This is a genomic window from Leptospira stimsonii, from assembly GCF_003545885.1.
Classification (GTDB): domain Bacteria; phylum Spirochaetota; class Leptospiria; order Leptospirales; family Leptospiraceae; genus Leptospira; species Leptospira stimsonii.
The window spans coordinates 806,000-1,036,685 of the sequence record NZ_QHCT01000001.1 but is presented as its reverse complement, the minus strand read 5'-3'; the positions used below and the strand labels follow the sequence as shown (position 1 = coordinate 1,036,685).

Here is a 230,686-nt window from a genome sequence, read left to right as displayed (position 1 = left end):
TACGGATGAGACAGACGATGTTGCCTTCCGCGGCGGCGGAAGCGGCTCTGGAAGGAGCTCTCTACAAACCTGCAGAAGCGGTTCAGAATGGATTGTTAACCGACATAGGCGCGTCCTTAGAAGAGCTGAGAAAAAAATCTCTGAGTAAAATTAATGTTCTCAATCGAGTTCCCGCTTCAGCGACTCAAGAGACAAAAAGATCTCTCAACAGAGAAGCATACGAAGCGGCGAAAGCCGCTCCAAAACAACTCGCGAATCTCTTCAAAGAACAGCCGAGTATGGTTCAAAATTTGATGGAAGCGATGAAAGCCAACAAAGAGAGAAGAAGACCGGTCTTAACTCACGAAACAAACTATCAGTAAAACGATATTCGTTTCTCGAGCGCCCAAGTGCTCCGCTTATACGCGGACCGGGTTTGTTCCGGATGGGACCCATTCTCATATAAAACGCAGGGCGTTTCCCGTTCCTACCGCTTCGATCCAAGGAAAGAAGCGGTGTCGAAATGGACCGCAGGAAAAAAATAACAATCGTTTTAAAAGTGTAACCCATGTCTCCGGTTTAAACCATCCCCTTTGTTCCAAGATGTCCAAGGAATTCAGGAAGCAACCGAGGGTATGGTTTTCTGAAGAATTCTTAGTGAAAACTAATAAGAGATCTTGATGGAATATCGGAACCTATTTCCAAATCCGAAAAAAAGGAAGAGCTCTTACAGGGATAGAGGAACTTTTAAATCGTTTTCATTGACATTACGAAAGATGATTTCCGTGGATTGAAAAAGCGGGAGTTCCCACATTCTTGGGTTTTAGTACAAGTTTTTGTTTCCCCAATTCTTATTGGAGTTCCTACATTCCAAGATTTCCGTGGAATCCCTAAGTTTTTCTTTTATAGAACTTAAGTCCGGACCAGATCTCCGAAACCGCACAAACTTTGACATCCACAATTCCGAGTTTTAGACCGATTTCACGGACAACATTTTCGGTAACGTCTGTCGCGATCTTTGAAGAACCTTTCGGCCAGGAAATCCAAATCATTCCCTTATCGGCAAGATGGTCGACCAGTTTAGAAAACTGATTCTGAAGGTCTTTTGCTTCTTTCGTGAATACATGCAAATAATCGAATGAACCCTTGAGCGAATTCGATGTTTCTACTTTCGTTAAATAACTTTCGAGTTCGTTCCGGACGTCGTCCGGCAAACCTTTGAAATACACTTTCATTCCCGATTTTAAACCGAGTTTATCTCCCAGGGGCTTACCGGAATAACCAGCCACGATTAATTCTCTCCTCTCTGAATTTCTTTTTCCATAAATTCCAAATACGTTCGAATGGTCGCTGTATGTCCGAAAACATATTTGGAAAAGAATCGAAAGACCGGCGAAAAAACCTTTCCGTTTTCTGTGATCTTGAGTCTGGTTCCGTTCGGAAGGGAACTTAATTCGAAAGTCCAGGAACCTCCGAACGGCTTATCTTCATCTAGAATCTTAGATTCTACGAGTTCGTTTTTGTGATCTTGAACGAAAGAATAGGTCATAATGTCGTTATGAGAATCTGTTTCTTTCCAAGACGAGGAGGAAATTTCTTCAATTTTTTTTAGATTCGGTCTCCAAGAAGGATATTCTTTAAAATTCCGAATGAGAGAATAAATTCGGTCCGGTGTCGTTTTAAACACTCGTTCTAGAGAAGAGGAATGTTCGATCGGAAGGTTAGCTCCTATTCCGTAGATACCTCCCGCCAAGAGAACTACAAAAACGAATACGTAAATAAGAATCGTATAAACCATAGATCTTCACTCCTGAATATTCTTTTACTTGCATATTATTTTCTATCATATGCTGTTTCATTTCTTTTTGGACCAGGATCGAGAAAGACTTTTATTCTTCATTTCTAGCTCTGCGGCAAAAGCGAGCAAACCCAAACCTTTTACAGCGGCTTCTTGTTCTTCCTTACTCAATCTTTTAAGTAAATTTCTGACCAGATTCGGATCCAGAACGGACTTTTTACTCTTAATCCTTTCTCCCTTTTTTGTTAAACGAATGAGCGTCCCTCTTCCGTCTTTCGGATTTTTCTCTTTTACGATATAACCCATAACTTCCAGACGGGAGACCGTGATCGACATCGTAGAAGGAGTCACTCCCATATGGAGTGCCAAATCGAATAGACTAACTGGGTCGTCACCATCCAAGTGATCCAAAATGCTCGCCTGGTTTGCAGTCAAAATCTGCTTTGTCTTCGGATCCTCAACGTGTCTTGTATGACAGGCGAAAAAAATCCTCGGATAGAATTCCAAAACCTGACTTACAAAATCCGAAGGCATAAATCCAGAGTAGAAACATTTACTTTGATTAGTCAAATCAAATTATTAAAAATAGGAATCAATTTTACTTCCCCCTTTCGCAAATATCTTTAAAAAGCAGAAAAAAAGGGTATTGTCCAGATAGCTTTAAGCAACGATCGAGTTTGCGCAGATGAATTACCTTTGAGGCCTTTCGGTTTATGAGCAGACTTTCTGCGATTCGATTCTGATAGGAGTTCCTACATTTAGAATTTTGGTAAGAATATCCAAAATGAAAGGTTTAGGACGATCGGCGCGTTCGTCGTAAGTCGTTGCAGTTCCTACAAATTATGTTTCTTTGAGACCTTTCGGTTTATGAGCAGACTTTCTGCGATTCGATTCCGATAGGAGTTCCTACATTTAGAATTTTGGTAAGAATATCCAAAATGAAAAGTTTAGGACGATCAGTGCGTTCGTTGTAAGTCGTTGCAGTTCCTACAAATTATGTTTCTTTAAGACCTTTCGGTTTACGAAGCAGACCTTTTGCAATTCGATTCTGATAGGAGTTCCTACATTTAGAATTTTGGTAAGAATATCCAAAATGAAAGGTTTAGGACGATCAGTGCGTTCGTTGTAAGTTGTTGCAGTTCCTACAAATTATGTTTCTTTAAGACCTTTCGATTTACGAGCAGACCTACTGCAATTCGATTCTGATAGGAGCTCCTACGCAAAGAAGATCTTTCAAAAAATCCGGGCAATTCCGCAGGAAGTTCCAAGTCGAATGAGAAATCCCATGAGTGAAAAACGAGCTTCCTATATCAATTTGAACATTCAACCTGATTCAAGGATTGCATGCAAAATAATATAAATAAAATTTAATATTGTACTCTATCAGTTCAACTTTTTCAGAGTGCCAGGTTAAAAAGGTTTTCATACCTTTTATTGGTGAATATAACCCCAGCTTTCCAAAATCTTTCGAACTTCCTCACCCATGGCCGCCTCTTCCGCAGATTCGCGTCCACCCGAAAACCCGGTATGATAATACAGAAACGGAATTTCGGAAGAAAAATAACGATAGGGAATTCTTCCTAAGGAAACGTTATCAGGCTCCATCGCGAGAATCGAATCTGCAACGCTGGATCGAATTCCCCATCGCCCCACTCTATAATCCTCTTTCTTACCGTCCCTTAAGATCTGAAGTCGAAAGATAGGAGAAACATCTACGGTTTTGATCGAAAGAGTTTGCTCGAAACGATTCGATTCTTTCGGAAGAAAAAGATTTAAATTTTTCGAATCTTCACTGATAACTTTCGAGTCTGCGGTAAAATCCGCACGGTAGATTCCAGCCTTTGAGAAAAAACGAATCTCACGTTCACAATCTTTTTCACATCTGGGAAGTCGAAGTGTAAACACATTCTTATCGAGTTGGTTTTCTTTTAGTATTTTTCGAGCGTCGATTAACAATTCCAAATTCGTTTCAGCGATATTTGTGAGTTCTTTCGGATCATTTTTTAGATCATACAACTCTTCCGGCATTTTATGCGGAATACCTTCTCTGGTCCTTCGAACGGTATCGTAACCGGGATATCTTCGCAAATATTTAAATTTCGGTGTCTGAATGGATTCTGAGTATCTCCCTTCCGTATAAATGACCGGCTCGAAATCGGGTCCTTCTTTTCCGAAAATCCGATTTGAGTAATCGTTTCCTTTCAACTTTTCCGCTTCATAATCGATTCCATTTAGACTCAGCAATGTCGGCAGTAAAGATAGGAGAGAGACCTGTTCCGCAAAATCTCTTTTTTGAATTTGATTTTGAAAATCCTTCGGCGGATGAATGATCCAAGGAACTCGAATTTCCTTTTCGTAATGGGTTTCTCCGTGCGCGTAGACGGTTTCCGTGATGAAATGATGATGATAATAATGCGACTTCTCTAACATCTCTCCGTGATCGCTCGTAACGACGATCCAGGTGTTTTCAAATAATCCCTGTTTTTTGAGTTCTTCGAAAATTCTTCCTAGGAGAAAATCCGTATAACGGACCTCTCCCAAATATTTCTGTTGGTATTCATCCAAACTTTTCCACAAGGAAGGATCGGATTTCTCCTTCAATTCTTGTAAGAATCTGGTCGGAGGGCGATACCCCCAGTGAGGAGTGTTTAGGTTCAAATGCAAAAAGAACAAATCGTCTCTATGTTCCCGAAAAAAAGTCTCCGTCCTGGAAACGAGTTCTTCCGTATCCAAGGTATCTTTTCCCACTTGTTGAATCTTGTGAAAACCTAAATCGACTCCGACAGAAGTGTAATCCATTAGAAAAACGTTATTCATTATACTTTCGGTAAAGTAGCCCTGTCCTCGAAAAGCGTTTGGAAGGGTGAGCGGCTTTTTTGAATAAAATATCTTTCGCTGTTGACTTGAAGTGTAAAACCAGGCGTTGCCCAAACCTAAGTTAGACGCCACTTCGGAAGTAAAAAAGGAAAGCATGGAGGGTTTCGTCCAATTTCCGTTTGCGATCGTGTTTCTAAAGACGATCGAGTCTTTGGAGAAGGAATCCAAAACGGGAGTCGTTGGAAACAGCGATCCGCCGGAGGACAACGCATCCTGCCGGAGCGCGTCGATCACGATTAAGATCACATTTTTTCGTTTCGTTTTCTCCTTTTTCAAAATCACGGGAGAGCCTAAAAAAAGAGCCGATCCGTTCCCTGAATTCCAGCGGATTCTAAAATGCGAATGTCCGTTTAAATTTATTTCGTTCAACGGAAGTGAAAACTTTTTCCATTCTTCTTTTTGATTCTTAAATGTGTGGGAATAAATTTCCTTTTCACTGGAAAAGATTTTCAATTCTCCATTATCGGATTCCCCAAAACCTTGCGAAAGGATAGTAGCATAAAATTCGAAAAGAAGTCCGTTTTGACCTGAGGATTCTTTGATCGTTAAGGAACATTCTTCTCCGGACGGAATAAATAAGGAATCTTGAGATTCGTTAATAAAAAGTGTCTCATCGACATACAGTGTTAGCTGAACATTCTTCCATCGGTCTCTGGGATCGAGTCCGGAATAACGTCCGGGATTCTTTTTCCAATGGGAACGAAATTTTTCTATCTCCTTATTTGTGTCTCCGGAACAGACAAATTCGGAACTTTTCAGAAGTCTGGTAAGATCCTCTTTTACAACATTCTTTTCGGTTTCCTCGATTCGGTTACAATGAAGCAGAAGAAACAACATAAGAATCAAGTGATTCAAGAATCCGCTTCTATCAACGAACGTTCGGTATGAGAACATGAATCCAGAAAAATCGCTTCCACCTTATCGACAACTGAAAAGAACCCCCTTGAAACCGAGAATTTTTAACAAATGAAATTTTTTTCTCTTTGCAAAGGATCGTTTCCGTTTAAAACACGTTTCGCTATGTCATGGAGTAATTCTTACAATCTACAGGATGATACTTTCGCAGGAAGCGGAGGGTCAAAAATTTTTTACCGCACCTATCAACCCAAGGAAGGGAGAAAGGGAAATCGGGTTCTCGTCGTTCAGCACGGAATCGGAGAACACAGCGGTCGTTATGAATTTTTAGTAGAGGCTCTGGCCGGAACCGGAACCGCCCTTTACTTAATCGATTCGCGAGGACACGGAAGATCCGAAGGAAAAAGAGGCGCCATCGATTCTTTCTCGGACTTTCTTACCGACTTGGACAAACTCATCTCGATCGCAAAGGAAAAAGAGAAGGTTCCTAAGGTGACTCTTTTGGGTCATTCTATGGGAGCCGCGATCGTTACCCTTTATGCGGAAGAAGGAACCAATCAAGGAAATCTCAACGCATTGATCGTCTCTGCTCTTCCCATTCGAGCAAAGATGGATTTCAGCCTAATGATCAAAAAGGGAATCGCACCTTTCATTTCCGAAATCTTGCCGAATCTCACTTTGCCAACGGGTTTAGATGTGAACGCGTTGAGCCGCGACAAAGCCGTGGTGGAAGCCTATAAAAAAGATCCGCTGGTTCACGGAATGGCTTCGAGTTATCTGGGGAACATGCTTCTCAACTCGGAAGCCCCGATTCTCGGAAACGCAGGAAAAATCAAAATCCCGATTTACATCTTTCACGGAAAAGAAGATGCAATCGCGATTTACACCGGAAGCGAGGCTTTCTTTGAAGTGGTAGGTTCTTCCGATAAGACTTTGAAAATTTACGACGGTCTTTATCACGAAACGATGAACGAACGTTTAGAGGATAGAACCAAGGTTCTTTCCGATCTCAAAAAATGGTTTGATGCACATTCCAGCTAACAGACAGAACGTTTGTTCTGTTTTTTCCTAAAAAAATCATCGACCGGATTCTTCTTTTCTGGTAACATTGAATCCGGTCGAAAGCCCTTTTTTAAAAACAATTCTCAGGAACTTTATATGTCAGTAAAAGGAATATCCAAAGACCTGATCGGAACCAAGCTGGATCGCTACGAATTCGACGTAGAGAAAGGAAAGATCCGCGAGTTCTGTCAGGCGATCGGGGAAACCAACCCGATCCATCTCGATTTAGAAGCCGCTAAGAAAGCGGGATACGAAGACATCCCTGCTCCTCCTACCTTTGCAACCGTGATTCAGTTCTGGGGTTATCCAAAGATTTGGCAAGATATGGAAAACATGGGAGTGGATACGTCTCGGGTTCTTCACCTCAAAGAAAAATATACGTATCTCAAACCCATTCTTCCCGGAAGAATCTCTTCTCAAGGTGAATGTATAAACGTTACTGTCGGAAAGATGGATACGATGACTTTCAAAACTACGATTCGAAACGCGAAAGGCGAATCTCTTGTAGAAGCGGAAATGTCGATTTTCATCAGAAAACCGGAGGCTTGATATGAGTAAGATTGATTTTGATAAAATTGAAGTCGGATACGAACTTCCTCCTCTCAAAACGGACGTGATCACACACGCGAATCTCGTACGGTATGCGGGAGCATCCGGAGATTTTAATCCGATTCACAATGATCCCGACTTCGCGCGCAAGACCGGCTTGGACGGAACCATCGCACACGGTATGTATGTGATGGCCCAACTCGGAAGACTCTGTACTTCTTGGGCGGATCAGAAACAAATCCGCGAATTCGGAGTTACATTTAAGAATATGACCAAACCCGGTCAAAAGCTTACTTGTACCGGAAAGGTAAAAAGAAAGAAGGAAGAAAACGGCGAAAAGTTGATTACGGTTTCGTTAGAAGCGGCCGACGATTCCGGGGAAGTAAAATGCTCCGGTGAACTCGTGGTTGTCGCTTAACCTTTTTTCGTTGGATACGATTCCACGGCTATGACGGTGATATCGTCGTAACGTGGATTGTCTCCTCTCGTCAATTCCTCGATTTTTATGATCTCTTGAATCAAAGTATTCAGACTATTCTCTCTTCCTTCGTGAAGACATTTCGTAATCAATTCCATATTGTATTGTTTGGTATTTAAGGAATCCTTCATACGATTTTCGATAAGTCCGTCGGAGAACAACAAAAGACGCGATCCGGTCGGAAACGGAATCGTCTTCGAAGCGATTTCGAGCGATTCAAACAAACCCAGGATCGGACCGGTCTTATGAATCAAAGATGGAAACTCGTTCGGCATCTGTAAGATTTGATCCGGATGACCCGCAGACGCGTAAGTGAATTCTTCTTTTTCAATGTCGATATCGCCGATCAAACATGGGAAAATACTTTCCAAAGAATCGAATTTTTTCAAAAAGCGAAAGTTCAATTCTTTCAGAATCTGGGCCGGATTCTCCAGATTCTTAAGTTCTTCGTATTCCGTCTTTAAGGCCATCGTCATCAAAGAGGCCTGGACGCCGTGTCCTACTGCGTCCGCGATCATCACTCGAATTCTTCCGGGAAGAATTTCGGAAACGTCTAAAAAGTCGCCGCCCACTTTTTCCAGAGGCATGTACTCGTAGAAAAATCGAATTCCCGAAATCGTTCGATCCAGAGGCGTTAGAATCTTCCTTTGAACGTTTTGCGCGATCTCCAATTCTCGATTGATCTGGATGATGTTGTCGTTGAGAACTCTGGTTCGATCTTCGATCTTTTGAACGAGTTGTTCCTTCATTTCGAACAATTCTAAGTTCGAAGTTCTTAGGTTGAGAGCCAATTCCCTTGTTTCCGCAAACTTGCGAGATCGCTCAGACGCCAACAAAAGCGACTGAAGAAAAACGAAAAACACCAAGGCGTAGTGCGAAGTTTGAATACTTCCGGTTTTCAAAACACGGGCGTAAAAAAGATCCACTAACACGGCGATAAACAATATTCCAGAACCGTAAAGGATATAAGTATAATTTCTTTCTTTCTCGAAATCGATCTTTAGAATCGTATAAAAAAGATAGAATATGATGATTAGAATAAAGTAATGATAGATAGAAATATTCTGATTGTTGAATTGCATATCCCCGAATAAAGTCACGATCGAAAAAATGATCGAGAAGATCACTCCCGCGTTGATGAACTTTCGGTTGACGTAAGGCGCGAAAACCGAACTGAAAAACAAAAGGAAAAACGGAACACTTACGGATAACGTCAAGTGATTGATCTTATTGATCCAGGACCAGGGAACTTCCGGAAAGAAGAGCATAATGATTTTTGAATTGATTAGGGAAGTTCTGAGGCAAATCACCAAACTATACATTCCGAAATACAACGGAGATACGCTACTTCTTAGATAAAGATACTGGAAGATATGATAGATCCCCATGATCAGAAGACTACTGAACGAAAAGATATCGAAGAAAAGCGTGATCGCCCTCGAAACGCTCGCAGAATCGGCCGGGCCGATCGACACGGGAAGAAGAATTCCGGGGATCGTCGAGGTAAAGTTGGAGATAAAAATTTCGATCTGAGCTTCGCCGTTGTTAGCGGCAAATAAAAAATCCCTCGGTTCGATTCTTGGAACCGTAGTTTCCGCGGTCAATCCCGGCGTACCACCCTCACCGATGACCTCCCCGTTTATCTTAACGCGATAGGCAGACGACACACTTCCTAGAGAAACGGAAAGTATCTTGTGTTTCCAGACTTCGGGAAGAAACACTCTGAGTCGATAGGTGGCATAGCCGAATTTAGGAAACGCTTGATGATTTTTACTTTCATTCGTCCAGGAACCGGGAACGCTGATGTATCCTTTGGAGAGATTTTCGATGTGATCGTCCGGTTCTTGAAGCCAATTGAATTCCCATTCTCCATTCAGTTTGGTCATTCCGAAATTCGGATCTTGGATTCCTCTCAAATCGATCTTACCTTGATAGGCCTTAAGTCCGTCTCCGGCCTGCCAAGGAGAGGAAATCATTACCAGGATGATCAAAGCGAACGGACCAATTAGGAAAAAAAATATTTTTGAAAATTGCATCTCGAATTTAGATCCGTTCCGAATTAAAGTTGAAATTCAATTGATGGTCGTCAATTGCATATAACAACTGACGGAATATTAAAGGTAAAAAATTTCCATATGACTGGATCTTTTTCGTTTTTTCAAAGAATCTTAAATAAAAAAAGAGGGAAACCCATTGAAAAAGGATAAAAAAAGAATCGTCGGCCTGGCCCTGGGAAGCGGTTCGGCACGGGGATGGTCGCATATCGGCGTTATACGAGTCTTGGAATCCTACGGTTGGAAACCGGATATCATCTGCGGGACTTCCATCGGATCCATCGTAGGAGCCTTCTACGCCGCGGGAAAGCTGGATCGACTGGAAGAATGGGTCCAAACCTTGGAATGGAAAGATATTTTAGGATTTATGGACATTTCTTTCGGAGGTGGTTTGATTAGCGGAAAGAAACTCTTCGACTTTTTTGAAAAAGAATTCAAAGATCTCAACTTTGAGCACTTAGAAAAAAAATTCGGAGCCGTTGCTACGGACATAGACAACGGAGCCGAGATTTGGCTACGAGATGGTTCTGTTCCACAAGCGGTTCGCGCTTCCATTTCCCTCCCCGGAATTTTTTCCCCCGTAAAAAGAGAAGAACGTTGGTTAGTCGACGGAGGACTTGTAAACCCCGTACCTGTTTCTCTTTGTAAGGCGATGGGCGCGGAATTCGTAATCGCAGTCGATCTCAATCAAGATCTTCTGGATCGGAAGGATTCTCCGGAGGAAGGGATTGAAAAGGAAAACAATCGAAAATCTTTCATGTCCCGTTTCTGGGGAAAGGATTTGGATGAGAATCTCCAAAAGGAAAAGGATGAAAAGCCGGGAATGATCGAAGTGATGTCGAAGAGCATCAACGTTATGCAGATTAGAATCACACGAAGCAGAATGGCAGGAGATCCTCCGGATCTAATCATCGCACCGAGACTCAGAAACATAGGTCTTATGGAATTCCATCGGGCGAAAGAATGTATCGAAGAGGGAAAAAAATCCGCGGAATTGGTCGCAAGTTTTTTAGAAAGTCAGCTCTGATTTCGTTTTAAAATCGGAATGATCGAAGATTCTTTGAAAAAAGATGTTTTGCTCTTCTTTCCGGATTGCGTTTATCGAACGTTATTGGATCCTTTCTGGGAAGGCGAAAGAAAGATCGAAATTTTTTGCAAAGTTTAAAAAGAAGGTCCGTGCTTGTTTTCCCTTTTTTCCAGGCAGGAATTGATTTGAAAACAACGCGATCCAAATAAGAATCTTTGTGGGAGTTCCGACAAAGGGATACTTTGTATTTGCAAAATAATGATTTTATGATAGAGAAAAGTCACCCGGTGCTTTCCACCCCCCACCCCACCACCCAAAACAGGGTGGGGCGCGCCACTTTCACGGAGAACTTTGTCGTTGTTACGACGGATTTTCCGTAAGATTCAAATGATTCACCGGTAAGGATACGGTTCCTGAGGAAAGGGTTTTATTACACATATGAAAAAAATAATTTCAAACTTTAGAATTTTCCTACATTTTTCGTTTATTACAACTTTATTATTCTTCTTGTTTTCGAACTGCAATAAAAAGGATTCGATTTCGATTTTAGAAATTCGAGACCTCACCGAAAAAGACAATCTCGTCGAAGCGCTTCAAAAGGCAGAAGAAACCTTAAAACAAAAAGGGGACACCGCGGAGCTTCTCTACGTTCGAGGTTGGATTCGTTATCTCCAAAAAAATCAGGACGGCGCGCAGAAAGATTTTATCAAGTGTCTTTCCTTGGATCCGAAATCCTTGGATTGCAAACGCGGGTTAGGACTCGTCTTCGAATCCAATAAAGAATACAAAGAGGCAGAAAAAACCTTTCAAGAAGCGCTCTTGATCGCAAAGGAAAAGGGACCCGATCACGAAGCGATTCTTCATGAGAATTTAGGAAGTCTTTATCTTAGACAAAATCTGAGGAAACAAAGTCTGAGCGAATTTCAAAACTCAATTTCCCTTTCCGATAAAGGAGACGCGTATTACGGATTTAGTCTTTGTCTTATCATGGAAGGAAATTCGGAAGGCGCGATCGCCTCCTTGGAAAAAGGAGTTACCAAAGCTTTCCGAGGCAAGGCTCTGAAATCGGAATCCCACTTTTTGTTATCTAAATTTTATTTTGAAAAGAGAAAAGATCCAGTCAAAGCTGAAGAAGAAATCAAAAAGGCGATCGAGATTTTTCCCCTCCATAAAGAATATCTGAACGCTTTACAAACTTATACAAAGGAAAGAATCAAAGCTGATCTTTGATTTCGATCATGATAAAAGCAGTTTATAGACTCATACACCAACAGATCATCCTTCCCTTTCAACAATCACACGCGCCGGTAAAGGAAGTCTGCTTAGGAACCTCGATCGGACTTTTTTGGTCTCTCACTCCTCTGATCGGAATTCAAATGTATCTTGGACTAATCACTTGGATTCTTCTTAGAATCGTAGGAATCCGTTTTTATATGCCGATCGCAATCGCTATGATTTGGATTACGAATCCGGTCACGCTTCCATTTTTCTATTACGTCTTCTATGTCACAGGCGCTTTCGCCTACAACATTCTCGGTTGGAATATAGCTTTTATGAGTTTTGATCGTATCTTAGAAGTGATCAATCATTCCAGTTCGATGGAATTATACGAAGGTTTAAAATACTGGAGTTCATTTTTGATAAACGACATGGGCGCGCCGATGTTCCTGGGAGGGTTTTTAATAGGAATTCCTTCCGCATTTGCGGGATATCCGATCACAAAATCGTTGCTAAACGGATTTCGCGAAAAACAGGCGGCAAAAGAAGGACTTAGTCTTAAAGAATGGGAAGAAAAATATGTCCGTAAAGAAGCGGTAAGAAATAAATCAATTTGGAATATTCTAAAAAGCTAATCCAATGTAATTTTCATTTTTTGCGCGAGTTCTTCCGCACTCAAGTTCAGAATCTTCGGATTTGTCTCCGCATCCTTAATCAATCGGACTACCTCACGATTGAGAGGTGCAGGATGTCCCATCACGTCGGCCAATTTGATCACTTCTCCATTGAGAGAATCGATCTCGGTCGGTCGTTTTTTCACCAAATCCTCCCACATAGAAGAACGCGCCTCCGGATCAATCTTCACCATTCCGGAAGCGATTCTAAAAAAAAGAAAATCGGGAAGAGTTAATATGAAGGGCGCCAAACCAGGAATCATCTTTCCGGAACGCACCGGTTGAATTTCAGCAAGTCTCAGGATTTCCAGAGATTCCTTCATGAGCTTCGAGAGAATCTTACGATATCCCGGTTTTGAAATTTCGGTTTTTAGGGTGAGCCCTGAAAGCGCATTCAAAGAATTATTTAAGTTAAAGATGAGTTTTCCCCAGAGAACGCCGACGATATTTTTATGCGTGTTAGCCGAAAGGCCGGCTCGATTTAAAACGGACACAATGACACGACCGGAACGAGAATTTTCGACCACAAGATTACCGCTCGTTCCTTTATGAAAGTGGCCGTTTCCCTTGGAAACGACGTTAAAGGGAACCATTCCCGCCAACACTTCCACCGGAAGATTTTTTAAACCTTCTTTCAAAACCTCTGCGTTTCTCACTCCGTTTTGAAAGCTGATTACGATGGGAAGCGCATTCGAAAGAGAATGTTTCTTTTGTCTCTTCTCAAGGATCCCGCCGAGTTCTTGTGCTATATCCTTTGTGTCCTTGGACTTGACCGTAACCAAGAAAACATCGGCATCCGCAACACCTTGTAGAGAAGTCGTAAACGGAATCGAACCGGGAGGAAGAAGGATCTCATTGCCTGAAAAATCTGTGATCTTTGCTCCAAAAGTTTTCAATTCATTCTGAATTCTTTCGCGACCGTAAAGAGTCACTGAATTGCCTGCGGCCAGCAATTTACAACCGAGGTAAGTACCGATGCTTCCGGAACCTAAAATTGCGAACGAAGGTTTCATAGGGAATGGTATTGAATCGAAACTAGGATTTTTATTCTACAACTATTGATGGTTAGTCGGTAAAATTCGGAGAAAAATTAAAAAAAAAGGACTCCGCGTCGAAACGCGGAATCCTATCTTGCACGGTTACTGGAATTTTAGGAAACTATTGATTCGCTTTGGCGTTGGAAGCCATTGCGAGGTAATATCCTTCTACGTCATACCAAGTTTGACCAGAAAGGAGTGTATTGGAAGCCTCGAGGTGATCGATACCAGTAGTGAGGATTCCATAAGAAGGTCCTCCCTTCCAAGTTCCCCATTTCTGAGAAGTCGCAGGAACGAGTCCGTCGTTTGCCCCACCTTGTCCGTTAAAAACTCCACCCGCCCAGCATGCTGGATAAAGAATTCCCATCAGTGGGTGTTGGATTAGATCAGGAACAGTGATGGTTGAACCGTAAGAATAGTATTTCACACCTGATTTATCAGGAGTATAACCGTTGAAGGTCGCCATTCCACTGGTAGTCAGAGAGTTCAAAGCCTTGATCGCGTCTTGTTGTCCGCCGCCGTAAACCAACTGAACTACAACTCCAAGAACTGCAGAAACGAAAGGTTTCGCCCAGCTTGGAATCACTGCGCTTACGATGTCAGCAATTGGACTTCCTCTGTGTGGAGAGTTCAATGTGGTCAGAGTGGAAATTTTTCCGGACATGCCCAAGTTGGAAATCATGTAACGGCTATCCAAACCACCTTGTGAGTGACCGAGAACGTGGACTTTACTAAATCCGTTAGCGGCCATATAGACGTTGATTTTGTCTCTTAATTCCGCGCCTCTTGTCTCGTTGGACTGAGCCGCCGTTTTAGTAGGAGCATAAACACTTGCGCCTTGATTTCTCAAGTAAGTGTCCATTCCACCCCAATAATTTACGATATTGATGACTCCACTGGAATCAGTTCCCCAACCGAATAAACCGTGGGAAAGTACGATCGGATACGAACCGGTTAACGGCTTAGAAGAAGACCCGCCGCCGGATGCCATTAAAGAACCCGTTAAAAGGAAACTCATTAGGATCAATAAGCTTAATTTGCGCATTTCAATTACCTCAATTCTCTTCACTATTATTTTTCTATTATTTAGTTTTCGCTTTTGGTCTTCTTCGCTTGTAGTGTTTGATACACCGAAGTAGGAGATTAAACCCTGGCAAATCTCTGTCAAGAGCATTCGCATAAAAAATATAACTTTTATATAATGAACATTAGTTCATTTAATTTTACGCGTTTGAGTCGTTTTATAATTTTCACACTTTCAAAATCAAGCGATAGAATGGCTCAATTCCTTAATTTAAGCGATTCTATCCATAACAAATGATATATTATTTCAATTTTATACTTAACTATAGAATTCCACAAAATTAAAATGTTTGACTAAAACTCAGGAACGCTTCCGATCCACTGGAAAAGCGCATCTAACGTACGCCTTTGGGGAGTTTATTTTTAAGAATGAAGACCTATGATTGGATTATAAAAAACGGCCTTTTTTTCGACGGAACGGGGGCTCCTCCTGCCATCCGGCACCTCGGAATTCGGGATGGAAAGCTGATTGAGATCAGCGATTCTCCTTTGAACGAAGAGGCTTCGGAAAAGGTTTGCGAAGCGCGAGGACATTGGGTCACTCCGGGTTTTATCGATTTTCACACACATTATGACGCGGAAATCGAAGCGGCGCCTTCTCTTTCGGAATCGCTTCGGCACGGGGTTACGACCGTCACGCTCGGAAGTTGTTCGTTGAGTCTCGCTCTGGGCACTCCTGAGGATTTGGCGGATATGTTCTCCCGAGTTGAGGCGATTCCCAGAGACCAAGTGCTTCCACTTTTACAAAAGAAAAAAACTTGGAATACTCTGAAAGAATACACGGATCATTTAAACCAATTACCCCTTGGACCGAATGTAACTTCCTTTGTTGGCCATTCTTCAATTCGCGCTTATGTTATGGGTCTAGAAAGGTCTTTGAGTAAAAACGTTAAACCGACTCAAGAAGAAATGAATCGGATGAAAGCCCTTCTTCAAGAAGGAATCGATGCGGGATATCTTGGTCTTTCGATCAATACGCTTCGCTGGGATAAAATGGATGGAACCCGTTTTCGAAGCAAACCCCTTCCCTCTACGTTTGCATCTTGGTCTGAATTCAGAAGTTTTAATCAGATTCTTAGAAAGAATGGAAAAATCTTTCAAGGTGTGCCTAACGTTTCCACCAAGGTTAATGTCCTTTTATTTTTCTGGGAAAGTATCGGGGTCTTTCGTAAAAAATTAAAAACGACGATCATTTCTTTGATGGATCCGAGATCGAATCGAACTCTTTATCTTCTCGTCGCCGGTCTTGCGCGCCTGATCAATCGATTCTTAGGCGCCGACTTTCGCTTTCAGGCATTGCCTGAAATTTTCGACCTTTATGCGGACGGAGTCGACGTTGTCGTCTTTGAAGAATTCGGAGCGGGGACGGCCGCGATACACCTCGCAGATCTCGTAGAACGAAAGAAATTACTTCTCGATAAAGGTTATCGAAAGTGGTTTCGAAAACAATGGACCAATTTTTTTCTTCCGAGAGTTTTTCACCGCGACTTCAATCAGGCAACCGTTGTGGAATGTCCGGATTCTTCTCTGATTGGTAAAACGTTTTATCAAATCTCGAAACAAAGAAAAGAACACGTCGTTGATACGTTTCTCAATCTCTGCGCGGAATATGGAAATGATATTCGTTGGTACACCGTCATCGCGAACGATAGACCGGGGCCTTTGAAATTCATCATCAGTCACCCGGACGTCCTCATTGGATTTTCTGATGCAGGCGCGCATCTTCGCGGGATGGCTCATTACAACTTTCCTCTTCGTATGTTAAGACTCGTGAACGATGCGATACGAGAAGGTAAACCGTTCTTAACTTTGGAAAAAGCGATCTGGAGATTGACCGGTGAAATTGCGGATTGGTTTGGAATCGACGCCGGACGTCTCCAAAAAGGTTCTCGCGCCGATATCGTAATCATAAACCCGGAAGGTCTGGATAACTCCGTGGAAGAAATTCACGAAGCTCCTCTGGAAGAATTAGGTGGGATCGTTCGTTTAGTTAGACGAAACGATAAAGCGGTCGATGCTGTTTTCGTAAACGGAATTCTCTGCGTTCAAAAAGGAAACGTTTTGGAAGATGTTGGAAAGAAACATGGGTTGGGAAAATTCTTATCAGCTCGATGATTTATATCAAGCTGATGTAAAAATATTCTGATTGTTTTTTTCCTTTTCGCAAGCGTTCCTTAAGAAATGAGTTCACCCGTTCAAATTCATTTCTTAGGCGCTTCCGGAACAGTCACCGGTTCCAAGTATCTGATCGACACAGGCAAAACCAAAATCCTCGTCGACTGCGGACTTTTCCAGGGCCTCAAAGAACTCAGACTTCTAAATTGGAGCACACTTCCCGTAAATGCATCCGAAATCGACTGGGTTCTACTCTCACATGGTCACCTCGATCATACAGGTTATATCCCGAGACTCGTCAAACAAGGGTTTCGCGGTAAAATTCTCGGGAGCGCTCCCACTCTTGAAATCACGGAAATTATTTTAAAAGATTCCGGTAAAATTCAAGAGGAAGAAGCTGACCGAGCCAATAGAGGCGGTTATTCAAAGCACAAACCTGCAGTTCCTTTATACGATCTTAAAGAGGCAACGGCTTCTCTTACCTATCTTCATTCTTCCGAATTGGATCATTGGAAGGATTTGGGTGAAGGTGTTCGTGCTAGATTTCAATACAACGGACACATTCTCGGTGCCACCTTCATCGAGATGGAGATTTTCGGGAAGTTATTCGTTTTTTCGGGAGACATCGGAAGACCGGAAGACTTTCTTTTGTATCCTCCACACAAACCTAAAAAAGCGGATTATCTTTTTATCGAAAGTACTTACGGCAACAGAATTCATCCTAAAAATCCGGAAGAGCAATTAACAAAAATATTAAACGAAACTCTGGAAAGAAAAGGAACCGTGATCATGCCGAGCTTTGCCGTAGAAAGAGCGCAAAGTCTGATGTATCTTCTTTGGAAATTAAAATCCGAATCTAAAATTCCGGACGTTCCAATGATCATGGATAGTCCGATGGGAAGAAACGTTTTCGAAGTGTTTCAAACACATACGAAATGGCACAAACTTTCTCCAGTTGAATGTTCCCAAATTTGGGATTCCTTTCGTAAAACGGAGTCGATGAAAGAAACACAACAATTCGCCGAAGATCGTTCTCCTAAAATCGTGATCGCAGGAAGCGGAATGGCGACCGGCGGACGGGTTCTTACCTATCTTCAAAATTATTTGGAAGATTCGAATTCCACGGTTCTATTGTGCGGTTTTCAAGCCGCAGGTACGAGAGGAAGACAACTACAAGAAGGAAATCATGAAATTAAAATCTACGGCAAATTCTACAAAGTTAAGGCGCAGGTTCAGTTGATAGAAGGCCTTTCTTCTCACGCCGATCAAATTGAAATCATAGATTGGTTGAGCGCATTGGAAAACAAACCGATAGAAACCTTTATCGTTCACGGAGAAAAAGGCGCGTCCGACGCGCTGAGAGTGAAGTTAGCTGATCATTTCAATTGGAAATGCAACGTGCCCAATTTATTCGATATCATAGAGTTGGAATTATAGGATGCAACAAAGGACTGAAACTCTTTATCTCAAAAATTTAGGAATAGATACAAATCAGGAATATGTCGTCTTTTTAAGAAGAGATTGTCCGGCTTGTAAATCGGAAGGTTTTGTCGCTCTCAATCGTATCGAAGTTACGGTCGGAAACAAAACGATCATCGCCTCTTTAAATATCATCGAAAATAAGATTCTCCAAAAAGGGGAAGTCGGACTTTCGGAAAGCGCTTGGAAAGCGGTCAAAGCGAAAGAAGGAGACGAAGTGCGACTCGCACATTTACAACCGGTTCAATCGATGCACGACGTTCGCTCCAAGATGTACGAGAATCGTTTGAACGAAGCGGCGTTTCACAGAATCATTCAGGATATTAAGGATGAAAAATATTCGAATATCGAAATCGCTTCGTTTATAACGGCCTGTTCCGGAGATCATCTGAATCTCGAAGAAATCAAATCTCTCACTAAAGCGATGATTAACGCCGGCTCCATTCTGAAATGGAATAGCAGAGTGGTGGTCGACAAACACTGCGTAGGCGGCCTTCCCGGTAACAGGACGACGCCGATCGTTGTTTCGATTGTCGCCGCGGCGGGACTTACGATCCCAAAAACTTCTTCCAGGGCGATTACTTCCCCTGCCGGGACGGCGGATACAATGGAAACGGTGACGACGGTAAATCTTACTTTGAACAAGATGAAATCCGTAGTCGAACAGGAAGGAGGATGTATCGCTTGGGGAGGATCGATCGGTTTAAGTCCCGCAGACGATATTCTCATTCGTGTGGAACGCGCGTTGGAGGTTGATAGCGTCGGACAAATGATTGCTTCCGTTCTTTCCAAAAAGGCGGCGGCCGGATCGACGCACGTCGTGATCGACATCCCCGTTGGAAAAACGGCGAAGATCCGTACAGAAGAAGATGCTGAAAAATTAAAATACTATTTCACTGTTGTCGGCAAGTCGGTCGGGTTAAAAGTAAGAGTGATTATATCCGACGGATCTCAACCGATCGGAAGGGGAATCGGTCCTTCACTCGAAATCCAAGATTGTATTTCCGTTCTCAAAAATGAAACAGAAGCTCCTCAAGATTTAAAAGAAAGAGCTCTTTTTATGGCAGGATCTATATTAGAATTTTCTGATTTATTTAAAAGACAAAACGGACTTCAACTCGCAAGGGAAATTTTAGAATCCGGTAAAGCTTGGAACAAGTTCGAAGCGATTTGTAACGCGCAGGGCGAGTTCAAACAACCTAAGAAAGCGGAGTTTCATATAGAAGTTCGCTCTGAGAGGGCCGGCGTGATAAGCGAAATTGACAATCGAAGAATCGCCAAAATTGCGAGACTCGCGGGTGCTCCGAGTTCCCCTTCGGCAGGAGTTCATTTCCTTTCACCGATCGGAAAGAAAGTAGAAAATGGAGAATTACTCTATACCATTCACGCAGAGTCCAGCGGAGAATTGGAATACGCCGCCGACTATTTAAAAACGCAAAAAGACATCATTACGATACTTTAAATTACCGATATGAAACAACTTTTATTTTCTTTTCCTGAAAACGATTCCTTGGCTAAATCAGTTTCGCTCCTTTCCGGCATCGGGATCGGCGAAGTTCAATTTGGAAATTATCCCGATGGAGAATCTCATTGCAGAATCCTTGAAGACGTCAATGGTTCGGAAGTTCATATAATATGCTCCCTTAATCAACCGGATTCTAAAATTCTTTCGTTGATCTTTTTTTGCGAGACCGCAAAATCTTTAGGCGCCGCAAAAATCCACCTCATAGCGCCTTATCTTTGTTATATGAGACAGGACAAAGTATTTCAAAGCGGGGAAGGTATTACCGCCAAGTATTTCGCTAATTTGATCTCTAAATACGCGGATTCCTTGCTTACTATTGATCCTCACCTTCATAGGATCAAAGACTTGAAGGAAGTCTACACTATCTCAGCCAAGTCGCTCCATGCAACTTCTCTCATAGCCGATTATATTCAAAAAGAAATTAATAACCCCGCTTTAATCGGGCCGGATGCGGAAAGTAGCCAATGGGTAAAGGAAGTCGCCGAACTTTCCAAGTCTCCTTATACGGTCCTTGAAAAAATAAGAAGGGGGGATCGAGACGTGGAAGTAAGCGTTCCTCATTTGGAAAAATACAGGGACTGTACGCCCGTATTGATAGACGACATCATATCAACGGGAAAAACCTTACTCGAAACGATCGGTCATCTAAAGGTAGCGGGAATGAAACCGGCGATTTGCATCGGCGTTCACGGAATTTTCGCCGATGACGCTTACGAAGAATTGATGAAGTCCGGGATTGAACTCTGTGCTACGACGAATACGATCCAACATATGAGCAATCAGATCGACGTAAGCAAGTTGTTAAGCGACAATCTTTTTTAACCGTTTCTATGATCCGGGACAGGTCGACTAAGTTGAATTCTTATCCTTTTTGCATGAGAATTGGCCGGATCCAGTTTATCCACTTTTTCTAAAAGCTGAATCGTTGTTTCCCGTTTATGGATGAAAAGATAAGATTCGGCGAGGTGAGCAACGTTGTTAAGAAATTCCGGTTCCCGGAGCATTACCCTTTCTCCGAGTTCCACTGCCTGACGATATCGATTGAACCTTTTGTATATCAAGGAAGCTAAGAACATATTTTCAATGTCTTCCGGAAACTCGGAAATGAGTTCTTCGAAAATCACCAAGGCTTCCTCGTATTTTTCAGTTTTATAATATACTTTCGCTAATTCTTTCTTAAAAGCGGGAGGCAAACGATCGTCGGCGTTTTTTCTCTTTAAATTTTCAAGATAAGAAACCGCCTGCTCCCAATTTTCCGTTTCCAAATACTTGAAATAAGATTCGTCCGGAAACGTTTCCGAATTCAAATTACCAGAGGATTGAAATCGGAACGGTTCTTTCAAATAGGAGAATTTAAGCACACTCAAATCGTCCGTGAGTTCTCCGAAATTTCGTAAGGATTGCACAAGAAGTCCTAAATCTCCTCTCGATTCTTCGATCCGCTTTAAAAATTGTGATTCGTCTTCGTTTATCAATCTGGTTCCGTCGGAATCAATACCCAATAATAAATCGTCTCTCCCGTCGGACCCGATAAAAATAGAATCTCCTTTTTCCAAAAAAAACGTTTTAACCTTCATCTTACTTTCTAAACCAGTGATTCCTATTTTACGAAGTTCTAATTTATCTTCGATAAACGAGGCGACACCGTCTCGGTAAAGAACAGTCCACGGATGTTCCGCGTTTAAAAAGTAGAGGATTCCCGATTCTAAATCCACCAAACCGAGGACAACAGAAACAAGCATGGAACCGTCGAAAGATTCGAATATATTCTGAAGTTCGGAAAAACAATCTTTGAGCCAGACTTCGGGCGGCTTTGATTTATAGGAAGAAACGCTCTTCGTTCTGGATAAGAACGAGCGAAATACGACCCCTAAAACCAAGGCGCCTCCCGCACCTTGGATGGATTTTCCCATCGCATCTCCGTTTACAAAGACTAGATACTTTCGATCCTTTAAAATCATCTCGTCGGCTATAATGATATCTCCGCCGATTTCCTTTTTCCACTGCTTAAACTCGAAATGTTTTTTCTGACGACTATAACCTTCCAAAATGAGATAGTCGTTCCGGACATGATGTCGATTTAACGGATCCAATAAAAGAGAAGTGAGAAAATAATCTCCGTCCTGTTGAACTTTCAATTCTTGAATTTGACTAAGTGTATCCTGTAACTGTCCCGTTCTTTCCTTTACCTTCTGATCGAGATCCCGATTCAATTCTTCCACTTCATTGTGAACTCTTAAAAAACGATTCGCCAAAATAAAAACGATGCCAAGTTCGAATGTAAAGAATCCGTATTTTAGAAGTCCATAATTTTCTAACATAGGAATAAGTTGCATGGAACCGATCAAATCTGCCACAGCGGAAACGATCAGAATGATAAAACCGGCAAAAAGACGAACCGAATCCTGGTTTTTTCGAATCAAAGCTCGAAACATGATAAATAGAGAATAAAATACGAATACAAAAATTGAGAACTGCCAGATCTGAAGAAGAATTACGCAGACGATCCTACTTGAGAACGGGATCAGGGACGTGAGAGCCATCGCAAAATATTGATAAAACCGAGAAACAGAACTGATCTTCGATTCAAAAAAGGAATCCAAAAACAATAAAAAGAATGTGGGTATGTTGAAGACGATCATATATTCAAGCTTCATCTGCAAAAAAGGGTCCAAGTTCAGCTCGTAAACCGAATTGCTTCGAAGATAAATATATGCAGAAAGTAGAATAGAGAAAAGCCCGAAGAAAAGATTGTATTTTTCTTGAGGACGTTTGAAATAAAAAAGAAAATGATAAAAGCCGACGAAAAGATAGAGAAATAAAAGCATCAGAGTCGAACGCTCCGAAAGAATCGCGGCGTTTCGAGACTGAAGGTCTAAAAGCGACGGGGTAGAATCAAAGCTCGCATACGCATCTAACTCCTCGCCGGGATCTGCAGAAAGCACAACTCTGATCTCATTGCTTCCGGGGCGTATCCGATCCTCCGGAATGTTCAAGATCACGTGTCTCCTAAATCCGTTTTTTATAATTCTTCCACCCGCAATGAGTCCCCCTTCTCCCACCTTATTTCCGTTAAAGAAAACTTCGTAGACATTCGTTAAAAGAGGTAGATGGACCGAAATACCGTCCGTATTGAGTTCCTCAATTTCCGCGTTGGAAACTTCGATCTTTTTAAGAAGAGTTACGGTATGAACGGAATTCTCAGGAAAAGTAAAACTACGAAGAAGTTCTTTTGGGATCGGAAGTGAGTCCAATTTTATCCAGATTGGATCTTGTTCCGAAATGCCTACGTTCCTGCCGACGGAAAGCTTCCAGTCTTTTGTAAGAACCGTTGGAAACGCAAAAAGCTCGGTCGATGCGAATAACAAAATTGATAAGAGAAATCGGTAATGTAGGAATACTTTTCTTTTTGTAAGACCGTTATTCACGCTTTGTTTCCACCAAAGCGTCTTAGATAACCTTTAATTCAGATTTTGCAAGAACTAATAGGCCCGAACTTAGGAGAATTTTAAAACTCCGCTTTCGGAATTAATTCGATAAATAATTTACTAAAATCCGCAATTCGTATCCTTTTTGTTAGCTGGCGTTCAAACTTCATTTTTCCACTTCTTGAATAATAGCAAAGAGAAAATTCATTCCATAACGATAGTGATGTCCACGCGGCGATTTTTTTGTCTACCTTGAGTTGTCGTATTATCGGCGATAGGTTTACTCTTTCCGTAGCCTTCGTAGGACATTCTTTTTTCTTCGAGTTTCTGTTTGTCTCTGAGTTCTTTTAATACGGAGAGAGCTCTTTCTCTGGAAAGTTTGCGGTTGTATTCTTCTCCGCCTGAATTATCAGTATGTCCGCTGATTCGAATTTCACGATCACCGTATTTTTTTAATACGGAAGCGATCTTTTCTAATTCCTGTTTTGCCTCGTCCTTAAGTTCGGAACTGTTGTAGTCGAACAAAACGGAGTTCAAAGAAATTGCAATTCCCTCTTCCGTTCTTCGAATTTCGACCGGAGGTCCGGAGGGCTTTTCATTTTGAGGACGAGCGTGATTCTCTTCCTCTTCCGGCCAATTTAAACTTTCGCGACCGTGCGGGCGTTTTGGATTCTTAGCCGATTCCTTTCCTTGTTCGATTCCGGTAGGAAGTTCGCCGCGGAGAATGTTTCTGATCTCTTCAGCGAACTTATCCTTATCGTTATCCGTAAGCTTCACATCCTTTCGATAAATTCCGTGAATATCGAAAGACATCTCTTGAGCCAATCCGTTTTGATAAACGAAAGTGTAAGCGAGTTGAACTCTTTTGTATTGTGGAAGCCCCAGGTTACGATCAAAGTAAACCATTCCTCTAGCGAATCCGTAAATTTTAAGCGGAACTCCTTCCTGGCCCATTTGAGAATCATAATAAAGAGTATAATTGTATTCTATACGATCGGCCGTGCCTGAAAGTTTTTGGAACTGCCACTGATCGAGACCGTGATACTTATACTTTGCGAGAACCGTGATCATTACTCTTCCACCCGGAAATTGAAAACTTTCCGTCGCGGGTTGTGTCCATTCTTCTCCGATTGCAACAGGCTTATCCGAAAAACTTGGAAGCGATCGAAGATTCGGCATACTGAATTCTTGAGGGACTTTGTATTGCCCGATCTCAGTGATTTGAAATTGACTCTTATACGTCTTATCTTTTCGAAACGCTGGATCCACTTCGGGAAAACGACTGTAAGTATCAAAGAATCCGTCCAAAAGACAAGATTGTTTTTCGCAAGATAACGTTTCTAAAAGGATTCGATTCTTATCCTCCCTTCTGATTTTCCTTCCCTGACTTACCAACTGAACTCTATGATATTCGTTCAGCTCTACGGTTTCACCGGGAACGAGCTTCCAGAGAAAGAGGATTTTCTCCGATTCTTCCGAAGAAAGGGGAGTTAGAATCATCAAAAGGAAAAGAAGAATAGGGGAATGAGAACGAAGAAGGAATTTCTTGCCGACGATTCCGAGATTGAAAATTTCGAATAGTTCCTTCATACTTATAGTTTCGTAAGAATTCCGTAAAACATGAGAAAAGACCAAAAAACTCTCTGAAAAAAAGTAGAATTCTGACGAAAAATAAAAATAGAATTCTATGGAACTTAGGCTCGTCTACATTACCGCGAAGAATGAAAAAGAAGCTCTCAAGATCGGAAAGACTCTTGTAGAAGAAAGATTGGCCGCCTGTGCAAACATTCTCCCGAAAATAAAGTCCGTCTATCATTGGGAAGAAAAGTTGGTCGTAGACAATGAGTCGATTCTTATATTAAAAACAAAAAGCGAATTAATGACGGAATTGACTCTCAGAGTAAAATCCTTACACAGCTACTCGATCCCTTGCGTGGTAAGTCTTCCGTTATTGGAAGGGAATCGTGACTACTTCAACTGGGTGTTAGGAGAAATTATTCCCGATTAAATAAACATTCTAATAATATAATATGATTCAAATACACGTTAAACAAAAATTCACGGCTCTAACTTTTAATTCCGCCTTTTTCGGTTTTTATGCACACGCCGGTTTTGCGAAGGGTTTGTCCGAAATCGGATTTCATCCTTCTAAGATTACCGGATGTAGTTCGGGAGCACTGATCGGATCCTTGGTCGCCGCCGGAGTTCCTGCCGAAGAAATGACGAACTTGATTCTAAGTTTAAAGAAAAAGGATTTTTGGGAAGGGAATCTCTTAACGAATTTTGTCAAACCGATCCGAAAAGGTCTTAAAAATTATTCGGGTATCCTTTCCGGTAAAAAAATTAGGGACTTATTAAAACCCTATTTAGGTCATAAAAAAATCGAAGACCTTCCCATTCCGATGGGAGTTTCCGTTTCAAATATTACGAAACAAATCCGAGAACTCAAAACCAAAGGAGATCTGATCGACCAAATTCTCGCGTCGATGACCTTTCCATTTCTATTCGAAATACAAAAGTTAGGCGAGGAAGAATTTATCGACGGAGGTGTTGCTGACCAGGAACCGATCAAAGAATTGATTCTAGACAAATCCATTCGTAAAATCGTAGTTCACAGCGTGAGAACAAAAAAGGGACATTCGGAAAAGGCGATGCTTCGCGCTTTCCATTCTTCCGTTCAGATTATAGAAAATGAGACAAGAGAATTGAAAGAGATGTTAGCTAAACATCATAAAAAGAAAATTTTAAGAATCGAGACTGTAACACCTTATATCGACGCGAATCAACTCAAACATGGAAAGGAAGCGCTCGAAGAAGGAAGAAAGAACGCTCATCACTGGAAGAAAAAAATTCTTTCCGCTTCGTAAATAAGAATGAATCCGGACGTGCATGAAATTACAAAAAATTATACGGATCTACACAGAGTTCTTTCCGAACTTACCGGATCTCCGATTTTAGATCGTACAAATTTCGTTTTTTATTCCAATGCGGATTCGGATTGGCTTACAAGGATCGTATTGAAAGAATCTCTTTCTCCGATTTCCCTTGAAGAAGAGATCCTCGAACTGAGAAAACAAGGTTATCGTTCGGATGTCTTAGACTTTTTGACTTCGAGAACCCATGAAAAAAATCTTAAAAAACTCGGATACAAAGGTTATGAGGAACAATTGGGAATGTATTTAACGGGAGATCCGATTCCATTCAAAAAAAATGATTTAGATAGTGATTTAATTATTAGAAAAATAGAAACCGCCGACGAACTAAAAATATGGCTTCAAATCGTGAACGCCTCCTTTGAATCGAATGATCGTGAAAACCTGTATCTAAAACTGCTGAATCAGAGCGCTTTCCGTATCTTCGGCGGCTTTTTAGGTCAGACTATGGTCGCAACGGGGATGACTTTTTTTAACGGAACTTCCTTCGGGCTGTATTCGATTACGACCGATTCACGAAAAAGAGGATTTGGATACGCCTCCATTTTGGTAGAAAGTATCTTAGAAGAACTTAGAAAAGAACATTCACATATTATTATATTACATGCAACTAAAATGGGAAAGGGAATCTACGAGAAATTCGGTTTTCAAAAGGCAATGCTTCATCGTCATTGGAGCTAAAAATTTCGCACTTCTATAAAGAGAAAAAGCGTCCGATAAACCCCGTGGGAAGTACGACGATCCACAGTTAATCCTGCGCGCCCCCACCCTGAATGGGTGGAGGAGGTGGGCCCGCGGGAACCAATTGCGAAATCGATCTTTATCACAAAAATTGCCTTCGAACAAGAAAAAATCTTTTTCTAGAATCCCGTCGGAAGTACGACAGAATTACAATCTTCGATTTATCGTATCAATTTCCCCATAAAATAGACCGCTTCGATCGATCCGGGAAAGGTAAAGTTTTCAAATGGAGACCATCCAGACTTACTTTTGATCTCTTCTTTTCGAAAGGTTTTCGGTTTTTTCAAATTCAAGATCGTAAAGTTCGCGGCATAACCGCTTTCGATTTTTCCAAAACCTTTTCCGTATTTTTCAGGTAAATATTCGTTCACGAATTCTCCGGGATTCTTAGCACAAATTCTTGCGATCGTTTTTAAATCGATCCCGGCTTCTAAAATCATCCACGTTACAAAAAGTGAATATGTATCCAACTGAGAAATTCCGCTGGTCCCTTTTTGTTTTTCTTCGACACTGTGAGGAGCGTGGTCGGTCGCCAAATAATCGATCCAGCCTTCCTTTACACCTTGCAACATTCTTTCCCTATCTTCTTTTCCGCGGAGAGGTGGATTCATCTGAAACCATTTCCGATTTTCGTCGTTTAACATCGATTTGTCGAAAAATAAATGTGTGGGAGTCACTTCACAAGTGAGCTTCAAACCTTTCTTTTTTGCAGTTTTGATTTTTTCCAGACCGTCTCCGGTAGAATAATGACAGAGTTTTCCTCGGAGATTGTATTTTTCGATCAAATACAAAGCAAAGTCGGTCGCCATCGTTTCCGCTTCCGGCGGGCGTCTATCTTCGTGCAAAGATTCATCCTGATGTTTTTCCAAAATTTCAGGATCTTCACAATGAAAACTTATATTCTCGCCTTCGTAATTTCGAATCGTTTCTTCCAAGGCCTGATTGTTATGAAAGAACAATTCTCCGATGCTCGGACCCATAAACACTTTATAAGGAACGGAATATTTTAGCGGTCTTGTATCCGGCCCGATCCCTGCGTACAACGTTATGTGAATCGGAGATTTATCCGCGAGTTTTCTTTTTTTGGAATAACTTTCTTCATCGACGGGAGGAATCGGATTGTTCGGCATATCGGCGACATGAATCACTCCTCCGTTGATCGCGGCCGCGCTCGCGGAGAGAAAATCCTCTTTGTAAGTATGTTTTCCACTCTCATCTTCCCTTGCATGAATGTGAATATCTCCGAATCCGGGAAAGATCACAATTTCATCCGGATCAAACCATGCCTCGTCCTTTCTCTTTTCCTCGGGAACATCCAATTCCAAACCCACAAGAACCGATCGGATCAATCCGGTGGAAGAATCCCATTCCACCGTTCCGTGGAAATCCTGTTCGTGCGTTACGATTCTTCCGGATATTTTTTTGATCATCGAGGCTTCCTGTCTTACTGGATTCTTTTTTTGGATTTGTTTTTCGAAAGGAGGGTTTTCGAAATTTAGAACGTTGAGTGGAATGCAGATTCTTTTATCCGAAAGAGAAGAGATCATTCTCCCCTCTTCCGGATTCTTACGATCGTTTTACTTTACGCAAATCACGTTATACTTCATCGTTCCAAGGCTACTTGTGTCCGTTCCATCTTTGAAATTTACGGAATAGTAATAACCGGAATCTCCTTCAGGACTGGAAGACCAAAAGACTCCGGCGTTTCTCAACTTAGAATCCGCTCTTTTGCTAAAATTCTTAAGTTGATCTTTGCCCGGCAAACGTTTCGACCTTTCATCGCAGATTTCCTTTGCTTCCGCCCAGGTTACGGATTTTTGGAAGGAGTCATCCCAACCTCGTTTACCGTAGACGGGAGTTTTTGTGTGATAATTCTCGCAAATGAAATAACTAAAGATTCCTAAAAGTACGATGCTTCCAGTTAGGATCGCACCCGCTAAGTATCGTCCCCCTTCTCTCGGGGCTCTTACTTTCGGAGGATTTTTTTCCATCGCCATTTCTTGGCTCTTTCGATGGAACTCTTGGTTTCTCTGAAAATTCTTTCCTTGTTGCTGGCGTTGTTGATGAGAATGTCTTCGATTCCCTTCTCTGGACTCATTACCGCCTCGGTTGGAATCTGCGTTTTCCCGATTCTTCTCATTCCCTCCCGAACCTTTCTGGTTTGAATTATGTTTCTTTCTGGGAGGCCTTCTTTTGTTTGCCATTTGGACCTGTGTTTTTGGATTTAAAAACTTATCTTTGATTCGTACCAGAGAAATGAAATGTTGTAAATTAAAATTTCAATCCTTCCCGGAACGTTCGCTTTTCCCATGAAAATGGAGTGAATCTTCCCTGCAAATTTCGAAGATGGTAATCCATGGAACGCATTCGAATCGGATTGATTGGAGCGGGGACCGTAGGATCAGGGGTTCTCGAGATTCTCAAAAATGAAAGCGCCGCATATCGCGAGAAATACGGCCTAGATCTGATTCTCACCTCGGTCTCAACCCGAACTCCCGATAAAATCAAAAAAGAATTACTCAATTTTCCCAATTGCAAATTAGAATCCGACTTTAAAAAAATCGTTTCCGATCCCGAGATCGATTTGGTCTTAGAACTCGTTGGCGGAACCGATGTCGCTTATACGATCGTGAGCGAGGCTTTGAAGAACGGAAAAACTGTAATCACCGCAAACAAAGCGCTTCTTTCTCAAAGAGGAGACGAACTTTTCTCTCTCGCTCAGGAAAGAGGATTGGAAATCGGTATGGAAGCTTCCGTCGCCGGAGCGATTCCGGTCATTCGTTCCATCAAGACGGGACTCGGCTCCGATTCTTTCCTTTCTCTTTATGGAATCTTAAACGGAACTACGAATTTCATTCTCTCCAAGATGGAATTGGAACATCTGGATTATTCCGAAGCTCTTCAGATCGCACAAGAACTCGGCTTTGCGGAAAAAGATCCAACCTTTGACGTGGAAGGAATCGATACCGCGCATAAAATTAGCATATTAGGAAGTTTAGCGTTCTCGCAAAAAATTCCTTTACAGAGCGTTCAAATCGAAGGTATAACAAAGATTAGTGGGTTGGATATTCAATTTGCCGGCGAACTCGGTTATAGAATCAAACTCCTAGGATTGGTTCGAAAGATTGCGGATCAATTGGAAGCAAGAGTGCAACCGGTGATGATTCCCGTAAAACATCCGTTCGCGAATATCATGAACGAGATGAACGCGATCTATTATCAGACCGCTTATGCGGGTCCTGGAATGTTCGTTGGAAAGGGAGCCGGGTCCTTACCGACCGCTTCCTCGGTTGTTTCCGATATTCTCTATTACGGAGCGAGAAGAAACAAAGGTTTGGCTCCGGAGAAGAATTTATTTCCACCGGCCAGCGTCTCCGAGGCCAACGGCTCTTTGGTAAGATATTATCTGCGATTTACGACCGTCGATCTTCCGGGGGTTCTTTCTGAAATTTCGAAAGTTTTGGGAGATCACGGAGTCTCTATCTCTTCAGTAAGGCAAAACGAAGTGGAAAAAGAACCCGTCGAAGTTGTTGTTATAACACATCCGGCAACCGAAGAGAATATAAAGAAATCATTGAAGATCATCGATAGCCTTTCTTTGATCCGCCACGCTTCGGTTGCGATTCGATTAGAGGATAAACTCTAAAAATTCGGCGGATGCGATGGAAAGATTTCACTTTGTCTTTGCATTTTGAGGAGAATGGGGGACATCTGGACTTATTCCTGGATCCCGGCGAGGAACAAGAACTCCTGACTTTCGGTTCTTCCCAAGAGAATCTGAATGCTTTTCTAAATGGTTGCGTTGTAGAATTTGAAAAAAAACGTTCTCATAGAAGGGAGTATCTGGAATACGAAGGTTCGATTCCCCAAAGAGGAAGAATCGAAATTGTGTTGAGAGGGAAGTATCGAGTCGATGAGCTTCAAACAAGCGAGAAAGTCCGACTGAAATATAGAGAAGGGAAACTTTATCCGGAGCGATAAAATAGGAATTTTCATGGCGAGAGTAGAATTCGATTCATTGTATATTGAGACGACCAAATCCAGTCTTCCAAATAAGGAAGTGTTGCTCGTTGTATTCAACGGTAAGGTGACCAACTCCAATTCTTTCGAGATTTCCCGTAAGATACACTTTATCTTCGAAGAAGAAGTCTATAATATCATTTTAGACCTTTCCGGTCTGGAATACATCAACAGCGTGGGAGTCGCAACGATTTTGACCTTGATCAAAACCGTGGATCAACATTCCGGAAAAATCGTGATCGGAGGACTCAATCATTTCCTCGAAAACGTAATTCGTTTGATGGAACTTCCGAAAAAAGTCGAAATTTACAACTCCGTAGAAGAAGCTAAAAAAGCTTTTTCGTAGATTCGTTCTTCCAAAAGATCCAAAAGCGTTTTTAAACCCCATCCTTGATAAGCGGATACCAAAACAGTGTCCGCATGAAAATCGATTCCTAAATCTTCCTTTAAGTCCGCGATCGCTTCCAAGCCGGGCCCGTGATTCAGAGAATTCTTTGTAGTCTTTTTGAATTCGCTGGAATATCCTTCTTGCAAAGCGAGATTTTTGAATTTTTCCAGATTATCGATCTTGTTAAAAACCTGAATCATCGGTATATGAGAAAGATCTAATTCTTCTAAGATTTTTTCCACGGCTTCCATCTGCAGTTTGTAATCCGGATTGGAAATATCGACAACGTGCACGAGAAGATCGGAATCGCCCAATTCTTCTAGAGTGGCTTTGAACGCATTGGACAACTCGGGTGGAAGATCGTGAATAAACCCGACCGTATCCGAAATGATGATTTCCCTTTCTTCGGGGAACCGGATTCTTCTCGTCGTCGGATCCAGAGTCGCAAACAATTTGTTTTCGGAGAGAACTTCGCTGTTCGTCAAAGCATTGAGTAACGTCGATTTTCCGGCGTTCGTATAACCCACGATGCCGACCACGGGAAGTTCGTTTTTCTTTCTCTGACGTCGATTGATTTCCCTTCTCTTTTTGAGGGATTTGAGTTCGACTTCGAGTCTCGTGATTCTTTCTTCCACTCTTCGTTTTCCGATTTCGAGTTTGGTTTCTCCCGGCCCTCTTCCTCCGATTCCACCGGTGAGTCTCGACATGTTATCGTCGAGTTCGGTGAGTCTTCCTTTGAGATATTTGAGCTGTGCGAGTTCGACTTGTAGTTTACCGTCTCTGCTCTTCGCGTTTCTGGCAAAGATATCGAGAATGAGTTGGGTACGATCGATCACTTTGATATCCGCGATATCCGAAATTTTTTTCGCCTGAGAAGGTGTGAGTTCGAGGTCGAAGACGAGAAGTTCTACGTGTTTTTGAATCGCCTTTAAAATGATTTCTTCCAGTTTTCCTTTTCCCAAAACGGTGGACGGATCCAAACGATTCTTTTTCTGAATAAACGTATCGACGACGTGCACTTCAGCGGTTCTACAGAGTTCTTTCAATTCTTCCATGGAAAGAGAAGGATGTCTTCCGATGTTTCGCTCCGGATAAACTCCAACCAAAAACGCTCGGTTTTCTTTTTGCGCGTCTTTGAGATTTTTTCTAAAACGGGAAAGCTGAGATTCGATCTCCAAAATTTCTTCGTGAATCCCTTCCTTGAGTTGTCCGGGATATTGTTTCGGAAGGACGGTCCAGAGTTCTTCCTCCGATTCCGGATTGAAGTGTGCGGAGAAATAACCGTTCGGATTTCCGGAAGAATCGATCGTTACCGCGGTAATGTAATCCAAACGTAAAAGCGCCAAGTCGGTTAAATCTTCTTGGTTGAGCGGTTCTCCTTTCAAATGAGTGTGAACCAGCCGAAGACCACGCAACCTCGCCTCGGAAGTCCGAAGACGATCCAAAAAGGGAATTTCAATCGAAGTATCGGATCCGACTAACACGTGCGTAACGTAACCGGATCGATCGATCAGAATTCCGATTTGTTTGCCGATTTCTAATGATAATTCGCAGAGAGTGCGTGAAATTTCTTGACTAATGATTACATCTTCCCGGATTCTTTTCTCGGAAATTTTTTTCAGTCTTTGAATTTGGTTGGATTTGAGGCCGTTGAGATTACCGCTGAGCTTGCTAATAAAGAAATTCTCCCTATGGCTAAAACTTAGCAGGTTCCTCGTCTTCCGTCAAGCATTCCGGTTAAAGGAAATCATGCTTGTCACGGAAAAAAACAGGAAAAAGCTGAAAAATCGGACGAACTTATAAATAGCATCTTAGCAAAAATTTGACCATTCAAAGGTAACCGATGTCCTTATATTCTAAACTTAAAAAGTATTTTCTCTTGGTTCTCGTATTCGGCATTTTGAGTTCCGTAGTAAATGCGGATTCCGGAAATCGACTTCAAGAAGAATCCAAACTTCCGAAAACGGTGGATGCACCGGAGGAATCGGCGACAGGAACCGGAGAATCGTCCGATGGAAATTCATCCAGCGGTCTGAATGTGGACGATCCCAGAAATCTTACGGAAGAATCCGACGGAGTTTCCTCTTACGAAAGAAGAAAAAGAAAGGACCTTACGCCGAAAGAAAGACAGGAAATCGACTATGATCTTTCTCTCAAAAAAGGGATTCTGATCGTATTTCGCGCGGAAGCGGAAAAGCGGTATAAAACACTGGATCGTATGGCCCTTACTCATCCGATTCCGAGAGTTCGTGCGGCCGCCGTTTTAGCGTTAGGAAGAATGGGGCGAGGCGGCGTAAAAACTCTCCACCACGTGATCGAAAGAGACGGAGAAGCGGTAAGACAAGCCGCCTATAAGGCGTTAGCCGATATTGGCTCCCCCTCTTCTCTGGATTATTTTTTTAGGGGAATCAAGTCGAACGATCCGGATATTCAGTTCTCTTCTTGGAGAGGAATGGGAAAAACAAAGGATCCTTCCGCTAGGGACGCACTCATCCGCCAAGGAATCCGTTCCACGAGAACCGAAATCGTAAAAGCTTCGCTTTTGGGTCTGGCGGCGTTTCAAGTGAACGACGACCTCAAATTATTCAAAACGTATCTGGATTCGGAAGATCCGGACTTGCAAAAAACCGCGATCGAAGCGCTGGGAATTCATAAAACGAGAGCTTCTTTAAAAATTTTAGAACAAACCTTGGAAACAAAGCCCGAATTAGTGAAGAATATCGTGGAAGCGATCGGACAAAACACAAGCCTCTACGGAACGTTCTCCTTTATTCGGATATTGGAAAACTCCACTTCGGAGGAATTGAATCAGAGAATTTTGGCGCAACTCTATCTTCGTAAAGCGTTCTCTCAATTCGGAACGGTACAAGTGGAAGGCGGTTACGCACAGGAGAATCCGTATCCAACTTCCCGCAGACTTCGTAATCTAACGTTAGGCGAAGTAGGAAAGATCCTAAAGAAAAGCGATCGTCGATTTATCCAAAAAGTTGGCGATAAATTCGTGGAAGATCATTACTACTTACTTCTTTTAGAATCTAAAAATCCGGAAAGTTACTATGAAACGGTTCAGTCCTGGGTATTCGGTCCTTTTCTGAAAATGAGAACGATCCTTGCTTCTCCGAGAGAGAAAAAAGGGAAAAGATACAAACGGAAACCGACTACGTTTACTCCGGCTTCCGATATGGAAGAGACCGACCCCGCAAGTCCGTCTAACGCGGATCAAACGCCGGAAAGCGGTTCTCCTTCAGAGAATTGATTCGTAAGGAATTTTCTTTTTCAACAAAGTAGGAAGGAAAACCACGTTTCCTTCCTTCAGAGGAACCTTCGGGACCATCCATCCGATTCCCGCAAATCCGGGAAGAATCGAACTGGAAAGAAACATAACTCCCGGAAAATCAAAACCCGTGGTAGCGATGATTTTGTTTCCCTGATAACCATCCTTGTGAATCTTGCGAATCATCCAAAGACCCGAAGTCTGGGTTTCCATCGTGATATCCGTCACGATCGTATGAAATCGATTCTTATCCTGAGAATAGATTTCCCAACCTTGCGCCGCATCCACAGCGCGAACGGTTTCAAATCCGTTTTTTTCAAACCAAACCTTGAGATTGTTCGCATAGCGGTCGTTATCGTCTACGATCAAAACGATCTTTTTCATGGTAACACTCCGTTATTCGCCGCAAATTGATTGTCCGAAAGTTTTCGATAGATTCCGTTTTGTTCATAGAGAGAATTGTGATCCCCTTCTTCCACGATCTTTCCGTTATCCATCACGATGATTCTCGGAATGTCTTTGATCGTGGAAAGCCTATGCGCGATCACAAACGTTGTACGATTCGCATACAAACGTCGAAGTGCATCGCTTACAAGACGTTCCGATTCCACGTCCAACGCGGAAGTGGCTTCGTCCAAGATCATAATTTCGGGGTCGCGTAATAGCGCTCGAGCGATCACGAGTCTTTGTCTCTGACCGCCGGAAAGATTGAGACCCCGAACTCCAAGAATGCTATCGTATCCGTTGTCCATCTTTTTGATAAAGTCGTGGGCGTGTGCAAGTCGTGCCGCGCGGATCACGTCTTTGCGAGTCGCTCCCGGTTTTCCATAGGCGATATTATCCGCAACGGATCCGTGGAATAAAAATATATCCTGAGTTACGATCCCGATCTTTTTTCGAAGATCCCCGAGACTGATATCTCGAATATCGGTTCCGTCGAATTCGATCGAACCCGAGGTCGGATCAAAGAAGCGCGGAAGTAAGTCCATGAGTGTAGACTTTCCACAACCGCTCGCTCCGATAAGCGCGATCGTTTCACCCTTTTTCACCTTGAGATTGATGTCTTTGAGAACTGCCGTGTTTGTTCCGGGATAGGAGAAGAATAGACTTTTAAATTCGATGCTCGTTGCGAGAGGTGGCGCGGAAATTTTACTTTCTTCGCTGTGGTCTTCCGTCTCCAAATCGATGATTTCGAAAATTCGTTTTCCGGAAGCGATCGCCTGCGTGATCTTTCCGACCATCTGCGAAAGCTGAGTCAACGGCCTCAAGAGAAAAAGCAACGTTAGGAGAAACGCCATAAATTCTCCCTGAGTGAATCTTCCGTTGTAGATGAGACTCGCACCCGCGGCAAAAAAACCGAGAACTACGATCGAGGAGGTCAACTCGACAAGAGAGGGCGCGATCTGAAGATAAAATTGACCTTTGAAGTTTCTTCGATAAACGTTGTGATTGATTTTCCCGAATTTTCCTTGTTCGTAACTTTCCGTGTTAAAAACTCGGATCACCTTGATTCCGGAAATCATCTCTTGGATGTTTGCGTTGAGGTCCGCCATTTTTTCCTGGGAACGCATCGTGGACTTCGTGATCTTTCTCGTAAACAAAGTTACGGGAAGAATGATCACTGGCACAGTGAGACAGGCGACTATGAGCAGTTCCGTATTTAAATATAATAAAACCATTAAGTGAGTGATCACGTAAAAGAAGTTGATCGTCGCGTCGCGGAAGTTGCTCGAGATCACGGCGGCCACGACTTCCACGTCGTTGATGATTCTACTCATCATCATCCCGGTTTTTTCTTTGAAGAAGTAAGTGAGAGGAAGAAGTTGATTCTTCTCGAACAATTCTTGTCGAATGTCCCGAACTGCTTTGTATCCGGCCGTTGCGATACAGAAAACGGATAAAAGATACGTGATCAACTTCAAAAGATAGAGCGGCATCACGATGATACAAATCGCCCAAACGACTTCCTTCGGTTCGAGGCCTTTGGTTCTTCCGTTGATCCATTCCTTTACGTCGATCAAAAGGAGTTTAGTCCTTTCCAACCCGTCAAGAGACTCATCTCCAAAAACCTTCTCTTTGAGAAGGATTCTTTGTTCCGGCAACGTTAGTTGCAACTGAAAACGGGTTTGTTTGTCGTTGCCCAAAGAATCAAAAAGAGGAATGAATGCGGTGAGTGAAACGGCGTTGAGGATCGCCGTCAAAAGCGCAAATACGATTCCCAAAGAGAATCGATACTTGTAATGTACGGAGTAAGACAAAAGCCTGAAAAAAAGCTTCATAACTCCTGAACGATTGAGGAAAAATTTCTGACCAGATCCAAACCCGCGCTGGTCATAATGGATTCCGGATGAAACTGAACTCCGTAGAGATGTTTTTTTGTTTTGTGACGAACTCCCATGATCACCCCATCCGGAGTTTTCGAAGCCACTTCCAATTCCGCCGGCATACTTTCCGGTTGAATGACAAGAGAATGATAACGAGTCGCCACAAAAGGAGAAGGAATTCCTTTATAGATATCTCGTCCATCGTGTTCGATGAGAGAAACCTTTCCGTGCATGATCGAAGGAGCGGAAACGATCTTTCCTCCGTGAACAAGACCGATCGCTTGGTGTCCGAGACAAACTCCGAAAATGGGAACCTTGCCTCCGAGTTCACGGATCACATCGAGACAAACCTTTGAATCTTCGGGACGTCCCGGACCCGGAGAAAGAATGATTCCCTTGGGTGCGAGTTCGTTGATTTCGTTTAACGAAATTCTATCGTTACGAAACACTTCCACGTTGTTTCCGATCTGGCAAAAATACTGATAGAGATTGTATGTGAATGAATCGTAATTATCGATCAGGAGAAGCATTATTTCCATTCTCCTTTGAGTCCGTTTCTGGCGAACTCGACCGCTTTTAAGAGAGCGGCCATTTTGTTTTTCGTTTCTTCCAATTCCAACTCGGCGACGGAATCGTAAACGACACCGCCTCCCGCTTGGAGAAACGCGTTGTCTCCGTAAAAAACGATCGTACGAATGATGATCGCGAGGTCGCTTTCTCCGGAAAAGGAAATATAACCGAGCGCGCCCGAATAGATCGCACGTCTCGTGGTTTCCAGTTCGTCGATGATTTCCATGGCGCGGATCTTAGGGGCTCCGGAAACGGTTCCCGCCGGTAGCGTAGCGCGGATCAGATCGTAAACCGTTTTTTCCTCGTCCAATTCCCCCGAACACTGACTTACGATGTGCATAACGTGGGAATATTTTTCGATCACTTTAAAATCGCTGACACGAACGCTTCCCGGTTTACATACACGGCCGAGGTCGTTTCGTCCGAGATCCACGAGCATAATGTGTTCCGCGATTTCTTTCGGATCGGAAAGAAGGTTGTCTTCTAAAAATTTATCTTCGTTCGCATTCTTTCCACGCGGACGAGTTCCCGCAATCGGACGAAGAAAGGTCTGATTCCCCGCATAACGAACCATGATTTCTGGAGAACTGCCCACGATCGTGATTTCTCCGAGACGGAGGTAATACATATAAGGGCTTGGGTTTACGGTCCGTAAACCGCGATAGATTTGAAACGGAGAAACTTCCGGTTTAAACTGAACCTTACGAGAAGGGACAACTTGAAAAATATCTCCGGCTTTGATATATTCCTTGGCGCGCTCCACGTTCTTCTTATATTCTTCATCCGGAATATTCGGATTTAATTGAAGAGTTCCGGAAACCGTTTTCGGTTTTTTGATTTCGTCAGGAACGATTCCGTTTCTGATTTCGTCCTCGATCGTGTCGATTTTTTTCAACACGGCATCGTAACATTCCTTAAGACTGGAGTGTTCCCCGATTCTCGCGTTGACAACGATTCTTAAAACATGATCGATATGATCGACTACGAGAAGTTCGTCGTAGATCGCAAAATAACAATCGGGTGCATTCTCGTCGTCGGGTTTTGTATCCGGAATCGATTCGTAGTAACGAACCGCGGAAAAGGATAAGAATCCTACGGCGCCTCCCGCAAAAGGAGGAAGACGATAATCTTGAACATAGACGTCGTCTCCGAGTAAATTCTCCAGGAGAACCAAAGGATCGTATGTGATGATTTCCGTTTCCGGTTCGTTGCCGATGGAAATATAAAAGAGTCCGTTCTTCCCTTGCAAAAGACGAGAAGGTGATTTTCCTAAAAAGGAATTCCTTCCCAATTTTTCTCCTCCTTCCACCGATTCAAGGAGGAAGGAATTTTTCGAAGATTCGCAACCCCATTTTGCGAATAGAGAAACCGGGGTCTCCATATCCAGAAAGATCTGTTTGAAGACCGGGATTAAATTTCCCCGTTCCGCGAGTTTGGAAAACTCTTCGAATGTAAGAGAGAAGTCTTTCAGAAATTCGGTCCCTCGATTCCCTTTCCATCCGCGAGAAAACGGGAAACGATCATTCTTTGAATTTGAGAAGTTCCTTCGTAGATTTGGAAGATCTTTGCGTCGCGCATTAGTTTTTCGACGGGATATTCCGTATTAAAACCGTACCCGCCGAGAACCTGAACCGCATCGGTACAGACTCGCATACACATATCGGCGCAAAACATCTTCGCGATCGAGGCTTGGTATGTATTTCTAAATTTATTGTCGATCATCCATGCGGCTTGGTAACAAAGAAGACGACCCGCTTCGATATCGCGCGCCATCTCTGCGATCATAAAGGAAATCCCTTGGTTGTCCATGATAGGACGTCCGAAAGTGTTACGAGTGTTCGCATATTGAATCGCGTGCTCCATCGCGGCACGCGCAACTCCGACTGCACCGATCGCAACTCCGGGACGAGTGTGATCGAACGCGCCCATCGCGATCTTAAAACCTTCCCCTTCACGACCGACCATCTGCCAAGCGGGAACTTTCACGTCTTCGAAAGTGATTCCACGAGTATCAGAACATTTCTGACCCATGTTGATCTCTTTTTTCCCCATGATGATTCCGGGAGATTTCGCATCGACGATAAAGCCGGTGATGCCCTTATGTCCCGCAGAAGGATCCGTCTTTGTGAGAACAAAAAACCAATCGGCGTAACCCGCGTTTGTGATCCACATCTTAGATCCGTTGATGATGTATTCGTCTCCGACTTTTTTTGCGGAAGTACGAATCGCCGCGACGTCCGATCCGGCGCCCGGTTCGGTGACCGCATAAGCCGCGAGTTTGAATTCTTCCGTCATAGGCTGAACGAATTCTTTTTTGATCTTATCGCTCGCGCCGAGGAGAACCGGTGCGAGGGCGAGGTTGTTCGCGAGAATGGCCGTCGCCATTGCGGAACATCCCCAGAATAATTCTTCTCCAATGATAACGTCGTCTAATTCCGCCATTCCAGAACCGTTGAACTGAGGTTCAATATGGATGTTCATAAGGCCGATTTCCCAGGCCTTTTTGAGGACTTCCATGGGATATTCTCCCGTATGATCGTGATGTTCCGCGCGAGGACGCATTTCTTCTTTCGCGAATTTTCTCGCGAGATCACGTAATTCTTTCTGTTCGCTGGAAAGGGCAAATTCCATTTTAATAGCACACCTTGGTCGAATTTGAACTCGTCCGATGGTTCCTGGCATCCCGCCTGAATCGCCGATAGCCGGAAAACCGGTACAGCCTCGAAATCGGTATTGGAACCTGGAATTAAGAGCTCTGTAATGCAGGATTCGAAGAGAATCCTTTACCGTCAAGAAGGTACGAAAACGAAAACCAAAGCGGATTCTTGAAAGAAGGATCGAAAGCAAATTCAAATACGTTTTTTGTTTGTGAGAAGGTGTCTCCTTTTTCCAACAAGATTCCGTGTAGGAACTCTAACACCTTCTCCGAATGGAATCCAATCGTTTTTAAAGCCCAATAAAAAAAGTCGAACAGGGACGTCCGAAACCCTTTCGTTTTAAAAATGTAGGAACTATTACAAAGAATTTCTAGCTCTAATCGAAATAAAGTGTGGGAACTCCCGCGATCACGCTTTCCAAAGAATCTGCCCATTCTCCTTGAAGCTCGACTTGCCCTCTTTGATAAAAAATTCTAAATTTTTTTGAGTAAAATCGAATACGACCGGCGCGAATCAAAACAATGGGAGCGGGTTTTGCAATTTCGTTTTCTATCCGTTGGAAAAATCAATGGAGAAAAAAACTCTGAAGAATTCGGAGAACCGTTTTCCTACGAATAAACGGATCTAAAGTAGGATCCATTTTTTTATCGGAAAAAAGAAGAATCCCATTTTCATCTTTCGAATTTCTTATAGAACAAATCGACTTCTCTTCCGTTCCCGATCTTTCAATCTTAAAAAACCTCAACGAGCCCGAACGATTCAAACGGATCGGAAAATGATTTCCTTTTGATTCCGTTTTTTCCATCGCCACAACCCAGATTCTTTTTCTTTCGTTTCTCAAACTTCGATCTGAGGAATTGAAGAAGACGGCGAATATTCGAAATAAACGTACCGACTGAAAGAACAATTAAGAAAAACGCTTTCCTTTGCCTCCGGAAAAGCAAGTCTCAATAAGAAAAAAATCATTCGTCTCAAGTCGTTATAAAAAAAGAAAACGGCCTTATCCTAATATTCAGAAAATTTAATTTTTCGATTCTTAAAATAAAACGGAAGATAAAGAAGAAAGAAAAAACACAGACCGATCAGTTGCATCTGGATCAGATAATAAGGCCAGTCGCTCAGAAAATCCAACGCGGAACCGGCAGTAGGCTTGGACATCATATATCCGTAGTTTCCATCCAAAAGAAAATCGATCACAAACGCGGAAATAAAAAATATCTGAGAATATAAGAATGTCCTAAGAACGGCCCAGGGTCGCGGCTCTAATCTCAGACCAAAGACGATATAAAGCGAAGCGATCACAAGTCCCGAATGCGCGATGAAGAAAATAAAAAAATAAAGGTGCGGAAACGTCACCTGAAGATCCGGAGTTATTACACCGTTGATGGAACCGCTCATCACCCAGAAGTAAGAGAGTTCTGCAAACGTTCGATTGTGAGTCAGGAGCGCGATCGAAGTCACAATCATCGCCCAATTGCAGAATTCCATCGGAAGATCGTAACGTATTTCCCAATGACCAGAATCGATTCGATAGATTACGTAAACGATATAATTTAAAATCAAGACCCAAGCCAACGTCTGGCCTATTTTTTTACTTACGTTTCCGGAAGAATCTTTTCTCGCAATCCACAGAAGAAGAAAGATCGCAACTCCGGTGAGAACAAAAGTAGAAAGTGAAGATTTGACCAGAGCTGAAATCGTTGATTCATAGTTTTAAAGAAATAGATTCTAAAATATTAATATACAGCTTAAAATCACTTTGATTGACACCTTGCGGATATTTCTAACAAGGTCCAGTTTTCGATTCGTTTTGAGTAGATAGACTCCGCGATAGTAAACAATCGACTCCCTTCATTTTCAAGTGCTTCGACAATACCGATCAGGGTTCTTTTTTCTCCACTTTCATTTTGGGCCTTCGCGACGATTCTAAGTTTCTTACATTCAGGTCCCTTTACCCTACCGGACAAAATCATTTTCTTATTATTTTCAATTACGATGTTTGTAGATGAAAATTCCCAATCCACCGCAAGAACATCAAAGCCGATCAGGAACAAAAATAGAAGAATTCGTTTCATAAAAAGATTATCACCTTATCTATATTATTATAAGATAAAAAAGCCCGGATGAATCCGGGCTTTTCAAACGATCAAATCAAAAAGTTTTTATACTTCCGGATTTTCCAAAACGAGCGCGATTCCTTGACCACCGCCGATACATAGAGAAGCGATGCCATACTTCGCCTTTCTTCTCTTAAGTTCGTAAGCAAGGGTGATCGTAACTCTGGCACCGGAAGCTCCAAGCGGATGCCCGATCGCAACGGCACCACCGTTTACGTTTGTGATTTCAGGATTGAGGCCCAATTCTTTTTGAACTGCAAGATACTGCGCGGCAAAGGCTTCGTTGACTTCTACAAGACTCATGTCGGAAAGTTTTAAGCCCGCTTTTTTCAGAGCCGCAGGAATCGCAATTGCAGGACCGATTCCCATCTTTGCAGGGTCACAACCCGCGTGGCCATAACCGCGGATGATCGCGAGAGGTTTTTTACCGATCTTTTGTGCGTAAGAAGCGGAAGTTACGATCGTGGCCGCACCACCGTCGTTTAAACCGGATGCGTTCCCTGCGGTCACGGTTCCACCTTCACGAAACACGGCTTTCAGAGTTGAAAGTTTTTCAACGCCAGAGGCTCCTTTGATAAATTCATCTTTATCCAATGTGATCGGTTTTTTGCCGCCCACAGTTACGGGAAGAATTTCGTCTTTGAGTCTTCCTTCTAAAGTCGCTTTTTCAGCGCGAGTTTGTGAGATCGCCGCCCATTCGTCTTGTTCTTGTCTGGAAATTTTATATTGGTCCGCGAGGTTCTCGGCTGTTTGACCCATGATCAGACCTACATACTGATCGGTAAGACCTTGTTCCAGAGTGTCTTCGAATTCCGCAGAACCGTAACGAACTCCCCAGCGAGCGTTACGCACGACGTAAGGAGCGTTAGTCATCGATTCCACACCGCCTGCGAGAACCGCATCCGCATCACCCAGGTAAATCTTTTTAGCGGCTTGGATGATCGCTTCCATTCCGGAGCCGCAGAGACGATTTAAAGTCAAAGCGGGAACTCCCAGAGGAAGACCGGTTTTCAAACCGATATGACGCGCGAGATAGATCGCTTCTTTCCCCGTAGGAATTACGTTTCCAAAAATGGATTCTCCGATCGCATCCGGAGAAACTCCCGTTTTTTCGAGAATTGCCTTAGAAGCCAAAACTCCCAAATCCACCGCACTGAGGTCCTTGAGAGTTCCTCCAAAATTACCGAACGGGGTTCTGATCCCGTCCAGGATGACTGCTTCTTCCATGATTACTCCTAATAACTCTAATATTCTAATGATTGAATGTTTCTTCGAATTCCCAAAAAAAACGTTAGTCGACCTTGTCTGCGACCGGGAAGACCAATTCGAACGGATCGGAATGAATTCCGGTTTTAAAAATTCCACCCTTGATCGCGTCCGGAAACACGGCCTCGTCGCTCCAGATTTCGCGGATCGTCGCGATTCTTCCTTTCCCCTTTCCGATAAACTGAGTGCTCAGATAACCATCGGGAGATTTTTGTAAAAGTGTATAAGGAAGAATTTTTGTGGAAACGGGAAAGGAAAAACCTTTGGTCGCGATCGTGACTCGGAAGAATTCTTTTCCGTTTCGAAAAGCGGAGACCTTTGTAAGATTTCCCTCGCGGATCCAAGTGAAGTCGGCTCTTTCTTTGGGAATCGCCCAGTTGAGAATTCCTTCTTCTACGGATTTCTGGCTTGAGACAAAGATTCTCGTGATCCTTTTGTAAGATTGATCCTTGTAGTTGAAATTCCCTGGAATATAAAGAAGTTCGTAATAAGGTCCTACGTCACTCGTTTCATAGTTCACGAGCATCAAAGAACCCAAACCGCCGGAATATTGTCTGGAATCTTCTCCGGAGAAGAATCCCATTTCACGGTTGTAATCTTTTTTCGCCCAAAGAGGAAAGAGAAAACCTTCTCCTTTCAAATCCCAAGGCGCGGGGAAATGTTTTCCTTTTGTTGAAATGGAAGAAGAATCAGACTTACGAGATTCTATCGAAGGATTTTTTTTCCCGTTCGATCCAGAAACGCCAACGGAGTTCCGACCTGAAACGCGACCCGTAGGGAGCGTTTCATTGAGTTTAACGCGACTCGAAGGAGTTTTTCCAGTCTTGGAAGCGGAAACCGCTTTTTTCCCGGATTTTGAGGAAGGAGTTCCTACCGATTTCTTTTTGACCGCTTTTTTTGCTTTCTTTGCTACCACCGATGCCACCTAAAAAAATAGAAAAAAGCCCCCGAAACCAGGTGATTTGCCCATTTTACTCGTTTTGATCCAAATCCTCAAAAAAACCCATTTTTGGAAAGTAGGAATTCTTTTCGTTTTTCTCTTTACTTAATTAACAACGTTCGCTTATTCTGGCGGTAACGAACAATGTTCGTTGAAGAGAAAAAACAGAGGAGGCCCCAAATGGTCCCTATTTTAATTTTATTTTTTGCACATTGGTACGGTTCGGTTTTTGTCCAAACCTTCTTCCTACACAGATACGCGGCTCACGCGATGTTTACCATGAACCGTTTCTGGGAAAAAACATTTCATCTTCTGACAATGGTTCTTCAAGGTCCTTCTTATCTGAATCCGTATGGATACGCCGTTTTACACAGAATGCACCATTCTTACAGCGATACGGAAGAAGATCCACATTCTCCCCATCATTCTAAAAATCCATTCGAGATGATGATCAAAACGAAACATATCTACGACGATTTCGCGTATGATCGTGTGGCTCCAAAATCGGAATTCACCCGTGATTTCATTCCTCGATGGAAAGCGATCGATATGCTCGGTCAGAACTGGTGGTTCCGGATCGGATTCGGTTCTCTCTATGCATTCTACTATATGGCCTTCGTGCCAGATGGACAATGGGGTTGGTATCTTCTTCTCCCGATCCACTGGCTCATGGGACCGATTCACGGCGCGATCGTGAACTGGGGAGGACATAAATACGGGTATAAGAATCATTTTAAAACCCAGGATGAGTCGAAGAATATGCTTCCGATCGACTTTTTGACGATGGGAGAATTGTATCAGAACAATCACCACGGACATCCAACCTCTCCCAACTTCGCATATAAATGGTGGGAAGTCGATTTTTGCTTTCAGATCATGAAGGGGTTGCATAAAGTTGGGATCATACATATTAAACGAGACGTTTGGACGACTCAAGGAAGGGTTCCGGTTTCCAAAGCGGCTTGATCGAGTTAGAATCCAAAATGACAACTGCAGTTCGACACAAAAGAAGATCCAGAAACAGCCTCAATCGGGAGAACATCGTCCAAGTTGCGATGGAGATTCTCTTGGAAGAAGGAATCGACGGTCTTTCGATGAGAAAGATCGCCGAAAAATTGGACTGTAGTGTTGCGAGCCCTTACTCACATTTTAAGAGCCAAGAAGAAATCATCCAAGTTCTCATCGCCAAAGGGGAAACGGAACTCACACAACTTTTGAGAAACGCCCAGAGGAACGGAAAAAATTCTTTTGAGAAACTCGCCGGAATCGCACGAGCGTATTGGGATTTTTCCCTGAACAACAAAGAACTACACAAGGTGATGTTCAACACCGTTCACGGGCACATGCACAGAAAAGCGTTCCCGAGTTTGCCGACCAGTTATCGAGTATTCTTAGAAACGATCCGAAACGGATGCGTGAGCCATGAATTCAAACTTTCCAAAAAGGAATATCCCGCTCTCGCGAGAATGATGTGGGCTTGGATGTACGGTCTGATGGTATTAGATCTTACGAATATGCTCAAGAGAAGACGCGGCGGAAAGGACGATCCATTGGCGGAAGGTTTTCTCTACTTCCGAAAAATTCTCTTAGGCGAATGATCTAAGAATTCTTTTTCCAGAATCCTATTTCAATAATTCAAAAGCTGAGACATTGCAAAGTGACAAATCCTTTGGGCGGATCCTGAAGTTGTTCCGTTCCATTCGATATTAGCCGAATTGCAGGACCGCGCTTTCCGCTCCAGTCAATAAATTGCAAAACGTTCCCTCAAAAAAAAATACGAATCGATTCAAATCGCAATTTATTGACTCCGCGTCAATCGCTTCCGCATCGAAATGAAAATGATTTTTACTGAAGAGAGTCCAATCCACTCAGGACCTCGTTCGTATTCAATCCAAAGCCATTCAAAGATGTATTTGAAAAGATTGAAAATACTCCGAGTCAAGAGAACACGTTGTAAAAAATAACGCAATGGGGAGGAGCAACGATCGACGTTATCCGAAACTTCTATTCCGAATAATCGGGTAAAGATGACCCGACTTTTCAGAAGTCAAAAAAGCATCTCTAAAAACCTTTTTTCGAATATTTCAAGAATACGAAAAAAGAGCCGGATCGCAATTCCGACGGCTCGTACAGAATAGAAAACCAGGTATTAATATTTTGCAAGAGAGGAATCGACTTCGTCCGAATAGAGAAGAATTCCACCTTCCACGTTATGCACCTTTGCAAAACCGGATTGTTTCAAAATCCCGCATGCCATAGCGGAGCGTCCACCGGAACGACAATAAACGATCACTTCTTTTCCGGATTCTTTCCAAGGATTGATTTCAGAAAGACGCCCGGAAAGTTCGCCGACCGGAATCAGAAGATCGGTTCCTTCGATCGTGCTGATTTCCACTTCGTTCGGATTTCTTACGTCGAGAAGATAAAAGGAATCTTTCCCATCCTTTCTCAGATCTAATCTTGTTTTTAATTCTTTCGGTGTCATTGAAAATGGTTCCTTAGTTCGCAAAGATAAAATTGAATCAAAAATGACCGAGGTTTCTAAAAAGATTCAGCGGACGGAAGTCTTTCATTAGACTGATCCGGAAAGCTCTTCCAGCTCTAATTGAAGAGATTCCCAATCTTGAGTCAAACGTGCGATTTCATTTTTTGTCTCGTTTAAATTATCCAATTCCAGCTGATAACTTCGATTCTTAAAAAAACCGGGATCAGCCAAAACTTCTTCCAAATTCTTCTTGGACTTTTCTAAAAGTTCTATTTTCGCTTCGATCTGTTCCAGATCTTTTTGGATTTTTTTCACACGATTCTTATCCGCATTCTTCTTGGAACGCGTTTGAGAAGGTTCTTCTTTTTTGAGAGAAGAAGCATTTCCATTCTGAGAATTGGAAGTGACCGTTTCTTTCAGATTGTATTTGAGGTAATCGGAGAAGGTGCAGTTATAATCTCGAATTTGACCCTTATCGACGGAGATGGTTCGATTGCAGAGATCCTTTAAGAATTCCGGATCGTGAGAGATGATGAGAAGAGAACCTTCGTAAGCCATCAGAGCTCGTCTGAGGTTGTCTCGAACAACCAAATCCAAGTGGTTGGTCGGTTCGTCCAAGAAAATCGAATTGGCTGGATGTCTCACAAGAAGCGCCAAACGAAGCCGACTTTGTTCTCCACCGGAAAGAAGCGCAGTTTGTTTATAAACGCTGTCATCCGAAAAGGAAAAATATCCGAGCAAACTGCGCGCTTGTTGTTCAGAAAGATCGGGATACGTCGTCATTACGGTCTGAAGAAGATTTTTGGAAGGATCCAATTCTTCATGATGATTTTGCGAAAAATAACCGATCTTCGTCTTCGGTCCGTAGTAAATTTTGCCGGATGTTAGTTTATGAATTTCTAATAAACAACGGAGGAACGTTGACTTTCCCGCCCCGTTCGGACCGACGACGGCGATCTTGTCGCCTGCGGATATTTCAAGATTTGCGTCGCTGAATATAAAAGGCGGCTTACCGGAATAAGAGAATGCGCCGTCTTCGATTCTTGCTGTGATTCTACCGGAGGAGATAAAGTTGAATTTATAATCCGATTTGGAATTCCAAAACGATTCCTGAGGAGCTTCGACACGATCTCGTTTTTCGAGTTTTTTGAGCGCGGATTGAACTTGTCTCGCTTTTGTAGCCTGAGCGCGGAAGCGATCGATCCATTCCATTCTTTTCTTGAGATAAGATTCTTCCTTTTCGAATTGAGTTTGGAGTTTTTCCTGAAGTTCGTTCTTGTGTTCGAAGTATTCTTCTAAGGTTCCTCGAAATTCGATCACCCCGGAAGGAGAAAGTTCCGCGATCGTATCGCAGGTGGAATTTAAGAATTCTGGATCGTGTGTGACTAAGACAAAGGATTGTCCGGTTGAGTTGAGATAATCCGCGAGCCATTCCTTAGACTCGTTGTCCAAGTGATTGGTCGGCTCATCTAACAGGAGTAAGTTGCCCGGATTGAGAAGAGTAATAGAAAGACCAAGACGGTGTTGATATCCGGGTGAAAACTCTTTCACCTTCATCGCCATTTGTTCGTTGGAAAATCCAAGTCCACCCAAAACCTTGCGCGCCTTCGACTCCAACTCGTGAACTCCGTACGTAAACGCGTATTCTTCCAGAGAACTCTGTTCGTCGAGAAGAGAAGAAAACTCCGGAGAATCGTGAGAGATGATCTCGAACTTGTGATTGATCTCTTTGAGACGTTCGGAATATTCCCGATAGTGTTTGTGTTTACCTAACGCAGTATCAATCACCGATGCTTCCGGATCGAAATCGGGAAGCTGTTGGAAGACGGAAATTTCCGTATTCTTAGATTTGGATACGGTCCCGTCGTCGGGGACGAATTTTCCTTCCGCAATTCTAAAGAGAGTGGATTTACCGGACCCGTTCGGACCGACAAGACAGACACGCGCTCCCGGCTTGATATGCCAAGAGAATCCCTCAAAAAGAACCGAGGACGCATACTGGTGTTTTATGTCGATGAATTGGAGCAAGGATCGAGAGATTTAGAAAGGTAGAAAAAAGGAAGCAGAACCGGAATCCGTCGATCGTCGACGGACCGGAAAAAGGAATAAAATTATTTCTTACCTTTCACTGCGAGTTCTTCCAATCTTGCATTCAAGTGCAGGATGTATTTGCTGGAATTTCCGTTCATCTTCTCTTTGGAAGTTTGGATTGCCGCATTGATCTCGGCTACAGTCATCTTGTTGATCTTTTTGTTTTTCTTTTCTTGTGTTTCTTCAGACATAGGTTTCCCGCCAAATAATCTTATGCCAGATTTTTCGGATTAGGTCGTTTCGACAACCGCTTTTAGGTTGGAATCCTGGGATTTCACCGAAAGAGGGAAAGGTCGGAACTCCGGAGGAAAATTCTCGGAGTAAGTCCGGATTGTTTCTAAGAGTTCGGAACCGAAAAGAAGCGCATTTCTGTCAAACCTCGAAAAGTAGGAACTCCTATCTTGAAATTCTGACCTCCTCTTTGTATGAGACATAGTCTTGGATCTGCCTCGGAGCTTGGAACGTAGGAACTCCCATAAAAAGAACAAAAAGTCCGCTCGAAGAAAGATGTCATTTTGTGAAGTCCCGCATCCTGAAACGAGTTCGTTTTCCGAAAAAGGATTTGAATATAGGAACTCCTATTCTTAGAAAAATTTTTTCGAGAGATTCGGATTCAAAGGTGGAATCCAAGAACCGATTCAGACCAAGGTCGGAACTCCGCTCAAAAATCACACGGATTCGATCTTCAATTTGTGATTTCCTTTCTTTCTTCCAAGAAACAAAAAGGTTGGAATTCGGAGAATAAACCACAATGCTCTCTTTTTTTTCCACTCGAGATTCCTTCTCGCCCCTTTTTCTCCGAATCGGATTGGCAATTTGTATATTTCCCCATGGAGCGCAAAAACTCTTCGGATGGTTTGGCGGCGTAGGCTTCGAAGCCTCCATGGATTTTTTCGTAAATACTGCTGAATTTCCTGCGGCTCTTGCCTTCTTGGCGATCATTGCCGAATTTTTCGGATCCATCGCATTGATTCTTGGATTATTTACGCGTCTTGCGGCCTTTGGGATCACCTGCACCTTAGCCGTAGCAGGCTGGACTCATCGGGAGATCGGTTTCTTTATGAATTGGTTTGGAAATCAAGGAGGAGAAGGTTTCGAATATCATATCCTCGCAGTCTGTATGGGAATCGCCCTGGTTCTTTTCGGAGGAGGATCTTGGTCCATCGACTCTTGGCTTTCCGATCATCTTGAATTTTAATAAGAATTTTAGAATATTTTAATATTCATAACTTCTCCTTTGCAAAAAACATCTCAGAAGGATTATTCTGGCCTTCCTTTCTTTTCCTATTGAGTCCTATTCTAAAATAAAAAAACCGGCGGAAGGAAGCCCTTCGACCGGTTTTTGGAAAGAATTTTTTGGGGAATTAAGATCAGTATTTAATCTTATCTACCGCGTCCTCATCCAAGATGTAAGAACCTTTCAGAGTTTGAACGACAAGCTTTCCTCTTTTTTGGGAAACCACAACTCCTCTTAGCTCTCTTCCGTCTTTCATAATGATGTGTTCGATGCTAAGATCGTAAATTTTACTCAATTCTTCTTCCGTCTTAGCCGTTTTCAGATTTTGAACATCGGAAAGAAGTTCTCTATCGAGAGTTCTAAGATTCTTCTTCATATCCTTGTATTCAGGACGAGTAGAATTCAACTTAGAAAGATCGATCGACTCCACTTCGCCGTCCTTGTTCACTGTCACAAGCTTACTTGCGTCTAAGATAAACACTTTTTTAGACGCGTTCAAAGAAGTTACTTCAACCGAACCTTCCGCTACGAAAACCATAGATTCGTTTTCGGAAGCATTCACTTCGAAAGAAGTTCCTCTTACCGCCGCGACAGCGGATGGAGTTTCAACGTAGTAGTTGCTTCCTTTTTTCTCTTTCTCAACGACGTTCAACAATCTTCCGGCCGCTAAGTTCATTCGAATCTGAGATCCATTGTTGTCTCTCAGTTCCTTAAGAATTAACTTGCTCTTCTCTTTTACGCGGATCACGCTGGAATCGGTTAAACCGATGTCCACAGCCCCGCCCGCTTTTGTGAGGATGATATCGGATTCATTCAATAAATCGCCCTGGTGTAATTTGGTCTCTATATCCCTAATTACGGACGCATCCCCTTTTACGAAAACCACAGCGGCTCTCAAAGGAGTTCCTTGCACAATTACTTCTGTTTCAGCTTTTGGAGTTCGCAGGCTAAACCAAGCTCCTCCCACAGTTAATAATAATACTGCCGCCGCGGCGAGCCATGCTGTCTTTGGGAATTGAAGAATTTTTGTCTCAGTCGGAACACTCATCATTCTGTCCTCCACGGTAAAGCGGGGCTTCTTTCCGATCCAATTGGGATCAAAAGCCGGGAGTTTAGATACGGAGTCCTTTTCTCTAAGGAGTCGCGCGTATCCTTCAAATTCGGGAGTGTTTGTCTTATTTTCCATATTCATTCTGCCCGGGTCTGCGATTCAATTCCGTCCCGCTTCCTGTTTGTAAAACAAACTAAGGCGGTCAATTTGAGCTATTTTTTCCATTTCCGAATTTTTTTTATCACCACTGAATAGAATTCTAATTACTTCAAACTATAAGACGGCAGGATTTCTATATACTATATATAGTTTCCAGCTTGAAAACCCCTTTTTTTCCCTTCCTGGGCTAGGGCTTTTTCCGCTCTTTCAATCAGTCTAGAAACTCCTGAAATGCTCATTCCAAGGATTTTCGAGATCTCATCTAATTTCAGATCTTGCTGATATCTGAGAAGCAAGGCTTCTTTGTATTCCGGAGATATGGCTTCTAAAAGAGAATCCATCGTACTTTTGACATCCGATTGATCGATTTTCTCCATAACAGAAAATTCCGGACTTGGAGATTTTGATGCGAAATTATTGCCTGTATCTTCACCGACGAGGGATACATTTCTCTGATAATAAGATTTTGCGTGATTGATGATCAAGTTCCTTGCAATTCGAAATAAGATCATCCTACAGGAAGTTGGATCAGGAATGTCTTTATTCTCATAATATCGAAAAAAGTTTAAGAACGAATCGTGCAAGATATCTTGCGCAGAATTTTCGTCATAAAACGATTTTTTTATATAATGAAATAAATCATCTTTGTTGTGGTTGTAGAGTTTTTCTAACTCGGATGTATGTGCCACAGTTATATAAGATCCCTGATTACTACTTGTTTTTTCAAGCAAAAAGATAATTTCTTGTAGAAAAGATGATGACTAAAATTTGATGGATAACAACCGGAATTATAACTATATGTCTCGAACATTCAAAAAGATACGAATCGTAGCAGTATTTTTCGTATTTACAATTTCTTTTCCAATTTTAGCAAGCACGGTCATCCTTAAGAATGGAAAAACGATTCAAGGAAAAATTGTAAATCAAACTCGTACCGAAGTTCAAATAGAAGTCAATGGAAAAGTGCAAACAATTTCTAAAACTGAGATTTCAGAAATCAATCTAAAAGACCCGAAGAAAGAAGATATAAAAAAAGTTACAACAACCAAACAGCCAGATATCAAAACGGAAGAAAACCAGAGCGCATCGTCTACATGGAAAGATAACAAATGGACGATTACAGCAAGATCAGCAGTTCTTCCAGGTTGGGGACAATGGAGAACCGGCCAGAAAAAATGGGCGGCGATCAGCTTTGCGCTCTTTACAGGCGCCGCTCTATACGCAAATAATTGCAGACAACATGCGGCGACAGAGGAAGCAAATTATAAATCGAATTCCGTTACAATTACGGTCGCGGCATTTTTAGATCCGACTTTAAATCCTGTGACTTCGGACGAAACGGTTCGAACCACCGCGCTCATAACGCGTGTTTTAGTTACGGCAACCGCAACCAATCCTTACTTCAGCACTTATAATCAAGCAACGAATCAATACAATCAGGCTCAGTGGCTCTTGGGTGCAGTCTACGGATTACAATTGATTCACACATTCTTATTTGCAAAAGACTTTGAAAAGATGCAGGCCTTAATGTCCGATCCGAATCCGGAAGGATGGAAGTTCAGCGCTTCGATCGTAAAAAGCCCAATCACAGGAATGACCGAAATCACTCCAACTGCGGCCTATACCGTAAAATTCTAATTTATCGAAAGCTTGAGCGATTCATTGCCGAACGCAGAAAAATGCGGAAGGTGTAGAACAAGGTAAACTTCCCCCCGAGATGGCCGTTCCCGTAATGGAATTCAAATCTCCATAAGATGAATTCCCTGAGAAATAAGTCCAAGAACCGAAGGTCGCCAAACAAGAAGTTCCCGAGGAAGTCCAATCGGAGGACAATCCCGTCCAAATTTTTCCCGTCGTCCCTCCGATGGAATTCGTCAAAGACTGAGTAATAAAGTTAAACGCAGGAACACTCGCGTGTGTCGTAAAAATCAACGTGGTCGCGTCTGACCGATAATATCTTGTCTTCGCCTTCAAAACCCAATTCGTCGTGCTCGTACAACCTGGAGTCGTCGACATATTACAATTGGAAACCAAGGTCGCTTGTCTTTGATAAACGACGGAGGAAACGGTTGTACTTCCCGAAATCATCGCTTTATAGTCGGCCCCGGTTCCGGGGAGAGATGCTGGTTTTTCCGAAGCACAATGACCGTCCGCATTCTGAAAACCGTTAAAATCACCCGTATAAGAAGGACTTGTAACAAAGGTGCATTTATCAGCTTCTATCACTGAAAACGTAAATCGAAATACTTGGTTATCGCTCGTTCGAGTCACCTTCAGAGTCATACTGTCTTCTAAACAGTTGTTGTCGATCGCAAGCAGGTTCATTGATACCGATGCATTCGAACCTGAGAACGTAAAGGAGGACGGCGTTGCAGTCGCCCCCGCGCCGGTCGTATCTTCCCATACAAATTGATAGTTTGTAGATTCCGCTGGAGGATTCGTCAAAGCAAAAGAAACCGAGGTGGAAACTCCCTCGTTCAGTGAAGCTGGGATCAATGTAGAATGAAACGGGGTCGAGTTTGTGTTCAAAATCGTGGGGAGAATATTGATCGCCAAACCGCTTCCCTTACTCGCATCGAAGCTGATTCTTTCCGCTTGATTACAATGAAATAAGAAAACGTACAAGAACAGAATGGAAATTGAATGTCTCATCCGAAAACTCTCCTACCCCTTTCTCAAAGAAATATCGAAAACACTTTATCATAAGAGAATCGAATTGGAAAGATTTATAAATCGACAAACGGTGAGCAGACGAGTTTTCTTCCAACTTTTAAAAAAGCGAGAAGAATGTTTTGGAACTATTGTCGAATACAGATCAATCGAGCCGGACTCGAACAAGAAAAATAATAACGCGAAAATGCGGACGAGCTCGTAGAACCTTTCAAACCGTCGTATCCGTAACCGCTACTCCCATCCGTGTAAGAAGAACAGTTGTAAGACGCTCCGATCGGTACGAAACCGCTGCCCAAACCAGTCCAAAAACTCAAGGTCGAAGGATCAGATGAATGATCTACACTTGAATTGAGCGGAAAAGAAAAAATTCCGCTCCCGGCCCCGATTCCGTTGCTAACACTCGTTCCGATCAGAGCTCCTTCCGGCGCGGAAGGACTATACGAAAAATAACGAACGCCGATCTTTAGAGGCCAGTCCGTCTCCGGAGTAGAAGGCGCCTGTGTAGGATTTCTGAACGAAGAGATTCCTAAAAGCGCCTTGTATTCCGAAGCGTTTCCCGGAAGGTCATTCGGTTTTTCCGCCTGGCATTTTGCGTCCGCACCTGCAATTCCGCCTAAGTTCCCCAAAAACCCCGGGCCACTTGTACCGGGAGTTGCGGAATTACTCGCTAAAAAAATACATTTGTCCGCTTCGATGATCTGAAAGCTCAACGTAAAAACTTTCGAATCGGAAACACGAGTCGCATTCAAGGTCATTGTATCTTCCAGACAATTGTCATCGACCGGATTTAAGATCAGAGTAGCGGAATTTCCGCTGGAATACGTAAACGTACTCGGTGCTACGGTGGGGGTTCCCGTTGTATCAGCCCAAGCAAATTGATAAGTTTCGTTGTTTTCCTTTCTGGTTTTTAACGTGAGAATGATCGAAGTAGATTGACCTTCCGTTAGACGTTGGGGCAAAGCCGTTAGGTCAAAGGGATTTTCGGAAACCGGAAATATCACCGGGAGAATATTCACGAACATTCCTATGCCGCCCTTAGACATATCCATTTCTACCTTTTCCGCTTTGTTACAGAAAAGTGAAAAAAAGAAAAACCCTAAAAACCAAAGCCGGTGAGAACTACGCATAATTCAACAACAGGCTTTCGTAAAAAATTTGTAAATCAACCTTTCAAGTTGAGCGAATCGGAATTGGAAATAAATTTTATCCAAAAGAATAAAAACAAAATCCTTTTTATAAAAATAAACTTTTCTTAAGCTGAGATCTTTTCCTTTCCTTTCGCCTTCGAAATTTCCTTACGAAAGGTTTCGTAAGGATCGTCGCTCTCACCGGAGGCTGAAACCTTCAAACTTTTTGTGGAAGAAGTCGGTTGATCTGGCTTCGAAGCAAACCAAGAATCCACGTATTTGACAACCTTCGTGATTTTCTCATTGAGCAATTCCTCTTCTTTGGTTTTCAACTTGTGTTCGAGGATCGTTTTTCTTTCAGACATGGTCTTATGTATTTCTCTCGCACGAGAACGGAAGGATTCATCCGAAGGATAAATCAAAATAGAATCGGTTTTATCTCCGGCCGGATCGGGAATCAGAACGAATTTTTCCCTATCGATGATCTGTTGAATCAATTCCGGAGTAAATCCTTGGATTTCATACAGTACGTCCTTCAAAACCGGAGGAAACTTTTTTTCAAAGTAGAATCGATTGAGTGCTTCGGAAAGTTTCGATTTCTGCTCCAACAATTTGATCCTTTCTTCCTCTTTTAATTTTTCCTGAATCTTTGCCTGTTCCGCTTTCATCGCGGATTCCCGATTCTTTGTCCGAAGTATCGATTGTTCGGAGCGAATCTTTTCTTTTGCGGAATGAAAGAATACGTCCTGAAATAATTTTGCGATCCCTATTAAATCTAAAATCGGAAAATACCAAGGGAAATATTCTATGTAACCTTTTCTAAGAACTTTTCCATAACTCTTAACGAATTCATCATCCTTGAAAATGATTCGAATCGAATCTTCGTTCTGTTCTATAAGATTTCGGATGCTAAGAATTTTCCATGCCTCCACGGATGTTACAAGCGCCAAACTCTTGATGATGGCCTTGATCGTTTCCGGTTCCTTTCTCAAAAAAGAATGCATCGTGATTCCCTTCGTTTCCCAAGGAGAATAGGCGATGTGAATGTCTTCCGTTAGAAGTCTTTTGAGTTCTCCGGGAAAAGATCGAAACTCTTCATCGGTTATGAATAAAACCAATTTGTCCCATCTCCCTCCTTGTTTGGAAAGATGATCGCTCATCTCATGAAAACGTGTTCGAATCTGATCGTGATAAGAATGATTTAAGGAAGCTTCTATCTCCTCATTCAAACTTTGGATCAAAGTGACTCCCATAAAAGTCTGCTTTTGTTTTTTTTCGGAATCGGACCGTAACGCCCTTTCAATGGCATCTGCCCTTCTTTTTCCAAAAGAAGAGGTCGGAGCTAAGGACGGATCGTTTTTGTGAATTCGTTCTTCATGCGCGATCGTGGTAAACTCGTCGGAGATCGCCCATTTGTATTTTGGAAATACTTTCTTCTGATGATATTCATCGACGAGTTCGAACAGGCTCTGGAGTTCCTTAACTTTAACGATCAAGTATCCGTACTCAGGAATTTCCCGGATTCTTCCTTTTTTAATCAATCCATCTGTGATCTCGGTAATCATATCCTTTGCATATTCGGGATTGAGAGGAATATTTAAATACGGCGGTTTGAAGTAACTATCGGGATTAAAAAAGAGTTTGAGCTTTTGAACATTCTCTCCTTTGAGGTCGGCTTCTAAATCTTCCCAAAGAATTTCCTTACTCAAAGGCGGTTTTGTTTCCAAGTATGTAAGAATCGAATTGATTGAAAGATCGATTAACGAAAGATAAAGACGGGTCAAGTCTCCCAACTCCGCATCGGGATAGGCTACGTAACAAGGTTTTAATCTCAACTCGGACGTCGCGGGATCGATGCAAAAATAAGCGAATTGAAGCGCAACTCCGTCTTCGAGCAATCTTTTGAGATGAAATACAACCTCCGCTGGGGTCAGTTCCGTCGCTTCCGGAACCTTAGAATCAACTTGAAATAGATTCTGTGATCTTGCGTTCTTATAACTAGTTTGAGAGACAACAGCTTTGTAGACGGAATGAGTCAATCGGTCATTGAGATAATAGCTGACTACCTCGTTGATTTTCTTAACTTTTAAAAAAGCTGATTGCGTTGAGTTTGCGGCAACCAACGCTGGATTTAAAACCGGTTTCGACATCGCCTCTCCAGTGTTAGACTATTCAAATGAGTTTGAGAATTTTCGGAAGGCTTTTCGAATGTTCAACTTCATTTTTTCTTTTGATCGGAGAAAGGAAAGCAATTTCCAAGTTTTTTTCGCATTTGATTCTCTTGACTTCTTTGATAGTCGCCTGGTTCCATGAATCTAACATGAAGCTTTCCAAGAAATATACCTTTCGGTCTAGAAAGGCTCTACTCGTTATCTTAGACGGGGTCGGTTACTCTCCCCGCGGCGCCGAATTCGGAAATGCGATCGCAGGCGCTCGTCTTCCGTTTCTAAATCGTGTCTGGAATCAATTTCCTACGGTTCATATTCAAGCCCACGGTAAGGCTGTGGGAATGCCATCGGACGAAGATATGGGAAATTCCGAAGTAGGACACAACGTCCTAGGCTCCGGAAGAATATTCGATCAAGGTGCGAAACTCGTTTCTAATTCGATATCCACCGGATCCATCTTTCAAGGCCAAGCATGGAAAGAAGTCGTCGAGAACGTCATCAAAAATAACTCCACCTTACACTTATTAGGTCTTTTTTCGGACGGAAACGTACATTCTCACATCGATCATACGAGGGCCTTAATTTCTCAGGCGATCAAAGAAAAAGTTTCGAAAATTCGCCTTCACGTACTTCTCGATGGAAGGGATGTTCCGGAAAAATCTGCATTAGATTATTTGAATCCTTTTGAGGAATGGTTGGATTCTTTACGGAAGAATGGAACCGACATCAGGATCGCTTCCGGTGGAGGTCGTATGACGATCACGATGGATCGCTACGAAGCGGATTGGTCGATGGTCGAAAGAGGTTGGGCGATTCATGTTAAAGGAGAGGGTAGAAAATTCTCCTCCGCGAAAGAAGCGATCGAGACGTTCCGCAAAGAAGATCCGAAAGTAATCGATCAGTATCTTCCTTCCTTTGTAATCGCCGAAAACGGGAATCCAATTGGAAAAATTTCGGACGGCGATTCCGTAATCTTCACCAATTTTAGAGGAGATCGAGCCATCGAAATCTCACTCGCGTTCACCCAAAAAGAATTCTCCAAATTCAATCGTGGTCCTCTACCCAACATCGTTTACGCGGGAATTATGCAATACGACGGGGATCTGAAACTTCCGGAACGATTTTTAGTGGCACCACCCGCGATTGATCGCACTTTAGGTGAGTATATGGCGAACTCCGGGGTGGCACAATATGCGTTATCCGAAACACAGAAATACGGTCACGTGACCTATTTCTGGAACGGAAACAAAAGCGGCTACTTTGACCAGAAAACCGAGGAATACAAGGAAATCCATTCCGACGTGATTCCGTTTGATCAAAGTCCGGAAATGAAAGCGCTTCTCATCACGGACGCTCTGGAAAAGGCTCTAACGGAAAACAAACAGGACTTTTACCGAGTCAATTACGCAAACGGAGATATGGTCGGTCATACGGGCAACTTTCCGGCGACCGTAAAGGCGATGGAATTTTTGGATGGTTGTATCGAAAGGTTATGGAGAATATGCGAAAAACAGAATATTGTTTTGTTGATCACCGCCGACCACGGAAACGCGGACGAAATGTATCAGCTCGATAAAAAGGGAAACGTGGAAAAAGACACGAACGGTCTTCCCGTGCCTAAAACAAGTCACACTCTAAACTCGGTTCCATTTTCCATTCTGGATCCCGAAGACAAACTCAAATTAAATTCAAAAGTCAAAGATCCCGGTTTGGCGAACGTGGCCGCGACGATCCTGGATATCATGGGATATGAAACTCCGGAAGGATATCATTCTTCTTTGATTGAAAATTAATCCGAAGTCGCGCTTTTTTTAACGAAAGGCGCGCAGTTTTGCGAAGGAAATAGCGCAGAATATCGAACAAACGATGATAAACCCTCCGGAGAACCCGATGGACCACGGTTGTCCGTAATTGTCCGCGAGTTTTCCGGTGATCAAACCGGAAATCGCCGGCGTCGCCTGAAAGACTAAACTGTAAAAACTCATCACTCTTCCTCTTACGTTATCGGGAGTTATGATCTGCAAGGTCGAGGGAATCAACGCACTCAGTAGACCGCCAAGAACTCCGACGAAAAGCAATAGAAATGCCGAGATAATCGTAACCGGAAAATTGGCGACCGCCAAAACGGTAAGTCCCGAAAGAAAGGTAGCGCCTAACATAGTGTATCCTCGATGAAAACGATCGTGTAAAAGTCTTGCGGCAATTCCTCCGATCAATAACCCGAGTCCGAGCATTCCCATATAAAGCCCTCTTTCTCTCTCGTTTAAGAATAGTATGTTTTTCGCAAATTGAGGTAGAACGACTTGCATCGGACCGACCATAAAAATAGCGAACATAGTAAGAATAAGCAGTTCAATGGAAAGAGATTCCGATCGTAAAAAAACGAACCCTCGTTTGAGTCCGAACCAGATCGTCTCTTTTTCGGCGTGCACGGTCTCTTTTATTTTTACAAAAGTCAAGGAGAGGTAACCGACAAAGTATAAACCCGAAATAAAAAAGAACAACACATACCATTCGTATTTTTGTTTGATCAATCCCACAAACATAGGAGCCAATCCGAAACCGATGATAATAAGAATATTGAGCATCATCGTAGCCTTAGCGGTATCTTTTCCATCAACCAAATTACCGAGCAACGTCAATCTCCCCGGAATGATGAATGTAAGCGCTAATCCGTTATAAATGGAAAGAAGAATCAGGATGTATCTCAATTCATAATTCATTTTTCCCAGCAGAATAAGAATTCCAAGGATGACGCCGGAAACGATGAAATTCGTTTGAAAAAGGTAGAGTATCTTCAAGCGAGAATAACGATCTAAGATCGCTCCTACGAAAAAACTGAATAGGATCGTGGGTGAAACGTTCGCAAAAAAAATTGATCCTGCGAACGTTTGAGACTGCGTGACATCCAACGAATATATTATCAAAGTATAATTGAACATATTCCCCGCGAGAAGAGTGATCGCGGTATTGATATAAAAATAGATCAGACTCTTTTTGGAAAAAAGGCCCTCACCCAAAGATAAAGATTCCTGCTTGGTCATAATTTCTTTCCTATGCCATTTTGACTTTTCAGTTGATCGTTAATTTCTCCAAGAATTTCCATCTGAATTTCTTGTACTTGGATCATCTTAGACCTTTGATTCATAAGGAGATGATCCACCTTCTCGTGTAAGGTTCTGATCTCGATCTCCGACTTCAAATTTACTTTGTAATCGTTTTCGGATCGGATTCTATCTTTCGTTTCCTGCCGATTTTGACTCATCATAATGATCGGCGCCTGAATTGCGGCCAAACAAGACAAAACCAAATTTAATAGAATAAAAGGATATGGATCGAAGGGAGATCGAATCAAGATCGCGGCATTTCCCATAATCCATCCTAGCATCACCAGAAAAAAAGTTATAATAAAACTCCAACTTCCTCCGAACTTCGCTACCTTGTCCGCAATTTGATCGCCTAAACTTAATTTTTCGACATAGGAATCGTTGTCATTCGCACTGATCAGATTACTTTCTGTCACGCTGTTGATCACTTCTTGTTCAAGAGAATGGATACTCCCGATCTCTTCTTCCATGATCCGTCTTACATACGTTACACGTGCTTTATTATAATCATTGGTACAAACGGAGGAGTGTTCGTTCCAAACGGGATTTTTTTCCTCTAAGATGGACTGTACTTCTTTACGAATGCCGAGCGATGAAACGACCTTATCTTCCTTATAGAGTTGATTACAAATGTCGCAACGAATCAGATTCGAGGTAGATTCAGATTCTTCGGTTTTCTTCTTCAGGATTTACGTCCCTCGGTCCATTCTCCCTCATAATCCTTTTTTTCGAAGGTGATTCTGGATTTTAAGTTCCGAGCTCCTTTGTATCTGCGTTCTTCCGGGTGATTTTCCCACCAAAGATTCGCCTTCTCGGAAAATTTTTCTCTTCTCAAATCCATATGAGGATGAGACTGAAAGTATTCGCTGAACAACTTCGCCTTTTTAACACCGGTTTCGGGATCGTATTGTTCCAATCTCAAAAACGCGAGACCTACTCCACTAGGATCGTATGTAGTATTAAGAATCAAATCGAAAGCGTATTCATCCGCTTCGTCTTCCTGCGTTTTATTATACGCATGTCTCGTCATCGTTTGAAATGCGAAGTCCGCAAGCTGGCCTAACGTATCGGTTCCGATTTTTTTGGCTAAAAGTTCGAATCGAATGCCGTCCATACAATGGGATTTTTCGATATGCCCGATCTCATGTGAAAGAACGGAAATCAATTCGTGTTCCGATTTAAGAGTCGTCAACAATCCTCTTGTAACAAAGATCACACCTCCAGGAAGTGCAAAGGCATTCGGAGATTCATCTTCCATGATATAAACCGTGTAATCGAAAGGTTTTTGTTTGTAGACCGTAAGCGAGCCGATTAATTGATTTAGATAATCGTAATCCTTATCGCCGACCTTCTTGAGTTCGGAAAATCGCTCTCGAATTGCATCTCCGTATTCTTTTTCATCCAAAGAATCCACGGATAACACTTTTGTTAGAGCTCGATTCATTGTTCGAATCGGTTTCCCGAGAATCTGATAAAAGGGAGCTAACGTGGAAGTTCTTTCTGTCTGAATCTGTTCCCGATACAAGAGCGCCATTAGGACGCCGCCGAAAACCAAAATTCCTATAAAAAAAATCAATCGTTTCATTCAAAACCGATCCCGGTATTTATTATAAATCGTATTCATTAAAAGCAATATACTTCCCACGCCAAGAAAGACGACCGCCTTGAGAATCGTTCCCGCAGAGGATAAATCGTGAAATACCAATCTTCCCACGCAAAACAACAATAGCCCAAGGGAAAGATAACGGAACCAAGATTCTTTCAAAAATAGTCCGAGCAAGAAAATGAGAAAGGCGAGTGTAGACCAGAGAAGCGTGAGAACAGCGCTCGAAAAAGACCAATACAAGAAGAGAAAAATTCCTATAAAGAAAGGATAATATACGATTCCATTCAGATAGATTCCGGTTTTCTCGGAGATCCCCTTCAAAAAACCGAGCCCTTGCGGAAAGGATATCTCTTCTTTACCGTAACTTCGATAAGCTCTATAAACGAATAAGAACAAAAGAAGAATCGTCAAAACACCCGGTATCCATTTCGCCTGATACCATTGTGCCACCGGATTGTCTTCCGTGGATACGATAAAGGTTAGATAAAAACAGGAGAATAGATGAAATAAAATTCCATACCATCTGAATCTCGATAGAGTTTGCGACTTTCGAATTCCGATCTCTAAAACCAAAATGGCCGCTATTGCAAAGGCAACGCTTACCCAGGATTCATTTAGAGTGGAATAAGAAATCAATCCAACGAAGAAAAGACATCCTTCGGCCAATAGGGGAACTACTACTTTCCAAAAAGTAACGGATTCAATTTCCTTAATGTTCGAAGTCGCCCAATAGACCCAGACGAGAAACCCGAGTAAACCGACCCAATGCGCCGCGGATAAGAATCCGATAAAAAGATAGGACGACTGCAAATCCACATATATGTAATGAACGGAAAAAGCGATCAAACCAAACCAAGACGCACGTTTCAAAAAGTCGGCAAGAATTCCGATCGATTGCGAAGCGGACCTTTTCGTAAAAAATTGACCCAATTCTAAAAATAAAATCGAAAGAAGCGCCCAGGCCGGCCCTACGATAAGATTGGAAATCGGTGAGAGAATATCTTTTGTGTAAACGTAAACGGCGACCACTATTCCGAAAATTCCTAAGTAGCCGGGCAAAATATTATAGTATCTCTGAAAGAATCGAAGAGGAGATCTCCAAATTCGAGTCCATCCAATAAATCGTGATTCGATTCCTTCCAAACTCAACCTAGGAAAAATAAAAAAGACAACTCCAAGTTGAGCGAAGATCGAAGCGATCTGAAAACCTCTTTGCTTCCATGGAAATTCATTTTGTGTCGCGAATACCGTAGATTCTCCACCGAGAAATATTTCAATATTCGTCCATATAAAGAAAAGATAAACATACAGTGCAAACCGTTCCGTTTTAAGGGATTTGATCTTGGATAGGAAAAACAAAATCAAAGTCGCAAGAGCCATCGCAAAGGAAAGAATTCTTCCGGGTGTTTCGGTATAAATCCCGATTACTACGATGGTGATCAACAGTTCCAAGAAAAGCGGTTGTGCGGATCCCAGCCAAGGTAAGGAAGAAAATTCTTCCTCCGGAAACAGAACCCAATAGAGGAACACGAACGCGGCGAGAATCTCGATCCAGAAGCGTGCTGGAATTCCGAACAGAATCGAAGACGCCTGGAACTCCACGGCAAAATGTCGCAATAAAAATAATCCTGCTAATACGAACGCAAGAATATAGAAAGAATGAAATAACTTCCCTTGTTTTGCGGACTTTTCCATTTCATTTTTACGAGACCATCTTCCAGATTCAAGATACAAAAGAGAAAGAAGAACGGCAAACGGTCCGAAAAGAAGCGGACTTTTCAGATTGAGGTAGAAATAAAAAGTAAACACGAGATGGGCTGTAAAACCGAAAAGGCCCGGCCAGAAGACGGAGGCTTTTTCTTCTCCGATCTTACAATTCTTTAGATAGATCAAAAACGGGAGAAGCCAAGGAAGCGATACGAGTAGAATTCTTTCCGCACTTTCATCTGCGGAAGATACGATCGATTTCCAAAGCGTCAAAGTTACAAGAGGAGTAAGAATCGCAATCGTAAAGAGAAGTCTCTTTGAAGACAACCTCTCTCTCAAGAGGAGAATGACGCTTAACAAAATGGAAGGAATCCATATTCCGAAAGTTTCCTTCGAGAAAAAGAGATAAAGCGAAAACAAACCTCCGCCGGCCAACAACCCCATTGCAGTCGTAAGCAAAGATGTGAGTGATAATTCTTCCTGAACGATCGGAAATCTTTTTTCTAGAATTCCGATAAAGCCCACCAATGCGAGTATCAACAGTCCGTATCCGATTTGGGAGGCGAGCGCTTCCTGAACGACCACGCCCGGAGTCGGTGATTCGAAAAAATCCTTATAGGAAAAAACAATTAGAATTCCGAAAACGAGAGTGGTAAGCGAAAGGGAAACCCTTTCCAAAAATCGGTTGTCTTCCTTAAAACAAATCCAAGAGAAGATAAGAATCTCCAAAGCCAAAATCGCAACGATGGAAAGATTTGCCATGTTCCAAAGATGAAACGAAAAAATCGCAAGAACGATGAGAGATTGAGAAACCAATCGATCCGTTAAAAACAGCCAGGAAATTTCTTTTCGTTTCGCATTCATCGAAAGGAACCAAACGATCGCCGCGGCAAAAAACAATAAAATCGTACTGTATTTCGATTTCTGAGAATATTGAACGAGGCTGATTCCCAAATAAGACCAGTTGAGAAGATGACTCACGAGAGGGAACAACTCGAACCCTTTTTTTCCGTAAAGTGTTTCTCTGTAATGAACGAGTAACGCACCCGAAAAAACGGGAAGAATACAAAGAATTGGAAATATAACCTCGAACCCTACCGGTTTGGAAGCGGAGTAGATTTGATGATTCCAAATTATATGAGACGCAAAAAAGCCGGTACTCACCACGAGTAGATGGACTTGCCTTCTTTCGGAATAGTTCCAAACGACTCCGGGCAAACAAATCAAAGTAATAACGCCTAACGTAAATGCCGAAGACTGAGGAATGGAAACGGACACCAATCCTAAAATCGTATGCAAAGATGCGAATGTTTCATTCTTAGATCGATAACCCGTAAACACATTGACAAGAACTCCCAGAGCTAAAGCGGACAATGCAAAATAAGAATTATCCAACCATCTCAAGGTCTCGATATAACCGCTTCCCAAAGAAACAAAAAGAAAAACGGCGGCGGCACTACTTCTCAAAGCGAGTGAAATCGTCCGAAACTCTGATTTTTTTCCGAGCCACAAGGAAAGCGCGAACAATGCTCCGGAAAAACCCAACACAAGAAGACAACGAAAGAATGCCGAAAGGATGAATAACGCGTAGATTCCGAGAAAGCCGATTCCGGCCACAAGAATGACCGCACCCAAGATGCCCGTCCAATTTTCGGAAAGAGGCTTTTCTATTTTTTTCCAAAATTGAATCAGTAGTCCTGGTTCTTTCGGTTCCTTTGGTATGATCTTTTCTTGCGGCTTTTCAATCGGAGCTTCGGTTTTTGTCTCAGGTGGAATCGTCTTAGCAACAACCGGAACATTTGCGGTCGTCTTGACTTCGATGCTTTCAGGAGGTACTTCCGCGGGTGGAATTCGTTTGGATTCTATAACAGGAGCGACGGGTTTTCCTTTTTGAGTTTGCTCTTCCGAATAGGCCGCTTTTGTTTCAGGCTTTTGTTCCGTTTTAAGAGATAATTCTAAAATACGAATTCTAGATTCTAATTCTTCAACCTGGTTTTTTAAACTTTTCGATTGAAAGAATGTATAAAGACCGAATAAAAATAATACGAAGATGAAGAATGGTTCCAAACGAATTGCTCCGGAAGGAATCCTCCCGTTCGATACTTTTTCGTCAAATCAAACTAATAGTAAAAAATAATTTATCAACGGATCCAAAGGTTAAAAAGGCAACAAGGCTCTTAAAGGAATTGTGGCATTCGGCAACCACATCAAAACTCCAACACCGAAGATCAGAATCAACCAAACGAGCTTTTGTTTCGATATGGGTGTTCCGCTCTTCTTCTCGGTTTGAACATACCAAAAGATACAAACAAGGCTAAAAACGAATTCGATAAGAATAGCGACATGCGGAAAATAAAAATAAGAATTCAGAGAAACCACAGGCGAGCTCGGAGACAAAAGCTGGTGTTCGAAACCGACGATCAAATCGCATAACACGTGAAAGACGGTTAAGAATCCACACCAAAGAGAGAAGGTTCCATTCTTATAAATCGCGAAAACTACTGCGGAAACGACTCCTCCTTGCAAAAAGGCAGGAATTAAATTATGGCTGTATGTCATCTGCACTTGAAGATTTTGAAACGTAGCATCGAGTAGGGATGAAGGAATGGTGGGTTCGACCCCGATCAAAGCCAAAAACAACCAAAGAAACTCCGGTATATTCGCACAGAGAAGAAGAATCCAAAAAGGATACTTTTTCAACTTCGAATAGGGTATGAGAGCGGAAGCGTAATGACCTAGAATCATATTTCTTTCTTCGTTACCACGTAGTTGATCAAATACATTCCAAGAAAATAAAATAACACAAGTGTGACGATCAAAGAAGACATGAAGGCTGACTCCATTTTTGAAAATAATTCCGGCGAACTGAATTGATTCGAATCAAATCGAACTGTCAAGAAATAATTCCAAATTCTTATTTTAAGAATGTCTCAAAGTCCTAAGTCCTAAGTCCTAACAAAAGCGTTAGAAGCCGTTTTTCAATATCAAAACGGCTTCCTTGGGACCTTAGATCTTTATTAGAAAATCGTATCCTATTTCGATTTCCTCTTTGGCCTTTACGAAAAGTAAAGAAGGCCTTTCCAAATTAAAATCGGAAAACTTTATATTTACCTTTCCCGTAACTCGAATCTGTCCCGGATCCTTCGGCTCCACTTTTGCTGATGATTCAAAAGGTCGTGTCACTCCTCGGATCGTAAGTTTTCCTTTGATTGAATACGATTCTCCCGTTTGAATCACGGTTTCCACGATGACAAGAACTTCGGGAGTTTCCGGATATCCTAAGATTTCCATGATATGCGAATCTCTACTTTCATCGCCCGAATGAAGTTTCAACACAGGGACTTTGATTTGAAACGGAGATCCAAGTTTGTATCCGGCTCCCGCCGCTTGGATCTTCGGAGAATCGATTTGAATTTCTTTACAATTTCCGTGGACTTCTTTCATAGGATGAATTGCCAAAAACGTAATTTCTTTCTTTAATATTTCGGAAGCGAAACTTGGTAGGGAAGATAGGATTAAGGTAACAAAGAGTATCCGTGTGAGATGTTTCATTTCGGTTTAATTTCCTTAAAAAGTGATCACGAGTAAAGACAAAGACAACGCTCCAAAACCCGCCCAACCGACCTGCTGCATATCTCTCGCGGCTTCCGGTCCGTGTTTTTCAATTCTTTGTCCCAAAGAAGGCAAGAGCAACATTGCGGCTAAGTGAATCGGAATCAAAGCCTTGTGAGCAAATATCGGACTATAAATATTCACGTCCGAATCCTCCGAATCTACGATTCTTTTCGGAGCGAAATAAGCAAGCCCGGCGGTAAGAGCATACATTCCAAATGTTGCATATGCCAGTTGTTTATGAAAGGAGCCTGAATTCTTCGCTTCCCATTCTTCTTGTGACTTGAGAGCTAAATATAGAGGAAGGTTATTTGCAGGGTCCTTGAGTAAAAAATAATCCGCGGCGATGCTGTTTTGATTCAATCCCTGAAATGCCGCCACTGCGTAAAGAGGATCGTTTGTGGCGTATTCCGGATGTGTAAGAAGCAGAGCCTGCGCGAATTCGTCAGATTTTCTATAAAGACTATCCTTTGCTTTTTCGCCTTCCAAGTTCGTCGCAAGCCACAAACCTAAAGTAATAAAGCCGGAGATTTGGTGCCATTCCAACATGTTCCTTCTTCTTACAAGATCTTGTTTTGTAGTTTGCTCCGTTTTGGAAGTTTTTATTTCCGGTGGAGCCGCTACTTGCGCACTCAAAGAAGGAGCGCCTAACAAGACCAATGTTAGAAAGATACAAATCCATTTTTGATTCATGAAACTATTCCTTGACGGTATGGGAATTTCAAATCAGTATAGGAACGGAATTTAATTTTACAACAAGATTCTATTCTTATATTGAAAATATAATAATTACGATTTCGAATTCTCAAGATGAAAATATACGGAAGGAATGTCTAACAAAGATGACGTCATTAGGAACACAAGGTTTGAAAACATCAAGGCTCGGTTTGGGTTGTATGGGTATGAGCGAGTTCTACGGAGCTAGGGACGATTCCGAATCATTAAAAACTCTGAGAAGAGCTCACGAACTCGGAATTACTTTTTGGGATACGGCGGATATGTATGGTCCGTATATCAACGAAGAATTACTGAGTCTGGCTCTCAAAGGCATTCGCTCCGAGATAACGGTCGCGACCAAGTTCGGAATCGTGAGAGATCCTTCGGATCCTTCCGTACGAGGATACAACGGAACTCCGAAGTACGTTCAGTCCTCTTGTGAGTCGAGTTTAAAACGACTGAAAATAGATACGATCGATCTCTATTATATGCATCGACTCGATCCAAACACACCGATCGAAGAAACCGTAGGTGCGATGAGTCGCTTGGTCGAACAGGGAAAAATCCGTTATATCGGTCTTTCCGAGATCAATTCTGATATATTAAAAAGAGCTTATGCAGTTCATCCTATCTCGGCCGTTCAAAACGAATATTCTCTTTGGAGTAGAGAACCGGAGGACGATATTCTCAAAGCGTGTAAAGAACTCGGAGTCGGATTTGTAGCTTACAGCCCCTTAGGGAGGGGGTTTTTAACCGGACAAATCAAAAAGTTCGAAGACTTTGATCCGGACGACTATAGAAGAATGTCCCCTCGATTTCAAGGCGAGAACTTTACAAAGAACCTAGAACTCGTCCAAAAGATAGAAAGCCTTGCAAAGCAAAAAGAGTGCAAGCCTTCTCAATTGGCTCTTGCCTGGGTTTTGGCGCAGGGTGAAAATATCGTGCCAATACCTGGGACGAAAAGAATTTCTTATCTCGAGGAAAATTTCGGCGCGTTAAAAGTAAAACTTTCCGAAAACGATCTGAAGGAAATTGATTCAATCGCTCCGAAAGGAATCGCAAAAGGAGCACGTTATCCGGAATGGAAGAAGAATACGGTTAGTTAAACTCTTTCGTTGCATAGACATCTTCGGGAAGTTCCGATTATTTACCGGAACTTCCGATTCTTTCCACGGTATAAGAAACCAGACTTCTCTTGCCCGCAAGCGCCCGTGCGTTATGCGCGTTTGCAACGATCATTTCAAATTCTATACATTATAAAGCAAAAGAGCGAACAGTCCGGAAAATCAACGGATAGAACGAAAAAACATTTTTCCGTTCCATTCTTTTTCGGAGATAGGCCGCAAAATTCAGCATATCAATTCCACAAGATATCCGTCCGGATCCTTGAAATAGATAGAACGTACCAAACCGTGATCCACGACCTCCGAAACTTCCGCATCCAATCGGTGAAGTTCTTCTTTAGCACGTTCAAAGGAATCGAAATCGACTCGGAAAGCGATATGATCCAAAAAATGAAACGAAGTATTCGTTTCCTCCTTATCGAGATCAGAAATCACCAAAGAAACATTATTTAATTTTAATGTTTTAATGTTCTTATGCCCGTTTTCTTCAAGACTCATTCCGAAAAGCGTCCTATAGAAAGCGACGCTCAGTTCCGGGTTTTCGGAAGAGATTCCGATATGATCTAAGTATTGCAACTTAAGCATCTTATCTCTCCTCTTTTTGACCTCGTCCTTCCATTCGGCGACGAACTCTTTGTTTCCAACGCCTTCCTCTTCCGTGCCCTCCCCTATGCCATCCGAATCCCGGTTTGATCAAGAGATGTGACAATACAAGGAGTCCGCATGCCTGCCAATAGTCGATCGTAGTCAAACCGAAGATCGCCGGCATCAACCAATTCCAAAGTTGCCAGACAAGCGCTCCGATTCCGAAAACGATGATCGGTATAAAAAGAAGTCTTCCTAAAAAGAATCCTCTCCTGCATCGATGATGTTGTGTTTCTGATTTCATATTAAATTCTATCCTTAAAAATTTTCGAGGAACAAGGACTTCAAATCTTTGAGTCTTCTTGTTAAGAATTCCTTTGCATAGGTTTTTCGAGCCGAAAGCGTTCCTTCGGGGATTCCTGTTTCCAATGACAACTCCTGAAACGTCTTTCCTTCGAAAGAATTTTGAACGAAGGCGAACTTCTGATCAGCGGGAAGTTCCTCTATCGCGATCGCAAGCTCTTCCAATAAAAGAGCTCGATAAAATTCTTTTTCAGGATTGGGCGCCGTATCGGGGAGATAAGAATCCAGGGAGAATTCTTCACCTAACGCAGATTGACGATACTGTCCGGATTTTCTTTTTCTATACCAATCCTTGACCTTATTTCGTAACACTGCATACGTGTAGGCGATCACGTTCTCGATCTCACCGGCGGCGTTCATTTCACCGAGAGCGGATACGAAAGATTCTTGAAGTAGATCTTCCGCTTCTTCCGGATCCGCGACACGGTACCGGATCCAAGCGAGAATCTTTCTTCTTTCTCTGCGGTAGAATTGTTCCAATGAAGCCAAAGTTTTTCTTGATTCCTCGAAATCGAAGTCGTTTGAAAACGGAAATCCCTGGATTTTTTTAATCCGAAATTATCTTTTTTTGTGATCCGAATCCAACGCTCGCGGATAGGACCGAGGGAATTTCGATCAGGAGAAATAATTTCCGGAATTGCACACTTGATCTGAGAAAACGAACTCATTACTCAAGTATCAGTGCAAAACGATTCCGTTTCCAGAACCTTTCTTTATCCGAGGCCAAAGCCGTTCCAAAATCGGATTCAAAAGTAGACTCGAGTGAATCGAATTCTTATTAAATTCCTCCTTTTTAATTCTAAATAAAAGGGGGAGAGCTCAAACGGGGTCGTTTCCGGAAAATTTAGAAAAAATAGAAGAAAAAATGAAAGTGAAAAAAGGATAATTTTTTTATAATTTATAGGAACGTTTCCCATCGAAGATTGATTAAAAACGACTTCCTCTCATTCTTCAAAGTGGATTCCAAAAACAAATTTTCTTTTTTTTGGAATCTGAAATTCAATAAAACATGAACAAAAACTACAAAATTCCTTTTTTATCACTAATCCAATATAATACCCTAAATCTACGATTTAAAAGATTATAATAATCTAATTTTTCGACTAACAATCCATTAGACGAAGAGAAGTCAATCCTCCCGGAATGGATTGAGTGTGAAAAGAATTGCGACAACGATCGACGTCGCAGTGAAAAAGAATCCCACAACTTCAACAGAGGTTCATTCATTTTTTTAATCCGACATCCTTCGATTTCAATATTTCTTTTATAGAACGGAGGTTAATAATTTTTTTCTATTCTTGATTTTTTTCAAATATAGGATTCGGATGCTCTTTAAATTCCAAATTGGAGAAAATTAAGATGTTAAAACATTTTACTGCAATCAGCGCTTTATTGTTGCTCCTTGCAAATTGTAAAACCGTGTCTGAAAAAGCCGGAAACATATCAGCATTTAGCAATGGAGTAGAAGACAGCTGGTTAGTGAATAAGCCGGTAGAAACTACTCCCGAGATCGGAGACAAGATTATCACAGGCGAGGCGAGTGGAACAACCTTTCTCGGCTTTAAGACCAAGGGAGATACCATTTCAGGAAATATATTGGTACATTTAGTAACGCTTCCTTTGAAGATTACTTCCTATCTTCCGTTCGTTGGTAAACCGCCAGCTTATGCTTGGAACGGAGTTCACGGTCGTTTCGCAGACAATTTGGAAGATTTGGCCGCTCGGAGAGCGATTTTTGCAAACGGTGCTGACGGAATTTATATTACAAACGTGCAGGAAGTGATCGACGAAGGTCTCTTTACAAGAACCGTTACCGTCACAGTGTCAGGTCGCCCTATCAAAACTAAATATTTGGGAATCGTTTCTGACGCGCGAATTCAAAGAATCCACGACAAAGTTAAGGAAGGAAAAATTCTAAAGAGCAATCAGCTCTTAATTAATCAAGGAGCACTCAAATGAAATTTAAGTTAGCTATCGTTCTCGGTTTTATTTCTCTTACACTTTCAAATTGTGTGACAACTTCTCACAATCCTAGTGTTATCAAACAAGGTTTAACAGTTGATAAAACTTTAGTGTGGAGTCGCCCGGCGGACTTCGCGGCTGAAATTCAAAACGACAAAATCGAAGGTTCCGTAACTGCAGGTTCTTGGTTGTGGGGATACATTCCTACCGGCGATCAAGGACATTCTAGTCCAAGAATTTTCGGAGCCTCCTATTCCGATCCATTGATTCTAAACGCGATTGCCGCGGCAGTTAAGAAAGCGAACGTAGACGGATTCTATGTGGTAAGAGTTACGGTTGAAAAGACCGTCGGCTTTATCGGCTTTACCGAAGATACAACCGTGAAAGTGGAAGGGAAATCGGTAAAATTAAAATACATAGGAACTCAGAGCGAACAAAAAGCGGATGATGCGAGAATCGTTCGAATTTTAGGCGAAGAGACCGCCGCTTCCGTAACATTCTTAAACTGGTTCAAATTTTGGTGAGAATTACTTACAATCAGTAACGTTCCATAGACTCCCTGGTATCGGACATCGTTTTGAATGTCCGATACTTTTTGGTTTTGTACGAATGTTTTTTAAGAATCTATTTTTGTAAAAAACGAAGGTTAGAAAAGAGTTTCTTCTCTCCGATGAACGAAGAAAAATTTTTGGACGGAACTCCGAACTCTTGAATAAAGTTTTTTCCAAGAAAGAATACAAAAATCCCTAGGAGATCTGAAAACGGACTTCAAGTCCGCTACAAGAAGAATTTCAGAAGAATCCCTAATGTCGGAACAACGACACAAGGAAAAGAATTCAAACTTTCTTAAAAGAGAAAGGAGCTTTTTATCAACGTTGAATTCAGATTCCAAAATTCGGCATTTCTTCCAATCCTTCTCGGACGGTAAGAATCGGTTTGTAACCGAGATCCTTTTTCGCATTGTCGATTTTGATCGTACAATCTCTCGACATAATGCTGGCGCTAAAGCGAGTGAGAGGAGGTTCGTTTTGAATTCTCAAAAGTTTCCAAACCCCTTCTATGACTCTTGCGAGAAACCGAGCCAACCAGCCGGGAATCGAACGATTTGGAGGAATTACTTTCTGAGTAAAAAGAAGCGAACTTAGAAAATTACGAAATTTGAATGTTTCATCGTCTGTTACAAAATACGCCTTTCCGCCTTGACCTTTCGTAAGAGAAAGTTCGATTGCGTGGACCAAATTGTAAATATGAGTCGTATTCGTAAGAGCGTTTCCTTGATCGATCCAAGAAAAACTTCCGTCTCCGATCATTTTCAAGAGAACCGGAAGAACCGTTTTATCTCCCGGACCCCAGATCAAACGAGGACGCAGAGAAATCGTTTCCATCTTTGGGGAATTCGCGTTGAGAACTAATTTTTCCGCTTCCGCCTTCGTGTGAGAATAAGGAAAAGGAGAATTTTTCTTCGGATAAGGATAAGACTCATCGATATCGATCATCGGTTGCCCGTAAAAAAGAGCGGCCTCGGTCCCGATAAAAATAAATCTTTTGACTCCTGCGTTTCGTGCCGTTTCCAAAAGTTGAGCCGTTCCTTCCACGTTGACTTTCCAAAAATCTTCGAATGGTCCCCATTGTTCCACATATGCGGCGCTGTGAATCACCACATCGATCCCTTTGAGAGAATCTGGTTTTACCGCGTTTAATTCGGAACGAATCGGTTCCCCACCCGCTTTACGAATCACATCATCCGTTTTTTCAGACCGAGACATAGCCTTTACGGAATGCTTTTTTGATAAAATACGAGTGGCCGCTTCTCCGACGAAACCGGAAGCGCCTGTAATAAATAGATTCATTTTGTTCCTTTTTAGTGACTAGATAGATCGTTCTACCAAGATGATTCTTAAAAAAGAATTGGTCAAGAAAAAACGCTTAGATCGGAATCAATGTATTCAAAATACCTTCCAATTGCTTCCGAACGGCTTGCAGGGGACCAATGCTTCGGTGGGCCCGGCAAAGAACTAAGGCGCCTTCTACAGTGGCCAAAACGAGGATGGCAACGGACTCGACTCGAGATTCTTCCATTCCGGATTTGAGAAGGAGGTTTTGGAGAAGATTCTGCCAATTGGAATATGTCTCGGAACAGACCTTCTGAATTCGATCGTTATCGGCCGCTACTTCGAGGACGACCGTGGCAATCGGGCATCCTTTCTGGAATCCAGATTCTTCCAATTCTTGCCCAAGATGGTCGATAAATTCTTGGAGAACACCGAAAAGGTCCGTGTGATGTCCGACGGCAACTTCGATCTGTTTTTCCAATCGTTCTCCCGCGCTTGAAATTGCGGCGGCGGTCAATTCTTCCTTTCCGTTTGGAAAATGGTGATAGAGGGAACCGCTCGGAGTATCGCTTAACTTTAGAATGTCCTTCAACCCCGTTCCATGGAATCCCTTCTCTTGTAAAAGTTGGGCCGTTGTTTGTATCAATCGTTCTCTGGAGCTGAGTGGTTCCATTTGTTCACGATGGGATTTCCCCGATTTTTCTGTCAAGGGGAGTTCGATATTTTGATTCGGTGTGAATCGTCTTTCTTTCCTTGGATCTATAAAAAGGAATTTCTTCTGAAATAATTTTGATTCTTTCCAACCTGAGAGCGCCGAGCGCGGAAAAGTATTTTTTTGATGGCGGCGCTTCCTGTGATTGTTCTCGAGAAAAATGGCCTACTCTGACCTGGATTTTTTTAGAGGAAATTAGGAATTTAGAATATTCTTTTCGAGAAATGATTCGGACTTGCTCTTGATTTTTTGATCGAAAGCATTCGTTTGTTTTGCGGGGGTTCTCTTAGATTCTCAAGACTGAAAATTAGAAATCATACCAATCGCGAGGGTCCAGAACATAAAAAGTGTGTTCCGGGTGGCATTCCAGTCTTCGAACGATACAATTGCTTAAGATGTCGAGGTGGAGGATATATCTGTAGTCCGTATGAAAGGTGGGACCTCCCTCATTCATCGTTCTCACGATAGAACTCCCGACTCCAACTTCATCCAACCAAAGAAGATAATTGAATAAAAAACAACGAGACACCCCATGCGCCTGCGCCAGAGTTCCAAGCAAAACCCAACTTCCAGTATCCAAACGAACGTTTATCCTCACCATATTTCCCCGACCAACGCTCGGTTGATAAGAAGTCGTACCGGCTTCCTTTCCTAAACGTTTCGCGGAGGTGAGATACTTCCCATAGATCCGAAGCAGATTCGGAATTCTCTTTGGCAATTTTTTTCGCTCTTCTTCTTTATATTGTAACAAGGTCCGCTTGGAAATAAGAAGAGTCACAACTTCACACTGAGGTTTCTGAAGTCTGGAACAGAGCTCCTGATCGGAATTCAACAATAAGATTCCCATACCGAAAACGGTTCCGAAAGCCCCGAAGACAAAGCGGAAAAACGTTCAGATTCGAAAAATTATTTTGTTTTCAGAGCTGGATAGATCGAAAAATTTTTAAAATTTAGAATCGTTCCATATAAATCGATTTTTTTAGAAAGATCAGGTGCGATAAAAAACGTATCTTTTCTAAACAAGGTAGAATCGCGTGTCTCCACGCATTCTTTGAATTCATCGGACCTTTTTCGGAGCAAGACCTTCGATTGAAATCAGAGAACGATCGAAAAATTTTAATTTTTAGGATCCACAATCCCAACTCAATAAAACTCTTCGTTTACCTTTCGCACCGGCAGAGATTTTCTTTTTCAAGAATTCTTCCGAGTCAGATTCTCCCTCATCCAGCGAGCGATGGTTTTGGAATTCTCATCCGGCAATTTTTCAAGCTTTTCTGCCACTCGAGTCTGAATCTCCACCGATTTATTCTGACTCAGCTTGAACTTCCCTTCCAATTTTGTGACTTCGATCTGAAATGCAGAAAGGCCTTTGATCGTTTTCTGAAAGTAAGAATCATCGAAATCCAACTTCCAATCCGGCGAAGGCTTGGCTTCGTAAGAAGCAACCAGCTGAGCAATTCTTTCCTGGGTTTGCGTTTCGTCCAAAAGACTTAAATTGCCCGATACATGAACGGCCGCATAATTCCATGTAGGAACGGAATGTGGTTCCCCGGTCCAAGTTGGAGAAATATAACAATGGGCCCCCGGAAAAACGACCAAGACCGGACCTTTGATATTCTTCCAGTGAGTGTTCGCCCGCGCGAAGTGTCCAAAGAGAAAAAGTTTTCCCGATTCATTTTTCTCCGGGTGAAACACGAGATGACTCGCCTCTAAAGAAGAATCCTCGCCAGAAACAAGGATCCCGAACGAGTTTTCTCGAATGAAGGAGATCAATTTATTTTCATCTGTTTCTTCAAACGCTTTTGGGATATACATGAGATTCAATCTCCTACATGCAAAAATTTGAATTCAATTCCACGTTCCAAAAGAGTAAGAATAAATTCTATTCCAATTTGAACCTTTTTCCATTCAAAACAAATCAATTCATAAAATGATAACAATCGGCTTTCGAAGAGTTTTCCCCTCTCAAAAAACAAAACCGAACTTGTAAAAATTTGTAAAAGTGGAATTCATCGAATCCAGGGAGATTCGATTCGTTTAAAGGAATGAATCTCACATCCGAAGACAAAAATTGGATTCGGAACGATCGAAATACCAGAGAAAATTCCTTGTACGAATTCGGAGATTTCAGGAAAAATGGACGGAAAGACGACGCAGATCCAAGGACTTCTTAGGTCTAAACACCAATCTGCAAGAAAACCTCTTCGGTGTCTTTTTGAAGCGTTGAAAAAAGGGAGAAAAATTCTTTTTCTCTTCTGCAATCCATAAAATGGAATCTTTATACTTACGGTATTGAATGGAATTTGAAATCACGACTCTCGTTTTATCCGGACTGATCATTCTCAGTATCGGGCTCCTCCGCATTTCCTCTAAGTTTGGACTTCCTTCTCTCCTTCTCTTTCTCATGATCGGAATGGCCGCCGGTTCGGACGGTCCTGGGGGAATCGATTTCGACAATCCTCTTCTCGCGAGACAAGTCGGTTCCATCGCTCTTGCCTATATCCTCTTTTCGGGAGGATTGGAAACGGAATGGCAAAAGATCAAACCGGTCCTCTGGAAAGGAATCCTTCTGGGAAATCTAGGAGTTTTAATCACCGCTACGGCGATGGGTTTCTTTTCCGTCTACGTTCTCGGCTTTTCACCGATCATCGGATTCTTATTGGGAGCCGTTGTTTCCTCCACGGATGCGGCCGCCGTATTCAACGTTCTTCGAACTAGAAACACTGGGATGAAAAAAGGACTGACTTCTCTTTTAGAACTCGAATCGGGGAGCAACGATCCTCTTGCGGTACTTTTGACTGTGAGCATTTTGAGTCTCTTAGGACCGAACCCGCCGAAAGCGGAAGAATTGGCTCTTCATATCTTCATGCAATTTTCGATCGGAACCGGAGCTGGGCTCGTCTTCGGATATCTGATCTTCAAAGGACTCAACCGAATCAAACTCGAATACGAAGGGTTGTATCCGGTTTTGATTTCCGCTTCGGTCTTATTCGTATATTCTGCGACGGAATTGATCGGAGGAAACCCGTTCTTAGCAGTCTATATCGCGGGGCTTGTGTTAGGAAATCAATCCTTCGTACACAAACGAAGTAATCTCAGATTTTTAGATGGAATTGCATGGCTGATGCAGATCATCATGTTCTTAACGTTAGGCTTGCTTGTATATCCGAGTCGAATACCTCCTTTGTTTGGAACGGGAATTCTATTCTCTCTCTTTCTTGTTTTCTTCGCGAGACCGATGGCTGTTTTTATTTCGCTCTTTCGATCCGGATACAATATAAGGGAAAAACTTCTCGTCTCTTGGATCGGGCTTCGAGGAGCGGCTCCGATTATCTTGGCGACATTTCCTTTCGCACAAGGAGTGGAAGGATCGGAGAAAATTTTTCATCTCGTATTCTTTACCGTTTTGATTTCACTTCTCTTCCAGGGGACGAGTGTACCTAAAGTCGTAAAATGGTTAGGACTCGACGCACCTCTCGAACAGAGGGCTTCGTATCCGTTCGAATTCGAGAATCGGGAACAGAGCGATTCCAATCTCTTAGAATTTATCGTACCCTACGGATCGAGCGTAGTCGGAAAGTTCGTCTATTCCCTGAATTTTCCTGAAAATTCTTTGATTACTTTGATCTATCGAGGCGACGGGCATATCGTTCCAACAGGAAAAACTAAATTAGAAGAAGGTGATGTTCTTCTGATTCTCACCCCAAAAGGAAGCGAAGAAAAAATACGGGAAATACTTTCTAAGATCGAATCCTCCGCATAGATCGATTCGGGCGGCTCCTGCTCCCTCGATCTCTAAAAGGAAAATTCGTTTTATCAATCGCAGGACCGAGCTTGTTCCGCGCTCCGGCTTACGCCTCCGGTCGTCTCTTACGAGACGACTGCTTCGCACGCTCCACATCTCTGCCGCTTCGATCCATAGAAAACATTTGTTTACTCAAAAGCGAAGACGCCAGGATCACACGTTTAAAAAAACGTGACAAAGATCTCCGACAAATTCTCTGTTCTCTAACGATCCGAGGATCCATCTTAAAAATCATTTTATAAAGTGATAATATATCAAACGGAAACCGATCAAAATGTTTCGTGCAAATTCAACGGAGTTCCGACCTAAAACGAAAACGGAAGAGCACGTTTCCAGGATCTACAAAGAGGATTCCTGAAAAAGAATAGAACGAAAAATATCCTGGTTCTGATTTGGAGCAAATCTTACGTTCGAATCCAATAAACGTGAAAGGAATGTTTTGCTTTGTAGGAACTATAACAAAACTAAAAAAGATGGAATCATTTCTCCAAGTATTCTTTTAGAATTTTCAAGGAATGTTTCCAACCTGAATTCGAATGTTCATACGACATCTCCGTTGGAAAATTTTCCTGGGTCAGTGAGAGAATAGTCGAAGTTCCGTCCACACTCAGCTCCATCGTGATCGTTGAATAGTTTTCCGGAAGATCCGGAATCCCCGAAAAAGTGCTCCAATAGTCGTACTGAAAAATTTTCTCTTTTTCAAACTTCAAAATCGTTCCGTGATCTCTGTAAGTCTGATTCTCCCAAACGCCGGTAAAAACGATCGGACTTCCGACTTTCCAATCGGAGATCGTCTGGGTTCCATAGAGATAGAGTTTGATCACTTCCGGATCGATCAACGCGTTCCAAACCTTGGAGATCGGCGCATCCATCGAAATTGTTTTCTTCAACGTTAATTTTTGATTCATCTTTATCCTCTCAACGAATGAGAAATTCTTTATAGCACAGATCGCAATATCCGGATTGTAAAAACGCGACTCGTGCGACTTTTTTTAGAATCCAAGTAAGAATTAAAGCGAACCCGGGAATTCAGAGGCTCGTTCCAATCTTGACGAATCGAAAGCTTTTTCGTTCCTTGGAAGGAGTCCAATCTCCATGTGCAACAAATTTGCCCAATCCGCTCGATGGTCGCAAACAAACGCGTTTCGCTTTGCAAAATCGATAAACGAAGTGCCCGCTCGTTATAACATATCCTTTACCGAAGGCGCTTTGATCATACTCAAACACGGAAGCGATTACGTAGTAGAAGACGCGATGTTTTGGCTGGTTCCTTCCTGGTCTCAGAGTTTAAAGGCCGCATTCGAGTTTACGACGTTCAATGCAAAATCGGAAACCGTGTTCGAACTTAAGTCATTCAATGAATCCATTCTTCATAGTCGCTGTATCATACCGTGCGACGCGATTTACGAATCTCAAGGACCCTCCGGAAACAAACAACCTTATGCGATTCGAATGAAAGACCATGAACCGTTTGGAATGGCGGGAATCTATTCTCGCTGGATCGATCCGCAAACAAAGGAGTCACTTCAGACTTTTTCGATCCTCACTTCTCCGGCGAACGATCTTTTCGCGCTCTATCATGATAAAAAAAGAATGCCGGTTCTTCTTCCACCCGAAGGTTATGAAACATGGCTCGACGAAACGATGAATAGAAAAGAAGACATTTCTAAATTCTTTCAACCATTCCCACCTGAAAAGATGAGAGCGTATCCCGTTTCCAAACAAATCCTTTCTCGAAAGAATCGACTCCAAGGAGAACGTTGTCTCGAAGACATCTCTTCGTTGGAAAAATCGGAAAGTCTTTTTTAGAAAACAAATCCTAAATGGGGAAACGATTCCCGTTCGAATTTTCTATCGAAAGGATTTACAACTCTTCGAATCAGAAAACGGCTCGTTTGAACGTTCGAATCGGTTCATTCCGATTTTCTTTTCTTGAAGGAAATTCTTACGAAAGATCGCCGGAGAAACACCGGCCGTTTTTAAAATATGAGAATTGAACTGTGACTTGGAATGAGAACCTATTTCGAAACCGATATCCAAAACACCCATTCTGGGTTTCTCGATTAAAAATTTACGCGCATCCTTCATCCGATTAAGATTCACGAGTTCGTATAAGCTGATCCGATAAACTCAGTTATAAGAACGCGAAGTTTAGTCCAAACTCAATGCCCGACTGCGAGATCAACGAATCCCAATTCGCATCTCGTTAGAAAAATTTTGGCTCCATCAAATCGTCGAATCGATTGTTTGCCTTTTCGATAACTTCCATAATAAGAATCGGATTCTGATACTTCAAATTCCGAGTGGCGTTCCTAACTTCCAGGGAGGATCCGAAATACGTTTTCTTCCAGACGAAAGAAAGAAGAACAATTGTATTTATAATGAATCGCGCCGATATAAAAAAGAATTTCTCTCTTCAGAAAAAGAGAAAAAAGATCACTTTATTTACAAAAAAAGGTATTCGAATCATTGCATAAACCAACTTCCAACCTAAGATCTTGTATTCCTTCGAGATTGTGTTTTCAAACCGAAGACATGGGAAAGAATAAAAAAGAAACTGGAATGGAGACAACTCAAGCAGTAAGAGGTATCGGTTCCCACTGAAACTTCTTCAATCACGGATAGAAAAGTTCATCGTGTTTCACCTAACTTCATTTCGTGGACGGAAAGAAATTGTAGAAAAAAATTCCAAGTTCGTTTAGGCTTCTTAAAAGTGATGAGGAAATTCGGAAGCCACCTTTTCATAAAACCATCAGAACAATTGAACGAATGAGAAAATGAGAAATATCAGACCGAAGAGTAAGGCCAAACTTCCGAATAAGAAATAAAAAAAGCCAAAGATCCTAGCGAGAAAGCCGGGAATTTCCGGTTCATAAATTCCGGGGATCACCGATTGTTTTGCCTTTCCCGTTATCATAACCGAAAGACCGAATTTCGTGGCGAACAAAATACCCGCGCTCAGGAAAAACGGAGAAATCACCCAAAAAACCAAATCCGAATTCTTCTTAAAATATTCGCTTAGGAAGGGAATAAATAAGAACGCCAGCAAAACACCTGCACTCACAATAGTAGGGATGATCGAAGCTTCTCCGATTTTTTGAATGACGTCTAACTTTCTTTTAAAAAATGAAATCATAATTCTTAGTTAATCCTTACAACAGTCCTTTTGAAATCCATTGCGTCCTTTTTACAAGTATCTTCAAGAAAGAATCTTGAGTTAAAGGTTAATTAAAACGAACTCACCTCTAACTCAAGCGAATGCCTAAGAACATTTACAAATCGGAAATAGAAATTCTTTGAATAAAGATCCGAAAGGATAGCTCTGTGGATTAAATAAGCCGATGGATCGAGAATCGATCTTTTGATCCGGCAAGAAGTAAGAACCGAATATCTGATCCCAAACGGAAAGAGCGCCGGAACTGTAATTGCGATTCCCTTCCGACGGAATTTGAGAATGATGCCAGCGATGTAATTCGCCCATATTAAAGACTCGATTCAGAATCCCTAAACGGAAATCGATATTCATATGATTAAAAATCGACACAAAATTATTTAACAAACCGACGATCATCACCGCTTCGGCTTGTAGACCGAGGAACACCGCCGGAAGCAATAAACCCGCAGTATTCCAGATGGTGTTAATCGGATGAGATCGAAAAGCGTTCATCCAATACAACTTCTTTGGAGAATGATGAATCGCGTGCGCCCTCCAAAGAAAACCGCCTCCAACATGCGCGATTCGATGTAACCAATAAGGAATGAAGCCGGACAAGGACATTCCGAGAAATACTTGAAAGAATAAAGACGTCTTTTCTATGTTAGGCGAAACGATCCCCAATGAACTCATAAGTCCGATTGTGATCAGAGTGGTAACATTTCCGGTAAGAGGAGCCAAGATCGGCTGAAACAGGAAAAAAAATAAATCCGATTTAAGATCGGAATCCTTTCGATTCCATTCTTCTTCGAATGGAATCCATCTCTCCAAAAGAATACCTGCAAAAATCATCACCGAAATAGTTCCATAACTCACCCAAACATTTCCCGGATTCCGAAAGAGGATCCAAACAAAGGTAAAAAATAAAATCGGAAACCCGATTCGCCTCATAACATTCTTTAGATTCAAATTCATTCGATACTCCTAAATATCTAAATTTAACGATGTATAAATATAAAAAAATCAACAGCACCCGCGCAGATAACCGTTTAACTTTGACAAATGTTCCAGAATTTTTTCCCTATTCGGCTTATAGTAGACTTCCTTTCCCAATTTCCGTCTAAGCAAAATTCCGCCTTTTTTTAGCTGATTCAAGTGCGTGGAAATCGTTGACTGCCCTAATCCTGAAATCTCAACCAATTCGCCGACTGTTTTCTCTTTACCATCCGTAAAGGATAGGAGCAGATTTTGACGAGTCTCGCTGGCTAAGGCGGATAAAAATTCCTGCACTTCGGAATCCAACCCTTGAGTTTTCTTCATATTTATATATCCAAAATTAACGATATGTTATTTTTATCAACCGAAAAATCTTTATTTTTTGAAAAAGATTCCCTTCTTCATTTCGATCCGACACGAATGATTTAAATCCGGACTTGCGGAATTTTTAAAGGCGCAGTTCGCAAGAATCGGGTTTTTGAAATACAATCGGTAAGATAAAATATGCGAATGAAAAAGAAATCAGTCGTTCGCAAATTTAATTCGAAAATTCGAATCCATTCTAAGCTAAAAAAAATCGATTGGTTCCGGGTTACTCTGGAGCTCGACAAAAATGGGTTTGCAGTCGTCCCAAGATTACTCTCGGTATCGGAATGTAAAAGTCTAATCAGACTCTACGAGGATTCTTCCTTGTATCGTAAGACGGTTACAATGGAACGTTATCGCTTCGGATCGGGAGAATACAAATACTTCGATTATCCTTTGCCTGATTTCGTTCAAAGCCTTCGAGAGACAATCTATCCTTTTTTGGCACCCATCGCAAATTCTTGGATGAACGAATTAGGAATTGAGACAAGGTATCCAAAAAACATATCGGGTTTGCAAAAATTTTGTCGCAGTAACGATCAAACAAAACCGACCGCATTGATTCTAAAATACGTAAAAGGAGGATTCAATACTTTACATCAGGACCTTTACGGAGAAGTTTACTTTCCTTTCCAGGCGGCTCTCTTCTTAAACGAACCGGATCAAGACTACGAAGGAGGAGAATTTGTGATGACACAAACGATTCCGAGAAGTCAATCGAAAGCGATCGTTCTCAAACCGAAACAAGGCGATATGATTCTCTTTACGACGAACTTCAGACCGATCCAAGGTAAAAAAAGGTTTTATCGTGCCGTTATGAAACACGGAGTGAGCGAAGTTTATTCCGGAGAACGCCACACATTAGGAATTATTTTTCACGATGCGACAAACTGATTCAATGATTCTGCACATTCAAATAGATGAAAAATTACTGAGAAAAGAAATCAGAAATCTTAATATACAGTATGGAGGAAATCTTCGACTGAAAATTTACGGGAAACTCCATTGTAGTTCCGGAAAAAAAATGAAAAAGGAGAATCGAGTCTTTTTTACTTCAAGAAAAAATGCGGAACAAAACGGATTCAGACCCTGTGGACATTGCATGAAAGAAGAATATCGAATTTGGAAGAATCAATTCTTTCAAAATGGAATGGAGGCGAGGATTCAAGGAACGAGAAGTCGTTGACGATCGCAGAAAGTCGGGGTCGTTGAATTTTCTTCGACCCCGATTCAAAACAAACTTCCCTAATTTTTCGTTTACTTTTTTAAAACTTGAGCGTTCGCCAAATCCTGCAAAAGTCTCCAACCGGATTCCGTTTTGATCCATTGTTGATTGACTACAAAATTCATTTCACTGGATTTCATGACCAAAGTTGCGTATGCAAGATTTCCTTCGCTTCTCAGAGAAGTTACGGTCAATGTCCTCGGCTTTCCTCCGATTTTCCCTTCTTTTAGAGCGCCTAGATAACCTTCGCGACTCATTTCCCAAGGCTGATTTGCATTTCCTACGAAAGCATAAAGACGAAAATCTTTATGTAAAACGGTTTCCAATTTATCCGTGTTTCGTTCATCACCGGCTTTTACGAATTCATGAATTTGCTTTTTTAAGGAGGCCTCCTCGTTATTGGCGAAAATGGCCGTCGTCATAAAAATGGTCGTTAAAAACTTAATTAGTTTCATACCCACTCCTGTAAGATTTTTTCTTCAACATGTTGCTATAGCAACTGTTTTCCTTTTTCCATTTTAGACGATATATAGTTTCCATGGCAACTATTTTTAATAAAAAATCAGCGGACCGACGCTGTCGCTTGAATTTCAATCAGAAGACTTTCTCTGGCAAGAGCTTCGACTCCGATCACCGTCGACGCCGGTTTATGTCCCGAATTGAAGAATTGCCCGGAAATTCGCGAATACGTTGTAAGTTTCGATTTGTCGATTCCTACGATAAAAACTTCTAAACGTAGGACATCGTCGAGCGTTGCATTTTCGGATTTTAATAGTAGCTTTAGGTTTTCGAAAATTTGAATCGTCTGCGTTTCAAAATCATTCGGATCAGGCAGTTGTCTCTTTGGATTCCATCCGACGATCCCCGAAAGGTAAATCGTTTTAGGAGAATCTGTAACGATTCCCTGTGAAAACCCGTATTCCCAGGTATTGTAAACCTCTGACGAACGGATCGCCCGGTGTTGTTTATGAGAAACAAAACCGCAATCAAGAATCAGCGTCCAGAATGGTAGTAGCCACAAGGTTACTTTTTTATCGAATAACTTTTTGATTTTTTGCAGAATCACGAGATTTCTCCTATAAATTCGCCAAAAGGTTTTTCTCTAAGATTCCAATGATTCTTTCAAATTCTTTGAAGTCCTTCGAACTTAAACCTGAATAAATTTTACTTCGCTCCTCTCCGACTATACTTGTCATTTTTTCGTGAGTCGCATTTCCTTTCTTCGTAAGATGAAGACGTAAAATTCGCTGATCTTCGGAATCGTTTATCCTTTTTATCCAGCCTTTTTGTTCCATCTTTTCCACCATGCGAGAAATGTTCGGTTTATCTCCGAACAAATCATCGGTCAAATCTCCCTGGGTTAATCCTTCACTGTGCGCGATCTTATTTAGCAAAAACCATTGTTCTTGACTGATGTCGATCTCGTGTCTTTGACAAAATCTTTGAAAGTGTAATCGAAACAAACGATTGGATCGGACGATTAAAAATCCGTAAGCGTCTTTTATTGAAACCATTTTACGATTATGGCAACATTTAGTTACTAAGGCAACTATATTTTGCATTCATCGATTTCTATTTTATGATTATCGTATTTCGGTTTCCGTTTGAGAAACAGGGAGCTTTACATAAAGCCGATCTTCTTATCGGATCAATTTTTCAGAACCAATATTGCATTCTCTTTCGAAACTCCGATCGTCGCGATCATACCGGAGTTGAATTTTAAATAGTCCGATTCGATACCGTCGCTAAAGATTACTCCGCCCGAAGGCATCAAGGACTCGACAGTCAGAGGAAAATTGTTAGTAAGAATTCCCGCAGTGATTCCGATCTGAGTTCGAACGCTCTGGAAGGGTTCCCTTACCGCGAATAAGAGCTGATCCTCTTTGAGGGCGGGGCGTTTTAGTTTTAATTCCTTTTCGAAAAGCCCTGTCACTCCGTAAGCCATATTGAAGATAGAACTTAGCCATCCGGTACTTCCAGCGGGAGTGGAAATGATGATACCACTAGACGATTGCTCCTCCGAATTCTGATCGTATGAAATCTTATACCGCGCGGACGTATGAGAAGAAGGTCCGATAAAAAGGTCGTTGAACGCGAGCAATCTCTGACCGTCGTTTAGCTTTGCTTCCGCAAAACGAACCGTCTTGGAAGAATAATGACCGCTCATCACATTCTCCACCCCGGAAATAAAATTGTGAGTATCAAATGGAAGTAATACCCCATCATATCTTTCTGCGTCCGGATTGACCGCAACGATGGGAACGCCCTTCGAGTATTTGGCGGTATTGGCTACGAGGCCGTCTTGTCCGATCGTAACGATGAGATTTTTTTCCGAAAAAAGAAAGGAAGGGAGAAAGATTCTTTCAACGATTTTATATTTGATCGTCTTTGAAAGCCGTTTCTGAATCGTATCAAGAGATTGTTGAAAGATCTCGTGTTCGATTTCGTAGTCTTCAAATTTTCCTCCCAGTCTTTCGATATAAAACTTGGCTTGCTGTTTCGTATTGAATCTTTCAACAAGAGCCTCGAGCCTAGTTTTATTCTTTACGATGATCGCATATTCAACGCTCATTTTTTGGAATCTTTTTTCTCCTGAAGCAGATTCTCCAAAAGATCCGGGCTTATATTAAGATTCCCGATTTTTTCCGCGTTTTCCGCCAATTGCCTAAAAGCTAACGCGATGTTAAAACGAGGGTCCGGATTGTTATTCAAAGCGACTAACGTTCTCCAGTCGATATCTCGAAACGGTTTCAAAGTCGTTTCCGTTACGAACCCTTGGGCTTCGGCTTCCTTTCTTTGATTTGCGGTTTTTGTATCGATAAATTTTTTTCTTTGTTCTTCGATTGCGATATCGGCTTGGATCTGCATCTCTCTGAGTTTTCTTTTGTTGTCGGCTTCCATGATCTTAGCCTCCATCTGTTTTTCGGAGATTTGCTTTTTCTTTTCTTCTACCGCAATTTCAGTGTTTAGTTCGCTTTCCTTGATCTTACGTTCCTGTTCTACGGCAAAGTTTCTTCTTTCGTAAATCGCTTGGTCCGCTTCCTGTTGAAGCTTTTCTCTAGTTTCGGTTTCCAGAGCTCGTTCCATCTCCGGGTTCGGACGAATCGCAAGAATATTTACGTTAAGAATCTCGATTCCCAAAGTTGAAATCGCCGGAGAAGTTTGAAGTCCTTGAAGAATTTGTGTCTCGATCGTCTTCGCGGAACGAATCGAATCCTTTAAGCCGATTCCGTGAATGTAAGAAGAAGTCGAAGTCTGTGCGTAATTGATGATTCGTTGATTGAGTTTTTCGATTTCGTTTTTCTTATAAGTGCCTTTTGCATCGACCGTAAAATCCAGAAGTTCTGATAATGACTTCGGATTCGAAATCTTATAAGTGATCTGCCCCTGAATCGAAACCGTTTGATAATCGTTCGTAGATTCGTTAAAGATAAACGGCAAATCGTTACTTCCGAGAGGAATCGCCGAAATCGAACTCGTAGGCGCGAAATAAAAAAAGGAAAGCCCTCTTCCTTCCTTTGAAACCTTTCCGTTTTTATAAAGGATTACGTGCGTCATCGAATCGAATTGTATATAATTCATTCCAAACATGGATCTTATGCTCCCTACCGTTCTTAACTTCGGATTCTGATTCTTCTAAAAACAACTCAAGTCTTTGCATCATCCACAAACTAAGTTTTCAATCAAATCATTTTGTTCGCTCAAAACGTCGAATTCCTAAATTTACATTCAAATCTTCAAAGCCGAAATGAAAATTCCGCAGAAGTTCCTTTCTTTTTTCGAATAATTTATTGACTTTTTAAAAATTCTGAGCACAGTATTTTTCTCTTTTATCTTCAAGGAGAAATACGCAAATGTTTCGAATCGTATCAAGACTTTTCATTGTCGCTTTCGTGTTCGGATTTATTTCAACCGCGAGCGCACAAATCGGTCAAATCAACCCGTCTTCGATAAGCGGGAAATACAAGGTAAGTGGAACCAACCCGGACGGCTCCTCTTATGGAGGATCGGTCACGATCACCCAATCCAATGGAGAATACCTTTTTACTTGGAGCGTCGCTGGGCAGTCGTTTACGGGAACCGGATCCTTGGACGGAAGTACCCTTACTGTTGATTGGGGACAAAATGATCCGGTTATTTACGAAGTGAAGAATGGCGGACGCCTTCTGGAAGGGACGTGGGCCGGCGGAAGCGCCACAGAGACATTGAGAAAATAATAATATACTCATATAATTTGTTGTAGAACGATCGAATTTGATTGTTCTACAACCGGTTGTTTTTCCGCTTTAATCCGATCCTTTCAATAAAATTCTTCCTTTCGGTTTTATTCTTTTTAAGTTTCCATTTTTGAAAACAAGAAGTAACTCTTTGTAGATTTTTAATTTGGGAATCTCCCCGAAAACTTCACCCTTCAAAAGACAAACCTCTTTCAGAGCAGTATTCAATTGTTCCGACAAAGTTTCTCGGTAATATTCTTCTTGAAACCGGACTTTAAGTCCGAAAGAGAGGATGCTTCAACGATTTCCGTTTTAAAAAGACAGACGAACCACAATTAGTTTTATTTAAAACTAAATTGATTCTTCGGAAACAAAGACCTTGGAAACTGAACGTATCGTTCGAAATTCATTTGATTTTCTTTTTTTACTTTGAATGATGAGTTCTCATGACTAAAGAATTCAGAGCAAAAGATCCAAACTATTCGGATCGAATTCACAAAATTTTTCATCAGGCCAATTTTATCAATCTCCTCGAAATCCAAATCGATTCAATCGAGTTAGGCGCGTTACGAACGTTCGTGGACATTCAAGAAAAACACCTCCAACAGAACGGTTATGTTCACGCTGGTGTGATCTCAACCCTCGCCGATCATTCCGCAGGAGGAGCGGCGGGAACGTTAGTCAGCGAGAAACAAGTCGTATTGACGCTGGAATTTAAGATCAATCTTTTAAGAACCGGAATCGGAAACCGACTTCGTTGCGAGGCGAAGGTCTTTTATCACGGAGCCACGGTAATCGTCGTCAATTCCGACGTTTACGCAATTCATAAAAATCGTGAAAAACATATCGCAAAGGCGACGGTAACGATGGCAGTGGTGGGAAGTCAGTACAGCGGAGGTTGAATTTCTATTCTTTCACGGAGCATTGAGATACGTTGATATTCTCCCAATGCCACCATCTCCAATTCGGCGTCAATAGTTCCGCGTTCAAGTCCTCCGTAATATCCAGCGAGTCGGGATTTCCTTTGAGCGATTCGAAATACCACTGAAAACGATGTCCTCGTTTGGCGTAGAACAGTTGTGGACATTCTTGAATTCCCTTCATCCCCAAAGATCGATAGCGGTTCGAATTCGAATCCTTCATTTCGAGGCGATCGGAATAAGAACATATCGTATTCGAAAGTAAATAACGAAAATTGAATACGGTTCGATCCTTTTCCAAACAGACGCTTTCCAACACGACGGAATCTCCGTATTGTTTTTCAACCGAACAGCAGTTTGAATTTTTGTTTTTGATTTTCGCCTCCCTCTGAATCGGACGCGATTGAATTCCGGCCAAAAGGAGCGCCGTATAGAAAGTTGCGACTAGGCTTATACAAAAAAAGAATATGAATTTCATTCTTCTTGAATCGGGAAAATCCTCTGCCAAACAAACGCTCGGCAGAGGTCTTTGTGTTAGGCGAGAACAGCTTGTTTGGAGGCTCTTTCCAACTTAAACAGATTCGCGTTCGCAGTCGCGAGACTGTCTAGATGATACGCTTGCGAAATGGCTCTTCTCTTATCGAGGTCTTTTCCGCTCAACACCTTGAGAGATCTTTCTAATAGCATTCCGCAGACAAACCTCGCGCAAATCTCAACAACTTCAAAAGCTAAGGAATCTTTTACATTCCCGTCTTGAATCGATTTGTACGCGGTCACTGCGCTTTCCAGATCGGTCCAAACTTTTTTGAGATCCTCCGATGCGGAAAATTTTGCAAGTTCGGATTCTCCATATTGTCTTAGGTGACCTGCTGGAGACATTCCCGAAACTACACCGCCAATCGCGGCTACGACCTGAAGTTGTGTTGTTCCTTCGTAGATGGTCGTGATTCTACTGTCTCTGTAGATTCTCGCGACGTCGTAGTCTTCGGTGTATCCGCTTCCACCGTGAATCTGAAGTGCGTCCGATGCGATCGAAACACATCCTTCCGAAGCGTAGTATTTGCTGAGCGGTGTAAAAAGATCCGCGAGCTTTTCCCAACGACGAATGATTTCGTCTTGATTGGCGTCTCTTTCCGTCTTTCCTTCTATCTTGATCAGGTGTTCCTTCGGCCAGTGATAGAGATCGATCGCCTTTCCGGTTTCCGCGATCAGAACTCTCGTCGCGAGAACTTCCCTTTCCATTCGATCCAACATTTTTTTTACAGCAGGAATTTGTTCGATCGGTTTTCCGAACTGAATTCTTTCGGACGCGTATTTCTTAGCTTCGAAATAGGCGGCGCTTGCAATTCCCAAAGATTGAGTTGCGATCGTTAGCCTTGCCGCATTCATCATTCCCATCGAGTATTTCACGAGACCGTATCCGGTTTTTCCGATCAATTCTCCCGGAGAATTTTCAAAAACAACTTCGCAAGTCGGCGAACAATGAAGTCCCATTTTGTGTTCTACTCCGGCGACATGCACGTCGCTTCCCTTCACCAAAAAGAAAGAAAGTCCTCTTGCACCGCTTTCCGGCGTTCCGGTTCTCGCTAATGTAAGAATCACGGAAGGTGCGTTGACATATCCGCAGGCGTGTGTGATGAAACGTTTTGCTCCGGTGATTCTCCAGACACCGTTTGCGTCTTGAACGGCCTTTGTTTGTACGTTCGGAAGATCGGAACCGTAGTTCGGCTCGGTCAATGCCATTGCCGCGCTGTATTTTCCGGCCGCAATTTCAGGAATCCACTTCTCGCACATTTCCGGTGACGCATAACGTTCCATAATTTCGACAATGTTGATATTCCCGTAGGCAAGACAGAATGCCGCGTCCGCCCGAGCGGAAATTTCGCACATAAAAGATTGAACGGTTGCGGGCAAACCCATTCCGCCGTATTTCCTGCTGATAGAAATCGGCATCAAACCGGCATCTCTCAGAGTATTGTAACATTCTTCCTGCGCCTTCGGAAACGTCACTTTTCCGTTCTCGTATTTGAGACCGATCTGATCCATTTCCTTACTTCTGGGAGCCACAAATTCTCCCATGATTTCGCCTAAAGAGTCCAATACGGACTTATAGTATTCTTTGGCTTCCTCGATGTTGGAAGGAGCATATGCCAATCGTTCATTTCCGGTCTTTTTGTATTCTTCTGCGTCTTCGAAGTTGTGTTCGAATGCGTGGACAATTTCATCCCAGTCGATCAACTCATCAAATACGAGTTTGAGATCTTCGTTGTCCTGAAAGTAATTACTGATGATCATGTGGATTCTTACCTCTCGAATATGCCCAATAGTTAAAACCATTGAGAAGAGATGTCAAGCGTACAAACGATACTAACCCCCTGTCTTATCCTCTTCCCTCGATTTTTTTAATTTCGGAAGTTCCCCGATCGCAACTCCGTACCAAATCGTGTTGAGAGAATGTTGGTAGTAAGCCTTTCGATACGCAATTTCAGAATCCAAAAAAGAAGTTTCGGAAACGAGCAACTCCAGACGAGAAGTCGATTTAAAACTAAATCCTCTTCTATGACTGCTCAGATTGGCTTCCGCTGAATTCCGCGCCTTCGAATATAAATTTAGCAAACGAGCCGAATTCAGAGAACTTTCGTAGGCTTTGCGAATTTCGTCGGTCGCGATTCTTTTTGCCTGAGACAACTGCAATTCTGCCTGCCTGACAGCCGACTCGGCCTGTTTGACCCCGGCCGTGATCGTTCCGGCGGATAACAGTGGAACGTTGATCGAAAGTTGCATCGTGATGTCTTTGTTTGGAGTGGTATTGTGTTCCGGGATCGTATAATAGTTGTTCAACGTTACCGAAGGGAGATGTCCTCCCCAGGCCTTTGTGAGATTGAGCTCGGCCATTTTTAGGTTTTCCTTGGCCGCGATCACGTCGTATCGTTTTGCGATTCGTTCCTCCGGAAGAAGATTTTGAGGAAGGGCAATCACCTCTTTCGGTATGGCAAGTCTCAATCCACCTTCTCCGGCGCCGACAAGACTTTCCATCGCCATCTCGCTTTGTTTGAGCTGATATCGGAAGTCCTCTAGAGAAGCCTCGGACCGGGAGAAATCCGCTTCGGACCCGCTTAAATCTCCTCGAGTGATCCTTCCCAAGGAAAAAAGCCTTCTTCTTTCCTGACTTGTCTTTCGCACAAGATCCGTTTTCTTTTCTTCCAACTGAATGATCTCTTTGAGCTGTAGAACATTATAATATGCTTGTGCGATTTCAAGATACAATCTTCCGGATTCGTAACGGGCTTCGTTCATCCTCACTTTTGTAAGAGCGCCAGCCGCCTTATAGGTCGTGTATTGACTCACTCCGTTTAAGATGGGAATGGATAGTAAAAGCCTTGTTCCCGGTCCTACCGTGGGCGGCAAACTACTGGAAGACGATCCGGTGTACGGGCTCGGTTCCGTGTAATACGGATTGAATTGATGATTCGGTCCGGGAACTCTGTAAAATTTATTATAAACCAAAGATAAAGAAGGAAAGAAAGATGCAAAAGCCGCCATCTTTTGAGAATCCGCTTGTTGAATCGCTTCTTCTTTGAGCGCAATTCTCTCCGTCCTCTCGACCGCAAACGCGTATAAATCTTCTATGCTCAATTCCTGTTCCGGAGTTATTTTTCTTATCCTTTCGGTCGTTACGCCGCTGACTTCTTCCAGCCTGGGTTCCACAACTCCGTCGTTGGTCCGAATCGAAGAATCGTCCGTGCAATTCAAGAACGCGAACGACGTATAGAGAATCATAGAAAGAGAACAGATTTTACTTCGCAGTTTTTTCTTTGGACCACCAAGAACCACATTCCAGGTTTGTGAAAAAAAAAGAAAAACGCGAGGAAGCATTCTTACAAGAGACGAAAATGGAAAAGTATATTCAATTTTTTTAATCTTTATTGAATTCATTTTTTTGATTTTTTATTTTTAATCGACGGTTCCGGAAAAAGAATCAATTTTTCCTCGGCCTTTTCTTCCTTTTCTTTTTCACCCAGATAATACGCCGCGGGAACTACCAAAAGCGTGATCAGAGTCGAAAGAGTCATCCCACCCAAAATCGTAACTGCCATCGGAATCCGTGTTTCAGCCCCGGGTCCAAGCGCCAAAGCCGGAGGAATCGCCGCCGCAATCGAACTGAAGGAAGTCATGAGCACCGGTCTTAAACGAATCGGACATCCTTCCTTGATCGCCTCTTTGATATTCTTTCCTTCCGAACGAACGTGATTTACAAACTCTACAAGAAGTATCGAATTCTTCTTTACGAGACCCAAAAGAAGAATGAGTCCGATAAAACTGTACATATTGAAGGATTGTCCGAATAAGTAAAGAGCGACTAACGCACCGGTAAAACTAAACGGCATGGCGAGTAGAATATATAGCGGTTGTTTTAGACTATTAAACTGACTCGCAAGAATCATATAGGAAAGAAGAATTCCGAAAAGAAGCGCGAGCGTAAGACTATTCCCCGATTCTTTCGCGGTTTTAGCGGAACCGGTGACCGAAGCGCTATACCCGTCCGGAAGAATCGACTTCGCGATCTCCAAGGCTTTCTCGGTGGATGCTGTTTGTCCAAGCGCGGGGGGCGGATTTCCAAAAACTCGAATAGCCCTTTCTCGATTGATCCGAGTAATCGTCTTCAACGCCTCCTTCTCTTGAACGGTTAGGACTTCCTTTAGTTTTACGAATTCTCCGAATGTGTTCCGAACTCCGATATCGGAAATGACAGAAGCGGATTCGCCCTTGTCCTTTTGAATCTTAACTCTTACATCATAACTTCTTCCGTTTTCAGTAAATCGACTTACGTTTTTTCCACCCATTAATGTACCGATGGTGTTCCCTACGTTCGCCATACTGACTCCGCGAAGAGCCGCGGCTTCGCGATTGGTAACAAGTCTGAGTTCTTTTTGACCCGCGACGTAATCTGTGTCCACATCCAAGACCGCTTTGCTTTCTTTCAAACGTTGTAAAATTTGAACCGAATAAGCCGATAATTTTTGCCAATCCGGTCCGGTTAACACGAGTTCGACGGGATAACCTCTTCCGGCGGAGAATCCTCTTTGTGAAAGATCCTGGACGGAAAACGTCGCCTCAGGGACAAGTTCTTTCAGATCTTTTCGAAGAATCCCGAACAAGGCTGATTGGGTTATTTCTCTTCCCGTCTTCGGATTTTTGGGTCGATGTCCCATTTCCTTCATCGTAACGAAGAACATTCCGGTATTCGATTCTGTTCCTCCAAAACCGCCGACATTGGACATGTACTTATCAATTTCTTTTCTGCCGATCAGATACTGTTCCACTTTTCTCATCGTGTCGTCCGTTCTCTGCAAAGAAGAACCCAAAGGGAGACGAGCTCGGATGATAAACCGACCCATGTCCTGAGGAGGGATAAATTCTTTTTTTAAAAGAAAGAAAAAACCCAGGGAAATTAAAAACAGCGCCGTGGATCCGTAGACGACCATCTTCGGATGTTTTAATACGAAATCGATCGATCTAGCGTAAAGCTTCGTGCTATATTCCAAAAATCTTTCGACGTGAGGATCCAACTTCTTAAAAAACGAAACTCGATCGATCCAGAGATTCCATTTTTCCTTCGCGTTCACGGAAAATAAATTATAACGGGATGGTTTTGATTCCTGATTCTTCTTATCCTCCGAATACAGAGAGGAACGCATCGGCGTAAAACTCAAGGCTTCAAAAAGTGAAAGAAGAACCGCCACCGAAATCGTTACTCCGAATTCCAAAAAGTATCTTCCGATAATTCCTTTCATAAACGCGACCGGAAGAAAGATAGCAACGACGGCTAACGTGGCGGCTAAGGCGGCAAAACGGATTTCAGTTGCTCCTTCCAAAGAGGCGGCGAACCATGATTTTCCCATTTCGCGATGTCGCGTAATATTTTCTAAAACCATGATCGCATCGTCCACGACGATCCCCGTAGCTAGGGAAAGGCCGAGCATCGTGAACGTATTTATCGTAAAACCCGCGAAATATAGGAATAAAAACGTTCCGATCACGGAAGTCGGAATCGCGAGAAGAACATTCCCAGTACTTTTCCAATTTCCTAAGAAGAGTCTACATACAAAACCGGTTAGAATCGCGGAGAAGATTAATGTGAATTCCAATTCGTTTACGCTGTCTCTAATATAACCCGTGTTATCGTTCGAGACGGTAAGATCGTAACCCTTCGGTAATCTCGGTTTTAATTCTTTGACCTTTGCTTTAACAAGATCTCCAACTTGAACCGCGTTAGCACCTTTGAGTTTTTTAATTCCGATCCCGACGGCTGAAATACCGTTAAATCTGGATATTCTTCTTACTTCACCTAACCCGTCTTCTACGATCGCGATATCCTTTAATCGGATCGGTCTGAACAAAGGGGATCCACTTCTCGAATTTAAAAGAATTCCTCCGAACTGATCCGCGGTTGGAACCTCTCCCACCGCACGAAGGCTGATCTCACTGGTTTTATTCTCGAGTTTACCGGAAGGAACTTCCAAGTTTTGTTCTTTAAGAGTGTTTACGATATCGTCCACCGCGATTTCGTTTCTGGAAAGTTTCGAAGGATCCAAATAGACGTTGATCGTACGATCGACGTAACCTCCAAGGATGATCTCCCCCACTCCGGAAATTTTCTGAAATTTATCTTTCAGAAAATCTTTTACGAAGAGCATCTTCTCTTTCTCGGTCTTATCCACCGCGGTCAAAGAAACCCATATAATCGGAGTATCGTCGGGATTTGACTTCGTGATCACGGCCGGATCCAATTCTTCCGGAAGTTTATTCGAGACTTGCGCCAACTTCGTTTGGATTTCCTGAATGGCCACGTCGACGTCTCGACTGAGTTCCAACTCGACTGTAATCGTCGCGGATCCATCGGAAGAAATGGAACGAACTTCCGTGACTCCTTCGACCGCCATCAGAGCTTCTTCGATCGGATCTACCACATCCGTTTCCATTACGGGAGCATTTGCTCCTACAAGCGTAAGAGAAATATTCACGACCGGAAAATCAACATCCGGCATTTGGGATAATCCCATTCTTGAGAATCCGATCGATCCAAAAAGGATAATCGCCGCCATCGTCATCCATGAAAAAATCGGGTTGCGTATCGATACTTCGGATAGCAAGTAGAACCTCTTTTTGAGTTCGATTAAAACGTTTTTTTTAAAACGAACTTCAATTTAGAACTTTTGTTATAGGGCGTTTTCAAACGGATGAGCAGGCTCTTCCATTCTTCTTAGGAAACGTCCGAGGGAATATTCTTTCGACCGGACTTTTCTGCTCAGGATCCTAAATTTTAAACATTTCGAACCCATTTAAGATAAAGATCCCTCGTATTCCACCCATTATTACACAAACTCGAAATTTAGAATTCATATTTACTTTAAAATTGTTGAGCCGGGATATTTCCACTTCAAAGTAAACAATCCGATCGTTTCCGTTTGTCTTCTTTCCTTCGGCTCATTTTTTTCCGGTAAAACGAAGTCCGCAAATTGTGAAAAATATTCACTCAATGAATCGTAAACTTTTTTCTTTTCAAAGAATCTGCCCGGTTTTCCCAGCAAACATCAAACATCTTCGCCTACTCTAATAAAGACGAATCAAGCTCGACCCCGTTTCGGAAAATGAACCTTCTTTTTTGAACGATACGAATGAATTGAAAAGGGTCTGGATCCTTTTCGTTTTTTCAAAATACAATGAATCGATAAAAAGGGAAAGTCAATGATCCAAACTCAAACTTCAATTCCTCTTTGATCGACGCTCTTTGGGGGACGAGGATCCATTTGATCGTCGCTTATCCAAAAAGGCGGGAGCGGCTTCAGGATCAGCTTCGTTCGAAAGCGATTCCTCAAGAATGAAGGAAGAATAAAATGCTCACAATTTCCCGGACAAACGATGTTTCTTATTTTTTTTGAATAGATTATAATTTTTGAATAAAGAATTCGTATAAGTACACTTTGATTGATTTCTCATTCCGGGTTCTGTAAATTCAATTCATTCAAACAGGAAATACAAAGACAATCGTCATAATTCTCACGAATGAATTCTTTCGTTTGCAAAGAGAGTTTAATAGAGAAACAAGCACACTGGTGAATCGCCGCCCCACACTCAAATCGATTTCCGCAACGAGGACAAGGCTTTTGAAGCGCTTCTAACTTTATAGAATTCATTTCAGTCACAGATCTATCAAATCGGAATCAAAGGTATTGTCGATTCAGAAAATTTCGCTCTAAAAAGAAAGATCAAACAGTCAGAGAATAATAGAAGAATTCCTCGTCCTTTACAAAACCGAGAGACTCATAGAGTCTTTGAGCATTTCTATTATCGCGAGCCGTGGAAAGGGAAAGATATTTTGCGTCCATACTTCTCGCCAAAGTGGCCGCCTGCACGATGAGGGCTTTTGCAATTCCTTTCTTTCTGTATTCCGGTCTCACAAAAAGATCGTTTAAAATCCAAGTTCTTTTCATGGAAAGAGAAGTGAATGAGGGATACAATTGAGTGAATCCGTAAAAGAGTTTTTCATCCTCGCTCAATGCCACGAAAATACAAGATTCTTCCTTTGAAATTCGTTCCTCTAAAAAATGGAAAGCTCCGGAAAGGTCGGATTCTTTTTTATAAAATTGACGATACTCGTCAAAAAGAAGGGAAACTTGGTTCAAGTCAGAGATTGCAACTTTTCTAATATTACACATTTTCATTTCCTACGCTCTTATTTTCAAAATAAAAATCGTTTCCTTCTCAAATACTTTTAGGAATCGATTCAATATTCGTTCGAACGATCGTTGAACTCACTACAATCCGAATCCTACGCGTAAAATCAATTCACAAACGTTTTCCATTTTCCCGATAGTTTCCCTTTTCGGATGAGATAAATTTCACCTAACTCAGCCATAACTTTTTCACTTTGCGTCGGTCTGAAAAATACAAAATCGTTCGGATAAAGTCCGGTTTGGAAAGAGCCGTTTAGAATTCCTTGATTGGTGCTGGTGCCGAAAAGAGAATTGTCTTGAAGACCCGAGGGTGACTCTTTCTTTGCGGAAAAACCTCCACCATACGTAAAATAAGTGAGTTCTTGATTCGGATCCCAGAGTGGAAATAAGAATGAAAGAGATTCCAGAAATGGAATGTTTGTCCCTTCGATTCGTTTCAATATGGGAGCGGCGATAAAAACCGCAGGAGAATGTTCCTCTAAACTGACCACGTCGAAATCAGTCGGCTTTACGAGCGCCGATCCGACCGAAACATCGTTTACCACTTCTGTCCCGAATTTTTGGTAGAAACGATACGTTTTGCTTCCTCCTCCGTTTTGAATGATTTCTCTTCGAAATAAATCCGGAAAATTCTCCTGTGAATACTTAATGAAATTAGAATATGTTTTTAAGGAGTTCTTAAGCGAATTTTGAATCGCCTCGGCCTTATCCCCGAAAATCACGGGAACCGAAGCGACGTGCGGTTCATAACCCATAAAACCGGAAAACTCAAGATATTTGGATTCGTTTCTGATTAATTCCAAAGAGGAAAGAACGGAAGACGGTTCCGGAAATCCTCCTCTATGAAGCCCGATGTCGATCTCCAAATTCAATGAGAGTTTTAGATTCTCCTTTTTTGAAAAACGAAGGTATTCGTTTAATCTTTCGTAAGAATCAACAAGCCAATGGATTTTTTGAAAATCGGAATCGTTCGTTTTTGTGTGAATCTCTTTCAGAGCGTTCACCGGCATCGGTTTACCAAGAAGAATATCGAAATTCTTAAATTCGGGATCTTCCAAAAGCATCACGATATCACCGGAATGAAAGACCATAAGCCGATTACTTCCGGTGGAACGAACGATATACCGAAGTAACTCCAAAGATGGAAGAGACTTCACCACGATTCGATAATGTAAGGGAGGTGTTAGATTTTGTTTTAGAATTCTTAAATTCTCATCCAAACGATCGAGATCGAGTAATACAACTGGTTTACCGGGACCATTCTTTTTTAATTCTTCGTTTAATATTTTAAAATATGCTTCGTACGGTTTTCCTAAATCCTTCGGCTTTATATAAAAGATAACAAACAAAAACAGAAAAATGCACCAAAGAAGAATCAATTTGTTTTTTGTAACTTTCATTCTACCATCCCCAAACGGAATGACTGAATAACAATGAAAAATGCTTACAAGTCTTTTCTACGAAAATAAAACGGATTCAGAGAACGACTCCATCAAGAATCGAGGAAAGAGAGGATTCTAATATCGTATCCAAGGAACGGTCCTGAAATACTTGCGGAGGAATTTGTTTTCCATTGATTAAAACCGCGAATCCGTGAACGAGACTCCAAAGGGTAAAAGAAAACCCGAGAGGATCTCCGCTTCGAAAAATTCCCCGAGCCTGACCGTCCTCGATAATTCTAAATAGTCCCATAAAGGCTTCCTTACCGATCGCTTCCAACTCTTCCGGAACTTCGGATTCGCAAGCAAGCGTTCCACCAAACATGAGTTCGGTTCTTCGCGGATGCTTTAGAGCCAGTTTCACATAACGTGTTCCGGAGGAGCGAAGTCTTTCTACCGGATTTTCGCTACTTTCCCAAGCGAGACGCATTTCTTCCGCAAGATCCCTAAATCCTCGAATCGCAAGAATAAAAAGGAGATCTATCTTTCTCGGGAAATGTCTGTAAGGCGCCGCGTGACTGACTCCTAGATCGGCCGCGATATCCCTCAGACTCAAACCTTCGATGCCGGCTTTTTCAAGAATCTCTTCCGATTTGAGAATGATCGCCTTCTTGAGATCTCCGTGATGGTAGGAGTCCGAAGTCTGTTTTTCCAAAATTTTCTTTTTTGAGGGAATCTTTTTTTTCATAAAATGTTGTCGGTGACTACTTTCGATGTTGACAGAAACAACATCTATGTTTACACTGGTAACATATAAACCAAAGGGGTCAACTCCCTTTTGCGAGGTTTTATGAGAATCTTATCCAAACTCGTTCAAAAAGCCAAGACGAACCCTCCCCTATATTGGAACGGAGTTATAGTCCTACTCAGCCTATTTGTTCTGATTCCTGCATCCTGGATCGATCTTCGACAAGTGACAAACTCCCCGATCTGGCTCAAACCGATCAAGTTTGCGATCTCGACCTCCTTATATTCTTTTACGCTCGTTTGGATTTTTCAGTTTATCCGAGGAAGAGAAAAGCAAATTCGAAGAATTTCATGGATGATTACGATCATGTTGATCATTGAAAATGTTGCGATCTACGGGCAGGCATTCCGAGCCGAGGAGAGTCATTTCAATATAACGTCTCCATTAAACGGAATGATTTTCAGTATTATGGGAACCGCGATTACAATTTTATGGTTTTCTCATATAGCAATCGCACTCTATCTGTTCCGCGAAAATTCGGATAATAAATCCCTTATGGAGTCGCTTCGATGGGGAATGGGAATCGCGGCCTTGGGTATGATTCTCGGTTTTTTTATGACGACTCCAAGGCCTGAACAAATTGAGGCTATGAAATTAGGAATCTTAAAGTCGAACGGAGGTCACACGTTCGGCGCGGAAGACGGTGGACCGGGTTTACCGTTACTCGGCTGGAGCACGATCGCAGGAGATATGAGGATCCCGCACTTCTTGGGAATCCACGCAATGCAAATGATTCCTATGATCGCCTTACTGTTCAGTGGTTTGCATTTTTCTCAGATCGGTATCATTCGAGCAATTCGTTCCTTTTCGGTCTTCTTCACCGGGTTGGTTCTGATACTTACCATTCAGGCTCTCAGCGGAGAAAGCGTCGTACATCCGTCCTTCAAAATTCAAATCGGATTTTTTATCTGCGGATTTGGAATGTTGGGAAGTTTGATTTCACCGTTTCTTATCAAAAAGAACATAAAATCGTCTATAAAAGGAGCTTAACAGTGGACCTATCTTTACTATTCAAGATCGTAAACAACTTCGCATTGGCAGGCTGGATTCTTCTTATCTGTCTTCCAAATTGGAAATATACAAGATTGATTACGACCGGCATTCTCGGTACACTCCTATTCGGCGGAGTATATTCTATTTTAATAATATCCAGTTTCGGAAAAACGCAGGGTAATTTCGGATCATTGGAAGGAGTTACGCTTCTTTTCCAAAACCCGATCGTATTGGTCGCAGGATGGATCCATTATCTCGCCTTCGATTTGTTTGTTGGTACATGGGAAAGCGCAAACGCACAGAAGTTAGGAATCTCGCGTTGGCTCGTGATTCCTTGTCAGATTGCGACTTTTCTGTTCGGACCTTTCGGGCTTCTCAGTTATCTTCTTTTAAGAGCGATTCTTAAAAAACCGATCCTCTTAAATCAACCTTTCGATTAAGGTTTATTTTATACCGATAAAAACGTCGATTTGTGCGGCGTTTGGATTTGCGGATCTTTGATCGTAGAGTTCGAAATCGGATTGAAACGCTCTCTTCGATTTCAGCTCGGAACTGGACCAAATTTTTTGCCAGACTGCAACGGCGACTTCGGCGATCGATCCCGTTTCACTCGTGAACTTGGCATAATTTCCTTTCGGAATCTTTCGGAGAGTCATTCCATCGGGAACCGTATTTGGATCCTTAACCTCGGCTCCGATTAAAATTCTATACTTCCCGGTTTCATCCGATTCATAATCCGTATAAACAGCAAGAATGTTTGCGGGTTCTTTTTTATTAGGAATCTTTTCTAAAATTCCTTCGGCGAAAAACCGATTCCAAAGTCCTCCGATTTTTCCGCTTCCGGACATTTCATCTTGGTTTTTCGTTACTTCCGAAATTCCGATGATAAACATTTCTTCCTGAGAGACGATCTCTGAACTCATTGACTTTCCTGATTATATAATATATTGATAAACAATTGAAACTTAGGTCTGTACGCAACTCATTCTTAGAAAGGAAAAATTAGAATTTACATTTTTAGGAATCGGAAGAAAAAAGAACGTGTCTTTTTCTGAAGTCCTTCGCGTTCCTTTTAACCCTAAGATAGTCGATCAACGCCTTTTCAAAACCTCCTTCAGGATTTCTTTCGTCCGAGGATGTGTGATCACCTGATAGTGGGAGGTTTCCAAAAGACAAAATACTCTATCTTCCGGATTCAATTTCTTACGATAGACCTTGTCGCTTAACAAAGTTAGGCTCGGCTTTTCCACGATTCCGTCGCCGATCCATGAAGACCATTTCGATTCTTCTTCCGTCACAAGACTATAGATCTGCGTGGCATCGATATCGTCCAATTCTCCGAAATAAGAATCAGTGACATATCTTTGAATCTGTTTATTTTGAACCCAGTCTTCTTCTCGAATGATCCCGTGAGAAAGATCCTTGATCGCGTCGCTCCTCTGATTTCCGATAAAACCGATGATACTTACCGGAAGAATGGGAAGCGACTCGGCTCCTAAGCCAAGCCAAAATCCGATTTTTTCTATATAGGATCCTCCGTCCGGAGAATTGATTATTAGGGCGTGTCTTATTTTTTTTCCGAAGAACCCGTTCTTCCGCTTTGATTGATAGAGTGCGCTTCTAAAAATCAGACCACCTTGACTGTAGGCAATGACGTCTAACGTTCTATCATCGAGTTCAGGTGAGTTCAATAATTGTTCCAGAAGTTCCAACATCGCTTTAGCGTTGGTGGAAAGATGGATCCCTGGATTAAATCTAAGATAGATCGGATAATAACCGGATTCTTTCATCGTTTCGGAAATCGGAACTTCCCCTTTCGAGTTCCAGAGCCCTTCGTCGCAAAAAAGTCCCGGAATACAAAGGATCAGATACGGAAGTTTGGATTCTTTCCAATCTTTTATTACGTCTTGATAACCGACATCGGATCCGTTCATACGAAAGGATGCTTTGATATGAGAAGTGGTCACCATTCCGGCAAAGGATTCTCCAACGATACTGGAGACAGGAATGTTTTCAAAAAGAGTACGTTTTACCACTACGTCCGCCATTTCAAGCGCGTCTAACGCTTGGTGCATCGCTTTCGCGGTGGAGGTAAGCGCTTGCGAAAGCCCTTGTTCCGTTTTTTCACCGGCGTTTCTTAGCGATTCTCCGGACTTGGAAAGAAACTCAGCTAAACTCGTATCTTGAATCAGCGGAATGTCAGAGAGTTGCGAAAGCTGCTTTGATGACCAATCAAAGGATTCCGTTAGAATGGATCGAACTCCTTCCAACGTTCCCACGGAAGTGTCCTTTGCGAGCTTCACCAAAAGTTTACTCAAATCCATCGCCGGTTTTGTCGGTTTGTATGGCATTTCCGCTTCTCCTTTCATGGCTCGCGCAGTATAATCCGAATTTCTATTTTGGTCAATGGATAAAATCGAAGAATCCGAATTCCTTCACAAACAAGTAGCTTGCTCTTGAAGTCGTTTTGGTTTCTATGGTGTCATGCGGCTTTTGCTCATTCAACCGCCGGTCGAGGACTTTTACGATACGGACATCCGATTACAACCCATCGGTCTTTGTTATCTAAAAGGAGCGATTCAAAAATTCGTACCCGATGTGGAAGTGATCATTCGTGATTTTCATAGAGGAAACGGAAGCAAACTCGCGGGAAGAAGAACTCTTCAGATTCCGAAAGAGCTCAAATATTTAAAGGATTACTACCCTGTTGCGGATAAAAGTCCCTTCTCCACATTCTTTGAATACTTTCGCTTCGGCGCTTCCTATGAAGACATCGCCACGGAAGTAAGATCAATTCAACCGGACCTGATCGGAATCTCCTCTTTGTTCTCTCCTTATTATCGGGAAGCGTTAAAAACGGCGGCTACGATCAAGGAAACTCTCGACGTCCCGATTCTTATGGGGGGTTCTCACGTTTCTGCTTGTCCTGAACTTATGCTATCCGATCCAAACGTCGACTTTATCATCCGAGGCGAAGGCGAAAAAGCGATCTGCGATTTTTTAGAAGAATTTAGAGCGAATAAACGTTATGCGCTCGTTCCATCCTTAGGTTGGAAAAAAAACGGGGAAATGATTCTAAACGAAATTGGAGAGAATTTCCCGATTCAAGAACTACCTCCTCCCGACTTGTCTTCGTTGACGAAGGAACATTATCTTTTCGCAGGTAGGCCGATGCGATTTATCATCACATCGAGAAGTTGTCCTCATCGATGTAGCTTTTGTTCGGTTCATACTACGTTTGGAACGAAGTATCGAAGAAACACGGTAGAAAACGTGTTAAACGAAATCAAAGAATCGTATAAGCTCGGCTATCGAGTGTTTGATTTTGAAGACGACAACCTCACCTTTTTTAAACCGGAGATGAAACAACTCTGCGAAGAATTGATTCGGGCCTTTCCGCAAAAGGACGTCCAATTTGTTGCGATGAATGGAATCTCCTACATCAGCTTGGATTCGGAGCTATTGATTCTGATGAAGGAAGCAGGTTTTACGAATTTGAATCTCGCGTTAGTCAGCTCGGACAAACTTGTAAGAGAGACAACGAAAAGACCGCATACGATCGAAAAATATCTTCAAATCGTGCAGGAAGGTTTTGCACTCGGTTTTCAAATTACTTCCTATCAAATCTTAGGACTTCCAATGGAATCCTTGGATTCGATGATTCAGACGCTTCAGTTCAACGCCGAACAACCTGTTTTAATGGGAGCCTCTCTTTTTTATCTCACACCGAATTCTCCGATCGCAGCAGGGTTTCCCGAAAGAAACGAGTCCGACGTTTTTCTATCCAGATTGACCTCGATGGCCATTCCTTCAAAACATTTTGAAAGAGAAGATATCTATTCGCTTTTTATCGTAACTCGAATTCTAAACTTTCTGAAAAGCGCACCGCTCGCTAAAGATGAGTCCCTTTCTTTATCGGATACGCTCTTACGTCTGGAAAAATCGGGAGTTCGTTCTTCAATTGGAGTCGGTCTTTTTCAAAAATTAATAAAGGAAAAGGTCCTATACGCTTCCACGAGTCATCAGGAAGTCCCGTTAGAAAAGTTTCGCTATTCTATCTTGGAAAGAGTTTTTGGAGAATTGGAAGGAATCACAACGCTTTCCGGCGGAAGGATTCTTCTTTCGAAGAGGGACGGGAGAGATTTATCGTTTCAAATAAAATCCGATTTTCATTCGAGTTCGTTTAACCATTAATTTCGTGCTTCCGGCAATGAAACGTTATGGAATTCGTTTTAACGATTTCAGAAGTATGCTCGGAAGGAATTCCATTCAAGACGAAAAGCCCGCCGGATTTCGCGAAACGGTGGATTTCAAACCGCAAACTTAAAATAAAGACTTACATGCAAGTTCAAAACGACCAATCCACTTCCGAACATATGTCAGAACGCCTCTTAGATAAGGCTGAATCTACCTTTTGGTTATTGGATCGGGTCTCTTCTATGAACTTTGCCGTCATCGCCGAAGGGGAAGGCGATTTGAAATTGGAAGCGGTTCGAAAGGCCATTGATTCCGTTCAAAAAAATCATCCGCTTGCAAATGTTCAGGTAGAATTAGGAAACGAGTTCGAACTAAGATTTAGGACAAAGGCTGGAAACCAAATTCCCCTTAAAATTTTCGAATTCGAAAACGAAGTATGGAAAAAAATATTAGCGGATGAGATGATCCTTCCTTTTTCCGAAGGGGAATCTCCTTTGATTCGAGCCGCTCTATTCGAATCAAAATCCGGACAATGGGTATTCTCTTTGATCTTTCATCATAGCATAGCGGACGGAAGATCGGGCTCCTTATTTCTTTCGGAAGTTCTAAAAAGGATCGAAAGTAATTTAAACAATAATAATATTCTAAACTATCATAAAATTCCAAAATCGGTCCTTTCCCTATTACAAATCAACGAGGAGAATCCGGAGACCGAAAACAAAACGGGCGTATCCGAAGAAATTACAGTAAGAATCGCCTCTCTTCCAATGTTCTCCAAGAAGAATCAAGAAGCGAATCCCGTTTTGACCGACTTTCAGTTTTCAGGCGTAGAATTGAAAAATCTGCTATCGCTTTGTAAAAAAAGAGGAGCGACCCTCCACGGAATCATAGGAGCATCGCAACTGATCGCTTTATATTCTTTATTCGATACGACGGAACCGATTCTATTGAACCTTTCCAATCCGGCGGATTTAAAGCCTAACTTATCGGAAGAAATCGCAAACGATACATTAGGACTTTATATTACCCTGCTCACGCTGGGAATCATCATTCGACAAGATTCGGATCCATGGACGATCGCCAAGGAAATTTCGACCGGATTGAAAACGCTGATCCGAAACGGGAAGAACGATATTTCTTTTTACGAACTCATTCCTTCCGCAAATCAGATCTTGAGCAAACCGAACGGGATCAAAATACTTTCAAATCTCTTACAAAGATTTCCACAGGCAAGCGTTCTAAGTAACGTGGGAATTTTACCGGATCTACCGAAATTCGAAAAATTTACGGTATCCAATCTTTCCTTTACGGTTCACCCTTCCCTGTCTCAATCCGTTTTCGTATCCGCATCCACGTATCAAGGAAAATTGACAATCCTTCTAAACCACGATTCCAATCGATGGGACTCGGAAAAATTCGGAATTTTTAAGGAAAGATTCGAGGAAATCCTCAGAAGGGAAGCAAATCAAAGCTGATTAGAATATTCTATTTTTCTAAAGCTTTTACAGAGACGTTTCGATTCGTTCGGACCAATATTCCAAAGAAGTTTTCAGACCGACCAAATCAAGAGGTTTAATCAGACAATCGTTCATACCCAAGGAAACGTATCTTTCCTTACCGCTTTCTATCGCGTCCGCAGTCAGCGCGATAATGATCGGAAATTCCGCGGTTTCCTTCCGAGAACGGATCCAATTCGTAGCTTCGATCCCATCCACTTCCGGCATATGAATATCCATCAAAACGATATCAAAAACTTCCAACTGCATTCTTTCAATGACTTCGCGTCCGTTGTGAACAACGACAGGATCGTAACCGAGTTTTTTTAAGGCTCTTTCAATCAGAAGGCAATTCGTTTCATTGTCTTCCGCCACAAGAATACGCATTTTTTTCGGAACTAAGTTTGTATAAACTTCGTCCAACTCTTTTATCTTTTCAGGCTCTAAGATCGTATCCACTTCGGACTGAGAAGCTATTTCATACACGATCGAAAACGTAAACTTGGAACCTTTTCCTTCCTTGCTTTCCAAGGATAAGGTTCCACCTTGAAGTTCGATCAATTGTTTTGTGATTGTCAATCCAAGACCGGAACCGCCGAACTTACGAGCGGTGGAAGTATCGCTCTGCGAGAATGCGTCGAAAACTTGTTTTTGTTTGTCTTCGGGAATTCCGATTCCCGTGTCGGAAACAACGAATTCGATGGAAACCTTATCGGCCGAAATTTTCTTCTCCGAGACTTTGAGAACTACACTTCCTTGATTCGTAAATTTAATTCCATTCCCAGCGAGATTCCACAAAATTTGTCTGAGTCTGAGCTGATCTCCGGATACAAATTCTTGAATATTGTATTTACCTTCCAGATTGAATTCGATGTTTTTTCGTTTTGCGAGCGGATTTAAGAGGTCATGAATTTCGTCCAAGACGGAACGAATCGAAAAAACTTCCTTATCAAGGATGATCTTACCCGCTTCTATTTTTGAAAAATCAAGGATGTCGTTGATGATTTGTAAAAGTGATTTCGCGGATCCGGAAAGAATCTTCGTATATTCCTTTTGTTCTTCATTCAGCTTTGTCGTTCCCAACAACTGAACCATACCGAGCACTCCGTTCATAGGAGTTCGGATTTCGTGACTCATATTTGCGAGAAAACTACTTTTAACTTTAGACGCTTTCTCCGCCATTTCTTTCGATTGTATCAATTCCCATTCGGTTTCTCTTCTTTGCTGAATTTCTTTCTTTAAAAGAATGATATTCTTATGAATTTCAGATTGAAGACCTTCTTTGAGTTTAAATTCCAGATCCTTGATTCTTTGAACGAGCATAATCGAAAATAGAATCGATTGAGAGATAAAGGCGATTTTTAAAACGTGAAGGGAAACAAAATTGATCGTAAGAATCCCTGTCGCACTCAGATTCATTATGATCGCGGCGGTAGGAAATATCAAGTGTATCAACAAAAGATTCTTCGCGGATTTTAAACCCTCCTGAATTCTTAAAAAACAAAAGTAAACGATGATTAAATTGTTCATTAGAATCCAATAATACGAAAATTGATTCAGCTTCACGGGAGCGAAGATCGTTGCTGGGATCAAAGACAAATTTACGACGTAATAAACGAGACTGACAACCTTGGCCTTTTTGCTCTTTTGTTCGGGAAATAAAAATTCCAAGGAAAATTGAAACAGAAACAAGCTGGCGGAATAAACAAGAATCAAAGTTGCCGTAAGATAATATTTCCCGTATTCCGGTTTAAAAAGATAGAGAAACAACCCGTCCCAAGAAGTTAGATAAACCGTAAAAAAAGTAATCATCAAAAAATAATAGAGATAGGATCTCGTTCTGAAGAAAAAATAGAGAGACAAGTTATACAAACTCATCGCAATCCCAAAACCGAGAGTTAGCCCAACGACTATTAATCGGAGTTGTTTTGTAAGACCGAATTTTTTTTTGGATTCCAAAAGAAGAGGAATACGAAGAGGGGTTCCACTTTTGATACGAACCGCAATTTGAATCGATTCGCCCGGTCTTAAATAGAAATCAAGAGACGGGAACGTTTCTTCATACACGCGGTTTGAACCTGCTAGTATTTCGCGCGTTATCCGCTCATGTCCGTATGTATAGTGAATGTCGACTTCTTCCAAATAAGGATTATATACTTCGAATTCGCCGTTAAACTCGTTTCCGGTATCGTTCTCGAGGGGAATATAAAACCAAACCGATTCATTTGAAAAGCCAAGGGAAAAAATTTCCGAGGGAATGTTTTGAAAATCCAACCCAGGACTTTTGGAAAAAATTTTTTCCCTGAAGTCTTCTCCACGATTGTCTTTGAAATAATAGATGAAGGTGCGAAGGTTGCCGAGTTTTTGGAGTTGGGAAACTTTTCCGCTCTCCGGAACCGAGGATTCCCCTGACAAAGAAAGATTGAACAGTAAAACCGCGCAGAAAAGTAAGAAGAATCTCATTGTAAAGACGAAAGACCCAGTAGAAAACAGGTAATTTGGATCTATATTCTTGAATCCTTTCCGTGAGTAAAAAGATTTTTTCCTTAGAAACTCTTTTTACGTTCCACAAAAAGGGACGATCGAATTTGAAAAATTCCCGCGCTTTGCGGGAGATTGATCCTTCTTGAACCGAAATGAGACCGATTCGGATCGGAAATTCTACCGAATCTCGATCTCTTACGTTCAGGATTGAAAGAAAACTTTAATATTCCACCCCGATGATTTTATCAATCATACCGTATTCGAGCGCCTCTTTTGCGGAAAACCAAGAATCACGATCCGTATCTTTTACCATCCTTTCCAAGGGTTGTCCGGTGGCCTTCGCCATGATTTCGTTTAACAAGTCCTTTTCCCTTTTTACGGATTCTGCGAAAATTCGAATGTCTTCGGCCGGACCTTTGAATTCTCCCATAACGTGAGGTTGATGGATAAGAATTTTACTGTGGGGATAAGCCGAGCGATTCCCTTTATCCCCGCAAAGAAGTAAGACGGCGCCGAAAGACATGGCCATTCCCAGACAAACCGTATAAACCGGATTCCGAACGCTCTTCATAACGTCGAGAATCGCCAAACCGGCGTAAGTCGATCCTCCGGGAGAATGAATAAAAAGTGTGACGGGCCGAGTCGGATCGACCGCTTCCAGATATAAAAATCGATCGATCAGATATCTCGCCGAGTTGTCGTTCACTTCCCCCCAGAGAAAAACCTTCCTTTGTTCGAGGTATACGTTTTCGATTTGTGCATTAGGATAGATTTGAGTCGCTTCCAAATTCTTCTCCTATGCGGCGAACGCGAGACGTAAATGAGCTTCCGGTCTGAACGCCTCTCCGATTCCGTCTCTTAAAATATTCTTCAGAAAAAGATGTCTTTTTTTGATAAAGGAAAGAGTTTTTCCCTCGGACTTTGATATTTCGACTAACGTGAAATTCTTGTAATAATACATTTCGATCAACCTCTGATCGGAAGGATCCAGTTTTTTTACGTTCTCGAGAATGGTTTCGTAACATTCCTTTTCTAAAAAAGTGGAATGTAATTCTTTCGAATTTTGATCGATACGATTCGGTTCCACAAAAACTAAGGATCGGTGTTCTTTTTTTCTAAGAATTCGATCTCCGTGTTTGATCAAAACCCTTTTGAGTAAGGAAGGAAAGGCCGCCGGCGTCGTGATCTTTTCGAGATTACGATAAAGATCCCAAAAGGATTCCTGAACCACGTCATGAGAAAGATCCTCGTCTTTGAGAATCTTCGCCGCGAATTGAGTCGCAAAGCGAGAAAACCGTTTTTGTAAAACGTTCCAGGCCCGTAAATCTCCGGATTTCGCTTTGTTCAAAAGTTCGATATAGGATATGTCTTTCATACGATTTAAAGTCCCGGCCTTGTCAATTTTGGTTCTTAAAAAACGATCTTCCTTCGGGGATTTTTTAAAAAAAGGATTTTTCTCACGCAAAAAACCCCGAAGGAAGCGAAAATTCTACATTCTTCCTTTATCTTTCAGCCGATTTCTAAGAGCTTTGGCCATTTGTTTGTCCATTTGCTTGCGCTTCTGAGCCTCGATCGGATCCGAAAGAGCTTTATAAGCCTGCAACTCTTTCAGAAGTTTTCGATAAGACGCATAACGTTCTTCCTCGATTTTTCCTTCTACGATCGCGGCCTGAACCGCACAACCCGGTTCTTCTCGATGGGTACAATCTCGAAAACGACAATCCAAAGCCGCAGAAGCGATTTCGGGGAAGATGAGTTCGATTTCGTTTTCGTCTCCTCCGGAAAAAAGGCCCACTTCTCTTATTCCGGGATTGTCCATCAAAATCCCGCCTTGAGGCAAAAGAAAAAGTTCCCGGTGAGTCGTCGTATGCCTTCCCGTTCCGTCGCTGGCTTTGAGCGTATTCGTTTTCTGAATCTCTTCACCTAACAAAGAATTAATGATCGTCGATTTACCCGCTCCGGACGAACCGAGGAACGCGATCGTCTTTCCGGGTCGAATCCAATCCATCAAACTCTGTGTTTGGGAATCATCCAGCGCCGAAATCATCAATACGGGAATATCGCCCGCGATTTTTTGAATCTCGGAGAATTTCGTTTCCGGATCGTCGCATAAATCCCGTTTGTTGAGAACGATCGCGACTTCCGCGCCGCTGATCTTCGCCAGGAAAAGATAACGTTCGATTCTTCTCGGACTGTAGTCGTTGTCCAGCCCCATCACTACGAGCAACAGATCGATATTCGACGCGATCGCCTGGGATTGACTTCGTTTTCCCGGACTCGCCCGTTTTAAGAACGTTTTTCTCGGAAGAATTTTTTCTACGATACAAAGGTCGTCTCCAGCAATTTCCCGAACGAGAATCCAATCACCGGTTACGAGAGATTCTCCGGAGGATAACAAAACTCCGGATTGGATCCCACGACGTTCCCCAAGATATGTTAGAATTTTTGAATATTCTCCATAAACGGAAATGACCCGTGCAGGAATGAGATCGGACGAGGGTTCCGCGAGAAATACTTCCGGATCCCAGCCGTACGAGGCGAGTAGCGAATTTGATTGTGACATTTGATTCCTTCTTAATTTTGAAATAAATATGGAACTCCCTTCCCTTTTTCAGGAATGCGAGGAGTTGGAATTTAAGATGGAATCAAACAATCATATTCAGTTTTCTGAATTTCATTATCGAAAATCATCGTGAAATAAGTCAATCAAAGAATTCTTAACGCGCACAAGAATCGAATTATAAAAACGTTAATTGCTCTTTTTACAAGGAAACGATTGAGGAAACCGAAAATCCGGAAACGGATCGAATCGCACTTTTTCATCAGTATCCGCGCTTTTTTGTTAAAATATTGCCGATTCTTAACCTTTAGCCTTACAATTTTTCTTGCAATATTTTCCTTTTTTGGAAATATTTTGCCAATTTAACCCAGGCAAAAACATTGATTAAAAAAATTTCACAGCCCATCGAAAAAATCAAAGGTCAATACGATACGATCGTTATCGGTTCCGGTTACGGCGGAGCGATCGCCGCCTCCCGCCTTTCCAGAGCGGGAATTGAAGTCTGCCTTTTAGAAAGAGGCAAAGAAATTCGACCTGGAGAATTTCCAAACAAAGAAATTCAAGCTTTTGAAGAAGTACAGGCAAACTATGAAGACAAACATATCGGTCATCAAAACGGGCTTTACGATTTTCACTTTAACAAAGACATCAATGTTCTCGTCGGTTGTGGCTTAGGCGGAACTTCGCTTATCAATGCGAACGTTAGTCTTCGTGCGGTCCCCGAAGTTTTTCAAGATACTTGCTGGCCTGCGATTATTCGAAAAGAAGCCAAGGATCACGGATTGGATCCTTACTATTCCAAAGCGGAAGAAATGCTTCGACCGAACCCGATTCCGAAAAATTATTCCGATCTTCCGAAACACCAAGCTCTCAAAAAGTCTGCGGTTTACATGGGAAAGGATTTTTATCCGACTCCGATCAATGTCACATTCGAATCCAAGCTCAATCACGTTGGGGTTCAGCAAGATGCTTGTACACACTGCGGAGATTGTGTTACGGGTTGTAACGTTTCTTCCAAAAACACAACCCTTATGAATTATCTTCCCGATGCGGCCAACTTCGGCGCGCAGATCTTTACAGAGGTCAAAGTCAATTATCTTGAAAAGAAAGACGGCTATTGGCTGGTTCATTTCATCCCGCTCGGGGTAGATCGGGAAAAGTTCAGCAAGGATGAACTTTTTATTCGTGCGAATACGATCGTTCTCGCGGCGGGAACCTTGGGTTCCACCGAAATTCTCCTTCGATCCAAAGAAAAGGGACTCGACCTTTCCGATCAAGTCGGAGTTCGGTTTAGCGGAAACGGAGATATGTTAGGTTTTTCTTTTAATGGAACTGCTAAGATCAACGGAATCGGTTTCGGAAGTAAAAAACAAAACGGAAACGGCCCGGTCGGTCCTTGTATTACGGGCGTTATCGATACACGAACAAGCGCTTCGAAACTCGAAGACGGAATGATCATAGAAGAAGGATCGATTCCAGGTGCAATTCGTGGTCAATTGCCTGCGGTTTTCGCATTGGGTTCCAAACTCTCCGGTGTAAAAACAAAAAAAGGGATCGTAACTTGGATTTTTGAAAAGATTCGAGTTTTCTTAAGTTTCATCCTTGGTCCTTTTCACGGAGCAATCCGTAATACGCAGACCTATCTTGTTATGGCTCACGACGGAAATGACGGTAAGATGTTTTTGAAAGACGACCGTCTTCGTATTTCTTGGCCGAACGTCGGTAAAAAACCGATCTTCGAAAAGATCAGCAATATCTTAAAAGATTCTACAATTCCTCTCCAAGGAACCTATATTAAGAATCCCGTATGGAACAAGTTGACGGATCAGGATCTGATCTCCGTTCACCCACTCGGAGGATGTCCGATGGGTGAGGACGCGGGTTCTTCCGTCGTAAACGAAAACTGTCAGGTTTTTTCCGGAAAGAATGGAACAGCCACGCATAACGGACTCTATGTGATGGACGGCTCGGTGATTCCTCGATCGTTAGGGGTCAATCCGCTTCTTACCATCTGTGCGATCTCCGAAAGGGCTTGCGAAAAACTCGTTTCCGAAAGAGGAAAAAGGATCGATTATAGCCTTCCATCTCATCCGAAAAATTCGGACGTCATGGATGATTCCACTTTAGGAATCGAATTCACTGAATGTATGAAAGGTTTTTATTCCACTCAATCGAAAGAGGATTACGAAAGGGGATTTCAGATCGGCCAGGACGAAAAAACCTCCTTCGAATTCTTACTCACGATTCGTAGTAACAATCTGGAGAAGATGGTCGCCGATGTTGAACACAAGGCTACGTTATTCGGAACCGTTAGAGCTCCTATGATCTCGAAGGACGTGATCACCGTGACCAACGGAGATTTCCTACTCTTTGTCAACAGAGAAGATCGTATCGAAACCAGAAATATGGTGTATAAGATGATTCTTCAAACCGAAGAATCCAAACGTTATCTCTTTGTCGGCGCAAAGTGGGTACAAAACGACGGGATCACAAATATCTGGAGAGATACGAGTACGCTTTTCGTAACGATCTACGACGGTGAAACGGAATCTTCACCGGTTTATGCAAAGGGAATTCTCCACATTCTTCCCGAAGATTTTGCAAAACAGATGACCACGATGAAAGTCATCAACTCCAAATCTATTGCTGATTCAATCAAGGGAATGGCCAAGTTCGGCGCGTTCTTCACCGCGGCTCTTTACGACGTCTATGGTGGAGTGGCGAGCGCGATCGTTCCTTGGGACAAGGACGCGAGACCAAGAACCAAAAGACCTCTCCGCGTTTCCGCTCCGGAAACTTATTTTTTCAAAGCCGATGATGGTGCCGATCTTCGACTTTTAAGATACAAAGGCGGCAACAAAGGACCGGTTCTTCTGTCACCCGGCCTCGGTGTCTCCAGTTTGATCTTTAGTATCGACACGATTGAAACCAATCTACTCGAATATCTTTTCGAAAACCAATACGATATCTGGATGTTCGACTATAGAACTTCGATCGCACTTCCTTCAGCTCCCCTTCCGAACACGGGAGACGTTATTGCGACGAAGGATTATCCCGCCGCAGTGAAAAAAGTTCGGGAACTGACCGGAGTGGACAAGATCCAAGTGGTCGCACATTGTTTCGGCGCAACTACGTTTACGATGGCATTACTCGCCGGATTGGAAGGGGTTCGCTCGGTAGTTCTCTCCCAGATTTCGGCTAACGTAGAAGTTCCAACCTCGATGGATATCAAAGTAGGGCTTCATACTGCGGAATTGATGGACTTGGTAGGAATCAAGGATCTGACCGCCTATACGACGGACCACGCGGATTGGTTGGATAAATTTTTCAACTCCGCTCTCGCGCTTCAACCTCAGTCTTTCTTTTCGCACGACGTAAATCCCGTCAGCAGAAGAATTTCGTTTCTTTATGGAAGTTTATACAAATTAGACAATTTGAATGAAGAAACTTATAGATACGGACTCGGAGAAATGTTCGGAGTCGCGAATATCAAAGCCTTTGAACATCTTTCCAAGATGATCCGTGCGCATAAGGTTGTGAATGCGGAAGGCGGAGACGCTTACGTTCCCCACATAGACCGATTGAATCTTCCGATCACTTTCATCCACGGAGCGGAGAATCAGTGTTATCTTCCGGAAAGTACGGAGAAAACCTATCAGACTTTGATCGATCGTTTCAATCCAGGTCAATACGCGCGTCATGTAATACCCGGTTACGGACACATCGATTGTATCTTCGGTAAAAACGCCCACAAAGACGTGTATCCACTCATACTTCAGGCTTTGAAAAAATACTGAAGCGAATCAATAGATTAGAATTTTATTAATTTCTCTTACGGAAGGAAGAATGTCAAAAAACAACGTGCAACAATACGACGCAGTCGTGATCGGATCCGGATTCGGCGGATCCATCAGCGCCTTACGTCTTTCAGAAAAAGGCCAAAAAGTTTTGGTATTAGAACGCGGAAAAAAATATACTCAGGGAATGTTTCCCAGAGACGTCCAGAACGTGAACAATCTTCTCTGGCGTTATCCAAAAAAGAAAAAGTCCTTAGGACTTTACGAACTGAATTTTTTCAGCGGCCTTGGAACCGTCACCGCCTCCGGTTTGGGTGGAGGATCTTTGATTTATGCGAACATACATATCCGGCCCGACGACGCGGTTTTTCAAGATCCGAGATGGCCTGCTCCCTTCAATCGAAACTATTTGGATCCTTATTACGATAAAGTCGCTTCCAAACTCGATGTAAAACCGGTTCCTCCGGAATGGGATCTCCCTAAACGAAACAAGTTCAAGGCCGCGGCGGATTTGAATCGTCATTCTCACTTTGATCCCGATGAGGCGGTCAGTTGGTTAAAACCGGCGAGACCCGGTCAATCCGTTTGTCTACGTTGTGCGGAATGCGAATTCGGATGCAATCACGGGGCAAAAAACACATTAGATTTCAATTATATTGCCGATGCACAAAAAAACGGTGCCGTATTTCAAACGGATTCTTTGGCTTCGCATATCGCTCCCGATCCGAAGGGCGGTTATATCGTTTTCTACGAGAATACCGTAACCGGCGAAAAACATTCCGTCTATGGGAAAAGAGTCGTCCTATCCGCGGGAACGTTAGGAACCAACCGAATTCTTTTTAACAGCAGAGATTATTACAAAACACTTCCGAATTTAAGCAAACAACTTGGGAAAGGATATTCCGGAAACGGAGATTTCTTAGGAGGAATCGAATCCAGCAAAACCGATCTCAAACCTTGGGACGGTCCGGACGTTACAACAGTGATCAATTATTTTCCGGAGGGATTTCAATATACGATGGCGGCGCCTACGTTCAACGAACCCGTGATGGCCGTCCTTGCTTCGTTGGGAATCGCAAAACCGAATTGGTTCTTACGATTGATCGGACCTCTTTTTTGGAAAAGTTTGAAGTGGATTCTTCCCTTAATCTTCAAGAAGGGATGGATCTCCAAACCTTTACCTCCCGGAGCGCCTGGCGCGGGAGATCCGAAGTACATGTCGAATCTCTTTGCGATCGGAAGAGACAATGCTAACGGAAGAATCGTTCGTTGCGGAAAAGATATCGATGTAAAGTGGAATTATTCAAAAGAGAATCAAACTTTGATCCAAAACATGACGGCTTCGATGCAACAAGTAGGAGATGCCTACGGAGGACAATTCGGCCCGCTCGCCACTTTCTTACTGTTCAATCGAATTCTCTCCGTACACTCGATGGGTGGTTGTCATTTAGGAGCCAATCCGGACAAGGGGGTCGTATCCGAAACGGGAGAAGTTTTCGGGTATAAGAATTTGTTCATCGCGGACGGATCCGTAATTCCTTCTTCGATCGGATTTCACCCGGTGATGACCATCTCTGCAGTTGCAGAACATACTGCGGCGGCAATCTGTTCCAACCTATAAAACCGTAAAACGATCATATCAATATATAATTCGAATCAATGAATCGCATCAAATTCTAATATAACATTTGACACTGTTTTGATGCATTCTATTCTTCTAATTTAGAAATATTGATACTATTGTTAAAAAAAGAAGAGTCGAGAGATAAACACAAATCCTCTTCTCTTTTTTAGAAACCGGAAATATCGAAAACAAATATAGAGAAAAAGTCGTTTCATTATCAAAAAGGAAACGGCTTTTGAGATCCATTCTTCCATCTAGTCCAATACAAACAAAGAAACCAAAAGGAAGCCAGTTAATGCAACAAAATCAGCTTTATATCGATCTTGGAATGTCCGAGGAAAAATACAGCCAAGAAGTGATCGAAGGTCAACAAGTCTATACGAGCAGTTTTCTCAGAATTTACGACCTTGTCGTTTTGCATATCATCAGCCGTTGGTTCTGGCGTTGTCCCCCACAAAATATGGTCCAGCTTTATAATAAATATCTCAGCGCAAATCATCTCGACATAGGAGTTGGAACGGGTTATCTTCTTCAGAAAGCGAAATTTCCCGTTGCAAAGCCGACCATTTCCGTTATGGATTTGAACGCGAACAGCCTGATAGAAGCCAGAAGAAGATTGTCCGGTCTTGCCGGAAACTTCAACGCATATCGTGCCAATATCCTCGAGCCGATCGAGACCGAAGAAAAGTTCGATTCCATCGGCATGAGTTTTCTGTTTCACTGCGTGCCGGGTCCGATTCGCGAAAAAGCCTCCACCGCGTTTCAGAATCTTCTCAAAATTCGAAATCCGGAAGGAGTGATTTTCGGATCGACCGCCTTACATGATCTAGGCCAGACCCATTATCTCTCTCGCAGGGGAATGAAAAATCTAAACCGAAGAGGAGTGTTTCACAATACACAAGACACTTTTTCGGATTTGGAATCGGCTCTCAAAGAAAACTTTAAGGATTACGAATTGTATGTGATCGGAGCAATTGCATTTTTCGCAGGAAAAAAAGCGAAGTAAAAGAAGAATTCGACTCCTCATTCTTCTTGATAGCCGAATTTTGAAATCCCTTGAAATCGGACCAAAAGTCCGATTTCAAATCAGCTCCAAGCCGAAGCAGAACATTCTAAATATTGAATATTCTTTCAGCTCTCAAATTCAATAGATAGGATTTTCCGCTAATCTTTTTAGATCCCTCTTTGCATCCAGTTCCTCGAAGATCCCTTTCGCTGTAGAAATACGCTCTTGATCCTTGAGAAGCTGACCAATTTCATACAACGCGGATGCGTATTCCCAACGATTGAGAGTATTTGATAAAAAGAGTTCCGCTTCCTTAAAGATCGCTTCCGCCTTCTTCCTATTTCCGGAATAGAATTTTAATTTTCCCTTGAGTACCAATGCCGGACCGTAGAGATACGGTAACGATTTTCCTAATTTCAACCCATTCTTCAAACCGTATTGAATGATTTTGTTTAGGCTTTTGTCTCCCGATTCCTGTTGAGCAAAAAGTGCCGCTTCCGCGAGATAAACGTTTCCAATTTGAAGTTGAGGAAACTTTACTTCACATCGTAAAAATCCTTCGTAACTTCTTTTCGACCAATAGGCGGCTTTTTCGGTCCAACCTTCGTAGATCGTAAGCTTGAGAAGTTTATTGATCGTGGAAAGCTCGTTCATCACGTCGTTTTCGGACGCGGCTCTTTCCGCCTCCACCATCAATCGTTTTTCCAAATCCAACGGATCCACTTCTCCAAGGAGATACCCGAAATACGGGGACCAGATACGAGTCCATCTCAACTGAAGCTGGGCACCGAGATCGCTCGCCAATTCTCCGATATCGTCAAAGTATTTTTTAGCGGTTCTAAAATCGGATTGGAAATAATAGAGAAATCCGCCCGAGGAAAGCGCCGAAAGCAAATCCCATTTTTCGCCGACTTGTCGATAAATCGCAACCGAATCGTGAAGATACGGAAGACCCAAGTCCGGACGATTCTGCATCATGTAATAGATTCCGTGAACCAAAAACCCGATCGCCCTTGCGTACGGATCTCCCGTTTTTTCCGCGAGTTCCATTCCTTTGCTCAGAAAATGTTTGGATGGTCCGAAAAGATTTAATCCGAAGAATACCTGACCTAACGCACATTCGGCGAGAGACTGTCGAACTGGGTCATCGAATCGTTGAGTCGCGTTGTACTGGGTAAAGACGGACCAACCGAATTTTTTGATGTCCTTCATGATGTACAATTTAGCGAGCGTTACCAGAATGATACATCTAAGGCGAAGTTTTTCAGCTTTGTTCGACGAAGTATAAGAAGGTCCCAAAAGAGAGAATCGAAGAACAAAAGGAATTTGTAATACGATTTTGAAGATCGTATCCGGTCGACTTCCCGGCGCGCGAATACCGGTAAAACGAAGAGCGGTTTCCAAGGCTTCCATAGCGCGCGGAATATCGTCCTGTTCCTGATAAACCTGACCCAAACCGGTATAAGAACGAATCAAGTTGAACGTAGACTTATTTTCCAAACAATCTCTGAAAAGGGCTTCCGCCTTGGAATATTCCCCGAGTTGTCTATGTACGTGAGCCAATTCCTGCGTGATTTCGTAATAAAGATCACTTTTGCTTTTACCGGCCTGAGCAATCATTTCCAAAACTTTGCCGTAGTGATAGATCGCATCCCGGTTGGCATATCTGCTTCTTGCCTTACGAGCGGCCATCAAAGAATACTTCGATGCCTTTTCGTAATCGGCACATTGTTGATAGTGAAAAGCGAGAATATCCGCCATCTCTACGATATTGTCTTCGTTCTCTTCTTCAATAAAGGACGCGATACGTTTATGCAAATCCTCTCGAGTCGAATGTAGAAGCGTATTGTACACGATGTCTCTGATTACGATATGTTTGAAAATATACGTGAGAGGATCGGTGATTTCCAAAGGAGTCAGGTCCAACCCTTCTAAACTCTGAAGAATATTCTGAATCTCCGAGCGAAATTCCACCGGAAGAAGGTGATTGAGAGTCTGTACGTTGATCAGACGTCCGATTACGGACGCGGTTTTTAAAACGATCTTTTCCCGTTCCTGCAAACGATCCACGCGAGCGAGTAGAACGTCGTTGAGCGTATTCGGAATTTGAATGTCTCTCGTCGTTTCGGAAGGAGAAAGGGTTCCATTCTCCATTTTTTTCAACGTTCCTTCTTCGATCAAATTGTGAACGATGGATTCCAGGAAGAAGGGATTTCCGCTGGAGCGATTGAGAATCTGATCCAAAAAGTCTTCCTGACTCGTATCCATTTTGAATTTATGAACTAAAAAATCTCTCGCTTCGTCCGGTTTGAATTCTTTCAGACGAATGAGTTCCTCGTTTGGAGCGACGGATTCTTCCGCGAACTGTCCTTCTGGTCTCGAAACCAAGATCAACATCGCCTTCATCGAAGGAAGCCTTGCGGCAAGTTTTTCCAAAAGTCGTGAAGAAAGTTCGTCGATCCAGTGGACGTCTTCGAAAATCAACAAAAGAGGTTTTCGTTCGGCGCGTTCCTGAAGCAGGGAAATGATAATTTCAAAAAGCCTTTCGTTCTTTTGTTTTCTGTCGATCTCGCGAGTCAAAGGATCCTCTTCCACCGGAACGCCCATCAAAGCGACAAGCGCCTTGGCCCAGGCGATATCAAACGAATTCAACTTTTCTAATGCGTTCTCCGCTTTTTGAACTCTCGTTTCGATCGAATCGTCCTCGAAAATACCGAGGAATAAACTGAGTAATTCTTTCCATGGATAGAATGGGGTGAACTTTTCATAAGGATAACAATATCCGATCAGGATTTCGACTTCTCGATCGTATGCCTGATCGATAAAGGTGTTGGTCAATCTGGATTTACCCAAACCTGCGTCTGCGATCACTCTACAAACGACTCCGCCTTTTTCCATAGAAGTATCGAGCATCTTGTGAAGACGATCAATCTCTTCCTTTCTTCCGATCATCGGATCACGGTATTGAATGAGTAGGCCGGGTATGTTCTTCTGTTCTCCGGTAAGTTGAAAAACCTTTTTAACTCCGGAAACCCCTTTGAGTTCGATATCTCCGATTTCATGAAAAGTAAAATTCTTTCCCAATTTACTTTTCGTTTGAGAATCGATTAGAATTCCCGTCTGTCCGGCTAACGTAGATAGGCGGGCCGCGATGTTCATCATTTCTCCGATTGCGGTAAAGTCCTTTCGAAACGGAGCGCCCAAATCACCGCAATAAGCCATTCCGGTTGAGATTCCGGTCTGAAGATTTTTTGCCGCGGGAAAGTTGGAAGCGCCCTCCGTAAGACGAAGCGCAAATCGTGCGGCCAAGGCTTCCTTGTTTTCCAGTGCGGCGGGAGCGCCAAAAAGAATCAAAAAAAGCGCTCCCTTATCGGATAAGTCGGTTAGAACGAAGGTCCCCGAACATGCGGCGACGATCCCTTGTATATATACAAAAAAGTCGTTAAAATTCTTAGAATCCGTACTCGATTCCAAAGGAGAATCGATGTGAACGAATGCCGCGGCGACTTCCCGATAATCGCCGGAGAAAGCCCTATGAACGTTTGTAATTCTCTGGTATAGCTCGGGTACGATAAAACGTTTGCAACGTTTGAAAAAACGTTCCGATGAGATTCGATCCGTCGTCGCACGTGAAGGAGCGACGTAATGATTGTCTATCCTTTCGCAATCGATTAGACGTACGAATTTGGAATTGATACTTTCGCCCGTTTTAGAATCCGGTAGAAGATCCCAAAGTTTCGCGCTGAGAATGATTTCTCCACCTAACGCTAATTTTTCGGCGGCGATGGAATCATCCACTGGATTTCCCGCAATCACCGCTCTTAGAAATCGATCCGGATCACCCAAAATGAATTCGTGATATTCTCCGTAACCAAGACCGACTCTTGCCGGAAGATTCACATTCTCGCCCAAAAGTTGATTGGAGCTGTATTCCGAAATCGAATTAAAAATTCCTAATGCACAATTCGCGACACGTAACGCCGCTTCGGAGTCGGTTTCTTCCTCTTTTTTTTCGAAACTCACGAGAACGGAGTCTCCGGCGAATTGATAAACCGCCCCTCCCCATTCATTCAAATGTTCTAATAAAGCGGTGTAATAATTGGAAAGAACCGTTTGTAAAGCGTCTATCCCCCTTGTACCTTTTGCGGCGAGAGCCAAAGTGGTCGGAGTAAAACCGACCACGTCAAAGAAGAGAACGGCGCCCTCAAAAGTCTGAGAACGTTGGAGTTTCGATTCGTTGGAATCTGCCAATTTTCGGACAACTGCAGACGGGAGATATGGTCTGATCAGTTCAAGTGTGTCTTTGATGGATTCCGTTGCACTATTCATAATAATCCTAAATCGAATGTTATTTTTGTTTCATCAATTCTGCAAGGCTGTTAGACGAAGAATTTTGACCAATTATTCGCGGTATTGTCCTTTAGCTTGCAGAATTGTAATTTTTATTAAAGTTTTGGCGTCGGCTTTATCCCCGTAATTCCCTCCGCTACACGTTCGGAAAGAGCCGCGATCGTCATGGAAGGATTCGCGCCGATTGCGGTCGGCGAAAGGCTCCCATCGGCCACGTAGAGTCCTTGATACGAAAAAACCTGTCCAAACGTCTTCGGATCCGCGGAAGTCACCGCGTTCACCTTAGAATTTCCAAGTATACAACCACCTAACGGGTGTACGGATACGTTATTCCGTATCGGCCAAGCCCAGGTCGGCATCGCAAAATGCGTCTTGGCTTTTATGTAAGAAGCAAAATTCTTCGTTACGTCCAAAATCGCTTCGTACAGAGGCATACTGTTTTTCTGAGGCCATTGCACTTGGATTCCCCGTTTCCGGTCCAAAACCATTCTCCCGTCCGAACGGTCGACACCCATGCAGAGAAGCACCAAAGAAGTGTAGGAAACATCCCCTTTCATCAACTCACTCATGAGATAACCAACCCTACCGAATATTTTTCCGGTGAAAAAACGTTTAAAGAGTTCGCCGATCATATGAAAGAAAAACCCGATTCTAAAAATGAATGGGATCGCCGCTTCCGCAAAATATGCGGCAAAGACCGGATAACTTGCGTCCTCCAAAACGAAGGCTTTTTTCGGATCAAAGTTTTTGAAAAGATTATAATCCGTGTATTGAGTGATGACCGGTCCGTAGTTCGGATCCGCAGGATGGGTTCCCTTTGTCGCAAAAGATAAAAAGTCTCCGTTTCCGGAAAATTGTTTTCCAATGTGCTCCGAAATGTCGGGAAGGGTTTTGTATTCTTCCTTACACTTAAGAAGAAGTTCCGTTGTGCCTAACGTTCCCGCGGAGACTACGACTCTTTTTGCAAGGACGGACTCGAGTCCTCGATTCGAAGAAGATAGATCGAGGAAATAAATCCTATAACCGTGTTCTCCATGAGCGGACGGATCGTCGTTTCCTTCGGCGGAAACCGGAACGATTTTCTGAACGAGATGTTCCGTACGAATATCGGCTTTGTATTTATTCTCTGCTACGAAAAGATAATTCAGATCCAATGTATTTTTAGAATGTGAATTACATCCGATATCGCATTCCGCACAATAAGTGCACGAAGTTTGAACTGCGCCGTAACGATTTTTTTCCTGAAGTCCGATTTCAGTCGGCTTCTTAAAATCGTTCCCGAAGAATACGTTGATATCGGCGAGTTTGGATTCTCTTCCCTGAGACTTTGCAAACTTCTGATAAAGTTCCGTACGAACGATTCTTCTTCTTGGATCGTTATTCAAAGGGATCGGTCGCGAACCCAATACTTCCTTTACGATTTTGTAATACGAAGTGAGGCTTTTCTTTTTTACGGTTGCCGGCCATCTATCGTCGAAAATGTGTTCCGGCGGTTCCAAAAAAACGTTCGCATAAATCAAAGACCCGCCTCCGAGTCCGGCTGATAAAACCACGTCCATATTCGGATAATTCCGAATATCGAACAAACCGGTTTGATTCAACTTGGATAGTTTTCCAGGTCGAATCTTCTTCTTATTTTCTTCCGGAACGTTCCAAAAATTTTTGGCCATATCGTGCGGAGATCGCGGGAAAGAGCCCTTTGGATAACGTTTACCGCGTTCCAGGATCAAAACCTGTCCCGGCCATTTTTTACTCAACCTACAACCGTTTACGGCTCCGCCGAAACCGGTGCCTATCACAACCGCTTCGTATTTTTTCATTACAACCCCGATACTTATATTGATATATTAAAATAAACTAAATTCAAAATGATGAAGGAGATAAATTCCTATGATCAAAGCGCCAAGGAATGAAAAGAAGGAGAACAAAAAATGAAACTTCTCCCAGTTGTCCAGGGATCGAAATCCTTTATAACTTCGTTTCCAGGCCCATTTCGGAAGATCTTCCAGTTCATCGCCTAACTTATGAAGATCGAAAATCGTGATCGCCAACAATACGAGCGTGGAAATCAAAAGGATCGGTTTTATAAATCCGGAAACCCTGCAAAAAAGTTCTCCGAAAAAACCCAAGTTCCCCCAGCAAACGAACGTCCGTAATGTTACCCAGACGATCAAAATCGGTAAGCCGGCAAAAACGATGAGAATTTCACCCCAAATCGAATTTCGTTTTACCTTTCGTTTTCTTTTTTTGCGTGGATCCTCGTTCGCCGCTTCTACCATAAGTCGTCTCCGTTATAAAGTTCGATCTGTTTTCTGGAATCTTCGTTCTGGAAATAACCGAGCGCTTTCCAGACTTCAAGTGAAGTTGTCTTATAAACTTTCCAGGATCTTTCACAGTCGGGCGTGATTGGAATGTCTTTCAACGCCACAACCTTTTGCACATATTCCTGACAATTATTTGCTTTATAACGATCTTTTTGTATGGGATCGTATTTAGGGAAAGAATCGGAAATTCTCAAACGATTCAATAATATTTTTCGCATATTGTCTTCGCACTTTGTCCCGAATATACAGTGCCAAGGATTGTCGTTTCCGGTAAGTTCTCTTACCTTAGGGAAATCGTCTTTTACGATAATTTCTTTGAGTCTGGATCGGAAAAGATTCGGGATTCCCTTTGCGTAATTTTCCCATTCCGAAACTCGATTGTCGCTGTGAACGGGATGATCCGGAAGAGTCATATCGGAAGCGTGTCCTCTTCCGGTAGGATACATCTTATTAGAATTATATAATTTACGATGTGCAAACGAATCCCCTAAGAGATGAAATGCGAATCCTAATGCACAAAGTTTTTCCGGTTGTTTTTCCTTCTTAGAGGTAAGTTCGTTTCGCAATCGATCCAGAGTGACGATCGCAACATTTCTCAGGTGTTCGCTCTCCCCTCCCGTCAATCCGTGAAGAAGTTGTTGCACCTCTGCCATTCTCCCGAGCGTATAACGAGAGCCTCGATCGGTAAAGACCCAGAGCAAATACTGAAACGGATGATCGATTGCTAACTTTCTGTAAACTCCGATCGCATCCAATTCGGGAACTTCATCCGGAAGTTGAGCGCAAAAGGCAACGAGTGCCGTTTCTTCTTTTGTAAGCGGAGAAGGAGTATGAAAATTATTTAAAACGGTTTGAACCGTGTAAAAATGACCGTCCTCCTGATACGCACCAAGGCCGTGACATAACAATAAAAGAGCGATAAAGATCGATTTAGTCAATTTCTTCCCAAACATAAATCGACAATAAATGCATCTTTTGACAACAATTGCAACAATAGTTTACTTCTCTGACCTCTTTCCTGACATTTTTTAAAAAAAGGGAGAACCGTAAACTTTTGGAAACGAAGAATCCAAGAAGGATCGCACCTTATAAAAAAAGAACGATCTAACTCCTTTTAGGAGCAAGAACGAACGGGGAGCATTTCCCGGTAAAAAATATGCTTGTAAATGCGATGCGACATTTCATTCTCCCATGGATCTCTTGATCGCTTTCTTTCTTAGGTAAAAAAATCGGTAACAACTCCGATAAAGAAAGTTTTGGTCCTTCCCAGTGAAGTTCTGGTTTTATCGGCTCCTTGGAGGAGCCATTTCCAAAAGACAAATGAATCAGCAGTTTAGAACTTTTGCATATACCTTTTTTTTGTTCTTTTTTTTCCATTCCACTTTGTTTGCGCAGAATTCGATCGACCTCGTCAAGACCTGCGATGCGGAAGACAATTGTACTCCGAAAGAATGGAGAATTATAGATCGTTTTGAAAATGATTTTTTAAAGGAAAACTTCGCTCTCGATTCGGAATGGAAGAATGTTCGAACCTTTCCGATCTGGGTAAATAAATTCTACTCGCATCATTCTTCCCTACACACCTTTACTTTTTACACCGAGTTCGATCTTCCGAACGGCTTCCTGGAAAGCCCTTTGGAACCAGGAGTTCGTCTCGGTGAAATTGGAGAAACTTTCGAGATCTATATCAACGGAAAGATCATCGCAAAGGAAGGGGAAATTTCGAACGATAAAGTAACTTTCCATAGGACCGTTCGAGGTCAGGTTTACGAAATCGATCGCGAAATTCTCAAACAAAAAGGAAATCGCCTCGTAATCAAACTTTCGGGCGATCCGAAATACGATCATACTGGATTCTATCTCACCTCCGGCTATGAGATTGGGTATTATAAAAATTTAATATATAAAGAACAAGATCGGATCGCACTGATCCTGATCGGAATTTATATCACAACGGGGTTATATCATCTTTTTCTCTTTCTAAAACGGAGAAAGGAAAGACACAATTTTTCCTTCGGTCTTTTCGCCCTTTTACTCGGACTTTATATATACACTAGGTCGTCAGCGGTTTTTGAAAATCCAATCGACTCCACCCTCATCCAAAGAATCGAATTGATTGCGCTGTATATCTGCATTTCGAGCTATTTTACCTTTATGAGTCAGCTTTTTTACGGGAAGACGATCGCTCCGATTCGATATTATTCTATCTTCAATCTTATTTTGGTGATTCCTACTTTGTTCACCCCGATGTATATTTCCGAATACGTACTTCGACTGTGGCAAATGGGAGCGATCTTCTACGCTGTTCCCGTAAACTTTTACGTTTTGATCAAGGGCATTCGACTAAAACTTCCTTCTGCGAAACGGCTTTTCCTAGGCACCGTGATTATCACTTTTACCGCGATCTTCGACGTTTTGGATTCCTTAATCTTCAATACGGGTCTTGCACTGAGTAAATACGGATTCTTCTTTTATGTGATGGGAATCGCCACGATTCTCGCGGAAAGATTCAGCGAACTTCATGCAAAGACGGAAGAACTGAACGCAAATCTCGAGCAAAGAGTAGAAGAAAGAACCCGTGAACTTACGGATACTTTAGATAAGATGAGCAAACTGAAAGACCAACAAGACGGAGATTATTTTCTCACCTCCTTGCTCATCAATCCTCTTGGACAAAACAACGCGGAAAGCGAAAACGTTAAGATCGAATTTTTTATCAAACAGAAGAAACAGTTTCATTTTAAGAATATCAGAAACGAAATCGGTGGTGATCTCTGCAAGACGGAAAGTATCGTTCTCAAAGGAAGAAGAGTCACCGTATTCTTCAATGCGGACGCGATGGGAAAATCGATGCAAGGAGCCGGCGGAGCTTTAGTCTTGGGTGCGGTTTTCAAATCGATCATAGAAAGAACCCGCTTCAGCGCTTTTATGAAAGACCTTTATCCGGAACGATGGCTGAAAAACGCATTCATAGAATTGCATAGAGTTTTTGAAAGTTTCGAAGGTTCCATGTTGGTTTCGATCGTTCTCGGAGTCATCGAGGACGACACCGGTTTTACTTATTATATGAACGCGGAACATCCTTATTCCATTCTTTATCGGGATGGAATCGCTTCTTTTTTAGGCGAGAACGTTTTTTACAGAAAGCTCGGATCTCAACTTGTGGAAGGAACACTTTCCGTACAAACGTTTCAGTTTATGCCGGGGGACGTTCTCTTTAACGGATCGGACGGCCGCGACGACATTCTTTTGGAGAACATCGACGGTAAAAATAATATGAACTACGATGAGACCAGAATTCTTCGCATCGTAGAAGAATCCAAAGGTGATTTGGAAAGAATCAACTCTCAACTTGAAAGGGAGGGAGTTCTTACCGACGATCTTTCCATCATGAGAATCGAATGGAACGGAATCGTTCCTAAAAAGGTGAAAATCAAATTCTCCAAAAAAGATAAAAAGTCCCTGGATAAATTTTTTGCCGAATGGAACGACGGGAAACAAGCACATCCGGCCGCGTTGAAAGAACTTAGCTTGGCTTACTTTCGTTTGAGAGAATACGACAAAGCTTCCTTCTGCGCCCACGAATATTTGAAAGCGATCCCATCGGACGACGTAATGCTCGCTTATACTTCGAGAATGTTAAGAAAGGCCGGAGATATGAATCAGTCCGTGGACGTAGGTGAGCGGCTTAGAATCCGAGATCCGAAAAACGTCCGAAATCTGAGAAATCTCATTCGAGCATACAAAGGATTGAACAACGCGGAAAGAATTCTTAAGTTAGAAGAAATTTTGGAATCGACCGTTTCTCAAAAAAAGAATTCAAAGTCGACTCCTCTTTGAACTCTCTTTTTCAAAATCAAAAAGAGAAAACGTGACATTTCTAAATCGAGGCTCTCTCCGATATTAGGAAATCAATTTCAAGAAACTTAAATTCTTTTAGAAAAGTCTAATATATGTGACTTGTGAGGAATCATACCCAAAGGGGTTCTCATAAGAGAATCGATTCTCAACAACAAAAGTTTTTTTCTATTTACATATCGGTGGAACCTCTAATCTGGGAATAGAATTCCATTTCGATTCGGTAACAAACATGGGTCATCATCACTCGCATCACCATTCTCACGATCATTCTCATCACGCCCATGATCATCATCAAAGTTCGAGCAGAGCCTTGTTGATCGCCATGTCTTTTAATCTTCTCTATGCCGCAATCGAAGCGGGAATCGGTCTTTGGTCGGGCTCTCTTGCGTTGTTGTCGGACGCGGGCCATAACTTAATGGATGTTAGTTCTCTGTTCCTCGCTTGGATTGCGATTAAACTCCAGCAACGGGCTCCTTCGCGGGGATTTACTTACGGTTTGAAAAAGTCTTCGATACTAGTCAGCCTTCTCAATTCCATTCTTCTCTTCGGAACCTTCGCGTTTATCGTCTATGAATCGATTGAAAAACTTTCCAAGCCGAGTCCGGTCCCCGGTGGAATGATCGCGCTCGTTGCGCTCGTGGGAGTTTTTGTAAACTTCTCTACTTCGTTTTTATTTCACAAAGGTAAGGACAGCGACTTAAACTTGAAAGGCGCTTACCTACATCTACTCGCAGACGGGTTGGTTTCTTTGGGAGTCATCGTTTCGGGTCTATTGATCCAATGGAAAGGAATCTATTGGATCGATCCTATCACCGGCCTCATCATCGGTTTGATCATCTTATATGGAAATATTCCTCTTTTTAAGGAAAGTCTTCGTTTAAGCTTGGATTCCACACCCGATAAAATCCATTCCGAAACGGTTGAAAAACAACTGAAGTCCATCGAAGGAGTATTAAATATTCATCATGTTCATATTTGGCCTCTGAGTACGACCGAAAATGCCCTAACGGCTCACCTTGTTTTACAGAACGATCTTACATCGGAAAAAAGAAGACTGATTAAATCGGAAGCAAGAGCCATTTTGAAAGAACTACAAATCGCTCACGTAACTTTGGAAACTGAAGAAGAAAGGGACAATTGCGGACAAATAGACTGTAGATAGCTTTCTATAATCGGAATTTAGAGTGTTCCATTTTCTACAACAAAAAATGAAATTCTTTTTCTCTTCCGTTTTTATACGTTTCGGAAAAGGAAAAAAGATTCGAGAAGTCTGCGAGAGGTTTTGAATAAAAAATCTCTCGCAGATCCTCGACTTCGATCTGGACCAAAAAGCGCGTAAGAAGAATTGAAAAAAATCTATTCCTCTGAGTCTTGTCGATTGCTCATTCGCTTCAACATAGAATCCTGCAAAATCAACATACTCGTCGTGGACGTAGCAATCAGTTTCTTTTTCGGATTCCGGACTTCCGCTAGCATCGTCAACATCGCGGGGGATTTTGCGACGACTCTCGCTTCAATTTCGATATATTCATCCTGAGGCGCGAACGATCTAAAAAACTGTGTGGAAAGATCGGTTGTAACACAGGGTCTTTTCGCGGTAATATAAGAAAGTGGTCCGAAGGTGTTGTCCAGTGCAGTGCAAAGCATTCCACCTTGAAACATTCCGATGGGGTTCGCAAAACGAGCGTCATACGGGAAACGAACCAAAATTCTTTTGGATTCTATTTCCAAAAATTCCCCTTTCATTTCTTTAAAAGATTTCGGAGGAACCTCGAGGCTGATACCGAATTCTTTCGCCATTTTTTCGGACATTTTTTTGAGTTCTTCGTTTACTTTCGTAATCGTTTCAGTGGCCGGCATTTTTATGCTCCTTAATTTGAATCATCGATTTGAGACTTTTGATTATTCGAGGAAAGTAATCTCGATCTTTACGAATCCTTGCAATCTGCATCGCTCCTTGAATTGCGGACATAAAAAGATCCGCCGTATCTTTCGTGGTTAATGAAAGAAAAAACGAACCTTCTTTGGCACCGTCGCTTAACGTTTGAATGAGAAAATCACGGTGCTGATTGTGAAGAATCAGCGCCTTATCTCTTATCGGCTGGCTCAACACGTGATATTCGTTGCCGACAACACCGAAAGGACAGATTTTTCCATTTTCCCCCGTATAGGCTTCGTAGAGTTTAAACAAACCGAACAATCGAACTCTCGGAGGTCGTTCCGTTAGATTTTCAATATATTCCTCAAAATCTTTATAAAAGATTTCCAGAAGCTCCAAACCCAATTCTTCTTTCGAAGAATAGTGATAATGAATGCTGGATTTTTTAATCCCAAGATCATCCGCGATATCTTGAAAGCTGAAAGATTGAAATCCAACTCTCTGAAAATAATCTCTCGCGAGATGAACGATCTTCTCCTTAGTATCTCCGACGAGCTTCATATCGATAATAAACCTACCTACCAGTAGGTAGGCGGTCAATCGTTTTAGAGAAGAGTTATTGCGGAATTTTAGTTTGAATGCGTTAAAAGTTCTGTGTGGAAATTCATTTTTTTTTCAGTCTAAATAATTGCCAGAGGCTCTACGGATCTAATATTTTTTTACACTTCGCTTAATCAAAATCGGATTAGCAAAAAACAAAACAATCTAAAACTATAAATTCAGAACTTCAATTTTCGGATTTCGATTTGAAAGAAGAGCAGAAAAACTCGGCCAAAATCTTTGGAACTCTTGACTGGAATAGTAGCTCTTGATAATATTAGATCACTTAAGTTCCCGACTAGGACGAAAGTGAAGAAAACAAAGACTAACGCTGGTTTTCCAATACTTCCATTTTTCGCAGAGCTTTAAATAAAAACAATTTCATAAGAATGTCCTGTCGTTTAACAAAATCTAAAAACAAAGTATTAAGTAGTCTCTTTCCTATTTTTCTATTTTTAGGATTGTTGTCGCCGAACGTCCTTTATTCAAATCCGCAAATAGAAGTCTGCGAATTCGGAAAAATAGAACTCGCACTGGATCAAAATCCCGGAAATTCGATTCCTTCCAAACCGAAAACCGATCTTCCTTATTCGGAGCTCAAAAAACCGTTTTTAAAATTCGGTTTTATCGAGCAAGCCGTATGGGTTAGATTCAATATCAAAGAATACCCGAGATCCAGATGTTTTTTAAGAATCCCTCAAGTAACGATGGACGCGGCCGCACTTTTTTCCAAATCCTCCGTTCAAGTTTCCGGAGATCGATTTCCGTATTCCGAAAGATCGGTTGACGATTATTATCCGGTATTTCATCTCGAACCTTCCGAAGATCAAAACTCGGAGAATATTTATTACCTCCTCGTTCTTACTTCTTCGATTATCAATTTTCCGTTACTTTTGGAATCGGGACTGGAATACGAGAAAGGCAGTTATTATAGAAATTTAATCATTCTTTTTACGTTGATGCTCAGCCTTTTTATATCGTTACTGACCGGCTTCGTTTATCGCCAAACATTGGATCCGATCTATTTGAATATCGTCGGGTTTTTGATTTTCGTTTCGTTAGAAGGATGGGCGTGTTTTGCAAGCGGCTACAAATATTTGTGGCCCATGTTTCCGGAATTTCAAAATATAACACCGTCCCTTTTCGCGTTACTGGCTCTTGCGAGTTCATTGCATTTCATGTATCAGTTTCTTTCACCGACTACACTTCCGATATACTTCAAAAAATCGCTGTTAGTCGGTTCATTGGTCGTTCTATTTTTGGCTATTTTTACTTCCTTTCTTTCTTATCGACCTCTTTCGATAAAAATATTCGCTTGGACTTATATCGTCTCGTGTTCTTTAATCATAGTCTGCACAGTCATCGTGTTTCGTTCGTTTCGACCGGCGCGAAAAATCACACTTTGTATGATTCCGATTGTTGTAAGCGTAATGGTCACACTTCTTTATTATATGGATGTCATTCAGTACCACGAATATACGGTACACGCATACGTCGTAGCTCTTCCAACCGTTTATATTGTTGTAATGATCAGCTTATCGGACCGAGAAAAATTTGTCAGAAGAAAGTCCTTGAGTCGTGCTTATGACATCCAACAATTACAGGAGAAGTTACGAAAGCCGGAACGTGTTACGGATCCTAATTCCACCAATAAAGCCCCTTCTCTACAATTTAGCATAGATCATCTTTTTAAAGTGGAAAGAATTTTTAAAAATCCGGAATTAAACAAGGAAGATCTCGCGAGTATCTTAAGGATCAGCCCGAAAGATCTTGAACATTTCATTGAGGAAACTACGAAGCTCCAATCCTTTGAAAGTTATATCAACCGATTTCGAGTTGATGAAGCAAAACATCTTTTAAAAACGAGAAAAGATCTAAAACATTTGGACGTAGCCAGAAGATCGGGCTTTGTTTCCGTAAGAGAATTGGAAAAATCCTTTAAAACATTTACTGGGATGACACCATCGGAATACAAGCTGATGCTCTTTCCAGAATCGATCTAAGAATGCGCCTTTTTCAAATTCTCTGTCTATTTATCCTATCCAATTTTGTTGCGTTGAAATCTAAGGACTTGGAAGAATCCGGCTTTATTCCGATAAAAAAAACGCCGAGCCTTCAATGGATCGAAGACCAAAAAAACCTGGAGCGCGCCTTACAAGAATCGAAATCTTATTTTGAAAGACTACCTTCAAAATGGAAAACGAAACTTTATAAGAATTCTTACAATAAAAAGGACTTTCTAAGTTCTCTGGAGAAGTTAAAAAATATTCTGAAAGAAACGAACTCCGAAAGACGAAACATTGAATTTCAGAAATCATTCCTTCTTCTGGAAACAACCGATCCGACCGAAGGAAAGATCACCGGATATTATGAAGTTATCATGGAAGGAAGAAACCGCCCGGAAGGAGAGTTTTCATATCCGATCTTAGAAACTCCTTCGGACTTAACCGTAAAAAAAATTGGAACGGAGAAAGTAGTCGGTAAGATGATCCAAGGTAACTTCGTACCTTACGAAAGCAGAATCGAATTGGAGGATTCCGCCTCTTGGAAAAACAAAACGAATCCGATCGCTTTTGTTAAAATCGTCGATCTTCATCTGGCTCAATTAGAAGGTTCTGCGGTGATTCAATTACCGGCACAGGACCCGTTTCGCATAACGTATTCCTCTGATAACGGTAGAAAATATATCAGTCCTTCGGAATTTTTAAACGGCGTTTGTCCAAGTCTGATTCCATCCGATCTAAGAGTTTGTATCGTCGAACATCCTCAAGAGGTTAAAACGGCAATTTTAAAAAATCCTCGTTATGTGTTCTTTCAAAAAGAATCTTCAGCTCCGAGAGGAAGCGGAGGAATCGAATTGATTCCCAAAAGATCGGCGGCTATGGACCCCAATATCCCATTGGGTATTCCCGTTTTGATTTCCTTCGACTCGCCTGAAGTTAAGGAGGAGAACCGTTTGGTCTTTGTTCATGATCGCGGATCAAAAATAACGGGACACGGAAGACTGGATTACTTTTTGGGAACCGGTAAGAAGGCGGAAGAACAAGCAGGACGAATCCAAACTCCGGGAAGAATCGTTCTTATTCTGCCGAAGAAGTAGACAATTTATTCAAAGAATCTGCAAATTGTATCGAATGCGCTCTTCGCATTAATAAGTGCATTCAATTTTAATCATAGTCTTTCTCTCTCAAAGACGTAACAATCATTCTGAAAAGAATTCTAATAAATCGTTTTACAACGTTATGCTGATCCGTTTCTTATTCCAAGAGAAGAATCATTTTGTTTCCATTCATATAAAACTTAGGAATAGAAACATAACGGACCGATTTTAAAAATAAAAAGACTGTTCCCTAAGTTATCTTTCCAATGCGGCAAAAGAGTTCGATCCATTCAGTATGTATTGCATCTCAATGGAGAATGAATTTGGGAAAAAAATAAGAACGGAAAATTTGGGATTCAATTTTACAGGAAGTATGCATGCATTTAATGTTTATGGGCGCGACTGAAAAATCATTAACCGACGTTTTGTGGATCCTACTCTGTTCAGGGCTTGTTCTTTTGATGCAAGGCGGATTCTTAATTTTAGAATCCGGTCTAACCAGGGCCAAAAATTCCATCAACGTAGCGATAAAGAATATCGCCGACTTTGGGATCGCCACGGTCCTTTTTTGGTTTATCGGTTTCGGTCTTATGTTCGGAAATTCTTGGAAAGGAATTTTCGGCACCTCTTGGTTCTTACCAGTATTTCCTCCGGACGATTTCTGGAGTCCCGCCTTCTTTTTATTTCAATTGGTGTTTTGTGGAACAGCCGCAACAATCGTATCGGGTGCAATCGCGGAAAGACTCAAGTTTGTTTCTTATATCATCTCTACGATTTTAATCTCCGGTTTTATTTATCCGATCGCGGGACATTGGGTTTGGGCCGGACTTTATCAATCGGAAACCCACGGTTGGTTATCCGTTTTAGGTTTTAGAGATTTTGCCGGTTCTTCGGTAGTTCATAGTGTCGGAGGCTGGGTAGCGCTGGCCTTCCTACTCGTAGTCGGTCCTAGGAGTGGGAGATTCGTGGACGGTGAACCGCCGCGAAAGGTAACCGGGAGCAATCTCCCCTTGGCAATGTTAGGCGGAATTATTCTTTGGGTAGGATGGTTCGGATTCAACGGAGGGAGCACACTTGCATTCGACAAACACGTTCCTACCGTTCTTTTAAACACGGTTCTCGCTTCAGGGGCCGCCATGTTTTCCGGATTGTTTGTGGGATGGTTTCGAAAAGGATATCCGGATGCGGTTCTCCCATTAAACGGATCATTAGGCGGACTTGTCGCGATCACGGCTTGTGCGAACGTCGTCAATGCGATGGAAGCCGGATTGATAGGAATGCTTGCCGGAATTCTCGTTTCTCCTATCGAAGATATATTAGAAAAACTTAAAATTGACGACGCGGTCGGAGCGGTACCGGTTCACTTGGGAATGGGAATTTTCGGAACGATCTGCGTCGGAGTTTTCGGGAATCTCGAAATTCTAAACTCAGGTTTAACACGTTGGCAACAGATTCAGGTTCAGCTTTTAGGAATCGTTTGTATCGGAGCATTCGCCTTTGGAACTTCCTACCTAATTTTTCGTTCGATCAACCGATTCTTTACCTTAAGAGTCGATCCGGAAGAAGAATACCAAGGATTGAATATTTCTGAACATAGGGCGACAACCGAATTGATCGATCTCTTTCTGGTTATGGAGCACCAAAAAAAAACGGGAGATTTGAGCTATAACGTTCCCGTGGAACCATTCACGGAAGTCGGTCAAATCGCGGATCGATACAATCAAGTACTCGGAACGGTTCGAATCACCTTGGACGAAAATGAAAAGGCGAGAAAGGAACTCGCAAAGGCTTATGCGAAGGTACAAAAAGAACAGGAAAGAGCCGAAAAACTTTTGTTAAACGTACTTCCTAAATCCATCGCGGATAAACTGAAAAAGGATAGTTCGGTCATCGCTCAAAGCTTCAGCGAAGCTAGTATATTATTTGCCGATATAGTCGGTTTTACCGAAATCGCGGGCAAATTTCATCCTGAAAAAGTTGTTCGAATTCTTAACAAGGTATTTTCCGCATTCGATTTGATGGCTGAAAAATACGGACTTGAAAAGATCAAAACGATAGGCGATGCGTATATGGTCGTAGGCGGTCTTCCACAACCGAGAAAGGACCATACATTAGCAATTGCTCATATGGCCTGGGAAATGATGGAGATGCTCAAACGATTTAGAATTCGAGAAGGAAATCTAAAACTCGATATGCGGATCGGAATCAATACGGGTCCTGTTGTCGCCGGAGTGATCGGAACGAAAAAGTTCATCTACGATATTTGGGGGGATGCGGTCAACGTAGCGAGTAGAATGGAATCTCACGGTTTAAGCGGACAAATTCAAGTTACACCTTCCACTGCGGATTTGATTTCGGAAGAATTTTCGATGGAAAAACGGGAAGACGTCGAGATCAAAGGAAAGGGTAAGATCAGCACATTCATTCTTACCGGACGGAAAAATCTTCCGTCCGAAGAACTCTTTTTCGGATTTAGGCCTTAAGAATTTTCTTTGCTCGGAGCTCCGGCCGTTTCCGGTACGGAGCTTGCGACGTCCTGATCATCCAATGTCGCTGAAGATGCTTGCTCTGCGAGATGATCCAACCCTTCTCCGCTCTCGCCTTTTACTTCTTCCGTTTCCGGAATACTTGCCACTCCGCTACTCACGCCCGATTCTGCGATCTTACTCATCTTAGAACAATGATTGAGAATCGTAAAATCATAGACGATCGTCTTAAAGACGTTGAAAAATAATTTCGGATTTAAGGTTAGAACTCGATACAACAAGTTGCGATCGATGGATGTAACAACCGCCGTATCGTCGACAGCTTTTATGGAGAAAACTCTCGGGTTAGAACCGATCAGAGAGGAAAGATCCAGCAAGTCTCCGGGATGATAATCTCTTACATCCGATTCCGATCCGTCTCGCGCTACTTTACAAAGCACTAATTTACCCTGGAGTACGAACCAAAGTTTTTCGGAAGCAGGTTCCCCGGCACGAAACAGATATTTTCCCGGAGGAAAATAATTGCTTAGATGTCCGTAGATTCTGCTGATTACGCCTAGGTTGTGAATTCTACAGTTTTCATAATCCTGAGCGAACTCCAAATTGGAAGGATCGATTTTTAAGACGCGTTGCAATTGGGAAAAATTGAGCTCCTCTCGATAGTGCCTGCTCGCCGCCGTTAAAAGCATCCGAAACATAAACTTCGGATTTTTATGGATCATATTTTCTATGATACTACTGTCCAAAGAGATCAAACGAACCCCATCAACTGCAGAAATCGCGGACGCGGTTCTTTTTCCGCCGGTTAAAAGGGCCATTTCGCCAAAAAAATTGTTCTCGTTAATGCGACAAATAGCACGTTCTTTTCCATCCATGGTTTCGGATAAAACAACGGAACCTTTAGAAATGAAGAACATCTGATCCTTGGAAGGATCTCCTTGCCGGAAAATAATCTGGCCTTTATTGTATTCGATCGGCTGAATGTGATTTAATATGTTAGGTGATTCAGGAGGCATTTGCTACTATTCTTTTATAAATTAGAATCAATAGACGAAACGATTGGAATGATTCTTAAACGCAAAAGAAAAAAAGGGTAAACCTAACCACGATTAATCCAAAAGGACTATTCACTTCAAATGGTAAAATGAGATAATTTCGTCCTACGAAGTTGCAGACCTCGTGAATCCATTGACTTTCAGAAAGGAACAAAAAAGAATCGAATCGGAGAAATCAAATGTCCATTGAAACGGAAAAAGACCTGATCGGTCTGAAAAGGATCGGCAAAATCGTAGGACTCGTTTTGAAAGAAATGAAATTATATGCGAAAGCGGGAATGTCCACCAAAGAACTGGATGACTTTGGTTTGAATCTTCTCAAAAAATACGGAGCGAGATCCGCGCCGGTGATTACTTACAATTTTCCGGGAACGACTTGTATCAGCGTCAACCGCGAAGTCGCGCACGGAATTCCCTCCTCAAAGAAGATTCTAAAAAACGGAGATCTGATCAACATCGATGTTTCCGCAGAACTCGGAGGATATTTTGGGGACAACGGAAGTTCTTTCATTCTTGGGGAAGGCCATCCGATTCTTAGCTCGCTCGTAGATTGTTCTAGAACGTCTCTCTACAAGGGACTTTCCGTGGCTAGAGCGGGAAATCGTATCAGCGATATCGGCAAAGCGATCCACGAAGAAGCGAAATCATACGGCTTTACCGTGATTAAAAATTTAATGGGACATGGAACCGGAGGAAGTCTCCACGAGGCTCCGAAATACATCCCTTGTTACGAAGACAAAAAATATTCTCAGAAATTAAAATCGGGAATGGTCATCGCGATAGAAACGTTCATATCGACTAAATCCGAAATCGCGATGGAGACTTCGGACGGATGGACGCTCGTAACCAGAGACGGGAGCTACGTCGCACAGCAGGAACATACGATCGTCGTAACGGAAAAAGAACCGATTCTTCTCACGGCAAGCAACGGAGTTTAATAGAATATTCTAAATTTCTAATTTTCTCTTTTTTTCCCGATGGAAAAAACCAGCGATCCGATCCAAGCCGCCATTCTCCTCGGAAGAATCGAGGTTAGTATTTGTTGAATATGATTCACCCAACCTACGACGATGATCGTCTTTCCACGGTCCATTCCGGCGAGAGCGGTCTTCACGACCTTGGTCGGAGTGAGCCAGAATAAATCCGGAGATCTAAATCCCTTCGGAAACGCTTTTCCAAAAAAAGGAGTTCGAATCGGCCCCGGAGAAACTGCATGGATGCTGACCCCGGTTCCTTTGAGTTCGTAACTCAGGCCATCCGTAAAATATAAAACGAATACTTTACTAGCGGCATAGATCGTAAAATAAGGAACGGGTTGAAAGGAAGCCGTTGAGGCGAGATTGAGAATTCTTCCTTTTCCGTTCGCGAGCATGATCGGAAGAATTTTTCGAGTCATCGCAGTCAACGCTTCTACGTTGACTCGAATCGTCGTTAAGAAGCTGGATTCGGGTTCATTCGCAAAATCTCCGATATAACCAAGGCCCGCGTTGTTGATCAATAGATCCGGTTTTAACTTTTTCTTCGATAAGTAAGAAACGATTTTATCACGCCCTTCCGAAATCGAAAGATCAGCGGGAATCGTGTGAACTTGAATCTTGTATTTTTTTTCAAGATCACTCTGAAGGTTTTTGAGCGAACTAGAAGATAAATCCGTAAGGATCAAATCGCTTCCGCTCGCCGCAAGTTGGTTGCAAAATTCGGTACCTAAGCCACCGGATGCGCCGGTTATCAAAACCAATTCGTATTTCATATTCGCTCCCTTTTTTAGATTCTTAATTGAAGAATATCGATTTCGAATTCATCCTCTACCTTGAGGGATAAACGCATTCAAGAAGGAATTACGAAATCCAAGTGGTGACAATTTTAAAAAAACGTGAATTATTTTTCGATCCGAATAATGGGATTTTATATTTAATTTTGGTTTTCGATTTTGCGCTACCTTGGCTATGATTTCAAACATGGTTTTCAACTTTAGAATTTTTGGAATTTTCATCATAACGCTGATCTTCTTTTCATTCGGATCTTTGTTTTCGCATAAAGGAAAGGCAAGCTTCGTATTGGAAGAATTTTCGAAACTTACGGATCAAATCGATTTAGAAAAGGAAGGAGCCGTAAGAACAGAACCACTGGAAGTTCTTCTGGAAAAAGGCGGTGAAAAAGAAAAGGATTCCGACATTTTTAAGAAGGCGCTTCCGATCGTTAAAGAACTCAGGAATACGACGGATTCAAAAACAAAACAAAGATTCTATTCCGAACTCGTAGTTCTTTTGCAACAGGTCATCGGTTATCACGATCGTTCCGGAGCGATTCTTTATTACTGTCCAAAAACCGGAAAACAATGGATTACAAATTCCGAAATCGTTACGAATCCTTTCGACAGAAAGAATACTTCCTGCATTCAAAAAAAGGGAGAATAGAATTCTCCCTTCGAAAAGTTTTTTGTTAAGCGAATTCTTCTAATTTTTTGAAATCGAGAGTCGTAAGGAACTCCAATGAATTCGTAATTTTTTCGGGAGTCCAATCCCACCATCTTAACTTCAGGAGCTTTTCGATTATATCCTTTGGAAATCTTTCTCGAATGACGACCGCCGGATTTCCAGCTACAATCGAATAAGGTGGAACGTCACGCGTAACAACGGAGTAAGCACCGATGATCGCACCGTCCCCTATTTTTACTCCCGGAAGAACGACCGCGTTCGTTCCGATCCAAACATCGTTCCCTACGATCGTGTCACCTTTGAGAGGAAGATCTTGCATCTGCGGCATCGCAATTTCCCATCCGTTTCCAAAAATAGCAAACGGATAGGTGGAAAATGCGTTCATCTTATGATTGGCTCCGTTCATGATAAATTTTACGCCTGTAGCGAGTGCACAGAATTTACCGATTATAAGCCGATCTCCTCGAAAGTCATAGTGATAGAGAACATTCTCGACCTCGAAATTCTCCCCTCCATTCGGATCGTCGTAGTAGGTATAATTTCCCACTTCGATCAGAGCTGAACGGATAAAATTCTTTAAAAATGAGATCCTTGGAAATTGTGGAAAAGGATGCGGCGTAGAAGGATCCGGTCCGAAAGAATTCGGATTTGATTTTGTCATAAATAACCTCCGCATAATAGAGCGGTTCGTTGTCGTTTTTATTTTAGTGAAATTTGAATATAATAGAAAAAGAATATTCAAAAAAGCGAGGTGGATTCAAAGGCTCATAATAAATCCAATTTTCTTTCAAACGGATTCTTGTCAATAATTTCAAGTCCTTTCAGTCCTCTTATGGGACCGAAAGGACTTTTTTCTCTTCTGAAACTCAGGACTACTTTTTGAATTTTTTGTTTAGATTCCGAGATATAATCCTTCTTAAACTAAGCGGGGACCGCGCTCACTTCCTTCAACTTTGCGAGATTTCCTTCTAAGATGGAGAGCGTATCTAAATGATAGTCTTTAGCGTGTTTAAGACGAATCTGTTTTCTTTCCTCAGGAATTCTCCGGCAGGAAAGTTCCAGGAGAATTCCAGCAAGAAGACGAGAACAAGTCATTACAATTTCTTCCGCGTATGTATCCTTGTCTTCTCTTCCCGGAAGGTCCTTATAAAGAGAAACGAGTTCTTGGAATCCATGAAACAGTTTATGAGCAAGAGAAGAATCCAACTGATTGACTAGTTCGGTTAGGTATTCACCGAAAGTGTGGGTGAGACCGGAGGTGATTCCTCCGATACTCGCATTGATTTGGATTTGAGAAGTCCCGTCGTAGATCGTAGTAATTCTTGCATCTCGATAAATTCTCGCGATATCGTAGTCTTCGGTATATCCGGCACCGCCGTGGACTTGCAAAGCGTCGCTCACTACTTTTAAACAAGATTCAGAACAATAAAACTTACTGATCGGGGTAAGAACGTTAGCTATCTTTTCCCAATAACGAACAACGGTATCATTCTTCGCTTCTTTCTCGGAGGCTCCCTTTTTTTCCAAACGAAGTGCGCGCCAGTAGTATCGATCCATTACTCTCGATCCTTCCAGAGTAAGACAACGCATCGCAAGAGTTTCCCTTTCCAAACGATCGATGATTTTTTTAACAGCGGGAATTTCAATCAAGGGTTTTCCAAATTGAATTCTTTCCTTGGAGTATTTTAGAGCTTCGTAATATGCCGCGGTTGCAAGCCCCGTGGATTGTTGTGCGATTCCCATTCTTGCGCCATTCAACATTCCCATCGTGTATTTGATGAGACCGTAACCTTCCTCTCCGACGAGAAGACCCGGAGAATTCTCAAAAACCACTTCGCAGGTTGGTGAACAATGAAGTCCTAGTTTGTTTTCGATTCCCGCGATCTGCACATCCGTGCTTTGGACGAGAAAAAAAGAAAGTCCTCTCGCACCGGAGCCTACTTCTCCCGATCGAGCCAACGTGAGAAGTATCGCCGGAGTTTCTCCGAATCCGCATCCGTGTGTGATGAATCTTTTCGTTCCGTTCAAGACCCAGTTCCCATTTTGATCTTTAGTGGCTTTGGTTCTAAGATTCGGAAGATCGGATCCATGATCCGGTTCGGTAAGGCCCATCGCGCAGACAAATTCTCCAGCGGCCAATCGAGGAATCCATTCGTCTTTCATTTCTTTGGAGGCATGACGTTCAAGAATTTCGGCAAGATTCACACAACCGATCGCAATGGCGAGTGACGCGTCCACTCTATAAAATATTTCGGAAATAAATGATTTCACAGTCCATGGAATTCCGAGGCCGCCGTATTTTCTCGAAAATCCGTAGGCTTGCACGCCGGCATCGACTACCTTCGAGACCAGCTCCAACATCTTGGGCGGGAATTCTACCTTTCCGTCTTTGAATCCCAATCCTTCCCGATCTAATTCGGCAACGTGTGGAGAAAGAATATTTCCGGCGAGATCGCCCACCGTCTGAAGAACCGTCTTATAATATTCTTTCGCTTCCGAAGGATTTGTAGGACCTCCATCCGATGTTTCCGAAAAGTCGTTTTCGTAATCGAGGATGATTTCGGTCCAGGGAAGAATGTGCTCAAAGTGATCCTGGATGTCTTGGGTGTCGGAAAAATAGTTGTTCTGAAGCATGGAACCTCCGGGGATTCCACCAGTGTAGGAGATTAGAAAGAGAGAGAAAAGGAAAAATGTGTGAGTTCCTACATTTGAGGGAAATTTTCCAGGTTTCGGGTTCTACCGAAGTCCTTTGAGGTCGGAACTCCGGTGGTTTTTCAGAGAGAATCAACGCTGTTCACCGCCCTGCCAGGAAATTTCACCGGAAAACCCAGCTGAAAAGTAGGAACTCCTTCCTTTTTCCAAAAAAAAAAAATTCTGAAAAATCGGCCACGTCCCCGGACGAAGTCGGAACTCCGGATCCAAAAGAATCCTAGGTCGCCTAACCTTCTTTAACGTTTTTTCTTTGCCTTTTTTTTGGAAACTTTATAACCCAAGATCTGAGCCATTTTCCAAATCGAATCTAGAACGTTTTTAGAATCCTTTTTGAGCAAAGAAGAATCCAAAGCCGATTCTGCACTTGAGTTCTCCAAAATACTGTGGAGATGAAATTCTTCGATTCCGAATTTTACTTCCTTGGAACCCAATTGAATCCAGAATCTCGGACCATACTCTCCTCCGTTGATTCGCTGTTCGAGTTCGATTCCATCTTCTCCCAATTCTGGAAGTTCACTCAAAACGATCTCCGGATTCTTTCTTGCGGCCTCGTCGAGTATATAACGTGTTTCCGATTCTTTTTGGGACTCTTTCCAAAGACTTTCCAGAGCGTTGTCCCCTTCTCTTCCAAACCAAGGAAGAATGGACGGAAGTCTGGACGCGAGCGCCTCCTCGGTAGAAGACGAAGTAAAACTATACGGGTTCGTATAGGTCAATCTTCTCTTGACCAACTTTAAGATCGCTTCAAAAGAATCCTTTCCTTTCAGAAGAAATAATTTCGCAGACAATAAATCCCCCCAAGCGGCCCATTCCGGAGGATTCGCATTCACTATTCCGAGGATCGTATCCTCGTTCATTTCGAGGATCTTTGACCATTTGCTTCCTTCCTTTTCCACAAATCTGAGGAATTGAAGAGAATATAATTTCCAATCCGCTCCTGCATAAGGAAGATCTAATATTCTTGCGTAAACCGGAATCGAAGATTCTCCCTGGATAAAAATCGCTTTCATTGCTTCCCAACGATCGTAATTTCCTCCATAGCGAAATTCGTCGCAGGAATATCGGAGCGATTCTTCCAGCCAAGATCCTCCTATCTTGACGACGTCCGCGCTGATATATTTCTTTTCTTTAATATTCTCAAATACGTGTTGAACGCTGTATTTTTCCGGTTTGAGAATCGCTGACGGCAAGTCTTTCGGTTTTTTGGATAGGCGGTTCGCGTATTCGTCATCGTCGTCGAACGGAGGAAGCTCTTTGCCTTCGATCTGAATCCAGGCGTTTCTCGCCGCGTGTTCTATGTAAGTCCACGTATAATCCACCATCGGGTTCGGGTCCGCATAAACATGATAGTAGAGATGATTTTTGAGAGATTGGATCTTTGCCTTTCCAACCGCACGGATCGGACCGTAAACACGATATTCTTCTCCTCGATTTCCTAAGATCCTATGCGCGAACTCGATCCATTCTTCTCGATCCGGTTCCAAGATTAGAAGTCCTGAAAGATAACAAGCAAGCAAGTCGATCGAAATACCAGGGCATGTATGGTTTTTTGCCTTCTCAAATAGATCCCTTAATCCGGCCTTCGCGCTTCCCGGATCCAAAACGGCCCATGCGATCGCACCTTCCGAAAGGTTCACTAATTGATTGAACTGAAGATAGGAATCCCTTCCGCTTCCCTTGACCTGAATTCCCATCTCCAAATAAGTTCGAATGTAATCCAAGTTTTCTTTGAAACCCAGTTTCGCGGAAACCGCGAATGCGTAACCCAACGCAATTCCGAAAATTCCTAAATTGCTCCGATATGTGAGAACCTTCTTTGCAAGTTTACCGGATTCCTCATCGCCGACTAACAGCCGTTCGTTCAAAGCCTGTTGCAGATAGCTGAAGACGGTAAAGATGTTGTTTAAGTTCGGACCTTCGTCTTCCACCTTTTTCTTTTTCTCCAGAGCTCCGTCTAAGGTTTCGAAGAATTTCCATGCGGCCTCGGTCCAAATAGAAAGCGCTTCCTCGTGTTCGCTTTCCAACAAACAAGCGATCACTTCTTCCAAACGTTTATCGTCTTGTTTTAATTTTCGAACCGCGTCTCGAAACGCGTTCATCGCATTTTGATCGTCAAACTTGCCTAACGTCTTTATGATTCCGGCATACGCTTTTTTATTTTCCACGTCGTAATTCAAACCCTGTCTGAACGCCGCGGAAACAGGAAGTGAAAGACGCGAATCCAAATCTTCTTTTTTGTAAGGCCATTCATTATAAGAAGAATCCGTTCTTTCCTTAAAATACTGCTCTACCAATTTTGAAAACTTAGGTTCTTTTTTACCGATTTCCTTTAAAAGAAAATCGAGAGTTTCGACGTCTTCCGGAAACTCTTCCATCAGAGAAAGGGGATTTTCGCCCTTTTGAATTCTCTTCTTCAAATCTCCGGTAGAGATTTTCTTCTTTCCTGATAGGCCGGTTGCTTCCTCCAAAAGTTTTCGGTTTTCCGGTTCGATCTGAGAAACATCACAATTTTTGAATGTTTCATCTCTGAGTCCCTTTAACTTCTTTCCTTTTATCTTTCCTAGGGAATCCGATTTCCCGTCTAACAAAGACAAGACGGATTTTGCGATTCCGGGAAGAATTTTCCCAGGAAGCTTTTTCGCAATGAGACACGCCTCTCTACATGCCTGATCGTTCTTCATAAAATAATGGGCGAGAATCCAATAGGCGGCGAGCGGATGGGATTTTTCTAATAACTTCTTTTCCGATTCCCAGTCCTTGAACGTCGGCGCGGACGCCAACTTCTCCGCATAAGCGTAAGCAGGATCGCCGTAAGAATGTCCTAAAAGCCAGGAAGACCTTTCGAAAAGATCTAAAGACTTTGTATAGAACGGCCTTTTATCGTATTTCTTCTGCGCTTCGGTCTCGTATTGTTTGAGAACCTTGTCGCCTAACACAGATTCAATTCTTTCTTCCGAAACGCCTTCTTCGTCCTCGTCTTCCTCGTCGTAATCGTCATAGTCCTCTTCTTCGGATGACCAATTGGATGCAATAAAATGACTGATGGAAAAGAACGGCTCGTCTTCCAATTCTCCAACCTCGTGATTGTATCGATGCACTTCTCCGGAACCGTCTGCGTGGGGAAGAAGGTTCACCCAACAGCTATCACCTCCTCCGTCCGATCCGAAATCGGCGACTCCGGTCAATAGGAACATCAAACCTCGATACGACCCGAGAATGGAATTCACTTGTTCGTCTACGTTCTGGGATTTTTTTAGAAGGAATTTCTGAAAAGAAACGGCGCGATAATCGGAATCAAAGCCCTCCTCTTCGGATTCTTCGTCGATCTGAAGACCGCCTTCGTGATCGATCATATTCCAGATATCGTTTACGTTGTACATGATCTGTTCGTACGCGAACCGGACGTTCTCCCATTCTAAAATTTCTTCGGGAGATCGAAAGCCGTATAACTTCTCAAATTGATCCAGAAAATTTGCCGGAGCTTTTTTCTTTTTCGATGCGAAAGCCTTCCAAAAAGTATCTCGATAAGATTGTTTTGACAACATCCGATCGGCCATAATTTCGGCTAACTTGCCGGAGGCGAGATCGGTTTTTTTAAAGGAAGGGACGGATTTTTGTGTCATAGGAAAATAACAAAATTCTTCTTTCGTTTTTGATTCTTTTTTAACTCCGTTTTTTAGATTAATTTAAACTTAGATCTAACTCTAAGTGAGTCGAAACTTTAAAAATAAAAATCATACTCGCTCTTTTTTTTCGAGAATTTCGATTTTTTTAGAGACGGAGCCTTGACTTAGAGCTAAGTCTAAGTTGTATGATTTCCAATTAGGAGAATCCAGTGAGCAAAACCCTTAGTATTTCTCAGATTTCAGAGATCACGAAGTTCAGCCCGCATACGCTTCGTTATTACGAAAAGATGGGCCTTTTACCTCATCCGGAAAGAAGTCACGGAAAAGACCGGAAATATTCGGAAAAAGAAATTCGACATCTGAAAGTGATTCGAACTCTCAAAGAACTGAGTATGCCTTTGCAAGATATCAAAGAGTTCATCAAAGAAGGTTGTATCTTAGATAAGATTTCCAAGGGTGAGAATTTGAAACCGCCCTTAAACAAAAGAATACGAATTCTTACCTCACATCTTACCACATTGGAACAGAAGAAAAAAGATCTAGAAGTTACGATCAAACTCACGAAGGCGAAACTCAAAGAGTACGAAACTCTTCTCGCAAACGAAGAGAGGAATTAAAATGAACACGATCAAACCTTATCTTTGCCTCGTACTTTTTGCCTTCATCACCGGAACCACGTTTCAAGTCTCAAAGGAAGCGTTGGTCCATTTCTCTCCGGCCCAAACCGGAGCTTTACGTTTTGTATTGGCTTCGATTCTTCTTTTTGTCTTTGTCTTCTTGAGTGAACGGAAACTTTTAAAGGTCAATCGTGAGAATTTAAAAAGCCTCATTTTTCTCGGAATCGTCGGTGTGTTCGGTTTCAATTTCTTTTTCTTCTTGGGAATGCGTAAAGCCTCTCCCGTAAACGCCGCGATCATCGTCGCGCTCAGTCCCGCGATCACCATTTTTCTTTCTTATCTTCTTTTGAAGACAAAGATCACAATTCTTCAATATGTGGGAACCGCAGTTTCTTTTCTAGGCGTCCTTGTTGTGATCTCGGATGGTAACTTGAATTCAGTCCGAACCGTTCTCGAAGGAGAAGGAATTCTTTATATATTCTTAGCCGCGATTTGCTGGGCTTTGTATTCCGTGGGAATGAAAAAATATCTCAAGGGAGTTTCTACGGTTCAGATCACCACGTTCACTTCCTTTTTTGGAACGATCTGTTTACTCTTGCTGATCATTTTCAGCGGCGACTATCATATCGAATGGAGCAAAACTCCGACCTCCGCATGGTTCGCGATCTTGTATATGGCCGCTTTTACCACATTCTTCGGTTATCTTTTTTGGAATTACGGAATTCAGAAAGTCGGTCCCGATAAGGCCGCGATCTTCGGAAACCTGATTCCAGTTGTGGCTATGTTGACTACTTGGTTCTTGGGAGAATCACTCAATGTTTTCGATATCGTCGGCGCGATTCTTGTGATCGTCGGAATCTTTGTCGTAAATTCCAAGTTCGGTCGCATTCCGGCGACGCAAAATATAAAAACTTCTACGGTAGGTTAATTACAATTTTATGATACAGTTTATGAAAGTTCTTCTTTTTTTCTTTGTTCTTCTTTCTTCCGTTTCCGCTCAAGACAAACAAACTCCGGACATTCAATCCGGAATTCCCGAAGACAATCCGAAAAATCTTCCGAAAGCCACCGATAAAAAACCTGAATTCGGTTTTAGCCAAACGGTCGCAAACGACGTTTACGTTTTAGGAAGTAGTCTCTTCGGAGAAAAACTGAGCAGAAGGAACAACGAATCTTACGATACTTTCTCGCAAGGACTTGTCCTTGGAACGTTCGTAAATTTTTTCACTCCAATTCCCGGTTTTCGAATGAATCTCATCATGGCGAATCCCTTGATAGGACGCTCCAACACGGACAACGATTTCTTTTATCAATCCAGTCCGGGAGGCGCGGACCAATCCGACAAGGTGATCCAATCCTTACAATCCGGTCAATTGACGTTCGATCCGAATCAAATCAAACCGAGAAAGGAAAACAACGGACTGAGAGATTATTTCATCGGACAAATCCTCTATGAATGGAATACTTCGATCGGACAATTCTTCACCGGGTTTCTCATAGTCAACAGTGCGAACTATCCCACAAATGCGAGTCTCTTCAATTATACTTTGGGATGGAAGCCTGGATTTTTGGAATATCTTAAACCGGAGCTAGTTTCCAACTATCGTATCTCTTCGGAAACCGCAGGACTCAATCAGGGAAACAGTCATCACCGAGCGGCATTCAGTCACGAATACGAATTGAACAAGGACTTCAAATTTGTTCCCGGCCTTCAAGTGGGTTATCAATACTTTAACAACAATACGGATCGAAGATCCGGTGTCACGGATATCACCGCAAAGCTCCAGCTGAATTTTAAGGATATGAATGTGAGTGTCAGCGACGTCTATCGTCCCGATCTTTACCTCTTCGACAATGATCGTGTTTATCCGAAACCGAGCGGAGTACAAGCCGACAACAACGCAGACGACGGAAAAGTCACGGATCCGTCCAAGATTCACGGAACCGTAAACCAAGCAGTCGCTTCGGCGATTCAGTCCTTACCTTTGGATACGACGTCTAAGAATTATCTTCTCAATTCGTATCAACAACAACACATTGCAAAACATCACATCGTGATCAATCTCGGTTACGTTACTAAATTTTAATATTCCCTTCACAACCCGCGTTCAAATTTAGGACGCGGCTCTTCTTTTTTACTGGATTTTTAATCCGAGATCCGTAGGATCTTAATTCTTTCTTAACTTCAAGATACGAATCCTAATTCCAAATTGATACGAGCCTCTTGAATTTTAGAAGGGATCTTATAAGATTCAATCATGATACAAAAACAAAATCTTTTTCAGTTAGAACATTTTAAAAAACGAAAACAAAGGTCTCAAAAAACGATTTCTATAACTCAAGGGACTCTTTTCGATTTTATTTTTCGCATCGCATCTTCCGGAATTTCTGTGTGGATTCTATTCATTTCCGTTTTATTCTTTTCCGATTCGATCTTTGCTCAAGAAAAGAAGAAGGATGAGAAAACGGAGAATACACAGATTCAAAGTTTAGATTCTTCTAATAAACCCGAAGCGGATCTTCCAAAAGAAACGAAGGAAGAAAACCAAAAAAAAGAAGAACCCAAGGCGGATCCAAAGGCGCCAAAATTCGGTTTTTTTGCGGATTCTTACTATGCACACAACCCGTACGCCTCTCCGAACAGAGACAACAAATATCTCACGCAACCGGCGCGTTGGGACGAGATCAATGTCAACTTAGCTTACATCGACGGCAAGGTGGAGACGGATCAATATCGAGGAAGAGTTGCGTTTCAATACGGTAATTCCGTAAATTCGAACTACAAAAACGAAGTCACTTCCGAAAAAAATTCCAATCAATTCTCGGTTCGAAACATTCAGGAAGCGTATGCGGGAATCAAACTCGCAAAAAATCTCTGGCTCGACGCCGGAATTTATTTCGGAAATATCGGTCTTGAAAGTTGGATTTCCCATTCTAACTGGAATTATTCCCGCGCCCTTGCCCTCGATTACGTTCCCTACTATTCGAGCGGCTTTCGACTTTCCTATCAGTATTCTCAAAAACTTTCCTTTCAACTGCATCTGATGAACGGCTGGTCCAACATCACCGAGACAAACCGAGACAAAGCAATCGGAACACAGATCGACTATCAAGTGACCGACAAATTCAGAATCACGCACAACACCTTTATCGGAAACGAAGCTCCTGACAATGAAAGACGACAAACTAGATATTATAATAATTTAATATTACAATATCACTTTACAAAATTCTTCATCATAGCGGGTTCCGGAGACGTCGGGATCCAAAGAGTTCCGGATCCCGGCGTAAACGCGTATCGACAATGGTATATCGGAACGTTTTGGATCACTTGGAGGCCGATTGAAGAATTTCGAACCTCCGTCCGAATCGAAAGAATGTATGATCCCGATCAGACGATCATTCAATCGGGAACCAAAAACGGTTTTTTGACTTCGGGTGGAACTCTTACCCTCGATTACATTCCGAACGAACAAGCGATGGTGCGACTTGAAGGAAGATACTTTCGTTCTTATGATCCGGTCTTTGACTATCACAGAGCCCGTTCCAAAGAGGAAAAATTTATCGTCTTTGCGGTCACGGTCAAGATCTAATCTTCATGATCGAAAAGGGGCTTGCCCCGAACGATTTGCGAAAGCAAAATGTATCAAGAGGAAAGTATGGAAATAGCAACACTGGGCGGCGGATGTTTTTGGTGTCTCGAAGCGGTTTATCAAATGGTGGAAGGTGTCGAAACGATTGTCTCCGGATATTCCGGCGGACAGACAAAGAATCCGGATTACCGTTCGGTATGTTCGGGAAACACCGGGCATGCCGAAGTAGTTCAGATTTCCTTTGATCCGAAAGTAATCACATATCCCGAAATCTTAGATATCTTCTGGATCTGTCACGATCCCACCACATTAAACCGACAAGGAAACGACGTTGGAACCCAATATCGCTCCGTCATTTTCTATCATTCTTCCGAACAAAAAAGACAAGCGGAAGAAGCGATTCAAAAAGCTTCCTCTCAATTTTCGTCGCCGATCGTGACTCAAGTGGAAGAACAAAAAGAATTTTATCCGGCCGAGAATTATCACCAAAATTATTACCGGACCAATCCGGAACAAACATACTGTCATTATGTGGTGAAACCAAAAATCGATAAGTATCTCAAAGTGGGATTCAAAGTCAAAAAATGAATTTGAAGTTTCGAATTCTTCTTAAACATTTTTGAAACTGATTTTGATCTCATCTAAAATTCCGATACGAAGATGAACGAACTGAATTCTTCTTCGTATCCGTATTGAAGTCTCGGGCTTCGTTTATTAAATTCTACTTGATCCTCTCTGTAGCAGTCGATAGACTGATTTATCAATGAACTCGAATATCCAAAGAACGTTTTTGATTCTTTTTTTGGGAATCTTTCTTTCACAATGTAAAGCGAGCATCCAGCTTCAAGGCGAAATCCATCACCCAAAGACGGAAGACGGCTGGGATCTGACTTTAGAACACTTCCCTCCTCTTTCCGGAAACATCACTAAAAAATATCCCGTAATCTTGTGCCACGGTTTGATCGCCAATAGAACGTATCTTAAGATCAACGAGAAAAGTTCGATCGTGGGAAGACTTCAGAAAGAAGGTTATGACGTTTGGTTACTCGATCTAAGAGGAAGAAGGGACGCGGGTTATCCGTCTCTTTTTTTCGGAGATAAAACATTCACTTATAGTATGGACGATTATATCAAATACGACGTCGATGCGGCCATCAAACACGTGTTAAATTCCACCGGAAAAGACAAGGTCAATTGGATCGGTCATAGCATGGGCGGAATGGTAGTCTATGGAAGAGTGGGAAGTCTGAGCGAAAAGAGAATCGCAAACTTTGTCGCAATCGGTTCTCCCGCGATCATGGATCCTCCGAGTTCCGCGATTCAAAGATGGGGATCTCTAACTTGGCTCATGAATCTTTGGCCCGTGATTCCCGCTGAAACCTGGGCGGGCATTCAAGGCGGAACGGGAATTCCGTTTCTTCCACAAAAATCTTTTGAAGAACTTTTTTGGCACAAGGCCAATATCGATCCTTCGATTCTTTCCGGAGTAAAAACGACTTCCATCAATCCGGGAGCGAAGAACGAAATTCTTCAGTTCAAAGACCTTTCTGAAAGCGGTGAAATGCGAAGCTTGGATAAGAAGATCTCTTATTCGGACAATTTGAAGAATATCAAAATTCCGACTCTTTTCGTCGCGGGAAGAAGGGATAAACTGGGAATGTCGTATTCTCTCCGTTATGCGTATGACACGATTTCATCCGAGGACAAATCTCTTTTTATCGCGTCCCGATCCAACGGGCATTCGGACGATTACGGTCATACGGATTTGATCGTTGGAAAAAACGCGGACAAAGATATTTTTGGTCCGATCGTCTCCTGGTTGGACAAAAGAAACTAAAAACCTATTTGGATTTTAAGAATGAAATATACAAAAATTAAATTTTTCACGATCGCGTTCGTTCTCGTCGTTTTGACGATCGGGTGCACACGTTATGTGGTCATTACCGATCAGAAATTCACTTCCCAAACGGCGAACATTGCTCCGAATATTTTTCTGACCACTTTCTCTTATGAGAATTCTTCTTATCCTCCGATCCTAATCGTGGATCCCGTTTTGATCAATAAGAAGGCTCTTTATCTCGGAGATAAATCCGGGTTGATCGGAGTCCTGAACGGAAACGGATTTTCGGTGTGGCTTCTTCATTTTGAAGATCACAAAAATATAAACCTCAAAGACGTCGGAGAGAATTTGATTCCAGAAGTGATCGGAAGAATTCAAAAAGTCACCGGTAAAAAGGAATACATCCTCGGCGGAGTTTCGTTAGGCGGACAATCGCTTCTTCATTCCTTCAAAGCGAAAAAAATTCCCGACATCGCGAAGGCGTTCTTTCTCGGAACGGGAATGGATTATAAATATAACGATAGTTTTATCGAACAGATGAAGGCTGAAAAAAGATTGGGTTCCGATATCAGTTCTTCCTGTAAAAATAAGGACAGCTTCTGCAAACGTTTTATCTCGTTCGATGCGGACGATCCTACCACTCTCTTCGTTTATCAAAATCTCTTTAATTATCTTCCGGCTCTGGAAGAAAATCCGAAGACATGGGAATCCTTTGAAAACACGAATTTCCCTTCTCTTTTTATCGGCGGAAGAATCGATAACATCTCCCCGACGGAAAGTATTCATCCCGTTTACAAAAGAAAAAAAGGGAAGAAGGAATATTTTGAAGCGGGAAGAGACAACGGAATGGCGATCGACTACGATCATCTCGGTCTTTTTGCATACGAAGACGCACCTTCCGATATCTATCAAAGAATCGCAAACTGGTTAAAGGAAACCGAAGCGGCGCCTAAGAAGGTTTCTTCCAACCCAGCAAATCCATAACTTTCTTAATGTCCTCCCAGACGTCTCGTTTGAGAGGACTGTTCTCCCCTCCGTTTCGAATCACAAAACTTGGATGATACGTCGGCATCACCGGGATTCCATAGAAAGAACCCCAATTCCCTCTGAGTTTTGTAATCCCCTCCTTTGTGTTTAAGATAAAACGTGTGGATGGATTTCCGAGAGTAATGATCGCCTTGGGTTGGATGATTTCAAGTTGTCTGAGAAGATACGGAGCGCAAGCCCTTGTCTCTTCCTCCTCGGGAGGGCGATCCTTTTCGAATTTCATATCAAGCGTCGGTCTGCATTTCACGATGTTTGCGATAAAGACGGATTCTCTTGGAACACCCATTCCCTTTTCGATGATTCTTGTTAAGAGTTCTCCGGCGCGACCCACAAACGGACGACCGGTCAAGTCCTCTTGTTTTCCGGGACCTTCTCCGATAAAAACGACCTCGGCTTCCGGATTGCCTTCTCCAAAGACCGTTTGTGTTCGAGTCGTGTGAAGCTTGCAAAGCTTACAATCTGTGACCTCGGATTGAACGAGACCTAATCTTCTAATTTTTTCTTCTCTGCTCATGAAAATACGTTCGATCCAGACTGAAAAAGAAATTCTCTGGAGTCAATGGAAATGATCGTCCTAACACCCGCCGGATTGTATATTCCTCAAGCCGATGTTTATGTCGATCCTTGGAAGGGAGTGCCGAGGGCGATCCTAACACACGCACATTCCGATCATACGAGAAAGGGTTCCGCTCATTATCTCTGTGCAGAATCCGGTTTTCATCTCACGCAGGAACGCCTCGGAAAAAAAGCGCGGATCGAAACACTTCCTTATGGAAGAGCCGTATATTCGAACGGGGTAAGAATCAGCCTTCACTCGGCGGGTCATATCCTTGGATCTTCCCAGGTAAGAATCGAATACAAAGGGAAAGTGACCGTAATTAGCGGAGACTACAAAACGGTTCCTGATCCTACCTGCGAGCCGTTCGAAATTATCCAATGTGATACGTTTCTTTCGGAAGCGACTTTTGCAAAACCGTATTATATCTGGGAAAATATCACATTCGTATTTCAGAATATTCTAAACTTCATTTTGGAAAATAGAAACCTCGACTCGATCTCATTGCTCTACGGATATTCGCTCGGGAAGGCGCAGAGAATTCTAAAAGGTTTATCGATCGCGGCGGAGGAACGAGGGATCGACCTGGAATTTTTTGTTCACGATTCCATTCTTTCCATGAACTCGAGATATGAAGAATCGGGAATTCAACTTCCTAAAACAAAACCCTTGGATCAATGGAATCCGAATTCCAAAAACCCTTTTGTCTTCCTGGCTCCTCCGAGTTCTCCGATTCCCAATCCGAATTCTCAAAAAATCAGAAGCGCATTTTGTTCCGGCTGGATGCAACTTTCGAAAAATCGAAAGAACGGAAGTTTTAGCAAAGGATTTACTCTTTCCGATCATGCGGATTGGAACGAGCTGATTCAGACGATCGAGAAAACGGAAGCCGAAGAAATTCTTCTCACTCACGGAGATACGGAAGACATCGTTCGTTATCTCAAAGAGAAAGGGAAGAACGCAAAGACTCTCAAAACGAAATTTTATTCGGAAGAATCAGAATTTTGAATCAGTGTTTCCAACAGAACTCGAGAGAACGTTTAGAAAGGATTTCGTTTTTAAAAACTGGATTCTTCCGAAATTCTATCTTGAACGGACTTTAAGTCCGTTTTCAACCTTTTTTCAATGAGACTTCCTTTTTCGGAACAAGTAAAACGGAAGAGGCCACTTTAGATTGATAAAAAGGATTCTCATATTTTCAAAATGAAATGAAAGCCTTATTCTAATTATAATCCAAGAGGAATGAACGAGGAAACTCGATTACAATGAATTTCTAAAGTTTTCGAAAGAAAGGAAAATTCAAATTCTATCTTTTGAATCGAAGATCAAGGAAAACAAAGTGTCAATGACGGAAAGGAACCAACCAAAAATCAAAAAAGCAAAAACGGAACATCGATATCAGATGATTCATTGGATTGAAAAGGGAAATATCGAAAAAATCAAAGAAGAAATCGAAACTCGAGGAAAAGATTTCTACGGCGCCGCTCCCTTGTTCTTTGCCGCGAGTGAAAACAGCGTTCCCACATTGGAATATTTTGAAAGCATCGGATTTCCTTTAGACACAAGGGATTCCGGCAATCTTTCTCTTCACTTTTATGCGTGCAGAGATCGCGGTAAGAGCGAGGTAGTAAGTTATCTTCTAAATAAAAATATAAAGCCGGATCCAAAGGATATTCTCGAAGCCGCGGCTAAAGGCAAAATCGAAATTCTAAAATTGTATCAAACCTTTGGAATCGATCTTAAAGATCCGAATCTCAAAAACGAAAACGACACACTTTTGGAAATCGCAACGTTCTCTAACTTAGAATGTTTAAAATTTCTCTTCGAACAAGGTCTGCCTTTGGAACCGAGCCTTCTACCAAGAGCGGCTAATTTAGGAAAATTGGATATAGTTCGTTATCTCGTCTTAGAACAAAAGGCGGATCCAAACGTAAAGGTGCACGAAAGAAACGCGATCCACGAAGCCTGTTTCGGTCCGTCCAATCACGAACCCTATGAACATCTTAATATTCTAAAATTCTTACATGAGAATGGAGGAGACTTGAATTCTCCTTCAAATTGGAGAGGAGACGAAATCTATACTCCTCTTCATTTTGCGTGTAGACCCGGCGCTCAGGATAAAATGCCCTTTATCCGATATCTTTTGGAAAATGGAGTCGATCCTGATTTACAAAATCCAAAATCGGCTCTCAGCATCGCCGATTCGAAAACGAGAAAGGAAGTATTGAAATTCTTAGAAACAAAAGGAATCAAAGTGGAAAAGGATCCCTTCCAAAGATCGTTTCAAGTTGAAAAACTGATTGCCTTTGCGGAAGACGCGATTCGAAAATTTGCAAAAGAAAATCCGGAGGCCGTCGTCTTTCAATTCGTGATCGAAGGCGCGACGATGAGCATGAGCGATCTTTTTGATCCCGAATACTACGTGGGAGAATGGAAATACGAAGGTTTCGCCGAGTTCCGCGAAGGAGACGGATTCGATTTTATTTTATGGCAGGAACACTACGATTCCATGGGAGAAGACGAAAATTCCCCCTATGCCTTAGCGATGTCCAAGGTCATAGAAGGGCTTCACGCAAGAAAGGCATTTGATCATCTTAAACGATCCAAAAATTTTGAAACGAAGATGATCGATCACCTATATTAGAAAAATAGAATTCTACTCGGGAATGAATTTTAATATATGTTTAGAATCCTGTTCGATCTGTGATTGTGTAAAACGAATCGATCGATGTTCTCCTTTGATATACAGTTCGATCTGATCTCCATAAAACGGAGAACCTTGATTTCCGGAATTTCCGGTTGGTAAAACCGACCAGGAATTTTCCGGATGGATCAGATCGATGATTCTTCTTTTGGACGGACCTACTTTCGGCGTTATTACCGGATTGATATCCTGGGGTCCCATTACGTTGACGATGGCCTCTCCGGAATTGATCGAGAACGGACCTTGGTTAAAAATCAGACCGAGGACCGGAACCTTTCCAAGCGGATGTTCAAACGTAATCTTATGTGCTTTTCCCCATTTCCAAGAAGTCGCGGAACCTCCGTGTTTTTGCGAAAGATAACGAACCGTTTGTTCGAAAGCGCGAATCAAAATATCTCTTCTTGTTTCTAAAATTTCCGGTGTGGAGAGATCGTCCCAGAAGGTGGAATTGGAATCGGAAAGAATAGCTTTATACGCCGACCAGTGTTCCGCTTTAAGCCCGTAGATCGCGAGTTCCCTCGCATCCAATTCATCGGATAAAAGATTGATCATCACGAATTGGTTGAGAGTTTGAAAGACGGTCGCACCGGCGGAGTCTAACGTATGTTCTCCGTTAAACGACTTATAGATATCCAATGCCTCTCTAAAAACTCCGTTCCATTCTTTGTCCTTTTCTAATTCACCCGCAATCAAAGGAACGATACTTCTCGCGGAAAAAGCAAGGACGTCCGTTTGAACTTTTTTGACATCGTCCACGGACCATCGTTGCCTCTCTGAAAGGAGTTCGTAGATTCTTCTTCCACGATCCGATTCTTGCCAATAACCTTCCGGTTTTCCGAAACCTTTCAGCTCGTAGGCCGGAAGATGATTCGCGGTAAGAATAATTCCTTCGGGAGGATTGATCAGTTTCGGATTTTGATTGGAAGGAAGATAACCCCTCCAATCGTCTTCTCCCGAAGCGCCGTCCAAAAATTTCCGAGGATTGCTTTTTTTACCTCGGATTGGAAATCTTCCCACGGCCCACCAAGCGATATTTCCTTTCGCATCCGCGTAAGAAACGTTCAAACCCGGAGCGGGAAGAGTGGGCGCGATCAAAGAACATTCCTCCATGGAAGAACAACGGCCAAGGTTATAAACCGTCTCCAACATAGGAATAGACAAGTGATGGAAAATCCAATGGACGGAAATCACGGGACCACGATAGCCTTCGATCGGTTTGGAAACGATCGGACCATGAGAAGTCACTTGGATCTCGATCTCTCTCGCCTCTTCCCCTTTTACGGGAATTTTTTCCTTGAGAACTTGTAACGGAACCCAGTTTCCTTTTTCTTTGACAACGTTCGGTTGTGAGGGATGAAGAGTTTCCTGATAAAAATCCATATCGTCGTTTTCAAGCATCGTTAATGCCCACGCTTTTTTCGCGTTATGCGCGATTAAAGGAAAAGGAAGAATCGGGAAATGATATCCGTAGGTTTCGTGTTCTCCCACCTTCATATGAACTTCGTACCAGGTTCCCGGATTGCTAAATCCGATATGAGGATCGTTCGCTAAAATTGCGCCGCCGGTCGCGGATCGGGAAGGTCCGATCACCCAAGAATTACTCCCCGTAAAATGCGGAAGATCTCTGAGAATCGAATCCACTTTCTGAAATGTTTTGGAAACTTCCGAAAGATCATCGGAATCTTTTTTTAAAGAAGAAACGGAAGCGATGTTTGTGAGTGTGTTCGATTTACCTCGGGTTATCGCCTTTTCAGCGTAAGCTGGTTGATCGTCTAAGATGGAGAACGGATCTTCCTTGTCGTGTCTCGGAAACAATTCCGATACGTTTCGATTCGGAAGTTTGTTTTCTAAGACGGAATAGAGCGGATCCAAACGAAGAGCCTCAGAAAAGGAAAAAGACAAAAGTGAAAGCGCGCTCAACACATCCAAACGATCGAATGGCTTCGGTTTGTATCCTAGGACTGTAAATTCAACGGGAAGAGATTCGTTTCTTAAAAAGAAATTGATCCCCTCCAAAAAAGAATCCAACTCCTTCCAAGCCTGAGGATTTCCTTTGGAACTTTCTTGGAGCATTTTCTCTGCGGTTCTTCGCAAAAGCATTTGTCGCAAGAACGTATCCGTTGGAACCAAATCGGCTCCCAAGACTTCCGATAATTCTCCCTTACCGGCCCTCCTTAGAATTTCCATCTGAAATAATCGATCGCTCGCCGTTACATAACCTAACGCAAAATAAGCGGAATGAGAATCCTCCGAGCGAATGTGCGGAACTCCGTAAGAATCTCGAATGACCGAAACCGGTTTCGTAATTCCGGAAACTTTCAATTCTCCGTTCATGCGTGGAGATTTTAAGAATAATAAAAGGGAGAATCCGATCTTTGCAAAAAGTAGAATTGCAAGAACGGACAAGAAAGAACGACGTATCCAAAGAGGAATACGATTCCAAAAGTTTAAAAAATTTGTGCTAAAGTTTCTCATACACTACCGAATATTTATTTTTTTAAAAGGGAGTTAACTTTTATAAAATCGGATTCTTTGAGCAAGAAAAGTTTTGATCGGTTTTCATTTTTCTGATTCGTTTCAAATCAAAAAAGAATGACTTCTCTGGTAACGTGAATAAAAAAAGGAAGGAATCAAGAAATCAATCCAGTGTTGTCTTTTTCAAAATTGATCCAGGAAACCAAAGAAGAATCCGATTCTTCCCAAAAACGATATCTGATCACGTCCTTTCTTTCCCGTTGCCCGCTCGAGGAATTGAACAACACCCTTTCCTTTTTATCCGGAAAAAAGGAAAGGGCGATTCTGGAAGAAAAGGAATTGGAGGTCTTGGTTTCGGAATATTTGGATCAACCGTTATGGATGATTCGATCCTCGATCGAAGAAGTTGGAGATCTATCGGAAGCAATTTCCCTTTTGACAGGAAATCCGTCCCCGATTATCGAAATCCAAATCAGTGCTATCTTAGAAAAGGCGAATCAACTTATCAATTTGAAAGAGAATGCTCGAGAAGTCTTGTTTTCGATTTGGAAAACGTTTCCGATCGCGGAAAAAATATTCATTCACAAACTTCTTCTCGGAAAACAAAATATTAAAATTCACGAGACTCTTTTGATCGAGATCGTTGCCGACCTTTTTGATTTAGAAACCGGAATTCTTTTTGAAAAATTCAGAGATTCAAAAATAAATTGGAAAACGATTTCGATTCTCCAAATTCTTTCTTCTTGGTTTCCGAATCGGAAGTTCGAGAGACTCGATGAAGTTTCTATTTCAAAAAGGATCGATCCTTCTTTACCAAAAAAATGGCATTCTCCGTCTCTTTTTTTGAAAAATCAAATCTCGAAGGGAACGCATTTTTTGCTTTTTCCGAATGGAATTTCTGCCCAAGCCATTCTTCATTCTTCCGGTTTGTTTCTCTGGAAAAAAAACGGTTTTGTTTATGAAAACGAATGCCCTTCTCTGTTCCGAGAATTCTCCAGTGTGAAAGAGAACGCACATATCCTCGGATGGTTGGAAAAAAATCAAAGAGGAGAAGACACATTCGTATATTATGATATTTTGAAATACCAAGGCGAGGATCTTACTCTTAAATCAATAAAAGAAAGAAGAAAAATCCTGGATTCGATTTTTGTCTCCGATCTTCCGTCGATTCGTGCAATGGAATGGGAAATCGTTTCGGAAGCGCTGGATTCCCGAGAATTTCAAAAACGTTTTTTGAAAGAATATCGAAACGTTTATCTTTTTCGTCCCGAGGAAAATGAATTCTTAGAATTCAAAACCCCTGAACAAACCATAAGAGCCGTTTTGCTTTATGGAAGAAAGGGGATGAACAACGAGGGCTCCACTTTTTGGGAATTGAGTTTCGGAGTTCCGTCCAAAAACGGAGGAGATGTTTTCCAAACCCTCGCGAGAATCTCGATCGATTCAAAACATTCTTTGTTTTTGGAAATCGATTCTTTCTTTAAGGAGAATACGATCGAGAAAAAAGGGCCGATCCGGGGAGTTCATACAATTTGGAAAGCAGAACTTTCGTTTCAAAACATTCTTCCATCTAAGAGACATAAGATCGGGTTCCTTTTGGAAGAGGTGAAGATCCGCAGAAAGGTTTCTTCAGAAGAACTCCTTGATTCTTTGGATTCGCTTTTGAACTTGCGGGACATAAAAATGTAGGAACTCCTATGTTTTCCAGAAGAGCTCGGATCCGCTTCGGAAAAATCATTCAAAAAGGTGGATGGGATTCTTTTTCTTCATCCGCCCAACGGCGACCTGAGTCCGAATGTCCCTCCGCCCTGAAGATAGTCGGAACTCCGGAAACATTGGAATCACGGAAGTAGCCTTTGTCCGATTCCAGAAGCAGACGACGCTTCGAAAACGTAGGAACTCCTCCAGAAATTTCTTCTCCGAAGCGATTCCTATTGGAGTTACTTGACAGAGACTCGGTTTCCAGTTTTTTGGTCGATATGAACCAGAAAACTGCAAAACTTCTTAACAAATACGCAGAACTTAAGGGCGTGAGCTCAAAACAAATCAAAAGAGAATGGTTGGTTTTGAACGAACATCAGAAAGATCAAAAAAGACAAGAAATTCTGAAAGAGCTGGTTAAATAAGACCGGCTTTTTCAAAGCATTCTTCTCCTGATCCCGTAAACTCTTAGATCTTCCGAACGTATTCTTCAACTCGGGCAGGACCTCATGGAAGAAATCGAACTCACTAAAGAATTCCGCTTCGACGCCGCTCATCTTCTTCCCAACGTACCCGACGGCCATAAATGCAAACGACTTCACGGTCATAGCTTTCGTTTTAAACTTCATCTCAAAGGTAAAATCGATCCTCATACCGGTTGGTTGATCGATTATGCGGAAGTTAGTAAGATCGTAAAACCTCTCATCGAAAATCATCTCGATCATTATTATCTCAACGACGTTCCAGGCCTGGAGAATCCGACTTCGGAAAATATTTCTATCTGGCTCTGGAATCATCTCAAACCGCTCCTTCCTCTTTTGTATAAAATTACTCTCAACGAAACTTGTACGAGCGCGTGCATCTACGAAGGTCCGAAAAATTCTCACTGAAAAAGAGGCGAGTCTTGGATTCAGATAAAAGTAAGAATTCGAATCGAAAAAAAAACGATTCTAAAGTGAAAACTTCCAGCAACAAGGCAGTCGTACTTTTATCCGGAGGATTGGATTCTACCACTTGTCTTTATCAAGCGATCGCCGATGGCAAAGAGGTTCGCGCGCTTTCTTTTGATTATGGACAAAGACATAGAATCGAATTGTCCTTTGCGAAAAAAATCACTCGTAAACTAGGTATTCCTCACACGATTCAAAAGTTAAAACCGGAATTGTTCTTAGGATCGTCTCTTACTCAAAAGTCGATCAAGGTTCCGAAGAATTCTTTAGGAAAGGATGAAATTCCAAATACGTATGTTCCCGGAAGAAACATTCTTTTTCTTTCTTTTGCAACTTCGCTCGCAGAAGGAACCGGATCGGATTCGATCTACATCGGAGTCAATGCAATGGATTATTCCGGATATCCGGATTGCAGACCAGAATTTATTAAGATGTTCGAGATGGCGATTCAACTCGGAACGAAAAAAGGAAGTCAAGGTTCTCCGCTTAAAATCATAACTCCTCTACAAAATCTTTCTAAGAAAGAAATCGTTCTCTTGGGAAGTAAATTGAATGTTCCCTTTCATCTCACATTCTCCTGTTATGACCCGCAAAACGGCAAAGCCTGTGGAAAATGCGACGCCTGTCTCTTGAGAAAAAAAGGTTTTCAGGAGACAGGAGTTTCTGAAAAGTGATCCCATCGGTTTACCCGGCCTTTCCATGCTCTTTGGGAAGGAATCTCTGATTAGGAAAAGTTATAATGGAACAGTTCGTAGGTTACCTGACGATCTTCTTATTAGCCGTATTCGTAGGTTTTGAGGTCATCACAAGAATTCCTCCTCTTTTACATACCCCTCTTATGTCAGGTTCCAATGCTATTTCCGGAATCACGATCATTGGGGCGATTCTATCTCTTCATTCGGTGAACGGCCCTTTGATCAACATCATCGGATTCGTCGCGATGGTTGCGGCGACCATCAACGTGATCGGTGGATTCTTAGTCACCCATAGAATGTTAGGAATGTTCAAGAAGAAAGAAAAGTAAGAATATGGAAAAATCGATTATCAATTTAATTTATCTTCTCTCCTCCGTTCTTTTTATCGTAGGATTGAAACTTCTTTCTCACCCGAAGACTGCAGTTCGCGGAAACTTCTTAGGCGCGGTGGGAATGTTCTTCGCGGTCGCGGCCGCGCTCGTTGAAAAAGGACTCGCCTATGAATATATCTTAGCTGGATTCATCGTGGGAACCGCGATCGGAGTTTATCTTTCCGTTAAAGTTGAGATGACTTCTATGCCTCAACTCGTTGCGGCCCTCAATGGGTTCGGAGGTCTTGCATCCTTTCTTGTTGCAGGTGCGGCGGTGATGGAAGTGATTCACCAAGGAACCAATCTCGCAGTTTTAAAATCGTATCAGTTCACGGTTTCTACTGCGGCTTCCGGAATCATCGGGGCAGTGACCTTAACGGGAAGTTTTATTGCCTACGGAAAACTCCAAGGAATTCTTTCCGAAAAAGCGGTTCGTTATCCGGGCGATCAACTCGTAAAAATCATTTTCTTCCTCGGTTCTATCGCGCTGAGTTATTTCGTAGTGATCGAACCTGAAAAGATAGAATGGTACTGGTATGTTGTAGCGGTTGGTTCCGTTTTAGGAATTCTTCTCGTAATGCCGATCGGCGGAGCCGATATGCCCGTCGTTATCGCTCTCTTGAATTCATATTCCGGAATCGCGGCGTCAGCGACAGGATTTGTTCTTGGAAATAACGTTCTGATTATCGCAGGATCTCTTGTAGGAGCCTCCGGAATCATCCTAACACAGATTATGTGTAAGGCGATGAATCGTTCTCTTGCAAACGTTCTCTTCGGAGGACTCGGCGCGGCCGTTGATACTTCCAAAGGTGGAGAAGACATCTACGCTGGAAAAACCAAAAGTACGTCCGCAGAAGAAGTTGCGATGCTCTTGGATATGGCACAAAGAGTTGTTATCGTTCCTGGATACGGAATGGCGGTTGCACAAGCACAACACGCAGTAAGAGATCTTTATAATATTCTTACGGACCGAGGAATCGACGTAGAATTTGCGATCCACCCTGTTGCAGGAAGGATGCCAGGTCACATGAACGTTCTTCTCGCGGAAGCCGATATCCCTTATGACAAGATGAAAGAAATGGATGAAATCAATCCTACTTTCGAACAAGTCGATGTGGTAATCGTAAACGGTGCAAACGACGTTGTAAACCCTCTCGCAAAAACGGATCCAAGTAGCCCGATCGCAGGAATGCCGATCTTGGACGTTGACAAAGCAAAAACGGTTATCGTGATCAAACGAAGCTTGAGCCCGGGATTTGCCGGAGTTCCGAACCCTCTTTTCATCCAAGACAATACTTTGATGTATTTCCAAGACGGAAAGAAAGCTACGCAAGAAATCGTAGCGGCCTTAAAAGAAACCTAATCGGTTTCCTTCTTTCTAAGAAAACTCAAAGCCGGGCTGTAAAAAGTCCGGCTTTTTTATTTTAGTGCCTGCCTGATCTTCAACCTCTGTTTCTTCATTTCAAACTCATTGAAGAAGAAAAATGAATCTTTTCGGCAATTAGCGGTGAGTTCAACTTACTATGGTTTCCGGACGATTCGAATTCTTTTTTGAAAAGAGTATTAGCATTTTGTCAAAATCAGCTTGATATTTAGAGTTTGGATTTCATACGTATAGATCGATTTTAAATCTATGAATCGTATTAATTCAGATTTAAAATCTTTTTCTCCATGCAGTGAGTTAATGTATTTTAGTTTCCATAAACAAATCACTCCCTTTTACAAATAAAATTCTTATTTTGCTGTATAAAAATTCCACAATTGACTTAAGAAAAAAGAGGTTTAGAAAATGCTAAAGTTCCACGCCGAAAAATCCTTACCGATTTTATTTACAATGGGTTTCGTTCTTCACCTAATAAACTTCGCTCACTATATTCGTGATGGCAAAGCTGACCCTGGACAAGTTATGACTCCTATTGTAGATATAGCACTCTTTGCCGTGATGCTCTATTCAGCCTTTGCTCTCATTTGGGAATATAAGGCCTTCTTTCAAACTTACGGATTTACAGATAAGATAAGGCGTAAGATTGGCTACTGGTATATCACAGTCTACGTTACGGCAAGCATTCCTGGTCATATCTATTATATCTATACTGCAGATGGATCCTACTTCGAATGGTTTGCCTGGTGGTTTAGTCCGATCATAATGGTAGTCTATATCGTCATGATAGGATTTTGCTTATCTTTAAAACCAATAGAAAAAAATCGCAATTAACGTACTATAGGGAGGAATCTAATCGCAATATTTGCAAAAATTCATTTTCAAAATACAAAATATTCGAAGGTGATTTTTCCGGTCCTAAAGTAAATCTGCATGAAAAGAGGAAACCGAAAATTCTAGTTGGAGCTCGCGAATTTTTTCTAGTTTTTTGGTTTCATCTTTCTGCAATTTAGAAATACAATTCTATTTCTTTGATCTACGTGAATCAAATCGAATTAGAGCTTATCCAAAAGTCGTTCACCGCGGGAACCGCTCCATTGCTACCTACGAAACGAACGTATAAATTGCTTTAGAACCGGAATTCTTTGGATCCAGGTTGGAACTCTCACAATTTTTCCTTCCGGTCTTAAACCAGTTCCTAATCTTTTTCCTTTCTAAAATACATAGTTAATAATCCAGAAATTCTAAAAATTTTATTCTACGGGTTCTTACGATAAAGAACACCGCTTTCGATTTCAGATAAACCGAAACTGACTTCCTTTTAACGTAAATATGAAAAAGACAATTATTGCGACATTTTTTGTCATTTTCTGATGTCGCTTAACAATCCGTGTCTAAAATGAATATCCAATTGATATTCGCTGAGGGTCTTAAGAACCTGGTAACACGAGCAAACCATAGATGAACTCGATTGGTCGCCTCTATCTCCGTTCCGCAAGGATATCATCTTGAGGGATCAAGAGAATCGTTGTCGAAGATCATGCTAAAAACAAAACCATCAAATCGCGAGTACAGGCTTTGTCAGAAAATATTAGCAAGAACGAATTTCAAGATTCCCTATCGGCAAAAAAATCAAATTTCTATCCGAATCATCCCCTCGAAAATGAGATCGAAACAAAGGTAGAAGAATTAAAAAACCTAGCCTTTCAATTTCAAGAGCTCAAACCATTTTTAGAAGAATTGACTTCTCTGCCCTGGAAAGAATACGAAGAAAGGCTTTCTCAAGAATATCTCAACAAATTTACCTTTGTAAAAGAAGAATCGATTGAACAGGAGAACTTCTTAGAATCGGCAGAAGACGAAAGATTTTCAATTCAAGAACCGATTCAAATTCTTGCAAAGGCAAAAGAGGCGCTCGGTTTGGAAAACGATGCTTATACGGCTCTGAATACATTTATTTCCAATCGAATCGCACTTGCGATGCAAAGGGGCGTATCGATTGCATTAAAGAAGAATCTGTAATTCGAAAGAAGAAGAACTCAAATCTTAGAAACAAATCAAACAAGATAGAATAAAATTCCATAGTATCGATATCTCAAAAGATAAAATAGCAAAAGTCTCAAAATCAAAAATTCTTCCAAGTTCCTAAAAAAGACGAGGGCCGAATCAAAGTCATAGTGCAAAATATTCACTTTTTTGCAGATCTATCCGGGATTATATGTCAATTTTATCCATCTATAATCCAAGAAAAATTAACTCCTAAAAAACTGAAAGAACCAAAAACACTTTTGTTATACTTCGCATGAAGTTCCTACAAATCGTTTTAGCTTTGACGTTCGCTATTCTTTTTTATCCGAACTGCAAACAGCCAAAGGATCAAATCCCTATTTTTTTCCTTCTCGGCGCAGTCCAAGCGAGTGAGTTTCAAAATCTACTCTCGGGACCGGTTCCGATCGATCAGGAAAACGAACTTACAAATTATAAAGTTCAAATATTCAACTCTACGCAAAATATTATCATTACTGGATACTTTTCGAAACCGAGTGGGTTGGGTTGATTCCCGCTCATCGTCATGATGCATGGATGTGGCGGAGCCTACTCTTATAATGACGCGACCAAAGGCGTCGCATCCCTCTTTACCGAATGGGCCGGTCGTGGAAAAAATCTAGGATATGCCACTTTACTTCTCGATAGCTTTACTCCGAGAAACCCGGAGCAAAATCAATGTGGAAACGGCCCGGGAGTAGGAACTTCGGAGGTTACAGATCGACCAACGGACGCATACGCCGCGTTAGATTACGTGAGAAGATCTTCGATCATCTTAAATGAAAGAATTGTTTTACTTGGCTGGTCGCACGGAGGAAGTAGCGTCCTCTCGACGGTGGATACCGATTCAACTCTTCCGTATCGTCAAAAATATCCAAGACCATTCAAGGCGGTGATTTCCTTTTATCCGGGTTGCGGACTCAACGGCGCTTTCGGAGGAATTGCAACAAGCACGTATCTTCCCTATACTCACTTAAAGATTCTCGCGGCCGGACTCGACCCCTTTATACGGGCGGTTATTGCGACGACAGAGTCACCCGAGCACAAACGTTAGGTGCGAGCGTTGGAACCAACAATTCGATTGCGATCTCAGTATATCCGAACACGCACCACAGCTTCGATCAAGCAAAGGTCGTCAATGATCAGTTCGATGCCAACGATGTGAATGCAAAGCCACTGGCAGACCAGGAAGCAATTGAATTCTTCCAATTGTACAATCCTAAATTGATTAAATAAGTGGAAATGATTAAAAATATTTTTGAAGTTAAAACAAGAATATTATATTCATTATTTTTAATGTACTTACATCAAAAGAGATATTTTATATATTAAACGAGAATTTTTTTTCAAGAAGGGACATCCAATAAATTCTGGAACTTGGAAACTTCCTGCTCTCTTATACGGTAACCGTCGGAAAAACGGGAACGACCGGAACAACATAGACTAAAAACTTCGACTCGGAAGAAAAGTGTCTGAAAAGTTTCATCAAAGTCGCGAAGGTACACAATGGAATTTATTTTGAAGACCTGGGCGGCGGATCGATTGGATTCTTTGGATTGGATGAAAATGGAAAGCTCTTACTGGGGGACTTGGGAGCCGGAATTAATCGAAGGAGGATACAATGACGAATTCTTAGACGCTTTAGAAAACAAGGAACTCTCTTTGAAAGACGTCCCGTGCATCATAGAATTCGGCCAGAACTGGATTTTAAGCAATCCTCTCAAAAAGACGATTCACAAAGAACCCTCTTACCTGTTCGTTTCTCACGAAGACTGCGCGCTCGTGCCGATCAAAGAGACAAATCAGTTTGTTTTCGGACAAATTTTGTTGAGAATCTTTGCACAGAGAATTCTAGACGTTGAATTTTTCTCCGAGGTTTATTTAGAGTTTTTTATTCGGGTTCGGTTTTGACTTCGGTGTTTAGTATTTTCAAGAGAGGTTCGAATTTTGATTCTTCCTTTTTTAGAAAGTCGGTTTCAATTTTCGATTTTCCTTTTAATTAAAAAATCAACTCTAATAAGTTTGAGGCCAAAAAAGATCCGATTTGAATTCTACTTAGAACGAACTCCTATTCTTCTTTCAAAGGTTTCTTTGGAAAAGTTAAAAAGGGAAAAACTAAAGAGGAAAATGCTTTTTTAAAATTCTAAAATTTCCGTTGAGCAGGAATATATTATGAAAACTGAATTTTCAATTCGTATCGTAGAAATGGATCCCGAAGCCGGTTTTGCCGGACATCTTGTTCTAGTTCCTTTGGAAAACTTGGCTCCTCTTTCCGTAAGAGACGCGATCGATACCTGGACGAGAATTCTAAAAAATGCCGACGATCTTGTTTTTTCCGATCCGATTTTTGAGGATTCGGATCCATGGTTTGGTTTCGGAGTCATACTCGAAGATCAGACATTGGACGAACAGGCGCTTTTCTCTCGGATCCCAAGTTCCGATCCTTTGATTGAGATTTCCGTTTCGGAATATATAGAAGCGTTGATTCAGTTTAACGAGGAAAACGGTGATGATGGTCTTGCAACTCACGAAGAATTAGAAACGGGAACATACGGAATTCTTTGGCTCCTCAAAAAGAATCTAAAGTATCTAAGTCTTTATATTCAATATTTGAATTCACTGGATTTGGATCATACGGTCGCTCAAGTGGACGTGTTGTTCCAGCTTGCAAAACTATATTCTCCGATCGAGCTTGCTCCGCTCAAAGATTTTGCAAAGAAAAAGGACGCGCAACTTTTAAACGATTGGCTCGAATCAAATCGAGTGTGGACGGAACAATAAAAATATCCCGAATTCCATTCGAATTGATTTAGAAATTGAATGTGATCCGAACCGGAGACAAAAGAACAATAGATCAGAAAAGTATTGAATTGTTGAGTAATCTTTCCATTCTATAGAATATGGAACAAAAAGATTATAGCGACGAGGTTCGACTTCATAGATCCAGATTCATTCGTTTTTTACTATTTGTCGCAGGTTCTATTTCCTTGGCCTTAGGAATCATAGGAATTTTTACTCCCATATTGCCGACGACTCCGTTTTTACTTTTATCGGCGGCTTGTTACGCAAGAGCCTCGCATCGTTTTTACAATTGGCTGATGAACAATCGATATTTCGGATCTTACATTCGAGATTGGAGAATTCACAAAATGATTCCTCTCCGTGCCAAGGTCATAGCGATTTCGATGATCTTTATTACGATTGGAACGACCGTTTTCTTTTTCATTCCCATTTTGGCGGTAAAGATTCTTGTTTCCTTGATCGGGGTTTTGGTTGTACTTTATTTGATTCGAATTCCGACCAAACGTGAAATTTGAAATGAAAGAAAATTTCCTGTCGGAGTTCCTACAAGAAATAGTTCTTATTTTTTGTTGCGTAAATTACAAATCTGTGATATAGGAAAATCTCCCGAATTTTCCCGCCACCGCTCCCCTCCACCCAAGTATAGGGTGGGGCGCGCGACTTTTACGGAAGAATTGTCGTTGTTCCGACGAACGGGAATTCGTCTTTTCAATACGGAGATCGGGAAGGAAACATGTGAAAAACTTTCGAATCATTCTCTTTGAGAAGCTCCGCGATGTCCAATGCTTCCTGAATCTTTCTTCTCTTATCCGGTTCTTCCTGCAACCAAGCAGTCACAAAAGATTCCAGTCTTCTGTAATCCTTAATAAAAGAAAGAGAGCGAATATATTCGATCTTTTCTTCTTCCTCGGCGATCCTAAATTGAATCACTTGCTGATAAGTCGCGGCGGCCGCACGGTAATTCCCGGTGTTATAATAAGCGTGTGCTAAAAATCTTTTTTCCTGAAAGGGAAGTTCTCCATAGAGATTGTAGATCTTAATCGCTTTTCTATAATTCTGGTGAATGTCTATTACAAGTCTTGCATGGATCAGCATATATTCCCTGGATTGAAATCCGTCCTTTACGAATTCCACACACTGCGCATAGGCATCCGCTTTATTGCCCAAAAGAAAGTTCGACTTTAAGAGAAGAAGTTTCGCCGCTCTAAAATTCGGCTTTAGCTCGATCGCCCTCTCGGCTTCCGCTTTCGCGCGGAGATAATTTCCAGTTTCAAAGTAAGCGAGAGCGAGATTGATTCTATAGAATGGATTGTAATTGGATAATTCTACCGCTTTCTGAAAGTATTCCAAGGATCTTGGCCATTTGTTTCTCTGAACAAAGATCATCCCGAGTTGATAATAGGACGGATCATGCCCCGGTTGAATTTGAATCGCCCTCAAAAGAGAATTCTTCGCTTGCGGATAGCGACCTTGCGCGTAAAGAAAAGAACCTTTTAGATAGTGGTATTCGACCGCATTCTCGTCCAACTTCTTGATTTTTTCGATATTCACAGAAGCTCTTGCAAGATTGTTCGCTCGAATCAGGTTTACCGTTTCGGTATTCAAAGCGGCGATTTGAACCCTTCTTCTGGCCGCGTCTGCGGGTGACCCGCCGTCTAAATTCTGAGAAGGAGAAACGTTCCCGGGAAGATTCTCGTCTTCATCATCCGCAATAAGAATTTCAAAAGAAAAAAGGATTAAGATGAGAAGAATCAAAGAACGTTTCATACTTTTCATTTTTTCCAAGAAAAGAACGACGATCAGTTCTTCTCGAAGAATTCTACGCTATCTTCCTTCTTGTTTAGAAGCTGAAGCTCCTTTTCGTTGACTTTGAGAATTCTATATTCCAAATCAAATGCAAGATCCGCGAGATTAAAATGAATGTCGTCATCTTTCATTTTATACGTAAGGTGAAAGGTATCATATTTTGCCAAGCCGTCCGGAAGAATGAGAAGATGACTTCCTTTCCCTTTATCCGGATCTTTGCATTCGCCCTTTTCAGGACAATTCTTAACTTTTACCCAATCCCCCAAAATCATCTCTTCCTTCTTTTTACAAGAAGAGAAGAGAAGAAGAGCGAGAGTTAGAATGAGAGCAATTTTTTTCATAGATTCAAACATAGAGAGCCTTCCTTGCTTGTCCAATGAAAATCGGGGTTAAAGGACCGGAAGAGATCGCAGTTTGTGAGAAGAATCAGGGGACGAAAGCGGGAGAATCACTGATGATCGATGTATTCTTTTAAGTTCAGAACCTCAAACGTGTTTAAAAGGTCCGGATGGATGGCGCTGATCGTGCATTGAATTCCTTCGGATTTTGCGTTTTTTAGAAACCAAACAAGGGAGCTGATAGAAATCGAATTCATCACGGGAATATCACCGAGATTCAGAATAATGGATTTCGGCTTTTTCGCGATGGCGTCCATGAGCATGGTTCGGAACGCATAGTAGTCGTTAAAAAGAATGGTTAGATCCGGAGTAATTTCTACTATTTCTGAATTATCTGACATTTTAAGATTCGCTTTCAAGTTCTTCGGCGTCCTCATATATTTTCGGACGAAAAAACTTTCCTGAGTAAAAAAAATCTCTCGTGGAAAACGCAAATTCAACCGATTTTTTTGATGGGAGAGAAATAATGTTTGAGAAAACCCATTTCATGAAAACCCAGGATTTACTGGAAAGAGGAATGAATAGTTCCGTTTTGAAGAGAAAAGTAATTTCAGACAATATTGCAAACGCGGACGTTCCTCATTTTAAGAGATCCGAAGTGATATTCGAATCGATGATCAAAAGAGCGATCGAATCCGAAAAAATCGAGGCGGTCAAAGAAGTTCCAACTCAGATTTCCGACGACCGTCATATATCATTCTTCAAACCTTTGGATTATCGAGAAGTTCAACCAAAAGCCAATATTGACTACTTGACTACCATGAGGGCCGATGGAAACAACGTGGACGTTGAGAAAGAAGTCGTGGAAGCATCCAATTCCCAGATGCAATACATGATGATGTCCGAACGAATCAATCAGAATTACAGGGATCTCAAACAAGTGATGAGAATGGCTTAAGAATCTGATTTAATTTCTTGAATTTATAGTAATGAGACATAATTTAACCGTTTAGGAAGTAGCCATGGGACTTTTTTCTTCGATCAACATATCCGCAACAGGCTTATCCGCGCAGAGATTGCGAATGGATGTGATTTCCAACAACATCGCAAACTCGACAACCACGAGAAATACGAATGGAGACGGACCGTTCCGAAGGGACAGAGTTGTCATGACTCCGGTCAATCTAAGAACCAGATGGAATAGTCCTGTGTATCCGTTCGGAGTTTCTCCCGGAGAAGGAAAAGGTGTAAAGGTGATGAAGATCGAAAAGGATATGACCCCTCTTCGTTTGGTTTACGACCCGACTCACCCGGACTCGATTCAGATCGGACCGAAAAAAGGATACGTGGAAATGCCGAACGTGAATATCGTCACCGAAATGACGGATATGATTTCGGCTTCCAGATCCTATGAAGCAAACGTACAAATGATCAACGGATCCAAAGCGATGTTTAACAAAGCCTTGGAAATAGGTAGGGCATAATCATGGAAATCAATTCAAATTCTTCACTCTGGTATACTTATAATTCCGGTTATAACGGCGGCAAAGCACATCCATTAACTCCAAAAGGTGACAAAGTGGATGTATTTACTACGGAAGATCGACATTACAAAGACGTAAAGCAACCGGTCTCGCCTGATTACGTTGCCGAAAGTTTTTCAGAAGCGATGAAGAATGCGATGACGTCGGTAAACGATCTTCAAGTGGAAGCGGACGAGTTGACCCAGAAAATGGTCTTTGATCCGAACTCAGTAGACGCTCACGAAGTAATGATCGCATCTGAAAAAGCGAGAGTTGCTCTTACGTTCACAAAGACGATCGCTGATGGAGTCGTTCGGGCCTACAGAGAACTCACTTCCCTAAGATAAGATTTTTTTTAATATTATAAAACGGTCTTTTACGGGCCGTTTTGAAAGAAACCACCGTTCCTTTCTAAGAATTCTTTCTATACAAGTTGTATGAAAAGAACTTCAAAATCAATTTCCATTCTTTTAAGACCTTTTGAAATCAAAAACCATTTCGCGTTTCGCATTCTTACCCGATTCTAATAACGTCCGATGGTAATAAACCGATGTCTGAAATTCATTTGAAATCGTTTGTGCAACCAGAACGACGAGTTCGCTCTATCTAAGTTCCGAATTTAGAAAGTTCGGATTTTCTTTAAATACGGATAATAAAATCCCTATGTTACAAGTTTTAGGAATTGTATTGTCCCACTGATGAAGCGTTTCTTTTTTATAAGGACGAGAAACGTTCTATTCTACTCCGTCCATTTCGATCCAAGCCCATTCCGTCTCGTTTTCGAAATCAAATTCAAATTGTGATAGGCTCAGCGAATTTTGGAATCGGTTGCAGAATTTTTTTAGAGTAAGAGGACTGTAGAGTGCAAGATGTTCGATCAGATAAATACGATCTTTTTTAAAACTCATGTCGGTTCTATTCTTTCTCGGATAAGAAGAATCAATATAGAATCAGAGACAAAATGTCCGCAATGCAAGTCAAAAATAGAAAAGGCGTTTTGTCTATTGCAATCGGTCCTTTTTGCCAATACGATACTCTGTAATATTCTTTTTTTCTTATGAGAATCCAGGAAGTTTGCTTTTCTACAAAACAAAAACGCCGAGACTACTTATCCCGGCGTTTTACGATAAAAGTATTCAAAACTCAAGGTCTCGCTTCTGAGCATCTTTTCGCAAGGCTCATTGGAGCTCGATGAGTCGGAACTACGGCTTGATCTTCTTGATCAGCTTCAAGTCCGCTTTGTTAAAGACCGTGATCTGAATGCTTCCCGAACCTTCTTCCTTTCCGGTAACATAAATCTTTTCTCCGTAAAAGGTTACGTTCGAGTTTGGACTAATCTCTTCGGAAGATTTTGCCTGTTTCTTCAAATCCTTTCCAAAACGAGAGAGGTAGTATTTCTCCTGAACTTCTTCGAACGCGTAAATCTCGTCCCCCTTTACGATCATCGGAGAACGCCAGAAAATATTGTCTTCCGCGGAGATCGTCGGCTTCAGAGTTTCCTGATCGATCAAGATCAGTTTGTGATTGGAAGAGTGACCGTCTTCAAAACCGATCACGAGCGCTTTTCCGTCTACGATCTCGAAGGTTCTTCCGCAGATCTTATTAAAATCACCTCTGAAAATCGTATCGTCTTTGGTCGGATCTAATACCTGAAGTTCGTTGTTATAATGACCTTTGTCCAAGTATTTCAACGTTTTTAAGAAAAGAATTTTACCTCCGACTACGTTCTTGTCGAATTCTTCTTTTTTCTTTTCTTCTTCTTTCTTGGTCTCTAATTCCTTTTTGGTTTCAGCCAATTCTTTTTTTAGTTCGGCTTCGGTCTTCTTGTCATCGGAAGTAGACTTGTTATCACTTCCCGATTTACTTCCGGAATCACTTTTAGAATCGCTGGATTTGGAAGAACTGGACGAGCTCGAGGAACTGGAACTGTTATTGCTCTTTCTCTCTTCGTCTTTTTTAACTACTTCCTTTTCTTTCTCTTTGAGTTTCTGTTCTTCTTTTTTAACGACTTCTTTTTCTTTCTGTACTTGTTCTTTTGCTTTTTTCTTTTCTACGATTTCTTGCTTATTTTTAACAGGATCTTTGTTGAGCTCTTGGAGTTCCTTGTCCGTCTTTACTTCTTTGTCGTTCAGCTCTTTCTGTTTGTTTTGATTTTCTTCTTTTCTTCTTTTGATCTCTTCTAATTCTTTCTTGTTCTTTTCTCTCTGAAGATCGTCGAACTTATCCTTTTCGGATTGTCCTTCCTTCTTTTTATCGAGGTCTTTATTGACTTCGTCTTCCAATTCGTCCGTGTGAACGTCTTTTCCGAGAACGTCCTCCACCAAGGGAACGATAATTTCCGTTTTACCGGGCCATTCCGAATAACGTTTCGAAATACCAATCGACTCTGGTTTCAAAACCTTAATTACGGAATTGGAATATTTCTTTGCAACATACGCCTTACCCTTTCTATGAATCGCGTTGTAATAAAGAATATAGGTCGCGAGAATTTCGGAATTCTTATCGTCATAACCGAAATTCGATTTTACGAAGCCCGCTAAAATTCTCTGAATCGAGTTGATATGTCCGTAATCGGAATCTTCGGAGAGAGAAAAAATATCCGCTCCGAATTTTTTATCTTCAGGCGCGATTCTAGTTACACTGATTCCACCTTGACTATGGCTTTTATTCGGCTCTTTTTTTAGATTCTCCGCCAAACCGACTCCGACCTTTTCATTCGTGCCTCTCACATCTTCTCCGGCTCGCGCGGAAGAACGATTGATAAACTGGACTCTTCCGGAAGAACGGATTTCTTTTTCTCCAAGTTTAGAATTATCCTGGGAAAATAACGGAAAAGAAAAACCAACGCATACAAGTGCTATCAAGATTCTGAACATTCTAAAATACTCCTTTTCATCTCCGGAAGAGAAAGCAGTCGTTTTGACCAGGGGATATGCTATCATCAGGTATTCAATGGAGACAAGGATTTTTCCCGATCCGGAGACTTCTTTCCGAGAAGAAAGTTGATCCCCAAACTCCCCTTTGCAACCTTATCCTATTATGTATCAATTCCAGGAAAGAATTTACAATTTCGGCGCGGGACCGGCGATGCTTCCCAACGAAGTGATGGAAATCGCGGCGGCAGAGTTCTTAAATTATAAGGGCTCCGGAATGTCCATTATGGAAGTGAGTCACAGAGAACCTCTCTTTGAAGACGTCCTCAAAGAAGCGGAATCGCTCTTACGCACGCTCTTGAATATCGGAGACGACTATTCCATCGCATTCTTTTCCGGAGGAGCCACCCTACATTTTTCCGCTCTTCCGCTCAATCTCCTAAAAGAAGGAGAAAGTTTCGATATCGCTCACACGGGCATCTGGACAAAAAGAGCCTGGGAAGAAGGACTCAAGTTCAACGGAGTCAACGTGATTTCTGATGCGACAGAAAACAAATTCACGGATGTTCCATTCCTCGATGATACAAAACTTTCCGGCAAAGGAAAGTATCTTCATATTACATCGAACAACACGATTTACGGGACACAATATCCGACTCTCCCAAAAATCAAACAAGTTCCTCTCGTCGCTGATATGACGAGTGAACTTCTCTCTCGCAAGATCGAAGTAAGTGATTTTGGAGTCATCTTCGCCGGAGCGCAGAAGAATATCGGTCCTTCCGGTTTGAGCGTTTTGATCATTCGAAACGATCTGATCGGGATCTCAGGAAGAAAAATTCCGGTTCTCTTGGACTACGAAGTGATGACCAAAAACAAATCCCTCTACAACACACCCGCGACGTATTCTATTTATATCGCGAAGTTGGTCTTCGAGTGGTTATTAAAACACGGCGGAGTCGAAGTCGTTCAGAAGACGAACGAACAAAAGGCGCAATTGTTATACGACTTCATAGATTCTTCTTCTTTATATACTTGTCCTGTTCAAAAGAACGCCCGATCCAAAATGAATGCGGTTTTTCTACTAAAGGATAAGAACTTGGACGCGAAGTTTTTAGACGAAGCGGAAAAGAACGGACTTCACGGATTGGGCGGGCATCGGTTGGTCGGCGGCTTTCGAGCTTCGATTTACAATTCTATGCCAATGGCCGGCGTTCAAAAGCTCGTTTCCTTTATGAAAGAATTTGAATCCAAGGCGAAATGAAAATTCTCCGTTTCAAAAGATTTTTGATCGGCATTTTCTTTTTGGGAATCGCTTCCGGGAGTCTTTCGGCTTCCGGTTTGAACTTTCTCACACAACTTCCGATTCAGGATTGTTTTACGAACGAGGCGTCTTCTACCGAACTCGCCAATCTATTCAAATCCACGATTTCTCTAGAGGAAAAAAAAAGGATCGCGGAAACGATCGCCTACAAAGAAGGACGCGCCCGTTTTCAATCGGTAAACTGCGTTCAAAATAAGAAGTTAACGGAGGAAGAATATACCATTCTTTTTTTGGATTGGGACCGTTATCTCGCAACGTTTACGGAGTTGAATTCTTATTACGAAAACTATGTTCTCTCGGATGAAAAAACGAGATCTCTCAATTCTATAGAATGGGAACTCCTCACGACCCATCTCAAACAAAAACGTGAACTTCTCACACGATTGAACGACGCGACGTCCTTTTCTCTCAAAGGAGAAAAGGTTTCCGAAGAGAATTTTTCGATGATTTATCTTTCCCTCTTTCTACTCCAAGTGGAGTTTTGGGATGCGATGCCCAAGACATACAAAGACTCCGTTTTGTAGAATTCTTCGATTCCCTTTTTGAGGGTAAAACAAAGAATTATTTGCTTGAATCCTGAGTTCGGTCGGGACATAAACAAATATAGATCATGAAAAAAATCGGAATCGCCTCGGATCACGGAGGCTTTGAGCTCAAGGAATTTCTTCGCACCGCTCTTGCAGGAGAATTGGAAATCGTAGACTATGGAACGAAAGACGAAACGTCCGTCGATTATCCGATCGTCATAGCCGAAGCTTGTAAAAAAGTTCTTTCCAAAGAAGTGGAAGGACTGATCGCCCTTTGCGGAACCGGAATCGGCGCATCCATCGCGGCCAATCGCCTCGGAGGAATCAGAGCCGCTCTCTGCCACGATCAATTGACTGCGGAATTATCGAAACGTCACAACAACGCAAACGTTCTTGTCTTGGGTGGAAGAATTCTGGGCAAAGAGTTGGCTCTCAATATCGTTCGAACCTGGATCGCAACTCCTTTCGAAGGCGGACGCCACGAGAGAAGAGTCAATCAACTCGAAACCTTAAACTCATAATCAAAAACCGGATGGGATGGATTACAAACTCTAAAGTCTCGTTAGTCGCCCTTCCGGCATTCGTTATCCTATCGTTTTCCTCTCTTTTTTCCGAAACCAAAGTCCTTTCTCTCACCGATCTTCAAAGAAACGGGCTGGAACTTTCGGGTAAGAACGGGGAACAAAAAACGCTGAAACTGCAAACGCGGGATCGAAGTCTCGGTTCCGATTTGTATTTGAACTTCGATTCCGGTGAACCATCAATTCTAAAAGATATATCAGGAAATTATAAAGTTCTTTCCTCATCCTTTCTTCCCGATTCGGAAAACGTTCTTCATGCAAAAAGAAGCGCACGATTTTCCGGAAAAAGAACCGGAATTAGAATCGCACATTCAAACTCGGGCGTTCTCACTTCTAAAGATTTAACCGAAGAATTTTTCATCGCGTTCAGCATTTTTCCGGGAACGGTGGAAAAAGACGCGACGTTGATTTCAAAATTATACGAAACTTCGGGAAACACATTCGGCTGGGATCTTAAAATCGCGGACGATAAACTCAAAGCGGGATTTTATTCTTTTTTCGAAACCGAGGAGAAAAGATTTCTTTCCCTTCAGCTCGTTTCGAACACGACCCTTAAAAAGAATCAATGGAACCGAATCATTCTCCATTTCAATCCTTCAGAAAGAGAAATCGTATTGTATCTGAATGGAAAAGAATCCGCAAGAGGATCGATTCCTGCCAATAAAAATTTGATAAGAATGGGATTTCATCCGGAAGACACGACTTCGTTTCGGATCGCGAGTTCGTATTATGGATGGATGGAAAACTTCGCCGTCTTCCGAGGAAAACCGAATCCGAATGCCGAGGACGTTTCTTTTCCAGGACAAGACTTCGATCCGGATACACATACGACTCAATCGAAATTCGGAACCGCGCTTTCTCCGGTTTACAAGAGCAAGTATTCCAGCGCCTTTTTAGAAGAAATCGAACTAAAAGCAAACATTCCAAAATCATCGGCGATAGAACTTTATTTCCGAGTTTCTCCCACGGTCTTTCACCCGACTTCGGAAGGACCGGCGTGGATCGCCGTAGACTTAAGAAAATTAGAATCTTTTAAACTAGATTCTATGGATCCGGACGTATATCGAATCTCTCTCAAAAATTCTCTGAGAAAGTTTTTGGGAATCACGGAAAATAAAGAAGACCTTCTTCCGTTTCGTTATTATCAATGGAGAATCAAATTCAAATCCGATCCGAACGGAAATCTCACGCCGGAGTTGAAGAATCTCACTCTAACTTATCGAGAGACGATTCCACCGGTTCGCCCTCTGGGTTTAAAGGTGGTTGAGAATTCGATCGATGATTCCGGACCGAGCGTTTGTTTGACTTGGAAATCCAATCCGGAAAGAGAAGTGATCCACGGCGGCGGATATTTTATTCACTATGGGATTCACCCGGATCGAATGGTGGGAATCATTCGAGGAACGTATCCACTCACAAACGAAGCTCCGAACAAAAAGACGAGACCGAAACATCCCGCTTCCGATTATTTGGATCCGATCACCGGATTACCGGATGGAAAAAGCGCAAACAATATTCAAGAATATTATAATAAGCTGAATACCTGCGTGGACAATCGTATCATTTCGCTCAATGCGGAAATACTTTTGGAAAAGAACCAGCTCTTCCTAAAAAAAGGAACCACTTATTATTTTAGAATCAGCGCCTTTAATAAGGCTTATCATTTCCAAACAGGAAAGGATCAAGTATCGCCGCTAAGCGACCCCGTCGAAGTTTATTTCCTGAGCGAGTAATATCTTGATCATCTTCTGATTCGGAAGATTCTTATCGATCGTGATAAATCCGTCTAAATCTTTCTCGATCGCGATCGCCATCTCATTCCAAATCCATTCTGAGTTACCGAATTCCTTCGACAACTTTTGAGCCAGAGAAAGATTTTCCGATTTAAAATCTAAAATTTCCAAACAAAGACGTTTCACCTGAGTCCAGATAATATCCTTCTGCACCGGATCTTTTTGTTTTTCCAAAATTGGCAGAATCGAAATCGTCCCCGTATAAAATAAATGTTGTTCTTTGATGAGATTCCCGAGTGATTCCATTAGAATCGCTTTTTGATCTGAAGTCCCTTCGATCAGAGATTCGAGTAAGGACTTGGAAAGATAGTATTTCATTCTTCCATACTCGCAAGTATCTTGAGAGCTTCCAGACGTTCATAAGAATCGGAACGATAGACTTCATTTCTCAAAGAAAGCCTCAACATTTCCCCCGCGGAAAGATTTCTTTTATCCGCTTCGTTCTTAAGGAGTTCGAGTTCTTCTTCCGTCATGAGAAGTTGAAACCGTTTGTCGACTCTCGCCATCAGTTTTCCTCTCTCATTTCTTTGTCGTTTTTGAGATACATTCTAAAATAAATATCAGCGTCCTTCAATTGACCCATCGCTTGATAGATGCTTGCGATATTGTAATTGGCCTCGTTCAATCGAAAATCATATTTAAAAGATTTTCTAAAAATCTGTATCGCTCTGTCGTCGCGTCCGGCATACCACTCCGCCATTGCCCATAAAAAATGCCATTTTCCGAGATCGGGATCTCGCGGTGTCGCTTGGGCGAGATACTCTAAGACTTCTTCAAAAATTTTGGCGGACTGAAGATAGTTTTCACGAATCTTTTTCAGCTTTTCCATTCTCGAAAAAACATCCTCAGCGTGTCCAGGCAATTCCAAATCCTTACGATAAAACAAGGCCCTCGCATACCAAAGTTTGAACGTTAGATCCGATGGATTTTTTTCCACATATTTTTCAAGATACGGAATCGATTCGGTTTCTTCTTCCTTCTCATTCATCTTGAGAATTTTTTCTTTCGCGGCCCGATTCCATTCTTTTCGATTTTCCTCGTTGGGAATCAGACTTTGAAAGGATAAAAAGATTAAGATCAAAAGAAGCGCAAGGTTCGAAAAGTTCATCGGGTACGAACGGATTTTAGAGATAAGTGAAAAGATTTTTTCCGCTCTCAGGATAAACATCGACCGTAAAATCATAAGTATGTCCGGTTTGATCCAAGAAAGAACGGACCTTCTCTTCCAAATCTTTTCGAGTATACATTCCGAAGGCGCCTACTCCGATTCCAAAACACATATCTTCGGGTCCGAGTATTTCCGAAATCTGAGACATGACTTTTTTTCGATCCGATTCAAGCTTATGAAAATCCTTTCCGTGAAATTCGACTTTGAAGGATTTTGTTACTCCCCTTTCTCCGTCCGTTGCGATTCTCATCATGTGAATTCGAGAAGAAACAATGTCCCTCTTATCCCGGAAAAGTTCTCCTAAAACTTTACGATCATATTCTTCAAAGGCTTTGACCACTGGCTCCAAGGAATGAAAGATCAAATTCTCAATTTCCTGAGCATTCTCTTCCGTCGGCGGGTCCTTGTAAAAAAGGAAAAAACGAAAGGGAATTCCGAAATTGGAAAGAGGAATCGTTAGAATGGAAATGCAGGATTCCAAATCAGCGAGATCGAATTTTTTTCGAAAGAATCGATCATTCTTTCTTTCTTCGGTGATTCCGATCAGAGAATAAGTTCCGGATTCTTTTCCTATGTATTGATCGTCATAGAGAAAGATCATATTCTCTGCGGTTTTTTCCTTCAAACTGTATGTCACAAAAGGAGTATAACTTCCGTTCCTTCTGTCATAGTAATTGATGGCAAAGCCGCTCAACTTAAGCGAAGAAAAAACGGAGATATAGTATTTTAGAATAAAAGAATATTCTGATTCTAATCCGTAACCGAGCTCGTCCAAAACTTCGAGAATTTTTCTTCGGTCCCGAATCGGAAGTGACGCCAACCATTTCATATAACCCGGTCCCAAATCCAAATGTTTGCCATGGACCGGTTCTTCGATCTGCGCGGGTTGCGAAGTTTTTTTCTGAATGTCCTCGGGTTGCGGCTTTTCCCCGGATGGTTCGCTTACCTTTGAAATCAAGGTTTGTAATTCGGAATTAAAGATTTCGGATCGTTTCTTTTCAATCTCCGGAGAAACAACGGGGTGAACTCTGAATTTTTCGGGATCGCGAAGATACGCCGGCGAAATATAACCTTCTCCCTTCAGTTCAAACGGAAGGACGAAGATGGAAGCGCCGCCTTCCTTTTTCACTTCTTGTAAACTGATCGGAAGAGTTCTTAAATCCGAATCCACTTCTTCCGAGGTCAAGGTTCTGATTCCCTCTTGCTGATCCTTATCGACCAGTTCCATCGCTTTTTGTTTCGCGAGTTGAAGACCGTTGACTCCTTTCGAAATTTGTCCAACTAAGTCTTGAATCTCTTTTCCTTCCTTATCCGAGAAAAGATCCTTCTTCATTCTCAAAACACGAATCATAAGATCGATCAGAAAAAGAAGAATAAGAAAGCCCGATAAGAATAAAAAGGGAAGGCCTTCGTTTCCCGGTTTTAAGATCAGAATTCCTTTTAGAAAACCGTATGAGTTTTCCGGAGTAGCATAGTAATATCCGATAAAAGGCGCAGTTCCAATTTGAATACGGTTCACAGCGTCGCCGGAATGATTCCATCCGCCGATCAACAAGGAAGAAATCTGATCTCCGCTCAAGCCGTGATATTTTTTCCCGGGCTCGACATAGCCGCCGAATTTTAGATCCGGAATCAGAATAGAATCCGTGCCGGCAAAGGAAACTCGCAAACTGTCTTCTCTCAATTCGGCAAGAATCAGCCTTTTTTCTTCGGCAACCGGAAGACAAAGAACGAGATACGGTTTCAGATAAAATAAACGACTCGCGCCTTCTTTCAGAGTTTCCGCCAAAAGTTTTCCTTCCGCATCCGTGCGAACGGCGAGTTCCGTTTCCGAGATCAATTTAATACCGGAAACCATCGGAAACTCTAATTGTAGATTTTCCAATTCGGAAACGGATTTCACCTCGTTTAAACCCGATTCCAATCGATGAAGTTCTTCGTTAAAGTTTATGAATATAGAGTTAATTCTATTTTTATAATATACTCCCTCCGGAAAATAAGGGATGAACAAGTAATAAAAAAAGGAAATTACGGATATGATTAATAGGGAAATTCTAAGTTTCAATCCGGTCATCAGTTTTCCCTCCGCAAAAGTAACAAAATTCTTAAAAAGACGTCCCTGAGTCTGAGAATTTTTTCCTTATTATCGAATTCTTTTTCAACAACGATGGAATGTAGCAAGGTGGAAGTAATGATTCCCAAACCGCACAATCCTAACAAAAAGAAAAGAAAAACGAAAATTTGAAAAAGTTGTCTCAGTCTCGAACCCTTGTCATAGGAAAGAAAGATCGTATTATTTCCGATCTTATTCTTTTCCCAAAGCGGACGATCCTTCCATTCCGCTGTCGGTTTATTAAATTCAGCTAATATTTCTTCGATATTCTCAGGATAATCCAGGGACCTAAGGTCGTTTGATCCGATTAAAGAATCGGTTCCGTTTTTGCCTGCTTCGAAAATCCAGTAAGCTTGTTTTTCTCGAATATTAAAAGGTAAGGACATATGTTTTCCCAATGCGAAACCTTTCATCCAGAGAAACCATTCTCCATCCTTGCTTCTGTAAATCGGAACTCCGGAGCCGTCGAAATTGATTCCGGAAGGTTCTATTCTTAAATCGCCTAACCTCAGATCACCGTTAAAGATTTCCTTTGTCTCCTCGCTGGAATAAATCAGACGATAGGAAGAATCATAGATTTTGATCGACTTAAGTTCTAAATTCTTCAAAAGACTTTCGCCGAGTTCCTTTGCACTTTTGGGTAGAGGATCGTTTCTTAGCGCATATTCTATCTTCGAACCTGCTTCAAAAAGAGGAGCCTTTCTCGCTTCCATCCAGACTTTTAGAAAATTTTGTCGTCTTAGAAAATTCTCATTTCCCGCCGGATTCAGCGGAAACGACATAGCGGACTCTTTCCATTCTTCCCTCAAAAAAGGGATGGAAACGGGGATCAGCCCTAATAGAATGAGTGTTAGGGCAAAGACGATTTTTCTGTAAAAGTTGGACGTCACTGTTCTTAGTATCGGCCCTTTTGGTCTAACCTGAAAGAAGAAAACCAGACAGAAAACTATGATCTTTTATATGTTCATCGACGGGATCGGCTTCGGGCCCAATGATCCGAAAACCAACCCCTTTGCTCGGTATGCAAAATCCTTCTTTTTACCCCTCGCGGATAAACCGATTTCCGGAGAATCCTCTGAAATCCTCAAGAATACCGTTTTTCTCAGGACGGACGCTTCGTTAGGAATCAAAGGTCTTCCTCAGAGCGCTACAGGGCAGACTTCTCTTTGGACCGGGATCAACGCGTGCAAGGTGCTTCAAAGACATTTGAGCGGATTTCCGACCTTTACTCTTAAAAAGATCATCAGTAAATATTCCATCATTCGCGTTTTAGACGAACACGGATTTAAAGCGGACCTTCTCAACTGTTATTCTCCGGCATTTGCGGAACATATCAAAAAGAATCCGCGTCACGTTTCGGCTTCGACTCTGATTCAAATGGCGAGTGACCGACCTTTAAAAACCATGGAAGACCTTAGGAACGGCAAAGGTCTTTATATGGACATAACTCACGAATACTTAAGAGAATTCTCGCAAGGATTTCTAGAAGAATCGGACGATCTCTTTCGAGTTAGAGATCCCTATGAAACCGGTAAGTCCATCGTTCAAAATTGTAAAGAAGACGATTATACTCTTTGTATTTATGAATTTTTTCTGACCGACAAGGTCGGACATAAAATGAATTGGGAAGCGGCTGAAAAATATATCGGAGAATTGGAATCTTTTTTAAAAGGGGTTACGGAAGCGTTGGATCCGGAAACGGATCAATTGATCGTGACTTCCGATCACGGAAACTTAGAAGATCTTTCGGTGGACGTGCATACCGTCAACCAGGTCCCGACTATTCTCTACGGAAAATATACGTCCGTATTAAAGGATAAAATAAAGGCGATCGTAAATATTCCGAATGCGATTTATGATATTTTAGGAATTAAAATGGAACTCAAGGAAGAAGAGTTTATCAAAACGGAAGCTCCCTAGTCGAACCTTTCCGTCTCTAAGTCTTCTTTGCTCTTTGCCTTGTCCGATTCTTTATAGTGAAGATTGTCTTCCACTTGATCTAAAGATTCTTTTTTCCAAGCGCTTGCTTTTCTTCCAACGGGAGAATCGGGATATTTATCCGTCGCTTCTTGGAAAAGAGCCGCGGCTTTTTCATACTTTCCATTCTTAAAATAAACGGTGCCTTTTCGGAAGAGCGCGGTTTGATCCAAAGAACCGTCTTGGTTTCCAAGAACTCGGTTTAAATATTGGAGCGCAGAATCGGATTTGCCAACTGCTTCGTAACTTTCTGCGATGTAGAATAACGCTTGTTCTTCAGCCTTTGGACTGATTCCCATTTCCAGAGCTTTTTTAAAAGTATCAATCGCGCCGTAATATTGTTTGCGCACGTAGAGTTGTCTCGCCTTTTCCAAAATGCCGCTTCTGAATTCGGAACTCACTTTTTCTTTTTCAGGATCAAAGTAAAATCCGGCTTGAGCATAATCGTCATACACGTCGTAGGCGGACCAATCCTTTCCCATTCTACGCAGGGATTTTCCCCAACGGACACGCGCCTTTACGTTTTCAGGATCTTCTTGTAATGCGAGAACGTAGTTTTTTCGGGAAAGATCGTAATTTCCCTTCTTCATATAGTAATCTGCGATGGCGGATAACGCGTTGGAACGAAGTTTGGCGTCCGCTGAAATTCGAAGCACTTCTTCGAGATGACCTTTCCCTTCTTCGTCGCGATTGAGTTGAAGAAGTAGATTTCCCATGGAATACGCAACCTTGGATCTTTCGTCCCGAGACAAACCTTCTTTCTGATTCAGTTCCCGATAAATCCCGAGTGCGAGAAGACTATCTTGGTTTCTTTCCAAGGCTCTTCCCATATCGTATTTTACTCGAAACGAATGTTCGTCCGGAATTTCTCGAGCAGAGAGTTCGGAAAAGATATCCACTGCTTTTTCCGCGGACTTCGCGTTTGTCTGTTTTAAGTATTCTTCGCCTTCTTTGATTCTTTCCAATACGTTCTTACGTTTGGAATCTTCGTCTTGGATGGTGGTCTGATACACCCCGGTCAGAAGCCCGGCGCAAATAAATAAGAATCCCGTAATTAATATAATAGAACGATTCATGGATTTCCTCCGGAGATCCGAGACAGACAACGCTTCGACCAAAATTCAGAGCGTTCTGCGTTGTAAAATTTACTATCTTTGTTGATCAAAAACTTTAACGCTTCCTTATAATTGCCTTTTCTATAGTGAGAGAGTCCAGTGAAAAATTTCGCCTTCCCTCTAACCTGAGCCGAATTTCCGCTTCCTGTAAACGGTTTCAAATCGTGAACCGCGTCCGCATACGCCCGTTTCCAGTATGTTCTTCGTAGAACAGTGTCCACTTCGTCGTCCGTCCCCGAAAAATCTTCTTCTTGTTTTTCGGGCTTTTCCTTATTTTCGTCCTGAACTTGAGGATTCTCTTCCTTTTTATCATTTTCCAGATTATCGTTAGTCGCTATCGCATTCGGATCCGCGGCTATCGCGACAAAGGACTCGTTCTCAACAAGATTGAATTCTTCTTGATTCTGACGTTTTACGGTAACTCCGAAATAAATCTGCGTGCTCAGCGATTTCAAACGAATCTGCGCGGCCGTATCCGGATGTTTTACTTCCCCCAACTTCCGAACATTTCCGCCTAGGAACGTGGCCGTCCCACCGCTGAGAGGTTTGAGGGCTTGGTAGATCGTGTAAATCGTATTTTCATCCGCCTTTTCAGGCGCTTTCCATTCCAACTTCACGTTCAAATCTTCCACTGCCGCGGTCAGATCCTTAACATGCATATCCTCATAAGAATATTCCGAATTTGTAATGTTTTCCGGAGTTTCCTTATTGTCTTTGTTTGGAGTTCCGATATAAAAAAAACGGGTAAACGACTGCCCGTTGATCAATGGAAGAATTTCCTTCGCTCCGGAACGCACGCTCACTCCGTAATACCAGGTCTGTGACTTACCAAGATCCTGATCCAAGAACGTCGTCTCAGGATGACTCAACTCCGTAAGTTTCTCCGCTTTTCTCATCAATGATAATGAAGACATAGGTTCTAAGGACCGATATACGGTATAAACGGTCGCGTTCGGAATCGCTTTATCATACGGAGACCAATTTAATCTCAAATACTTCCCTTCTTTCTTAACGGTCAGATCCGTGATTCTCGCATCGTCCGGAAGTTCGGGAGTTTTATTCTCCGTGCTGGTATTTCCCGGAATAAGCGCTTGTTCCACGATCACCGGGATCGTGGTAAAGTTTCTTCCGGGTATAAGTTTGATCGTATTCTTCTTAACGTGATGTGCTAAGATGACCGCGTAATAATAAGTACCAGGTTTTAGATTATAATCGAAAATCTGCGTGACTCCACCGGCGATTCCACTCGGATACTTTCCTAAAGAATCGGCGACCATACATTTCTCGGGAGTATCTATCATACTGGAAGAACGGGCGATGATGATTTCTCCCGTTTCTCTCGGAGCTTCCCAAGAAATACGAATCGAGTTCTCATCCTTCTTTAGAATTTCTGCATGAATTAGATTCGCAACGCTGTAATTTTCTACCTGCGTATTATTTAAAACCGAATCCTGAGCTCCCGGAAAGGAAACCAAAACCAAGAATGAAAATAATAGTATGATCCGAGTTATAATTTTCATAAAAGGAATGTCTTGCTACTTATATCGTCAGCTCAAACGGCGTAATTTAATAAAGAATCCCATTTGAACCCGTTTTGAGAGAAAGCGACGCCGAACCAAAGTAGATTTCGGGTTTGACTTTTCTTATCGATTCCATTAGACATAATTCAGAGAAAGAAACGGATGAACGACCTGGATTACTATGAAAACCCCGAGTATCAGAACTTTCTGATTTCGAGTAAACGACGGGAACTTACTCCGCCCGAAGTCGTCTTCAAACATTTTACTTTTAAGGAAGTGAATCATCTCGTCGATTTCGGAATGGGTCTTGGTTTTTTTACTTTAGAACTGAAAAAACAACTTCCGAAAGAAGCTTGGATTTGGGGCGGGGAGTGTCAGCAGGAACTCATCGATGAAATTCTTCATTGGAAGAATCGAGACGAGATATCAAACTTCACACCGTTCTTTATCGAAAAATCGGACCATCCGCTTTTGCCGGAATGGATACCAACGCCCGACGCAGTGTTCGCCTCCCTGGTTTTATCCACGTTTCCCGATCCCGGTCTCGCAATGGATGGACTCATTCGTTCGATGAGAAAGGGCGGAAAACTCATCGTCTTAGATTGGGTAAAAAATGAATTTACGATCGGTCCGAAGATAAACGATAAAATTTCTTTGGACAAGATGAAATTCTTAGCAGAGCTATATCATCTTGATATCGTTAAGAATGTAAGAATTTCCGAACACGTCTACGGTTTAGAAGTAATAGCGGGAAAAGATTTTGAATACGGCTTTTACGATCTAAAGGAAGAAGAAGACACAACGGACGAATTTATCCGGTCTTAAATTCCAAATCCGAATTTTTCGTGCGGAATTGAATTCAAAACCGCGCATTTCGGAATTTCAATAAAATTCAGAACCAAAAATTATTAAGAATAACAGAATTCTCTAAAGTAGATTACTCTTTGGATTTATTGTTCCCGATATATCGAGTGTCGTAAACTTCTATGAAATTAAAATCGGGTCTTTTCAGTTTTAAACGAAAGATAACGTTCCTTCTTACTGCCTCGTTTTCCATCGAACGCAACTCGATCTATGATCGAGGGCCCTACTCCATTTTGCCCAGATTACTGTAGAATTTTAGGGATGTCAGAAGTGGGATAGTTATATCGGCGGCATTTTCGGAAAAGGCCCTCTTCTAAAATACAAATCGGAAAATGCAAAACAATGCATTCACAGTTGGAAAAGGACTACACCTTTGAAATTCGAAGAAGAAGTCCGCTCCCATTTTCAAATCGATCTGCAACAAAACGAATGGTTTCAAAGAATCAAGAATGGGAGTCATTCGGAAGAAAGATAAACAAGCATATCAAACTTGAACGCATCTACTTAATTTGAAATAAGGTATTCGCACCACTACCCAGATATGTGTCCGGATATTTACCGTCCCATTTTTTGATTCTTTCCATTTCGACCATCATCGGCGTGATCTGTTGCGACTTCAGTCTTAAGGTTTCCGCTTCGGCTCTTGCGTTTACGATTTGTTGTTCCGCTTCGATCTTCACCCTTTCCAATTCGTTCTTCGCGCGAAGCGCATCTTGTTCCGCTTTTTGTTTTAATTCGATCGATTCCGAAAACGTTTTAGAAAATTCAAAATCCTTCATGGATACTTCATCAACAAGAATATAAAATTTACCTAATTTTGTGTGAAGAAGATCGTGAATCTTCTGCGAAACCGTTTCTCTTTTGATCACAAGATCCGAAGCCGTAAACTGAGCTGTTACGTGTTTCATCGTTTCGAGAATCGCGGGGACGATAATCGTTTCTTCGTAATCCATTCCAATTTCCTGATATAGTTTATTCACTTGGTTCGGAGAAAGATGATACGTGAGTGTGATCATCGTATGAATCTCCTGCAAATCGCTGGATGGGGCAGTTGAATTCGCCTCCACCTTCTGAATTCTTACGTCGATACTTTTTACCGATTGGAGAATCGGAGCGACAAAGTTAATTCCCTCTCCGAGAATTCGATCCGAAACAGACCCTAGATTGGTTACAACACCTCTGTGACCTGGTCCGATACAAACGATCGGATTTACGATCAGAAGTAAAATCAGACCGACTCCTTTGAGCCAATGTTTTTTAAAAAGCGCAATCCACTGTTCCATAACAGGTTCTCCTTTTTCTTATTTCACAGGATCCTCCCAGAGAACTCTCTCTGACAGCAATCGAAAAAAGGAAACTTTCGGCGAACCCGTAGCGTCGATTTTATTTTTCAATCGATAACTCGATAAGAAATAAATTGATTCTATGAAATCGAATCTCTATGGATCTAAGAGTGGAAAACGGCCTCCAGATAACTTCCAGTGGAGACCATCGAGTATAAAATCTTCCGTTGACCTTGCTATCCCGTGAAATTTCTGGAACGTGTTCCAGTTCGAGATTCCTAAAACTTTAAAAGTCTTTCTGTGATCCAAAATCACCGTTACGCAGGCCGCGAACGAGATCAATCTCCAGAGGACTCGAAAGAGAATTTTTGTGAAATAATTTCGAACTCGAATCCTGAAAAAGTCGCTATGAAATTTTAAATGCTTTTCTTCGTCCTTCACTACTTCCAATAAGGCCGACTTCACAAATCCGTTTGGAATCTTATCCGCAAGCTTTTTATAGAAACAGATTCCAATCACCTCAGCGGCCAGCAAGACCATGAGTTTCAGACGGACTCCAAGAAGCCTTCTCCCGAAATGGAACAAGCGTTCCGTCCAATTGGATTCGATCAATTCTCCTTTGAGAGCGCGAACGCATTCTCCCAAAATTCTTGCATGTCTTCCTTCTTCTTTTACGAAAAGTTTTAACGCTTCCCGATAAAAGTCGTCGATTCCGAACAATATTGTTTTATCGATTTGTTTTGCGATTTTTCCCTCCCCTGCTTCACCTAATTGGAATATTGCGAGAGAATAGGCGATCGACCTCATTTCATTCGGATTCAACTCTAAAATTTGCGAATCGATTTTCGGCAACGGGCGACTTTCATTCCGTAAAAAATGTTCTCTCCATGGTTTCCAACGAACGATCCCTTTTCGCCTCTGAAGAGATAATTTGAGTTTTTCCCGAATTCTTTTTTTTCCGAATACGTTTATCACAAACGTTAAAAGGACAATTCGAACATCCACCCCGAAGCTTCCGTTATTCAAGTAAGAACGATCTAAACAAAAGGAGACTCGAGATCCCATTCCTGCATACAATTGTGATAACCCAGTGATACCGGGAAGAACCGACCAACGTCGATCGTAGAATTTCCGATTCCAACCTAAACGATCAATATCGAATTGAGTCAAAGGTCTCGGACCAACGATTCCCATATCGCCTTTGAGAATATTCCAGATCTGCGGTAATTCGTCTATGCCCGTGATTCGGAGTAGATTTCCGAGATTTGTAACCTCTCCGTCTTTCATCGTTCTGAATTTGAGAATTCGAAACGGCCTTCTTCCGATTCCGATTCGCTCTTGCGCGAAGAAAATCGGTCGACCATCGAAAATTAAGATGATTAAACTCACAGCGACAAGAACGGGCAAAAAAATCGCGAGAGCAAAGGAGGAAAGTGTGACTTCAATGATTCTTTTCATAACGGAAATAATACAGGAATCTAATTTCGTTTCATCCCTTTGAGTGCGCGAATCGACACACTCAAGTGCTTGACAGAGACGAGTAAAAAAACTTAAAATCTGGTCGTCAGTTATGAATTCAAACCCGCTACAGCTATTTATTGTCGAGGACAACGAGAAGTTAAGAAAAGCGATCATTGCCGGTTTAAAAGAGACTGGCAAATTTAAAATCGTTCACGAAGGAGCAACCGGAGAAGAAGCGATCGATGTCGCTTTAAAAAAGGATTTCGACGTGATCCTGATCGACGTACGATTAGCAGGAACGTTAAACGGTATCGAAACCGTAGTCGCAATCCGAAAGGAATTTCCGAGAAAGCCGGTCGTTATCTATTCCATTCAAGACAGCGACGAATACTTCCGTACTTTCCGCAAGTCTGGAATTTTGAGCCATTATGCCTATGTCCGTAAATCGAATTATCTTCTGCCACAGATGATCGTTCCTCTCATTCAACTCGCTTACGAAGGTAAGAGCTTTATCGATCCAGAAATAGAATCTCGAATCGTAGAAGTCAAGGATCGAGACGATAATTCTCCGATGGCGATTTTAGAGCCGAACGAAAGAACCGTAGCAAGGATGTTAGCCGCCGGACAAAGCAACGAACAAATCGCCGCTCGTCTCGGCTTCAAGGATAAACGTACGATCAGCAGAATCAACGGACAAATCTATGCGGCTTGGGACCTAAACGAATCAAACTCGGATGAAAAAGTAGCAAGAACGAGAGCGGCGCTAATCGTACGGGAAAATCGTTTTCTCCAATGGGAAGAAGACGGAAGTGCGTATTACAAAAACGGGTCGGGAGAATGGATCCGATGGGAAACCAACATTGAATCTTAACCCTGAAATTTTTATCTGTTCCATTTTCCTCTTTCTCTCTTCTCTTTTACTTTGGCTTTCATCTACGACCTACGTAAATTTGGAAAAAAGGGACCGAGCGGCGACCTTCACCATTTGTATTTTGATTTCCGCTTCGGCTCTATTCGGATTTTTTTCATGGATTGGAGAATTCGGCTTATTACAAGTTTCTGAATATCCGGCCGTTTTCTTTTTTCCGGGAATCTTCGGCTTGATTCTCATCCCCTTTGGATGGTTTTTTATCATCCTCTGGTTCGTAGGTTTTCTAAAACAAAAAAGAATCTATCGATTTATTTTCCAAATCCTGATACTCATACAAGTTATCGCTTATATATTCTTTATTTATTGGGCAAGAAGATTCGATTCGAACCTATCTTTATTCAATTTTTGGAATGCAGTTCCGTTCGAGTTCCGTTTATCGTATATTTTTTACATTCTGGTTTGTATTTTGATTCCGATCGTCGCCCTAAAAACCTTTCGGATTTCAAAGCAGATATTACCTGAAATCGCAAGAAAAAAAGCGGTTCCGTATTTGAGTTCCATCTCTTTTTTGCTCTTTGGAGTCTTGATTTTAGTCTTCTTTTTGTTTTTAGGGAAAGGACTTGGGATTTCCGAAGATCCAGTTTTAGAAATGCAAAAACGGCCCGTTCTATTTTACGGTTTTCTAATAGGAATTCAACTATTTATCACGGCCGCGATTTTGGTCTTAGGGAAGGCTTTGATTTCATACGAGGTATTTACGGGAAGAATTCTTCCTAAGATGAGTTTAAAACGAGAATGGAGAAATGCAACTTTAGGATTTCTCGGGCTTTCCGGAATTTACACATTCTTAGCGTTCCTAAAAATTCAAAAAATCGAACTCTTTCTCTGCACATCTTATGTTTACATCGTTTCACGAACCTATCTTCTCAAAAGGAATAAGGATCTTCGATTGACGGAGAATTCTATTCTAAGATCGATAATGGTTCCGGACGAAGTTTCAAAAATTCCGACAGAAGAGGAAGGAAACATTCAGGTACGATTCCAAAAATCCTTCGAAATCTTATGTTCAAAAATTTTAGAAACCTCGAAGGCATTTTTCGTAAACGAGAACAGAATTCCGTTTATACCAGACCTTTTTTTGCAATTCCCGAATCAAACTGATTCTGCAAATAATGTTGAATTCAAATATTCTAATATTATCTTCGAAAAGAACGATATCGCTTATCTAAGCGATGAAAATATTTTCGGCTACGTTCTCTGTATTAAAGTAGAAAACGATCACTCAGGAAACGGTTTTTTATTTTTAGGACAAAAAGTGGACGGTGGCCTCTACGCAGAGGAAGAAATCGAAATCGCCAAAGCCGCCGTCGCCTGGATGTTAAATTCCCTTTTTGTAGAAAGCAACTCTCAAACCTTAAGCTCGTTACAAAGAAAGCATATGGAAGAACAAAGAATCGCCGATTACAGAACGAGACAGATCCTCCACGACGAAATTCTTCCAGACATCCATTCTTCTATATTAGAATTATCGAAAATATCGAGTATTCAAGTGATATCGGAACAAATTCAACTCTTAACGGATCTTCATAAAAAGGTTTCCGGTTTTTTAAGGGAATTACCCGACACAAGTTTGGAAATTCAAAGACTCGGTTTGATTGATGCTCTTATTCGACTAACGGGTTCAGAATTTGAGACTTCTTGGTTTGAGTGGGAATACGATCCCATACTCAAAAAGAATTTTCCGATAAAAAAACCTGAAATCCTAGAAATTCTTTTTTACGCGGGTAGAGAAGCGATTCGAAATGCCGTTCGTTATTCGGGTGAAGCAAACGATAAGAAGGTTTCGATCTCTTTTCAAAAGAGGGAAGGAATTCTGATTCAAATCCGAAACAAAATTTTAAAAAAGGAAGCAAGCCTTCTTGAATCAGCGGGACAAGGACTTCGAATCCACAGCGCCCTTTTAAAAGTTTTCGGAGGTTATCTTACATTAGAATTTTTGAATACAACGGATGCCGTAATCGAGATATTTCTTCCTCTTCAAAAATAGGGATTTCCGACAATATTTTTCGGGCGAAAAGACCTGAGTGAAATCGTTCGTCTCACTTTGCTTTCAGAATTTTGATCTTCCTTTTTCGAAAATTCGAATAAGGGAGAACGTATGACCGCAACCCATCTGCAAACAAGACTCCGGAGTTCCTGCAGATTCCAACTATAAAGCATCTCGTTTCTGAGGCGCATTTTTGGATGGGAGTTCCCACACCTCCTGTACGGAGCAGGAGACTTTATCCTTTTCAGCAAATTGCTTGTTCAAACGAAGAAATTTTGGATTTTATTTTTTCGATCTTTGCTAAAAACTTGAGTTTTCTTTTTTATATTGGGGCGAGCTTTCAAGTCCTTGGACAAAGGATTTGAATCCAATTTCCGATTTTTGTCAGGAATTTAAAGCGATCGTTAAGAGTGATCGGATTCGAAAAATAGGAGTCGCGCCCATTGGAATCAAGCAAGGAACGGAAACTCTGCAAAGAAAGGTGAGAAAATCCCTATCTAAAAACTTTACCGGAGAACGTTCCTTCCTTGTCCTCTTCCGTTTGGTATTCAAGAAGTTTCACGTTTAAAAATTGACCCGTCTTCAAATTCTTTAACTCTTCTTCGGAAATTCTCACCTTGAGATAATTGTCCGTGACCGCTGTTCCACCTTGTTCGAGAATCGCCTCACGAACTTTTCCCGTTTCAGCAATCGCGTAATTCTTATGCAAGTTTCTTGAAAGGGAATTCAGAATATGAACCCTTTCTTTTTTGATTTCCTTACTTACGGAATCGGTGAAGGTTTCGGCTAACGTGTTTCTCCGGACGGAAAAAGGAAAGGCATGGATTTTCGCGAATCCGAGTTCTTCAACCATTCTTACGCTTTCATGAAACATCTCTTCCGTTTCTCCGGGAAAACCGACGATCACGTCGGTTCCTAAAAAGATGCCGGGAATTTTTTCCTTTGCGATCTCCACCCTTTTGCGGAAGGTCTCCGGAGTATAAGTTCGTTTCATCCTTTTCAAGATTTCAGCGCTTCCGCTTTGGAGGGGAATGTGAAGAAACGGAGTAAACCTTGGATGAGACATCAGTTCCGCGAGTTCGCTTCCCACGTCGGGCGGTTCGATCGAGGAAATTCGAAGTCTAGAATATTCTAATATACTTAAGATATCTTTCAAAACGCGGTTGAACGCCTTTTTATTTTCGGAATCCCGATACCAACCGAGGTTCACTCCCGTAAGAGTGATCTCTCCAACCCCATGATCTTGTAAGAATCGAACCTGATCGAGGACGTCTTCGTATTTCCGACTGACTCCCAAACCGCGCGCTTGCGGAATTTTGCAATAAGAACATTTTCGATTACATCCGTCTTGAATCTTCAAATACGCACGGGTATGTCCGTTCGGCAAAACGTCGGAATAAGAAAAGCGATCATACGCGACGCCAAGCATATCTTCCGCGCCTATAAGTCCCTTCTTTTCCAGTATCATCGAGGGAAGTTTAGATTTTTCCGTATTGCCGACTACACCCGCCACACCTGGAATCGCCTCGATCGACTCACGATCCGTTTCCGCATAACAACCTGTAACCCAGATCTGCGAACCGGGAAATTTTTTGATCGCATTTCGAATCGTATTCCGATTTCGAGAATCGGCTTTATTCGTTACCGTACATGTATTGATGATGACAACTTCGGGATGTTCCTCCGCTTCCGCGGAACGATATCCGTGTTTTGTGAGGGACGAAAACAAACCATCGGACTCAAAAAAATTGAGCCTGCATCCAAGTGTATTGAAAAGGACGGTTTGTTCAGCTATTGGAGAGGGCATTGAGTTTTGCTTCGATTCTTCTGAGGTTACCTTTGAAATGAACATTTTCCGGTTCGATCTTCAAAGCGGATTCGATTTGTTCTTTCGCGGAATTGAGATAATTCTTTGCGTTCGAAAATTTTCCCTTTTTGTTTTCTTGGTTGGACGCCTTTTCATAGACGAGTGCGAGGTTATTTAGAACATTCGCGTTATTCGGAACGAGGGAATTCGCCCACTTTAAACTCACTTCCGCTTTTTCGATACTTCCGAGATAATAATAGATCTGACCTTCCAAAACAAGAGGACGGTAATCGTTGGAATCTTCAGCCTTTAATTTTTCGGTAATACTCAGTGCATCCTTTGCCTTTCCGTTGTATAAAAGCGCCGTTCCAAAAAGAAGTCGAACGTCTTTGTTTCGAGGATTGAGTTCGTAAGCGCGGGCGATGATTTCAAGACCGTCGTCTTCCCTTCCGTTATTCAAAAGATATCTTGCAAAGTCTAGACTGACGGCAGGATCTCCCGGTTTGATAGAAAGCGCTTCGGACCAATGAGTGCCCGCGGACTTCGTTCTTCCCGCCGCGAAATGACAATGACCTGCGAGATAATGCGATTCGTAGGATCTTGCACCCTTTTCATGAAGGGCACGGATGATCTCCAGACATTTTTCGTAATTCTTCCCTTCGAATTCTTTCAGAGCGGAAGAATAATCTTGGCTGGGTTGCGCTAATATTAAAGAAGAATGAAATACTAAAAGTGCGCTTAGGATGAGAAAAGTGGAACGAAATTTTCGAATCAGCATATTGATACTCTCTTGAATCTTTAGGCGGTCATTCTCATCGACTTTGCATTGATACAATCAATGAGAGAATGAAACGGCTCTACCGGATCGATATAAACGATGATACTCGGATACTTTTGCATCAGAAAATGCTCAATCTGTTCTTCGGAAAGAACGACTTGGTCTTCCATTTCAAGGACAGGAAGGCCGTCCGCATTTCGATAGATTGAGTATTCTTCCTGACCGAGGAAGTCGGTCAAGAGCATATATCCCGAGCCGTAGTAAACTCCGCCCTGAAAGTAATACTTATAGAAGACCCGTACCTCGGGAAGAAATAAATCGGGGTGAAAAACGCAGAGAGAGATTTTCTCAATCCCTGCAATGGTTCTGATTTTCCTCAGGTGAAACCAAATCCTCCGAATCAGAAGATAGGAAACCAGAATCAATACAGGGATAAGAATAGGCATCCTTTAGACTAAGGCAATTTCTTCCGACCTTTCGGGATTACCGGAAGAATTGTCGTCTCCTCCGGCTTTCGCGTCAGCCGGTTTGTAGTCGGTCCATGGAGTTTCCACAAAATCAAGTTTCCCTTCTTTGAAATCGATTTCGATTTTAGTAGGTTCCTTGTAAGCGCCTTTGAGAGTTTGAACCGCCATATGATCTTCAAGTTCTCTTTGGAAAACTCTCCGAAGAGGTCGGGCTCCGAACTTCTCATCATAACCGATATCCATGATATGATCTTTGGCCGCAGGAGTAATCGAAACTTGAATCGCCTTTTCGCGGAATCTTTTGTTCGTTTCAATCACCATAATATCGATGATGGACATGATATTTTCTTTGGTGAGAGATCCGAAGTAAATGACTTCGTCCACGCGGTTTAAAAACTCAGGATTGAAGTATTTTTTTAACTGATCGCGAGTTTGATCGGACTTGTATTTTGCCGCTTCGTCCTTACGATCTTCGAAACCAAGTCTTCCACCGGATTGAATTTCTTTCGCTCCGATATTGGAAGTCATGATGATAATCGTGTCTCTGAAATTGACTTTTCGTCCTTTCGTATCGGTCAAGTTTCCTTCTTCCATGATCTGAAGAAGAATATTGAAAATGTCGTGATGCGCTTTTTCAATCTCATCCAGAAGAATGATAGAATAAGGTTTTTTTCTGACGAACTCGGTCAACTGACCTCCGTCATCATAACCAACATAACCGGGAGGAGCTCCGATCAAACGGCTCACCGCGTGCGGTTCCATGTACTCGGACATATCCACACGAAGCATCGCGTCGTCGTTTCCAAAGAGGAAGTTCGCAAGTGCTTTTGCAAGTTCGGTCTTACCAACCCCAGTCGGTCCGAGAAAGATAAAAGATCCCGTAGGACGTCTTTCGCTCTTGAATCCTGTTCTCGCACGACGCACCGCTTTCGCGATTTTCTCGATCGCATCCGTCTGACCAACGATCCGCTTCTTCAACTCGTCTTCGAGTCTGAGAAGTTTATCGGATTCGGATTCTTCCATTTTTTCCAATGGGATTCCGGTCCACAACGAGATCACGGAAAGAATATCGTCTTCCTCGATATTGACTGCGAAGTCTTCCATCTTCTCTTGCCAAGAACGGATCTTTTCTTCCATCGCCTGTTTTTTGCGGTTCACTTCATCGCGAACGCCGGCGGCTTTCTCGTATTCTTGTGCACGAACCAATTCTTCTTTTTTGGTCGCGAGAGATTTGATTTCCTCTTCCAGATCCTTGATCGATTGAGGACGCGCGCAGTTCGCCAAACGGGCTTTTGCTCCGGCCTCGTCGATGATATCGATCGCTTTATCTGGTAGATAACGATCGTTGATATATCTGTGGGAAAGCTTTACGGATTGTTCCAGAGCCTTATCCGAATATCTCACTTTGTGGTGAGCTTCGTAAGCCTTTTTCAAACCTTGGAGAATCTGAATCGCATCGTCCACGGAAGGTTCCGCAACTTTTACGACTTGGAATCTTCTTTCCAATGCGGAATCTTTTTCGATGTATTTCCGATATTCCGCGCTCGTAGTCGCACCGATGCACTGGAGTTCTCCTCTCGCTAATGCAGGTTTGAGAATGTTCGCGGCGTCAACGGCGCCTTCGGCCGCTCCAGCTCCGATCAAAGTGTGAAGCTCGTCGATAAAGATGATGATGTTTGTGGAAGTTGTAATTTCCTTCATGATCTTTTTCAGACGTTCTTCAAATTCTCCTCTGTATTTGGTTCCTGCGATCAAAGAAGCAAGATCCAAAGAGAGAACTCTTTTTTCGAATAAAAGATCCGGAACACTTTTTTCAACGATCGCAAGGGCCAACCCTTCAACGATTGCGGTTTTACCCACACCGGATTCTCCTACAAGAACCGGGTTGTTTTTTGTTTTCCGAGATAGAATTTGAATGACTCTTTGAATTTCAATCGCTCTTCCCACAACTGGATCCAACTTCTTATCCTTTGCAAGTTGAGTGAGGTCGCGTGCGAATTCATCCAAGATCGGAGTTTTTGTTTTCTCCTGACGTGGTTGTGTTCCTTGCGGCCCGGATTGAGCGGCCGAGCTAACTCCGACGGAACTCGTAGGAGGAGCTCCGAGCAAACGAAGAATTTCGCTCTTTATAACATTATAATTTACGCTGAAAGAATAGAGAGCGCCGCCAGCGATATTATTGTTATCTCTCAAAAGTGCGAGCAAGATGTGCTCCGTCCCTACGTAGTTGTGTTTGAGACGCTTTGCTTCCTCTTTGGAGAGTTCGATAATTTTTTGATATCGATCCTGACCACCTGCGACGTCCATGAGCAAGGCCCCGGATGCTTCACGCGTTCTTCTTTCTACCTCTTTACGCAACTCGTTGAGGTTAATATTGAGGTTGTTCAGGATTTTGATAGCGACCGAATCCTCTTCCTTGAGGAGACCGAGAAGGATGTGCTCCGGCCCGATATAATCGCTACCAAGACGCTTCGCCTCATCCTGAGCAATCTCGTTGATGACTCTTTTGGCTCTTTTTGTAAATTCCAGCATAACAGCGCCTTTGTGTTTTATTTGTAATGATTAGACTGAATTCGCATCCAATTTCCCACCCGAGAGTGAGGTTCTGCTTTTAATTTCAATATCGGAACGTTTTCAAAAAAGGAACGGAAGTTAGAGTAAAAATTCCGGGCTAAAACCCCGGTTCCACCTGTAAGGCTAAATAATAAACTAAATTTAAAAAGGAATTTTTTTGAGAATAAGCAAAATTTTTCAGATAAAAAACGGCGAATTCTGAAGAATTTTCAAGGTAAAACTCCAAAAAACCGGGGACCTTAAAAGTAGGAACTCCATCTTTTTCCCAGAGTTTTGTGGAGAATTTTAGGCTCATCTTGGTTCCCAAACCCGCGTTCGTGGGACAAGATGTGACATAACCCAATTCTTCATCGAAATCAAAAAAGTTTTGATTCTCCATTTTTTCCAGAGGAGAACTTTCGATTCTCTTGAACAAATCTCCTACAGAATGAGAGAGAATTTCCCAACGAATATGATCTTCATCTCCGGAAAACAGATTTCCCTCTCCCCAGGGAATCCTCTTCGGGAGATCCTTGGATTGGAGAAATGCCGGATCGACTTCCATTCTTTCCTTTAAGAATGTTTTTAGGAATTGAGTCGGAACTCCGGAGGTCGCAGGGTAAATTCTGCCTGAAAGGTTTCGGCTGATTCTAAAACGAAAGGTAAACGGGGGAGCGATTCGATCGAGAGTTCGAATCTTTTCATTCTCGGAAAGTGACTCAAAGCCGGCGATTTTCTCTGCTTCGGCGCCTTTGAGGTATCGAGAAGAAAAATCGATTTTCTCCTCTCGAAGATGGGCGCGATATTCCTTTCGAAAAATCTTTAGACAATGAATACAACCAATCTTCCCTCGTTCGTTCCAGATCAAACGATTGGTTCCGCAGTGTAGACAGGTTTCCGACAACATCTGTCGAGGTTTCTCCATAATGTCTTCTCGAAGAAATAACCGATCTTCTCGACGTTTTTCGATTCCAATTCTTTTAAAGGGAAAAAATGGAGAATCAGATACGAAAGACGAAGCGATCCTTTGCTTCCGGTTTTACTTGAGATCCGACCAAAAGTCTCCTTCCAGTCTTTTTCCATTGGAATCAGTATTTCGGAACGAAGAACAGTAAATTCTTCGTTTCTTTCAAATTTACTTCCTAAGAGATCGGTTGTAATTTTCCACCGGCCATCGTGTTTCTTCGATGAGCCAGAGCCGCGAGCTCCATATCATGCGTCACGATCACCATGGAAAAACGGAATTCTTTCTGAAGTTCTAAGATCAACGCCATCAGATTCCGAGAATTCTCACGATCCAAATTCCCGGTCGGCTCATCCGCTAGAACAAGTTTCTTTCCCGCGACTAACGCTCTTGCAACGCCGACTCTCGCACTTTCCCCTCCCGATAATTGAGAAGGAAAGTTATCATGACGGTCTTTTAATCCGACCCGATCCAACATCTCGATCGAAAGTTGTCTTGCCTTTCCAGGTTGAACTCCGTTGATCAAAAGAGGAATACTTACGTTTTCCAGTGCCGTAAAGTCCGGAAGAAGAAGATGGTGTTGAAAGATAAAAGAAACTTTCTCAGCTCGAAATTTTTCCTTTCCAATTTCGGAGATTTGATCCAAGGAAACTCCGCAAACACTCACTTCTCCCGAATCATACGTATCCATCGAACCAAGAATGTTGAGAAGAGTGGATTTTCCGATTCCGGATTTTCCTTCCACGGAAACGATTTCTCCTTCCTCAACGTCCAGATCCAAATGATCCAGAATCTTAAATTCCTTATCCAGGATATGATAATTTTTTACTAAATTTCTTACTTGTATGAGACTCACGTTAGTCGTTCCTTATTGTGTCCACAGGGTTGAGTCCGGCGGCCCATCTTGCCGGGAAGTAACCTGCGATCCCCGAAAGAATCGTAGCGGCAGTCGTCACCATAAAGATAAATGAAATGTCGATGTCGACCGGGATATGATCGAAGTAGTAGACGTCCTTCGGAACCAATTCTACGTTCGTCCATTCGGAATGATAAAAATAAAATCCGACCATGTTGATGAGTTCGGAAAGTGCGTTTACGATCGTCTCCAAATTGCTCGCGATAAAAATCCCGGATACGCCGCCGACGATAGACGCAAGAATTCCAACCACCATCGCATTTAAGGTAAAGATAAGTAGAATGCCGGAAGAAGGCAATCCGAGAGCCTTTAAGACTCCGATCGATTTTCGTTTCGCCCTTACTAAACTATAAACGCTCGCTACCATTCCGAGCGCGGCAAGAATGATAAATAAGAAAACGATAATAGAGATGATCGTTTTTTCCAACTTCAGAGCTGTGAAAAAGTTTTCCTGTTCTTCCGCGATCGTTCTCACTCCGAAAGAAGCGGAATAACCGATCTCGTTTTCGAATTCAGGATCTCTGAATTCTTTTAGAATTTCTCTCTTACAATTTTGAAGATCATCCAAAGACTTCACTTTGATTGCAATCTGATTCACCGAATCTTTTAAGCTGAAGAATCTTTGTGCGACCGGAAGAGAAAGAAAAACATAGTGTGTATCGTAGTTATAATAGCCGGTCTTAAAAAAACCGACGGTGCGAAACGTTTTGATCGATACGTCCACACCCTTCCCCAGTGAGAATCTTCCTCCTGGTACAGCCATCGTAAGATTTGCTCCAAGATCGAAGTTATAAAGTCCCGCCATCTCTTTTCCTATCAGGACTTGGTTTTCTGAATTATAATTCATGATCTCTTCACGATTGTGATGAACGATCCTTGGAAAGTTCGGAAGGCGATTTCCGATTAAATCCTGGATGTTCTCGACGGGAAGCGCACGAACCATGATGGGAATAAAAGAATTGCTGTTCTGAATGAGACCGTGACTGGTAATGCTTCCACCGATAGAAACGATTCTATCTTTTAAGTAAGGATTCTTACTCAGCCAAGCGACTACCTTTTCATAGTTCTTGATATCGCCTGAATCAAAATTATTTTCGATGGTAATGTGAGGGCCGCCTTGCCAGAGCGATTCTTTTACCTGTCTTTGAAATCCGTTGAATATGGATAGGACGACGATCAACAGAGAGACACCCACTGCCATCACGATAAACGAAAGTCTAGACTTTAAAGAGAGGAGACCTGCGACCCGGGACCCCCGTATATAGCGGGAGGTTACCAGAAATATCAAAGAACCCCGGAACAAATTTGACTTCATCAAAAAACTCTTAAATTTAGAAGGTTTAAACCTTCCTTAGTTTGACAATTCTCTGAATCCGAACCAGAATGTCAAAAATAAAGAAGAAAGTTTCCAAAACGGAGCCTTCTTAAGTTAAAAATACATGAGCTCCAATCAGGTCTATTCGTTTCAATTCATCTCTCGTGACGGCGTTTCTTCCATACACATTCTCTTCACGGGCGTCATCGACATTGAGAACGCAAAGATCGATAAACTGGAAGTAGTTGCCGTTGGACAGTCCGATAACATAGCTTCCATACAACTTTCCGTTTCAACACACAAAGACGTAGTAAATCTTTGCCAAAAGTTGAAGTATGAAGGGAAACAACTTAAGAATCTAACGAACAAATTGAGCGAGCTCTTTCAGGCCAACGGAAGATCGGATGATTTCATGGAACAGCTCATTCATTACTTCAAAGGCAAAGACAACGAGAAGATTTCCTATCTTCTTAACCAAATCATCAATCAGGCCGCGGGAAACTCTAAACCCGACATTCAAATCTTTTATATGATCGTCGATCGCGCAAGACTTGAAGATGAAAATCAAAATTCTTCCGCAACGGATTCTTCGATTGAAAATCCGAACACAACGGATGAAGATCTTCCTTCGTTGGATTCTTCATCTTCTATCGAATTTGGGAAACCGTCGGAAACTGTTGACCAATTTATTCCTTCCGGTGCAAGAGTTGTTCCGATGAAATTTGTTCTTTCACCGGTTTCCGGCGTTCAGATCAATTCGTTAAAATCGGGTGATAAAGTAATGATCCAGCTTTTAAAAGCGGATACTTCTTCTCAAGCCATCATCGAATCTATGAAATTAGAAACTCCGGAAGGTCAAATTCGTCCGGTGCCCGGGACGGTGATCACTTCGAAAAACAACGGAGTCGAAAACGAAACGGTGGTTCAAATCGCCGCAGATATATTTGGAAAAATCTACGAAGAAGAAAACTCAATCAAAGTAAAACCTTACACTGGAGAAAAAACAATTCCAGCGGGAAGACAAACTTCCAAGACAGCGTCGCAAAATTCTGCAAACAACGAAGATTCAGGATTGTTGATAACGATCCTTGTCGCATTTGGCGTCTTAGGAATTGCAATGACCGCAATTTTTGTATTCCTCCTCTAACTTAACTATGAAAACATTACTCGCTAAGATACTCCCCTTTATCGTTCTATTATTCTGTTTAATCAATATCTCCTTTGAGCCCGTCTTTTATGATCCGAGAGATATGGATTCGATGGAAGCGCTTCTGGAAGGCTCAGGAAGAGAGCTGGCTCCGCAATGGGGAATTGAACGAGGATTGATTTCCAAAATCAGACTCACTTCCAAAGTAATGGAAGAATTGAACGAAAAATCGATCCCCGCCGATGCACAGTTAGACGCTACTGTCGACCGATTGAACAGAATACTTCTCGGGCAGAAGATTATGTTATTTATTTATGGATTCCTAATATTCCTTTCCGTCACTTCTTTCCTGAGTCTTTACTACCGAGCTTGGTTCTACACCTTTTTAAATCGAAGTCTTTACCTGATTTCGATACTTCCGGTCTTGATGTCCCTTCAACATCCGATTCGGAGTATTCCGCAAACCCCGATTATCGGAACGTTCTCTTCCTTAGCGTTATTCACGCTCGCTGGTTTTCTTATTTATATGTGTTTTGCAATTTCGAAAGTCTACGGAAAAAAGTTCGCAGATCGTTTCGGAGTTCTGGAAACGGCTCAAAACGGAGAAGAAGGGGAGTTTCAATCGAACTCCGGTTCTAAAATTTCTTGGATTCCAATTTTATTCCACTTTGTGATCATCATGGTTGCCGGGATCGTCTTGGGAAATCTCGTTTATATCCCGATTTTTCTTCTTCAAAAACACTACTCTTTTGAATTCGGAATCTTATTGTTGGTTCTGATTTTCTTTCTGATGCTCTTCTACATTCGCAATTATTTTAGAATGGGGAAAAGCGAAGAACTTTCTCCCACAGGAAACATTACTCTTTCCATCAGTTATCTTCAGTTTAGAATCATCAGAAATACGATTTTTATCGGCTTTTCGATCATCGGGATTATCCTTTTTGTCGTGCTTTTATTTACTGTGCTTTCGATGAATACGTGGATCTTAGATTTCACTTCCGGAAAGTCGGTTTAGCAGAAAATAGATTTTTAAAATATTATATTTTTTGAATATTCAGGACCCTTGATATTTTGGAATTTCTTTTTTGATTTTTCTCAAGTTGTTTCGGCTTTGAAAACGAAATCCACTCCAATATCTAAACCGGAATTTTAACCGCGCAATCAGAGGACCCTATATAGGATCAACAGATTTCTCCAAAAGAATCTTTTGTAGGAGTTCCTACATTTGAAACTTTCTTCTTGAAAGAGAGCTTTTTTTCTGATAGAGCAAAGTTTCCCGAAGTTTTCCGCCACCCACCCCTCCACCCGAAATTTGGGTGGGGCTTTCATTTTACGGCAGATTGTCGTTTCTACGACAAGTTTTATCTTACGATCGCTCCAACAACCTCGAAGGAAGAATTCGCCTTAGTTCGAATTTCTGGAATCGTCACGAGGAAAAACGACCCTGAGAAAAAAGGCAATGTGAACCTCACAATTTCTCTTAAAAACTGTGAATGTAGGAACTCCATCAGAAATGGAAAAAAGCAAGAGCAGATTCTAAAACAAGAAAATGTGGGAACTCCTCTACTTTCACCGATTGCCCTCTCTTCCGAACAGGAAAGGCAAACGACAGACATGAAAACGTGTAGGAACTATTACAAATTTTCTTTTGGGGTATTACCAAACTCTGAAGAAGTAGAAAAAAATCCTCCGCTGGATTTATGTTAAAGCGTTGTCCGGTTTTTTACCTGTTTTCGGGTTTTTTAGAATCGAAATTTGTGGGAGCGATTGCACAGCGCGAGATCAAAGGATGGCCGATATCTCAAAAAAATTTTCCCATTCTTTTTTAGGAATTTTAGAAAAGGATTTTCGATCTGAAGACCGTTGAGCAAGGACCAGCTTTTTTCCACTTTTAACGTTCCAAAGACCCAAAGGTTTAAATTTCAGAATTTTTTTTGAATACCGAAAATCAAATTGTTTTCCGCTCACAAATCGATTCCGAAAACATTTTGTGCAAACGTAGTTTTATTTTCAAAATCCTTTATGTTTGTCGAAAATAAAAATTCATCAGAAGAATACTAAAAAGATGAAGGCCCGAGCAGAGCAGATAAAATTTCAAGTTCAACTTTTCCCGGTACGCTTGAAAGAGACCGATATGAACGACGGAGAAAGTGGAAAGAAGAATCCAAAGATTTGCGATGGTCAGCGAGAAATAAACACTCAGATAAACGACGAGAAGAAATAAAATAACGAAAGTAAACTTCACGATTTTACTTTTTAGCGGAAGCTAAGGTCGCACAAACCGTTTTCGATCCTTTTTGCATCTCACAATTCTTCGTTCCGTCCGGAAGAAACGTTGTTCTAGAAAGAAAACCGCCATTCTCGTCGAAAACTTCGATCGCTTCTGTTTTGTGAGTTGGGTAATAGTAAAACCAAGTTCGGATTTTTTTTCCGTTCTTATAATAGCCGGTATATTCCAATTCTCCATCCGGGAAAAATTTTTGCCAAAGGTTGCTCTTATAACCTTCCGAATATGTTCCCTTCAATTCAACTTGGCCGTTGACGTAAAATCTTTCATAGGAGCCTTCTTCATTTCCTTCCGCTCCGTTCATAAAAACTTCCGGTTTACGTTCCCCTTTTCCGAAGTTCTGTCGAATGTAAAGATTCCCGTTGTCGAAATTCCAAATCCATTCTCCCCGACGTACCGAATTCTCAAAACGTCCGATGGAAAGCAATCGATCGTCGTATTTGGAATAGAATTTACAAATTCCGTTTTCCAAACCCAGGTCGTTGATTTCACAATCTTGATAGATTTTTCCGTTGTCGTAGTAGATTCTTCTTCTTCCCGGTTCTGTAAATACGTAGGCGTTGTATTGTTTTTCGAACTTGGCTCCGGCAGGAATATTCGCGGGAATCGGTTCTTTTGCACAGCTTCCCAAAACAAAGAGTACGGATAAGAATAGGAACGACTTCCCAGAAAAGGAAAATTTTCCATTCAGAGGGGATTTAGATTCTAAGTTCATTCAATTTATATTATATGGAGATTCTTCTCGGAAACTCAATCGATCGTAAACTTCTTGTTCACGAGGAGTTCCCCGTCTTCATCTCGAATCTCGACTTCGTAAGAACCTTGCTGATCGAAGAACGTATCGTCGTAGTAAGTCTGAAATTTTTCAAAACTCTTCCGGAAATCTTTTTCTTGAACCGAAAATTCTTCCTTTCCTCCGTCCGTCTTGTAGATCGAAAGACGAACTCGTTTCGGAGTGGACCAACCTTTCTTATAATAGATAAAAAAGTCCTGACCATGAGAGAAATGATATTCTTTTTGAGGGCTCATGCTCGAAACCTTTTCCGGAGTCATCTTGTCGATGTCCATATAGATCTCGTGTTTTGCGGGCCAGAAAAACCAAATCGCAAGTGCGAGTAAAATCACTCCCGCAATCTTTAAAAAACGTGAGGATCCTTCTCTTTCAGCGGATTCCGGTCTGGTATAATCTTCCAATCTCATGACACTGCTTATCCTGTGGAGGTGGTTCTTTTTGGGCAAATGTTTTTCCTCTCTTGCCTCGGAAGAGGATGAATTCTGAACCGAAAGATTTTCGGTTTTCTGCTGATCCGGACTGGAGCTGGTTTGTTCCATACGAACCTCGGGAGAAGTCGGATGAACGTTTTGAGAAGAATCCACCGGAACCGATTTTTCCCGAACGATCGGCGTCGCTTCGGGAGATGCAGTTTCTTCAGCAGGATTCTCTCCTCCTAAAGTCTTACGAACGTGCGCACCGGCGGCTTGTTTTAAAAGATCCTTTTTAGCCAAGAGCGAGGACCTCTTCCACCAAACCTTGATAACATTTGGAAGCCTTTCCTTTCGGTTGGTATTCGAAAAGGGTCTGTTTGAGCATGTGGGCTTCTTCCACACTCACCGAAGGAGGAATTCTCGAAGAGAATAATTTTAAATAAGGTTCGATCATCGGTTCCAAAGTTTGAGAGAGCGTCGTCCTAGGATTGAACATCGTTAAAACCGCGCCCAAAACTTTCAAAGAAGGATTGAATCGTTTTACCGTATTCTTATGAGCCTCTAAGATCGCTTCGATTCCATCCAAGGAGAATTTGGAAACCTGAAGAGGAACCAGAAGTCCGGTGGATGCGACAAACGCATTCAAGGTGATCATGGAAAGACTCGGAGGACAATCGATGATGACGTAATCGAAATCATCTTTGATCGTTTCTAAAGCGTCCCGAAGTTGGAAGAATCCGTCGATCTTTCCCGAAAGCATCACGTCCACTTCCGCGAGCGACGGATGAGAAGGAGCGAGTTTCAACGTTTCCATTCTTGTAGAAATCAAAACGTCCGTTGGATTTCCGCCGTCTCGGAAAATTCTATAGATACTTTTTTCTCTTCCCTCATCGGGCGAAGAAGAAGACGGTTTTTTCTCCGGAAAAACGGAGGTTGCATTTCCCTGAGCATCCAAATCCAAAAGAAGAACTCGTTCTCCTTTTAAAGCGAGTCCGAAGGCGAGGTGAACCGCCGTAGTTGTCTTTCCTACGCCGCCTTTCTGGTTTGCTATACAGAGGATCTGTTTCATAAAAAATCCGTTGCCCGTAGATTCCGCTTTTCCGAGACTACATTTAGAGATCGTCTTTCAAGGATTAGGGATAGAATCCCCAATCGGTTTGGGATGACAATCCGGAAAAGGAGATACAGTTGGCAGAATTTGAAACGGTCATTGGACTGGAAGTGCACGCACAACTCAATACGGAATCGAAGATATTTTCGACCAGCGCTACCAAGTTCGGCGCTCCTCCGAACTCTCAGACAAATCCAGTTTGTTTGGGTCTTCCCGGCGCTCTTCCGGTCCTAAACGAACTGGCTCTGGAAAAGGCAATCATGGCGGGACTCGCGTTCGGTTGCGATATCACTCTTTTTACGAAATTCGACCGAAAGAATTACTTTTATCCCGATCTACCGAAAGGGTATCAGATCTCCCAATTTGATAAACCGATCTGTACCGGTGGAGGTGTCACGTTTACGATCAAGGGAGAAGAATCTTCGCGTTATGTGCGTTTGACGAGAATCCACATGGAAGAAGACGCAGGAAAGTTAATACACTCCGCGGACCCGAACGTTCCACAATCGTACGTTGACTTAAACAGAGCCGGAACTCCTCTGATCGAGATCGTCTCAGAGCCGGACATGAGATCCTCTGACGAAGCATACTATTATCTGAATTCTTTAAAGTCGGTTCTGAAATACATCCGAGTTTCCGATTGCAACATGGAAGAAGGTTCCCTTCGTTGCGATGCGAATGTTTCCATTCGTCCGAAAGGTTCCGATAAATTCGGGACAAGAGTGGAGATTAAGAACCTCAACTCTTTCAAGGCAGTCAAAGCCGCGATCGACTACGAAGTGGAATGGCAAAAAGAAATGGCCTTGGAAGGAAAGACCTTTCAACAGCAGACCAAACTTTGGGACAGCGTTGCAAACAAAACCGTAACGATGAGAACTAAAGAGATGAGTCATGACTACCGTTATTTTCCGGATCCGGATCTCCCCGTGATCATTCTTCAAAAAGAAACGGTCGAACACGTTCGCACAAAACTACCCGAACTTCCGAACGAAAGAAAAACCCGTTTTATCGAAAAATTAGGACTCCCAAAATACGACGCGGAAGTTCTCACTGCGGAAAGAGAAATCGCGGATTATTTTGAAGACGCGTTGAAAGTTTCAGGAGATGCGAAAAGAACTTCAAACTGGGTCAAAGACGAAATTCTCGGAATCGTAAACAAAGAAAGCATTACAATATCAGAATTTTCTGTTTCTGCGGAAAGGATCGGCGGCCTTGTTAAGTTGATCGCAGACGGAAAAATTTCCGGTAAGATCGGGAAAACGGTCTTCGAAGAAATGCTAAATTCTTCCAAGGATGCGGAGACGATCGTAACCGAAAAAAATCTTCTCGTCGTTCGAGACGACAAGGAAATCGAAAGAATCGTCGATGAGGCGATCGCAAACAATCAGGACGCGGTCGCAAAATACAAAAGCGGCAAAGATCGCGCGTTAGGCGCCATTGTAGGGTATGTGATGAAGATTTCCAAAGGGAAGGCGGATCCTGAATTGGTCAACCAACTCCTCTTGGACAAGCTGGGACCATTGCCACCGAAGGGCTGAGAATCTTTATTACAAAACGCGATTCCTTGCATTTTCGATTCTACTTGGGACGGAACTCCGATCTGATTTCAGGTAGAATCGAAAAAATCCGGTTTCGGAAACAAATTCACACCATTCAAAGTTCTCTTCGGAAGTATCCCTTTGAAAAAAATGACCCCATTTTATGAATCGAAGAGAATCCGTTTCAAGACCTATTTGACCGCTTCATTTTCCCTTAAAATCTAGGCTTCCATTTTCTAGGAACTCCTCGAAATTTCTTCTTCTCGAAAAGGATCGGAATTCGGTCTAACTTATAAATTTTGGATGATTAGACTCTTGACGTCGAGTTCGCCGAAATTCTATTATGTCCCTTACAATGCAGGATTTCGCCCACCTTCATCTGCACACAAACTATTCCATGCTCGACGGAGCGATCCGTATCAAAGAGCTCATGCAACACGTCAAGGAACTCGGCATGACCTCGGTTGCAATGACCGATCACGGAAACATGTTCGGGGCCGTCGAATTTTATAACGAAGCCACAAAACAAGGTGTAAAACCGATCATAGGAAGCGAATTCTACGTTTCCCCTAACCGAAAACAAGAAACCGAAATGGTGAAGATCGCGGATGGAAACGCGTATCACCTGATTCTCCTTGCAAAGAACGAAGAAGGTTATAAAAATCTAATACGTCTTTCCAGCAAATCATATACGGAAGGTTTTTATAAGAAGGCGAGAATCGACTACGATCTTTTAGATCGACACAGCGAAGGCCTTGTTTGTTTGACCGCTTGTCTCGCCGGAGAAGTGAATCGAAAAATCCTAGAAGGCAAGATCGACGAATCCTTTCAGCTCGCAGGCAAACTTCATGAAATCTTTCGCAAAGAAGATTTTTACTTGGAGATTCAAAATCACGGAATTCCCGAACAGATGGTCGTCGCAAAACAGATCTACGAATTCGGCAAAAAGACCGGCATTCCTTTGGTAGTCACGAACGATTCTCACTTTCTAAAAAAGACGGACCAAGAAGCTCAGGATATTTTACTTAGAATCGGAATGCAAAAAAGGATCACCGATCCGATGGAGTTCGGATTCAACGGCGAATTCTACGTAAAAAGTCCGGACGAAATGGCGAGAATTTTTCCCGAAATTCCGGAAGCCTTCCACAATACATTAGAAATTAGTAATAAAGTAAATCTAAAACTGACATTCGGAAACTACCTTCTTCCTGAATTCGAGGTTCCCGAAGGTTTCGACGCCGATTCTTATCTTGAAAAATTAATCTGGGAAGGAATCGAAAGAAAATACCCGAGCTTAACTCAGGAAATCAAAGATCGAGTCGTCTTCGAACTCAACACGATCAAGAATATGAAGTTCGCGGGTTACTTCTTAATTGTTCAAGATTATATCAATTATGCAAAGAGAAACGGAATTCCGGTAGGTCCCGGAAGAGGATCCGCGGCTGGTTCTATCGTCGCATTCGCACTCGGAATCACAAACGTAGAGCCTTTACAACACAATCTCCTCTTCGAGAGATTCTTAAATCCTGATCGTAAGGATATGCCGGACATCGATACCGACTTTTGCGTGGAACGAAGGGAAGAAGTGATCAACTATATCCGCAGACGCTACGGGGAAGAAAGGGTCGGACAAATCATTACCTTCAATTCCCTCGCCGCCAAAGCGGCTCTCAAGGACGTCGCGCGAGTTTTGAATCTTCCTTTCGGAGAAGCCAACGATATGACTAAGGCGTTCCCGAACAAATTGGGAATGTCCATCGCGGAAGCGCTCAACACTTCATCCGAACTCAAAAACTTTTCCGAAAAGGACGACATCAATCATAAAATTTTTGCGATCGCACAAAGGTTGGAAGGAAACTACCGCCAGCCAGGTCGACACGCGGCAGGGGTCGTAATCTCACCGTATCCTTTGGAAGAAGTTGTTCCGCTTTCCACGGTCGCTGAAAAAGAAAGACCCGGTTTTCGATCCATCGTCACTCAATACGATAAGAACAACCTGGAAAGTATCGGATTGATTAAGATGGATATCTTGGGTCTGAAAAACTTAACGACCTTGGATCACGCGATCAAACTGATCGAAAAAAGAAGAGGAAATCGAATCGACCTCGATCAGATTTCTTACGAAGATCAGAATACATACGCTCTTCTTCGAAAGGCAAACACACTCGGGATCTTCCAGTTAGAATCCACAGGTATTACGGATCTCGTCGCCAAAAGCCAAGTAAGCAACTTCGACGAAATCGTAGCCTTAATCGCCTTGTATCGTCCCGGTCCGATGGGAGAAGGGATGTTGGACGAATATTTGGATCGTAAGTCCGGAAAAAAACAAGTCACTTATCCCCATCCTTCTTGCGAACCGATTCTAAAAGAAACCTTTGGTGTTCCCGTTTATCAAGAACAGGTGATGAGCATCTCCCGCGTTGTAGGAGGATTCTCCGTTGGAGATTCAGACATGCTTCGAAAGGCCATGGCGAAAAAAAAGGCCGATCTCATGGAGAAGCTTAAAGTCCAGTTCGTAGAAGGCGCGGTAAAACAAGGAATTCAAGAAAAAGTTGCGAAGGATCTTTTCGAACAATTGGAAAGATTCGGTGGTTACGGATTCAACAAATCACATTCCGTTGCGTACGCAATGATCACGTATCAAACCGCTTATTTAAAAGCAAATTATACGATCGAGTATCTGACGGCTTTGCTCGCCTCCGATCACGGAAAGACGACCGATATCGTAAAATACATCAATAATGCCAGGGAGATGGGAGTTCGAATTCTCAACCCGGACGTTTCCGAATCTCAGACTTCTTTCAGCGTCATCGACGATACTACGATCCGATTCGGTCTTTCCGCGATGAAAGGCGTCGGCGAATCTGCGGGAGATAGTATTATTCAAGCCAGAGAAAAAGCGGGCGGTTTCAAATCGATCCAGGATTTCGCTCTGAACATCGATACAAGGCTGATCAACAAAAAAGTATTCGAAGCCTTGATTCAAGCCGGCGCGTTGGATTCTTTCGGTTACACGAGAAAATGTCTTTTTGAATCGGTAGATTCGATTCTTACCTTCGCACAAAAGGAACAGGAAAGAGCAAGCGAGGGTCAGTTTTCCCTTTTCGGTGGAAACGAAGGATCGTTTACCCTAAACCTTCCAAAAGACGCACTCGAATGGGAAATCGACGATAAGTTAAAAAGAGAAAAGGCGGTCGCAGGTCTTTATCTTTCCGGCCATCCTTTGGATAAATATGAAAAACAACTCCAAAGTTTAAGAACGATTCCGATCGAGAAGTTCGATGATCTCAAATCGGGAACCAAAGTAGAAGTGGCAGGAGTCATCTCTTCCAAAAACGTAAAACTCAGCAAACGGAATGAAGAATTCGCCAACTTCAAACTCGAAGATAGAACGGGTGAAATCGAATGTGTCGCTTTCGCAAGAACCTATCAGAAGTATAAGGATTTTATAAAGGAAGACCAGGCGATCTTCATCAAAGGCGATCTGGATAAGATTGAAATCGGAGACGCTGAACTTCGCGGCCAGATCAAAGTAAACAGCATCGAAATTTTAGACGATGCAACGATCGAAGAACGATTGGAAAAATCCCTTCATCTTCGTTTGGAAGAAAGACATACGGAAGATCCGGAACTCATTCCTAAACTTTACGCGCTCCTCGCTTGTTACAAAGGAGAATCTCCCGTCTTCTTTCATATCGTTGAAAATTCCGAGGAAAAAAGAGTGATCCGAGCGCACGACACGTATTCGATACAACCGGTTCAGGAACTTTTTTTAAGACTCGCGGATCTCTTGGGAGATCGCTCCGTTTTTTATTCCATCGGAGAACAACTCAAAGCGATTAATAAGAATAAGATCGCGGGAAACGTAGGCTAAGATTTTTTTGCGATCTATGACACGCCTTGATTCTATCTCAAACGGACTTAAAGTCCGTATTCAAGCATTTTTCAAAAGGACTTTTTCTCGAAAGATCATTGATTCTTTCAAGATAGCGGGGATAACGTCCTAAATATTTCGCACATTTACAATTTAAAGAGAAGGCTCTCCTTACCGATTGAGTTTGTAACAAGCAAATTCAAAAAAAAGAGAACCCCCCATGAGGGCAGAAGAAGATAAAAGCCACCTGAAAGTGATCCAAGTGGATGAGAACCAGGTCGGGGAAGGACTTGAGCGAGCTCGTAAGAGGTTCAAGTGGAAGAAACACTGAATGCTCTTTTAGATGAAGAAGCAGACAAACTCTGCCAAGCCTCGAAGTATGAAAGAAACCCGGATCGAGTAGATACTCGAGCAGGTTTTTATAATAGAAACTTCGAAACAAAAGCCGGAAAAGTAAAGTTAATAGTTCCGAAACTGAGAACAATTCCTTTCGAATCGGCAATCGTCGAAAGTTACAAACGCCGGGAGAGTTCTGTCGAAGAAGCTCTCATGGAAATGTATCGAACCGGGGTGTCAGTCCGGAGAGCAGAAGACCTTACGGAAACTCTTTAGGGAACCAAGGACTCTCCTTCAACGATTAGTAAACTAAATCAGAAAGTCTTTGTCCAGATCGATGAATGGAGAATCCGTCAGCTTACCGATGAAATATCCTTACGTATATTTGAATGGTCTTATCTCAAGAAGTCTTGGGGTGGTGAAAGTCCGTAACGTAGCGATTCTAGTTGCGATAGGTGTCAATTCAGAAGGCTACGGAGAGATTTTGGGCTCAATGGAAGGAGCTAGAGAAGATAAGGAAAGTTGGCAGGCTTTCTTGAAGCATCTAAAAGATCGAGGTCTCAAAGGGGTAAATCTCATTATCTCAGACAAATGCCTCGGTTTAGTGGAATCACTTCCTTACTTCTTTCTTGAATCCAAATGGCAGGGATGTGCCGTGCATTTCTACAGGAACGTTTTTGGAAAATCCCCGAGAGGGTCTTTCAAAGTTATTTCTCAAATGTTGAAAGCAATTCATGCTCAAGAAAACAGAGAGAAGTCATTGAAGAAGTCTAACTTCGTTGTTGAGCGATTAATCGAAATGAAATTTAAGGAAGCGGCTAAAGTCATCTCCGATGGAATCGAAGAAACTTTAGCTTACATGGACTTTCCTTCCGAACATTGGAGAAAGATCCGTAAGAAGAATCCTTTAGAAAGGATAATTAGAGAAATCAAGAGAAGAACAAAAGTAGTAGGAGCATTCCCGGATGGTAATTTTGCTCTCATGCTCGCAACTGCACACCTTACGCATGTCGCCTCTACAAAATGGGGAACTAAAAAGTATGTTGACATGGAGAAGTTTAAAGAGTTAAAAATTTCAAAGCTCACGGCTTGACCGGTATTCTGAGCTTTACTTGAAATTTAAATTGTGCGAAACTATGCAGGCACTATCAACTTGACTAAGTAGTAAAAGAAGAGATTTTCAGAAGTAGAAGTTCGCAACCCCTTCGCGCACAGGAGCTCAGGAAGCGTGAACGTCGAGAAGTCTCTTTTGTTGTACGAAATAGCCTGGGGGATTAACATGCGATTCTCGTTTCTATTTGTGATTTTCCTTTTGTTCGAAATAAAGGCGGTCTTCGCGCACGTATATCTCGAAGCCCGATTTTCCAGCGCAGATCGCCAAAATGTATATTTAGTTCAAGGAAAGAATACTTATAGATTAACTAATTTTGAACCTTGGGAGACCATTGAGAAGATTGACTTATCCGATGATAAGAACCTTGCATATGTATGGCATCGACCCGCCACATCTGCAAGTCGAAAGCTTACCACATATGATTTAAAACATCGACGGGAGATAGCTACCATTGTCCCAGGCTTTGGCGGCCAGTTCCGATGGTTACCCAATAATATGATAATGCATGATTGGGGTTGCGGAACGAACTGCTATAACATAAAATTCTATGATCCTGCGTTGAAGGTAACTGAACTTCCCAAAGTATCGATCTCGGATACGTTTGGTGGGTATCTGATTTCACCAAATCGAAAGCTTCTTGTAATCTGGTCCATGGCAAATGATGAATATTCCATCATTGACTTGATTCGCTTAAGAGAGGTTCGCCAGGTAAGAGATCGCAACCACAAGTTTAAAAATATTGAATTTACAAAGAAAAATACCATCTCCATATTATATTGAAGCTTGTTGATTTTTAGTCACGGGCAAATCATTTTCCTGAAGGCTACTTCGCACAACAAGATTTACAAGCTACGCGCTCGCACTCCGTTGGCAAGCTTGCTCGCCCTCGGCATATAAAGTGAGGCGAGACGGCTTTACAGGCACAAAGTTGAACGAAGCGTCACCTTACGTCTTGTAAATCCAACGTTAGACGCAAAGCTCGAAAAAATAGAATAATAGATGAAAAATGAAATTTGAAGAATGAAGAACTTTTTGAGACTATTAAAGGGGAATTACGGCTAATTTTTTCATATCTCTGAAGATATCGCAACGAACGTTTTGCCGGATTGTATAGAATCCGTTTGTCTTTGAAAGGCGTAAGGGAATTGTCCGAACGAAGGTCACCGATCACACTGCGCGCGAAGTATTTGGAAAGTAATTATAAAGTATCGACTAATACTCTTTTTAATCCTTCCATTTCTTCTTTGCAATGATTCTTCCAGGGAATCATGCCGCCAAAAAAAACTGAAAAAATCTTCTCATATTTACTCGAAAATTGTATTCCGATCGTTAAGCGAATATTGGAACTTTCAGAATGAATGCTTTCAAAATCGTAATAAACATAGGTGTTACTAATAGTATCGATAACTTTCCAAGGTAATTTGATTTTCATATAAGATGGTTTCGAGAAATACGCTATTCTTTCATTTCTGATAATATCTGAAACATGGTATTCATGTCTAATCGATTGATTTCCAGCGGATTCTTCACAATCAATGATCGAACCTACTTCTATTCTTTTCCCCGCGCGTAAAAAAAAGTAATCATGCCCTTTTGCTATTTTTGAATAATATTTTGAAAAATTGTCATCGATAAAAAAATCAAATACTTTATCGACCTTAAAGGGTGTATTTATAATGTACTGTAGAATTACTGTATTTTTTAAATATGGAATTGTTCTCATAAAATCTTCTTCTGAAAATATCGCATAACAAAAGTTAGTAATGTTTTTCGATTCGATTTTAGAAAGAAGAATCTAAAGTCTGCTCACGTAAAAAGTAAAACTTCTTTCGTTCACGTTTCCTTTAAAATCCCAAGCGACTACTTTGATCGTATTCTCACCTGATTTCAAATTGAGGTTCCCGACTAAATACTGATCTTTGTGATAGAGATTCGTAAAAGCAAAGCCGTCCGGATTCTTCCATTCCGATCCGGAATACTGGAGCGAACCGAAATCTGCGGAGCGAAGTGCCTCTCCGTTTAAAAAGTATTGAACTTTCGTAATTCCCCTTCTCTGCGATTTTTTTTCTCCGGCGTCGACGATCGAAACCGTGAAGGGAAATTCTTTCGAAAGGTTAATATTGTCCCCGTCGTTGATATTCGTAAATTTTCCGTTCACGTGGACGAGGAGACTCGAAATTTCCGGAACAGAACCGTCCGGAATCGGGGAAAGGAATTTGAGTGGATCCAAAATCTCCAATCCGTATTTCTTAAGTACAACAAAATGGAGATGGGCTCCGCTTGAGTGACCGGAATTCCCGGTTACGCCGATTTTTTCGCCCGCTTTGATCAAATCAGGTTTTAGTAATTTAGAGATTCTTCCATCCTTAAGATGGTAATAGGCGGTAAAATTACCCGCCCCGTGATCCAGCCACACCGAATTCCCCGTTCCGAGTTCGTCTTCAAACGGATGATCTTCCGCATAACGACTATAGAGGACTTTCCCATCGGCCATCGCAAGAACGGACTCGTTCAAAGAAGAAATGTCCATTCCATTGTGAAAATGGTCTCCCCGAGATTCTCCAAACGTGGACGTAATTTTGTTTTCCAGTTGATCGGTTTTGACTGGGACAAGATAATTTATTACTTTATTATTTTCCGCTTCCATGCTCAGATGGAACGCGGTCCAGATTACGATAAAGAGAATTCTTTTCATTCGGACTTAAACCTAGTGCAAGTAACTCATATAAAATGAATTTGTCAAAAGATAAAACCATAGACCTTGTCACCCGTTGTGGAGAAGGAGATGAGGAAGCACTCAAGCAGTTTTTCGAAATCTATTCGGAAGACATTTACAATTTTCCGATGAAGATCTTCCATTTGAGTGAAGACGATGCCGGAGATTTTTTCATCTATGCATTCGAAAGGCTGAAAACGGGGTCCCGATTCGGAAGTTTCCGGGGAAAATCCAGTTTTAGAACCTGGTTTTATTCCGTTTTACGGAATATGCTCATCGATTGGCAAAGAACCAAACGAGAACTAAAAGTTACCAATCTCGGTAAGATCAGCAAAGAAGGGAAAGAATACGCTACGATCGAGGACGAGCCCGACACTCGCCCCGAACTGCACGAAGAAGCCGTTGAACTCTCCGATCGATTCAACCAGGCTTTGGAAGAAATCGGTGTAGATAAGAGGGTAATTTTCAAACTTTCGTATATATATTATCTCAATCTCAATGATGACGAAGTTCAATATCTCATTGATAAAACCGGCCTAACCGCCCAATCGCTCAAAGACAAAATTCTCAATCTCCGATCGGAACTTTCCAATCGCGAGGAGGAGAATATTCGAATGGAGGACAAGATTACGTCTCTTTATTTGAATATTCTCGATCTCAAAGAAAAACAACAGAATACTGCGAAGATCGCCCCGATTCTCCCGATGGAAGTAGACAAAACTTCGCACGCTTTGAAAAAGAAATACGAACAGCGGAAAAAGCTTCTGGATAAGAAGAAAAAGGGACATTTCCTCGCCAGGACTCCCTATAGAGAAGTTGCCGATCTAATTGGGATTTCGGAAGGGAACGTAAGTGTCACACTTCTGCGTTTAATTGAAAAAATTCAGAAAAAGCTAGATTTTAGTGATTTGGATTTTTAAAAAATTCCGTCTTTTTAAGCTATTGGAGAACCAACATGGATTCGGGATCTGAAATCAATCAAAATAACGAGCTTCTGCTCTCACTCTTAAACGGAGAGGCGAGCGGTGCGGAAAAAGATAAAAATCTGCAAAATCAGCTCATTCAAATGGAAGAATCGATTCAAGCAGGGATCAATTCTGCCACCGTATCGTATCTGAGCCAAGCCGCTCAGCAAGGAAAGTATTCGGAGTTTCAAGAAGCGCTCGATCTGCAAAAAGCAGACTTAGGCGGATATCTTACAAAAGACGTACCAGAATATTTAAAACGTTATGTCACTCTGGAATTGGCGAGAAAATCTCCATCCAAGGAGTCTATCGTAGTAAAGTTGGGGAAGTCCGGCGCTCGTATCTTTGAAAGTCTTGTGGAATCTCTCCAAATCAATACGAGAGTTGACTACGCTCCTTCTATGAGATCTGCAGTTACGAAAGATCCTTCTGAATTCGTAGTTTTTGAAGAAAAGGTTCTCGATAACTCAAAGTTCACTTATCAACTGGTTCAGGAAACTCCGGAAACAGCATTCTTAAGTGTAAAGATAGAATCTCCGGACGCAGATTCTTTTCAAAGAGTGAATCTTTACAAAGATACGAGATTTATCCTTTCGAATCAGTTCAACAACGAAGGAATCGCAAACTTCTCCGGACTGAGGGAAGGAAAATATACCGTAGAATTTCAAGGAAAAGACCATTCCAAATCTTTGGATTTGTTCATCCTTCTCGAAGCATAAAATTTTTAAAAAGAAAATCCCGAAAACAAACCTCCACTGCGAAGAATTCGAAAATTCGCGGTGAAGGTTTTTTGCTTTTTTATTTCGGATTAAAAAAAAGAATTTCTGGAAAAATCAATCCGTTGCTATAATCTGATCCTGGATTTATATTTATGTTAAACTTGATCATAGACAGAGTCGGAACCGTAAATGTATTTAACATTTTAGATACGTCCGGAAGCGGTTCCGAATCTCACCTTCAGTCTACGATTGACGAAGATCTCATCTTAGAATATATTAAGGAAATTGAAAATTTAGTAAGAGTTTCCAATGCCGTAAACTCGAAAGGAATGAGCCAAAAAACTCTCGAGACCGAAATACTTCACGAGCTAAAGATTCTTGGAGAAACCTTTTACGATCAATTTTTTCCGGCGCCGATACAGGAAAAGCTCCGCCTCACTACCGAAAAATATCTTCACTTGAATATAGATCCCAAACTCGGAGTGATTCCCTGGGAACTATTACACGACGGAACTTGTTTTTTATCCGATAAATTCTTCATCGGAAAAACTGTCAGGGGAGAATCCAGCCAAGGCTCCTATAAAGAAAAAGAAAAACTAAGAATGCTCATCATCGCAGATCCTACGGAAGATTTGGAATGGGCGCAAAAAGAAGGGGAACAACTCTTTAAAGTGTTGAGCGAGAAAGTCTCCCCTTCCCGACTTGAAATCGAATTTATCGGAGGAAAGCAAGTTACAAAGCTAAAACTGCTTTCTTTGATCAAGGGAAAGAATATCATCCACTACTCCGGCCATCTCTTTTTCTCCGACGATCCTTTGGAAAACGGATGGCAAATCTCCGAAGGTAAAATTCTAAAAGCAAGAGAAATCAAAAACTCCGGATTTAACACGGATTTGGTGTTCAGCAATTCTTGTCAGTCGAATTCGAACGCATCGAGAACTCTGAATTCCGATTTGATGAACAACTTTGCCGGCGCCTTTCTCATGTCAGGAATCAAAAGTTTTATCGGAACCAACTGGGAAATCATCGACAATCAGAATACGATCGATTTTACGATTCAATTCTATTCTTATTTATTCAGCGATAGAAGTATCGGAGAATCTCTGTTCTTAGCAAAAGAATACGCGCGAAGAATTTTTGATACTAACGACTTGACGTGGACCAACTATTCACTCCATGGAATTCCGAATCAGCAGGTTATGACCGACCCAACGAAGGGAAAACCGATTCAGAAAATCATCAACCCTTCGCTGATTGCGAAATTCTATCCTACTAACATCGCGGCTTCCTACTCCAGTTTTACTCAAAAGCAAAAAGAAGAAACCGAATCCTCTTTCGAACTGATACAATCTCTGATTTATTCTTTTGAAGAATTTTCCAAAATCGTGGGAGGAATCATTTTCAGCGATCACCAGCATCATTCCTTGGGAAAATACATTCCGAACAATCCGGACGACGCCGTTGAAATCAAAAAATGGTGGGATCTTATTTATCAATGTTTGAGCGATTTTAAAAAATTGGAAATCAGTCCTTTGATAAGCAATATCCAGGAAGTTCTTCAGATCAACAAAGACACGATCCAGAAAATGATTCAATGGATCGAACTTTACAGACGCGGCCAAATTTTGAAAGACTCGGCCGACGGATACTTGATATCTTTTCAGTATTATTATGAGAATTTGCTAATGGAGTTAGAAGAATTGGAAAAGACCAGTATCTTTCTAGTCTCGACGAATTCGAATAACCATCTCTTTTTTCGAGGAATCAAACCGGAAACTTCCCTCGTTGTAGCTCCAGTCGTAAAACAGGATTATATCGGAGAACAGATAGAAAAGTTTCGTGGAAAGGTAATCGTATTCAATGAAAATAGAATGACGATCATTCCTATGCTCTGTAGCGTCATTGAAAATCCGGAAACGAAAGAATTAGAATTAAGCTTCCCCGGATTCAAAACTGAAAAAAATCCGATTCAGAATCACTAATCCTTGAGTCTCTGCCAACCCGATAAAGGTAATTTTTCCTGCGGCTCTTGTTGCGGGATATTCAATCTGGACCAAAGTCCGGATGAAATACGAAATCTCATTTCGGAAAGAACAAAAGAATTCAAAGATTCCGTCGACTTCCGAAAACCGTGGACGATGGCGGAGTACCGCAAAGCGCGGGAAAAAAAAGAAGAAAGCATAAAACGAAAAGACGAACATACTTATAATTGCCCATTCCTCGGTTCTTTTGAAAAAAAAATCGGTTGTATGATTCATCCGATTTTTAGCGGAGATCCTTTAAGCCAGAATTATTCTTTTTATGGAACCTCCATCTGCCAAGGTTATGAATGCAGAAACATGGAACGAAAGACGGAAAAAAACTGGGAATCACTTCTTGGAGAGATGGATCTGGATTCTTTTACCTATTCCGCAATCGCATCCGATTACATAACGATCGACCTCATTGAAGGTACTTTTTTGGATTTAGGAATTTCGAAAGAGAAAATCTTTCTTAATAAAAAAGAAACTTTGAAAAAAATAATTCAAAGAAAAATCGAGCAAAAAGTTGCGATGATGAATACCTCCTTTGAAATCCCAATGGAAGAGGAACGTCGAACCCCGATGGAAAGATTGATCGAACGACTGGATCTACATTCCATTCCGGAGTTGATAGAAGAAATTGAAGAAAGTGTCTCGTAAGAATTCAACGAGTGTTTATCTCAAAACCCGGCCTTGTAAAAAATTTCAATAAGACTTTAAGAATACAACAAATCATTCAAAAAACGTAAAGTTGTGAAAACTCTTCGTTTTTCAATCGACGGAACCATGCTTTGAAAAGTCAGATAGAACGTCTAAGAAAATTACTAAAGTGATCAAGACGAATTTTCTTATACGGTTTTGGGACAAATTCTATGACAGAACTCATTCACAAGATGGTCGGATTATAGTACAATCCTGGAAGGCTTCCGAGAGAATTTCCGATTCCTCCCCAATTTCTATTTGGGAATGTGAAGTTAGCCAAGAATGATTCTTCCTTATCTTTGTGTTCTACGAAGTTGATTCAAAAGAAGCGATTTTTTTTGAGTATGAATCGAAGAAGATCGAGAGAAAAAAGAATTAAAATCCTTCCTGCATCTTAAAAATACAGGAAGGAAAACGTTTAGTTTTTAGGGGTAGTAGAGTCTGCTTTAGACTTTGAAGCGCCGTTCAAAGTTGCTTTTGCAGATGAAACGCCTTGACCTACTTTAGATTTAACTTCCTCTACCTTAGAGTTGACTTGACCCGCAACGCCCTCAACGGAGTGGAGAGCTTCTTCGATATATTTTCTGAGATTATTCGCAACCTCGGACTGATCTTGAGCTCCTTTCGATGCAAGTTCTTTGAATTCTTTTTCAACTTTTAGGAGAATGCTGTCAGCTTGCTCGCGGAGTGATTTTGCCGCTCCAATCGCAAAGTTAAGCGCTTCCTTTATTTCTTTTTCCATAATTCTTTCCTCTGTTTTCTTCACTGAGAATAGACCAATTTTATGCACTGCACAATAACTTGTCAAGTGGGTTTTCCGGGAGTGATTTACTCGAGTAAAACTTTTCGATTTCGTGAAAAAGAGTATAAAATTTAATCAGTTTTGAAGAGAGGCATTAAAGAGACATAAAAAGCTGAACTTTTGCGAAAAAGGCTATTTACTAATATTCAGTTTTCTACAATAATTTTCGCAAACTAGAAGACCCTGATTTTTTCTTCTAAAAACTCATCATGAAATTTCTATTCGATCCATTCACTTTTTCGAAATGGAGTCCTCTCCATTTTATTTAGAAATATAAATCGTATAACAAACAACGGGGATCTGTAAAAGATAACGTTAATTTTTCACTTTACCCGATTGATGATTCAGAAGACCCTTTCCAAAACCAATTTTCGGTTTAATAAATATTGAGGTAAAATTTTGAATCGTTCGTATCCTCTTTCTTCGATAGGCTTTGTTCTACTATTCTTTCTTTTTAATTGCAGTTCAATTCGAGATTTAAGAGAACTAAAATCTGCTGAAGCAAGTTTCGAACTATATAAGTTTTCAAATCCAGATTCAACATTAAAACGAAAATCCCTTGTATTTGCGGCATTTACTCTGCCAAAGCTAATTGATTCTAAAGATTCTCTACCTATGGTAGAATTCAAGCGAGTTTCAGGATATCCTTGGGATACAGCTAATGTCTACCTATCGCAAACTTCAAAAGCATGTGCAGCTCTCTTAGTTGAACCTGGGGAATATATTTTAACAGATTATACTCAAACTTCAGTTTATGGATCTATTCGAACAACGGCTTTTCTTAAAAGGGTAACACCAAAGAAATTTAGTATAAAGGGCAACGGAATTTATTATTTGGGAACTATAAGAACGAAGTTTGGTGATTTAATTGTAGAATCTGAAAAAGAAGATAAAGATTTTTGCATTAAACAATTTAACGTAGAACATCCAGAAGTAGACTGGACTCAATCAAATGATTTAACGATGAGTAAACACTATGAATAAGATAGTACGAATTGTTTTTTTTCTATTTTTACTTTCAAACTGCGCAACATTCGAAAAACCTAAAACGTTCAAAGAATTCAAACCAGATTCAACTAAACAATTAACTAAATCTACGTTTGTAATTCTTATGGATGGTCACTATGAGCAATGGTATCTAGCCGGAAAGTGGGCGGAATACAATAATGCTATCGGAAAGAAAAAAATGTTTTCGGACTTTAATATTTATCTTAATTCTGAACCCGACCCCCTTGATAAATATCCTTTCCTAATTCGTTTCGATGTCAGAACTCCAAAAAAAATAAGCTATAAAGATGGATTATTAGGGGGATTTTTAGGGATAATATCTGGCCTATCTTTAGGATTAATCCCCGTCTGGGTAAATGATACCGTAAGTTATTCGGCTGAGGTATTAGATTCTTCCAGTGGGAAGATTATTAAGACCTTTCATTATGAAAATAAGAGAAGAACATATATTCATTTGTTCTTAATCCCATTTTCAGCTATACCGAAATATTCTAACACAGATCTAATCTTCGAACATTTCCTAGAAACGATCTACAACGATGGATCCATTCCTTTTGAAAATGAAAATCCTCCGCCTATTGCAGAAGTAATAAAATAAAAAAAAGACATTAGACAAAAAAAGAGGAGATCAAAATGATCTCCTCTTTTTTAAGACCGATTGGATACGAATCTTCTTAAACCTTTGGTCCGAAAGCGGTAAAGTCGTAATCTTTAGAACCTTCCGCATACTGCTTAAAGTTCTTAATGAACATTTCTCCCAATTTCTTGGCAGTTTCATCATAAGTGGCTTTGTCCGTCCAAGCTTCTCTTGGGTCCAAGATTGCGGTATCCACGCCATTGATCGTTTTTGGATACTGAACTTGGAAAACAGGGTGCGTTACAAACTCGGACTTCTCGATGTTTCCGTTAAGAATTTCATCGATGATCTTACGAGTTGAAGGAAGATTCATACGTTTTCCGACGCCGTAAGAACCGCCCACTAAGCCTGTGTTCATGAGATAAGCTCTCACGTTGTGCTTCTTCATCTTCTCGCCTAAAAGCTTAGCATAAGAAGTTGGGTGAAGAGTCATAAACGCCGCCCCAAAACATGCGGAGAATGTCGCGGTAGGTTCTTTGATTCCTCTTTCAGTTCCTGCAACCTTTGCAGTATAACCGGAAAGGAAGTGATACATCGCTTGTTCGATGCTCAGCTTGGAAACAGGTGGAAGAACTCCGAACGCATCATACGTTAAGAAAATGATCGTCTTAGGATGATCTCCCTTGGAAGGAACTTGGATATTATTGATGTGGAAAATCGGATAGGAAACACGAGTGTTCTCAGTTTTAGCCGCAGAAGAATAATCCACAACTTTTGTCTGAGGATCATAAACCACGTTCTCTAAAAGAGCATCTTTCCGAATCGCTTCGTAGATGTCCGGTTCGGTCTTTGGATCTAAGTTGATCACTTTCGCATAGCAACCGCCTTCAATGTTGAAGATCCCGTTGTTATCCCAACCGTGCTCGTCGTCACCGATCAATTTGCGATTTGGATCCGTAGAAAGCGTAGTCTTTCCAGTTCCGGAAAGTCCGAAAAAGAGAGCCGTATCTCTATCCTTACCAACGTTCGCAGAACAGTGCATGCTAAGAATTCCCTGTAACGGAAGTTTATAATTCATTACGGAGAAAATACCTTTTTTCATCTCTCCACCGTATTCGGTCCCGCCGATGATACAGAGTTTTTTAGCAAGGTGAAAGATCACAAAAACTTCGGAATTCATTCCGTGTTTTTTAAAATCTTCATTCTTAACGCCGCAGGCATTGATGATCGTAAATTCTGGATCTAAGCCGACCAATTCTTCTTTTGAAGGACGAAGAAACATATTCGTGCAAAAGTGATGTTGCCACGCTTTTTCAGAAACTACGCGCAAGCTCATTCTTGTCTCTGGGTTAGCGCCGGCGAAACCGTCAAAAACATAGAGCTTTTTCTGGCTCAGGTAATTGACGCATTTTTTATAGAGTTCGTCAAAGATAGATTCGGATACTTTAAAGTTGATGTGACTCCACCAAATATTTCCGTTAGAAGAAGGTTCATCTACGAAATACTTATCTTTTGGGGATCTACCGGTAAAAATTCCGGTATCTACCATCATGGTTCCATTGCTGGATACTACGGTTTCTCCGTTCTTTTTCTCATGCTCATAAATTTCGTCATAGGAAAGGTTATGGAAAATTTCAGAAGGTTCGAGTCCGAGTTCCTTCAAGCCTTTTACCTGAGTCTGGGCCTGCATTTGATTGCTCCTTGGGAATTCTATTTCAATTATTTTACGATAAAGTGGAAAGTCAACCGATTCAAGAGGAATGCGGCTGACGATTTCCCTTCTCTCCAGCCCCGTTCGGGTTGGCTTTTGTGAAAATCATTTTTCCAGCGGCAGTTTGGATGATAGAAGTTACTGTCACTTTGACCTCTTTCCCTACCAGATGACCGCCGTTTTCGATCACGACCATGGTTCCGTCTTCCAGATAACCAATGCCTTGATTCTCATCCTTTCCTTCTTTGATTACTTGGATTCCAAGTTCTTCTCCCGGTAAAACAACCGGTTTAAGGGCATTCGCGAGGGTGTTAAGGTTGAGAACTTTAACACCTTGAAGTTCGGCAACTTTGTTCAAATTGAAGTCGTTCGTCACGATCTTCCCGCCGGTATCGCGCGCTAATTTGATCAGCTTTGCATCCACTTCTCGAGTATCAGAATAGTCTTTATAAGTAATTTTTACTTCGATGGATCCTTTGCGTTGAAGTTTGTTCAACATCTCGAGACCTCTTCTTCCTCTGGCTCTTTTGATCGGATCGGAAGAATCGCTGATCAACTGAATTTCTCTCAACACGAAGTTAGGAAGAATCAGAGGACCGTCTAAGAAATGCGTATCCGCAATGTCTAAAATTCTTCCGTCGATTACGACGGACGTATCAAGAATTTTGTCTCGAACTTCTTCTTTTTCAATTCCTACTCCGAATCCGGCGCCGGCTCCACCGCCGCCCCCGAAAATTCCAAGACCTGGTTCTTTCGCAAAAGAAATTCCGGAAAGAATTCCAAAGAGTGCGAAAAGGAAGTAAAGTGCGGTATTCAATTCTTCAAAATGAACGACTGCTCCTACAAACCATGCGATTGCAAGCCCGAGTAAAGCCCCAAGTCCGGCACAAAAAAGTACGTCGGCTTTGAGCTTAGGAAAAAGGTTGGATTCTCCATAGAGAAGAATTAAAGAAATTACCAGAACGACTCCGGCGATAGGGCCGGATAAGTAAATGTCAGCGGATTGCTTTTGAGTAACTGCAAATGTAATTCCAGAGAGGAATAGAGAAGTGAGTACTTTATAGAGATGAATCATAACTCAAATCCTTAATTGTATTTGAGTTTTGGCGGAATTTATTCTTCTTCGTCTGACTTTTTTTCACCGGGAGAAAGAGTGCTAGCGAGCACGTCGGAAACTAAATTTCCGGCTTCTTCCTGGGTAACACCTTTGCTTAAAGCAACTTCCATTTTCACAAGATTATAGGCGCTTTCGTACAGCTTTCTCTCCATAATGGAGAGCTCTTTTCCATTTGCTCTACGAAATAGGTTTCTGCAGACTTCTCCGACCTCATATATCGATCCGGATTTGATCTTGTTGAGGTTATTTTGGTAGCGGATCTTCCAGTCTTCTTCTGTATCGACTTCGTCCTTTTTCAGGAGCGCGATGACTTTCTTGATCTCTTTTTTATCGATGATAGGGCGGATTCGAACCTGTTCTGCTTTGTCAACAGGTATCATAACCTTCATCTTACTACCCTGGATTTCGAGAACGTAGCAATCCTTCTTCTTACCAAGGATATTTTTCTTGGAGATTTCCAGTATCTCTCCAACTCCATGGATGGGATAGACTACGTAGTCGCCTACCTTGTGTTCGATTTCGGAATTTTTCTTTTTGGCAGCCAAGTAAGTATGATAACTTCCGTTAAAACTCTGCTTAAGAAAATAGCACAAATTTGGCGAAAGTCAACAAAATAATCCCAAAAGGTAACTAAAGTTTGATTGAGCGAACTTTCGCAGAGTGAAACGCAGGATCGTTGAGGGGTTGTATTTTTTCCAAGGCCTCTTTCGCCTCTTCTTCGGAGTAAAAATACCCTAGGTAGAGTTCGCCCTTGGAGGAACGAAAGATTCTACCTTTGAATTCGTTTCGAGCCATCAAAAGTCTCTTACCTAATTCCACTGCTTTCAAGGAATCCGAAGTGCCAATCACGACCAAATAGTTCGTTTCGCCTGCTTGCGGAGGGAAAAGAATTTTAGAATCATTCGTAGAAGTGGATTCCTGCTTTTTCATCAGAGACAACGATTCCGGATTCTTCAATGAGTCCGTAGAATCGGTTTCGGAAGAAGAAAATAAAGATTTGATTCCGCCTGACTCGTTCTTCTTTTCTTGAGAAGAAACGTTTCGGAAAGTCTGTAGTTCGTTTTGTGCGAACGTTTCCTCTTTTTGATCCAATTTTAGGCCAACGACAAGACCGGCCGTAAATAGAGAAATCGAACCTAATAATAGAATGAAGACGGAACGTGTGGAGGAAAAAATCTGTATTGGTGATCCCGATTTCTTACTATGTTGGACCATCTGAATCGTTCTGTCGAAATCAGCGGGTTCCCGAACCGGAGTTCGGATCGAGGATTGTTTGAGTCTTCTGGAATAGTCGATATTTTGCATTTAGGAATCCTAAATTCTATCTTTAAAATCGGCCTAAATGCCCAAATTCCGTCGAAAAAAATTGAAAATGCTAAGAAAGAATCGAAATCATTTCGGCTCTCGAATTGCGTAATACCAGAAGAGCCATAAGAAAAGCCCTCCCAAGAAGAGATAAAAACCTACGACTCCCCAAATTCCGAACGCGTCATACAAAAGGTTCAGACGACCAAGATGAAGACTTTCCATTTTTCCGGTTTCCCAATCCGCAATCCACCGATACCAAAAATAAGCGTAAGGAAACAAAATGAAGTTAGGCAATAAATAGAAAACGGGATAACGACTTACAAAAACGATCCAGCGTGGAGAACCCTGTAACGGCAATACCGAGTCATTTCTCCATCGAATTCGAAACAAACGCTTCTTTCCGTCCGACAAACGAGTCTCTTCTTCGTTTTTTACGTTTGGATCTCTGGGTCGTAAAAGTTGAATTTCCTCGTCGGAACGAAGAACTCCGCTTGGAGCGCTAAGCGACAAAAGCCAGAAGAACCAGAGAAACCCGCAACCAATAGCGATTAGAAGACTGAAAAAGAGCAAAGAACCCAAACGATTGGAAATAAATTGCAAAAAAGGAATCGGTTCGTTCCAGGGAAACGGAATGGAAGAAATGACAAACGATCGATCGATATAAACTGTTGCGCCAATAAAAAAAA

198 protein-coding genes and 5 pseudogenes (2 of these 203 cut by a window edge) are annotated in these 230,686 nt (G+C 42.0%); 91 read left to right on the top strand and 112 right to left on the bottom strand.

Features of this window, described 5'->3' with window-relative positions; all coding sequences use genetic code 11:
• Nucleotides 1-362, top strand: partial view of an enoyl-CoA hydratase/isomerase family protein gene (locus DLM75_RS05060; protein WP_118967381.1) — the 3' portion only. 439 nt of this gene lie to the left of the window's left edge; 362 of the gene's 801 nt are visible here — the last part of the coding sequence; its start codon lies off the left edge, out of view; the stop codon is at nt 360-362.
• Between the two features lie 507 nt (nt 363-869).
• Here the strand turns inward: DLM75_RS05060 and DLM75_RS05055 are convergent.
• From DLM75_RS05055 to DLM75_RS05040, 4 genes are all read right to left on the bottom strand, one after another.
• Entirely contained in the window at nt 870-1,268 is a 399-nt protein-coding gene (locus DLM75_RS05055; RefSeq protein WP_118967380.1) for a DUF3052 family protein, read from the bottom strand.
• Nucleotides 1,269-1,270: 2 nt separating this feature from the next.
• Nucleotides 1,271-1,777: an LIC10604 family protein gene (locus DLM75_RS05050; RefSeq protein ID WP_118967379.1), complete on the bottom strand. Its 507-nt coding sequence runs from the start codon at nt 1,775-1,777 to the stop codon at nt 1,271-1,273.
• A gap of 57 nt (nt 1,778-1,834) precedes the next feature.
• Nucleotides 1,835-2,311, bottom strand: a complete 477-nt coding sequence (locus DLM75_RS05045; protein WP_118967378.1) for a MarR family winged helix-turn-helix transcriptional regulator — start codon at nt 2,309-2,311, stop codon at nt 1,835-1,837.
• An 897-nt stretch (nt 2,312-3,208) separates the two neighbouring features.
• Nucleotides 3,209-5,548, bottom strand: coding sequence for a sulfatase (locus DLM75_RS05040; RefSeq protein WP_241547829.1), 2,340 nt, complete (start codon nt 5,546-5,548; stop codon nt 3,209-3,211).
• Nucleotides 5,549-5,674: 126 nt separating this feature from the next.
• Here DLM75_RS05040 and DLM75_RS05035 point away from each other — a divergent pair, with 126 nt between their 5' ends.
• From DLM75_RS05035 to DLM75_RS05025, 3 genes are all read left to right on the top strand, one after another.
• Nucleotides 5,675-6,550, top strand: coding sequence for an alpha/beta hydrolase (locus tag DLM75_RS05035; RefSeq protein WP_241547859.1), 876 nt, complete (start codon nt 5,675-5,677; stop codon nt 6,548-6,550).
• Between the two features lie 117 nt (nt 6,551-6,667).
• Nucleotides 6,668-7,120 (top strand): FAS1-like dehydratase domain-containing protein, encoded by a 453-nt coding sequence (locus tag DLM75_RS05030; protein ID WP_118967996.1) that lies wholly within the window; start codon nt 6,668-6,670, stop codon nt 7,118-7,120.
• Between the two features lies 1 nt (nt 7,121).
• On the top strand, nt 7,122-7,538 hold the full coding sequence (locus tag DLM75_RS05025) for a MaoC family dehydratase (protein ID WP_118967376.1): 417 nt from the start codon (nt 7,122-7,124) through the stop codon (nt 7,536-7,538).
• On the opposite strand, the gene DLM75_RS05020 is transcribed toward DLM75_RS05025, so the two are convergent.
• Entirely contained in the window at nt 7,535-9,634 is a 2,100-nt protein-coding gene (locus DLM75_RS05020; RefSeq protein WP_118967375.1) for a SpoIIE family protein phosphatase, read from the bottom strand. The genes DLM75_RS05025 and DLM75_RS05020 overlap by 4 nt on opposite strands.
• Nucleotides 9,635-9,791: 157 nt before the next feature.
• Between DLM75_RS05020 and rssA the strand changes: the two genes are divergently transcribed.
• From rssA to DLM75_RS05005, 3 genes are all read left to right on the top strand, one after another.
• The gene (gene rssA / locus DLM75_RS05015) at nt 9,792-10,679 is read left to right on the top strand and encodes a patatin-like phospholipase RssA (protein ID WP_118967374.1); all 888 of its coding nucleotides are present in this window, start codon (nt 9,792-9,794) and stop codon (nt 10,677-10,679) included.
• 438 nt (nt 10,680-11,117) lie between these two features.
• Nucleotides 11,118-11,909 carry a tetratricopeptide repeat protein gene (locus tag DLM75_RS05010; RefSeq protein ID WP_118967373.1) on the top strand — a complete coding sequence of 264 codons (792 nt, stop codon included), beginning with the start codon at nt 11,118-11,120 and terminating at the stop codon, nt 11,907-11,909.
• Between the two features lie 8 nt (nt 11,910-11,917).
• The gene (locus tag DLM75_RS05005) at nt 11,918-12,532 is read left to right on the top strand and encodes a DUF2062 domain-containing protein (protein WP_118967995.1); all 615 of its coding nucleotides are present in this window, start codon (nt 11,918-11,920) and stop codon (nt 12,530-12,532) included.
• Here the strand turns inward: DLM75_RS05005 and DLM75_RS05000 are convergent.
• Both DLM75_RS05000 and DLM75_RS04995 read right to left on the bottom strand, forming a co-directional pair.
• Complete coding sequence (locus tag DLM75_RS05000) at nt 12,529-13,584, bottom strand: 2-dehydropantoate 2-reductase (RefSeq protein ID WP_118967372.1); 1,056 nt, start codon at nt 13,582-13,584, stop codon at nt 12,529-12,531. The two genes, DLM75_RS05005 and DLM75_RS05000, sit on opposite strands and share 4 nt — an antisense overlap.
• Before the next feature lie 145 nt (nt 13,585-13,729).
• Nucleotides 13,730-14,653 (bottom strand): esterase/lipase family protein, encoded by a 924-nt coding sequence (locus tag DLM75_RS04995; protein WP_118967371.1) that lies wholly within the window; start codon nt 14,651-14,653, stop codon nt 13,730-13,732.
• 407 nt (nt 14,654-15,060) lie between these two features.
• Between DLM75_RS04995 and DLM75_RS04990 the strand changes: the two genes are divergently transcribed.
• The 4 genes from DLM75_RS04990 (at nt 15,061) to DLM75_RS04975 (ending at nt 20,632) form a co-directional block, all read left to right on the top strand.
• Complete coding sequence (locus DLM75_RS04990) at nt 15,061-16,806, top strand: N-acyl-D-amino-acid deacylase family protein (RefSeq protein ID WP_118967994.1); 1,746 nt, start codon at nt 15,061-15,063, stop codon at nt 16,804-16,806.
• A 66-nt stretch (nt 16,807-16,872) separates the two neighbouring features.
• Complete coding sequence (locus DLM75_RS04985; protein ID WP_118967370.1) at nt 16,873-18,243, top strand: MBL fold metallo-hydrolase RNA specificity domain-containing protein; 1,371 nt, start codon at nt 16,873-16,875, stop codon at nt 18,241-18,243.
• Nucleotide 18,244: 1 nt separating this feature from the next.
• Complete coding sequence (locus DLM75_RS04980) at nt 18,245-19,747, top strand: thymidine phosphorylase family protein (protein ID WP_118967369.1); 1,503 nt, start codon at nt 18,245-18,247, stop codon at nt 19,745-19,747.
• A 9-nt stretch (nt 19,748-19,756) separates the two neighbouring features.
• Entirely contained in the window at nt 19,757-20,632 is an 876-nt protein-coding gene (locus tag DLM75_RS04975; protein ID WP_118967368.1) for a ribose-phosphate diphosphokinase, read from the top strand.
• On the opposite strand, the gene DLM75_RS04970 is transcribed toward DLM75_RS04975, so the two are convergent.
• Together DLM75_RS04970 and DLM75_RS04965 are read right to left on the bottom strand one after the other, a co-directional pair.
• Nucleotides 20,629-23,181 carry a SpoIIE family protein phosphatase gene (locus DLM75_RS04970; protein WP_429945427.1) on the bottom strand — a complete coding sequence of 851 codons (2,553 nt, stop codon included), beginning with the start codon at nt 23,179-23,181 and terminating at the stop codon, nt 20,629-20,631. The genes DLM75_RS04975 and DLM75_RS04970 overlap by 4 nt on opposite strands.
• A 261-nt stretch (nt 23,182-23,442) precedes the next feature.
• A complete protein-coding gene (locus tag DLM75_RS04965; RefSeq protein WP_118967366.1) occupies nt 23,443-24,828 on the bottom strand; it encodes an OmpA family protein in 1,386 nt (461 codons plus the stop codon).
• Nucleotides 24,829-24,925: 97 nt separating this feature from the next.
• Here DLM75_RS04965 and cutA point away from each other — a divergent pair, with 97 nt between their 5' ends.
• Genes cutA through DLM75_RS04950 form a run of 3 tightly spaced genes read left to right on the top strand, consistent with a single transcriptional unit; the run spans nt 24,926 to nt 26,852 of the window.
• Entirely contained in the window at nt 24,926-25,246 is a 321-nt protein-coding gene (cutA, locus tag DLM75_RS04960) for a divalent-cation tolerance protein CutA (protein WP_118967365.1), read from the top strand.
• A gap of 25 nt (nt 25,247-25,271) precedes the next feature.
• Nucleotides 25,272-26,105 (top strand): patatin-like phospholipase family protein, encoded by an 834-nt coding sequence (locus DLM75_RS04955; protein ID WP_118967993.1) that lies wholly within the window; start codon nt 25,272-25,274, stop codon nt 26,103-26,105.
• Between the two features lie 6 nt (nt 26,106-26,111).
• The gene (locus DLM75_RS04950) at nt 26,112-26,852 is read left to right on the top strand and encodes a GNAT family N-acetyltransferase (RefSeq protein ID WP_118967364.1); all 741 of its coding nucleotides are present in this window, start codon (nt 26,112-26,114) and stop codon (nt 26,850-26,852) included.
• Nucleotides 26,853-27,073: 221 nt separating this feature from the next.
• Here the strand turns inward: DLM75_RS04950 and DLM75_RS04945 are convergent, their stop codons facing one another.
• Complete coding sequence (locus DLM75_RS04945) at nt 27,074-28,342, bottom strand: amidohydrolase family protein (RefSeq protein ID WP_118967992.1); 1,269 nt, start codon at nt 28,340-28,342, stop codon at nt 27,074-27,076.
• Nucleotides 28,343-28,489: 147 nt separating this feature from the next.
• A complete protein-coding gene (locus tag DLM75_RS04940; RefSeq protein WP_118967363.1) occupies nt 28,490-29,116 on the bottom strand; it encodes an LIC_10572 family protein in 627 nt (208 codons plus the stop codon).
• Nucleotides 29,117-29,268: 152 nt separating this feature from the next.
• Between DLM75_RS04940 and DLM75_RS04935 the strand changes: the two genes are divergently transcribed.
• Genes DLM75_RS04935 through DLM75_RS04925 form a run of 3 tightly spaced genes read left to right on the top strand, consistent with a single transcriptional unit; the run spans nt 29,269 to nt 31,278 of the window.
• On the top strand, nt 29,269-30,558 hold the full coding sequence (locus DLM75_RS04935; protein ID WP_118967362.1) for a homoserine dehydrogenase: 1,290 nt from the start codon (nt 29,269-29,271) through the stop codon (nt 30,556-30,558).
• A gap of 32 nt (nt 30,559-30,590) precedes the next feature.
• Nucleotides 30,591-30,893, top strand: a complete 303-nt coding sequence (locus DLM75_RS04930; protein WP_118967361.1) for a hypothetical protein — start codon at nt 30,591-30,593, stop codon at nt 30,891-30,893.
• 13 nt (nt 30,894-30,906) lie between these two features.
• Nucleotides 30,907-31,278: an STAS domain-containing protein gene (locus tag DLM75_RS04925; RefSeq protein WP_069608659.1), complete on the top strand. Its 372-nt coding sequence runs from the start codon at nt 30,907-30,909 to the stop codon at nt 31,276-31,278.
• Here DLM75_RS04925 and hflX read toward each other — a convergent pair.
• The gene (gene hflX, locus DLM75_RS04920; RefSeq protein ID WP_241547855.1) at nt 31,239-32,996 is read right to left on the bottom strand and encodes a GTPase HflX; all 1,758 of its coding nucleotides are present in this window, start codon (nt 32,994-32,996) and stop codon (nt 31,239-31,241) included. The two genes, DLM75_RS04925 and hflX, sit on opposite strands and share 40 nt — an antisense overlap.
• Before the next feature lie 167 nt (nt 32,997-33,163).
• Here hflX and DLM75_RS04915 point away from each other — a divergent pair, with 167 nt between their 5' ends.
• Nucleotides 33,164-34,576: a HEAT repeat domain-containing protein gene (locus DLM75_RS04915; RefSeq protein WP_118967359.1), complete on the top strand. Its 1,413-nt coding sequence runs from the start codon at nt 33,164-33,166 to the stop codon at nt 34,574-34,576.
• On the opposite strand, the gene DLM75_RS04910 is transcribed toward DLM75_RS04915, so the two are convergent.
• The 9 genes and pseudogenes from DLM75_RS04910 to DLM75_RS04860 all read right to left on the bottom strand — a co-directional run bounded on the left by DLM75_RS04910 (nt 34,565) and on the right by DLM75_RS04860 (nt 44,444).
• A complete protein-coding gene (locus DLM75_RS04910; RefSeq protein WP_118967358.1) occupies nt 34,565-34,978 on the bottom strand; it encodes a response regulator in 414 nt (137 codons plus the stop codon). The genes DLM75_RS04915 and DLM75_RS04910 overlap by 12 nt on opposite strands.
• Nucleotides 34,975-36,873, bottom strand: a complete 1,899-nt coding sequence (locus tag DLM75_RS04905; protein ID WP_118967357.1) for an ABC transporter ATP-binding protein — start codon at nt 36,871-36,873, stop codon at nt 34,975-34,977. The genes DLM75_RS04910 and DLM75_RS04905 overlap by 4 nt, the downstream gene beginning before the upstream one ends.
• Complete coding sequence (locus DLM75_RS04900) at nt 36,870-37,448, bottom strand: anthranilate synthase component II (RefSeq protein WP_100786800.1); 579 nt, start codon at nt 37,446-37,448, stop codon at nt 36,870-36,872. The genes DLM75_RS04905 and DLM75_RS04900 overlap by 4 nt, the downstream gene beginning before the upstream one ends.
• Nucleotides 37,448-38,869 carry an anthranilate synthase component I gene (gene trpE, locus DLM75_RS04895; RefSeq protein ID WP_118967356.1) on the bottom strand — a complete coding sequence of 474 codons (1,422 nt, stop codon included), beginning with the start codon at nt 38,867-38,869 and terminating at the stop codon, nt 37,448-37,450. Before trpE ends, DLM75_RS04900 begins: the two co-directional genes overlap by 1 nt.
• A gap of 86 nt (nt 38,870-38,955) precedes the next feature.
• Nucleotides 38,956-40,119, bottom strand: a complete 1,164-nt coding sequence (locus DLM75_RS04890) for an acyl-CoA dehydrogenase family protein (protein ID WP_118967355.1) — start codon at nt 40,117-40,119, stop codon at nt 38,956-38,958.
• A 1,031-nt stretch (nt 40,120-41,150) separates the two neighbouring features.
• A pseudogene (locus DLM75_RS04875) lies at nt 41,151-41,854 on the bottom strand (YwaF family protein).
• A 45-nt stretch (nt 41,855-41,899) separates the two neighbouring features.
• Nucleotides 41,900-42,220, bottom strand: coding sequence for a hypothetical protein (locus DLM75_RS04870; RefSeq protein WP_118967352.1), 321 nt, complete (start codon nt 42,218-42,220; stop codon nt 41,900-41,902).
• 87 nt (nt 42,221-42,307) lie between these two features.
• A complete protein-coding gene (locus tag DLM75_RS04865) occupies nt 42,308-43,489 on the bottom strand; it encodes an acetyl-CoA C-acetyltransferase (RefSeq protein ID WP_118967351.1) in 1,182 nt (393 codons plus the stop codon).
• 64 nt (nt 43,490-43,553) lie between these two features.
• Complete coding sequence (locus DLM75_RS04860; protein ID WP_241547825.1) at nt 43,554-44,444, bottom strand: acetoacetate decarboxylase family protein; 891 nt, start codon at nt 44,442-44,444, stop codon at nt 43,554-43,556.
• A gap of 204 nt (nt 44,445-44,648) precedes the next feature.
• On the opposite strand from DLM75_RS04860, the gene DLM75_RS04855 reads away from it, so the two are divergent.
• Entirely contained in the window at nt 44,649-45,434 is a 786-nt protein-coding gene (locus DLM75_RS04855; RefSeq protein WP_118967350.1) for an acyl-CoA desaturase, read from the top strand.
• Nucleotides 45,435-45,451: 17 nt separating this feature from the next.
• On the top strand, nt 45,452-46,066 hold the full coding sequence (locus tag DLM75_RS04850) for a TetR/AcrR family transcriptional regulator (RefSeq protein ID WP_118967990.1): 615 nt from the start codon (nt 45,452-45,454) through the stop codon (nt 46,064-46,066).
• 551 nt (nt 46,067-46,617) lie between these two features.
• Here DLM75_RS04850 and DLM75_RS04845 read toward each other — a convergent pair.
• From DLM75_RS04845 to DLM75_RS04835, 3 genes are all read right to left on the bottom strand, one after another.
• Entirely contained in the window at nt 46,618-46,953 is a 336-nt protein-coding gene (locus DLM75_RS04845; protein ID WP_118967349.1) for a rhodanese-like domain-containing protein, read from the bottom strand.
• An 87-nt stretch (nt 46,954-47,040) separates the two neighbouring features.
• A complete protein-coding gene (locus DLM75_RS04840; protein ID WP_118967348.1) occupies nt 47,041-48,981 on the bottom strand; it encodes an ABC-F family ATP-binding cassette domain-containing protein in 1,941 nt (646 codons plus the stop codon).
• Between the two features lie 83 nt (nt 48,982-49,064).
• Nucleotides 49,065-49,235: a hypothetical protein gene (locus tag DLM75_RS04835; RefSeq protein ID WP_118967347.1), complete on the bottom strand. Its 171-nt coding sequence runs from the start codon at nt 49,233-49,235 to the stop codon at nt 49,065-49,067.
• A gap of 560 nt (nt 49,236-49,795) precedes the next feature.
• Here DLM75_RS04835 and DLM75_RS04820 point away from each other — a divergent pair.
• Entirely contained in the window at nt 49,796-50,242 is a 447-nt protein-coding gene (locus tag DLM75_RS04820; protein ID WP_118967344.1) for a DoxX family protein, read from the top strand.
• A 172-nt stretch (nt 50,243-50,414) separates the two neighbouring features.
• Here DLM75_RS04820 and DLM75_RS04815 read toward each other — a convergent pair whose 3' ends face one another.
• Complete coding sequence (locus DLM75_RS04815; protein ID WP_118967989.1) at nt 50,415-51,467, bottom strand: FecR family protein; 1,053 nt, start codon at nt 51,465-51,467, stop codon at nt 50,415-50,417.
• Between the two features lie 164 nt (nt 51,468-51,631).
• A complete protein-coding gene (locus DLM75_RS04810; RefSeq protein WP_118967343.1) occupies nt 51,632-52,180 on the bottom strand; it encodes an RNA polymerase sigma factor in 549 nt (182 codons plus the stop codon).
• Nucleotides 52,181-52,289: 109 nt separating this feature from the next.
• On the opposite strand from DLM75_RS04810, the gene DLM75_RS04805 reads away from it, so the two are divergent.
• Complete coding sequence (locus DLM75_RS04805; protein ID WP_174715069.1) at nt 52,290-53,129, top strand: LA_0442/LA_0875 N-terminal domain-containing protein; 840 nt, start codon at nt 52,290-52,292, stop codon at nt 53,127-53,129.
• A 21-nt stretch (nt 53,130-53,150) separates the two neighbouring features.
• Here DLM75_RS04805 and DLM75_RS04800 read toward each other — a convergent pair whose 3' ends face one another.
• From DLM75_RS04800 to DLM75_RS04790, 3 genes are all read right to left on the bottom strand, one after another.
• Nucleotides 53,151-54,143: a DUF1554 domain-containing protein gene (locus DLM75_RS04800; RefSeq protein WP_118967342.1), complete on the bottom strand. Its 993-nt coding sequence runs from the start codon at nt 54,141-54,143 to the stop codon at nt 53,151-53,153.
• A 146-nt stretch (nt 54,144-54,289) separates the two neighbouring features.
• Nucleotides 54,290-55,207, bottom strand: a complete 918-nt coding sequence (locus DLM75_RS04795) for a DUF1554 domain-containing protein (protein WP_158586441.1) — start codon at nt 55,205-55,207, stop codon at nt 54,290-54,292.
• 209 nt (nt 55,208-55,416) lie between these two features.
• Nucleotides 55,417-57,441 carry a hypothetical protein gene (locus DLM75_RS04790; RefSeq protein WP_118967340.1) on the bottom strand — a complete coding sequence of 675 codons (2,025 nt, stop codon included), beginning with the start codon at nt 57,439-57,441 and terminating at the stop codon, nt 55,417-55,419.
• Between the two features lie 170 nt (nt 57,442-57,611).
• On the opposite strand from DLM75_RS04790, the gene gpmI reads away from it, so the two are divergent.
• Nucleotides 57,612-59,252, top strand: a complete 1,641-nt coding sequence (gpmI, locus tag DLM75_RS04785) for a 2,3-bisphosphoglycerate-independent phosphoglycerate mutase (protein WP_118967339.1) — start codon at nt 57,612-57,614, stop codon at nt 59,250-59,252.
• 18 nt (nt 59,253-59,270) lie between these two features.
• Here the strand turns inward: gpmI and DLM75_RS04780 are convergent, their stop codons facing one another.
• The 7 genes from DLM75_RS04780 to DLM75_RS04750 form a co-directional block, all read right to left on the bottom strand.
• A complete protein-coding gene (locus DLM75_RS04780; RefSeq protein ID WP_118967338.1) occupies nt 59,271-60,503 on the bottom strand; it encodes an MFS transporter in 1,233 nt (410 codons plus the stop codon).
• Nucleotides 60,500-61,036, bottom strand: coding sequence for a DUF1003 domain-containing protein (locus DLM75_RS04775; protein WP_241547824.1), 537 nt, complete (start codon nt 61,034-61,036; stop codon nt 60,500-60,502). Before DLM75_RS04775 ends, DLM75_RS04780 begins: the two co-directional genes overlap by 4 nt.
• Before the next feature lie 212 nt (nt 61,037-61,248).
• Nucleotides 61,249-62,151, bottom strand: coding sequence for a M48 family metallopeptidase (locus DLM75_RS04770; protein ID WP_118967336.1), 903 nt, complete (start codon nt 62,149-62,151; stop codon nt 61,249-61,251).
• Nucleotides 62,152-65,946 (bottom strand): DUF2339 domain-containing protein, encoded by a 3,795-nt coding sequence (locus DLM75_RS04765; protein ID WP_118967335.1) that lies wholly within the window; start codon nt 65,944-65,946, stop codon nt 62,152-62,154. It abuts the gene before it with no gap.
• Nucleotides 65,947-66,036: 90 nt separating this feature from the next.
• Nucleotides 66,037-66,624, bottom strand: coding sequence for a hypothetical protein (locus DLM75_RS04760; protein WP_118967334.1), 588 nt, complete (start codon nt 66,622-66,624; stop codon nt 66,037-66,039).
• 261 nt (nt 66,625-66,885) lie between these two features.
• Nucleotides 66,886-67,431 (bottom strand): YceI family protein, encoded by a 546-nt coding sequence (locus tag DLM75_RS04755; RefSeq protein ID WP_118967333.1) that lies wholly within the window; start codon nt 67,429-67,431, stop codon nt 66,886-66,888.
• Between the two features lie 15 nt (nt 67,432-67,446).
• A complete protein-coding gene (locus DLM75_RS04750; protein WP_118967332.1) occupies nt 67,447-68,184 on the bottom strand; it encodes a hypothetical protein in 738 nt (245 codons plus the stop codon).
• A 149-nt stretch (nt 68,185-68,333) separates the two neighbouring features.
• Here DLM75_RS04750 and DLM75_RS04745 point away from each other — a divergent pair, with 149 nt between their 5' ends.
• Nucleotides 68,334-69,314: an aldo/keto reductase gene (locus tag DLM75_RS04745; protein WP_118967987.1), complete on the top strand. Its 981-nt coding sequence runs from the start codon at nt 68,334-68,336 to the stop codon at nt 69,312-69,314.
• A gap of 243 nt (nt 69,315-69,557) precedes the next feature.
• Here the strand turns inward: DLM75_RS04745 and DLM75_RS04740 are convergent, their stop codons facing one another.
• Genes DLM75_RS04740 through DLM75_RS04730 form a run of 3 tightly spaced genes read right to left on the bottom strand, consistent with a single transcriptional unit; the run spans nt 69,558 to nt 70,760 of the window.
• Nucleotides 69,558-69,917, bottom strand: coding sequence for a VOC family protein (locus tag DLM75_RS04740; protein WP_118967331.1), 360 nt, complete (start codon nt 69,915-69,917; stop codon nt 69,558-69,560).
• Nucleotide 69,918: 1 nt separating this feature from the next.
• Nucleotides 69,919-70,221, bottom strand: a complete 303-nt coding sequence (locus DLM75_RS04735; RefSeq protein WP_118967330.1) for a hypothetical protein — start codon at nt 70,219-70,221, stop codon at nt 69,919-69,921.
• Between the two features lie 14 nt (nt 70,222-70,235).
• Entirely contained in the window at nt 70,236-70,760 is a 525-nt protein-coding gene (locus DLM75_RS04730) for an RNA polymerase sigma factor (RefSeq protein ID WP_429945426.1), read from the bottom strand.
• 879 nt (nt 70,761-71,639) lie between these two features.
• Here DLM75_RS04730 and DLM75_RS04725 point away from each other — a divergent pair.
• Together DLM75_RS04725 and DLM75_RS04720 are read left to right on the top strand one after the other, a co-directional pair.
• The gene (locus tag DLM75_RS04725; protein ID WP_118967328.1) at nt 71,640-72,239 is read left to right on the top strand and encodes a hypothetical protein; all 600 of its coding nucleotides are present in this window, start codon (nt 71,640-71,642) and stop codon (nt 72,237-72,239) included.
• Nucleotides 72,236-72,766: a hypothetical protein gene (locus DLM75_RS04720; RefSeq protein ID WP_118967327.1), complete on the top strand. Its 531-nt coding sequence runs from the start codon at nt 72,236-72,238 to the stop codon at nt 72,764-72,766. Before DLM75_RS04725 ends, DLM75_RS04720 begins: the two co-directional genes overlap by 4 nt.
• Nucleotides 72,767-73,123: 357 nt before the next feature.
• Here the strand turns inward: DLM75_RS04720 and DLM75_RS04710 are convergent, their stop codons facing one another.
• The 4 genes from DLM75_RS04710 to DLM75_RS04695 all read right to left on the bottom strand — a co-directional run bounded on the left by DLM75_RS04710 (nt 73,124) and on the right by DLM75_RS04695 (nt 76,601).
• Complete coding sequence (locus tag DLM75_RS04710; protein ID WP_118967325.1) at nt 73,124-74,092, bottom strand: NAD-dependent epimerase/dehydratase family protein; 969 nt, start codon at nt 74,090-74,092, stop codon at nt 73,124-73,126.
• A 76-nt stretch (nt 74,093-74,168) separates the two neighbouring features.
• Complete coding sequence (locus tag DLM75_RS04705; protein ID WP_118967324.1) at nt 74,169-74,747, bottom strand: TetR/AcrR family transcriptional regulator; 579 nt, start codon at nt 74,745-74,747, stop codon at nt 74,169-74,171.
• A 346-nt stretch (nt 74,748-75,093) separates the two neighbouring features.
• Nucleotides 75,094-75,633, bottom strand: a complete 540-nt coding sequence (locus DLM75_RS04700) for a DUF1564 domain-containing protein (protein WP_118967323.1) — start codon at nt 75,631-75,633, stop codon at nt 75,094-75,096.
• A 344-nt stretch (nt 75,634-75,977) separates the two neighbouring features.
• Nucleotides 75,978-76,601 (bottom strand): FMN-binding negative transcriptional regulator, encoded by a 624-nt coding sequence (locus DLM75_RS04695; protein ID WP_118967322.1) that lies wholly within the window; start codon nt 76,599-76,601, stop codon nt 75,978-75,980.
• 481 nt (nt 76,602-77,082) lie between these two features.
• Here DLM75_RS04695 and DLM75_RS04685 point away from each other — a divergent pair, with 481 nt between their 5' ends.
• Nucleotides 77,083-78,549, top strand: coding sequence for a potassium/proton antiporter (locus tag DLM75_RS04685; protein WP_118967320.1), 1,467 nt, complete (start codon nt 77,083-77,085; stop codon nt 78,547-78,549).
• Nucleotides 78,550-79,070: 521 nt separating this feature from the next.
• Here the strand turns inward: DLM75_RS04685 and DLM75_RS04675 are convergent.
• A complete protein-coding gene (locus DLM75_RS04675) occupies nt 79,071-79,499 on the bottom strand; it encodes an SRPBCC family protein (RefSeq protein WP_118967318.1) in 429 nt (142 codons plus the stop codon).
• A 187-nt stretch (nt 79,500-79,686) separates the two neighbouring features.
• Here DLM75_RS04675 and DLM75_RS04670 point away from each other — a divergent pair, with 187 nt between their 5' ends.
• Nucleotides 79,687-80,400: an SOS response-associated peptidase gene (locus tag DLM75_RS04670; protein WP_118967317.1), complete on the top strand. Its 714-nt coding sequence runs from the start codon at nt 79,687-79,689 to the stop codon at nt 80,398-80,400.
• A 943-nt stretch (nt 80,401-81,343) separates the two neighbouring features.
• On the opposite strand, the gene DLM75_RS04660 is transcribed toward DLM75_RS04670, so the two are convergent.
• The 3 genes from DLM75_RS04660 to DLM75_RS04650 form a co-directional block, all read right to left on the bottom strand.
• Nucleotides 81,344-81,727, bottom strand: a complete 384-nt coding sequence (locus tag DLM75_RS04660; protein ID WP_118967315.1) for a hypothetical protein — start codon at nt 81,725-81,727, stop codon at nt 81,344-81,346.
• Between the two features lie 126 nt (nt 81,728-81,853).
• Complete coding sequence (locus tag DLM75_RS04655; protein WP_118967314.1) at nt 81,854-82,720, bottom strand: sterol desaturase family protein; 867 nt, start codon at nt 82,718-82,720, stop codon at nt 81,854-81,856.
• 48 nt (nt 82,721-82,768) lie between these two features.
• Entirely contained in the window at nt 82,769-83,065 is a 297-nt protein-coding gene (locus DLM75_RS04650) for an ArsR/SmtB family transcription factor (protein WP_118967313.1), read from the bottom strand.
• Nucleotides 83,066-83,251: 186 nt separating this feature from the next.
• Here DLM75_RS04650 and DLM75_RS04645 point away from each other — a divergent pair, with 186 nt between their 5' ends.
• Complete coding sequence (locus tag DLM75_RS04645) at nt 83,252-84,001, top strand: 2OG-Fe(II) oxygenase (RefSeq protein ID WP_118967986.1); 750 nt, start codon at nt 83,252-83,254, stop codon at nt 83,999-84,001.
• Nucleotides 83,988-84,293 carry an Ada metal-binding domain-containing protein gene (locus tag DLM75_RS24970; protein ID WP_206610861.1) on the top strand — a complete coding sequence of 102 codons (306 nt, stop codon included), beginning with the start codon at nt 83,988-83,990 and terminating at the stop codon, nt 84,291-84,293. The genes DLM75_RS04645 and DLM75_RS24970 overlap by 14 nt, the downstream gene beginning before the upstream one ends.
• Nucleotides 84,294-84,364: 71 nt before the next feature.
• On the opposite strand, the gene DLM75_RS04635 is transcribed toward DLM75_RS24970, so the two are convergent.
• The 5 genes from DLM75_RS04635 to DLM75_RS04615 form a co-directional block, all read right to left on the bottom strand.
• Nucleotides 84,365-84,787: a nuclear transport factor 2 family protein gene (locus tag DLM75_RS04635; RefSeq protein ID WP_118967312.1), complete on the bottom strand. Its 423-nt coding sequence runs from the start codon at nt 84,785-84,787 to the stop codon at nt 84,365-84,367.
• Nucleotides 84,788-84,894: 107 nt separating this feature from the next.
• A complete protein-coding gene (locus DLM75_RS04630) occupies nt 84,895-85,398 on the bottom strand; it encodes a RidA family protein (protein ID WP_158586440.1) in 504 nt (167 codons plus the stop codon).
• A gap of 10 nt (nt 85,399-85,408) precedes the next feature.
• On the bottom strand, nt 85,409-85,846 hold the full coding sequence (locus DLM75_RS04625; RefSeq protein ID WP_158586439.1) for a MarR family winged helix-turn-helix transcriptional regulator: 438 nt from the start codon (nt 85,844-85,846) through the stop codon (nt 85,409-85,411).
• Between the two features lie 134 nt (nt 85,847-85,980).
• Entirely contained in the window at nt 85,981-86,904 is a 924-nt protein-coding gene (locus DLM75_RS04620) for an NAD(+)/NADH kinase (protein ID WP_118967309.1), read from the bottom strand.
• A complete protein-coding gene (locus DLM75_RS04615) occupies nt 86,901-87,914 on the bottom strand; it encodes an SPFH domain-containing protein (protein WP_241547822.1) in 1,014 nt (337 codons plus the stop codon). Before DLM75_RS04615 ends, DLM75_RS04620 begins: the two co-directional genes overlap by 4 nt.
• A gap of 272 nt (nt 87,915-88,186) precedes the next feature.
• On the opposite strand from DLM75_RS04615, the gene lfb1 reads away from it, so the two are divergent.
• Entirely contained in the window at nt 88,187-88,549 is a 363-nt protein-coding gene (lfb1, locus tag DLM75_RS04610; protein WP_118967307.1) for an LIC10280 family protein, read from the top strand.
• A 446-nt stretch (nt 88,550-88,995) separates the two neighbouring features.
• The gene (locus DLM75_RS04605) at nt 88,996-89,451 is read left to right on the top strand and encodes a PaaI family thioesterase (protein WP_118967306.1); all 456 of its coding nucleotides are present in this window, start codon (nt 88,996-88,998) and stop codon (nt 89,449-89,451) included.
• 4 nt (nt 89,452-89,455) lie between these two features.
• Here the strand turns inward: DLM75_RS04605 and DLM75_RS04600 are convergent, their stop codons facing one another.
• From DLM75_RS04600 to DLM75_RS04560, 8 genes and pseudogenes are all read right to left on the bottom strand, one after another.
• Nucleotides 89,456-89,947 carry a hypothetical protein gene (locus tag DLM75_RS04600; protein ID WP_147456604.1) on the bottom strand — a complete coding sequence of 164 codons (492 nt, stop codon included), beginning with the start codon at nt 89,945-89,947 and terminating at the stop codon, nt 89,456-89,458.
• 56 nt (nt 89,948-90,003) lie between these two features.
• Nucleotides 90,004-91,764 carry an acyl-CoA dehydrogenase family protein gene (locus DLM75_RS04595; protein WP_118967304.1) on the bottom strand — a complete coding sequence of 587 codons (1,761 nt, stop codon included), beginning with the start codon at nt 91,762-91,764 and terminating at the stop codon, nt 90,004-90,006.
• A 72-nt stretch (nt 91,765-91,836) separates the two neighbouring features.
• Nucleotides 91,837-93,219: pseudogene (locus DLM75_RS04590) on the bottom strand (TolC family protein); the annotation flags it as partial.
• A gap of 182 nt (nt 93,220-93,401) precedes the next feature.
• Entirely contained in the window at nt 93,402-96,623 is a 3,222-nt protein-coding gene (locus DLM75_RS04585) for an efflux RND transporter permease subunit (protein ID WP_241547821.1), read from the bottom strand.
• Nucleotides 96,624-97,466: 843 nt separating this feature from the next.
• The gene (locus DLM75_RS04575) at nt 97,467-97,667 is read right to left on the bottom strand and encodes a cysteine-rich CWC family protein (protein WP_118967301.1); all 201 of its coding nucleotides are present in this window, start codon (nt 97,665-97,667) and stop codon (nt 97,467-97,469) included.
• A 72-nt stretch (nt 97,668-97,739) separates the two neighbouring features.
• Nucleotides 97,740-98,189 carry a GNAT family N-acetyltransferase gene (locus DLM75_RS04570; protein WP_193989136.1) on the bottom strand — a complete coding sequence of 150 codons (450 nt, stop codon included), beginning with the start codon at nt 98,187-98,189 and terminating at the stop codon, nt 97,740-97,742.
• Between the two features lie 125 nt (nt 98,190-98,314).
• Complete coding sequence (locus DLM75_RS04565; protein ID WP_118967299.1) at nt 98,315-99,607, bottom strand: alanine racemase; 1,293 nt, start codon at nt 99,605-99,607, stop codon at nt 98,315-98,317.
• Between the two features lie 76 nt (nt 99,608-99,683).
• A complete protein-coding gene (locus DLM75_RS04560; RefSeq protein WP_118967298.1) occupies nt 99,684-100,334 on the bottom strand; it encodes a TetR/AcrR family transcriptional regulator in 651 nt (216 codons plus the stop codon).
• Between the two features lie 102 nt (nt 100,335-100,436).
• Here DLM75_RS04560 and DLM75_RS04555 point away from each other — a divergent pair, with 102 nt between their 5' ends.
• Both DLM75_RS04555 and DLM75_RS04550 read left to right on the top strand, forming a co-directional pair.
• Nucleotides 100,437-101,384, top strand: a complete 948-nt coding sequence (locus DLM75_RS04555; RefSeq protein WP_118967297.1) for a hypothetical protein — start codon at nt 100,437-100,439, stop codon at nt 101,382-101,384.
• Between the two features lie 2 nt (nt 101,385-101,386).
• A complete protein-coding gene (locus DLM75_RS04550; RefSeq protein ID WP_118967296.1) occupies nt 101,387-101,827 on the top strand; it encodes an ABA4-like family protein in 441 nt (146 codons plus the stop codon).
• A gap of 3 nt (nt 101,828-101,830) precedes the next feature.
• On the opposite strand, the gene DLM75_RS04545 is transcribed toward DLM75_RS04550, so the two are convergent.
• Together DLM75_RS04545 and DLM75_RS04540 are read right to left on the bottom strand one after the other, a co-directional pair.
• Nucleotides 101,831-102,310: a GyrI-like domain-containing protein gene (locus tag DLM75_RS04545; protein ID WP_118967295.1), complete on the bottom strand. Its 480-nt coding sequence runs from the start codon at nt 102,308-102,310 to the stop codon at nt 101,831-101,833.
• A gap of 168 nt (nt 102,311-102,478) precedes the next feature.
• Nucleotides 102,479-103,738 (bottom strand): esterase/lipase family protein, encoded by a 1,260-nt coding sequence (locus DLM75_RS04540; RefSeq protein WP_167731729.1) that lies wholly within the window; start codon nt 103,736-103,738, stop codon nt 102,479-102,481.
• 133 nt (nt 103,739-103,871) lie between these two features.
• Between DLM75_RS04540 and DLM75_RS04535 the strand changes: the two genes are divergently transcribed.
• Nucleotides 103,872-105,581: a B12-binding domain-containing radical SAM protein gene (locus tag DLM75_RS04535; RefSeq protein ID WP_118967293.1), complete on the top strand. Its 1,710-nt coding sequence runs from the start codon at nt 103,872-103,874 to the stop codon at nt 105,579-105,581.
• 26 nt (nt 105,582-105,607) lie between these two features.
• On the top strand, nt 105,608-107,059 hold the full coding sequence (locus DLM75_RS04530) for a condensation domain-containing protein (protein ID WP_118967292.1): 1,452 nt from the start codon (nt 105,608-105,610) through the stop codon (nt 107,057-107,059).
• 27 nt (nt 107,060-107,086) lie between these two features.
• On the opposite strand, the gene DLM75_RS04525 is transcribed toward DLM75_RS04530, so the two are convergent.
• From DLM75_RS04525 to rsgA, 4 genes are all read right to left on the bottom strand, one after another.
• On the bottom strand, nt 107,087-109,543 hold the full coding sequence (locus DLM75_RS04525) for a hybrid sensor histidine kinase/response regulator (RefSeq protein WP_118967291.1): 2,457 nt from the start codon (nt 109,541-109,543) through the stop codon (nt 107,087-107,089).
• Between the two features lie 241 nt (nt 109,544-109,784).
• Nucleotides 109,785-110,351, bottom strand: coding sequence for a ClpP family protease (locus DLM75_RS04520; protein WP_118967290.1), 567 nt, complete (start codon nt 110,349-110,351; stop codon nt 109,785-109,787).
• A gap of 9 nt (nt 110,352-110,360) precedes the next feature.
• Nucleotides 110,361-110,939, bottom strand: coding sequence for an RNA polymerase sigma factor (locus DLM75_RS04515; RefSeq protein WP_118967983.1), 579 nt, complete (start codon nt 110,937-110,939; stop codon nt 110,361-110,363).
• Nucleotides 110,940-111,053: 114 nt separating this feature from the next.
• A complete protein-coding gene (gene rsgA, locus DLM75_RS04510; protein WP_118967289.1) occupies nt 111,054-112,127 on the bottom strand; it encodes a ribosome small subunit-dependent GTPase A in 1,074 nt (357 codons plus the stop codon).
• Between the two features lie 377 nt (nt 112,128-112,504).
• On the opposite strand from rsgA, the gene DLM75_RS04505 reads away from it, so the two are divergent.
• The 3 genes from DLM75_RS04505 (at nt 112,505) to DLM75_RS04495 (ending at nt 118,551) form a co-directional block, all read left to right on the top strand.
• Complete coding sequence (locus DLM75_RS04505) at nt 112,505-115,921, top strand: alpha/beta fold hydrolase (RefSeq protein WP_118967288.1); 3,417 nt, start codon at nt 112,505-112,507, stop codon at nt 115,919-115,921.
• A 49-nt stretch (nt 115,922-115,970) separates the two neighbouring features.
• On the top strand, nt 115,971-117,542 hold the full coding sequence (locus DLM75_RS04500; RefSeq protein WP_118967287.1) for a GMC oxidoreductase: 1,572 nt from the start codon (nt 115,971-115,973) through the stop codon (nt 117,540-117,542).
• Nucleotides 117,543-117,840: 298 nt separating this feature from the next.
• A complete protein-coding gene (locus DLM75_RS04495) occupies nt 117,841-118,551 on the top strand; it encodes a class I SAM-dependent methyltransferase (RefSeq protein WP_118967286.1) in 711 nt (236 codons plus the stop codon).
• 138 nt (nt 118,552-118,689) lie between these two features.
• Here the strand turns inward: DLM75_RS04495 and DLM75_RS04490 are convergent, their stop codons facing one another.
• The 4 genes from DLM75_RS04490 to DLM75_RS04475 all read right to left on the bottom strand — a co-directional run bounded on the left by DLM75_RS04490 (nt 118,690) and on the right by DLM75_RS04475 (nt 126,178).
• Entirely contained in the window at nt 118,690-122,880 is a 4,191-nt protein-coding gene (locus DLM75_RS04490) for an adenylate/guanylate cyclase domain-containing protein (RefSeq protein ID WP_118967285.1), read from the bottom strand.
• A 116-nt stretch (nt 122,881-122,996) separates the two neighbouring features.
• The gene (locus DLM75_RS04485) at nt 122,997-124,721 is read right to left on the bottom strand and encodes a GMC oxidoreductase (RefSeq protein ID WP_118967284.1); all 1,725 of its coding nucleotides are present in this window, start codon (nt 124,719-124,721) and stop codon (nt 122,997-122,999) included.
• Nucleotides 124,722-124,748: 27 nt separating this feature from the next.
• Nucleotides 124,749-125,180 carry a hypothetical protein gene (locus DLM75_RS04480; protein WP_118967283.1) on the bottom strand — a complete coding sequence of 144 codons (432 nt, stop codon included), beginning with the start codon at nt 125,178-125,180 and terminating at the stop codon, nt 124,749-124,751.
• On the bottom strand, nt 125,174-126,178 hold the full coding sequence (locus tag DLM75_RS04475) for a hypothetical protein (protein ID WP_118967282.1): 1,005 nt from the start codon (nt 126,176-126,178) through the stop codon (nt 125,174-125,176). Before DLM75_RS04475 ends, DLM75_RS04480 begins: the two co-directional genes overlap by 7 nt.
• Before the next feature lie 367 nt (nt 126,179-126,545).
• On the opposite strand from DLM75_RS04475, the gene DLM75_RS04470 reads away from it, so the two are divergent.
• Nucleotides 126,546-129,065 carry a SpoIIE family protein phosphatase gene (locus DLM75_RS04470; RefSeq protein ID WP_147456603.1) on the top strand — a complete coding sequence of 840 codons (2,520 nt, stop codon included), beginning with the start codon at nt 126,546-126,548 and terminating at the stop codon, nt 129,063-129,065.
• A gap of 250 nt (nt 129,066-129,315) precedes the next feature.
• Nucleotides 129,316-130,248, top strand: coding sequence for a cation diffusion facilitator family transporter (locus tag DLM75_RS04465; protein WP_118967280.1), 933 nt, complete (start codon nt 129,316-129,318; stop codon nt 130,246-130,248).
• Nucleotides 130,249-130,442: 194 nt separating this feature from the next.
• Here the strand turns inward: DLM75_RS04465 and DLM75_RS04460 are convergent, their stop codons facing one another.
• Both DLM75_RS04460 and DLM75_RS04455 read right to left on the bottom strand, forming a co-directional pair.
• Nucleotides 130,443-130,946 carry a PaaI family thioesterase gene (locus tag DLM75_RS04460; RefSeq protein ID WP_118967279.1) on the bottom strand — a complete coding sequence of 168 codons (504 nt, stop codon included), beginning with the start codon at nt 130,944-130,946 and terminating at the stop codon, nt 130,443-130,445.
• Nucleotides 130,933-131,526 carry a TetR/AcrR family transcriptional regulator gene (locus tag DLM75_RS04455; RefSeq protein ID WP_118967278.1) on the bottom strand — a complete coding sequence of 198 codons (594 nt, stop codon included), beginning with the start codon at nt 131,524-131,526 and terminating at the stop codon, nt 130,933-130,935. Before DLM75_RS04455 ends, DLM75_RS04460 begins: the two co-directional genes overlap by 14 nt.
• Nucleotides 131,527-131,954: 428 nt before the next feature.
• On the opposite strand from DLM75_RS04455, the gene DLM75_RS04450 reads away from it, so the two are divergent.
• From DLM75_RS04450 to amt, 3 genes are all read left to right on the top strand, one after another.
• On the top strand, nt 131,955-133,568 hold the full coding sequence (locus DLM75_RS04450) for a 7TM diverse intracellular signaling domain-containing protein (protein ID WP_118967277.1): 1,614 nt from the start codon (nt 131,955-131,957) through the stop codon (nt 133,566-133,568).
• A gap of 2 nt (nt 133,569-133,570) precedes the next feature.
• Nucleotides 133,571-134,665 carry an MltA domain-containing protein gene (locus tag DLM75_RS04445; RefSeq protein WP_118967276.1) on the top strand — a complete coding sequence of 365 codons (1,095 nt, stop codon included), beginning with the start codon at nt 133,571-133,573 and terminating at the stop codon, nt 134,663-134,665.
• A gap of 377 nt (nt 134,666-135,042) precedes the next feature.
• Nucleotides 135,043-137,148: an ammonium transporter gene (gene amt / locus DLM75_RS04440; protein WP_118967275.1), complete on the top strand. Its 2,106-nt coding sequence runs from the start codon at nt 135,043-135,045 to the stop codon at nt 137,146-137,148.
• Here the strand turns inward: amt and DLM75_RS04435 are convergent.
• Nucleotides 137,145-138,167, bottom strand: coding sequence for a cyclic nucleotide-binding domain-containing protein (locus tag DLM75_RS04435; RefSeq protein ID WP_118967274.1), 1,023 nt, complete (start codon nt 138,165-138,167; stop codon nt 137,145-137,147). The two genes, amt and DLM75_RS04435, sit on opposite strands and share 4 nt — an antisense overlap.
• A gap of 218 nt (nt 138,168-138,385) precedes the next feature.
• On the opposite strand from DLM75_RS04435, the gene map reads away from it, so the two are divergent.
• Nucleotides 138,386-139,144 carry a type I methionyl aminopeptidase gene (map, locus tag DLM75_RS04430; protein WP_118967273.1) on the top strand — a complete coding sequence of 253 codons (759 nt, stop codon included), beginning with the start codon at nt 138,386-138,388 and terminating at the stop codon, nt 139,142-139,144.
• Nucleotides 139,145-139,161: 17 nt separating this feature from the next.
• Here map and DLM75_RS04425 read toward each other — a convergent pair whose 3' ends face one another.
• Nucleotides 139,162-139,956 (bottom strand): SDR family NAD(P)-dependent oxidoreductase, encoded by a 795-nt coding sequence (locus DLM75_RS04425; protein WP_118967272.1) that lies wholly within the window; start codon nt 139,954-139,956, stop codon nt 139,162-139,164.
• A gap of 208 nt (nt 139,957-140,164) precedes the next feature.
• Here DLM75_RS04425 and DLM75_RS04420 point away from each other — a divergent pair, with 208 nt between their 5' ends.
• The gene (locus DLM75_RS04420) at nt 140,165-140,623 is read left to right on the top strand and encodes a hypothetical protein (protein WP_118967271.1); all 459 of its coding nucleotides are present in this window, start codon (nt 140,165-140,167) and stop codon (nt 140,621-140,623) included.
• A gap of 25 nt (nt 140,624-140,648) precedes the next feature.
• Here the strand turns inward: DLM75_RS04420 and DLM75_RS04415 are convergent, their stop codons facing one another.
• The 3 genes from DLM75_RS04415 to DLM75_RS04405 all read right to left on the bottom strand — a co-directional run bounded on the left by DLM75_RS04415 (nt 140,649) and on the right by DLM75_RS04405 (nt 146,979).
• A complete protein-coding gene (locus DLM75_RS04415; RefSeq protein ID WP_118967270.1) occupies nt 140,649-141,305 on the bottom strand; it encodes a CatB-related O-acetyltransferase in 657 nt (218 codons plus the stop codon).
• A 260-nt stretch (nt 141,306-141,565) separates the two neighbouring features.
• Complete coding sequence (locus DLM75_RS04410; protein WP_118967269.1) at nt 141,566-143,278, bottom strand: acyl-CoA dehydrogenase family protein; 1,713 nt, start codon at nt 143,276-143,278, stop codon at nt 141,566-141,568.
• 314 nt (nt 143,279-143,592) lie between these two features.
• On the bottom strand, nt 143,593-146,979 hold the full coding sequence (locus DLM75_RS04405; RefSeq protein WP_118967268.1) for a hypothetical protein: 3,387 nt from the start codon (nt 146,977-146,979) through the stop codon (nt 143,593-143,595).
• A 212-nt stretch (nt 146,980-147,191) separates the two neighbouring features.
• Between DLM75_RS04405 and DLM75_RS04400 the strand changes: the two genes are divergently transcribed.
• The 7 genes from DLM75_RS04400 (at nt 147,192) to DLM75_RS04370 (ending at nt 154,016) form a co-directional block, all read left to right on the top strand.
• Nucleotides 147,192-147,599, top strand: coding sequence for a MerR family transcriptional regulator (locus DLM75_RS04400; RefSeq protein WP_118967267.1), 408 nt, complete (start codon nt 147,192-147,194; stop codon nt 147,597-147,599).
• A gap of 1 nt (nt 147,600) precedes the next feature.
• A complete protein-coding gene (locus DLM75_RS04395) occupies nt 147,601-148,527 on the top strand; it encodes a DMT family transporter (RefSeq protein ID WP_118967266.1) in 927 nt (308 codons plus the stop codon).
• Nucleotides 148,528-148,549: 22 nt separating this feature from the next.
• Complete coding sequence (locus tag DLM75_RS04390; RefSeq protein WP_147456602.1) at nt 148,550-149,686, top strand: hypothetical protein; 1,137 nt, start codon at nt 148,550-148,552, stop codon at nt 149,684-149,686.
• 171 nt (nt 149,687-149,857) lie between these two features.
• Nucleotides 149,858-151,192: a porin gene (locus tag DLM75_RS04385; protein ID WP_118967264.1), complete on the top strand. Its 1,335-nt coding sequence runs from the start codon at nt 149,858-149,860 to the stop codon at nt 151,190-151,192.
• A 66-nt stretch (nt 151,193-151,258) separates the two neighbouring features.
• Nucleotides 151,259-151,780 carry a peptide-methionine (S)-S-oxide reductase MsrA gene (msrA, locus tag DLM75_RS04380; protein WP_118967982.1) on the top strand — a complete coding sequence of 174 codons (522 nt, stop codon included), beginning with the start codon at nt 151,259-151,261 and terminating at the stop codon, nt 151,778-151,780.
• A 175-nt stretch (nt 151,781-151,955) separates the two neighbouring features.
• On the top strand, nt 151,956-153,029 hold the full coding sequence (locus DLM75_RS04375; protein ID WP_118967263.1) for an alpha/beta hydrolase: 1,074 nt from the start codon (nt 151,956-151,958) through the stop codon (nt 153,027-153,029).
• A 21-nt stretch (nt 153,030-153,050) separates the two neighbouring features.
• On the top strand, nt 153,051-154,016 hold the full coding sequence (locus DLM75_RS04370) for an alpha/beta hydrolase (protein ID WP_241547820.1): 966 nt from the start codon (nt 153,051-153,053) through the stop codon (nt 154,014-154,016).
• Here DLM75_RS04370 and DLM75_RS04365 read toward each other — a convergent pair.
• Complete coding sequence (locus DLM75_RS04365; protein WP_118967262.1) at nt 153,982-154,593, bottom strand: uracil-DNA glycosylase; 612 nt, start codon at nt 154,591-154,593, stop codon at nt 153,982-153,984. The genes DLM75_RS04370 and DLM75_RS04365 overlap by 35 nt on opposite strands.
• Nucleotides 154,594-154,638: 45 nt before the next feature.
• Here DLM75_RS04365 and DLM75_RS04360 point away from each other — a divergent pair, with 45 nt between their 5' ends.
• Both DLM75_RS04360 and DLM75_RS04355 read left to right on the top strand, forming a co-directional pair.
• Nucleotides 154,639-155,643: a ligase-associated DNA damage response exonuclease gene (locus DLM75_RS04360; protein WP_118967261.1), complete on the top strand. Its 1,005-nt coding sequence runs from the start codon at nt 154,639-154,641 to the stop codon at nt 155,641-155,643.
• Between the two features lie 337 nt (nt 155,644-155,980).
• On the top strand, nt 155,981-157,279 hold the full coding sequence (locus tag DLM75_RS04355; RefSeq protein WP_118967260.1) for an ankyrin repeat domain-containing protein: 1,299 nt from the start codon (nt 155,981-155,983) through the stop codon (nt 157,277-157,279).
• A gap of 12 nt (nt 157,280-157,291) precedes the next feature.
• On the opposite strand, the gene DLM75_RS04350 is transcribed toward DLM75_RS04355, so the two are convergent.
• Entirely contained in the window at nt 157,292-159,814 is a 2,523-nt protein-coding gene (locus tag DLM75_RS04350; RefSeq protein ID WP_118967259.1) for a penicillin acylase family protein, read from the bottom strand.
• A 171-nt stretch (nt 159,815-159,985) separates the two neighbouring features.
• Between DLM75_RS04350 and DLM75_RS04345 the strand changes: the two genes are divergently transcribed.
• The 12 genes and pseudogenes from DLM75_RS04345 (at nt 159,986) to DLM75_RS04285 (ending at nt 170,275) form a co-directional block, all read left to right on the top strand.
• Nucleotides 159,986-161,503: an ATP-dependent DNA ligase gene (locus DLM75_RS04345; protein WP_118967258.1), complete on the top strand. Its 1,518-nt coding sequence runs from the start codon at nt 159,986-159,988 to the stop codon at nt 161,501-161,503.
• A 245-nt stretch (nt 161,504-161,748) separates the two neighbouring features.
• Entirely contained in the window at nt 161,749-161,940 is a 192-nt protein-coding gene (locus tag DLM75_RS04340; RefSeq protein ID WP_125231968.1) for a hypothetical protein, read from the top strand.
• A gap of 84 nt (nt 161,941-162,024) precedes the next feature.
• The gene (gene queD / locus DLM75_RS04335) at nt 162,025-162,405 is read left to right on the top strand and encodes a 6-carboxytetrahydropterin synthase QueD (RefSeq protein WP_118967256.1); all 381 of its coding nucleotides are present in this window, start codon (nt 162,025-162,027) and stop codon (nt 162,403-162,405) included.
• Between the two features lie 14 nt (nt 162,406-162,419).
• Complete coding sequence (gene queC / locus DLM75_RS04330; protein WP_118967255.1) at nt 162,420-163,139, top strand: 7-cyano-7-deazaguanine synthase QueC; 720 nt, start codon at nt 162,420-162,422, stop codon at nt 163,137-163,139.
• 65 nt (nt 163,140-163,204) lie between these two features.
• Entirely contained in the window at nt 163,205-163,489 is a 285-nt protein-coding gene (locus tag DLM75_RS04325) for an NAD(P) transhydrogenase subunit alpha part 2 (protein WP_069608768.1), read from the top strand.
• A 4-nt stretch (nt 163,490-163,493) separates the two neighbouring features.
• On the top strand, nt 163,494-164,894 hold the full coding sequence (locus DLM75_RS04320) for an NAD(P)(+) transhydrogenase (Re/Si-specific) subunit beta (protein ID WP_118967254.1): 1,401 nt from the start codon (nt 163,494-163,496) through the stop codon (nt 164,892-164,894).
• A 426-nt stretch (nt 164,895-165,320) separates the two neighbouring features.
• A complete protein-coding gene (locus tag DLM75_RS04315; protein WP_118967253.1) occupies nt 165,321-165,746 on the top strand; it encodes a hypothetical protein in 426 nt (141 codons plus the stop codon).
• Between the two features lie 744 nt (nt 165,747-166,490).
• Nucleotides 166,491-166,934 (top strand): hypothetical protein, encoded by a 444-nt coding sequence (locus DLM75_RS04310; protein WP_118967252.1) that lies wholly within the window; start codon nt 166,491-166,493, stop codon nt 166,932-166,934.
• Between the two features lie 280 nt (nt 166,935-167,214).
• Nucleotides 167,215-168,194: pseudogene (locus DLM75_RS04305) on the top strand (dienelactone hydrolase family protein).
• Nucleotides 168,195-168,464: 270 nt separating this feature from the next.
• The gene (locus DLM75_RS04300) at nt 168,465-168,869 is read left to right on the top strand and encodes a hypothetical protein (RefSeq protein ID WP_241547819.1); all 405 of its coding nucleotides are present in this window, start codon (nt 168,465-168,467) and stop codon (nt 168,867-168,869) included.
• A gap of 261 nt (nt 168,870-169,130) precedes the next feature.
• Complete coding sequence (locus DLM75_RS04290) at nt 169,131-169,739, top strand: hypothetical protein (protein ID WP_118967250.1); 609 nt, start codon at nt 169,131-169,133, stop codon at nt 169,737-169,739.
• A gap of 119 nt (nt 169,740-169,858) precedes the next feature.
• A complete protein-coding gene (locus tag DLM75_RS04285) occupies nt 169,859-170,275 on the top strand; it encodes a YbaN family protein (protein ID WP_118967249.1) in 417 nt (138 codons plus the stop codon).
• A gap of 193 nt (nt 170,276-170,468) precedes the next feature.
• Here DLM75_RS04285 and DLM75_RS04280 read toward each other — a convergent pair whose 3' ends face one another.
• From DLM75_RS04280 to DLM75_RS04270, 3 genes are all read right to left on the bottom strand, one after another.
• Nucleotides 170,469-171,527: a tetratricopeptide repeat protein gene (locus DLM75_RS04280; protein ID WP_118967248.1), complete on the bottom strand. Its 1,059-nt coding sequence runs from the start codon at nt 171,525-171,527 to the stop codon at nt 170,469-170,471.
• A gap of 32 nt (nt 171,528-171,559) precedes the next feature.
• Nucleotides 171,560-171,907 (bottom strand): LIC10301 family lipoprotein, encoded by a 348-nt coding sequence (locus DLM75_RS04275; RefSeq protein ID WP_241547850.1) that lies wholly within the window; start codon nt 171,905-171,907, stop codon nt 171,560-171,562.
• Between the two features lie 107 nt (nt 171,908-172,014).
• On the bottom strand, nt 172,015-172,305 hold the full coding sequence (locus tag DLM75_RS04270) for an STAS domain-containing protein (protein ID WP_118967246.1): 291 nt from the start codon (nt 172,303-172,305) through the stop codon (nt 172,015-172,017).
• 125 nt (nt 172,306-172,430) lie between these two features.
• Here DLM75_RS04270 and flgB point away from each other — a divergent pair, with 125 nt between their 5' ends.
• The 3 genes from flgB to fliE all read left to right on the top strand — a co-directional run bounded on the left by flgB (nt 172,431) and on the right by fliE (nt 173,774).
• Nucleotides 172,431-172,862 (top strand): flagellar basal body rod protein FlgB, encoded by a 432-nt coding sequence (gene flgB, locus DLM75_RS04265; protein ID WP_100787055.1) that lies wholly within the window; start codon nt 172,431-172,433, stop codon nt 172,860-172,862.
• A gap of 64 nt (nt 172,863-172,926) precedes the next feature.
• Nucleotides 172,927-173,388, top strand: a complete 462-nt coding sequence (gene flgC / locus DLM75_RS04260) for a flagellar basal body rod protein FlgC (protein ID WP_069608778.1) — start codon at nt 172,927-172,929, stop codon at nt 173,386-173,388.
• A 2-nt stretch (nt 173,389-173,390) separates the two neighbouring features.
• The gene (gene fliE, locus DLM75_RS04255; protein ID WP_100787053.1) at nt 173,391-173,774 is read left to right on the top strand and encodes a flagellar hook-basal body complex protein FliE; all 384 of its coding nucleotides are present in this window, start codon (nt 173,391-173,393) and stop codon (nt 173,772-173,774) included.
• A 387-nt stretch (nt 173,775-174,161) separates the two neighbouring features.
• Here the strand turns inward: fliE and DLM75_RS24635 are convergent, their stop codons facing one another.
• Both DLM75_RS24635 and DLM75_RS04245 read right to left on the bottom strand, forming a co-directional pair.
• Nucleotides 174,162-174,335, bottom strand: a complete 174-nt coding sequence (locus DLM75_RS24635; protein WP_241547816.1) for a hypothetical protein — start codon at nt 174,333-174,335, stop codon at nt 174,162-174,164.
• A gap of 294 nt (nt 174,336-174,629) precedes the next feature.
• Nucleotides 174,630-176,303: a P83/100 family protein gene (locus tag DLM75_RS04245; RefSeq protein ID WP_118967980.1), complete on the bottom strand. Its 1,674-nt coding sequence runs from the start codon at nt 176,301-176,303 to the stop codon at nt 174,630-174,632.
• A 126-nt stretch (nt 176,304-176,429) separates the two neighbouring features.
• On the opposite strand from DLM75_RS04245, the pseudogene serC reads away from it, so the two are divergent.
• The 4 genes and pseudogenes from serC (at nt 176,430) to DLM75_RS04225 (ending at nt 180,462) form a co-directional block, all read left to right on the top strand.
• Nucleotides 176,430-177,561 (top strand): annotated as a pseudogene (gene serC, locus DLM75_RS04240) (3-phosphoserine/phosphohydroxythreonine transaminase).
• Entirely contained in the window at nt 177,558-178,145 is a 588-nt protein-coding gene (locus tag DLM75_RS04235) for a hypothetical protein (RefSeq protein WP_118967244.1), read from the top strand. Before serC ends, DLM75_RS04235 begins: the two are co-directional and overlap by 4 nt.
• 86 nt (nt 178,146-178,231) lie before the next feature.
• The gene (gene rpiB / locus DLM75_RS04230) at nt 178,232-178,669 is read left to right on the top strand and encodes a ribose 5-phosphate isomerase B (protein WP_118967243.1); all 438 of its coding nucleotides are present in this window, start codon (nt 178,232-178,234) and stop codon (nt 178,667-178,669) included.
• An 11-nt stretch (nt 178,670-178,680) separates the two neighbouring features.
• On the top strand, nt 178,681-180,462 hold the full coding sequence (locus DLM75_RS04225; protein ID WP_118967242.1) for a glucanase: 1,782 nt from the start codon (nt 178,681-178,683) through the stop codon (nt 180,460-180,462).
• On the opposite strand, the gene DLM75_RS24210 is transcribed toward DLM75_RS04225, so the two are convergent.
• Genes DLM75_RS24210 through DLM75_RS04195 form a run of 5 tightly spaced genes read right to left on the bottom strand, consistent with a single transcriptional unit; the run spans nt 180,424 to nt 184,693 of the window.
• A complete protein-coding gene (locus DLM75_RS24210; RefSeq protein WP_158586437.1) occupies nt 180,424-180,840 on the bottom strand; it encodes a hypothetical protein in 417 nt (138 codons plus the stop codon). The genes DLM75_RS04225 and DLM75_RS24210 overlap by 39 nt on opposite strands.
• Nucleotides 180,837-181,028, bottom strand: a complete 192-nt coding sequence (locus DLM75_RS04210) for a CopG family transcriptional regulator (protein ID WP_118967239.1) — start codon at nt 181,026-181,028, stop codon at nt 180,837-180,839. Before DLM75_RS04210 ends, DLM75_RS24210 begins: the two co-directional genes overlap by 4 nt.
• Nucleotides 181,028-181,630, bottom strand: coding sequence for a hypothetical protein (locus DLM75_RS04205; protein ID WP_118967979.1), 603 nt, complete (start codon nt 181,628-181,630; stop codon nt 181,028-181,030). The genes DLM75_RS04210 and DLM75_RS04205 overlap by 1 nt, the downstream gene beginning before the upstream one ends.
• Before the next feature lie 16 nt (nt 181,631-181,646).
• Nucleotides 181,647-183,764 carry a hypothetical protein gene (locus DLM75_RS04200; RefSeq protein WP_118967238.1) on the bottom strand — a complete coding sequence of 706 codons (2,118 nt, stop codon included), beginning with the start codon at nt 183,762-183,764 and terminating at the stop codon, nt 181,647-181,649.
• Nucleotides 183,764-184,693, bottom strand: a complete 930-nt coding sequence (locus tag DLM75_RS04195) for a hypothetical protein (protein WP_118967237.1) — start codon at nt 184,691-184,693, stop codon at nt 183,764-183,766. The genes DLM75_RS04200 and DLM75_RS04195 overlap by 1 nt, the downstream gene beginning before the upstream one ends.
• A gap of 58 nt (nt 184,694-184,751) precedes the next feature.
• On the opposite strand from DLM75_RS04195, the gene DLM75_RS04190 reads away from it, so the two are divergent.
• The gene (locus DLM75_RS04190) at nt 184,752-185,723 is read left to right on the top strand and encodes a metalloenzyme (RefSeq protein ID WP_118967236.1); all 972 of its coding nucleotides are present in this window, start codon (nt 184,752-184,754) and stop codon (nt 185,721-185,723) included.
• Here DLM75_RS04190 and DLM75_RS04185 read toward each other — a convergent pair.
• Both DLM75_RS04185 and DLM75_RS04180 read right to left on the bottom strand, forming a co-directional pair.
• Nucleotides 185,720-186,856, bottom strand: a complete 1,137-nt coding sequence (locus DLM75_RS04185) for a tetratricopeptide repeat protein (protein ID WP_118967235.1) — start codon at nt 186,854-186,856, stop codon at nt 185,720-185,722. The genes DLM75_RS04190 and DLM75_RS04185 overlap by 4 nt on opposite strands.
• Nucleotides 186,853-188,415, bottom strand: coding sequence for a fibronectin type III domain-containing protein (locus DLM75_RS04180; RefSeq protein ID WP_118967234.1), 1,563 nt, complete (start codon nt 188,413-188,415; stop codon nt 186,853-186,855). The genes DLM75_RS04185 and DLM75_RS04180 overlap by 4 nt, the downstream gene beginning before the upstream one ends.
• A 162-nt stretch (nt 188,416-188,577) precedes the next feature.
• Here DLM75_RS04180 and DLM75_RS04175 point away from each other — a divergent pair, with 162 nt between their 5' ends.
• The gene (locus tag DLM75_RS04175; RefSeq protein ID WP_118967233.1) at nt 188,578-189,240 is read left to right on the top strand and encodes a class I SAM-dependent methyltransferase; all 663 of its coding nucleotides are present in this window, start codon (nt 188,578-188,580) and stop codon (nt 189,238-189,240) included.
• Between the two features lie 539 nt (nt 189,241-189,779).
• Here DLM75_RS04175 and DLM75_RS04170 read toward each other — a convergent pair.
• Nucleotides 189,780-190,562, bottom strand: coding sequence for a prohibitin family protein (locus DLM75_RS04170; RefSeq protein WP_118967232.1), 783 nt, complete (start codon nt 190,560-190,562; stop codon nt 189,780-189,782).
• A gap of 156 nt (nt 190,563-190,718) precedes the next feature.
• A complete protein-coding gene (locus DLM75_RS04165; RefSeq protein WP_118967231.1) occupies nt 190,719-192,020 on the bottom strand; it encodes a sugar transferase in 1,302 nt (433 codons plus the stop codon).
• A gap of 112 nt (nt 192,021-192,132) precedes the next feature.
• On the opposite strand from DLM75_RS04165, the gene DLM75_RS04160 reads away from it, so the two are divergent.
• Together DLM75_RS04160 and DLM75_RS04155 are read left to right on the top strand one after the other, a co-directional pair.
• On the top strand, nt 192,133-192,894 hold the full coding sequence (locus DLM75_RS04160; RefSeq protein ID WP_118967230.1) for a response regulator transcription factor: 762 nt from the start codon (nt 192,133-192,135) through the stop codon (nt 192,892-192,894).
• On the top strand, nt 192,884-194,941 hold the full coding sequence (locus DLM75_RS04155) for a sensor histidine kinase (RefSeq protein WP_118967229.1): 2,058 nt from the start codon (nt 192,884-192,886) through the stop codon (nt 194,939-194,941). Before DLM75_RS04160 ends, DLM75_RS04155 begins: the two co-directional genes overlap by 11 nt.
• A 493-nt stretch (nt 194,942-195,434) precedes the next feature.
• Here the strand turns inward: DLM75_RS04155 and mtaB are convergent, their stop codons facing one another.
• The 7 genes from mtaB to DLM75_RS04110 all read right to left on the bottom strand — a co-directional run bounded on the left by mtaB (nt 195,435) and on the right by DLM75_RS04110 (nt 203,741).
• The gene (gene mtaB / locus DLM75_RS04145; RefSeq protein ID WP_118967227.1) at nt 195,435-196,748 is read right to left on the bottom strand and encodes a tRNA (N(6)-L-threonylcarbamoyladenosine(37)-C(2))-methylthiotransferase MtaB; all 1,314 of its coding nucleotides are present in this window, start codon (nt 196,746-196,748) and stop codon (nt 195,435-195,437) included.
• The gene (locus DLM75_RS04140) at nt 196,729-197,526 is read right to left on the bottom strand and encodes a tetratricopeptide repeat protein (protein ID WP_118967226.1); all 798 of its coding nucleotides are present in this window, start codon (nt 197,524-197,526) and stop codon (nt 196,729-196,731) included. The genes mtaB and DLM75_RS04140 overlap by 20 nt, the downstream gene beginning before the upstream one ends.
• 20 nt (nt 197,527-197,546) lie before the next feature.
• Nucleotides 197,547-197,972: a hypothetical protein gene (locus DLM75_RS04135; RefSeq protein WP_118967225.1), complete on the bottom strand. Its 426-nt coding sequence runs from the start codon at nt 197,970-197,972 to the stop codon at nt 197,547-197,549.
• A 3-nt stretch (nt 197,973-197,975) separates the two neighbouring features.
• Nucleotides 197,976-200,525 carry an ATP-dependent Clp protease ATP-binding subunit gene (locus DLM75_RS04130; RefSeq protein WP_118967224.1) on the bottom strand — a complete coding sequence of 850 codons (2,550 nt, stop codon included), beginning with the start codon at nt 200,523-200,525 and terminating at the stop codon, nt 197,976-197,978.
• A 139-nt stretch (nt 200,526-200,664) separates the two neighbouring features.
• On the bottom strand, nt 200,665-201,453 hold the full coding sequence (locus DLM75_RS04125; RefSeq protein WP_118967978.1) for an ATP--guanido phosphotransferase: 789 nt from the start codon (nt 201,451-201,453) through the stop codon (nt 200,665-200,667).
• Nucleotides 201,454-201,688: 235 nt separating this feature from the next.
• Nucleotides 201,689-202,366 (bottom strand): ABC transporter ATP-binding protein, encoded by a 678-nt coding sequence (locus DLM75_RS04115; RefSeq protein ID WP_118967222.1) that lies wholly within the window; start codon nt 202,364-202,366, stop codon nt 201,689-201,691.
• Between the two features lies 1 nt (nt 202,367).
• Nucleotides 202,368-203,741: an ABC transporter permease gene (locus DLM75_RS04110; protein WP_100784730.1), complete on the bottom strand. Its 1,374-nt coding sequence runs from the start codon at nt 203,739-203,741 to the stop codon at nt 202,368-202,370.
• 124 nt (nt 203,742-203,865) lie between these two features.
• Between DLM75_RS04110 and DLM75_RS04105 the strand changes: the two genes are divergently transcribed.
• The 3 genes from DLM75_RS04105 (at nt 203,866) to DLM75_RS04095 (ending at nt 206,595) form a co-directional block, all read left to right on the top strand.
• Nucleotides 203,866-204,888, top strand: coding sequence for a hypothetical protein (locus DLM75_RS04105; RefSeq protein WP_118967221.1), 1,023 nt, complete (start codon nt 203,866-203,868; stop codon nt 204,886-204,888).
• 7 nt (nt 204,889-204,895) lie between these two features.
• The gene (locus DLM75_RS04100) at nt 204,896-205,903 is read left to right on the top strand and encodes an LIC_10230 family protein (protein WP_118967977.1); all 1,008 of its coding nucleotides are present in this window, start codon (nt 204,896-204,898) and stop codon (nt 205,901-205,903) included.
• 224 nt (nt 205,904-206,127) lie between these two features.
• Nucleotides 206,128-206,595, top strand: a complete 468-nt coding sequence (locus DLM75_RS04095; RefSeq protein ID WP_118967220.1) for a hypothetical protein — start codon at nt 206,128-206,130, stop codon at nt 206,593-206,595.
• Between the two features lie 313 nt (nt 206,596-206,908).
• On the opposite strand, the gene DLM75_RS04085 is transcribed toward DLM75_RS04095, so the two are convergent.
• The 4 genes and pseudogenes from DLM75_RS04085 to DLM75_RS04070 form a co-directional block, all read right to left on the bottom strand.
• Nucleotides 206,909-207,133: a hypothetical protein gene (locus DLM75_RS04085; RefSeq protein ID WP_118967218.1), complete on the bottom strand. Its 225-nt coding sequence runs from the start codon at nt 207,131-207,133 to the stop codon at nt 206,909-206,911.
• Between the two features lie 4 nt (nt 207,134-207,137).
• Nucleotides 207,138-207,866, bottom strand: a complete 729-nt coding sequence (locus DLM75_RS04080) for a toxin-antitoxin system YwqK family antitoxin (protein WP_118967976.1) — start codon at nt 207,864-207,866, stop codon at nt 207,138-207,140.
• A gap of 59 nt (nt 207,867-207,925) precedes the next feature.
• Nucleotides 207,926-208,471 (bottom strand): annotated as a pseudogene (locus DLM75_RS04075) (hypothetical protein); the annotation flags it as partial.
• A gap of 202 nt (nt 208,472-208,673) precedes the next feature.
• Nucleotides 208,674-209,450, bottom strand: a complete 777-nt coding sequence (locus DLM75_RS04070) for a ParA family protein (protein ID WP_118967216.1) — start codon at nt 209,448-209,450, stop codon at nt 208,674-208,676.
• 119 nt (nt 209,451-209,569) lie between these two features.
• Between DLM75_RS04070 and gatB the strand changes: the two genes are divergently transcribed.
• The 4 genes from gatB to DLM75_RS24960 all read left to right on the top strand — a co-directional run bounded on the left by gatB (nt 209,570) and on the right by DLM75_RS24960 (nt 216,333).
• Nucleotides 209,570-211,030, top strand: a complete 1,461-nt coding sequence (gatB, locus tag DLM75_RS04065; protein ID WP_118967215.1) for an Asp-tRNA(Asn)/Glu-tRNA(Gln) amidotransferase subunit GatB — start codon at nt 209,570-209,572, stop codon at nt 211,028-211,030.
• A gap of 355 nt (nt 211,031-211,385) precedes the next feature.
• On the top strand, nt 211,386-214,904 hold the full coding sequence (gene dnaE, locus DLM75_RS04060) for a DNA polymerase III subunit alpha (RefSeq protein ID WP_118967214.1): 3,519 nt from the start codon (nt 211,386-211,388) through the stop codon (nt 214,902-214,904).
• A gap of 315 nt (nt 214,905-215,219) precedes the next feature.
• On the top strand, nt 215,220-215,516 hold the full coding sequence (locus DLM75_RS24965) for a transposase (protein ID WP_429945413.1): 297 nt from the start codon (nt 215,220-215,222) through the stop codon (nt 215,514-215,516).
• Nucleotides 215,517-215,604: 88 nt separating this feature from the next.
• Nucleotides 215,605-216,333: an IS256 family transposase gene (locus tag DLM75_RS24960; protein WP_429945412.1), complete on the top strand. Its 729-nt coding sequence runs from the start codon at nt 215,605-215,607 to the stop codon at nt 216,331-216,333.
• Between the two features lie 1,219 nt (nt 216,334-217,552).
• Here the strand turns inward: DLM75_RS24960 and DLM75_RS04045 are convergent.
• Both DLM75_RS04045 and DLM75_RS04040 read right to left on the bottom strand, forming a co-directional pair.
• Complete coding sequence (locus tag DLM75_RS04045; RefSeq protein WP_118967212.1) at nt 217,553-218,077, bottom strand: hypothetical protein; 525 nt, start codon at nt 218,075-218,077, stop codon at nt 217,553-217,555.
• Between the two features lie 72 nt (nt 218,078-218,149).
• Nucleotides 218,150-219,049 carry a M23 family metallopeptidase gene (locus DLM75_RS04040; protein WP_167731728.1) on the bottom strand — a complete coding sequence of 300 codons (900 nt, stop codon included), beginning with the start codon at nt 219,047-219,049 and terminating at the stop codon, nt 218,150-218,152.
• 35 nt (nt 219,050-219,084) lie between these two features.
• Between DLM75_RS04040 and DLM75_RS04035 the strand changes: the two genes are divergently transcribed.
• From DLM75_RS04035 to DLM75_RS04020, 4 genes are all read left to right on the top strand, one after another.
• Entirely contained in the window at nt 219,085-219,990 is a 906-nt protein-coding gene (locus tag DLM75_RS04035) for an RNA polymerase sigma factor (protein ID WP_118967211.1), read from the top strand.
• Nucleotides 219,991-220,025: 35 nt separating this feature from the next.
• On the top strand, nt 220,026-220,754 hold the full coding sequence (locus DLM75_RS04030; RefSeq protein ID WP_118967210.1) for a hypothetical protein: 729 nt from the start codon (nt 220,026-220,028) through the stop codon (nt 220,752-220,754).
• 152 nt (nt 220,755-220,906) lie between these two features.
• Entirely contained in the window at nt 220,907-222,736 is a 1,830-nt protein-coding gene (locus DLM75_RS04025) for a CHAT domain-containing protein (RefSeq protein ID WP_118967209.1), read from the top strand.
• A gap of 3 nt (nt 222,737-222,739) precedes the next feature.
• Nucleotides 222,740-223,435: a hypothetical protein gene (locus tag DLM75_RS04020; RefSeq protein ID WP_118967208.1), complete on the top strand. Its 696-nt coding sequence runs from the start codon at nt 222,740-222,742 to the stop codon at nt 223,433-223,435.
• 460 nt (nt 223,436-223,895) lie between these two features.
• Here the strand turns inward: DLM75_RS04020 and DLM75_RS04015 are convergent, their stop codons facing one another.
• Entirely contained in the window at nt 223,896-224,219 is a 324-nt protein-coding gene (locus DLM75_RS04015; RefSeq protein WP_118967974.1) for a phasin-related domain-containing protein, read from the bottom strand.
• A 459-nt stretch (nt 224,220-224,678) separates the two neighbouring features.
• Here DLM75_RS04015 and DLM75_RS24090 point away from each other — a divergent pair, with 459 nt between their 5' ends.
• Both DLM75_RS24090 and DLM75_RS04000 read left to right on the top strand, forming a co-directional pair.
• Nucleotides 224,679-225,263: a hypothetical protein gene (locus DLM75_RS24090; RefSeq protein ID WP_147456601.1), complete on the top strand. Its 585-nt coding sequence runs from the start codon at nt 224,679-224,681 to the stop codon at nt 225,261-225,263.
• Complete coding sequence (locus tag DLM75_RS04000; protein ID WP_118967205.1) at nt 225,256-225,885, top strand: hypothetical protein; 630 nt, start codon at nt 225,256-225,258, stop codon at nt 225,883-225,885. The genes DLM75_RS24090 and DLM75_RS04000 overlap by 8 nt, the downstream gene beginning before the upstream one ends.
• Before the next feature lie 76 nt (nt 225,886-225,961).
• On the opposite strand, the gene pckA is transcribed toward DLM75_RS04000, so the two are convergent.
• The 5 genes from pckA to DLM75_RS03975 form a co-directional block, all read right to left on the bottom strand.
• Nucleotides 225,962-227,554 carry a phosphoenolpyruvate carboxykinase (ATP) gene (gene pckA, locus DLM75_RS03995; protein WP_118967204.1) on the bottom strand — a complete coding sequence of 531 codons (1,593 nt, stop codon included), beginning with the start codon at nt 227,552-227,554 and terminating at the stop codon, nt 225,962-225,964.
• A 61-nt stretch (nt 227,555-227,615) separates the two neighbouring features.
• On the bottom strand, nt 227,616-228,650 hold the full coding sequence (locus tag DLM75_RS03990; protein WP_118967203.1) for a PIN/TRAM domain-containing protein: 1,035 nt from the start codon (nt 228,648-228,650) through the stop codon (nt 227,616-227,618).
• A 38-nt stretch (nt 228,651-228,688) separates the two neighbouring features.
• A complete protein-coding gene (locus DLM75_RS03985; RefSeq protein WP_069608824.1) occupies nt 228,689-229,237 on the bottom strand; it encodes a CarD family transcriptional regulator in 549 nt (182 codons plus the stop codon).
• A gap of 85 nt (nt 229,238-229,322) precedes the next feature.
• Entirely contained in the window at nt 229,323-229,997 is a 675-nt protein-coding gene (locus DLM75_RS03980) for a hypothetical protein (protein ID WP_118967202.1), read from the bottom strand.
• A gap of 87 nt (nt 229,998-230,084) precedes the next feature.
• A protein-coding gene (locus DLM75_RS03975) for a hypothetical protein (protein WP_118967201.1) crosses the window boundary here: on the bottom strand, nt 230,085-230,686 show its 3' portion. 106 nt of this gene lie beyond the right edge of the window; the window shows 602 of its 708 coding nt (coding positions 107-708); its start codon lies off the right edge, out of view; it ends in the stop codon at nt 230,085-230,087.

What these genes read in the sequence shown, in the direction of transcription:
- DLM75_RS04475 (WP_118967282.1), bottom strand. Translation starts at nt 126,178, where the DNA reads ATGTTTGGGAAGAAATTGACTAAATCGATCTTTATCGCTCTTTTATTG.
- DLM75_RS04070 (WP_118967216.1), bottom strand. Translation starts at nt 209,450, where the DNA reads ATGAAACAGATCCTCTGTATAGCAAACCAGAAAGGCGGCGTAGGAAAG.
- DLM75_RS04595 (WP_118967304.1), bottom strand. Translation starts at nt 91,764, where the DNA reads ATGATCATCAGTAATTACTTTCAGGACAACGAAGATCTCAAACTCGTA.
- DLM75_RS04780 (WP_118967338.1), bottom strand. Translation starts at nt 60,503, where the DNA reads ATGACCAAGCAGGAATCTTTATCTTTGGGTGAGGGCCTTTTTTCCAAA.
- fliE (WP_100787053.1), top strand. Translation starts at nt 173,391, where the DNA reads ATGGAAATCAATTCAAATTCTTCACTCTGGTATACTTATAATTCCGGT.
- DLM75_RS24970 (WP_206610861.1), top strand. Translation starts at nt 83,988, where the DNA reads ATGCGACAAACTGATTCAATGATTCTGCACATTCAAATAGATGAAAAA.
- DLM75_RS04965 (WP_118967366.1), bottom strand. Translation starts at nt 24,828, where the DNA reads ATGAAGGAACTATTCGAAATTTTCAATCTCGGAATCGTCGGCAAGAAA.
- DLM75_RS04925 (WP_069608659.1), top strand. Translation starts at nt 30,907, where the DNA reads ATGGCGAGAGTAGAATTCGATTCATTGTATATTGAGACGACCAAATCC.
- DLM75_RS04175 (WP_118967233.1), top strand. Translation starts at nt 188,578, where the DNA reads ATGAACGACCTGGATTACTATGAAAACCCCGAGTATCAGAACTTTCTG.
- rpiB (WP_118967243.1), top strand. Translation starts at nt 178,232, where the DNA reads ATGAAAAAAATCGGAATCGCCTCGGATCACGGAGGCTTTGAGCTCAAG.
- DLM75_RS04390 (WP_147456602.1), top strand. Translation starts at nt 148,550, where the DNA reads ATGAAAGTTCTTCTTTTTTTCTTTGTTCTTCTTTCTTCCGTTTCCGCT.
- DLM75_RS04015 (WP_118967974.1), bottom strand. Translation starts at nt 224,219, where the DNA reads ATGGAAAAAGAAATAAAGGAAGCGCTTAACTTTGCGATTGGAGCGGCA.
- DLM75_RS04760 (WP_118967334.1), bottom strand. Translation starts at nt 66,624, where the DNA reads ATGATTCTAGGTCATTACGCTTCCGCTCTCATACCCTATTCGAAGTTG.
- DLM75_RS04985 (WP_118967370.1), top strand. Translation starts at nt 16,873, where the DNA reads ATGAGTTCACCCGTTCAAATTCATTTCTTAGGCGCTTCCGGAACAGTC.
- DLM75_RS04710 (WP_118967325.1), bottom strand. Translation starts at nt 74,092, where the DNA reads ATGAATCTATTTATTACAGGCGCTTCCGGTTTCGTCGGAGAAGCGGCC.
- DLM75_RS05030 (WP_118967996.1), top strand. Translation starts at nt 6,668, where the DNA reads ATGTCAGTAAAAGGAATATCCAAAGACCTGATCGGAACCAAGCTGGAT.
- DLM75_RS04395 (WP_118967266.1), top strand. Translation starts at nt 147,601, where the DNA reads ATGAACACGATCAAACCTTATCTTTGCCTCGTACTTTTTGCCTTCATC.
- DLM75_RS04750 (WP_118967332.1), bottom strand. Translation starts at nt 68,184, where the DNA reads ATGAATCAAAAATGGATTTGTATCTTTCTAACATTGGTCTTGTTAGGC.
- DLM75_RS04180 (WP_118967234.1), bottom strand. Translation starts at nt 188,415, where the DNA reads ATGAAAATTATAACTCGGATCATACTATTATTTTCATTCTTGGTTTTG.
- DLM75_RS04225 (WP_118967242.1), top strand. Translation starts at nt 178,681, where the DNA reads ATGGGATGGATTACAAACTCTAAAGTCTCGTTAGTCGCCCTTCCGGCA.
- DLM75_RS04190 (WP_118967236.1), top strand. Translation starts at nt 184,752, where the DNA reads ATGATCTTTTATATGTTCATCGACGGGATCGGCTTCGGGCCCAATGAT.
- DLM75_RS04700 (WP_118967323.1), bottom strand. Translation starts at nt 75,633, where the DNA reads ATGGGAATCTTATTGTTGAATTCCGATCAGGAGCTCTGTTCCAGACTT.
- DLM75_RS04530 (WP_118967292.1), top strand. Translation starts at nt 105,608, where the DNA reads ATGGAATTCGTTTTAACGATTTCAGAAGTATGCTCGGAAGGAATTCCA.
- DLM75_RS04740 (WP_118967331.1), bottom strand. Translation starts at nt 69,917, where the DNA reads ATGCTTAAGTTGCAATACTTAGATCATATCGGAATCTCTTCCGAAAAC.
- DLM75_RS04755 (WP_118967333.1), bottom strand. Translation starts at nt 67,431, where the DNA reads ATGAAACATCTCACACGGATACTCTTTGTTACCTTAATCCTATCTTCC.
- DLM75_RS04815 (WP_118967989.1), bottom strand. Translation starts at nt 51,467, where the DNA reads ATGGAAAATAAGACAAACACTCCCGAATTTGAAGGATACGCGCGACTC.
- DLM75_RS04375 (WP_118967263.1), top strand. Translation starts at nt 151,956, where the DNA reads ATGAACTCGAATATCCAAAGAACGTTTTTGATTCTTTTTTTGGGAATC.
- DLM75_RS04975 (WP_118967368.1), top strand. Translation starts at nt 19,757, where the DNA reads ATGAAACAACTTTTATTTTCTTTTCCTGAAAACGATTCCTTGGCTAAA.
- DLM75_RS04745 (WP_118967987.1), top strand. Translation starts at nt 68,334, where the DNA reads ATGACGTCATTAGGAACACAAGGTTTGAAAACATCAAGGCTCGGTTTG.
- DLM75_RS04615 (WP_241547822.1), bottom strand. Translation starts at nt 87,914, where the DNA reads ATGAATTATATACAATTCGATTCGATGACGCACGTAATCCTTTATAAA.
- DLM75_RS05050 (WP_118967379.1), bottom strand. Translation starts at nt 1,777, where the DNA reads ATGGTTTATACGATTCTTATTTACGTATTCGTTTTTGTAGTTCTCTTG.
- DLM75_RS04890 (WP_118967355.1), bottom strand. Translation starts at nt 40,119, where the DNA reads ATGGAATTTGCCCTTTCCAGCGAACAGAAAGAATTACGTGATCTCGCG.
- DLM75_RS04320 (WP_118967254.1), top strand. Translation starts at nt 163,494, where the DNA reads ATGGAAAAATCGATTATCAATTTAATTTATCTTCTCTCCTCCGTTCTT.
- DLM75_RS04655 (WP_118967314.1), bottom strand. Translation starts at nt 82,720, where the DNA reads ATGAATTTGAATCTAAAGAATGTTATGAGGCGAATCGGGTTTCCGATT.
- DLM75_RS04385 (WP_118967264.1), top strand. Translation starts at nt 149,858, where the DNA reads ATGATACAAAAACAAAATCTTTTTCAGTTAGAACATTTTAAAAAACGA.
- rsgA (WP_118967289.1), bottom strand. Translation starts at nt 112,127, where the DNA reads ATGTCACAATCAAATTCGCTACTCGCCTCGTACGGCTGGGATCCGGAA.
- DLM75_RS04105 (WP_118967221.1), top strand. Translation starts at nt 203,866, where the DNA reads ATGAGCTCCAATCAGGTCTATTCGTTTCAATTCATCTCTCGTGACGGC.
- DLM75_RS04725 (WP_118967328.1), top strand. Translation starts at nt 71,640, where the DNA reads ATGTTAAAACATTTTACTGCAATCAGCGCTTTATTGTTGCTCCTTGCA.
- gpmI (WP_118967339.1), top strand. Translation starts at nt 57,612, where the DNA reads ATGAAGCTTTCCAAGAAATATACCTTTCGGTCTAGAAAGGCTCTACTC.
- DLM75_RS04245 (WP_118967980.1), bottom strand. Translation starts at nt 176,303, where the DNA reads ATGTTCAGAATCTTGATAGCACTTGTATGCGTTGGTTTTTCTTTTCCG.
- DLM75_RS04135 (WP_118967225.1), bottom strand. Translation starts at nt 197,972, where the DNA reads ATGCCTATTCTTATCCCTGTATTGATTCTGGTTTCCTATCTTCTGATT.
- DLM75_RS04235 (WP_118967244.1), top strand. Translation starts at nt 177,558, where the DNA reads ATGAAAATTCTCCGTTTCAAAAGATTTTTGATCGGCATTTTCTTTTTG.
- DLM75_RS04350 (WP_118967259.1), bottom strand. Translation starts at nt 159,814, where the DNA reads ATGAGAAACTTTAGCACAAATTTTTTAAACTTTTGGAATCGTATTCCT.
- DLM75_RS04030 (WP_118967210.1), top strand. Translation starts at nt 220,026, where the DNA reads ATGGATTCGGGATCTGAAATCAATCAAAATAACGAGCTTCTGCTCTCA.
- DLM75_RS04210 (WP_118967239.1), bottom strand. Translation starts at nt 181,028, where the DNA reads ATGGCGAGAGTCGACAAACGGTTTCAACTTCTCATGACGGAAGAAGAA.
- DLM75_RS04200 (WP_118967238.1), bottom strand. Translation starts at nt 183,764, where the DNA reads ATGACCGGATTGAAACTTAGAATTTCCCTATTAATCATATCCGTAATT.
- DLM75_RS04270 (WP_118967246.1), bottom strand. Translation starts at nt 172,305, where the DNA reads ATGTCAGATAATTCAGAAATAGTAGAAATTACTCCGGATCTAACCATT.
- DLM75_RS04445 (WP_118967276.1), top strand. Translation starts at nt 133,571, where the DNA reads ATGCGCCTTTTTCAAATTCTCTGTCTATTTATCCTATCCAATTTTGTT.
- DLM75_RS04420 (WP_118967271.1), top strand. Translation starts at nt 140,165, where the DNA reads ATGGTTTTCAACTTTAGAATTTTTGGAATTTTCATCATAACGCTGATC.
- DLM75_RS04360 (WP_118967261.1), top strand. Translation starts at nt 154,639, where the DNA reads ATGGAAATGATCGTCCTAACACCCGCCGGATTGTATATTCCTCAAGCC.
- amt (WP_118967275.1), top strand. Translation starts at nt 135,043, where the DNA reads ATGCATTTAATGTTTATGGGCGCGACTGAAAAATCATTAACCGACGTT.
- DLM75_RS04770 (WP_118967336.1), bottom strand. Translation starts at nt 62,151, where the DNA reads ATGAAACGATTGATTTTTTTTATAGGAATTTTGGTTTTCGGCGGCGTC.
- DLM75_RS04410 (WP_118967269.1), bottom strand. Translation starts at nt 143,278, where the DNA reads ATGCTTCAGAACAACTATTTTTCCGACACCCAAGACATCCAGGATCAC.
- DLM75_RS05005 (WP_118967995.1), top strand. Translation starts at nt 11,918, where the DNA reads ATGATAAAAGCAGTTTATAGACTCATACACCAACAGATCATCCTTCCC.
- DLM75_RS04675 (WP_118967318.1), bottom strand. Translation starts at nt 79,499, where the DNA reads ATGAATCAAAAATTAACGTTGAAGAAAACAATTTCGATGGATGCGCCG.
- DLM75_RS04325 (WP_069608768.1), top strand. Translation starts at nt 163,205, where the DNA reads ATGGAACAGTTCGTAGGTTACCTGACGATCTTCTTATTAGCCGTATTC.
- DLM75_RS04900 (WP_100786800.1), bottom strand. Translation starts at nt 37,448, where the DNA reads ATGCTTCTCCTGATCGATAATTACGATTCATTCACATACAATCTCTAT.
- DLM75_RS04185 (WP_118967235.1), bottom strand. Translation starts at nt 186,856, where the DNA reads ATGAATCGTTCTATTATATTAATTACGGGATTCTTATTTATTTGCGCC.
- DLM75_RS04495 (WP_118967286.1), top strand. Translation starts at nt 117,841, where the DNA reads ATGCAACAAAATCAGCTTTATATCGATCTTGGAATGTCCGAGGAAAAA.
- DLM75_RS04835 (WP_118967347.1), bottom strand. Translation starts at nt 49,235, where the DNA reads ATGTCTGAAGAAACACAAGAAAAGAAAAACAAAAAGATCAACAAGATG.
- DLM75_RS04140 (WP_118967226.1), bottom strand. Translation starts at nt 197,526, where the DNA reads ATGCTGATTCGAAAATTTCGTTCCACTTTTCTCATCCTAAGCGCACTT.
- DLM75_RS04465 (WP_118967280.1), top strand. Translation starts at nt 129,316, where the DNA reads ATGGGTCATCATCACTCGCATCACCATTCTCACGATCATTCTCATCAC.
- DLM75_RS04645 (WP_118967986.1), top strand. Translation starts at nt 83,252, where the DNA reads ATGAAAAAGAAATCAGTCGTTCGCAAATTTAATTCGAAAATTCGAATC.
- DLM75_RS04435 (WP_118967274.1), bottom strand. Translation starts at nt 138,167, where the DNA reads ATGCCTCCTGAATCACCTAACATATTAAATCACATTCAGCCGATCGAA.
- DLM75_RS05010 (WP_118967373.1), top strand. Translation starts at nt 11,118, where the DNA reads ATGAAAAAAATAATTTCAAACTTTAGAATTTTCCTACATTTTTCGTTT.
- DLM75_RS04600 (WP_147456604.1), bottom strand. Translation starts at nt 89,947, where the DNA reads ATGAAATTCATATTCTTTTTTTGTATAAGCCTAGTCGCAACTTTCTAT.
- DLM75_RS04685 (WP_118967320.1), top strand. Translation starts at nt 77,083, where the DNA reads ATGGAATTTGAAATCACGACTCTCGTTTTATCCGGACTGATCATTCTC.
- DLM75_RS04695 (WP_118967322.1), bottom strand. Translation starts at nt 76,601, where the DNA reads ATGTATATCCCAAAAGCGTTTGAAGAAACAGATGAAAATAAATTGATC.
- cutA (WP_118967365.1), top strand. Translation starts at nt 24,926, where the DNA reads ATGGAACTTAGGCTCGTCTACATTACCGCGAAGAATGAAAAAGAAGCT.
- DLM75_RS04275 (WP_241547850.1), bottom strand. Translation starts at nt 171,907, where the DNA reads ATGAAAAAAATTGCTCTCATTCTAACTCTCGCTCTTCTTCTCTTCTCT.
- DLM75_RS04670 (WP_118967317.1), top strand. Translation starts at nt 79,687, where the DNA reads ATGTGCAACAAATTTGCCCAATCCGCTCGATGGTCGCAAACAAACGCG.
- DLM75_RS05040 (WP_241547829.1), bottom strand. Translation starts at nt 5,548, where the DNA reads ATGTTCTCATACCGAACGTTCGTTGATAGAAGCGGATTCTTGAATCAC.
- DLM75_RS04950 (WP_118967364.1), top strand. Translation starts at nt 26,112, where the DNA reads ATGAATCCGGACGTGCATGAAATTACAAAAAATTATACGGATCTACAC.
- map (WP_118967273.1), top strand. Translation starts at nt 138,386, where the DNA reads ATGTCCATTGAAACGGAAAAAGACCTGATCGGTCTGAAAAGGATCGGC.
- DLM75_RS04040 (WP_167731728.1), bottom strand. Translation starts at nt 219,049, where the DNA reads ATGAAAAGAATTCTCTTTATCGTAATCTGGACCGCGTTCCATCTGAGC.
- DLM75_RS04915 (WP_118967359.1), top strand. Translation starts at nt 33,164, where the DNA reads ATGTCCTTATATTCTAAACTTAAAAAGTATTTTCTCTTGGTTCTCGTA.
- DLM75_RS04365 (WP_118967262.1), bottom strand. Translation starts at nt 154,593, where the DNA reads ATGAGCAGAGAAGAAAAAATTAGAAGATTAGGTCTCGTTCAATCCGAG.
- DLM75_RS04045 (WP_118967212.1), bottom strand. Translation starts at nt 218,077, where the DNA reads ATGAGAACAATTCCATATTTAAAAAATACAGTAATTCTACAGTACATT.
- DLM75_RS04910 (WP_118967358.1), bottom strand. Translation starts at nt 34,978, where the DNA reads ATGAAAAAGATCGTTTTGATCGTAGACGATAACGACCGCTATGCGAAC.
- DLM75_RS04735 (WP_118967330.1), bottom strand. Translation starts at nt 70,221, where the DNA reads ATGAAATCAGAAACACAACATCATCGATGCAGGAGAGGATTCTTTTTA.
- DLM75_RS04315 (WP_118967253.1), top strand. Translation starts at nt 165,321, where the DNA reads ATGCTAAAGTTCCACGCCGAAAAATCCTTACCGATTTTATTTACAATG.
- DLM75_RS03990 (WP_118967203.1), bottom strand. Translation starts at nt 228,650, where the DNA reads ATGATTCATCTCTATAAAGTACTCACTTCTCTATTCCTCTCTGGAATT.
- DLM75_RS04705 (WP_118967324.1), bottom strand. Translation starts at nt 74,747, where the DNA reads ATGGAACCACTCAGCTCCAGAGAACGATTGATACAAACAACGGCCCAA.
- flgC (WP_069608778.1), top strand. Translation starts at nt 172,927, where the DNA reads ATGGGACTTTTTTCTTCGATCAACATATCCGCAACAGGCTTATCCGCG.
- DLM75_RS04000 (WP_118967205.1), top strand. Translation starts at nt 225,256, where the DNA reads ATGAATAAGATAGTACGAATTGTTTTTTTTCTATTTTTACTTTCAAAC.
- DLM75_RS04455 (WP_118967278.1), bottom strand. Translation starts at nt 131,526, where the DNA reads ATGAAGCTCGTCGGAGATACTAAGGAGAAGATCGTTCATCTCGCGAGA.
- DLM75_RS04480 (WP_118967283.1), bottom strand. Translation starts at nt 125,180, where the DNA reads ATGGTAGAAGCGGCGAACGAGGATCCACGCAAAAAAAGAAAACGAAAG.
- DLM75_RS05045 (WP_118967378.1), bottom strand. Translation starts at nt 2,311, where the DNA reads ATGCCTTCGGATTTTGTAAGTCAGGTTTTGGAATTCTATCCGAGGATT.
- DLM75_RS05025 (WP_118967376.1), top strand. Translation starts at nt 7,122, where the DNA reads ATGAGTAAGATTGATTTTGATAAAATTGAAGTCGGATACGAACTTCCT.
- DLM75_RS05035 (WP_241547859.1), top strand. Translation starts at nt 5,675, where the DNA reads ATGTCATGGAGTAATTCTTACAATCTACAGGATGATACTTTCGCAGGA.
- DLM75_RS04170 (WP_118967232.1), bottom strand. Translation starts at nt 190,562, where the DNA reads ATGGAACAGTGGATTGCGCTTTTTAAAAAACATTGGCTCAAAGGAGTC.
- DLM75_RS04425 (WP_118967272.1), bottom strand. Translation starts at nt 139,956, where the DNA reads ATGAAATACGAATTGGTTTTGATAACCGGCGCATCCGGTGGCTTAGGT.
- DLM75_RS04460 (WP_118967279.1), bottom strand. Translation starts at nt 130,946, where the DNA reads ATGCCGGCCACTGAAACGATTACGAAAGTAAACGAAGAACTCAAAAAA.
- DLM75_RS04625 (WP_158586439.1), bottom strand. Translation starts at nt 85,846, where the DNA reads ATGGTTTCAATAAAAGACGCTTACGGATTTTTAATCGTCCGATCCAAT.
- DLM75_RS04650 (WP_118967313.1), bottom strand. Translation starts at nt 83,065, where the DNA reads ATGAAGAAAACTCAAGGGTTGGATTCCGAAGTGCAGGAATTTTTATCC.
- DLM75_RS24210 (WP_158586437.1), bottom strand. Translation starts at nt 180,840, where the DNA reads ATGAAATACTATCTTTCCAAGTCCTTACTCGAATCTCTGATCGAAGGG.
- DLM75_RS04805 (WP_174715069.1), top strand. Translation starts at nt 52,290, where the DNA reads ATGTCTCGAACATTCAAAAAGATACGAATCGTAGCAGTATTTTTCGTA.
- DLM75_RS04870 (WP_118967352.1), bottom strand. Translation starts at nt 42,220, where the DNA reads ATGAAACGAATTCTTCTATTTTTGTTCCTGATCGGCTTTGATGTTCTT.
- DLM75_RS04850 (WP_118967990.1), top strand. Translation starts at nt 45,452, where the DNA reads ATGACAACTGCAGTTCGACACAAAAGAAGATCCAGAAACAGCCTCAAT.
- flgB (WP_100787055.1), top strand. Translation starts at nt 172,431, where the DNA reads ATGTTTGAGAAAACCCATTTCATGAAAACCCAGGATTTACTGGAAAGA.
- DLM75_RS04300 (WP_241547819.1), top strand. Translation starts at nt 168,465, where the DNA reads ATGGAATTTATTTTGAAGACCTGGGCGGCGGATCGATTGGATTCTTTG.
- DLM75_RS04370 (WP_241547820.1), top strand. Translation starts at nt 153,051, where the DNA reads ATGAAATATACAAAAATTAAATTTTTCACGATCGCGTTCGTTCTCGTC.
- DLM75_RS04130 (WP_118967224.1), bottom strand. Translation starts at nt 200,525, where the DNA reads ATGCTGGAATTTACAAAAAGAGCCAAAAGAGTCATCAACGAGATTGCT.
- DLM75_RS04515 (WP_118967983.1), bottom strand. Translation starts at nt 110,939, where the DNA reads ATGAAAGACATATCCTATATCGAACTTTTGAACAAAGCGAAATCCGGA.
- DLM75_RS04865 (WP_118967351.1), bottom strand. Translation starts at nt 43,489, where the DNA reads ATGGAAGAAGCAGTCATCCTGGACGGGATCAGAACCCCGTTCGGTAAT.
- DLM75_RS04570 (WP_193989136.1), bottom strand. Translation starts at nt 98,189, where the DNA reads ATGTGTAATATTAGAAAAGTTGCAATCTCTGACTTGAACCAAGTTTCC.
- DLM75_RS04565 (WP_118967299.1), bottom strand. Translation starts at nt 99,607, where the DNA reads ATGAAAGTTACAAAAAACAAATTGATTCTTCTTTGGTGCATTTTTCTG.
- DLM75_RS04820 (WP_118967344.1), top strand. Translation starts at nt 49,796, where the DNA reads ATGCTCTCTTTTTTTTCCACTCGAGATTCCTTCTCGCCCCTTTTTCTC.
- DLM75_RS05000 (WP_118967372.1), bottom strand. Translation starts at nt 13,584, where the DNA reads ATGAAACCTTCGTTCGCAATTTTAGGTTCCGGAAGCATCGGTACTTAC.
- mtaB (WP_118967227.1), bottom strand. Translation starts at nt 196,748, where the DNA reads ATGCCCTCTCCAATAGCTGAACAAACCGTCCTTTTCAATACACTTGGA.
- DLM75_RS04485 (WP_118967284.1), bottom strand. Translation starts at nt 124,721, where the DNA reads ATGAAAAAATACGAAGCGGTTGTGATAGGCACCGGTTTCGGCGGAGCC.
- pckA (WP_118967204.1), bottom strand. Translation starts at nt 227,554, where the DNA reads ATGCAGGCCCAGACTCAGGTAAAAGGCTTGAAGGAACTCGGACTCGAA.
- DLM75_RS04620 (WP_118967309.1), bottom strand. Translation starts at nt 86,904, where the DNA reads ATGAGCGTTGAATATGCGATCATCGTAAAGAATAAAACTAGGCTCGAG.
- DLM75_RS04100 (WP_118967977.1), top strand. Translation starts at nt 204,896, where the DNA reads ATGAAAACATTACTCGCTAAGATACTCCCCTTTATCGTTCTATTATTC.
- DLM75_RS04290 (WP_118967250.1), top strand. Translation starts at nt 169,131, where the DNA reads ATGAAAACTGAATTTTCAATTCGTATCGTAGAAATGGATCCCGAAGCC.
- DLM75_RS04355 (WP_118967260.1), top strand. Translation starts at nt 155,981, where the DNA reads ATGACGGAAAGGAACCAACCAAAAATCAAAAAAGCAAAAACGGAACAT.
- DLM75_RS04500 (WP_118967287.1), top strand. Translation starts at nt 115,971, where the DNA reads ATGTCAAAAAACAACGTGCAACAATACGACGCAGTCGTGATCGGATCC.
- DLM75_RS04545 (WP_118967295.1), bottom strand. Translation starts at nt 102,310, where the DNA reads ATGAGTTCAGAGATCGTCTCTCAGGAAGAAATGTTTATCATCGGAATT.
- DLM75_RS04025 (WP_118967209.1), top strand. Translation starts at nt 220,907, where the DNA reads ATGTTAAACTTGATCATAGACAGAGTCGGAACCGTAAATGTATTTAAC.
- DLM75_RS04535 (WP_118967293.1), top strand. Translation starts at nt 103,872, where the DNA reads ATGCGGCTTTTGCTCATTCAACCGCCGGTCGAGGACTTTTACGATACG.
- DLM75_RS04990 (WP_118967994.1), top strand. Translation starts at nt 15,061, where the DNA reads ATGAAGACCTATGATTGGATTATAAAAAACGGCCTTTTTTTCGACGGA.
- DLM75_RS04935 (WP_118967362.1), top strand. Translation starts at nt 29,269, where the DNA reads ATGGAACGCATTCGAATCGGATTGATTGGAGCGGGGACCGTAGGATCA.
- DLM75_RS04110 (WP_100784730.1), bottom strand. Translation starts at nt 203,741, where the DNA reads ATGAAGTCAAATTTGTTCCGGGGTTCTTTGATATTTCTGGTAACCTCC.
- DLM75_RS04280 (WP_118967248.1), bottom strand. Translation starts at nt 171,527, where the DNA reads ATGAAACGTTCTTTGATTCTTCTCATCTTAATCCTTTTTTCTTTTGAA.
- DLM75_RS04575 (WP_118967301.1), bottom strand. Translation starts at nt 97,667, where the DNA reads ATGAATTCTATAAAGTTAGAAGCGCTTCAAAAGCCTTGTCCTCGTTGC.
- DLM75_RS04160 (WP_118967230.1), top strand. Translation starts at nt 192,133, where the DNA reads ATGAATTCAAACCCGCTACAGCTATTTATTGTCGAGGACAACGAGAAG.
- msrA (WP_118967982.1), top strand. Translation starts at nt 151,259, where the DNA reads ATGGAAATAGCAACACTGGGCGGCGGATGTTTTTGGTGTCTCGAAGCG.
- DLM75_RS04540 (WP_167731729.1), bottom strand. Translation starts at nt 103,738, where the DNA reads ATGCCATACAAACCGACAAAACCGGCGATGGATTTGAGTAAACTTTTG.
- DLM75_RS04405 (WP_118967268.1), bottom strand. Translation starts at nt 146,979, where the DNA reads ATGACACAAAAATCCGTCCCTTCCTTTAAAAAAACCGATCTCGCCTCC.
- DLM75_RS04035 (WP_118967211.1), top strand. Translation starts at nt 219,085, where the DNA reads ATGAATTTGTCAAAAGATAAAACCATAGACCTTGTCACCCGTTGTGGA.
- DLM75_RS04800 (WP_118967342.1), bottom strand. Translation starts at nt 54,143, where the DNA reads ATGAGACATTCAATTTCCATTCTGTTCTTGTACGTTTTCTTATTTCAT.
- DLM75_RS05020 (WP_118967375.1), bottom strand. Translation starts at nt 9,634, where the DNA reads ATGCAATTTTCAAAAATATTTTTTTTCCTAATTGGTCCGTTCGCTTTG.
- DLM75_RS04125 (WP_118967978.1), bottom strand. Translation starts at nt 201,453, where the DNA reads ATGTTGTCGGAAACCTGTCTACACTGCGGAACCAATCGTTTGATCTGG.
- DLM75_RS04905 (WP_118967357.1), bottom strand. Translation starts at nt 36,873, where the DNA reads ATGAAGCTTTTTTTCAGGCTTTTGTCTTACTCCGTACATTACAAGTAT.
- queD (WP_118967256.1), top strand. Translation starts at nt 162,025, where the DNA reads ATGGAAGAAATCGAACTCACTAAAGAATTCCGCTTCGACGCCGCTCAT.
- DLM75_RS04560 (WP_118967298.1), bottom strand. Translation starts at nt 100,334, where the DNA reads ATGAAAAAAAAGATTCCCTCAAAAAAGAAAATTTTGGAAAAACAGACT.
- DLM75_RS24635 (WP_241547816.1), bottom strand. Translation starts at nt 174,335, where the DNA reads ATGAGTTTTAAAAAAGATCGTATTTATCTGATCGAACATCTTGCACTC.
- DLM75_RS04720 (WP_118967327.1), top strand. Translation starts at nt 72,236, where the DNA reads ATGAAATTTAAGTTAGCTATCGTTCTCGGTTTTATTTCTCTTACACTT.
- DLM75_RS04855 (WP_118967350.1), top strand. Translation starts at nt 44,649, where the DNA reads ATGGTCCCTATTTTAATTTTATTTTTTGCACATTGGTACGGTTCGGTT.
- DLM75_RS04285 (WP_118967249.1), top strand. Translation starts at nt 169,859, where the DNA reads ATGGAACAAAAAGATTATAGCGACGAGGTTCGACTTCATAGATCCAGA.
- DLM75_RS04940 (WP_118967363.1), bottom strand. Translation starts at nt 29,116, where the DNA reads ATGGCAAACAAAAGAAGGCCTCCCAGAAAGAAACATAATTCAAACCAG.
- DLM75_RS04980 (WP_118967369.1), top strand. Translation starts at nt 18,245, where the DNA reads ATGCAACAAAGGACTGAAACTCTTTATCTCAAAAATTTAGGAATAGAT.
- trpE (WP_118967356.1), bottom strand. Translation starts at nt 38,869, where the DNA reads ATGGAGACCCCGGTTTCTCTATTCGCAAAATGGGGTTGCGAATCTTCG.
- DLM75_RS04790 (WP_118967340.1), bottom strand. Translation starts at nt 57,441, where the DNA reads ATGTCGAAACCGGTTTTAAATCCAGCGTTGGTTGCCGCAAACTCAACG.
- DLM75_RS04945 (WP_118967992.1), bottom strand. Translation starts at nt 28,342, where the DNA reads ATGATCAAAAAAATATCCGGAAGAATCGTAACGCACGAACAGGATTTC.
- DLM75_RS04995 (WP_118967371.1), bottom strand. Translation starts at nt 14,653, where the DNA reads ATGCGCAAATTAAGCTTATTGATCCTAATGAGTTTCCTTTTAACGGGT.
- dnaE (WP_118967214.1), top strand. Translation starts at nt 211,386, where the DNA reads ATGCAGGATTTCGCCCACCTTCATCTGCACACAAACTATTCCATGCTC.
- DLM75_RS04205 (WP_118967979.1), bottom strand. Translation starts at nt 181,630, where the DNA reads ATGAACTTTTCGAACCTTGCGCTTCTTTTGATCTTAATCTTTTTATCC.
- DLM75_RS04415 (WP_118967270.1), bottom strand. Translation starts at nt 141,305, where the DNA reads ATGACAAAATCAAATCCGAATTCTTTCGGACCGGATCCTTCTACGCCG.
- DLM75_RS03980 (WP_118967202.1), bottom strand. Translation starts at nt 229,997, where the DNA reads ATGCAAAATATCGACTATTCCAGAAGACTCAAACAATCCTCGATCCGA.
- DLM75_RS04450 (WP_118967277.1), top strand. Translation starts at nt 131,955, where the DNA reads ATGTCCTGTCGTTTAACAAAATCTAAAAACAAAGTATTAAGTAGTCTC.
- DLM75_RS04490 (WP_118967285.1), bottom strand. Translation starts at nt 122,880, where the DNA reads ATGAATAGTGCAACGGAATCCATCAAAGACACACTTGAACTGATCAGA.
- DLM75_RS04470 (WP_147456603.1), top strand. Translation starts at nt 126,546, where the DNA reads ATGAATCAGCAGTTTAGAACTTTTGCATATACCTTTTTTTTGTTCTTT.
- DLM75_RS04555 (WP_118967297.1), top strand. Translation starts at nt 100,437, where the DNA reads ATGAGAATCTTATCCAAACTCGTTCAAAAAGCCAAGACGAACCCTCCC.
- DLM75_RS24960 (WP_429945412.1), top strand. Translation starts at nt 215,605, where the DNA reads ATGAAATATCCTTACGTATATTTGAATGGTCTTATCTCAAGAAGTCTT.
- DLM75_RS04775 (WP_241547824.1), bottom strand. Translation starts at nt 61,036, where the DNA reads ATGGAAGAAGAGATCGGGAGTATCCATTCTCTTGAACAAGAAGTGATC.
- lfb1 (WP_118967307.1), top strand. Translation starts at nt 88,187, where the DNA reads ATGTTTCGAATCGTATCAAGACTTTTCATTGTCGCTTTCGTGTTCGGA.
- DLM75_RS04660 (WP_118967315.1), bottom strand. Translation starts at nt 81,727, where the DNA reads ATGATTTCATTTTTTAAAAGAAAGTTAGACGTCATTCAAAAAATCGGA.
- DLM75_RS04795 (WP_158586441.1), bottom strand. Translation starts at nt 55,207, where the DNA reads ATGTCTAAGGGCGGCATAGGAATGTTCGTGAATATTCTCCCGGTGATA.
- DLM75_RS04525 (WP_118967291.1), bottom strand. Translation starts at nt 109,543, where the DNA reads ATGAGATTCTTCTTACTTTTCTGCGCGGTTTTACTGTTCAATCTTTCT.
- DLM75_RS04605 (WP_118967306.1), top strand. Translation starts at nt 88,996, where the DNA reads ATGACTAAAGAATTCAGAGCAAAAGATCCAAACTATTCGGATCGAATT.
- DLM75_RS04165 (WP_118967231.1), bottom strand. Translation starts at nt 192,020, where the DNA reads ATGAAAAGAATCATTGAAGTCACACTTTCCTCCTTTGCTCTCGCGATT.
- DLM75_RS04635 (WP_118967312.1), bottom strand. Translation starts at nt 84,787, where the DNA reads ATGAAACTAATTAAGTTTTTAACGACCATTTTTATGACGACGGCCATT.
- DLM75_RS04845 (WP_118967349.1), bottom strand. Translation starts at nt 46,953, where the DNA reads ATGACACCGAAAGAATTAAAAACAAGATTAGATCTGAGAAAGGATGGG.